The 202,014-nt window shown below is 61.9% G+C and carries 180 protein-coding genes, 2 tRNA genes, 1 pseudogene and 3 riboswitches; of the genes and pseudogenes, 105 read left to right on the top strand and 78 right to left on the bottom strand.

What is annotated here, in order from left to right; genetic code table 11:
* Positions 1–169 precede the first annotated feature (169 nt).
* Positions 170–1,981, bottom strand: coding sequence for a phosphomethylpyrimidine synthase ThiC (gene thiC / locus C5J22_RS22885; protein ID WP_105440123.1), 1,812 nt, complete (start codon positions 1,979–1,981; stop codon positions 170–172).
* A 99-nt stretch (positions 1,982–2,080) separates the two neighbouring features.
* Positions 2,081–2,213: riboswitch (TPP riboswitch) on the bottom strand.
* Between the two features lie 179 nt (positions 2,214–2,392).
* Between thiC and C5J22_RS22880 the strand changes: the two genes are divergently transcribed.
* Genes C5J22_RS22880 through C5J22_RS22860 form a run of 5 tightly spaced genes read left to right on the top strand, consistent with a single transcriptional unit; the run spans position 2,393 to position 8,235 of the window.
* A complete protein-coding gene (locus C5J22_RS22880) occupies positions 2,393–2,644 on the top strand; it encodes an acyl carrier protein (RefSeq protein ID WP_046606773.1) in 252 nt (83 codons plus the stop codon).
* 1 nt (position 2,645) lies between these two features.
* The gene (locus C5J22_RS22875; RefSeq protein WP_105440122.1) at positions 2,646–3,827 is read left to right on the top strand and encodes an acyl-CoA dehydrogenase family protein; all 1,182 of its coding nucleotides are present in this window, start codon (positions 2,646–2,648) and stop codon (positions 3,825–3,827) included.
* Positions 3,828–3,876: 49 nt separating this feature from the next.
* The gene (locus tag C5J22_RS22870) at positions 3,877–4,788 is read left to right on the top strand and encodes an amino acid--[acyl-carrier-protein] ligase (protein WP_105440121.1); all 912 of its coding nucleotides are present in this window, start codon (positions 3,877–3,879) and stop codon (positions 4,786–4,788) included.
* A gap of 4 nt (positions 4,789–4,792) precedes the next feature.
* A complete protein-coding gene (locus C5J22_RS22865) occupies positions 4,793–5,776 on the top strand; it encodes a DUF1839 family protein (RefSeq protein WP_105440120.1) in 984 nt (327 codons plus the stop codon).
* Positions 5,773–8,235, top strand: a complete 2,463-nt coding sequence (locus tag C5J22_RS22860; protein ID WP_105440119.1) for a glycoside hydrolase family 2 protein — start codon at positions 5,773–5,775, stop codon at positions 8,233–8,235. The genes C5J22_RS22865 and C5J22_RS22860 overlap by 4 nt, the downstream gene beginning before the upstream one ends.
* Here the strand turns inward: C5J22_RS22860 and C5J22_RS22855 are convergent.
* A complete protein-coding gene (locus C5J22_RS22855; protein WP_245440501.1) occupies positions 8,203–9,960 on the bottom strand; it encodes an alpha/beta hydrolase in 1,758 nt (585 codons plus the stop codon). The genes C5J22_RS22860 and C5J22_RS22855 overlap by 33 nt on opposite strands.
* A 586-nt stretch (positions 9,961–10,546) precedes the next feature.
* Here C5J22_RS22855 and purU point away from each other — a divergent pair.
* The 3 genes from purU to C5J22_RS22840 all read left to right on the top strand — a co-directional run bounded on the left by purU (position 10,547) and on the right by C5J22_RS22840 (position 14,792).
* On the top strand, positions 10,547–11,431 hold the full coding sequence (gene purU, locus C5J22_RS22850; RefSeq protein WP_105440117.1) for a formyltetrahydrofolate deformylase: 885 nt from the start codon (positions 10,547–10,549) through the stop codon (positions 11,429–11,431).
* Positions 11,432–11,516: 85 nt separating this feature from the next.
* Entirely contained in the window at positions 11,517–14,162 is a 2,646-nt protein-coding gene (locus tag C5J22_RS22845) for an aminotransferase class III-fold pyridoxal phosphate-dependent enzyme (protein ID WP_105440116.1), read from the top strand.
* 432 nt (positions 14,163–14,594) lie between these two features.
* A complete protein-coding gene (locus tag C5J22_RS22840) occupies positions 14,595–14,792 on the top strand; it encodes a hypothetical protein (RefSeq protein ID WP_007765631.1) in 198 nt (65 codons plus the stop codon).
* A 54-nt stretch (positions 14,793–14,846) separates the two neighbouring features.
* Here C5J22_RS22840 and C5J22_RS22835 read toward each other — a convergent pair whose 3' ends face one another.
* Together C5J22_RS22835 and C5J22_RS22830 are read right to left on the bottom strand one after the other, a co-directional pair.
* On the bottom strand, positions 14,847–15,083 hold the full coding sequence (locus tag C5J22_RS22835; protein WP_007765628.1) for an Lrp/AsnC ligand binding domain-containing protein: 237 nt from the start codon (positions 15,081–15,083) through the stop codon (positions 14,847–14,849).
* 53 nt (positions 15,084–15,136) lie between these two features.
* Entirely contained in the window at positions 15,137–16,075 is a 939-nt protein-coding gene (locus C5J22_RS22830) for a LysR family transcriptional regulator (RefSeq protein WP_105440115.1), read from the bottom strand.
* A gap of 98 nt (positions 16,076–16,173) precedes the next feature.
* Here C5J22_RS22830 and C5J22_RS22825 point away from each other — a divergent pair, with 98 nt between their 5' ends.
* From C5J22_RS22825 to C5J22_RS22815, 3 genes are read left to right on the top strand one after another with little or no spacing between them, the layout of a single operon-like run.
* Positions 16,174–17,457, top strand: a complete 1,284-nt coding sequence (locus tag C5J22_RS22825) for an FAD-binding oxidoreductase (RefSeq protein WP_105440114.1) — start codon at positions 16,174–16,176, stop codon at positions 17,455–17,457.
* Between the two features lie 56 nt (positions 17,458–17,513).
* Complete coding sequence (locus tag C5J22_RS22820) at positions 17,514–19,055, top strand: aldehyde dehydrogenase family protein (protein ID WP_105440113.1); 1,542 nt, start codon at positions 17,514–17,516, stop codon at positions 19,053–19,055.
* Positions 19,056–19,058: 3 nt separating this feature from the next.
* Positions 19,059–20,057: a P1 family peptidase gene (locus C5J22_RS22815; protein WP_105440112.1), complete on the top strand. Its 999-nt coding sequence runs from the start codon at positions 19,059–19,061 to the stop codon at positions 20,055–20,057.
* Here the strand turns inward: C5J22_RS22815 and cobD are convergent.
* Positions 20,038–21,078, bottom strand: coding sequence for a threonine-phosphate decarboxylase CobD (gene cobD, locus C5J22_RS22810; protein WP_105440111.1), 1,041 nt, complete (start codon positions 21,076–21,078; stop codon positions 20,038–20,040). The two genes, C5J22_RS22815 and cobD, sit on opposite strands and share 20 nt — an antisense overlap.
* On the opposite strand from cobD, the gene cbiB reads away from it, so the two are divergent.
* Positions 21,077–22,042, top strand: a complete 966-nt coding sequence (gene cbiB / locus C5J22_RS22805) for an adenosylcobinamide-phosphate synthase CbiB (protein ID WP_105440110.1) — start codon at positions 21,077–21,079, stop codon at positions 22,040–22,042. The genes cobD and cbiB overlap by 2 nt on opposite strands.
* Here the strand turns inward: cbiB and C5J22_RS22800 are convergent.
* Genes C5J22_RS22800 through C5J22_RS22785 form a run of 4 tightly spaced genes read right to left on the bottom strand, consistent with a single transcriptional unit; the run spans position 22,026 to position 25,060 of the window.
* On the bottom strand, positions 22,026–23,495 hold the full coding sequence (locus C5J22_RS22800; protein ID WP_105440109.1) for a cobyric acid synthase: 1,470 nt from the start codon (positions 23,493–23,495) through the stop codon (positions 22,026–22,028). The two genes, cbiB and C5J22_RS22800, sit on opposite strands and share 17 nt — an antisense overlap.
* A gap of 2 nt (positions 23,496–23,497) precedes the next feature.
* On the bottom strand, positions 23,498–24,112 hold the full coding sequence (cobO, locus tag C5J22_RS22795; RefSeq protein WP_037087557.1) for a cob(I)yrinic acid a,c-diamide adenosyltransferase: 615 nt from the start codon (positions 24,110–24,112) through the stop codon (positions 23,498–23,500).
* Positions 24,109–24,870 carry a CbtA family protein gene (locus C5J22_RS22790; RefSeq protein WP_105440108.1) on the bottom strand — a complete coding sequence of 254 codons (762 nt, stop codon included), beginning with the start codon at positions 24,868–24,870 and terminating at the stop codon, positions 24,109–24,111. The genes cobO and C5J22_RS22790 overlap by 4 nt, the downstream gene beginning before the upstream one ends.
* Before the next feature lie 13 nt (positions 24,871–24,883).
* On the bottom strand, positions 24,884–25,060 hold the full coding sequence (locus C5J22_RS22785) for a CbtB-domain containing protein (protein ID WP_037087553.1): 177 nt from the start codon (positions 25,058–25,060) through the stop codon (positions 24,884–24,886).
* Between the two features lie 36 nt (positions 25,061–25,096).
* Positions 25,097–25,326: riboswitch (cobalamin riboswitch) on the bottom strand.
* A 59-nt stretch (positions 25,327–25,385) separates the two neighbouring features.
* Positions 25,386–25,626: riboswitch (cobalamin riboswitch) on the top strand.
* Positions 25,627–25,732: 106 nt separating this feature from the next.
* Between C5J22_RS22785 and C5J22_RS22780 the strand changes: the two genes are divergently transcribed.
* The 7 genes from C5J22_RS22780 to C5J22_RS22750 are packed head-to-tail and all read left to right on the top strand — an operon-like array spanning position 25,733 to position 33,925.
* Complete coding sequence (locus tag C5J22_RS22780; protein ID WP_105440107.1) at positions 25,733–26,143, top strand: DUF1636 domain-containing protein; 411 nt, start codon at positions 25,733–25,735, stop codon at positions 26,141–26,143.
* On the top strand, positions 26,140–27,177 hold the full coding sequence (gene cobW / locus C5J22_RS22775; protein WP_105440106.1) for a cobalamin biosynthesis protein CobW: 1,038 nt from the start codon (positions 26,140–26,142) through the stop codon (positions 27,175–27,177). The genes C5J22_RS22780 and cobW overlap by 4 nt, the downstream gene beginning before the upstream one ends.
* 17 nt (positions 27,178–27,194) lie before the next feature.
* Complete coding sequence (gene cobN / locus C5J22_RS22770) at positions 27,195–30,488, top strand: cobaltochelatase subunit CobN (protein ID WP_105440105.1); 3,294 nt, start codon at positions 27,195–27,197, stop codon at positions 30,486–30,488.
* Positions 30,485–31,798 carry a precorrin-3B synthase gene (gene cobG, locus C5J22_RS22765; protein WP_105440104.1) on the top strand — a complete coding sequence of 438 codons (1,314 nt, stop codon included), beginning with the start codon at positions 30,485–30,487 and terminating at the stop codon, positions 31,796–31,798. The genes cobN and cobG overlap by 4 nt, the downstream gene beginning before the upstream one ends.
* Complete coding sequence (locus C5J22_RS22760) at positions 31,795–32,424, top strand: precorrin-8X methylmutase (protein WP_105426459.1); 630 nt, start codon at positions 31,795–31,797, stop codon at positions 32,422–32,424. Before cobG ends, C5J22_RS22760 begins: the two co-directional genes overlap by 4 nt.
* Positions 32,421–33,161 (top strand): precorrin-2 C(20)-methyltransferase, encoded by a 741-nt coding sequence (locus C5J22_RS22755; protein ID WP_105440103.1) that lies wholly within the window; start codon positions 32,421–32,423, stop codon positions 33,159–33,161. Before C5J22_RS22760 ends, C5J22_RS22755 begins: the two co-directional genes overlap by 4 nt.
* On the top strand, positions 33,158–33,925 hold the full coding sequence (locus C5J22_RS22750; protein ID WP_105440102.1) for a precorrin-3B C(17)-methyltransferase: 768 nt from the start codon (positions 33,158–33,160) through the stop codon (positions 33,923–33,925). Before C5J22_RS22755 ends, C5J22_RS22750 begins: the two co-directional genes overlap by 4 nt.
* Here the strand turns inward: C5J22_RS22750 and C5J22_RS22745 are convergent.
* A complete protein-coding gene (locus tag C5J22_RS22745; RefSeq protein ID WP_105440101.1) occupies positions 33,901–34,656 on the bottom strand; it encodes a cobalt-precorrin-6A reductase in 756 nt (251 codons plus the stop codon). The genes C5J22_RS22750 and C5J22_RS22745 overlap by 25 nt on opposite strands.
* A 1-nt stretch (position 34,657) precedes the next feature.
* Here C5J22_RS22745 and cbiE point away from each other — a divergent pair, with 1 nt between their 5' ends.
* Genes cbiE through cobM form a run of 3 tightly spaced genes read left to right on the top strand, consistent with a single transcriptional unit; the run spans position 34,658 to position 37,076 of the window.
* Positions 34,658–35,911, top strand: a complete 1,254-nt coding sequence (gene cbiE / locus C5J22_RS22740; RefSeq protein WP_105440100.1) for a precorrin-6y C5,15-methyltransferase (decarboxylating) subunit CbiE — start codon at positions 34,658–34,660, stop codon at positions 35,909–35,911.
* Positions 35,908–36,294, top strand: a complete 387-nt coding sequence (locus C5J22_RS22735; RefSeq protein ID WP_172746750.1) for a cobalamin biosynthesis protein — start codon at positions 35,908–35,910, stop codon at positions 36,292–36,294. The genes cbiE and C5J22_RS22735 overlap by 4 nt, the downstream gene beginning before the upstream one ends.
* Positions 36,291–37,076 carry a precorrin-4 C(11)-methyltransferase gene (gene cobM / locus C5J22_RS22730; protein WP_105440098.1) on the top strand — a complete coding sequence of 262 codons (786 nt, stop codon included), beginning with the start codon at positions 36,291–36,293 and terminating at the stop codon, positions 37,074–37,076. Before C5J22_RS22735 ends, cobM begins: the two co-directional genes overlap by 4 nt.
* Here the strand turns inward: cobM and C5J22_RS22725 are convergent.
* The gene (locus tag C5J22_RS22725) at positions 37,049–38,161 is read right to left on the bottom strand and encodes a cobalt-precorrin-5B (C(1))-methyltransferase (protein WP_105440097.1); all 1,113 of its coding nucleotides are present in this window, start codon (positions 38,159–38,161) and stop codon (positions 37,049–37,051) included. The genes cobM and C5J22_RS22725 overlap by 28 nt on opposite strands.
* Positions 38,162–38,214: 53 nt before the next feature.
* On the opposite strand from C5J22_RS22725, the gene cobA reads away from it, so the two are divergent.
* On the top strand, positions 38,215–38,994 hold the full coding sequence (cobA, locus tag C5J22_RS22720; protein ID WP_105440096.1) for a uroporphyrinogen-III C-methyltransferase: 780 nt from the start codon (positions 38,215–38,217) through the stop codon (positions 38,992–38,994).
* Complete coding sequence (locus C5J22_RS22715) at positions 38,991–40,304, top strand: cobyrinate a,c-diamide synthase (RefSeq protein WP_105440095.1); 1,314 nt, start codon at positions 38,991–38,993, stop codon at positions 40,302–40,304. The genes cobA and C5J22_RS22715 overlap by 4 nt, the downstream gene beginning before the upstream one ends.
* Here the strand turns inward: C5J22_RS22715 and C5J22_RS22710 are convergent.
* Complete coding sequence (locus tag C5J22_RS22710) at positions 40,301–40,708, bottom strand: ACT domain-containing protein (RefSeq protein WP_105440094.1); 408 nt, start codon at positions 40,706–40,708, stop codon at positions 40,301–40,303. The two genes, C5J22_RS22715 and C5J22_RS22710, sit on opposite strands and share 4 nt — an antisense overlap.
* 188 nt (positions 40,709–40,896) lie before the next feature.
* Between C5J22_RS22710 and kynU the strand changes: the two genes are divergently transcribed.
* The 6 genes from kynU to C5J22_RS22680 all read left to right on the top strand — a co-directional run bounded on the left by kynU (position 40,897) and on the right by C5J22_RS22680 (position 47,495).
* The gene (kynU, locus tag C5J22_RS22705; RefSeq protein WP_105440093.1) at positions 40,897–42,090 is read left to right on the top strand and encodes a kynureninase; all 1,194 of its coding nucleotides are present in this window, start codon (positions 40,897–40,899) and stop codon (positions 42,088–42,090) included.
* Between the two features lie 4 nt (positions 42,091–42,094).
* A complete protein-coding gene (locus C5J22_RS22700; RefSeq protein WP_105440092.1) occupies positions 42,095–42,610 on the top strand; it encodes a MarR family winged helix-turn-helix transcriptional regulator in 516 nt (171 codons plus the stop codon).
* 143 nt (positions 42,611–42,753) lie between these two features.
* Positions 42,754–43,902, top strand: coding sequence for an ABC transporter substrate-binding protein (locus C5J22_RS22695; RefSeq protein ID WP_105440091.1), 1,149 nt, complete (start codon positions 42,754–42,756; stop codon positions 43,900–43,902).
* A gap of 75 nt (positions 43,903–43,977) precedes the next feature.
* On the top strand, positions 43,978–45,012 hold the full coding sequence (locus C5J22_RS22690; protein ID WP_105440090.1) for a branched-chain amino acid ABC transporter permease: 1,035 nt from the start codon (positions 43,978–43,980) through the stop codon (positions 45,010–45,012).
* A 3-nt stretch (positions 45,013–45,015) separates the two neighbouring features.
* Positions 45,016–46,785 (top strand): ATP-binding cassette domain-containing protein, encoded by a 1,770-nt coding sequence (locus C5J22_RS22685; RefSeq protein ID WP_105440089.1) that lies wholly within the window; start codon positions 45,016–45,018, stop codon positions 46,783–46,785.
* Positions 46,782–47,495 carry an ABC transporter ATP-binding protein gene (locus C5J22_RS22680; RefSeq protein ID WP_105440088.1) on the top strand — a complete coding sequence of 238 codons (714 nt, stop codon included), beginning with the start codon at positions 46,782–46,784 and terminating at the stop codon, positions 47,493–47,495. The genes C5J22_RS22685 and C5J22_RS22680 overlap by 4 nt, the downstream gene beginning before the upstream one ends.
* Positions 47,496–47,523: 28 nt before the next feature.
* Here C5J22_RS22680 and C5J22_RS22675 read toward each other — a convergent pair whose 3' ends face one another.
* Positions 47,524–49,176 (bottom strand): sulfatase-like hydrolase/transferase, encoded by a 1,653-nt coding sequence (locus C5J22_RS22675; protein ID WP_105440087.1) that lies wholly within the window; start codon positions 49,174–49,176, stop codon positions 47,524–47,526.
* A gap of 27 nt (positions 49,177–49,203) precedes the next feature.
* Here C5J22_RS22675 and C5J22_RS22670 point away from each other — a divergent pair, with 27 nt between their 5' ends.
* The gene (locus C5J22_RS22670; RefSeq protein ID WP_105440086.1) at positions 49,204–50,130 is read left to right on the top strand and encodes a lysylphosphatidylglycerol synthase transmembrane domain-containing protein; all 927 of its coding nucleotides are present in this window, start codon (positions 49,204–49,206) and stop codon (positions 50,128–50,130) included.
* Positions 50,131–50,134: 4 nt separating this feature from the next.
* On the opposite strand, the gene C5J22_RS22665 is transcribed toward C5J22_RS22670, so the two are convergent.
* A complete protein-coding gene (locus tag C5J22_RS22665; protein ID WP_105440085.1) occupies positions 50,135–50,884 on the bottom strand; it encodes an FkbM family methyltransferase in 750 nt (249 codons plus the stop codon).
* On the bottom strand, positions 50,871–51,665 hold the full coding sequence (locus C5J22_RS22660; RefSeq protein ID WP_105440084.1) for a CDP-alcohol phosphatidyltransferase family protein: 795 nt from the start codon (positions 51,663–51,665) through the stop codon (positions 50,871–50,873). Before C5J22_RS22660 ends, C5J22_RS22665 begins: the two co-directional genes overlap by 14 nt.
* A gap of 219 nt (positions 51,666–51,884) precedes the next feature.
* Between C5J22_RS22660 and C5J22_RS22655 the strand changes: the two genes are divergently transcribed.
* The 4 genes from C5J22_RS22655 to C5J22_RS22640 are packed head-to-tail and all read left to right on the top strand — an operon-like array spanning position 51,885 to position 55,118.
* Entirely contained in the window at positions 51,885–52,886 is a 1,002-nt protein-coding gene (locus C5J22_RS22655) for a zinc-binding alcohol dehydrogenase (RefSeq protein WP_245440500.1), read from the top strand.
* A gap of 11 nt (positions 52,887–52,897) precedes the next feature.
* A complete protein-coding gene (locus tag C5J22_RS22650) occupies positions 52,898–53,296 on the top strand; it encodes a 6-carboxytetrahydropterin synthase (protein WP_105440082.1) in 399 nt (132 codons plus the stop codon).
* Positions 53,293–54,336 carry a glycosyltransferase family 4 protein gene (locus C5J22_RS22645; protein WP_105440081.1) on the top strand — a complete coding sequence of 348 codons (1,044 nt, stop codon included), beginning with the start codon at positions 53,293–53,295 and terminating at the stop codon, positions 54,334–54,336. Before C5J22_RS22650 ends, C5J22_RS22645 begins: the two co-directional genes overlap by 4 nt.
* On the top strand, positions 54,333–55,118 hold the full coding sequence (locus C5J22_RS22640) for a class I SAM-dependent methyltransferase (RefSeq protein WP_105440080.1): 786 nt from the start codon (positions 54,333–54,335) through the stop codon (positions 55,116–55,118). The genes C5J22_RS22645 and C5J22_RS22640 overlap by 4 nt, the downstream gene beginning before the upstream one ends.
* Here C5J22_RS22640 and C5J22_RS22635 read toward each other — a convergent pair.
* Positions 55,077–55,904 carry a RibD family protein gene (locus tag C5J22_RS22635; RefSeq protein WP_105440135.1) on the bottom strand — a complete coding sequence of 276 codons (828 nt, stop codon included), beginning with the start codon at positions 55,902–55,904 and terminating at the stop codon, positions 55,077–55,079. The two genes, C5J22_RS22640 and C5J22_RS22635, sit on opposite strands and share 42 nt — an antisense overlap.
* Before the next feature lie 439 nt (positions 55,905–56,343).
* Here C5J22_RS22635 and C5J22_RS22630 point away from each other — a divergent pair, with 439 nt between their 5' ends.
* A complete protein-coding gene (locus C5J22_RS22630; protein ID WP_105440079.1) occupies positions 56,344–57,171 on the top strand; it encodes an SHOCT domain-containing protein in 828 nt (275 codons plus the stop codon).
* A 23-nt stretch (positions 57,172–57,194) separates the two neighbouring features.
* On the opposite strand, the gene C5J22_RS22625 is transcribed toward C5J22_RS22630, so the two are convergent.
* The 3 genes from C5J22_RS22625 to C5J22_RS22610 form a co-directional block, all read right to left on the bottom strand.
* Positions 57,195–57,284: transfer RNA gene (locus tag C5J22_RS22625), tRNA-Ser, on the bottom strand.
* A 107-nt stretch (positions 57,285–57,391) separates the two neighbouring features.
* Complete coding sequence (locus tag C5J22_RS22620) at positions 57,392–58,339, bottom strand: hypothetical protein (protein ID WP_172746749.1); 948 nt, start codon at positions 58,337–58,339, stop codon at positions 57,392–57,394.
* Between the two features lie 2 nt (positions 58,340–58,341).
* The gene (locus tag C5J22_RS22610; protein ID WP_105440076.1) at positions 58,342–59,301 is read right to left on the bottom strand and encodes a DUF5655 domain-containing protein; all 960 of its coding nucleotides are present in this window, start codon (positions 59,299–59,301) and stop codon (positions 58,342–58,344) included.
* Between the two features lie 131 nt (positions 59,302–59,432).
* On the opposite strand from C5J22_RS22610, the gene C5J22_RS22605 reads away from it, so the two are divergent.
* From C5J22_RS22605 to C5J22_RS22590, 4 genes are read left to right on the top strand one after another with little or no spacing between them, the layout of a single operon-like run.
* Positions 59,433–60,923, top strand: a complete 1,491-nt coding sequence (locus C5J22_RS22605) for a class I SAM-dependent DNA methyltransferase (protein WP_105440075.1) — start codon at positions 59,433–59,435, stop codon at positions 60,921–60,923.
* Positions 60,913–62,169: a restriction endonuclease subunit S gene (locus C5J22_RS22600; protein WP_105440074.1), complete on the top strand. Its 1,257-nt coding sequence runs from the start codon at positions 60,913–60,915 to the stop codon at positions 62,167–62,169. Before C5J22_RS22605 ends, C5J22_RS22600 begins: the two co-directional genes overlap by 11 nt.
* A gap of 6 nt (positions 62,170–62,175) precedes the next feature.
* Positions 62,176–65,190 (top strand): type I restriction endonuclease subunit R, encoded by a 3,015-nt coding sequence (locus C5J22_RS22595; RefSeq protein WP_105440073.1) that lies wholly within the window; start codon positions 62,176–62,178, stop codon positions 65,188–65,190.
* A gap of 1 nt (position 65,191) precedes the next feature.
* On the top strand, positions 65,192–65,935 hold the full coding sequence (locus C5J22_RS22590; protein WP_105440072.1) for a M48 family metallopeptidase: 744 nt from the start codon (positions 65,192–65,194) through the stop codon (positions 65,933–65,935).
* Positions 65,936–66,083: 148 nt separating this feature from the next.
* On the opposite strand, the gene C5J22_RS22585 is transcribed toward C5J22_RS22590, so the two are convergent.
* Together C5J22_RS22585 and C5J22_RS22580 are read right to left on the bottom strand one after the other, a co-directional pair.
* Positions 66,084–67,196 (bottom strand): DUF4268 domain-containing protein, encoded by a 1,113-nt coding sequence (locus tag C5J22_RS22585; protein WP_105440071.1) that lies wholly within the window; start codon positions 67,194–67,196, stop codon positions 66,084–66,086.
* A gap of 254 nt (positions 67,197–67,450) precedes the next feature.
* The gene (locus C5J22_RS22580; protein ID WP_105440134.1) at positions 67,451–68,017 is read right to left on the bottom strand and encodes a recombinase family protein; all 567 of its coding nucleotides are present in this window, start codon (positions 68,015–68,017) and stop codon (positions 67,451–67,453) included.
* A gap of 194 nt (positions 68,018–68,211) precedes the next feature.
* Between C5J22_RS22580 and C5J22_RS22575 the strand changes: the two genes are divergently transcribed.
* Positions 68,212–68,454 carry a hypothetical protein gene (locus tag C5J22_RS22575; protein WP_105440070.1) on the top strand — a complete coding sequence of 81 codons (243 nt, stop codon included), beginning with the start codon at positions 68,212–68,214 and terminating at the stop codon, positions 68,452–68,454.
* Between the two features lie 22 nt (positions 68,455–68,476).
* Here the strand turns inward: C5J22_RS22575 and C5J22_RS31340 are convergent, their stop codons facing one another.
* From C5J22_RS31340 to C5J22_RS22555, 3 genes are all read right to left on the bottom strand, one after another.
* Positions 68,477–68,824 (bottom strand): hypothetical protein, encoded by a 348-nt coding sequence (locus C5J22_RS31340; protein WP_172746748.1) that lies wholly within the window; start codon positions 68,822–68,824, stop codon positions 68,477–68,479.
* A gap of 173 nt (positions 68,825–68,997) precedes the next feature.
* Positions 68,998–70,002, bottom strand: coding sequence for a hypothetical protein (locus C5J22_RS22565; RefSeq protein WP_245440499.1), 1,005 nt, complete (start codon positions 70,000–70,002; stop codon positions 68,998–69,000).
* Positions 70,003–70,938: 936 nt separating this feature from the next.
* Positions 70,939–71,931, bottom strand: coding sequence for a site-specific integrase (locus C5J22_RS22555; RefSeq protein ID WP_105440066.1), 993 nt, complete (start codon positions 71,929–71,931; stop codon positions 70,939–70,941).
* A 206-nt stretch (positions 71,932–72,137) separates the two neighbouring features.
* Here C5J22_RS22555 and C5J22_RS22550 point away from each other — a divergent pair, with 206 nt between their 5' ends.
* Both C5J22_RS22550 and C5J22_RS31335 read left to right on the top strand, forming a co-directional pair.
* The gene (locus tag C5J22_RS22550) at positions 72,138–72,890 is read left to right on the top strand and encodes a hypothetical protein (protein WP_105440065.1); all 753 of its coding nucleotides are present in this window, start codon (positions 72,138–72,140) and stop codon (positions 72,888–72,890) included.
* Positions 72,891–72,899: 9 nt separating this feature from the next.
* On the top strand, positions 72,900–73,814 hold the full coding sequence (locus C5J22_RS31335; RefSeq protein WP_172746747.1) for a hypothetical protein: 915 nt from the start codon (positions 72,900–72,902) through the stop codon (positions 73,812–73,814).
* A 383-nt stretch (positions 73,815–74,197) separates the two neighbouring features.
* Here the strand turns inward: C5J22_RS31335 and C5J22_RS22540 are convergent.
* Positions 74,198–74,287 (bottom strand) — tRNA-Ser (locus C5J22_RS22540).
* Between the two features lie 322 nt (positions 74,288–74,609).
* Here C5J22_RS22540 and rplU point away from each other — a divergent pair.
* The 4 genes from rplU (at position 74,610) to C5J22_RS22520 (ending at position 76,572) form a co-directional block, all read left to right on the top strand.
* Positions 74,610–74,921: a 50S ribosomal protein L21 gene (rplU, locus tag C5J22_RS22535; protein WP_007757413.1), complete on the top strand. Its 312-nt coding sequence runs from the start codon at positions 74,610–74,612 to the stop codon at positions 74,919–74,921.
* 32 nt (positions 74,922–74,953) lie between these two features.
* A complete protein-coding gene (gene rpmA, locus C5J22_RS22530) occupies positions 74,954–75,223 on the top strand; it encodes a 50S ribosomal protein L27 (protein WP_105430487.1) in 270 nt (89 codons plus the stop codon).
* 129 nt (positions 75,224–75,352) lie between these two features.
* Complete coding sequence (locus tag C5J22_RS22525) at positions 75,353–75,988, top strand: GNAT family N-acetyltransferase (protein WP_046606681.1); 636 nt, start codon at positions 75,353–75,355, stop codon at positions 75,986–75,988.
* Positions 75,985–76,572 carry a GNAT family N-acetyltransferase gene (locus C5J22_RS22520; protein ID WP_105440063.1) on the top strand — a complete coding sequence of 196 codons (588 nt, stop codon included), beginning with the start codon at positions 75,985–75,987 and terminating at the stop codon, positions 76,570–76,572. Before C5J22_RS22525 ends, C5J22_RS22520 begins: the two co-directional genes overlap by 4 nt.
* Before the next feature lie 45 nt (positions 76,573–76,617).
* Here the strand turns inward: C5J22_RS22520 and C5J22_RS22515 are convergent, their stop codons facing one another.
* Complete coding sequence (locus C5J22_RS22515) at positions 76,618–77,481, bottom strand: endonuclease/exonuclease/phosphatase family protein (protein WP_105440062.1); 864 nt, start codon at positions 77,479–77,481, stop codon at positions 76,618–76,620.
* 114 nt (positions 77,482–77,595) lie between these two features.
* Here C5J22_RS22515 and obgE point away from each other — a divergent pair, with 114 nt between their 5' ends.
* The 10 genes from obgE (at position 77,596) to C5J22_RS22465 (ending at position 87,592) form a co-directional block, all read left to right on the top strand.
* On the top strand, positions 77,596–78,657 hold the full coding sequence (obgE, locus tag C5J22_RS22510; protein ID WP_105440061.1) for a GTPase ObgE: 1,062 nt from the start codon (positions 77,596–77,598) through the stop codon (positions 78,655–78,657).
* Positions 78,654–79,832, top strand: a complete 1,179-nt coding sequence (proB, locus tag C5J22_RS22505) for a glutamate 5-kinase (protein ID WP_105440060.1) — start codon at positions 78,654–78,656, stop codon at positions 79,830–79,832. Before obgE ends, proB begins: the two co-directional genes overlap by 4 nt.
* Positions 79,825–81,108, top strand: coding sequence for a glutamate-5-semialdehyde dehydrogenase (locus tag C5J22_RS22500; RefSeq protein ID WP_105440059.1), 1,284 nt, complete (start codon positions 79,825–79,827; stop codon positions 81,106–81,108). The genes proB and C5J22_RS22500 overlap by 8 nt, the downstream gene beginning before the upstream one ends.
* A gap of 42 nt (positions 81,109–81,150) precedes the next feature.
* Positions 81,151–81,747, top strand: coding sequence for a nicotinate-nucleotide adenylyltransferase (locus C5J22_RS22495; RefSeq protein WP_245440504.1), 597 nt, complete (start codon positions 81,151–81,153; stop codon positions 81,745–81,747).
* A gap of 150 nt (positions 81,748–81,897) precedes the next feature.
* Complete coding sequence (gene rsfS, locus C5J22_RS22490; RefSeq protein WP_046636738.1) at positions 81,898–82,329, top strand: ribosome silencing factor; 432 nt, start codon at positions 81,898–81,900, stop codon at positions 82,327–82,329.
* A gap of 108 nt (positions 82,330–82,437) precedes the next feature.
* On the top strand, positions 82,438–82,920 hold the full coding sequence (rlmH, locus tag C5J22_RS22485; RefSeq protein WP_105440057.1) for a 23S rRNA (pseudouridine(1915)-N(3))-methyltransferase RlmH: 483 nt from the start codon (positions 82,438–82,440) through the stop codon (positions 82,918–82,920).
* 91 nt (positions 82,921–83,011) lie between these two features.
* Entirely contained in the window at positions 83,012–84,418 is a 1,407-nt protein-coding gene (locus tag C5J22_RS22480; protein WP_105440056.1) for a murein hydrolase activator EnvC, read from the top strand.
* Positions 84,408–85,742 (top strand): S41 family peptidase, encoded by a 1,335-nt coding sequence (locus tag C5J22_RS22475; protein WP_105440055.1) that lies wholly within the window; start codon positions 84,408–84,410, stop codon positions 85,740–85,742. The genes C5J22_RS22480 and C5J22_RS22475 overlap by 11 nt, the downstream gene beginning before the upstream one ends.
* An 88-nt stretch (positions 85,743–85,830) precedes the next feature.
* Positions 85,831–87,030 carry a divergent polysaccharide deacetylase family protein gene (locus C5J22_RS22470; RefSeq protein ID WP_105440054.1) on the top strand — a complete coding sequence of 400 codons (1,200 nt, stop codon included), beginning with the start codon at positions 85,831–85,833 and terminating at the stop codon, positions 87,028–87,030.
* A gap of 16 nt (positions 87,031–87,046) precedes the next feature.
* Positions 87,047–87,592, top strand: coding sequence for an RNA pyrophosphohydrolase (locus C5J22_RS22465; RefSeq protein WP_105440053.1), 546 nt, complete (start codon positions 87,047–87,049; stop codon positions 87,590–87,592).
* A 115-nt stretch (positions 87,593–87,707) separates the two neighbouring features.
* Here C5J22_RS22465 and bfr read toward each other — a convergent pair whose 3' ends face one another.
* The 5 genes and pseudogenes from bfr to C5J22_RS22440 all read right to left on the bottom strand — a co-directional run bounded on the left by bfr (position 87,708) and on the right by C5J22_RS22440 (position 94,460).
* Positions 87,708–88,193: a bacterioferritin gene (bfr, locus tag C5J22_RS22460; protein WP_007764418.1), complete on the bottom strand. Its 486-nt coding sequence runs from the start codon at positions 88,191–88,193 to the stop codon at positions 87,708–87,710.
* Positions 88,159–88,562, bottom strand: a pseudogene (locus C5J22_RS32090) ((2Fe-2S)-binding protein). Before C5J22_RS32090 ends, bfr begins: the two are co-directional and overlap by 35 nt.
* Positions 88,563–88,619: 57 nt before the next feature.
* On the bottom strand, positions 88,620–92,060 hold the full coding sequence (locus tag C5J22_RS22450; RefSeq protein ID WP_105440052.1) for an error-prone DNA polymerase: 3,441 nt from the start codon (positions 92,058–92,060) through the stop codon (positions 88,620–88,622).
* Positions 92,057–93,508 carry a DNA polymerase Y family protein gene (locus C5J22_RS22445; protein WP_371412660.1) on the bottom strand — a complete coding sequence of 484 codons (1,452 nt, stop codon included), beginning with the start codon at positions 93,506–93,508 and terminating at the stop codon, positions 92,057–92,059. The genes C5J22_RS22450 and C5J22_RS22445 overlap by 4 nt, the downstream gene beginning before the upstream one ends.
* Before the next feature lie 13 nt (positions 93,509–93,521).
* The gene (locus tag C5J22_RS22440) at positions 93,522–94,460 is read right to left on the bottom strand and encodes an ImuA family protein (RefSeq protein WP_105440050.1); all 939 of its coding nucleotides are present in this window, start codon (positions 94,458–94,460) and stop codon (positions 93,522–93,524) included.
* A gap of 172 nt (positions 94,461–94,632) precedes the next feature.
* Here C5J22_RS22440 and C5J22_RS22435 point away from each other — a divergent pair, with 172 nt between their 5' ends.
* On the top strand, positions 94,633–95,070 hold the full coding sequence (locus C5J22_RS22435) for a metallopeptidase family protein (protein WP_038547261.1): 438 nt from the start codon (positions 94,633–94,635) through the stop codon (positions 95,068–95,070).
* 15 nt (positions 95,071–95,085) lie between these two features.
* Here the strand turns inward: C5J22_RS22435 and C5J22_RS22430 are convergent, their stop codons facing one another.
* Both C5J22_RS22430 and C5J22_RS22425 read right to left on the bottom strand, forming a co-directional pair.
* Positions 95,086–95,292: a DUF1737 domain-containing protein gene (locus tag C5J22_RS22430; RefSeq protein WP_007764402.1), complete on the bottom strand. Its 207-nt coding sequence runs from the start codon at positions 95,290–95,292 to the stop codon at positions 95,086–95,088.
* Entirely contained in the window at positions 95,289–96,191 is a 903-nt protein-coding gene (locus C5J22_RS22425) for a CoA ester lyase (RefSeq protein WP_105440049.1), read from the bottom strand. The genes C5J22_RS22430 and C5J22_RS22425 overlap by 4 nt, the downstream gene beginning before the upstream one ends.
* Before the next feature lie 107 nt (positions 96,192–96,298).
* Here C5J22_RS22425 and C5J22_RS22420 point away from each other — a divergent pair, with 107 nt between their 5' ends.
* The 5 genes from C5J22_RS22420 to lpxE all read left to right on the top strand — a co-directional run bounded on the left by C5J22_RS22420 (position 96,299) and on the right by lpxE (position 99,850).
* A complete protein-coding gene (locus C5J22_RS22420) occupies positions 96,299–96,526 on the top strand; it encodes a hypothetical protein (RefSeq protein ID WP_105426426.1) in 228 nt (75 codons plus the stop codon).
* Between the two features lie 137 nt (positions 96,527–96,663).
* Positions 96,664–97,269: a 3-isopropylmalate dehydratase small subunit gene (gene leuD / locus C5J22_RS22415; protein ID WP_046634664.1), complete on the top strand. Its 606-nt coding sequence runs from the start codon at positions 96,664–96,666 to the stop codon at positions 97,267–97,269.
* A gap of 16 nt (positions 97,270–97,285) precedes the next feature.
* Positions 97,286–97,675 (top strand): RidA family protein, encoded by a 390-nt coding sequence (locus C5J22_RS22410; protein ID WP_046636724.1) that lies wholly within the window; start codon positions 97,286–97,288, stop codon positions 97,673–97,675.
* Positions 97,676–97,783: 108 nt separating this feature from the next.
* Positions 97,784–98,893, top strand: a complete 1,110-nt coding sequence (leuB, locus tag C5J22_RS22405; protein ID WP_105440048.1) for a 3-isopropylmalate dehydrogenase — start codon at positions 97,784–97,786, stop codon at positions 98,891–98,893.
* A gap of 132 nt (positions 98,894–99,025) precedes the next feature.
* Positions 99,026–99,850 carry a lipid A 1-phosphatase LpxE gene (lpxE, locus tag C5J22_RS22400; protein ID WP_105440047.1) on the top strand — a complete coding sequence of 275 codons (825 nt, stop codon included), beginning with the start codon at positions 99,026–99,028 and terminating at the stop codon, positions 99,848–99,850.
* 78 nt (positions 99,851–99,928) lie between these two features.
* On the opposite strand, the gene C5J22_RS22395 is transcribed toward lpxE, so the two are convergent.
* The gene (locus C5J22_RS22395; protein ID WP_105440046.1) at positions 99,929–101,812 is read right to left on the bottom strand and encodes an MFS transporter; all 1,884 of its coding nucleotides are present in this window, start codon (positions 101,810–101,812) and stop codon (positions 99,929–99,931) included.
* A gap of 76 nt (positions 101,813–101,888) precedes the next feature.
* Here C5J22_RS22395 and C5J22_RS31330 point away from each other — a divergent pair, with 76 nt between their 5' ends.
* The 3 genes from C5J22_RS31330 to C5J22_RS22385 all read left to right on the top strand — a co-directional run bounded on the left by C5J22_RS31330 (position 101,889) and on the right by C5J22_RS22385 (position 104,365).
* Positions 101,889–102,206 (top strand): hypothetical protein, encoded by a 318-nt coding sequence (locus C5J22_RS31330; protein ID WP_172746746.1) that lies wholly within the window; start codon positions 101,889–101,891, stop codon positions 102,204–102,206.
* 108 nt (positions 102,207–102,314) lie between these two features.
* Positions 102,315–103,349: an aspartate-semialdehyde dehydrogenase gene (locus C5J22_RS22390; RefSeq protein WP_105440045.1), complete on the top strand. Its 1,035-nt coding sequence runs from the start codon at positions 102,315–102,317 to the stop codon at positions 103,347–103,349.
* Positions 103,350–103,552: 203 nt separating this feature from the next.
* Entirely contained in the window at positions 103,553–104,365 is an 813-nt protein-coding gene (locus tag C5J22_RS22385; protein WP_105440044.1) for a lytic transglycosylase domain-containing protein, read from the top strand.
* Between the two features lie 38 nt (positions 104,366–104,403).
* Here the strand turns inward: C5J22_RS22385 and C5J22_RS22380 are convergent, their stop codons facing one another.
* The gene (locus C5J22_RS22380; RefSeq protein ID WP_105440043.1) at positions 104,404–105,078 is read right to left on the bottom strand and encodes a carbonic anhydrase; all 675 of its coding nucleotides are present in this window, start codon (positions 105,076–105,078) and stop codon (positions 104,404–104,406) included.
* Positions 105,079–105,148: 70 nt separating this feature from the next.
* The gene (gene pdxY, locus C5J22_RS22375; RefSeq protein ID WP_037086250.1) at positions 105,149–106,021 is read right to left on the bottom strand and encodes a pyridoxal kinase PdxY; all 873 of its coding nucleotides are present in this window, start codon (positions 106,019–106,021) and stop codon (positions 105,149–105,151) included.
* 175 nt (positions 106,022–106,196) lie between these two features.
* On the opposite strand from pdxY, the gene C5J22_RS22370 reads away from it, so the two are divergent.
* Both C5J22_RS22370 and C5J22_RS22365 read left to right on the top strand, forming a co-directional pair.
* On the top strand, positions 106,197–110,963 hold the full coding sequence (locus C5J22_RS22370; RefSeq protein ID WP_105440042.1) for an NAD-glutamate dehydrogenase: 4,767 nt from the start codon (positions 106,197–106,199) through the stop codon (positions 110,961–110,963).
* Positions 110,964–110,997: 34 nt separating this feature from the next.
* Entirely contained in the window at positions 110,998–112,380 is a 1,383-nt protein-coding gene (locus C5J22_RS22365) for an MFS transporter (protein ID WP_105440041.1), read from the top strand.
* A 202-nt stretch (positions 112,381–112,582) separates the two neighbouring features.
* Here the strand turns inward: C5J22_RS22365 and purH are convergent, their stop codons facing one another.
* The 4 genes from purH to htpX all read right to left on the bottom strand — a co-directional run bounded on the left by purH (position 112,583) and on the right by htpX (position 118,452).
* Positions 112,583–114,199 carry a bifunctional phosphoribosylaminoimidazolecarboxamide formyltransferase/IMP cyclohydrolase gene (gene purH / locus C5J22_RS22360; RefSeq protein WP_105440040.1) on the bottom strand — a complete coding sequence of 539 codons (1,617 nt, stop codon included), beginning with the start codon at positions 114,197–114,199 and terminating at the stop codon, positions 112,583–112,585.
* A gap of 86 nt (positions 114,200–114,285) precedes the next feature.
* On the bottom strand, positions 114,286–115,968 hold the full coding sequence (locus tag C5J22_RS22355; protein ID WP_105440133.1) for a heparinase II/III family protein: 1,683 nt from the start codon (positions 115,966–115,968) through the stop codon (positions 114,286–114,288).
* Between the two features lie 100 nt (positions 115,969–116,068).
* On the bottom strand, positions 116,069–117,487 hold the full coding sequence (locus C5J22_RS22350) for an RsmB/NOP family class I SAM-dependent RNA methyltransferase (RefSeq protein WP_105440039.1): 1,419 nt from the start codon (positions 117,485–117,487) through the stop codon (positions 116,069–116,071).
* Positions 117,478–118,452, bottom strand: coding sequence for a zinc metalloprotease HtpX (gene htpX / locus C5J22_RS22345; RefSeq protein ID WP_105440132.1), 975 nt, complete (start codon positions 118,450–118,452; stop codon positions 117,478–117,480). The genes C5J22_RS22350 and htpX overlap by 10 nt, the downstream gene beginning before the upstream one ends.
* A 123-nt stretch (positions 118,453–118,575) precedes the next feature.
* On the opposite strand from htpX, the gene C5J22_RS22340 reads away from it, so the two are divergent.
* Positions 118,576–118,794, top strand: coding sequence for a DUF1674 domain-containing protein (locus C5J22_RS22340; RefSeq protein WP_046668133.1), 219 nt, complete (start codon positions 118,576–118,578; stop codon positions 118,792–118,794).
* Between the two features lie 49 nt (positions 118,795–118,843).
* A complete protein-coding gene (locus tag C5J22_RS22335; protein ID WP_105440131.1) occupies positions 118,844–119,290 on the top strand; it encodes a thermonuclease family protein in 447 nt (148 codons plus the stop codon).
* 37 nt (positions 119,291–119,327) lie between these two features.
* Here C5J22_RS22335 and acs read toward each other — a convergent pair whose 3' ends face one another.
* Complete coding sequence (gene acs, locus C5J22_RS22330) at positions 119,328–121,280, bottom strand: acetate--CoA ligase (RefSeq protein WP_105440038.1); 1,953 nt, start codon at positions 121,278–121,280, stop codon at positions 119,328–119,330.
* A 239-nt stretch (positions 121,281–121,519) separates the two neighbouring features.
* On the opposite strand from acs, the gene C5J22_RS22325 reads away from it, so the two are divergent.
* Entirely contained in the window at positions 121,520–122,236 is a 717-nt protein-coding gene (locus C5J22_RS22325; protein WP_105404833.1) for a DUF1013 domain-containing protein, read from the top strand.
* A 56-nt stretch (positions 122,237–122,292) separates the two neighbouring features.
* Here C5J22_RS22325 and C5J22_RS22320 read toward each other — a convergent pair whose 3' ends face one another.
* Together C5J22_RS22320 and C5J22_RS22315 are read right to left on the bottom strand one after the other, a co-directional pair.
* Complete coding sequence (locus C5J22_RS22320) at positions 122,293–124,224, bottom strand: propionyl-CoA synthetase (RefSeq protein ID WP_105440037.1); 1,932 nt, start codon at positions 124,222–124,224, stop codon at positions 122,293–122,295.
* Positions 124,225–124,330: 106 nt separating this feature from the next.
* Positions 124,331–124,990, bottom strand: a complete 660-nt coding sequence (locus tag C5J22_RS22315) for a YggS family pyridoxal phosphate-dependent enzyme (RefSeq protein ID WP_046636709.1) — start codon at positions 124,988–124,990, stop codon at positions 124,331–124,333.
* A 177-nt stretch (positions 124,991–125,167) separates the two neighbouring features.
* Between C5J22_RS22315 and leuS the strand changes: the two genes are divergently transcribed.
* From leuS to holA, 3 genes are read left to right on the top strand one after another with little or no spacing between them, the layout of a single operon-like run.
* Positions 125,168–127,798 carry a leucine--tRNA ligase gene (gene leuS, locus C5J22_RS22310; RefSeq protein WP_105440130.1) on the top strand — a complete coding sequence of 877 codons (2,631 nt, stop codon included), beginning with the start codon at positions 125,168–125,170 and terminating at the stop codon, positions 127,796–127,798.
* Entirely contained in the window at positions 127,788–128,351 is a 564-nt protein-coding gene (locus C5J22_RS22305) for a hypothetical protein (RefSeq protein ID WP_105440036.1), read from the top strand. Before leuS ends, C5J22_RS22305 begins: the two co-directional genes overlap by 11 nt.
* Positions 128,339–129,370 (top strand): DNA polymerase III subunit delta, encoded by a 1,032-nt coding sequence (gene holA / locus C5J22_RS22300; protein WP_105440035.1) that lies wholly within the window; start codon positions 128,339–128,341, stop codon positions 129,368–129,370. Before C5J22_RS22305 ends, holA begins: the two co-directional genes overlap by 13 nt.
* 10 nt (positions 129,371–129,380) lie before the next feature.
* On the opposite strand, the gene C5J22_RS22295 is transcribed toward holA, so the two are convergent.
* The 8 genes from C5J22_RS22295 to hemE form a co-directional block, all read right to left on the bottom strand.
* A complete protein-coding gene (locus C5J22_RS22295; RefSeq protein WP_105440034.1) occupies positions 129,381–130,262 on the bottom strand; it encodes a ParB/RepB/Spo0J family partition protein in 882 nt (293 codons plus the stop codon).
* A 27-nt stretch (positions 130,263–130,289) separates the two neighbouring features.
* Entirely contained in the window at positions 130,290–131,081 is a 792-nt protein-coding gene (locus tag C5J22_RS22290) for a ParA family protein (RefSeq protein ID WP_105440033.1), read from the bottom strand.
* 15 nt (positions 131,082–131,096) lie between these two features.
* Positions 131,097–131,714 carry a 16S rRNA (guanine(527)-N(7))-methyltransferase RsmG gene (gene rsmG, locus C5J22_RS22285; protein ID WP_105440032.1) on the bottom strand — a complete coding sequence of 206 codons (618 nt, stop codon included), beginning with the start codon at positions 131,712–131,714 and terminating at the stop codon, positions 131,097–131,099.
* Positions 131,715–133,595 carry a tRNA uridine-5-carboxymethylaminomethyl(34) synthesis enzyme MnmG gene (mnmG, locus tag C5J22_RS22280; RefSeq protein WP_105440031.1) on the bottom strand — a complete coding sequence of 627 codons (1,881 nt, stop codon included), beginning with the start codon at positions 133,593–133,595 and terminating at the stop codon, positions 131,715–131,717.
* A 45-nt stretch (positions 133,596–133,640) separates the two neighbouring features.
* On the bottom strand, positions 133,641–134,945 hold the full coding sequence (mnmE, locus tag C5J22_RS22275; RefSeq protein WP_105440030.1) for a tRNA uridine-5-carboxymethylaminomethyl(34) synthesis GTPase MnmE: 1,305 nt from the start codon (positions 134,943–134,945) through the stop codon (positions 133,641–133,643).
* 86 nt (positions 134,946–135,031) lie between these two features.
* On the bottom strand, positions 135,032–136,297 hold the full coding sequence (gene rho, locus C5J22_RS22270) for a transcription termination factor Rho (RefSeq protein ID WP_105404823.1): 1,266 nt from the start codon (positions 136,295–136,297) through the stop codon (positions 135,032–135,034).
* Between the two features lie 192 nt (positions 136,298–136,489).
* Complete coding sequence (gene hemJ / locus C5J22_RS22265; protein WP_105440029.1) at positions 136,490–137,035, bottom strand: protoporphyrinogen oxidase HemJ; 546 nt, start codon at positions 137,033–137,035, stop codon at positions 136,490–136,492.
* On the bottom strand, positions 137,032–138,066 hold the full coding sequence (hemE, locus tag C5J22_RS22260; RefSeq protein ID WP_105440028.1) for a uroporphyrinogen decarboxylase: 1,035 nt from the start codon (positions 138,064–138,066) through the stop codon (positions 137,032–137,034). The genes hemJ and hemE overlap by 4 nt, the downstream gene beginning before the upstream one ends.
* A gap of 404 nt (positions 138,067–138,470) precedes the next feature.
* On the opposite strand from hemE, the gene C5J22_RS22255 reads away from it, so the two are divergent.
* From C5J22_RS22255 to dnaQ, 5 genes are read left to right on the top strand one after another with little or no spacing between them, the layout of a single operon-like run.
* Entirely contained in the window at positions 138,471–139,292 is an 822-nt protein-coding gene (locus C5J22_RS22255; RefSeq protein WP_105440027.1) for a pyruvate, water dikinase regulatory protein, read from the top strand.
* Positions 139,293–139,323: 31 nt separating this feature from the next.
* Complete coding sequence (locus tag C5J22_RS22250; RefSeq protein ID WP_105440026.1) at positions 139,324–139,917, top strand: Maf-like protein; 594 nt, start codon at positions 139,324–139,326, stop codon at positions 139,915–139,917.
* Positions 139,910–140,770, top strand: a complete 861-nt coding sequence (locus C5J22_RS22245) for a shikimate dehydrogenase (RefSeq protein ID WP_105440025.1) — start codon at positions 139,910–139,912, stop codon at positions 140,768–140,770. The genes C5J22_RS22250 and C5J22_RS22245 overlap by 8 nt, the downstream gene beginning before the upstream one ends.
* Positions 140,767–141,378 (top strand): dephospho-CoA kinase, encoded by a 612-nt coding sequence (gene coaE / locus C5J22_RS22240; RefSeq protein ID WP_105440024.1) that lies wholly within the window; start codon positions 140,767–140,769, stop codon positions 141,376–141,378. Before C5J22_RS22245 ends, coaE begins: the two co-directional genes overlap by 4 nt.
* Positions 141,371–142,075, top strand: coding sequence for a DNA polymerase III subunit epsilon (gene dnaQ, locus C5J22_RS22235; RefSeq protein ID WP_105440023.1), 705 nt, complete (start codon positions 141,371–141,373; stop codon positions 142,073–142,075). Before coaE ends, dnaQ begins: the two co-directional genes overlap by 8 nt.
* 52 nt (positions 142,076–142,127) lie before the next feature.
* Here dnaQ and secB read toward each other — a convergent pair whose 3' ends face one another.
* Together secB and C5J22_RS22225 are read right to left on the bottom strand one after the other, a co-directional pair.
* On the bottom strand, positions 142,128–142,604 hold the full coding sequence (gene secB / locus C5J22_RS22230; protein WP_046611880.1) for a protein-export chaperone SecB: 477 nt from the start codon (positions 142,602–142,604) through the stop codon (positions 142,128–142,130).
* A gap of 85 nt (positions 142,605–142,689) precedes the next feature.
* Positions 142,690–143,205 (bottom strand): FxsA family protein, encoded by a 516-nt coding sequence (locus tag C5J22_RS22225; protein WP_105440022.1) that lies wholly within the window; start codon positions 143,203–143,205, stop codon positions 142,690–142,692.
* A 126-nt stretch (positions 143,206–143,331) separates the two neighbouring features.
* Here C5J22_RS22225 and C5J22_RS22220 point away from each other — a divergent pair, with 126 nt between their 5' ends.
* The 5 genes from C5J22_RS22220 to gyrB all read left to right on the top strand — a co-directional run bounded on the left by C5J22_RS22220 (position 143,332) and on the right by gyrB (position 148,672).
* Entirely contained in the window at positions 143,332–144,030 is a 699-nt protein-coding gene (locus C5J22_RS22220) for a Tim44/TimA family putative adaptor protein (RefSeq protein WP_105404816.1), read from the top strand.
* A complete protein-coding gene (locus C5J22_RS22215; protein ID WP_105440021.1) occupies positions 144,027–145,145 on the top strand; it encodes a murein transglycosylase A in 1,119 nt (372 codons plus the stop codon). Before C5J22_RS22220 ends, C5J22_RS22215 begins: the two co-directional genes overlap by 4 nt.
* Entirely contained in the window at positions 145,142–145,735 is a 594-nt protein-coding gene (locus C5J22_RS22210) for a Smr/MutS family protein (protein WP_105440020.1), read from the top strand. Before C5J22_RS22215 ends, C5J22_RS22210 begins: the two co-directional genes overlap by 4 nt.
* Positions 145,732–146,097: a helix-turn-helix domain-containing protein gene (locus C5J22_RS22205; protein ID WP_038547381.1), complete on the top strand. Its 366-nt coding sequence runs from the start codon at positions 145,732–145,734 to the stop codon at positions 146,095–146,097. Before C5J22_RS22210 ends, C5J22_RS22205 begins: the two co-directional genes overlap by 4 nt.
* Positions 146,098–146,236: 139 nt before the next feature.
* Complete coding sequence (gene gyrB, locus C5J22_RS22200; protein ID WP_105440019.1) at positions 146,237–148,672, top strand: DNA topoisomerase (ATP-hydrolyzing) subunit B; 2,436 nt, start codon at positions 146,237–146,239, stop codon at positions 148,670–148,672.
* Between the two features lie 132 nt (positions 148,673–148,804).
* Here gyrB and C5J22_RS22195 read toward each other — a convergent pair whose 3' ends face one another.
* Positions 148,805–149,404 carry a nitroreductase family protein gene (locus C5J22_RS22195; RefSeq protein ID WP_172746745.1) on the bottom strand — a complete coding sequence of 200 codons (600 nt, stop codon included), beginning with the start codon at positions 149,402–149,404 and terminating at the stop codon, positions 148,805–148,807.
* A 155-nt stretch (positions 149,405–149,559) separates the two neighbouring features.
* On the opposite strand from C5J22_RS22195, the gene C5J22_RS22190 reads away from it, so the two are divergent.
* From C5J22_RS22190 to C5J22_RS22150, 9 genes are all read left to right on the top strand, one after another.
* Positions 149,560–150,402 (top strand): fumarylacetoacetate hydrolase family protein, encoded by an 843-nt coding sequence (locus C5J22_RS22190; RefSeq protein ID WP_105440017.1) that lies wholly within the window; start codon positions 149,560–149,562, stop codon positions 150,400–150,402.
* A gap of 260 nt (positions 150,403–150,662) precedes the next feature.
* Positions 150,663–151,946 (top strand): polyhydroxyalkanoate depolymerase, encoded by a 1,284-nt coding sequence (locus C5J22_RS22185; RefSeq protein ID WP_105440129.1) that lies wholly within the window; start codon positions 150,663–150,665, stop codon positions 151,944–151,946.
* A 149-nt stretch (positions 151,947–152,095) separates the two neighbouring features.
* Positions 152,096–152,518: a DUF2852 domain-containing protein gene (locus tag C5J22_RS22180; RefSeq protein ID WP_046668110.1), complete on the top strand. Its 423-nt coding sequence runs from the start codon at positions 152,096–152,098 to the stop codon at positions 152,516–152,518.
* Between the two features lie 92 nt (positions 152,519–152,610).
* The gene (locus C5J22_RS22175) at positions 152,611–153,372 is read left to right on the top strand and encodes a M48 family metallopeptidase (protein WP_105440016.1); all 762 of its coding nucleotides are present in this window, start codon (positions 152,611–152,613) and stop codon (positions 153,370–153,372) included.
* 211 nt (positions 153,373–153,583) lie between these two features.
* The gene (locus C5J22_RS22170; RefSeq protein ID WP_105440015.1) at positions 153,584–154,240 is read left to right on the top strand and encodes a phosphoribosylanthranilate isomerase; all 657 of its coding nucleotides are present in this window, start codon (positions 153,584–153,586) and stop codon (positions 154,238–154,240) included.
* Positions 154,241–154,251: 11 nt separating this feature from the next.
* Positions 154,252–155,472 carry a tryptophan synthase subunit beta gene (trpB, locus tag C5J22_RS22165; protein ID WP_105404809.1) on the top strand — a complete coding sequence of 407 codons (1,221 nt, stop codon included), beginning with the start codon at positions 154,252–154,254 and terminating at the stop codon, positions 155,470–155,472.
* A gap of 1 nt (position 155,473) precedes the next feature.
* The gene (gene trpA / locus C5J22_RS22160) at positions 155,474–156,313 is read left to right on the top strand and encodes a tryptophan synthase subunit alpha (RefSeq protein ID WP_105440014.1); all 840 of its coding nucleotides are present in this window, start codon (positions 155,474–155,476) and stop codon (positions 156,311–156,313) included.
* A 39-nt stretch (positions 156,314–156,352) separates the two neighbouring features.
* Complete coding sequence (gene accD / locus C5J22_RS22155; RefSeq protein ID WP_105440013.1) at positions 156,353–157,249, top strand: acetyl-CoA carboxylase, carboxyltransferase subunit beta; 897 nt, start codon at positions 156,353–156,355, stop codon at positions 157,247–157,249.
* A 33-nt stretch (positions 157,250–157,282) separates the two neighbouring features.
* Positions 157,283–158,635 carry a folylpolyglutamate synthase/dihydrofolate synthase family protein gene (locus C5J22_RS22150; protein ID WP_245440498.1) on the top strand — a complete coding sequence of 451 codons (1,353 nt, stop codon included), beginning with the start codon at positions 157,283–157,285 and terminating at the stop codon, positions 158,633–158,635.
* Between the two features lie 82 nt (positions 158,636–158,717).
* Here the strand turns inward: C5J22_RS22150 and trxA are convergent, their stop codons facing one another.
* The 12 genes from trxA to chvI form a co-directional block, all read right to left on the bottom strand.
* Entirely contained in the window at positions 158,718–159,038 is a 321-nt protein-coding gene (gene trxA / locus C5J22_RS22145) for a thioredoxin (protein WP_038547409.1), read from the bottom strand.
* Between the two features lie 72 nt (positions 159,039–159,110).
* The gene (gene addA, locus C5J22_RS22140; RefSeq protein ID WP_105440012.1) at positions 159,111–162,656 is read right to left on the bottom strand and encodes a double-strand break repair helicase AddA; all 3,546 of its coding nucleotides are present in this window, start codon (positions 162,654–162,656) and stop codon (positions 159,111–159,113) included.
* Entirely contained in the window at positions 162,649–165,852 is a 3,204-nt protein-coding gene (addB, locus tag C5J22_RS22135) for a double-strand break repair protein AddB (protein WP_105440011.1), read from the bottom strand. Before addB ends, addA begins: the two co-directional genes overlap by 8 nt.
* Complete coding sequence (locus C5J22_RS22130; protein WP_105440010.1) at positions 165,849–166,595, bottom strand: nucleotidyltransferase family protein; 747 nt, start codon at positions 166,593–166,595, stop codon at positions 165,849–165,851. Before C5J22_RS22130 ends, addB begins: the two co-directional genes overlap by 4 nt.
* A 12-nt stretch (positions 166,596–166,607) precedes the next feature.
* Positions 166,608–168,119 carry a tRNA (adenosine(37)-N6)-threonylcarbamoyltransferase complex ATPase subunit type 1 TsaE gene (gene tsaE / locus C5J22_RS22125; RefSeq protein ID WP_105440127.1) on the bottom strand — a complete coding sequence of 504 codons (1,512 nt, stop codon included), beginning with the start codon at positions 168,117–168,119 and terminating at the stop codon, positions 166,608–166,610.
* Positions 168,116–170,695 carry a PAS domain-containing sensor histidine kinase gene (locus tag C5J22_RS22120; protein WP_245449342.1) on the bottom strand — a complete coding sequence of 860 codons (2,580 nt, stop codon included), beginning with the start codon at positions 170,693–170,695 and terminating at the stop codon, positions 168,116–168,118. The genes tsaE and C5J22_RS22120 overlap by 4 nt, the downstream gene beginning before the upstream one ends.
* A 273-nt stretch (positions 170,696–170,968) precedes the next feature.
* Positions 170,969–172,369: an adenosylhomocysteinase gene (ahcY, locus tag C5J22_RS22115; RefSeq protein ID WP_105440009.1), complete on the bottom strand. Its 1,401-nt coding sequence runs from the start codon at positions 172,367–172,369 to the stop codon at positions 170,969–170,971.
* 174 nt (positions 172,370–172,543) lie between these two features.
* Positions 172,544–172,822, bottom strand: coding sequence for an HPr family phosphocarrier protein (locus C5J22_RS22110; protein WP_105404802.1), 279 nt, complete (start codon positions 172,820–172,822; stop codon positions 172,544–172,546).
* 13 nt (positions 172,823–172,835) lie between these two features.
* Entirely contained in the window at positions 172,836–173,237 is a 402-nt protein-coding gene (locus C5J22_RS22105; RefSeq protein ID WP_037086324.1) for a PTS sugar transporter subunit IIA, read from the bottom strand.
* Between the two features lie 126 nt (positions 173,238–173,363).
* Positions 173,364–173,828 carry an HPr kinase/phosphorylase gene (locus C5J22_RS22100; protein ID WP_105440008.1) on the bottom strand — a complete coding sequence of 155 codons (465 nt, stop codon included), beginning with the start codon at positions 173,826–173,828 and terminating at the stop codon, positions 173,364–173,366.
* Positions 173,825–175,579: a sensor histidine kinase gene (locus C5J22_RS22095; protein WP_245440502.1), complete on the bottom strand. Its 1,755-nt coding sequence runs from the start codon at positions 175,577–175,579 to the stop codon at positions 173,825–173,827. Before C5J22_RS22095 ends, C5J22_RS22100 begins: the two co-directional genes overlap by 4 nt.
* Before the next feature lie 104 nt (positions 175,580–175,683).
* Positions 175,684–176,412: a two-component system response regulator ChvI gene (gene chvI, locus C5J22_RS22090; protein WP_105440006.1), complete on the bottom strand. Its 729-nt coding sequence runs from the start codon at positions 176,410–176,412 to the stop codon at positions 175,684–175,686.
* A gap of 328 nt (positions 176,413–176,740) precedes the next feature.
* Here chvI and C5J22_RS22085 point away from each other — a divergent pair, with 328 nt between their 5' ends.
* The 3 genes from C5J22_RS22085 (at position 176,741) to C5J22_RS22075 (ending at position 179,582) form a co-directional block, all read left to right on the top strand.
* Entirely contained in the window at positions 176,741–178,354 is a 1,614-nt protein-coding gene (locus C5J22_RS22085) for a phosphoenolpyruvate carboxykinase (RefSeq protein WP_105404798.1), read from the top strand.
* A gap of 165 nt (positions 178,355–178,519) precedes the next feature.
* Complete coding sequence (gene arfB, locus C5J22_RS22080; protein WP_105440005.1) at positions 178,520–178,954, top strand: alternative ribosome rescue aminoacyl-tRNA hydrolase ArfB; 435 nt, start codon at positions 178,520–178,522, stop codon at positions 178,952–178,954.
* Between the two features lie 16 nt (positions 178,955–178,970).
* Entirely contained in the window at positions 178,971–179,582 is a 612-nt protein-coding gene (locus C5J22_RS22075; protein ID WP_105440004.1) for an alpha-ketoglutarate-dependent dioxygenase AlkB, read from the top strand.
* 31 nt (positions 179,583–179,613) lie between these two features.
* Here C5J22_RS22075 and coaA read toward each other — a convergent pair whose 3' ends face one another.
* Genes coaA through hisB form a run of 7 tightly spaced genes read right to left on the bottom strand, consistent with a single transcriptional unit; the run spans position 179,614 to position 184,275 of the window.
* Positions 179,614–180,609 (bottom strand): type I pantothenate kinase, encoded by a 996-nt coding sequence (coaA, locus tag C5J22_RS22070; RefSeq protein ID WP_105422091.1) that lies wholly within the window; start codon positions 180,607–180,609, stop codon positions 179,614–179,616.
* On the bottom strand, positions 180,606–180,929 hold the full coding sequence (locus C5J22_RS22065) for a phosphoribosyl-ATP diphosphatase (protein ID WP_105440003.1): 324 nt from the start codon (positions 180,927–180,929) through the stop codon (positions 180,606–180,608). Before C5J22_RS22065 ends, coaA begins: the two co-directional genes overlap by 4 nt.
* Before the next feature lie 18 nt (positions 180,930–180,947).
* A complete protein-coding gene (hisF, locus tag C5J22_RS22060) occupies positions 180,948–181,736 on the bottom strand; it encodes an imidazole glycerol phosphate synthase subunit HisF (RefSeq protein WP_105440002.1) in 789 nt (262 codons plus the stop codon).
* On the bottom strand, positions 181,733–182,476 hold the full coding sequence (hisA, locus tag C5J22_RS22055) for a 1-(5-phosphoribosyl)-5-[(5-phosphoribosylamino)methylideneamino]imidazole-4-carboxamide isomerase (protein WP_105440001.1): 744 nt from the start codon (positions 182,474–182,476) through the stop codon (positions 181,733–181,735). Before hisA ends, hisF begins: the two co-directional genes overlap by 4 nt.
* Positions 182,477–182,505: 29 nt before the next feature.
* Positions 182,506–183,156: an imidazole glycerol phosphate synthase subunit HisH gene (gene hisH / locus C5J22_RS22050; RefSeq protein ID WP_105440000.1), complete on the bottom strand. Its 651-nt coding sequence runs from the start codon at positions 183,154–183,156 to the stop codon at positions 182,506–182,508.
* Positions 183,156–183,647, bottom strand: a complete 492-nt coding sequence (locus C5J22_RS22045) for a DUF2628 domain-containing protein (protein ID WP_172746744.1) — start codon at positions 183,645–183,647, stop codon at positions 183,156–183,158. The genes hisH and C5J22_RS22045 overlap by 1 nt, the downstream gene beginning before the upstream one ends.
* A 19-nt stretch (positions 183,648–183,666) precedes the next feature.
* Positions 183,667–184,275 carry an imidazoleglycerol-phosphate dehydratase HisB gene (gene hisB, locus C5J22_RS22040; protein ID WP_046668209.1) on the bottom strand — a complete coding sequence of 203 codons (609 nt, stop codon included), beginning with the start codon at positions 184,273–184,275 and terminating at the stop codon, positions 183,667–183,669.
* Between the two features lie 189 nt (positions 184,276–184,464).
* Here hisB and hslV point away from each other — a divergent pair, with 189 nt between their 5' ends.
* The 8 genes from hslV (at position 184,465) to C5J22_RS22000 (ending at position 194,825) form a co-directional block, all read left to right on the top strand.
* Positions 184,465–184,992, top strand: coding sequence for an ATP-dependent protease subunit HslV (gene hslV, locus C5J22_RS22035; protein ID WP_038547464.1), 528 nt, complete (start codon positions 184,465–184,467; stop codon positions 184,990–184,992).
* Positions 184,979–185,503, top strand: coding sequence for a GNAT family N-acetyltransferase (locus tag C5J22_RS22030; protein WP_105439998.1), 525 nt, complete (start codon positions 184,979–184,981; stop codon positions 185,501–185,503). Before hslV ends, C5J22_RS22030 begins: the two co-directional genes overlap by 14 nt.
* Positions 185,500–186,807 (top strand): ATP-dependent protease ATPase subunit HslU, encoded by a 1,308-nt coding sequence (gene hslU / locus C5J22_RS22025; RefSeq protein WP_105439997.1) that lies wholly within the window; start codon positions 185,500–185,502, stop codon positions 186,805–186,807. The genes C5J22_RS22030 and hslU overlap by 4 nt, the downstream gene beginning before the upstream one ends.
* A gap of 215 nt (positions 186,808–187,022) precedes the next feature.
* The gene (locus C5J22_RS22020) at positions 187,023–187,958 is read left to right on the top strand and encodes a DUF1402 family protein (protein WP_105439996.1); all 936 of its coding nucleotides are present in this window, start codon (positions 187,023–187,025) and stop codon (positions 187,956–187,958) included.
* 44 nt (positions 187,959–188,002) lie between these two features.
* On the top strand, positions 188,003–189,421 hold the full coding sequence (locus tag C5J22_RS22015) for a cytochrome P450 (RefSeq protein ID WP_105439995.1): 1,419 nt from the start codon (positions 188,003–188,005) through the stop codon (positions 189,419–189,421).
* A 53-nt stretch (positions 189,422–189,474) separates the two neighbouring features.
* Positions 189,475–191,502, top strand: a complete 2,028-nt coding sequence (locus C5J22_RS22010) for a hydantoinase/oxoprolinase N-terminal domain-containing protein (RefSeq protein WP_105440126.1) — start codon at positions 189,475–189,477, stop codon at positions 191,500–191,502.
* A 101-nt stretch (positions 191,503–191,603) separates the two neighbouring features.
* Positions 191,604–192,524, top strand: a complete 921-nt coding sequence (locus C5J22_RS22005; protein ID WP_105440125.1) for a LysR family transcriptional regulator — start codon at positions 191,604–191,606, stop codon at positions 192,522–192,524.
* A 111-nt stretch (positions 192,525–192,635) separates the two neighbouring features.
* Positions 192,636–194,825, top strand: coding sequence for a malate synthase G (locus C5J22_RS22000; protein ID WP_105439994.1), 2,190 nt, complete (start codon positions 192,636–192,638; stop codon positions 194,823–194,825).
* A gap of 65 nt (positions 194,826–194,890) precedes the next feature.
* Here C5J22_RS22000 and C5J22_RS21995 read toward each other — a convergent pair whose 3' ends face one another.
* Positions 194,891–195,562 carry a L,D-transpeptidase gene (locus C5J22_RS21995; protein WP_105422070.1) on the bottom strand — a complete coding sequence of 224 codons (672 nt, stop codon included), beginning with the start codon at positions 195,560–195,562 and terminating at the stop codon, positions 194,891–194,893.
* 179 nt (positions 195,563–195,741) lie between these two features.
* Between C5J22_RS21995 and C5J22_RS21990 the strand changes: the two genes are divergently transcribed.
* On the top strand, positions 195,742–196,233 hold the full coding sequence (locus C5J22_RS21990; RefSeq protein ID WP_105440124.1) for an MmcB family DNA repair protein: 492 nt from the start codon (positions 195,742–195,744) through the stop codon (positions 196,231–196,233).
* On the opposite strand, the gene C5J22_RS21985 is transcribed toward C5J22_RS21990, so the two are convergent.
* From C5J22_RS21985 to C5J22_RS21970, 4 genes are all read right to left on the bottom strand, one after another.
* Positions 196,234–196,809 (bottom strand): ActR/PrrA/RegA family redox response regulator transcription factor, encoded by a 576-nt coding sequence (locus C5J22_RS21985; RefSeq protein WP_046607960.1) that lies wholly within the window; start codon positions 196,807–196,809, stop codon positions 196,234–196,236.
* 65 nt (positions 196,810–196,874) lie between these two features.
* On the bottom strand, positions 196,875–198,191 hold the full coding sequence (locus C5J22_RS21980) for an ActS/PrrB/RegB family redox-sensitive histidine kinase (RefSeq protein WP_105439993.1): 1,317 nt from the start codon (positions 198,189–198,191) through the stop codon (positions 196,875–196,877).
* An 85-nt stretch (positions 198,192–198,276) separates the two neighbouring features.
* Positions 198,277–200,763, bottom strand: coding sequence for an ATP-dependent helicase HrpB (gene hrpB, locus C5J22_RS21975; protein WP_105439992.1), 2,487 nt, complete (start codon positions 200,761–200,763; stop codon positions 198,277–198,279).
* Positions 200,763–201,716 carry an ornithine cyclodeaminase family protein gene (locus tag C5J22_RS21970; RefSeq protein WP_105439991.1) on the bottom strand — a complete coding sequence of 318 codons (954 nt, stop codon included), beginning with the start codon at positions 201,714–201,716 and terminating at the stop codon, positions 200,763–200,765. The genes hrpB and C5J22_RS21970 overlap by 1 nt, the downstream gene beginning before the upstream one ends.
* Positions 201,717–202,014 lie beyond the last annotated feature (298 nt).

The raw sequence follows: 202,014 nt of genomic DNA, 5'->3' as shown, positions 1-202,014 counted from the left end.
TCAAAACCCCTCCCGCCTGCCGGCACCCTCCCCACAAGGGGGAGGGTTAAGAATGCCGCGCCGCCCCATGCCTTCATATGTGATCACCTCGCTCTTGAGGGGAGATTGGCTGGGCAGTAGGGCAGCGGCGAATTGAACTGACCTCCACATAGAAGGGTGTAGGATCAGCTCACCCCTTCTCGACCGGCATGTAAAGATCGCCGCCGTCGCGATATTTGGCAGCCATGGCTTCCAGTCCCTCCTTCTGCGCCTCGGCGCGGATGTCATGCGATATCCGCATCGAGCAGAATTTCGGGCCGCACATGGAGCAGAAATGCGCCACCTTGTGCGCCTCCTTCGGCAAGGTCTCGTCATGCATCGAGCGGGCCGTTTCCGGATCGAGGGAGAGGTTGAACTGGTCCTCCCAGCGGAACTCGAAGCGGGCGCGCGACAGCGCGTCGTCGCGCACCTGCGCCGCGGGATGGCCCTTGGCGAGATCGGCCGCATGTGCTGCGATCTTGTAGGTGATGACGCCCACCTTGACGTCGTTGCGATCCGGCAAGCCGAGATGTTCCTTCGGCGTCACGTAGCAGAGCATGGCGGTGCCGAACCAGCCGATCATCGCCGCCCCGATGCCCGACGTGATGTGGTCGTAGCCCGGCGCGATATCGGTGGTCAGCGGCCCGAGCGTATAGAACGGCGCTTCGCCGCAGACCGCAAGCTGCTTGTCCATGTTGGCCTTGATTTTGTGCATCGGCACATGGCCGGGGCCTTCGATCATCACCTGGCAATCCTTCGCCCAGGCGATCTTCGTCAGCTCCCCGAGGGTCTCCAGTTCCGCGAACTGGGCCGCATCGTTGGCATCGGCGATCGAACCCGGGCGAAGACCATCGCCGAGCGAGAACGAGACGTCATAGGCCCGGGCGATGTCGCAGATTTCCTCGAAATGTTCGTAGAGGAAACTCTCCTTGTGGTGGTGCAGACACCACTTGGCCATGATCGAGCCGCCGCGGGAAACGATGCCGGTGACGCGGTTGACGGTGAGCGGGATATAGGCGAGCCGCACGCCGGCATGGATGGTGAAATAGTCGACGCCCTGTTCGGCCTGTTCGATCAGCGTGTCGCGATAGACCTCCCAGGTCAGGTCCTCGGCAATGCCGTTCACCTTTTCGAGCGCCTGGTAGAGCGGCACGGTGCCGATCGGCACCGGCGAATTGCGGATGATCCAGTCGCGGATATTGTGGATGTTGCGGCCGGTCGACAGGTCCATGACCGTATCGGCGCCCCAGCGGATCGCCCAGACCATCTTCTCGACTTCCTCGGCCATCGACGAGGTGACGGCCGAATTGCCGATATTGGCATTGATCTTCACCAGGAAGTTGCGGCCGATGATCATCGGTTCGGATTCGGGATGGTTGATATTGGCGGGAATGATCGCCCGGCCTTCGGCGACTTCGCGCCGAACGAATTCGGGGGTCACGAAGTCCGGCACATGGGCGCCGAAACTTTCGCCGTCGCGGATGAGCGGCTCGCTGGCCGCCTGCCGGCCGAGGTTCTCGCGGATGGCGACGAATTCCATCTCCGGCGTGACGATGCCGGCCCGCGCATAGGCGAGCTGGGTGACGGCCCTGCCCGCCGTCGCCTTGAAGGGCTGGTTGCGGACCGGGAATTCCGGCGTCAGGTGGCTGCCGGACACGAAGCCGTTGTCCTCCGGCCTGACGATGCGGCCTTCATAGGTTTCGACATCGCCGCGGGCGACAATCCAGCTTTCGCGCAGGCGAGGCAGGCCGGCATCGATGCTGATCGCGGCGCCTTCGGCGGTATAGGGACCGGAGGAATCGTAGACGGTGACCGGCGGCTCGCCGGAGGTCGGATGCAACGCGATCTGGCGCATCGGCACGCGGATGTCCGGGTGGATCGTTCCTGCTTTCAGGACCTTCGTGGAAGCGGGAAGCGGGCCGGTGGTGACGACCGGGGTGAGCTTGGTGGTTGCAATATTCATGGCTCAAGGCTCCAAGGTTTGACGTTTGGAGACCCAGTTCCAGTGTTGGAATGATGGAAAAACACCCCGGAATCCGAAGGACGGTTTCCCGCCCTCGCTGCCGCAGCGCCCGCACCGTCCCTACGCCAGTATGAACTGGATCAGGTTCAACGGGTCACTGCGCCTCGGCCGGCCAAAGCCGGTCCGACCAGCAGTATCTCAGCCCCTTGGCGGGACCCCCCTGGTGAATGGCGCCATCAGAAACCCGCGGGCCGTTGATGTCAAGCCGGGGCATGCGGATGGCGATCGATCGGATTTTACGGAATCCCGCAGCCCTAACTTCACGACGTTTATTACCGGAATCTTATGCTTTCCTGCGTAATAACGTCCCCAGCGATGAACGCAGAATTTGAACGATCCGGAGATGTCGAGATGAACGAGACCATTCGCGAATTGCTCACACGTGTAGGCGGCCTTCCGGTCGCGGTGACCGAGTTGGAAGACGGCGCCGATCTTTATGCGGCCGGCCTCTCCTCATTTGCATCCGTACAACTGATGCTCGGCCTGGAAGAGGCCTTCGACATCGAGTTTCCCGACAGCCTTTTGAACCGCAAGTCCTTCGCCAGCATAGCCGCGATCGAGCAGACGGTTTCGCATATCCTGAAAGCGCGCGAGGCCGCTTGAGATGAGCCTCCCCGCCTTTGCCGCCGACATGAGCCTGAGCGCCCGCGCTCACCGCGTGGCAGCCGTAGCGGCCGAATTTGCCGACCGCGTCGATCATGACGGCCGCTTCCCCCGCGAGGCGGTCGATGCCATGAAAGCCGAGCGCCTGATCGGCATCCAGATCCCGGCCGCGTTCGGCGGCGAGGGTGCTTCGATCGCCGAGATCGCCGAGGTCTGCTCCATCCTGGGACAGGCCTGCGCCGCGAGCGCCATGGTTTTCGCCATGCACCAGATCAAGGTTTCGAGCCTCGTGGAGCACGGTGGCGACAGCGAATGGCATCGGGATTTCATGCGCGAGCTTGCCGGCCGCCAGCTTCTCGTCGCCTCCGCGACGACCGAGGGCGGCATCGGCGGCAATATGCGCAACTCCATCTGCGCGATCGAGGTCGACGGCGACGTCTGCCGCTTGACCAAGGATGCGACGGTGATTTCCTACGGCGCCCACGCCGATGCGATCATGGTCACCTCGCGCTCCAACGAGAAGGCCGCACCGACCGACCAGGTCATGACCGTCTTCAAGCAAGGCCAGTATACCCTGCAGAAGACCGTCGACTGGGATACGCTCGGCATGCGCGGCACCTGCTCCGACGGTTTCCTCTTCAGGGGCGAGGCGCCGTCCGTCCAGATCTTTCCAAAGCCGTTCGCCGAGATCGCGGCGCAATCGATGCTCGCCACCTCGCATCTCCTCTGGAGCGCGGTCTGGTACGGGATCGCCGCCGACGCGGTACTGCGCGCGCAGGCCTTCGTGCGTGCCGCCGCCCGCAAGGCCGGCGGCACCCAGCCGCCCGGCGCGCTGAGGCTCGCCGAAGCCTCGAACCTGCTGCAGCTCCTCAAGGCCGGCATCCTCTCCGGCCTCAGGATCTACGCGGATGCCAAGGCGGATCACGACCAGCTGTCGTCGATGGCGTTTTCGATCGCCATGAATAACGTCAAGCTGGCTTCCTCCGAGACCATCCTGACCATCATCAACCAGGCGATGATCATCTGCGGCATCATGGGCTACAAGAACGGCACGCCCTACAGTCTCGGCCGGCATCTGCGCGACGCGCATTCCGCCCAGCTGATGATTTCCAACGACCGCATCCTCGGCAACACGTCGACCATGCTGCTCGTTCAGAAACCGGACACCAGCCTGCTCGGCTGACGCCCCGATCATTTCATATGTAAACCATTGAAAAGAATGAGGTAAAGCCATGGATATGCAAGTTTCATTTCTCGACCGACTGTTCGATGCAGGCCTGCTGATCGAGACGGGCGTCGACGGATTGTATGGCCGCAGCGGCCAGTTCGAAGACGTCATCGCCGCCTTCGAGCGGCTGATCGACAAGGTCGGCGGCAGCGACGGTGCCGAGGCGATGCGCTTCCCGCCGGGCATGAACCGCGCCTTCTTCGAGACCAGCGGCTATATGAAGAGCTTCCCGCAGCTCGCCGGCACGGTGCATTCGTTCTGCGGCAACGAACTCGACCATATGAGCCTGCTGAAATGCATGGAAGTCGGCGAGGAGGACTGGACCAAGGGCCAGGAAGCGACCGACATCGTGCTAACGCCGGCGGCCTGCTATCCGCTCTATCCGACCGTTGCGCGCCGCGGCAGCCTGCCCGCCGGCGGCGCCCTCTTCGACCTGCAGAGCTACTGCTTCCGCCACGAGCCCTCCAAGGATCCGGCCCGCCAGCAGCTGTTCCGCATGCGCGAATATGTCTGCATGGGGACCGAAAGCCACGTCACCGATTTCCGCCAGCTGTGGATGGATCGCGGCGTCGAGATGATGAAGTCGCTCGGCCTCGAGGTGGAGATCGACATCGCCAACGACCCGTTCTTCGGCCGCGCCGGCAAGATGCTGGTCAACAACCAGCGCGACCAGAACCTGAAGTTCGAGCTCCTGATCCCGATCACCTCCGTCGCCAAGCCGACCGCCTGCATGAGCTTCAACTATCATCAGGACAGTTTCGGCCTGAAATGGGGCCTCAACCTGGAGGATGGCAGCGTCGCTCACACGGCCTGCGTCGGTTTCGGCCTCGAGCGCATCGCGCTTGCGCTCTTCCACACCCACGGTCTGGACTTAAAAGAGTGGCCGGGCTCCGTCCGCGCCGCGCTCTGGGGCTGATCCAATGACGGCGGTATTTCCGGCGCTTGATCCGGCGAACTACAGGACCCATGCGCTGCATTCGGCCGAGCGCATATGGCCGGAGACGAATTGTTACGTCGATCTGTGGATAGAGGTGCTTTCGGCGCAGGGCCTGCCGCCGGAAGCCATGCTCGGTTTCACCCTGACCCAGGATTTCGAGGGCGACCAGTTCACCTTCTTCAAGGTGCCGCTCGAAGACCTGGAGACCCTGTTCGGCATCCGCGTGACCGAACTGGCGATCTTCGACCGGCCGGAATGGCATGTTGCGGAACAGATCCGCCGCGGCCGGTTGACGCTGCTCGAACTCGACAGTTTTTACCTGCCCGATACGCGCGGCGTCGCCTATCGCCAGGAACACGGCAAGACGACGGTCGCGATCAACCGGCTGGACCTCGAACGCCGCGAGCTCGACTATTTCCACAATGGCGGCTTCTTCACCCTTTCCGGCGAAGATTTCGATGGCCTGTTCCAGTTGAACGCCAGCCCGGAGGCGCTGCCCTTCCTGCCCTATACCGAATTTGCCAAGTTCCCCGCCGCCTATCCGGATGCGAGGGAAATTCGCGAAACCGCGTGGAAGCTGCTCAGGCATCATTTTCCCCGGCGGCCGGAGGAGAATCCGATCCGCGCGTTCGGCAAAGTCTTCCCGGCGCAGGTGGAGCGGATCGCCGAGAGGGATTTCGGCTTCTTTCACAAATACGCGTTCAACACGCTCCGGCAGATCGGCGCCAATTTCGAACTGCTGGCAAGCCATCTCGCCTGGCTGAACCACAAGGCGTTCGCCCAGCCTGAACGGCAGGCGCTGAGGATTTCGGAAGTGGCTAAATCCACCCAGTTCCAGCTTGCCCGCGCCCTGACCCGCAAGAAGTTCGAACCGCTGGCAACAGCGCTCGATCCGGCCGCCGACGCCTGGGACCTGCTGATGGGGGACCTGGCATCGACGCTGAGCCACGCCCGCGAGGCCGCGTGAGCCTTCTTATCCCGATCGGATCAAGGACCAGCCTTCTTGCCGAGGGCTGGTCCTTGGCGTTGACGGAGCCTGGCGCCTACACCCTGCCGTCCGATCTTCCTCCGGACCTGGAATTCCTCCCGGCCATGGTGCCCGGCACGGCCGCCGCCGCCCTGGAGGCTGCCGGCCGCTTCGACCGCAGCAATCCCGAGCCGCTGATCGACAATGATGCCTGGTATCGCTGTCCGCTTGCCGGTGAAACGCCTGGGCCGGCGATCCTGCGGTTTGCCGGGCTTGCAACCGTCGCCGAAGTGTTTCTCGGCGAGACGCTGATCCTATCCTCGGCAAGCATGTTCGAAAGCCATGAAGTCGCGGTGGAACTGACCGGCAGCGAAACCCTGTCGATCTGCTTTCGAGCCCTTAAACCGCATCTGGGAAAGACCGGGCCTCGTGCCCGCTGGCGTCCGCGGCTGATGAACAGCCAAGGTCTCCGCCTGATCCGCACGACCGCACTTGGCTTCATGCCGGGATGGTGTCCGGAGGTTCATCCAGTGGGACCCTGGCGGCCGGTTTCGGTGATCAGGTCCCCCGCCTCGTCAAGCCCTGCGGGCCACCTTCTCCCCGCTGGGGAGAAGAGGAAGCTCGCCATCTCCGCCGAGCTTGATGAACGCGGAGCGGGCCTTCTCAAGGTCAGCTTTCCCTTTGACGGGCCGCCCCACGATCTCCGGCTCGTCTGCAATGGCAGCGAGACACATTTTACAAATGACGGCGGCCGATATTCCGCCGCGCTTCGCCTGCCGGGTATAGAACCCTGGTGGCCGCATACCCATGGCGAGCCGGCACTGTACGACGTGACGCTCAAGATCGAGGACAAGGAGTTCCTGATCGTCCGCACCGGCTTTCGAAGCCTGACGGTCGATCGCGGCACCGATGGCGATGACTTCGCCGTCGTCGTCAACGGTGACAAGATATTCTGCCGCGGTGCCGTCTGGACTTCCGCCGACATCGCAAAGCTGCCTGGCGACCGCGAGAGCTATGAACCCTGGCTGAGGCTCGCGAAAGAAGCGGGCATGAACATGATCCGCATTCCGGGCATCGCAACCTATGAAAGCCCGGATTTCTTCGCGCTGTGCGACGAGCTCGGCCTGCTGGTCTGGCAGGATCTGATGCTTGCCAATTTCGACTATCCGGCCGGCGATCCGGATTTCGTGATTCACGTGAAAACGGAAGTTGGGCAGCTCCTGGCGGCGACGCAGGCCTCGCCGTCGCTTGCGGTGCTTTGCGGCGGCAGCGAAATCTATCAGCAAGGTGCCATGCTGGGCCTGCCGGAACGCATCTGGAAAGGCCCGCTCTGCGAGGAAATCCTTCCTGCCTTGGCTGCCGATTGCCGGCCGGACCTGCCCTATGTAACGAATTCGCCCTCCGGCGGCGCCTTGCCTTTCTATCCGAATGCCGGTGTCGCCCATTATTACGGTGTCGGCGCCTACAAGCGGCCGCTCGAGGATGCGCGGCGGGCAAATATCCGTTTCGCAGCCGAGTGCCTGGCGTTCTCAAACCTCTCCGATTCGGAAACGCTGGCCGGCGGCAAATCCGGAATTCCGCGTGATGCCGGGGTGGACTGGGATTTCGAGGACGTTCGCGATCATTACCTCGGCACGCTTTATGATGCCGATCCGCAGACGCTGCGTGCGCAGCAGCCGGAACGATATCTCGCCCTCTCCCGCGCCGTGACCGGGGAGGTGATGGAAGCCGCCTTCGCCGAATGGCGCCGGCCCGACTCGACCTGCAACGGCGCGCTCGCCTTCACCTTCCAGGATGTCATGCCCGGTCCCAGCTGGGGCGCGGTTGGCGTCGACCGCACGCCGAAACCTGCCTGGTTTGCACTGAAGCGGGCCTTCCGGCCGGTCCAGGCCATATTTGCCGACGAGGGCACCAACGGGCTGGATATCCACCTTCTCAATGAAACGCCCACCGACCTGCCGGTGGTTCTCGAACTCGCCTGCCTGCGGGACGGCAGGATGGCGGTGGTTTCAGGCCGCCGGGACCTGACACTTGTTTCTCGCAGCAGCGAGAGCATCGCCTCGACCGATCTGTTCGGCGCCTTCTTCGACACCAACTACGCCTACCGTTTCGGCCCACCCTCTCACGACGTGACGGTTGCGCGGCTGAAACATGCGCAAACGGGGGAGATTGTCGCGGAGGCTTTCCATTTCCCGCTTGGACGCGCCCGCGCTTTCCACGATGCCGAAATTGCGGTTTCGGTCGCAGAGGATGGGGGAGAGTTCTGGCTGGAGCTTTCGACGGATAGCTTTGCGCAGTCGGTCAGCATCGAATGTGCCGGTTATCGCCCCTCCGACAATGGCTTTCACCTGGCGCCGGGCGCAATCAGGCGCATCCGCCTTGCCGCACTCTCGGGCGCCGCCGGCAGACCCGGCGGCACGATCCGTTCACTCGGCGGCGATCGAATCCTGCGTTTTTGAATAGGCAAGCTCTTCCAGCGGAAAGCGGAAGGCCATTTGCCTGAGAGCCTTGAGATAGGCAGCGCGGGCATGCTCCGGCGTCAGATTGTGGTCGGCATCCGGAATGATTTCCGCCGAGACATTGGGGAAACGGCTCAAGCCGGACCCGTCATGTCCGAAATAGAAGTCGTATTGTTCGAGGCCGAGATCGTTTTCGCTATAGATCAGCGAGATGGAGGTGCCGCGCTGGTTGAGGGTGCGGAAAGCGCCGTAGATCGCCCGGCCCTCCGGCAGGAAACCACGAAAGGCATGCAGGATCTTGTGCCTGGCCCGGTTGCCGAGACCCTTGGCGATATTGCGGGCCGCGGCAATGGTATCGACCTCGCCTCGGATGATGCGCTTGAATGTTTCGGCGCGCAGGGCCCGCCTGCGATAGTCCTGCAGGCTGCGCGTGCCGTTGACGATCGCATCCTCGACCGAGCGGCCGGGCGACCAGTGAAACACGGCGGGATTGACGGATACATTGCCGGCGATGCGCGGTTCGGCGACCGAGGCCTGGAAGCCGAGATAGGCACCGCTGCAGCGGCCTGCGGTGACGACCGGCGTAAGGCGGCGGCTTTGGAGAAAGTCGATCGCTTCCGATACGTCGGCATTTTGGGTGGAATGATAGAGGACCTGTTCCGGCCGGCCCGGCACCGGCGGACTATCTCCCGCATTGGCCGTATCGAAACGCAGCGAAGGAATGCCGGAGCGCGCCAGCGACCGGGCCAGCGCCACCGTCGAGCGGCCCCAGCCGGCATGCCTGTCGTACGCCGATGTCAGGAAAAGCACCGTGGCGCCCGCGCGGCCGTGGTTCGGCTCGCAGAGGACCCCGAACAGCCGATCATCGAGGCCAAAACGAACCGGAGTTTCCGTGAAACCATCACCGACGAGCGGCTCCGCCTGCACCGGCGGGCGTTGTGTCGCGTAGATTGCCTCCGCGGGTAAGGCAGCGATCCAGTCAGCCAGCTTGTCCGCCACCGGGAGCGGCAGTCTTGCAATCGCCGGGTTGGAGACCAGCTGGTCGTAACCTTCGAAAGCCTGCTCGGTCACATCCGCCCCGAGCGCCCGGAGCCGCGTGGCGAATTGCGTATCGGCCGGCCGGTCGGCCCGTCCGACCACCAGAACGCGCGGCGCGGCCTGCCGATCGATCATCAGCAGATTGACCTTGCGGACCTCGTCGGCGATCTGGCCGGGCATGGTGAGGGAAGCGATGGACACGCCGGTCTTGTCGCGCTGCTCGTCGGCAAGGCCCAGATTTTCGTCCACTACTTTGGACCAGACCGCAAGCTCACGAATATGCAGGCGGCCGGAAACGACCGGCGCCATATAGGCGATGCCGGCCAGATCTTCGAGCCTCTCGGCGGCCTTGGTCGCGACGACAGCCCCCAGGCCTTGGGAAACGAGGGCGATCCGCTCGCAGCCGGAAAGCGCCTTGAGATGGGTGGCAGCAGAGACGAGGCTGTCGGACCAGACGGAAAGCCCGCCCTCGAAGTCGAGGTCGTCAAGCGCATCGCCGGTTCCGGGATAATCGAACCGCAGGCTGGCAACGCCGCGATCGGCAAGCTTTTCCGAAATGATGCGCCAGAACTTGCGCGTGCACATTTCCTCCAGTCCCCAGGGGCTGGCAAACAGCACGGCCACGCCGGACGGCGCGGTTCCCGCGGACGGTGGCGTGAAAAGCCCGACGGTGCCGTCGAACGTCAACGGTTGCGACGCCGCGCGTTGAGGCAGGGGCGAGGTTTCCCCGGCGGCCGGGGATTGAGGTCGTGCGTCCATCATGGTCGTGCCGGCAGGTTTTTGATCACTGCGCCAGCAATACGTCCGACCTTGCTTCCAGGCGCTTAAACTATCTGGCGCAATTTTACCGATCGCAGCTGGATTGTTCCGAAAAGACGCGGGAGAGAACCTGCATCTGCGGCCGGTCGCCGCTTTTGGTCGGCTGGATGTTTGAGCGGTTCGTTTTCCAGCCACCATTCGCCGGCGGCCCAACAGGACCAGCCGCAACCTGCCACCATAACCTTTGGCAAATGCGAATCGTTGCCGAACCGCTCCCGCGGCGGTGATGCGCGCGCCGACGGCGCAAAAGGAACGGAATTTTGGGTGGCTGGCTTTAAGGTCGGCAGGTAAGAAGCTCATCTGGACAGACAAACAAGACGGGCTGTACACATTCCAGGACCAAGACCGGGCCTCGCCGGGCATTTTCCCGTCCTACGTGGGACCGGATATTGTCCGGCACCAATTTTATGTATACACGGAGTGGCCGACCGATGGCAGAGGAGGGAGAATTTGCATGAACAACTATGTCCTGACCGTATCCTGCAAGACGACACGCGGCATTGTCGCGGCGATTTCCGGCTTTCTGGCGGAAAAGGGTTGCAACATCATCGACAGTTCGCAGTTCGATGACCTCGACACGGGCAAGTTCTTCATGCGCGTCAGCTTCCTCTCCGAAGAAGGCGCTGAACGTCCGGTACTGCTCGAAGGCTTCAAGCCGATCGCCGACCGGTTCGAGATGGAATGGGAGATCTTCGACACCGAAGAGCGCATGAAAGTGCTGCTGATGGTGTCGCGTTTCGGCCATTGCCTCAACGACCTGCTCTACCGCTGGAAGATCGGTGCCCTGCCGATCAACATCGTCGGCGTCGTGTCCAACCATTTCGACTACCAGAAGCTCGTGGTCAACAACGACATTCCTTTCCACCACATCAAGGTGACGAAGGAAAACAAGCCGCAGGCCGAAGCCCAGCTTCTCGATCTGGTCGAGCAGAGCGGTACCGAACTCATCGTGCTGGCCCGCTACATGCAGGTCCTGTCCGACAGTCTCTGCAAGAAGATGTCCGGCAAGATCATCAACATCCACCACTCCTTCCTTCCGTCGTTCAAGGGCGCCAACCCCTACAAGCAGGCCTATACCCGCGGCGTGAAGCTGATCGGCGCGACGGCCCATTACGTCACCGCCGATCTCGACGAAGGCCCGATCCTCGAGCAGGACACGGTGCGCATCACCCATGCGCAGTCGGCCGACGACTATGTTTCGCTCGGCCGCGACGTCGAAAGCCAGGTGCTGGCGCGCGCCATCCACGCCCATATCCATCACCGCACCTTCATCAACGGTAACCGCACCGTCGTCTTCCCGCCGAGCCCCGGCTCCTACGCTTCGGAGCGTATGGGCTGAGGCTCATCCAAAGTCGGTAGAAAGGCCTATGGACGCAGGCCTTTAACGCTCTATCCTCTTCGGAAGCGCCCTTCCGGAGAGGTTCATGTCCGACATACTGCCCGAACTCATCGAGCCTCCTGCAAATGACGTTCCGATCGAAGCGATCGAGGACGTTCTACGCGATCATTACGGGCTTTCCGGGCAGATCTTCCCGATCGAAGGCCGGCAAAACCCTTATTTCCTGATCGACAACGGCCACATGCGCTACCTGCTCAAGGTGGCGCCCGCCGAAGGACCTCTCGAGGAGATCGAGGCTGAACACGCCCTGATGCGCCATATCCTGCGCAGCCCGGACGGGCCGCGGGTTCCCGAGCCGGTGCTAACCAAAGATGGCGGCGACACGCTCGTCCTGCCGCTCGGCGGCGAAGACCGGCGCATCCGGCTCCTCACCTTTCTCGACGGTACGGCCCCGCCGAGTGGCGAGAAACTGCCGGACCAGGCCGTGGCGGCCTTCGGGGCGATCTCCGCAGCACTTGCAAAAAGCCTGCTGGATTTCGAACATCCGGTCCTGCAGCGCGAACCGGAAGGGGACCTGCGCAAGGCCGGCCCCCAGACGGTCACGCTCCTCTCCGCCGTGGCCGACCAGGAAATCCGCGACGTGATCGCCAAGGCGATGGTGACGGCGCTCCGGCGCATCCAGCCGCTCGGGCCCAGCCTGAGGATCGCGGCGGCGCACCAGAACATCAACGGCGAAACCGTCGTCGGCGAGGATACGGATGGCGCATGGCTGCCGACCGGCGTGACGGACTTCACCGGCATTTCCAACGGCTGGCTGGTCGCCGGTTTCGCCAATACCTGCGCCTATCTGCTCGCCGACCGCGACGGCGATCCCTTTGCGCTGCTGCCGGCGATCCGCGCCTATCACGACATCTACCCGTTCACCCTGAACGAACTCGAGGCACTGTGGCCGCTGGTCGTCGCCCGCACCGGCATTCTCGCCGCCGAAGCCGAAAGCCGTCAGACCGGATCACCCGACGACCCGCAAGCCAGGGAAGGCGCGGAGAAACGCCGCGCCGTCCTGAACGCCGCAGCCTCCGTTGCGGCGGCACAGGTACTTGCGGCCATCCTTGATACGACGGGCATGGAAAAACCGCTGCCGGAGATCGGCCGCCTCCTGCCCGATATCGACCCGGAAACTTTCCGGCTGGTGGATTTGAGCGTCACCAGCCCGCTTCTCTACGGCGGGAACTGGACGGATGCCGACAACGACTGGAAGCTGCTTGCCCACATCGCCCGGGAGACCGGCCGGGCCAGTACCCGCTACGGCGAATACCGGCTTTCGAAAAGCAGCACCGATCCGCAGCAGGAACCGGAAAGTTTCGCGCTTCACATCGATGCCTGCATACCCGCCCGGATGCCGGCGGTGGCGCCCTTTGCGGGTACGCTGAAGGCCGCCGGACCCCGCCTCGTCCTTGTCGGCCGCGACCTGACTCTGCATGTCGAAGGCCTTGAATGCACGCTGGCCGAAGAGACCGAGCTCGCCGCGGGCGACCCGCTTGGCGTCATCGCGGGGACCGAAAATACCGTCGGCGGCCTGCGCCTCAGGTTCTGCCTCGATCCGGATCTCGTGCCGCCGCTCTTCTGCAAGCCGACCGAGGTGGGCACGTGGGCGAGATTATGCCCTTCGCCGTCGGCGCTGCTCGGTATCGACGCGAATGCCCCGGCTCCGAAATATCCCGACCAGCCCGCCCGCGGCTGGAGGGAATATCTCTTCGATGCGACGGGCCGCAGCGCGCTCGATCTCACCGGTCAGGCGCCGCTGATCGGCTACGGGCATCCCCGCCTTGCTGCCGCCACCTACCGCCAGACGATCCTCCTCAACCGCGCCGCAGGCCATCCATCAGAATCGGAAGAGGCTCTGCGCGCGCAACTGACCGAGCTTGCGCCCGAAGGGCTGAGCCATGTCTTTTTTGTCTCTGGCCGCGCGGAGGCGCTGGATCTCGCCTTCAGGCTTGCCCGCAGCCATACCAACAAGCGTGGCATCATCGGCCTGCCGGGGCCGCGGACGGACCGTCGGGATCCGGACTTCTTCGCTGTTCCATCGGTTGGAACGGCAACCGACATGATCCACGATCTCGATGATGTCGCTGCAGTGCTGGCCCAAGGTTATGGCGAGGCCGCGAACCTGGACGAGCCCTTGACGGAACTTCGGCAGAAGGCCGGCCTGCTGATCGTCGACGAAACCGGAACCGGTTATGGCCGCCTCGGCCACCACACCTGGGGCTTTTCGCACCGGGGGCTCGCGCCGGACATCGTGTTTGTGGACGGCCCGGACGGCGGCGCTCCGTCGTTTCTCATGACACGGCCCGAGATCGCCGCAAACCTCCCCTCGGACCAACACCCGCCGGCGATCTGCCCCGTCAGGGCGGCCTCAGCCATCGCGGCGCTCGACGTTATCCGGGAGGAACAAATGCGCGAAAATACGCGCGAGATCGGCAGCCATCTGAAGACACGGCTCGAAAGCCTGGCCGAACGTTTTCCCGCGATCTCCGCCGTATCGGGGAGCGGGCTGCTGCTGGTCATCGATCTCGCCGACGAAGCAGCGGACCTCGGCGAACGGTTGCGACCCGGCATCGTCGCCGATATCGGCACTCCCAGACGCCTCGTTCTGCGTCCGCCGCTGTGCTTCAGCCGCCAAAGCGCGGACGGGCTGGTGGATCGGATCGAGACCCTGCTCTCGGAAATTTGAGCTGGCCGATCCGGTCGTTGCCGGAAATTTTCCACCGTCGAACCTTGCTTGGGTGGAAAAGCCACCTATCTCTGGGCTGACGGGCGGAGGCCGAGAATCGCGAATGAAATTTCACAATTCGGCCTTCTTCCTGTCATCAGTCGGAAAAAAATTCTAGGTAGACTGATTTTCGTTGATCATTTTGTGGGATTCGCCTACAGATGATTTTCGTTCGGCCTGCTGAGTCTGGCTGATTTTCGCGCTACACCGAGAAGGGAGAGTGACATGTTTAAATTCATCCGCGTCGCCGCCTTTGGTGAGGCCGCGTTCAAAATGAATGGCACGGATCGCCGCTCCCTTCCGTGCTGTCGAATGTAACGCTTCAGTTCAATCGTTCCTGAAAATTTTCATTCGCCAGAGCTGCATCGCAAGCAGCCAAAGCGGGAGTCTGCCATGCAGAAGCAAGTAATCGAGTTCGGCGGCGAGCCCGTCGGTATTGTCATTCCTGACGCGGACCGGCTCAAGTTCATCGCCGTGAAATTCCATGTCATCGATCTGGACGAGCAGCGTTTCGGCTCTGCCGACGAAGTGCGTCTTGCCATCCGCGAGCTGGTTCGCTCGCGCAACAGCGCCTCCGCGGCGCATGTCTGATATTTTTTAAGTTCAATTTCAAAAGCCGCCCTTGTGGCGGCTTTTTTTTTGCGCTCAGAACGCAGTGAAGGTCATCGTCGTCAGCGAACGTTCGATGCCCGGGATCGACGCGATCTTCTCATTCACGAAGCGCCCGATCTCGTCGTTGTCCTTGATATAGACCTTCAACAGCAGGTCCCAGTCGCCGCTGGTCGAATAAAGTTCGGACGCGAGCTCGGTCTTGTAGATGGCGTCGGCAACCTCGTAGGTCTTGCCGGGCTTGCAGCGAAGCTGGACGAAAATAGGTTTCATGGACGTCTTCCCGTCGGTCGGATCGCCTGAGCGATCATGATGGACATGTCCGACTATTGGCCGATGCCGCCGCCGTTCGCAAGCATATCCTGGCGATTCTCGTCGCGATGAATTTCGTCGGTGATCCAGTCCCGGAAGGCGGCAAGCGGCGGGTAGGTTGCCCGGTCGGGCGGATAGGCAAGATGGTATTGCCCGGTCTCCATCCTCTCGGCCTCCACGACGGGCACCAGCAGGCCCTGTTCCAGCTCCCGGCCGATCAGGAACCGCGGCAGCAGAGCCGCACCGAGGCCGGCGGTCGCCGCCTCCACCATGGTCATGAACTGGTCGAACAGCATGCCGTGCAGCGCATCGAAGCTTATCCGGTTCCTGGAAAACCACAGTTCCCAGGCATCCGGCCGCGTGTTGAGATGCAGCAGAGGCGCCCGAAGCACATCCGCCGGCGTTTGAAGATGATGCTTGGTCTTGAAGGCCGGGCTGCAGGCCGGCACGACTTCCTCATCCATGAGAAAGGTGAGCGTGGCGCCCGGCCAGCGGGCTGAGCCGAAATGGATCGCCGCATCCAGCGTATCAAACCGGAAGTCGAAAGGTTCGAGCCGCGTGATGAGATTTACCACCATGCCCGGATGCGCCTCCAGGAAGCGGCCGATGCGCGGGGTGAGCCATCGCGTGCCGAAAAACGGCAGGACCGCGAGGTTCAGCGTGCCGCCGGAAGGGTTGGCCCTGAGATTGAGCGAGGCATGCGAAATGCGCCTGAGCGCCTCCCGCACCTCGCGGGCATACCCGTCTCCGGCAAGCGTCAACCGGATCGTCTGCCGCTCGCGTAGGAACAAAGCCACGCCGAGCTGTCTTTCCAGCGCCGAAATCTGACGGCTGACGGCGCTCTGGGTCAGGCCGAGCTCGTTTGCCGCAGCCGTGACGCTGCCGGTGCGGGCCGCCGCCTCGAAGGCGGAGAGCAGCGAGAATGACGGGAGAAAGCGCCGGGGCGGCAGCATGTCATTCCTCCAGCGAATGATCTGTTGAGAACATGTCGATATTCATCGATAACTGCTCCCTGTAAAGAGTTGGCGATCAACGCTCCCGGACAATCATCATGCTGAACGATCCCCGCTCTCACGGCCTCTGGGAAAAGACCGCCCCCGCCCCGCCGCTCACCACCCGGCTGGAGGAGGCGATATCTGCCGATGTGGTGATTGTCGGCGGCGGATATACGGGGCTCTCGGCCGCGCTGCATCTTGCGCAAGCAGGGACCAATGTCGTGCTGCTGGAGGCGGCGGAGATCGGTTTCGGCGGCGCCGGCCGCAATGTCGGCCTGATCAATGCCGGCATGTGGGTGATGCCCGACGATTTCCCCAAGGAACTCGGCCCGATCTACGGTGAACGCCTGCTCGACCTGCTCGGCAACGGCCCTGCCCTTGTCCGCGAGCTGATCGACAAACACGGCATCGCCTGCGAGCTCGAAAAGAACGGCACGCTGCATTGCGCCGTTGGCCCGGAAGGGCTGAAAGAGCTGGAGGAACGCGCTCGGCAATGGCAGGCGCGCCGCGCCCCCGTGACTTTGCTCGACGCCGCCGAGACGGAAAGGCGTGTCGGTTCCACCGCCTATTCCGGATCGCTGCTCGACCTGCGCGCCGGCACGCTGCAGCCGCTCGCCTATGCGCGTGGTCTTGCCCATGCGGCGGTGAAGGCCGGCGCCAAGCTTTATACCGGCAGCGCGGTCACCGGCACCGGTGAGATCGACGGCCGAAAGTTCGTCAAGACCGCTTTCGGCCAGGTCACCACCGACTGGGTGATCGTCGCAACCGACGCCTACAGCACAGGCCCCTGGGAACAGGTACGCCGCGAGCAGGTGCACCTGCCCTATTTCAATCTCGCCACCACGCCGCTCAGCGACAACCTGCGCCGCTCCATCCTTGCCGGGCGAGAGGGTTGCTGGGACACGAAGGAAATCCTCTCTTCCTTCCGCATGGATCAGGCAGGCCGGCTGGTCTTCGGCTCGGTCGGCGCCCTGCGCGGAACAGGTACGGCGATCCACAAGAGCTGGGCTCGGCGCTCGCTGAAGCGCATCTTCCCGCAGCTCGGCGAGGTGGAATTCGAGGCCGAGTGGTATGGCAAGATCGGCATGACCGACAACGCTTTGCCGCGCCTCCACAAATTCGGCCGCAACACGATCGGTTTTTCGGGCTATAACGGCCGGGGCATCGCGCCCGGTACGACGTTCGGCAAGCTGCTTGCAAGACATATCCTCGGGGAGACCTCCGAGGCCGACCTGCCGCTGCCGCTTTCCAGCCCGCAGGAACCGGCCTTCCGCGCCATCAAGGAAGCCTATTACGAGGCGGGCGCACAGGTCGCCCATTTCGTCGGCGAGCGGTTCTGATTGCGAAACCGCCACCGATTTGTAGATTGACGAAAATTACACATCCGGAGACTGACATGACGCTCGCCACACTCGATCTCGCCGCTGAGGTGAAAAACATTCTGGGCGGTCTCGGCGTAAAGGCCGAAAGTTATACCGGCGGCACGCTCGCCGTCCGTTCGCCCATCACAGGCAAAGAGATCGGCAAGCTGCCGGAAGAAACCGCCGCCGGCGCCGCAAAGGCGATCGACGCAGCCCACGCGGCCTTCCTCGAATGGCGGCTGGTACCGGCTCCCAAGCGCGGTGAGCTGATCCGCCTGCTCGGCGAGGAATTGCGCGCAGCCAAGACCGCACTCGGCCGGCTGGTGTCGATCGAAGTCGGCAAGATAACCTCCGAAGGCCTCGGTGAAGTGCAGGAAATGATCGACATCTGCGATTTCGCGGTCGGCCTGTCCCGCCAGCTCTACGGCCTGACCATCGCCACCGAGCGCTCCGAACACCGGATGATGGAAACCTGGCATCCGCTTGGCGCCATCGGCATCATTTCCGCCTTCAACTTCCCGGTCGCTGTCTGGTCCTGGAACGCGGCACTCGCCATCGTCTGCGGCAATTCCACCGTCTGGAAGCCGTCGGAAAAGACGCCGCTAACCGCGCTCGCCACCCAGGCGATCTTCGAAAAGGCGCTCGCCCGCTTCATCGCCGACGGCGGAAAGGCCCCCAAGAACCTCTCGACCGTCCTGATCGGCGGCCGCGACATCGGCGAAGTCCTGGTCGACCACGACAAGATCCCGCTGGTTTCCGCGACCGGTTCCACGGCCATGGGCCGCGCCGTCGGCCCGCGGCTGGCGTCGCGCTTCGCCCGCTCGCTGCTGGAACTCGGCGGCAACAATGCCGCGATCGTCGCCCCGACCGCCGATCTCGACCTGACGCTTCGCGGTGTTGCCTTCGCCGCCATGGGCACCGCCGGCCAGCGCTGCACCTCGCTGCGCCGCCTCTTCGTGCATGACAGCGTCTATGAAACGCTGGTGCCGCGCCTCGCCAAGGCCTACCAGTCGGTGACAATCGGCAGCCCGCTCGAAAACGGCAACCTCGTCGGCCCGCTGATCGACAAGGCAGCCTATGACAAGATGCAGAAGGCGCTGGAAGCCGCCAAGTCGGAAGGCGGCAAGGTGACCGGCGGCGAACGCGTCCACCAGGACGAGGCGGCCGACGCCTATTACGTCCGCCCGGCGATCGTCGAAATGCCGGCCCAGTCCGGGCCGGTCAAGGACGAGACCTTCGCTCCGATCCTCTACGTGATGAAATATTCGAGCTTCGACGAAGCGCTCGACCTGCACAATGACGTGCCGCAGGGCCTTTCCTCCTCGATCTTCACCAACGACATGCGCGAGGCGGAAACCTTCGTCTCCGCCCGCGGCTCGGATTGCGGCATCGCCAACGTCAATATCGGCCCCTCGGGCGCCGAAATCGGCGGCGCGTTCGGCGGCGAGAAGGAAACCGGCGGCGGCCGCGAATCCGGTTCCGACGCATGGCGCGTCTATATGCGCCGCGCCACCAACACCCTGAACTACGGCCGCACCCTGCCGCTCGCGCAGGGCGTCAAGTTCGACATCGAATAACCGATGACGGGATTGCTGAACCTGCTGACCGACATCGAGGGCGTGGCCGTTGGCCATGCCACCGATCTTGCCTTGGGGTCGGGCGTCACGGCGATCATCTTCGACGAACCGGCAATCGCCTCCGGCTCCGTCCTCGGCGGCGCGCCGGGCGGGCGGGATACGGCTCTGCTCGATCCGTCAATGACCGTCCAGACGGTCGATGCCTTCGTGCTGTCGGGCGGCTCGGCCTTCGGTCTCGATGCGGCCGGCGGCGTACAGTCGGGCCTGCGCGAAATCGGTCGCGGTTTGCAGGTCGGCAGCGTCCGCGTGCCGATCGTGCCGCAGGCGATCCTGATGGATCTCCTGAACGGCGGCAACAAGGACTGGGGCCTGCATTCGCCCTATCGCGACCTGGGTTACCAGGCTTTCAGGGCCGCCGCCAAGGGTGAATTCGGGCTCGGAACCATTGGAGCCGGAACGGGCGCCACGACGGCGACGTTCAAGGGCGGCATCGGCTCGGCAAGTGCCCGGACTTCGACAGGCCATACGGTCGCGGCACTGGTTGCCGCCAACGCACTGGGTTCGGCGACGATAGGCGAAGGCCCGCATTTCTGGGCCGCTCCCTTTGAAGAAGACAAGGAGTTCGGCGGGCTTGGACTGCCTCCGACCTTCGACAATCGCATGCGCCTCAAGGGCCGCAACGTGACCTCGACCACGATCGGCGTCATCGTCACCGATGCCGTGCTGACCAAGGCACAGGCGCACCGGCTTTCCATCCTCGCCCATGACGGCCTTGCGCGGGCGGTCCTACCGGCCCACCTGCCCTTCGACGGAGACACGATCTTTTCGGCGGCGACCGGTGCGAGACCCTTAAGCGAGCCCTCGGATTTCATGGAAATCTGCCATCTCGCAACGCTGGTGACCGCGCGTGCCGTGGCCCGCGGCGTCTACGAGGCGACGGCTTTGCCCAATGCAAGCGCCCAGATCGCGTGGCGCGACAAATTCACTTCGCCGGCTCAATAGTTTTCAAGGCTTCTTCGAGCCGCGGCCACTCGTTCTCGCACGGAAGGCCGATTCTTAGATCCTCGGGCCGTTCCTCGAACCGGCGCACCAGAATGCCCCGCTCTCCAAGGTGCCGGAAAACCGCTTGCGCGCGAGGATCCCGGATGAAGCGGAACAGCGACGTCCCACCCATAACAGGTATTCCCGCAGCACCGAACAGGGCATCCATCCGCGCCGCATCCTCCTTCAACCTGAGCCGCATTGCGCCACGCCATCCGACATCGGCGAGTGCCTCATTCGCCACGTGCAATGCCGGGCCGGACACCGCCCAGGGACCCAGCCGGTTCTCGATTCTCGCCACGGTTTCCGGATGCGAAATCACGAAGCCGAGCCGCAATCCGGCCATGCCGTAGAACTTGCCGAAGGAGCGCAGCACCACCAGCCCGCCGGCATCCACTGCGTCGGTGACGCTCAATGCTTCCGAGACGTCCATGAACGCTTCGTCCACGACCAGCAGCCCACCCTTCGCGCGCATAACCGCTACGAGCGCCAAAAGATCGGCACGCGGGACGATCCGTCCTGTCGGGTTGTTGGGATTGACGATGACGGCGAGGTCCGCTTCCGCCAACCGATCCAGATCGTCGGTTTCGGTTACCCCAAAACCGGAAAGCCGCGCCGCGCGGGCATGCTCCGCATAGGTCGGCGAAAGAACCGCGGCACTGCCTTTCCGGGCGATCAGATCGGCGACCATCGGCAGCAGGATCTGCGTTCCCGGCCCCGCCGCGACATGCGCCGCCGAGGGCGCACCGTAGGCAGCAGCGGCGAGGGTTTTCAGTCTTTCCGCCGATGCGACGTCAGGCAGTCGCGTGAAAGCATTGTCGGGCAGGGGCGAATACGGATAGGAATGCGGGCTGATACCGGTGGAAAGATCGACCCAGGGTTCCGGCGCATGTGGAAACAGCGCCCGGGCACGGGAAAGATTGCCGCCGTGCTGTATCGGATCGCCAACTTCGTCGCCAATCTCAGGGCCTGCCAACTTCATGTTCCTTCTCGCATTTTTCGCCCTGATCACGGAGCGCATCGTGGGTTATCCGGACTGGCTGTTCCGGCGCATCGGCCATCCGGTGACCTGGATCGGCGCACTGATATCCCGGCTCGACCGCGATCTGAACCGCGAAAGCGACGACTTCTCCACGCGCAAGCGAAAGGGCGTGTTCGCGCTTCTGGCACTTCTCGGGATCACCATCCTGCTCAGCCTGGTGATCGAATACGACCTGAGAATGATCCCCCTCGGGCCGATCCTGCTGGTGGTGATCGCCGCGAGCCTGCCGGCGCAGAAGAGCCTTGAAACCCATGTCGAGGCCGTGGCGACGGCGCTGCGATACGGAGGCCTGGATGCCGGGCGGAAAGCGGTCTCGAAGATCGTCGGGCGTGATCCGGAAAAGCTCGATGAAGCCGGCGTCTGCCGCGCGGCGATCGAGAGCCTCGCCGAGAATTTTTCGGACGGCGTCGTGGCGCCGGCCTTCTGGATGGGGATCGGCGGTCTCGCGGGCGGCGTCGGCTACAAGGCGGCCAATACCGCCGACAGCATGATCGGCCACAAGCTGCCGCGATACGAAGCCTTCGGCTGGGCGGCCGCGCGTTTCGACGATCTCATCAACCTGCCCGCCTCGCGCCTGAGTGCCCTTCTTTTCGTGGTCGCTGCGGGTTGCATCGATCGCGCCTCGCCGGGCGACGCCATCCGCGCCATCAGGCGGGATGCCCGCCATCACCGTTCGCCGAATGCCGGCTGGCCGGAAGCGGCGATGGCCGGCGCGCTCGGCATTGCGCTCGCCGGGCCGCGCAGTTATGGCGGACAGATGATCGAGGCGCGGTTCATGGGCGAGGGCGGGCGTTCCGAGCTCACCTACGACGACATTCGCCGCGCGCTGAAACTCGCCCGCGTCGCCGACGCTCTGCTGATCGGCCTTTTCGGCCTCCTGGCGTGGATCATCTGGCAAGTTTGAGCAGCCCATCGAGATCGAGATGCTTTTCCATATGGACGGCCAACCGGTCGAGTACCGCATCCACCCCGGCCTCATAGTCCAGGCCCGATGCCGAGCCACCAAGCCGCGTCAGCCAGGCCGACCGCTGCCGGTCGTCCGAAAACAGCCCATGGAGATAGGTGCCCCAGACCCGGCCATCCGCCGATATCGCGCCTTCCGGGTTTCCGCCGATTGTCGCAAAACACCGCGTGCAATCGGCACCGGACGTCTTGCCTATATGCATTTCATAACCGGACAGAGAAATTCCGTCGAAACTCTCGCCCGAGACGGCCTCCAGTCGTTTGTCGCCCGCGAGAACCGTGTCGACATCCAGCAAACCCAACCCTTCGATTAAGCCTGGCGGTCCTTCCGTACCTTCCGGGTCGGCGATCGTTTTGCCGAGCATCTGATACCCGCCGCAGAGACCGAGCACCCGCCCGCCACGGCGGACATGCGCTGCGATATCGACGTCGAAACCGGCCGCCTTCAGCGCCCGCAGATCGGATATCGTCGCCTTCGAACCGGTGAGCAGCACGAGATCGCAATCGCCGGGAATGGCCTGCCCCGGCCGGACCCGGATGAGATCGATATCCGGCTCCGCTTCCAGCGGATCGAGATCGTCGAAATTGGAGATATGCGGCAGGATCGGCACCGCGATCCTGATCTTCGCACCGGCCTTTCGCACTGACGGTGCATTGAGGCCAAGCGCATCTTCTGCCGGCAGCCGGGCCGCATCGGCAAAATACGGCAACAGCCCGACCGAATGCCAGCCTGTAAGTTCCCCGATCATCCGCATACCGTCGGCGAACAGGGCCGGGTCGCCGCGAAAGCGATTGACGATAAAACCCCGGATCATCGCCGCATCTTCGGGATCGAGCACCAGCCTGGTGCCGGCAAGGCTGGCAATCACCCCGCCACGGTCGATATCGCCGATCAGCACGACCGGCACGTCCGCCGCCCGCGCAAATCCCATATTGGCAATGTCGTTCTGGCGAAGATTGATTTCCGAGGCACTGCCCGCGCCTTCGACCAGGACGAGATCGGCCTGGTTGCGGAGGATATCGAAACTTTCCAGGACCCGCGGCATCAGTGTCCGTTTGAGCATCTGATACTCGGCGGCCTTGGCATTGCCTTCGACCCTGCCTTGCACCACCACCTGCGCCCCGACCTCGCTCTGCGGCTTCAGGAGCACCGGGTTCATGTGGACGCTGAGCGGCGCGCCGGCGGCGCGCGCCTGCAACGCCTGCGCCCGGCCGATTTCGCCGCCATCTGCGGTGACCGCAGCATTGTTCGACATGTTCTGCGGCTTGAACGGCATGATCTTCAGGCCGCGCAGCGTAAAGGCGCGGGCAAGGCCGGCCACGACCAGCGACTTGCCCACATCCGAGCCCGTTCCCTGAAACATCAGCGCCCGAGCTGGCTTGGACCCAACCATGGCTAAAACTCGATGCCGGCCTGGGCCTTCACGCCCGCCTTGAAGTGGTGTTTGACCAGCGACATCTCGGTCACCATGTCGGCGGCCTCGATCAGCGCCGGCTTGGCGTTGCGGCCGGTGACGACCACATGCAGATCCGGCCGCCGTGCCTGTAGCGCGGCGACGATCTTGTCCAGATCGAGATAGTCATAACGAAGCGCGATGTTGAGTTCGTCGAGGATGACGAGCCCGATCGTCTCGTCCGCCATCAGCTCGAGTGCCTTTTCCCAGGCCTTTTCCGCCGCGGCGACGTCGCGCTTCAGGTCCTGGGTCTCCCAGGTAAAACCCTCGCCCATCGTGTGCCAGACGACGCGGTCACCGAAGACGGCGAGCGCGGGCTGCTCCCCGGTCGACCAGGCGCCCTTGATGAACTGTACGACGCCGACCCGGCGGTTGTTGCCGAGCATGCGCAGCGCCAGGCCGAAGGCAGCTGTGGATTTGCCCTTGCCGGGCCCGGTATGGACGATGAGAAGACCCTTTTCCTGGGTCTTCTCGGCCACTTCCGCATCCTGAACCGCCTTGCGGTTCGCCATCTTGGCGCGGTGGCGCTCGACGGACGCCTCGTCGATCTCCTTCACCGGGAGACAAGCTTCGCCGGAGACCCGGCAGAAGCTTCCTCGCCAGCGCGGAACTTTTCGCGGGCGACCCCGGCCAGCGCGCCGAGCACCGCCCAGAACACCAGGTTGGTGGCATAGACGGCGTTGACGAAGCGGACATGGAGATCCATCGGGACCGCCGTTTCATGGCTTGGCGGCAGCGGCGCGCCGACCAGATGCGGGGCGATCAGGAGCACGATCGCAAGCGCTGCGAACACGGCCGAGCGGGTATAGGCGAGCAGGCCGAGACCGATTGCCGTGCAGGCCGCCGTCGAGATCCACCAGATCTGGCGCGGACCGAGTTCCGCAGCCGGCATGCCGGGCAGTTCCGGCGGCAGGCCGAGGCCGGGCGCGAGGATGACGGCGAGGAAGCCGGCAATGCCGAACATCAGGCCACCGCGCCAGCCCTTGAAGCCGCCGAACGCTTCCGAGGCGGCAACGAGGACAAGGGCAAAACCGATAGCCGACAGCATGTCTGCGGCAGCAGTATAGATGAAACGCTCGAAGCCATCGGCGGGAGCCCAGGCTTCCTCGCCGTGGTGATGCTCGGCGGCGGATGCCGTGGCACCTGCGGCAGGTGCAGCATCATGGCTGTGGCCGGCCTCGGGCGCGGCATTCTCGAACACTTCCGCCTGCAGGATCAGCGGCACAGTGGAGAAGCTCTGCATCACGGTCAGCAGCAATCCGGACAAAAGCCCGGCGATCACCGCCGTGAAGACGATGTTGCGAAACAACGACATTGGGGAGAACTCCTCAGTGGCAGGGGAAGGCGAGCGAGTGGCGCGTGTCATGCGCGGCGTTATGGACGACTTCCAGATGAGAGAAGCCGACAAAGCCGACGATGAACAGGCCAAGCAGGGCCGTCATGCTGAGGGGAATGATCTTCGAAGCGGAGAGGCTGACTGCAGCTGCAGCAGAATTCGTAACCATGGTCTCGTCCTTTCGCCCTCCACCCGAGGGCCGTTCACGTTCTTTGCCGCCTCTGGCAGGTCTCCTGGCTCGCGGATCGGACGCCTTCTCCCGCCTTCCCAGGATACCGTTGGCCGGATTTCCCAGTGGCTTGACGGCCGGACGGCCGTTTTGGTCGAAGACTTTCCGCTTACAGTTGCGGGGGCAGCCGCGGGTTGGACGGCAGAATTCCGTCGCACCGCATTCCCTCTAAAACCCTTTCGGGCACCATAGGCTCGGTCACTATAGACGAATTCGGCGTCACGGCAATCGCCTTTGCGACGCATTGACATGGGCCTGCGACCGGGCTTACTTGGAAAGAGATGGTCCCTTTCCGGCAACGGGGAGGGCTAAGAGAGAATGCGGTGCGATCCCTTTTTCAGGATCAATGCCGCGGCTGCCCCCGCAACTGTAGGCGGCGAGCCATTGCCTAAAACGGCCATTTGGCCGTCAAGCCACTGGGAAATCCGGCCAACGGTATCCTGGGAAGGCAGGCAAATGGCGACGACCCGCGAGCCAGGAGACCTGCCGTCCGATTAGTTTTGCTTCACCGGGCGGGGTGCTCCGGAGGAAGTTTCTCGATCACCGCAGAGGGATTTCGACCTTCTGCTCCGCGCCCCGATTTTTCGACCCCGGCGGGAACGCGGCTGACCGATGAGTGACCACCGACCAGATGATCCGGCAACCGCCGGCCCGGCAGATGTGACGATTTTCGTCTGCACCAATTGCCGTAATGCGTCCGACGGCGAAATCCGGCCGGGCATCGCACTGATCGCGGCGCTGCGCGAGGCAGCAAGCGGCAAGCCGCTCGCGGTAAAGCCGGTCACCTGCCTTGCCAATTGCGAAAAAAGTCCGAGTGCTGCGTTTAATCACAAGAGCGGCTGGTCCTATGTCTTCGGCCACCTGTCGCTCGACAATGTCGAGGATATCGTCACCGGCGCGATGATGCTGGCCGAGGACGAACGCGGCTTCCTTCCCCTTCGCGGCCGCCCGACCTGCCTGCGCGGCAAGGGCATGACGGCCCGTATTCCACCCTTTCATCACCACGAGGACATGCCATCATGAGCGTTTCGTTCGACCGCGTTCCCTGCACCGTCGTTACCGGGTTCTTAGGCGCCGGCAAGACCACGCTGATCCGCAACCTGATCGAAAACTTGAAGGGCAAGCGGCTGGCGATCATCGTCAACGAATTCGGCGATGTGGGCATCGACGGAGACGTCCTGAAGGGCTGCGGCATCGAAAGCTGCCCGGAAGACAACATCATCGAGCTTGCCAACGGCTGCATCTGCTGCACCGTGGCGGACGATTTCGTGCCGGCGATCGACCGGATCCTGGCCATCGAACCCCGCGTCGATCACATCCTCATCGAAACCTCCGGCCTCGCGCTGCCAAAACCCCTCGTCCAGGCCTTCCAGTGGCCTGACGTCAAGGCGCGAGTGACGGTGGACGCGGTGATTGCCGTGGTCGACGGACTGGCGCTCGCCGAAGGCCGCGTTGCCGACGACCACGAGGCGCTGGAAGCGCAGCGCGACGCGGACGGCTCGATCGACCATGACGATCCGGTCGAGGAAGTGTTCGAGGATCAGGTGGCCTGCGCCGACATGATCGTGCTCACCAAGAGCGACCTTCTGGATGCCGCCGGCCTTGCGATCGCCAGGGATCGCGTGTCCGCGCATCTGCCACGTGCCGTGAAGATCGTCTCGGCCGCCAACGGCGCCATCGATCCGGCCGTGCTGATCGGCCTCGGCCTTGCCGTCGAGGACGATATCGAGAACCGCAAGACCCATCACGATGACGAACTCGACCACGATCACGACGATTTCGACAGCTTCGTCGTCGATCTGGCCGCAGTCACCGATGCCGAACAGCTCGCCGCCCGCATTTCTGCGACGGCCGAGGCGGAAAACGTGCTGCGCATAAAAGGCTTCGTGGAAGTCGCGAACAAGCCGATGCGCCTGCAGGTTCAGGCGGTAGGATCGCGCGTGAACCATTATTTCGACCGCGCCTGGGCACCCGGCGAAGCGCGGACAAGCCGCCTTGTCGTGATCGGCGAAAAAGGCATCGACCGCGCCGCGATCGAAAGGATGCTGGCCGCATAAGAAGGCCCGAGGGAAGGATGCACATACTCGCCACCACATCGTCGTCGCTTGACGACCTCATCGAACCGGTCGACCTCAATCAGTCGCCGGCCGATGTGGTGGTGCTGTCCTTTTCCGGCAGCGACCTGAACGGCCTTTCCGCCGCTTGGGGTTCGAATTTGCCGAGCCTGCGGCTGGCCAGCCTCTCCGATCTCCGCCATCCCATGTCCGTCGATCTGTGGGTCGAGAAGACGGCAGCCCATGCCAAGATCATCCTCGTGCGCATTCTCGGCGGTTACGATCGCTGGGCTTATGGCGTCGAGGAACTTTCGCGCATGGCGAAGCGGAAAAAGATCGCGCTGGCGCTGCTGCCCGGCGAATGCAGCATCCGCGACGAGCGACTGATCGCGGCCTCTACCGTGTCGGAAGACCGGATCGCCGGCATCCTGAGCTGTTTCCGCGAAGGCGGGCCGGCCAATATGCGGCTTCTGGCGACGCTTCTGGCGACGCTGGCCGAGGGCAAAACGGAACCGCTGCCGCAGGCAGCCCCGGTGCCGAAGGCCGGCTATTACGCGCCCGGAAAAGGCATTGTCGAGGCCAGCGACCTGCTGGCCCGTTTTGCGCCGGATGCGCCGCGCTTGCCGATCCTGTTCTACCGCTCCATGCTGCTTGCGAATGACGCGGCGCCGATCGATGCGCTGTTCGAAGCGCTGAAGAAGCGCGGTTTTGCACCCGTGCCGATCTTCGTCGGCGGGCTGAAGGAACCGGATGCACTGGCCTTCGTCGAACAGGCGGTCTCGGACCTGAAATCTGCGGCCATTCTTTCCACCACCGCCTTTGCCAGCGGCACCGACGGCAACGGCGAAACGATTTTCGACCGCACCGGCGTGCCGGTCTTCCAGATCGTCGTCGCCACGACCCGCCGCGATGGCTGGGCTGAGAACCGGCGCGGCCTCAACCCCGCCGACCTCGCCATGCACGTCGTCCTGCCGGAGCTCGATGGACGCATTCTTGCCGGCGCGATCTCCTTCAAGGCAGGCGAAAGCTCCGCCAACCTCGTCAACCAGCCGGAACCGGACCGGGTCGAACAGGTCGTCGACCGTATCGCTGCCTTCCTCCGGCTCAAAACCACGCCACGGCCCGAGCGCAAGATCGTCATCCTCATGCCGGACTATCCGAGCGCACCGGGCCGTACCGGTTATGCCGTGGGTCTGGACGTGCCACAGAGCGTGCTCGGGATGCTGCACGAGCTATCGGTAGCCGGCTACGGTGTTTCGGATATCCCCGAGACTCCGCGTGATCTCCTGAACCGCCTGAGTGCCCAATCCGCCGGCCACGCACGCTCCGCCTACGATGCCCTGCCCGTTGCGGAGGCGGCGTGGGGCAGGTCCGAAGCCGATGAAGACTTCAGGGATGACGCTTTCCGTTTCCGTGCCGCGAGCTTCGGCAATATCACCGTCGCGCTCGCGCCCGACCGCGGCCGCAATGCCGATCGCCGCGCCGACTATCACAGCCCGGACCTCCCCCCGCGCCACGCGCTGATCGCCTTCGGTCAATGGATGCGCGAGACGCTTGGCGCGCATGCGATCGTCCATGTCGGCGCCCACGGGACGCTCGAATGGCTGCCGGGCAAGACCGTGGCGCTGTCGAAGGATTGTTTTCCGGAGATCGTCACCGGCGGCCTGCCGGTCGTCTATCCCTTCATCGTCTCCAATCCCGGCGAGGCGGCGGTCGCCAAACGGCGGATCGCCGCCGTCACCATCGGCCATCTGCCGCCGGTCCTGGCCGGCGCCGGCCTTTCAGACGAACAGAAGAAGCTGGAACTGCTGGTCGACGAATACGCGCAGGCCGACGGCCTCGATCGCCGCCGCCGCGACCGGCTGGCCAGGCTGATCGTCGAGACCGCCCGCGACACCGGACTGGCCGGCGAGGCTGGCGTCTCGAACAGCGACGATCCGGATGCGGCGCTCACCCGCATCGACGCGTTTCTCTGCGATCTCAAGGACTTTTCGATCAAGGACGGCCAGCACGTCTTCGGGCAGGTAGCGCCCGGCGATGACGACCCGTTGCGCGTCCAAAGCGCCGAAACCGAACGACAGGCCTTGCTCGACGCACTCGACGGCAAGCACATCCGCCCAGGCCCATCCGGTGCCCCGGCCCGTGGCCGCCGCGACGTCATGCCGACCGGCCGCAACCTCTTCGCCAGCGATCCGCGCACCCTTCCGACACCGACCGCTTTCGAACTCGGCAAGCGTGCCGCCGACGAAATCCTGCGGCGTTATCTCCAGGATCACGGCGACTGGCCGAAAAGCCTCGTCTTCGATCTCTGGGGCAGCGCGTCCCTGCGCAGTGGCGGCGAGGAAGTGGCCCAGGTCCTGGCGCTGATGGGGGCGAGACCCGTGCAGGATACGGCGACTGGCCGCGTCACCGGCATCGAAGTCCTGCCGCCGGCAGCGCTCGGCCGCCCGCGCGTCGACGTGACGCTGAGGATTTCCGGCCTGTTCCGCGACATGTTTCCGGCTCTCATCGCCTTGCTCGACGCCGCGATGCGCGCCATTGCCAGCCGCGAGGAAGCTCCGGGCGACAATCCCCTGGCCGAAGAGACACAAGCGCTCGGGCACGTCCCCTCACGCATCTTCGGTTCGGCACCGGGCACCTACGGCTCCGGCATCGAGGAAAAGCTCGCAGGCGGAACCTGGGCGGAACGCGAGGAACTGGGCCGCCTCTATCTCGATGCGACAAGCCATTCCTTCGGCGGCGCAGAGGGCGATGCCAGCCACGTGCCCGGCAAGTTCGCGAACCGCATCGGCACGGCCGATCTGCTGGTCCATACGGGCGACGATCCGGGCCGCGACCTGCTGGACGGCTCGGCCGATGTCGCCTTCATCGGCGGCTTTGCGGCGGCTGTCGCGGCACTCGGCGGCAAGGCGGATGTGATCGCACTCGACACGACCGATCCGCAAAAACCCCGCGCCCGTTCGATTTCCGAAGCGGTAACCCGCGTGGTGCGCGCCCGCGCCGTCAATCCGCGCTTCATCGCCGGCCAGATGCGCCACGGCCCGCGCGGCGCCGCCGAGCTCGTGGAAACGGTCGACCGGCTGATCGGTTTTGCCGAAACCACCCATGCCATTCCGCAATCGCTGATCGAGGCGACCTACGACGCCTATCTCGGCGATGAAACGGTCCGCGACTTCCTGCTGAGCCAGAACCCCGAAGGCGCACGCTTCATGGCCGAGCGTTTCCGCTCGGCCCTTCGCCGTGGCCTCTGGCATCCCCGCCGCAACGCAGTGGATGCCGAGCTCGAAATGCTCACCCGGGAGAAGGTCGCATGACGGCGCGCTCCCTCGATCGAAACACGCTGGATATGCGCCGCGGCGCCTGCCCCGCCCTCTCCGCCCCGATGCAGACCGGCGACGGGCTCCTCGCCCGCGTCGCGCTGATCGATGTCATCACGCCGGGACAACTGGCGGAGCTCTGCCGGTTGGCGCCGCGCCATGGCAACGGCGTTCTTGATATTTCCGCCCGCGGCAACCTGCAGGTCCGGGGACTGAGCGAGGCCTCGGCTCCCGTTCTCGATGCCGATGTCCGCGCGCTGGACTTGCCGCTTCGCGAGGGACTTGCTGTCGAAACTCCGCCCCTGGCGGGGATGGACGACACCGAGTTCGCCGATCCGCGCCCGATAGCGGAGGCGATTCGGCAAGGTGCGCGCGACATCCCCGGTCTTGCTCCAAAGATGTCGGTGGTAGTCGACGGTGGCGGACAGCTCAGGCTTTCCGACCTCCTGGCCGATATCCGGCTCACCGCTGTTTCCAGCGATGAAGGCATCCGCTGGACCCTGCTTTTGGGCGGGACAGAAACAACCGGCCGCGTTTTCAATGTTTTACGTGAAACAGAGGCCGTCTCCGCCGCTCTGGCGCTGCTTCGAAAGCTCGGCGAAAAGGGACCCAAGGCGAGGGGACGCGATCTCGCTGCCGGGTTGTCCACCAACCATGCGCCTGGCCGGCCAGCCTCGCCTTTCGGCACCTTCCGCCTCTCCGGCGACCTTTTCGCGGCAGGCATCGGCCCGGCCTTCGGTCAGGCAAACGCCGAGGACCTGATCGCTCTTTGCGGCGAAGCCGAGCGGCTGGGGATACAGTCCCTGAAACCGGCCTTCGACCATTCGCTCCTGTTTTTTGGCCATCAAACCGCCTGCGAAGCTCTGACCGCTTTTGCCAGCAGCAACGGCTTCGTCACCTCGCCGAGCGATCCGCGTTCGGCGATTGCCGCCTGTCCCGGAAGTCCCGCCTGCAATTCCGCGACGGTCGCCACCCATGAACTCGGCGCCAAAGCGGCGGAAGAGTGCGGCGATCTGCTGGACGGCTCGTTCAAGCTGCACGTGACCGGCTGCCCGAAGGGCTGCGCCCATCCGCAGCCGTCAGCGCTTGCACTCTGCGGAACGGCCGCCGGCCTTTCGCTCATCGCCGGAGGAAAAGCGGCTGACGAGCCCTTTGCCTCGGTCGCTTTTGCCGATACCAACAACTCCCTTCGCCGCATCGCCGATCTTGTCCGAGACGAAAGGCGCGCCGGCGAAAATTCCGCCGCCTGCCTCGCCCGTCTGGGACCGCGCCGGCTTGCTGCGGCCGTTACGTCAGGAAGATCATGAACAGTTACGATTACATTCGCGAAGGCGACGCGATCTACGAAAAATCCTTCGCGATCATCCGCGAGGAAGCGGATCTCTCGCCTTTTTCGTCGGAACAGGCCGAGATCGCGGTGCGCATGATCCATGCTTGCGGGCTGGTCGAGGCGGCTCAGCATTTCCGGTTTTCGAAGGATTTCGTTGCCCAGGCACGCGGCGCGCTGCATGCCGGCAAGCCGATCTATTGCGATGCCGAAATGGTGGCGCACGGCATTACCCGCGCCCGCCTGCCGGCCCATAACCAGGTGATCTGCACGCTCCGCGACGGCCGCACGATCGAGCTGGCAAAGACCATCGGCAACACCCGCTCGGCTGCCGCGCTCGATCTCTGGGACGATCTCGAAGGCGCAGTCGTTGCGATCGGCAATGCGCCGACCGCGCTTTTCCGCCTGCTCGAAATGCTGGACGCCGGAGCGCCGCGCCCGGCTGCCATCATCGGCATGCCGGTCGGTTTCGTCGGTGCGGCGGAGTCCAAGGAAGCGCTGATGGAAGCGACGCTCGGCATTCCTTATGCGATCGTGCGCGGCCGCATGGGCGGCTCGGCGATGACGGCTGCCTGCGTCAACGCACTGGCGAGGGCCGGACTGTGAACGCCGCGCTCATCAAGGGCAGGCTCATCGGTGTCGGCACCGGACCCGGCGACCCCGAACTGCTGACGCTGAAGGCGGTGCGCGCCATCCAGGAAGCGGATGTGATCGCCTTCTTCTGCAAGAAAGGCTCGAGCGGCAACGGCCGCGCCATCGTCGAGGCACATATCCGGCCGGGTACGCTCGAATTGCCGCTGGTCTATCCGGTCACGGTCGAGACCCACAAGGACGAAGCCGATTATCGCGGCCCGATCGCCGATTTCTTCGATCGCTCCGCGGACGACATCGCCGCGCATCTCGATGCGGGCAGACACGTGGCCGTGCTGAGCGAGGGCGATCCGCTGTTCTACGGATCTTACATGCACCTGCATGTGCGGCTGGCCAACCGCTACCAGGCGGAAGTCGTGGCCGGCGTTACCGCCATGTCCGGCTGCTGGTCCATGACCGGCATGCCGCTCGTCCAGGGCGACGATATTCTAAGCGTGCTGCCGGGAACGCTGTCCGAAGAGAAGCTCGCGGAGCGGCTTGAAAACACCGACGGCGCAGTGATCATGAAGGTTGGCCGCAACCTGCCGAAAATCCGCCGGGCACTGGCCTCCGTCGGCAAACTGTCCGGAGCGCTCTATGTCGAGCGCGGCACGATGGCGAACGGCGCAGCACAACGTCTGGAAGAGCGCGACGAGAGCCCTGCCCCGTATTTCTCGATCGTCCTCGTGCCCGGCTGGAAGACACGGCCATGACGACGGGTTCTTTGACCGTCGTCGGCCTTGGCCCCGGCAATCCCGACCAGATGACGCCGGAGGCGGCCGCCGCAGTGACGGAAGCGGAGGATTTTTTCGGCTATTTTCCGTATATCGACCGTTTGAACCTCCGCCCCGACCAGCGCCGTCACGCATCCGATAACCGGGAGGAACTGGCGCGCGCCCGCGCCGCGCTCGAAATGGCGGCGGGCGGAGGCAAGGTCTGTGTCGTCTCGGGCGGCGACCCCGGCGTGTTCGCCATGGCCGCCGCAGTCTGCGAGGCGATCGACGAAGGTCCGGCCCTGTGGCGCGAGATCGATTTTTCGGTCGTTCCCGGCATTACCGCCATGCTGGCCGTCGCGGCCAAAGCCGGTGCGCCGCTCGGCCATGATTTCTGCGCCATCTCGCTTTCGAATAATCTGAAGCCGTGGGATGTGATCGAGAAACGCCTGGTCGCAGCGGCGACGGCCGGGTTCGTGATGGCCTTCTACAACCCGATCAGCAAGGCGCGCCCGCATCAACTCGGCGAAGCCTTCGCTATTCTGCGCGCCCATCTGCCCGGCACCGTGCCGGTGATCTTCGGCAAAGCGGCCGGTCGGCCGGATGAAGCTATCCGCATCGTGCCGCTTGCCGAAGCGGCAGGCGACATGGCCGACATGGCGACATGCGTGATCGTCGGCACCGCGGAAACGCGGGTTATCGAGCGGGAGAACCGGCGCCCGATCGTCTATTCCCCGCGTTACTTCAGGGGCGCCGGCGCATGATCCAGCCAGGCGAGCATCTCCTCCACGGTCTCGACGGACGGCACTTCCGGCAGGTCCGGACGGCGGATCAGGACGACATCGATACCAAGTTCGCGCGCAGCGGCGATCTTGCCGTAGCTCGCCGGCCCGCCGCTGTTCTTGGCGACGATCACCTCGATGCCATGGTCTTGGAGAAGCTGGGCCTCGTCCGCCTGCCCAAAGGGGCCGCGCGCGGTCAGATAGACCGCGTTCGGGACGGAAAGCGGCGGCTCGACCGGATCGACGCTACGGACCAGGTAATGGTGCCGGGACGCGGCCTCGAAGGGCAGAAGTTCCTGCCGGCCGAGCGTCAGGAATGCTTTTCGCGGGACCTCTCCCAGGGCATTGACCGCATCCGCGACACCGTCGACTTCGATCCAGCGGTCACCGGGCTGTCTCTGCCAGGCCGACCGTCGCAGGGCGACAAGCGGGACGCCGGAAATCTCGGCGGCTTTGGCCGCATTGCGGGAAATCTGAGCAGCATAGGGATGCGTCGCATCGATCAGGATCGAGATGCCTTTTTGCCTGAGATAGGCAGCAAGCCCTTCGGCACCGCCAAAACCGCCGACACGCACCGGCACGGGTTGCTCGGCCGGCGCGCGTGTGCGCCCGGCAAGCGACAGCTCCACGGCGAACCGCGGATCGCCGGCGAGTTTTCCGGCCAGCGCGCGGGCTTCCGCCGTGCCGCCAAGAATGAGGATGGAGCGTTGCAAGATGCCTCCTGAATCAGTTCGCAAACCTTTAAACCAAAGCCGCTGGCTGTCCATCGTCGGCATCGGCGAGGACGGCGTACCGGGCCTCGGCGACAATGCCCGCTCGGCAATTGCATCCGCCGCCGTCGTTTTCGGCGGCAGGCGGCATTTGGAACTGGCAGCCTCCGCGATTACCGGCGAAGCCCGCCCCTGGCCGACACCGTTTGATGCAACAATGCGCGACGTCGTGGCGCTGCGTGGCCAAAAGGTCTGCGTGCTGGCCTCCGGAGACCCTTTCTTCTTCGGCGTCGGCGCAACGCTGTCCCGCCATGTCGCGCCTGAAGAATATACCGCCTATCCTGCCCCCTCGGCCTTTTCGCTGGCCGCCTCAAGGCTTGGCTGGCCGCTGCAAGACATCGAAACGGTGTCATTGCATGGCCGTCCGCTCGATCACATCCGACCGCTGCTGCATCCTGGCCGGCGGATCATCGCGCTGACATCCGATGAGAACGGTCCGGCGGCGCTGGCGGAGCTTTTGTCTCGCACCGGTTTCGGGCCTTCTCGGATAACTGTTCTGGAATCTTTGGGCGGCGCGGCGGAACGTATCCGTTCACAACAGGCGGATGAGTTTGCGCTACCGGATATCGATGTGCTGAATGTCGTCGCCATCGACGTGAAGGCCGAAGCTGGAGCCTTTATCCTTCCGCGCGCTGTCGGGTTGGACGATACGCTGTTCGAACATGACGGGCAGATCACCAAGCGTGAAATCCGGGCGCTGACGCTCTCAGCACTGGCTCCGCACCGCGGCGAACTGTTGTGGGATATCGGCGCCGGCTCGGGCTCGATCGGCATCGAATGGATGCTCGCCGATCCATCCCTGAAGGCAATCGCGATCGAAGCCAATGCCAATCGGGCAGCACGGATCGGGCGGAATGCTTTGGCATTCGGCGTGCCAGGCCTGCGCATCGTCGAAGGTGAGGCGCCGGTGGCTCTAGCCGGCCTGCCGCAGCCGGATGCGATCTTCATCGGCGGCGGCGGCAGCGAGCCTGGCGTTTTCGATCAGGCCCTGGAGGCGCTGAAGCCCGGCGGGCGGCTGGTCGCCAATGCCGTGACGCTGGAAATGGAAGCGGTCCTTCTGGCAGCGTATGCGAAATTCGGCGGCGAGCTGATCCGCATGGAGGTTTCGCGGGCAGCGCCGATCGGCGGCATGTCGGGCTGGAAGCCGGCCATGCCGGTCACCCAATGGAGCTGGACGAAACCCGGAGTAAAACCATGATTGCCGCAGGCCTCGGCTGTCGCAAGGGGACGTCGGCGGAGGCGCTGCTTTCTGCGCTGGCCGCCGCCTGCGCCGCGGCGAATATTTCACGTGAATCCGTCTCCATACTGGCGACCGGTGAGATCAAGCGGCATGAGCCGGGGATGATCGAGCTTTCGGCACGGCTGCGCCTGCCCTTGCAGATTGTCGATGAGGCGGCGCTGAAGCAGGTGGAAGGCCGCACCAGAACAGTTTCGAAACACAGTCTTGCGCAAACAGCGACGCCAAGCCTTTCCGAAGCCGCGGCACTGGCCGCCGCCGGCGAGGCTTCCGAGCTGATTGTCGCGCGGCTGATCGCCGATGGCGCCACCTGCGCCCTGGCACGCTCGAAGGACCATTCATGACCGTGCATTTCATCGGCGCCGGACCAGGCGCCGCCGACCTCATCACCGTGCGGGGCCGCGATATTCTCGCCCGCTCGCCGGTCTGCCTTTATGCCGGCTCGATCATGCCGAAGGAACTGCTCGACTATTGCCCGAAGGATGCGCGGATTGTCGATACCGGGTCGCTGTCGCTGGACGATATCGAGGCGGAATACGTGGCGGCCCACAAAGCCGGCCAGGATGTCGCGCGACTGCATTCCGGCGATCTTTCCGTCTGGAGCGCGGTTGCCGAACAGATCCGCCGGCTGGAGAAGCACGGTATCGACTACACGCTGACCCCCGGCGTACCCTCCTTCGCCGCCGCCGCCGCGGCCCTGAGGCGTGAGCTGACCATCCCGGAAGTGGCACAGAGCCTTGTCCTCACCCGCGTGTCCGGCCGCGCTTCGAAAATGCCGGATGGCGAGACGCTCGCTGCCTTCGGCGCCACCGGCGCGACGCTGGCAATCCACCTCGCCATCCACGCGCTCGACCGCATCGTCGCGGAACTGACACCGCTTTATGGCGCCGATTGCCCGGTCGCAATCGTCGTTCGCGCCTCCTGGCCGGAAGAACGGATCATCCGCGGCACGCTTGCCGATATCGAGGCGAAGCTGGCGGCGGAGCCAGCCGAGCGGACGGCGCTGATCTTCGTGGGCAAAGGCTTGGGCGCTGCCGATTTCGTCGAAAGCCAGCTTTACAATGCCGATTACGTGCGCCGCTTCAGGCCCGGTTGGCCTCAAGCCGGCGACAAGGATTCCGAATGATCGGACGCCGTAAACGCAGTCCGGCCGACCAACCGGCCCTCGCGATCGAAGACCAGGATTTCCAGCGCGACCTCAGGCTGTTTGAGCGCCTTGGCGGCCGTCTTCCAGGCGAGCGCGGCAATCCGGTCGCCCAGCGCCAGTCCGTTGTCGCCGGCGAGCGCGAACGCCTGGGATACGGTGTTAGCGGCAGCTATCTGCGCCGCAAGCTCGTCGCTCGCCCCGGCTTCACCGGCGAGTTTCGCCAGAGCCTCGAGATCGGCCAGTCCGCGCTTGGAGTGGACGTCGAGCATGCCCTGCGCGAGCTTGGTCATCTTGGCGACGCCGCCGGCGATCGTCACCTTCGGCACCGGATGGTCGCGCAGATATTTCAGCATGCCGCCGACGAAATCGCCCATGTCGATCAGGGCGATCTCGTGCAATCCATGATGCGCCTGCACCGCCTTTTCGGACGTGTTGCCGGTGGCGCCTGCCACATGGTCGAGCCCGGCGGCACGCGCCACGTCGATGCCGCGCCAGATCGAATGGATCCAGGCCGAGCAGGAAAAGGGAATGACGATTCCGGTCGTGCCGAGGATGGAAATACCACCCAGGATTCCGAGCCGGCCGTTGAGCGTCTTCTCGGCAATTTTTTCGCCATCGGCGACCGAAATTTCCACCTCGAAGTCGGCCTCACCGCCGGCGACCTCAGCGATCGCCTGGGCGATCATCTTGCGCGGCACCGGATTGATGGCGGGTTCACCGACGGGCAGGGGCAGGCCGGCGCGGGTGACGGTGCCAACGCCTTCGCCGGCCTTGAAGGTGATGCCGCTGCCGGCCGCGCCGCGCCGCACGGTGCTCTTGATCAGCGCCCCATGCGTGACGTCCGGGTCATCGCCGGCATCCTTGATGATCCCGGCTCTCGCAAATCCCTCGCCGGCTTCTTCGACGGCGAGCGCGAAGGACGGCGCCTGCCCGCCGGGCAAAGTCACCTCGACCGGATCGGGGAATTTTCCGGAAAGGAGAGCAAGACAAGCCGCCTTGCTCGCCGCCGCCGCACAGGTTCCCGTGGTCCAGCCACGACGAAGGTTCTTGCCATCCACTTCCATGGCCGTTTCTATAGCCCGACCGGGGCCGAGCGTCACCGGTCAAAGGTCCGCATATGAATGAAAGCATCGAAACTATCGTCGCAGCACCCGTCTTCGAGACCGGCCATGTCTGGCTCGCCGGCGCTGGCCCCGGCCATCCGCGTTACCTGACGCTGGAAGTCGCCGATGCGATCGGCAAGGCGGACGTGATCGTCCACGACGCGCTGGTCTCCGACGGCGTGCTGTCGCTCGCGACGACCGCCGAGCTTGTCTTCGTCGGAAAGCGCGGCGGCAAACCCTCCGTCGCCCAGGACGACATCACCGGCCTGCTGATCGAACTCGCCCGCAAGGGCAGGCGCGTGCTGCGGCTGAAGGGCGGCGATCCCTTCGTGTTCGGACGCGGCGGCGAAGAAGCGGAGGCGCTTGCCCGGGAAAACATCCCGTTCCGCGTCCTGCCGGGCATGACCTCGGCGCTGGCGGCTCTCGCTTCCGCCAACATTCCCGCGACGATGCGAGGGATGAGCCGCGCGATCACGCTTGCGACCGGCCATGCGGCCGGCAGTCCCGGCGACCTGGATTGGAAGGCGCTGGCGAAAACCGGCGAGCCGATCGTCGTCTATATGGGCGTCAGCACGATCGGCACGATCGCAAGGCTGCTGATCGAAGGCGGGCTGTCGCCGGAAACGCCGGTCGCGGTGCTGATGGCGGCGACGACGCCGGATGAACGCTCGCTGATTGCGACGCTTGCAACGGTCGAGGCCGAGGTCGCGCGGCAGAAATTCGCCGCGCCCGCCCTGATCGTCATCGGCCGGATCGTCTCCATGCAGGCCGTCCTGTCGGGAGGCAGGCCATGACCGCCCGCGCGCTCATCATCGGTGCGCCGCGCTCCGGCTCCGGCAAGACCAGCGTCACCATCGGCCTGCTGCGTGCCTTTGCCCGCCGCGGCGTCAAGGTCCGCGGCATCAAGACAGGCCCGGATTACATCGATCCGGGTTTCCACGAGGCCGCAACGCATCGACCGGGCCTCAACCTCGACAGCTGGGCGATGGCGCCGGACCTGCTGCGGCACCTGGCGCGCGGACAGGCGGAGGATGCCGAGCTGCTGCTGATCGAAAGCGCCATGGGCCTTTTCGACGGCATCGTCAGCGAAGAGAACCGTTCCGGCGCGGCCTCCGATCTCGCCCGGCTGTTCCGCCTGCCCGTGCTGCTGGTGCTGGATGTCTCCGGCCAATCCCAGACCGCCGGCGTGATCGCCTACGGCTTTGCCCATTACGATCCGACCGTGAAGATCGCAGCCTGCGTGCTCAACCGGGCCGGCAGCGAACGACACAAGAAATTGTGCGGCGATGCGATCCAGGCGGCCGGAATTCCCGTCGTCGGTACCGTCCTGCGTGATCCCTCGCTGGTTCTGCCCGAGCGGCATCTCGGCCTCGTCCAGGCAAGCGAACATCCGGAAATGGACGCGCATATCGAGCGGCTGGCCGACGCCATGGAAGCCTCACTCGACCTCGATGCGATCTATGCCGCCGCAAAGCCCTTCAATATTCCCCGCGGTTCGGCGGAAAAATCACTGCGGCCGCCCGGCCAGCGGATCGCGCTGGCGCAGGATGCCGCCTTTACCTTCCTCTACCCGCATCTGATGCGCGAATGGCGCTCGGCCGGCGCCGAGGTCGTACCCTTCTCGCCACTGGCCGATGAAGCGCCGGCTGTCGGCTGCGACGTCTGCTGGCTGCCGGGTGGATACCCCGAACTGCATGCCGGACGGCTTGCGGCAGCCGAGAATTTCAAGACCGGCCTGACGCGATTTGCGGAAACAAAGCCCGTTCACGGCGAATGCGGCGGCTACATGGTGCTCGGCGAAACGCTGGAGGATGCCGATGGCGTGACGCACGCCATGACCGGTCTCCTATCCCACCGTACCAGTTTCGCCAAACGCCGGATGAACCTCGGTTACCGCCAGGCGGAGATCGCCGAGAACAGCCCGCTCGGCGGCAAGGGCGATACGATCCGCGGCCATGAATTTCACTATGCCAGCGTTGTTTCGCCGGGGACCGACCAGCCGTTTGCAACGATCGCCGATGGTGGCGGCAAGCTGATCGGTCCGACAGGCGGCCGCCGAGGCCTGGTCAGCGGCGCCTTTTTCCACGCGATTGCACGCGGCTAACCGGCAGCGGCTGAAAGCGCCCAAAGCGCCGCAACCGCACGTTCGGCGTCCGCCGCCGGCACGAAGATATGGTCGTGGTAATAGGCCGCGACGACATTCGCGCTGACGCCCTCCTTGGTGAGTGCAGCCGCCATCGCCGCAGTCATGCCGACCGCTTCCAATGAAGAATGCACCATCATGGTGATGCAGCGAAGCGGCGCGCTTGAGGCGAGCTCCGCCTTTTCGGCTGCCCCTCTCGGCAGGATCAGCGTCAGGCCTTCCTTCTCGAAAAACAGTCCGATCGGCTTCAGCGCCAGATAATCGTGCATTTTCTCGGGCGGCACGGTCGCATAGACGAATTCACCGTCGACAAGAACCGGCTCAAGGCTCGCAAGCAAGGTGGAAAGGTCGGTGATTCCGATCATGAGGCCTCCAAAGATCGCTCCATAGCCGAGGTTAAGACGGCGATCTACGACCCGCAAGACCCGATATCGCCTCCAAAATAATCGCCCGCAGCGCAAATCCGTCTTGCGCGTCCCTCGCCAGCTTCTAGTCTGCGCTGCTACGAGGCTAAGCCCCTCGAACGACTGGTTTCGAACAGCAAGGTGTTCCAGTGACGGATTTCGAAAAGACCCGCTCGCTCTTCTATCTGCCGGAAGGCATGATCTATCTCGACGGCAATTCGCTCGGACCGCTGCCGCTTGCCGCCAGGGAACGCGTTGCCCGGCTGATGACCGACGAATGGGGCGAGCTGCTGATCAAGGGCTGGAACAAGGCCGGCTGGATGGCGATGCCGCGGCGGATCGGCGACCGGGTGGCCAAGCTGGTCGGGGCGGCGGAAGGCACGGTCGTCATGGGTGACACCCTGTCGATCAAGGTCTACCAGGCACTCGCCTCAGCATTGGAACTGGTACCGGAACGCAAGGTCGTGCTGTCCGACAGCGGCAATTTTCCGTCGGATCTCTATATGGCGCAGGGCCTGATCGGCTCGCTCGGCAAGGGTCTTGAGCTGAAGATCGTCGAGCCGGAAGGGGTCGAAGCGGCGATCGACGAAACCGTCGCCGTGGTCATGCTGACGGAAGTGGACTACCGCACCGGGCGGCTGCACGACATGAAGGCGCTGACCGAAAAGGCGCATGCAGCCGGCGCGATCACCGTCTGGGATCTTGCCCATACGGCCGGTGCCCTGCCTGTCGATCTTGCCGGTGCGGACGCCGATTTCGCGGTCGGCTGCACCTACAAATACCTGAACGGCGGGCCTGGTGCGCCGGCCTTCATCTATGTCGCCCCCCGCCATGCGGATAAGGTCCGGCCGGCGCTGTCCGGCTGGCTGGGGCACGAACAGCCCTTCGCCTTCGATCTCGGTTATCGTCCGGGCGGCGGCATCGACCGCATGCGGGTCGGCACGCCGCCGATCATCGGGCTTGCGGCGCTCGACGCAGCGCTCGATGCCTGGGACGGCGTCGACATGGCGGACCTGCGGCGGCAGTCGATAAAACTCTGCGATCTGTTCGTCGCGGAAGTCGAAAGGCGCTGCCCGATGCTGAAGCTCGGTTCCCCCCGCGATGGGACGAAGCGCGGCAGCCAGATTTCCTTCCTGCACGAGGAAGGCTATGCGATCATGCAGGCCCTGATCGCGCGCGGCGTGATCGGCGATTTCCGCGCTCCGAACGCCATTCGCTTCGGCTTCACACCGCTCTATATCGGCGAGGCCGAGGTGTTGGGAGCGGTGGATATCCTCGAAGACATCATGACCAATCGCCTCTGGGACACCACCGAATATAGACAGCGGGCCCTGGTGACCTAAGCGGATGACGGAAGAACGGCCAACGTCCCCCCGAAAGCTCTCCAAGGTCGTGCCTTACCGGCTCGCGCGCAGCAACGCGGAAATGATGAAGCTCGTCAGCCTGCTTTGCGAGGCCAACGGTTTCAAGCTGAACATCTGGCGGGTCATGTCGGCGATCGGCACCTATCAATCGATCTCGCCGATGGAAATCGGCAAGCTCACGACGATCGACAAGGCGATGGTGTCGCGCGCGATCCGCGAACTGGTGGACCGCGACCTGATCGACCGCCGCGCCGACGCACGTGATGCGCGATGGGCCCAGATCCAGCTGACGACCGCAGGAACGGCCGTCTACGAAAAGATGGTGGCCGGCATCGATGCCCTCGAGAAACACATGTTCGGCGATCTGCCGCCGGAAAAGACCGCAGCATTCATGGAGATGCTGGAACTGATCGAACGTCGCGCCAGGTCGGCCCGTGATATGGTGGAATTGAACGGTAAAGCCGGTTTGGCGCGGCTGTTGGGGCGTGATGCCGAGTAAGGCTTGCGGACCCCGGCCGCATCCGTACCGGCCTTCGTAAGCTTTACATAACCATTATCAGAATTGTTTACAAAGAAACAATCTCCCTGTAAACAAATGGCAGGGCGGGAGGAGATCGCCCGCTTTTGTCCTGGGAGGATCCTATGAAGAACCGGTTTTTTGCTGGAATGGCGCCTGTTGCCGCCCTGTCCTTGTCCTTGTTTGCAAGCTCTGCACTGGCCGACATCACGATCGGCGTGACCATATCGTCGACCGGCCCGGGTGCGGCGCTCGGCATTCCGCTGAAGAACTCCGTCGAATTGTGGCCGGCCGAAGTGGGCGGCGAAAAGCTGAAGGTCATCGTTCTCGATGATGCCGGCGACCCCTCGGTTGCCACCACCAACGCCCGCCGCTTCGTCAACGACGATAAGGTCGATGTCATCGTCGGTTCCGCGCTGACGCCCGCCTCGATCGCTGTTGCCGGTGTTGCCGGTGAAACCAGCACGCCGCATCTCTCCTGCTCGCCGGTTCCGCCGACCATTTCCAAAGGCAAGTGGACCTTTGTGATGCCGCAGGATGCCGGCCTGATCGCCAGGAACCTGTTTGCCAAGATGAAGGCAGATGGCGTCAAGACGGTCGGTTATATCGGCTTCTCGGACAGCTACGGCGACCTGTGGATGGGCCAGTTCAAGGCGATCGGCGAACAATACGGCCTGAAGGTCGTCGCCGACGAGCGTTATGCCCGTCCCGACACCTCCGTTTCCGGCCAGGTGCTGAAACTCGTGGCCGCGCGTCCGGACGCCGTCTTCGTCGGCGCCTCCGGCACCGGTGCCGCGCTGCCGCAGATCGGCCTGCGCGAACGTGGCTTCGCCGGCAAGATCTACCAGACCCATGGCGCCGTGACCTTCGACTTCCTGCGCATCGCCGGCAAGGCTGCCGACAACACCATCTTCGCCTCCGGCCCGGCCATGGCGCCGGAAGCCCTGCCGGACACCGCCGAGACCAAGGCCGAAGGCATGGCCTATGTCACGGCCTATGAAAAGAAGTTCGGTCCCGGCACCCGCACCCAGTTCGGCCCGCATATCAACGATGCCATGGCCATCCTGAAGAAGGCCATCCCGGTCGCGCTGAAGAAGGCAAAGCCCGGCACGCCGGAATTCCGCGCGGCTCTGCGTGACGCCATCGAAACCGGCGGTCCGTTCCCGGCAAGCCAGGGCGTGTTCAACTTCAAGGCCGACGATCACCTCGGCCTCGACGACCGCGCCGTCGTGCTGTTCACAGCCAAGAACGGCAAGTTCGAGATCACCAAGTAAGCCGGCGAATAAACGAGGCCCGGCGTCCGCGCCGGGCCTTTTCGCAGCGTCTTTTCTGTTATCGGGGGAAATTCTTTGGACGCGATGATTGCGACCTTCCTGATCCAGGATGGTGTCACCAATGGCGCGATCTATGCGCTCCTCGGTCTGGCGCTGGTCCTGCTCTTTTCAGTCACGCGGGTGATCTTCATTCCCCAGGGCGAGTTCGTCGCCTATGGCGCGCTGACGCTGGCTCTTCTCGACGGCGGGAAGGTGCCCGCCACCACCTCGCTTCTCGTCTGTTTCGGGGCGCTTGCTTTCCTGTTCGACCTCTGGAGCATGCGCCGCGGCACCGATGTCCGCACCTTTCTGCGCAGCTTCGCACTCAACCTGGTGCTCCCCGGCGTGATCTACGGCATCACCATCGTGCTTGCGCCGCTCGATCTTCCGTCTGTCGCGAAGGCCCTGCTCACCATTCTGATCATCACGCCCATGGGCGTCTACGTCTATCGGATCGCCTACCGGCCGCTTGCGGATGCCTCCGTGCTCGTCCTGCTGATTGCCTCGGTTGGCGTGCATCTGGCCATGATGGGGCTTGGCCTCGTCTTCTTCGGCGCCGAGGGCCTGCGCGCCGAGCCGCTGGCCGACGACAACTACGCGATCGGAGCCTTGATAGTGAGCGCCCAGAGCCTCTGCATCTACGGAGCGACGATCGCGATCATCATTGGCCTCTACATGTTCTTCGAGCGAACGCTGCTCGGCAAGGCGCTGCGTGCGACCGCCGTCAACCGGCTCGGCGCACGGCTGGTCGGCGTCCGCACCCATCTGACCGGCGTTACCGCCTTCACGCTGGCGGCCGCTATCGGGGCCGTTTCCGGGGTACTGATCGGCCCGATCACCACGATCTATTACGACACCGGCTTCCTGATCGGCCTCAAGGGCTTCGTGGCGGCGATCATCGGCGGGTTGGCGAGCTTCCCGATCACCGCGATCGCCGCAATCGGCGTTGGCCTGGTCGAAGCTTTCTCTTCCTTCTTCGCCAGCAGCTACAAGGAGGTCATCGTCTTCGGTCTCATCATTCCCGTTCTGATCTGGCTGTCGCTGAGCGGCGGCTTCCACGAGGAGGAGTGAGCGATGAAGATCGAACGTTTGCTTCCCGGCCTCGCCGGCATCGTTTTCCTGGCGATCATACCACTCCTGCCGGTGCCGCCCTTCTGGCTGACGATCCTCAACAATATCGGCCTCGCCTCGCTGGTGACGATCGGCCTCGTGCTGCTGACCGGCGTCGGCGGTCTCACCTCGTTCGGCCAGGCCGCCTTCTGCGGTTTCGGCGCCTATACGACGGCCGTGCTGAGCACCAACTACGGCTTGTCGCCGTGGCTGACCCTGCCGTTGTCGCTGATCGTCGGCGCGGCGACCGCCCTGCCGCTCGGCCTCATCACGGTGCGCCTTTCCGGCCATTTCCTGCCGCTCGGCACGATCGCCTGGGGCCTGGCGCTTTATTATCTGTTCGGCAAGATCGACCTTCTCGGCCGTTACGACGGTATTTCCGGCATCCCGCCGATTGAATTCGCCGGCTATCGCTTCATGAGCGACGGATCGATCTACTACCTCATCTGGTTTTTCGTGATTGCGGTTGCGATCGGCGCGAAAAACCTGCTCGACTCGCGGATCGGCCGTGGCATCCGGGCACTGCGTGGCGGCGGCCAGGCGGCGGAAGCGTTCGGCGTCAACATCGTCCGCGCCAAGCTCACCGTTTTCGTGTTCGCCGGCGTGGTCGCGGCCCTTTCCGGCTGGCTCTACGCCCATATGCAGCGCTCGGTGAACCCGACGCCGTTCGGGCTCAGCATGGGCATAGAATATCTGCTGATGGCCGTGGTCGGCGGCTCCGGCCATGTCTGGGGGGCAATCTTCGGTGCCAGCATCGTTCTGATCATGAAGGACGTGCTGCAGCGTTTCCTGCCGGATCTGATCGGCACGACCGCCAATCTCGAAATGGTCGTTTTCGGCATCCTGCTGGTGGTGATCCTGCAGCTCGCCCGGGACGGCCTCTGGCCATTCGTCTTGAAACTCCTGCCGAAGCGGCCCGCGCGGTCTCTTCCGACGTCCGACGACAGGCTTGCCAGGCGAACGCTCGCGCCCGCCGGCTCGTCGCTGATCAAGGTGGAAAAGGCGCGAAAAGCCTTTGGCGGCCTGGTGGCGGTCAACGATGTCAGTTTCGAAGTGCGCGCCGGCCAGGTCGTCGGCCTGATCGGGCCGAACGGCGCCGGCAAGAGCACGACCTTTAACCTCATCACCGGCCTCGCTTCATTGACCAGCGGATCGGTTTTCTACGAAGGCCAGCCGATGACCGGCGACAGCCCGCGCGAAGTCGCCAAACACGGCATCGCCCGCACCTTCCAGCACGCAAAGATCCTGCCCGACATGTCCGTATTGGAAAATGTCGCGCTGGGCGCGCATCTGCGCGGCTCGGCCGGTGTCTTCAGGAGCTTTCTGCGGCTGGAGCGCAGGCAGGAGGCGACGCTGCTCGCCGAAGCCGCCTTCCAGCTCGAACGCGTCGGACTCGGCGCCTATCGCGACCGGCCGGCCGGCGATCTGGCGCTCGGCCAGATCCGCATCCTGGAGATCGCCCGGGCCCTCTCCGCCGACCCGGCCGTGCTGCTGCTCGACGAACCCGCGGCGGGCCTGCGTCACGGTGAAAAACAGGAGCTCGCCAACCTCTTGAAGAAGCTGCGCGAGGAGGGCGTCAGCGTGCTGCTCGTCGAACACGACATGGGCTTCGTCATGGGCCTCGTCGACCATCTCGTGGTGCTCGATTTCGGCACCCTGATCGCCGAAGGCAAGCCGGCGGACGTGCGCAAACATCCGGCGGTCGTCGCCGCCTATCTGGGAGGTGTCGCATGAGCGGAAACCTGCTCGAACTCTCCGACCTTCACGTCTCCTACGGCCGCGCCGAGGTGCTGCACGGCATATCGATGAGCATGAAGCCCGGCAGCATCGTCACGGTGATCGGTGCAAACGGCGCCGGCAAATCGACTCTGCTCAACGCCATCATGGGCATCGTCCCCTCGTCCGGAACGATCATCTACGATGGCGCGCCCGTGCCGCGCTCGGTCGAAGGCCGCGTTGCCGGCGGCCTCTGCCTCGTGCCGGAAAAACGCGAACTGTTCTCCACCATGTCGGTCGAGGACAATGTCGAGCTCGGCGGCTTCCTGCGCAGCGCCGCTGAACGCGCCGAGACGCGCGAGGACGTTTACGCGCGTTTCCCGCGCCTGGCCGAACGCCGCAAGCAGCTGGCCGGCACGCTTTCCGGCGGCGAGCGGCAGATGCTGGCGCTCGCCCGCGCCCTGATGAGCCGGCCGCGCCTGCTGCTGCTCGACGAACCGAGCCTGGGCCTGGCGCCGAAGATCGTCATCGACATCCTCAACATCGTATCGGAACTGCGAAAGACCGGCGTCTCCATCCTGCTCGTCGAGCAGAATGCCCGCGCCGCGCTCGAAATCGCCGACGAAGGTTACCTGGTCGAACTGGGCGAAGTCCGCCTTTCCGGCCCGGCAAGCGAAATGGCGGTCAATCCGGCGCTGATGGAAAGCTATCTCGGCACCCATTCCTGATGAGACAATTCGGTCGGGCCAAGGTCGGTCAATCGAAGCTCTCGACCAGCTTCCGGCGAAACTCGTCCATGCGATAGACCGGCGTGGATGGCAGCGGGATCATGCCCTTCTGCCAGTTCCAGCCCTCGAGGCGTTTCAGGAGATCCGGGTTGCCGCTGACGATATGCATCGGCACGTCGCGCGAGGCCCCTTCGCCGGTAACGATCGACGCCGGCTGGTGATCGCCGAGCAGGATGAACAGCGTGTTCTTGCCGTAACGCGCCATGTAGGAGCCGAGCGTCTCGAGCGTGTAGTCGATCGAGGTGAGGTATTGCGCCCGGACGCGGTCGGGATCGGCCCAGACGACTGAGGGCGGGTCGCCGCTTTCCGCCTGCGCATTGAAGACGGCACCGTCGCCGACCTTATCCCAGGGGATCAGCGACGGGAGCGGCGTCCAGGGGGCGTGGCTGGAGATCAGCGCCATTTCCGCCATGACCGGTTTATGGCTGGGCTCGTCCCGGACCTGCCGTTCCAGCCTCTCGAACGCCTCGAGCGTGAACTGATCCGGCATCGTCACCCAATTGAAGGGTTTTCCGCGATACCCGAGCCCCGCGGCGGCATGGATGCTGTCATAGCCGAAATAACCGGCTTCCGGCCAGTCGAGCGTGATCGCCGGCATGACGGCCGTGGTGCGCCAGCCGGAGGAGCGGAAGAGGTTGTTGAGGCTCGTCCGCTCGCTGGTGATCATCCGGTCGTAACGACCTTGATTGTCGACCCAGAGGCCGGAGAGCAGCGTGCCATGCGCCAGCCAGCTGATGCCACCGACCGTCGGCGATGTGAGCCAGCCGCTGCGTGCCTGCAGGCCCGCGGCTTCGATCTCCCTCTCCACCGAGGTCAGCCGGCTGCCGATGCGCGCAGCATAACGCGGATTCTCGATCGCGCTGCGGCCATAGGATTCGATGAAGACCAGCACGACGTCCGTGCCGGCAAGCGCCGAGAAATGCGGTCCGGCGGATACCGGATCCTGCTTCAGTTCCTCCTCGAACCGGGCGAGATCGGCAATCGACCGCTTCACCATGGTGACGCGGTTGACGAAATAAGAGGCGGCATGCGCCTCGACGCCAAGGTTGCGGCGGTCGGGGTCCTGAACCACCAGCGCCGCCAATCCGATCAACAGGACTGCGCCGCTGACGCGAACGGACATGCGCAGGGCTCCGCCCGAAAGGCGCCGGAAGCCGCCAAGCGACCAATAGAGAACGGCCGCGACAACCAGCCAGGCCAGAAGGCCCGCGCAGATGATCCCTACCGCCTCTGTGACGCCGACCGCCCCGCTCAGGAGGTTCCAGCCGTCGGTGAGAATCTTCAGGTCGAGATAGGGATTGAACGGCCGCTGGAAAGCGGTGCCGGTGCCGATATCCGCGAGCTTCAGGAACAGCATCGCGGCCAGCAGCAAGGTGACGGCCCACCGCAGAAGGGAAAAACCTGGACCGGCCAGCACCGAAGCCAGCAACGCAACCCCCGCCACCTCCAGCGGAAATCTGAGTTCGGAAACATCGGTGAAATAGGAAGGAACGGCGAGGATTGCCGCAACGATCGCCAGCGCAATCGTGATCCTCAGAAATGCCGATCCATTTGCCTTGCGCTGCGCGATATGCCCTATTCTGGCGGCGTCACTCTGGCGAAAAGGCCGAAATTCGTTCATGCGCTGTTCCTGCAAAACCTTCGGCCCATGCGTTTTCTGAAGCTTATAGGCTTATCTGCGGCCTTCGCACTTCTCATTGCCGTGATCCTGCGCTTCGATCCGCAACGGATTGCCGCAAGCCTGGCGTCGGCCGATCCGGCCTATATAAGCGCCGGCCTCATCCTCGTGCAGGTGCAGATCGTACTCTCGGCGCTCCGCTGGCGGTTCACGGCGGCCCGGCTTGGCCAGCACCTGGGTATCGGGAAGGCGATAGGCGACTATTATCTCGGAACGCTGCTCAACCAGTTTCTGCCGGGCGGAGTGGCGGGCGATGCCGTTCGTGCCGTCCGCAACCAGGCCCATGGTGATGGTGGGTGGAAGGTGCCGGTGCGGGCTGTGCTGTTCGAGCGGGTCGCTGGCCAAGGGGTATTTTTCGTCATTGCGACCTTCGGCGTCATGCTCTGGCCGCTTCTGGGCGGGGCGGCGATCCCGGAAAACCTGCGCCATATTCTCTCCGGTTTCGCGCTTTTCGCCGCCGGCCTCGCCATCGTGTTCCTGCTGCTGCTCCGCTTGCCCCCGCGCCGCCTTCAGCCCCTGCTTGCAGCACTGAAGGCGGCGCTGGCGCAGGTCTTCCTGCGGGACCGGGCCTGGATCGTGCAGACGCTGTTCAGCCTCGTCATCGTCGCAAGCTATATCGCGATGTTCATGCTCGCCTCGGCAGCTGTCGGCGCACCCTTACCGGCACTCGCGGCTGTCACCGCTATTCCGCTCTGTCTGCTGATGATGCTGATCCCCGTAACGATTGCCGGCTGGGGCGCCAGGGAAGCGGCAGCAGCAGCCCTCTGGCCGCTCTTCGGTTATGCCGCTTCCGACGGCGTCGCCGCCAGCATCCTCTACGGCATTCTGGCGCTCGTCGGCGCAGCACCCGGCATGGTGTTCATCCTGGCGGCGCTGTTCAGCAGACGGAGCCGCTGAACCGTCAAACCTCCAGGCGACCGTAGATGTCGCCGGAGGACACCCGATCGGCAAGGCCCGCAATCTCGGCCAGCATCGCATCGGCGGTTATCCATTCGTCATGGACGAACCGATGCCGCTCGCCCTCGACCCGGTTGAAGCGATAGGGGCCGAGTTGCCGCAGATGACCGATCGCCTCCTCGGCGATTTCCATCGTCGCCGGGATATATTCGAAGGCGATCAGCGGGATGGGATGATGCAGGCCGGCGATGATATCCGCCTCGGCGCCCTCCACGTCGATCTTGCAGAAGGCCGGCAATCCGCATTCTTCGATCAGTGCATCGAGCGTCGTCATCTCCACCCGCTCGACCCTATCCCAGGTGACGTTGCGAAAACCGGAGGTCTTTTCGACTTTCGAGATCCAGGACGAGGAGATGCTGGTCACGGTCGGGTGGCGGCTGGAAATATGCAGATCGACGCTGCCGGGCTCCTTGCCGACCGCCTTGCGCAGCAGCGTCAATTCTTCGCCGGCGAAGGAACGGGCAATGAAATCGGCAAACAACGGCTGTGGCTCCAGCGCGACGATCCTGGCGCCGAGCGACAGAAGCGTCCGGCTGCGGCTGCCGGCATGCGCACCGATATCGAATACGAGATTTCCTTTGCGGACGAGGCCCGCATAAAACCGCTTCAGCGAAGAACGCCGCCAGGGCTGGGCGTAATAAATCAGCAGCGAGCGTGTCAGGCCCAGGGAAGCGGAAAAATCAGGCCGCGGCATGATGGCTCCTGCTCGCACTCACCAGGAAGATCACATCGACGGCGAAGGAATAGGTGAGCGAAGCGAGGGCCGCAGCCGCAAGCAGGGTGGAGACCGGCGAGGTAACGACCGGAAACAACATCAGACAGAGCGCCACGCCCTGAACGACGCAGATCGCCTTGCGGCGCATCGAATGACGCAGTTCGCCCCTCAGTGCCGGAAAGACCGCCTGCGCGCCAACATAGGCATAGCGCATCAGACCGATCAGCAGGACCCAAAGTCCCGCCTTACCGAGCCACACGGCCGCGAGCGACAGGAAGAGGATCAGCAGCGCGTCGATCTCCATGTCGAATCGCGCGCCGAACCGGGAGGACGTCCCCGCCTGCCGTGCGACGAAGCCGTCGACACCATCCAGGACAAGCGCGAAAGCGACTACGAAGCCGAGCATCCACAAGGCGCCCTGGTCGAAGCCCACGCCGAATTGCGGCGACGCCAAAACCATCCCGCCTAAAACCGACGTAAGCGCGGCACGGATTGTCGTGACGATATTGGCCGCGCCGAAACGCCCATGCCCATGCGCGCGCAGATTGCCGAGAGCGACGGCGGAAATCGCCGCATAGATGATGAAGGCGCAGCAGGCCGCGGCCGTATCGATGCCGAGCCAGTCGCCGAGGAAATGCATGGCCGCAACCAGTGCGACCGCGACGGTCATGGTGACCGCATAGGCATCGAGTGAGAGCAACCGGTGAGCCCTGCGTGCCGCCTGGCGATCCAGCGGCCCGGCATTCATCCAGTCAGCCATCGGACGTGCCTTCCTCGTCCAAGGGATGATATGAAATATTCATGACACTCTCCTCACAGGCACTACATGGAGAACAATACGATGGGCAGCAAAGGCCGGATCCGCGAAACCGCCGTCAAATAAACGTGATGGCCATATCGCCCTCTCGCCGGACGGCTCCCTTGCCGTCATCCTCGAAGCCTCTAGGTCTGGATTGTTATGGCGTGAAAGGTGCGAGGCGTGACAAGGCGTGAGACAGCCCCGCGTGCGGCGGTGCAGAAGGAGGGACGAGCCCTCTGGATCGAGGAGACGGGCCGTTGCGCGCTTCGGCAGGAGGAGCTGCCGGCGGCCTGCGAGGACGAGGTTGTCGTCCGCACGCTCTATAGCGGCATCAGCCGGGGTACCGAATCGCTCGTTTTTGCCGGACAGGTGCCGGAAAGCGAATACGAGCGCATGCGTGCCCCGCACCAGGCAGGCCAATTCCCCTTCCCGGTGAAATACGGTTATGCCGCCGTCGGCGTGGTCGAAGAAGGGCCTGAACATCTCGTCGGCAAAACGGTCTTCTGCCTGCATCCCCATCAGGACCGTTTTCGCATGCCCGTTTCCGCCGCCCACCCGCTGGTCGACGGCTTGTCCCCACAGCGTGCCGTGCTGGCCGCCAATATGGAGACCGCGCTCAACATCACCTGGGACGCAGGCATTCAGCCAGGCGACCGGGTAACGGTGTTCGGAGCCGGCGTGATCGGGCTCCTGGTCGCCTACCTCGCCTCGCGGATCATCGGCACCGAAGTGGTGATTTCCGATATCGAACCGGAGCGCGCCGGACCTGCCGAGGCTCTTGGCCTCCGTTTTTCATCTGCCGGTCATGTGCCCCATGATTGCGACGTGCTGATCAATGCCTCCGCCTCGGCGGACGCCCTGGCGACGGCGCTCGATCATGCCGGTATCGAGGCGCGCATCGTCGAGGCCAGTTGGTATGGCGAAAAGCACGTGGAAATCCCCCTCGGCGGCGCTTTCCATGCCAAGCGGCTTTCCATCGTCAGCTCGCAGGTGGCCTCGCTGCCGCCGGGACGGCGCGCCCGCTGGGACAACAGGCGACGCATGGGCAAGGCGCTCCAGCTTCTCGCCGACGACCGGCTCGACCATCTGATTTCGGGCGAAACGCCGTTCGAGACCATCGCCGCCGATTATGCCGAGATTATCGGTTCGGCCGCCACGCTCTGTCACCGCATCAAGTATTGAAGGAATCCCGCATGTTCGCCGTCGAAGTCCGCGATCACATCATGATCGCGCATAGTCTTGCCCGCCCGGTCTTCGGCCCCGCCCAAGGCATGCACGGAGCAACCTTCGTCGTCGACGCCGCCTTCTTCACCAGCGATCTGGACGAGAACGGCCTTGCGGTGGATATCGGGCTGGCGTCCGAGGTGCTGAAGGACGTGCTGGCGCCGCTCAACTACCAGAACCTCGACACGCTGGAGATTTTCGCCGGCAAGGTGACGACGACGGAATTCCTCGCCAAGCACATCTTCGACCGCATCGCCGATGCCATCCGGAACGGCCGGCTCGGCGAGGGTGGTAGCCGCATCCGCAAACTGCGGGTCATGCTGCACGAATCGCACACCGCCCGCGGCTGGTTCGAGGCCGAGCTGTGAGCCGCGATCTCGTCTTCGCCTATCCGGGCGAGCTGGAAACCCGCACGGGCGGTTACGGCTACGATCGCCGTGCCGTTGCGGCCCTACGCGATCTCGGCTGGAATGTCGAACTGATCTCCCTCGGCGACGGCTTTCCGAACCCGGATGCAAGACAGCTCGACGCTGCCGGAGGCAAGCTCTCCGGACTCGGTGACGACAGTCTCGTGCTGATCGACGGGCTAGCCTTCGGCGTGATGGACGAATGGGCCGGGCGCGAAGCGAAACGCCTGAAGATCATGGCGCTCGTGCATCACCCGCTGGCACTGGAGACGGGGCTCGACAGCAAGCAACAGGAAATCGCGGCCGCCCGGGAGAAGGCGGCTCTGGCGCACACCCGCGGTGTTATCGTCACATCGCATGCCACCGCTGCCGAACTGGCCGCCAATTACGCCATCCCCGCGGAAAAGATCACGGTCGCCATCCCGGGCATGGATCCGGCGCCGCTGGCTGTGGGTGGCGGCGATCCGCCTCTGATCCTCAGCATCGGCACGCTGACCCACCGCAAAGGCCACGACATACTGATTTCTTCGCTCGAAAAGCTGCGCGATCTGCCATGGACCTGCCGCATCGTCGGCAGCAAGGTGCTCGATCCCGGCATCGCAGCAGAGCTCGAACGCCAGGTCTCCCAATCCGGGCTCGGCAACCGCATCGAACTCGCCGGCCAGATCGACGACACCCGCTCCGAATTCGCCAAGGCCGACATCTTTGCGCTGGCGAGCCGTTATGAAGGTTACGGCATGGTGTTTGCCGAGGCGCTTGCGCAAGGGCTGCCGATCGTCGGCTGCGTAGCGGGGGCCGTGCCGGACGTCGTGCCCGAAAGCGCCGGCTTTCTCGTGCCGCCGGACGACCCGGACGCTTTCGCTGCCGCTCTGCGACGGCTGCTGGAGGAGCCCGAAACCCGCATTTCCATGGCCGACGCCGCAGCGATCGCCGGTGCCGGGCTTCCCTCCTGGCGGGACACTGCCGTCACCATCTCCGGTTTTCTGGAAACGGTTCCATGAGCGGCTTCGACAGGGACTGGCTGGCGCTGCGCGAGCCCGTGGACGTTCTCGCACGGGACGCGGACCTGCTGGCAGCGGCTGTACAATCCCTCGAAAACGTCTCGGCCCCAACCGTCCTCGATATCGGCTGCGGCACCGGCTCGACCTTCCGCGTGCTCTCCTCCAGGCTTCGAAAGCCGGCTCACTTTCGGCTTTTCGACCACGACCGCCGGCTGCTGGACGAAGCCCGCCGCTTGCATGGCGATGCTGTCGACCTCATCCACGGGGATCTCAACGACTTCGGCGCGCTGGCGCTCGCCGAAGTCAACCTCGTAACCGCATCTGCGCTTTTCGATCTCTGTTCGGAGCAGTTCATTCGCCGGTTCGTCGCCCATGTCGCGCAGCGGGGCGCCAGTTTCTACGCGGCGCTCAACTATGACGGCCGGATGCGCTGGTCGAAACCGCATCCGCTGGACGAGGCCGTGCTTGCGAGCTTCAACGCCCACCAGTTGAGCGACAAGGGTTTTGGATTGTCGTTGGGGCCGCGGGCGTGGGAGACGCTGGCCGATTGTCTCAGAGAGAGCGGCTATACGGTGAGGGCCGCCGAAAGCCCATGGACGATGGCTCCAGACCATCGCGCGCTGCAGCGTCTGTTCCTCGACGGAGTGGTGCGCGCGATCTATGAATACGGCCAGCTCGACGAGAGCGAAATCCGCGACTGGGCCGATTTCCGGCGGAAAATGGTCGATCGCGAAGGCAGCCTATGCCAGGTCGGCCATCAGGACATCCTCGCAATCCGCTGAGACGGTCGCCTGCTGCGCTTCAATGCGGAAATTGCAGTCGAATACGATGTCCGTGCCGATATTGTAGACTTGGACCTCCGGGCGGCGGGCTTCCGTCAAGCGGTCGATCGGCGAAAGGCGGATGCCGGCAGGACCCGAACCGATGATGATCGGCGCGACCGAGATATGCAGCCGGTCGATCATCTGGGCATCGACAAAGCGGGAAATGGTGGTGGCGCCTCCTTCGACGAGCACCGTGGTGAGGCCGCGTTCGGCGAGCGCCTCGAGAATATCCCGCGGCGCGAGCCCCCCATCCGCCTGGCGCGGCAGCCGGATGATCGTGTGCCGGACGTTGCGGCGTGGAACGTCGTCGGCCTGCAGAACGAGCACCGGCGTGCCCCCGTCATGCAGCATCTTGGCCCGCTCCGGCATGCGGCCATTGCAATCCACCACGACGCGCATGGGGCTTCTGCCGCTGACGGCACGAACCGAAAGACTGGGGTTGTCGGCGACGACCGTCCCGACTCCGACGATCACCGCGTCCACCAGCGCCCGGCACCGGTGCAGATGGGCAATCCCGTCGTAGCCCGACACATCCTGGGCATCGCCGGTCGGCGTTGCGACGCGGCCATCCAGAGACTGGCCGACCTGCGCCAGAACCAGAGGCTCGCCGCGGATCGCGATCGGCCTGTAGAGCGAGAGACCGGAACCATCGACATCGGCGGAAAGCGCCGTTGGGCGCAAGGATCCTTCGCGAAGCGAAAGCAGGTGCTGCCACAGCTCTTCGGTCATCCTCACTGATCGCATATCCCGCCTCGTCTTCCGGCCGAAAAAGATGAATGCCGGCACCCGCAAAAGGTTCCTCGCCGGTGTATTCTCCCATAGCTGTAATACGCGCGGAAAATTTCACCAGATCAACATTCCGTCAACCACCAGACGGAGAAAGCTCCGGCTGCCGTGGTAAGGAAAAGGCAAGCTCGGTTGCCGACTCCACCGCCGCGAGAAGCTCATGAAGCGCGACAATGTCCAGCGCTTGCTCACGAAAGCCGAGTTCGGGAAATGACCAGGACGCAAGCTCTAAGCATGGCTTCGGAACCTAGTATCGTGACGGGTCGACCCAACGCCACCGCACCTGTGGTTGCCATGCCCCCGACGGCTTCGGATAGTCGCGATGCGATCTCCATGGGTATCCTCAAGGCCAAGCAAATGTAATAGTTGAAGCCCGGCCAATCGAGTGCAGCTTGTTATGAGAGATCCCCAGGAACAGAATATTATCGAAGGCCTCTCCCAGCGGCACGGGTTCACCCCTGGCGTCGTCGAGCACCTTGCGATGGCCTTGATCGCCGGGCATGCCAGTCAGGCACAGTTCAACCACGTCGAGCTTGGCGGCATGGGGCAATGGTCGAGTGGTGGCATGATCATGATCGGTGACATGTTCAACAATGGGTTGAAGCACCGGGTGGATATGCTTTGCTCGGAGATCGCCGCTTATATCCGGTCTGGGGAACTCTCCGGCCCGAAGTTAGATCGGCCCTATCAATCTCAGAGCCAGGGAGACGGAAACAGCTTCTTTTACCAGTCGAGTTCGCATGGCAGTTCGTGGCCTCAACATCTCGGCCAGCCTTCATCGACGGGCGCACAGAATAACCTTCGCTATGCCTTCTTCCCCGCAAGCCGCCGCCTGGCCATCGATGTAAACGGGCAGATCACGGTCTACGATACAAGAGACCACAACATCGGCGGTTTTTCGCAGCAGCAGAGCGGCGGCCAGTCGTTGACCTTCACCTCACAGCACGGGCTCGTGCGCGTATCGGAACTGGAAATCGTACCGTCCGCTGACAACACGCCAGCGCCGAACGAAGAACAGGAAACGCCGTCAGGCCAGAGCCCGAGCCCGAGCGTCGATATTCCATCGATAGCGGTTCCGAGCCCAGATATTCGCTCCTCGCCGGCTGGCGTCGATCCAGACGATATCATCAGCAAGATTGAACGACTTGCTGGTCTGCATTCGAAAGGAATACTTTCAGACGACGAATTCACGGCGAAAAAGACGGAGCTGCTTAAGCGACTGTAACGCTGGCAGCCCCAGGATCGTGATGGCGGAGAGGGTGGGATTCGAACCCACGGTGCCCTCGCAGGCACGCCGCATTTCGAGTGCGGTGCTTTCGACCACTCAGCCACCTCTCCGCTTAAGACGTGATGACGCGTTGGTCAGCGCGGGCGTTCTCATAGCGGGCAAACATGGGGCTGGCGATCGTTACATACAGATACGCCGTGCCGCTATCGTGCCCTCTTTAGGCAAACGAACGTTTGTAGAATCCCTCCATACCGGGTGGGATAGGCAGACCCATGACCAATGGCGATAAGAGAAGCTGGTGCTCGTCAAAGTCTATGCTTTTTAGAATGAACAAGCCTGCGAATCGCTGTCGCCCGCCTCTAAAGGCAGAAAATGCAGTAGATGTCGTCACCCACCTCGGATCGTAAGGTGAGATGACCTTAAATCCATCCAACTTCAAATAAATATGCGGCGACTTCTTGAGGTCGAAACTCTCGACAATATCACTGTGATCTTCCCGCCCCGGAACAACGCCGTTCTTTGTGTAGAACATTTCATTCACGGATACGATAGATCCGATGAAATCTTCAGACAACGGAAACAAATCTGATAGCTCTATAGCTCCTATATGAAGACTGGAGACAATGTCGCCAAGCTGAGATAAGTGCCAGATCATGCTTCCTTTGGGAAAACCATTCCTGGTCTCAGCGAACACGGGCGAATGCTTCTCCGAATCCTTCACAAAAAACTGCAATCGCGGTGTGTTGATGTAGTTTATGTAGATGTAATTTCGCAAAAACGCCGGAATCTGCAGCTCAGCCTGCCCCGTCTGGAGTTCTTTCGATGCGCGAGCCTCAGCCTCAACTCTCCATTGTTTCAGTTTTTTTGCTGGAAACGAAGCCCCTCCATTTACATCGATCATCGTCGCGCAATTGCTGCAGAGCCAGAGTGCATTCGCAAGTGAAGCTCTTTCCGCTGGAGTCTGCGCGGCATCGAAACGAGGACCTCCTGGAGAGGCGGCATGAATGTGAGCTGCTTTGCCAATTGAAACGGCTGCACCAACCAACGCTGAGTCAGGTCCAACTGTAACACGATCGCAAGCTGGGCTTGAACAGCGATAAGCAACTCTCTGGGCTGCAACTCGTCTAACGGCGGCAGAAAAGTCATCTCGATTCGTGGTTCGCATATTCATCCCCCCTCATAAGCGCGGCGCAGTAGCGGCTGCGTTTTCTCAAAATCCACTAACGACCTTAGTATTACCTGCAGGTCCCCGGTGCCGAAATGACCAACCCTGCGCACGTCACGCGTGAAGCCTTCTTCGAGATCGATCTGGTCGGGGTCTAGCTTGAGGAAGAGGGTTACCGTCTTTGACTGCGGATAGTTTTCCATGCAGACGAAATTCTTGAGCCGCTTGAATGCAGTGTAGAGCTTGAGTTCCTTCACCTGCACATCGTCACCAAGAGCGATAAGGAACTGATAAACGGCGTCATATATATCGCGCAAATCCGAAGACGACTGGGAAAGCCTGTAACTCATCCTCTGGCTGATATAGGGATCGTTTTCCTGGGCGAGCTCGAGAGCCTGCTCGGATTGGCCGCTGGTCTTGGTTTCGGTCACCGTCTTCGTTGACGCCGACCTAGCCGTCTTCGGAGCGTGCACGAGCTCCAGCATCAGAAGATCATCGCCGAACCGGCGATAGCGGATCAGCTCGATGTTGCGGGCGATCTGCTTCACCGCATGTTCGTCGTAACGAGTGAAGTCACCGGCAATGCAGATCAGTCGCGGCGCTGTCCACTCGACGGCATTGGCCGCATCGGCCCCCAGCCGCTCCATTACCATCCACTGGAACTCTTTCCGGTGGTCGAGCAGCCAGTCGAGATAGAAGAGGCCCTGGTTGATGACATTCTCGTTCACCGATCGCTTATATTCGATGATGACAGGCGAGTTGTCCTCGTCCAGGCCAAGTGTGTCGATACGACCGCCATGCACGGGACCGGTCGAGTGCTCCGTTGCCAGGAAGCGGATGCCGAGCAGCGCCTCGAGATTGGCCTCGAACAGCACCTGCAGGGACTTCTCCACCTGCATGGCGGTGCCTGGCAGCTCGGTGACCTCAGCGCCGCCAAAGTGAAACAGTTTGATATCGCTCAAGATTCACCTCGGGTGTGACCGCAGATTGTGTCCCAAATTTCTATTCGCTTTGTCGCACATGTCCAGATAATTTGCCGGTGCCCGGCGATTTGGTAGGATCGGCCTGCGCCTGATGTGAGGGATGAGCATAGATGACGACGTTGAGCCTGGCGCAGCTGGAAACCCATCTCTGGCGGGCGGCGGATATCCTTCGGGGATCGATCGATTCCGGCGATTACAAGCACTACATTTTCGGTCTCCTGTTCTTCAAGCGCCTCTCTGATGTCTGGGAGGAGGAGTATGAGGAGCGGCTGGCGCGCTATCACGATGCCGATCTTGCCGCCGATCCGGATGAGCACCGGTTCGATATCCCCAAGGGCCATTTCTGGAAGGATGTGCGCAAGCACACGACCGACATCGGCACCCATCTGAACGCCGCCTTCCGCGCCATTGAAGACGCGAACATGAAGCTGCGTGGCGTGTTTCAGGATGTCGATTTCAACAACAAGGAGCGCTTTCCGGATGCCATGCTGGAAAAGCTGCTGCAGCATTTCGAGACCTATCGCCTGCGGAACTCCGATGTCGAGCCGGATGTGCTGGGCCAGGCCTATGAATATCTGATCGCGCAGTTTGCTGATGATGCCGGCAAGAAGGGTGGCGAGTTCTATACGCCGAAGATGGTCGTGCGGCTGATCGTTGAGTGCCTGAAGCCGGAAGAAGGCATGTCGATCTATGACCCTACCTGCGGCTCAGGCGGCATGCTGCTTGAGGCCGTGCATCATCTGGAGCGGCAGGGCAACAACCCGAAAAGCCTGTCGCTGTTCGGCCAGGAGCGCAACCTCAACACCTGGGCCATCTGCCAGATGAACCTGTTCCTGCATGATATCGACGATGCGCAGGTGGCGCGCGGCGACACACTGCTGGAGCCGAAACATCTCACCGGCGACAACGTGAAGGCCATCCGCACATTTGACCGGGTGCTGGCTAACCCGCCGTTTTCGCTGAAAAGCTGGGGCCATGATGTCTGGTCGAAGGGTGATGCCTATGGCCGCGACCGCTACGGCTGCCCGCCGAAATCCTACGGCGACCTCGCCTTCGTGCAGCATATGGTGGCGAGCCTGAAGGAAGACGGTGTCTGCGGCGTCGTGCTGCCGCATGGCGTGTTGTTTCGCGGCGGGGCCGAGGGCAAGATCCGAGAGGGGCTGATCAAAGACGATCTGATCGAGGCCGTCATCGGTCTGGCTCCCAACCTATTTTATGGCGCAGGCATCCCGGCCTGTATCCTGATCCTGCGCAAACAGAAGCCCTCGTCCCGCAAGGGACAGATCCTGATCGTCAACGGTGCTGCACATTTTGTGGAAGGCAAGGCGCAGAACCATTTGTCAGAGGCCAATGTCGCGACGTTGGCGAAAGCCTATGACAACTTTGCCGATGCCGAACGACTGGCGCGGGTGGTCCCGGTCAGCGAGATCGAAGCGAATGATTTCAACCTCAATATCAGCCGCTATGTGCATCTGGGCGAAGAGGCGGTCGAGGTCGATGTCGCGGCGGAAGTGGAAAAGCTGGTCGAGCTTCAGGCCGAGCGGGATGCAGCGGAAGCGCGGATGATGGGCTTTCTGCGGGAGCTTGGTTATGTCGCCTGATGGATGGAACCGCTGCAGAATAGGCGACATCTTCACCGTCGCGAGAGGCGGATCACCACGTCCGATTGACGCATATCTTACCGATGATCCAGAAGGGATAAACTGGGTAAAAATCGGGGATGCGACTGCTAGCGGAAAATTCATTCGCACGACAAAGGAGAGGATTAAGCCAGAGGGCTTGTCCAAGACCAGAAGGGTAATACCTGGAGACTTCATTCTTTCGAATTCTATGAGTTTTGGTCGTCCTTACATCATGGCGATAGACGGCTGCATACATGACGGTTGGCTTCTCCTTCGCCCTAACGATGAAAATAGTATCGATCGCGAGTTCTATTTTTACCTGCTGGGCTCAGATATTTTGCAGCAGCTTTTTTCTACCCAGGCTGCGGGCTCAGCGGTTCGCAATCTGAACATCGACTTGGTCGCAGCAGTCGAAGTGCAGGTTCCCCCGCTCGACGAACAACGCCGGATCGCCGAAATTCTGTCCAGCGTCGATGAGGCCATTGCGGCAACACGGGCGGTGATCGAGCAGACCATAAAGGTTAAGCAGGGCGTGCTGGAACGCCTGCTCACCAAAGGCATCGACCACACGCGCTTCAAGCAGACGGAGATCGGAGAGATTCCGGAGGAGTGGCCACTGACCAACGCCGACGACGTCTGCACCCAGATCAGTGTCGGGATCGTTATTAAGCCGTCTCAATACTATGTCGAGAGCGGGGTTCGCTGCTTCCGTTCTGCCAATGTCCGTGAAGGCTTCGTGGAGGATGCTGACTGGGTTTACATCAGTGAAGAGGGCAATCGCGTAAACCAGAAATCAGTCCTTCGGGCCGGAGACGTTCTTGTTGTTCGAACCGGTTACCCAGGAACCTCTTGTGTGGTGCCACCGAGATATGACGGAGCCAACTGTATTGACATCATCTTCGCACGACCAAAGATCGAACTGGTAGATCCCTACTTCCTCTCAACGTTCATCAACAGTGCAAGTGGAAAGACCCAGGTTTTGAAGGCAGAGGGAGGCTTGGCGCAGAAGCACTTTAATGTGGGGGCAATGAAGCAGATGAAATTGCCGCTGCCGCCGCTGCATGAGCAACACGAGATCGTGGCGCATATCCAAGAATTTGCGAGCACGGAGGCTGCCCTCGAGCGGATCTTGGAACAGCGGTTGCGGTTAAAATCAGCCCTGATGTCCGACCTCCTCACCGGCCGCAAGCGCGTCACCGACGCCCTGCCCATGGCAGCGGAGTAAGCGCCCATGAGCCAAGGCCCCGAATGGCAGTTTGCCGAGCGCCCGACCATCGAGCATCTGAAGGCCATGGACTATGGCTTCGTGGCGGCGGCGGAGCATGCCAGTTTGCGCGAGGGCGAGAACCAGGTTCTGTTTCGCCCGCAGTTGATCGAGGCGCTGATGCGCATCAACGGGATCGACCGCCCGTCTGCCGAAGCCGCCTATGGCGAGCTTGCCGCGATCAGCGACAACGAGGCTTGGCTGAAGGTGCTGCGCGGCGATTATGCCCGCAAGGTGACCGGCCAGGAAACGCGCCAGACGCTGCGCGTGATCGATTTTCTTAATCCCGGCAACAACCTATATGTCGTAACACATCAGCTCAGGGTGAAAGCTGAGAACACGCGCAAGCCCGATGTTGTGGTCTATGTGAACGGTATTCCGCTCGTCGTCATCGAGGCGAAAAGCCCGTTGAATGTGAAGGACAAGACCGGCGAGGCCTTTGAGCAGATCCGGCAATATGAGCGGGACATTCCGCGCCTGTTCTTCTCCAATGTCTTCAACATCGTCACCGACGGCGCGCTGGTGCTCTATGGCGCGACAGGCTCCGGCTCGAAATACTTTGCCGAGTGGCGCGACCCTTGGCCGAAACGGGATGTCGATTTTCCCGACACGCTTGCCAAGGGCCTCTGGTGCCTGCTGGAGCCGAGCCGGCTGTTGGATCTGATCGCGCATTATGTGGTGTTCGAAAAGACCGAGACCGGCACGATCAAGAAAATTTGCCGCTACCAGCAGTTCCGCGCCGTCAATCGCATCGTCGAGCGCGTCATCGAGGGCAAGCACCGGCAGGGGCTGATCTGGCACACACAGGGCAGCGGCAAATCGCTGACCATGGTGTTTGCCGCACTGAAGCTAAAGACGCACCGGACGATCCAGTCCGAGGCACTGACCAACCCGAACATTCTGGTGCTGACGGACCGGGTGGATCTGCATTCCCAGATCAGCGGCACCTTCGTCGCCTGCGGGCTGCCGAACCCGACGGCGATCGAGAGCATCAAGGATCTGCATGCGCTGATCCGCAGCGGCAAGGACGGGAACACGGCGCTTTCCACCATCTTCAAGTTCCAGGGCTCGAAGGAGGCGATTGCCAATTCGGAAAACTGGATCGTGATGGTGGACGAGGCCCACCGGACCCAGGAGAAGGATCTCGGCGCCTATCTCCGCGCCACGCTGCCTAACGCCCGCTTCTTCGGTTTCACCGGCACGCCGGTGAAGAAGGACGACAAGAACACCTACGAGAATTTCGGTGTGCCCGGAGAAGGCTATCTCGACAAATACGGCATCGACGACGCCGTGGCCGATGGTGCGACCGTGCCAATCTACTATACCGGCCGCAAGACCGACTGGCATATCGACGAGGCGAAGATCGACATCCTGTTCGACACCTGGTTCGCCGAACTGGACGACGACAAGCTCAACGAGATCAAGAAGCGCTGGGTGCAGATCGAGGATCTGGTCAAGCATCCGCGCCGCATCGAGCTGATCGCCTATGATATCTGGACGCATTTCAAGCAGTATGCCCGGCCTGATGGATTCAAGGCCCAGATCGTCGCCATCGATCGCGAGGCGGTGATCGTCTACAAGCAGGCACTGACCAAAGTGATTGCCGAGGAACTTATGGCCGAGGGCATGGAGCCCGTCGAGGCGCTCGCCCGCGCCGATGCCATGTCGGCCTGCGTCTATTCGATCAACCAGGAAGACAGCAAGCCGAGCGAGGACGCCCACAAGCAGGCGATCCGCATCGAACTGAAGGCACACTACCTGGATGCCGAAGCCGAGAAGCTGGCGAAGAAGGCCTTTGGCCGCAAAGGTGATGATCCGCAGTTCCTGATCGTCTGCGACAAGCTGCTGACCGGCTTCGACTGCCCCATCGAAAGTGTCATGTATCTCGACAAGCCGCTCAAGGAACATGGCCTGCTGCAAGCGATCGCCCGCACCAACCGCGTCTCTGACTCTAGGAAGCGCAACGGATTGATTGTCGATTACATCGGTGTTTCCGGTCACCTGGAAGAGGCGCTCTCTTCCTACCGCGCCGATGACGTGAAGAACGCCATGCGCGACCTGGACGACCTGCGCAACCAACTAAGGGCAGCTCACTCTGCCATCGCCGCGTTGATGAAGCCGCTGAAACGCAAGGCGAGCGACAAGGACGCGCTGAAGGCGGAATATGATGCCTTCGTGAAGCTGCTGGGCACCGAGGACAAGTGGTTCGATTTCAAGGCGAAGGCACGCAGCTTCATCGCGCTCTATGAAACGTTGAGCCCGGACCCAAGCGTTCTTGAGTTTACCGCTGATCTAAAGTGGGTCGCTAACTTCCTGCTTTATGGCACCCAGCACTTCGAGAAGCGCCAGGCCTTCGACCAGATGAACTACAGCGAGAAGATCCGCGAGATGCTGGAGAAGCATCTGGAGGCAACGGGTCTGAGTGTCACCGTCAAGCTGCGCCACATCACCGACCCGGAGTTCTGGGAGGATTTCGATCCCGAGGGCAAGACCGAGGAAGACCTGATGACGGCCGCGATCCGCAAGACGACGGAGCTGCGCAAGACCGTCACCGAGCGCATCGACGACAGTCCACATCAATACGGCAAGTTCTCCGAGCGCCTTCGCCAGCTCTTAGAAAAGCTGGAAAGCGCGCAGCTCTCTTGGGGCGAGAAGCTGAAGGCCGCCGAAGAGCTGGCGAAGGATATCACCGCCGAGGACGCCGCCCATGTCGAGGCGGGCCTCTCTCCCGGCGCCTATGGCATCCTGCAGATCCTCAACGGCTTTGCCTCGGGGCCGGAGGGCGAGGATCTGGCAACCCGGCTGGAAGGCCTCTACACCGACCCAGTGACCGCGCCCGTCGGCTGGTGGCAGAAGGATGGCCTCCGCAAGAGCCTGCGCCAGCAGGTGCGTTCCATGGCGCATCTGGCCGGCCTTACCCAGCTTAGGGAGATCCCGGAAGAGGTCGAGGCCTACGCGCTCAAGCATTTCGCGGGGCAGTGAGATGGCCGTCTATCGCATCGGCGAGCGGCAGATCGAATACACCTTGCGGCGCTCGCCCAGGGCCCGAAAGGCGAGCCTCAGCGTCACGCCGCAGTCATTCGAGCTGTTGGTGCCGGAGGGAGCTACCGACAATCAGATCAACGCCGTGTTGGACCGTCGGCGCGCCTGGATCATCGAGACCGTGCAGCACATGCAGGAACGCGCAAAGGCCCAAACGCGCGTCTACCAGTTCGTGACCGGCGCCAAGATCCCCTATCGTGGCCGGATGACCAAGCTTTCCATTGAGCCCTTCGACGGATCTCTGGTTGAGATCAACTTTCGCAACGGCTTCCAGATCCGCAGGCCGCGCGATCTTTCGCCTGAGTCGTCTGATGCGATCATCGAGAGCACGCTAAGACTGTGGCTAAAACGTCGAGTGCGCGATGACGCTCGTGACTTCGTCCGTCGGCTCGGCGCGCGACATGGGCTCAAACCCCGCGGCGTGCAGATCAAGGATCAGAAGCACATGTGGGGTAGCTGCGGCTTGGACCGGCAGATCAACCTCAACTGGCACCTCATCTTCGCGCCGAAGCCGGTTCTGGAATACGCGGTCGTTCACGAGATGTGCCATCTGAAGCACCGCAACCACGAGCCGGAATTCTGGGACCTGGTGGCGCGCGTTCAGCCCGATTGGAAGGAGCGCAAGGACTGGCTCGACAAAAACGAGCATTTGCTGGGGTGGGAGAGGGTGGAAGCGTCGGTTTAACGAGCGATGCATTTTTTGACTCAAGGAAGCTCACTGGCTGGTTCGGCGATACTAAACGTCGCTTCGCAGCTCTCGCCGTGCCAAACGCGTCAGCGAGTCTCCTGGTCGATTTGCAGCTCCTGTCATCCCGCCTGGCTTTCCAGAACCTTCAGTTGCGGGAAATCTCAGCCAAAGGCGCGCGCAGCGCCGCCTCTAGCTTCTGGACATGCACGGACAACCACATCGCCATCTGGGGCCACATTTCGCGATCAAGTCCATCGAACGTTTGGTCATAGGCGATGAGGCTGCTCTTGAGGTGATCCGAGCGACGCCAGTCCAGCGCAGCCCCAAAGTCCTTTTCGATTTTTTCTTTTTGCGCGTAGAGCCGATCGAACATCCGCTTGTTTACCTCTCCGCTGCTCTTACCCATCGCCAGCTGAACCCTCACACCATCCTGCAAGTAGAGGATCTGAAACGGGCAGCCTCCGACCCCAGACCCTCCGCTAAGCCAGTTATCGTTGCCAGGACTGACGTTGGCGAACATCGACACTCCGTCCGTGCGCATCTGGTCCAGAGCCAGATCCCAGAACTCACGGCGTAAAATGTGGCGCCGTTTTTGCCCCGCGATCGACGTCGTCTCTTCTACTTCTTTCGAAGCGATGCCGATCATATAGTCCTCGGCCTCCGGAGGAGGGATAATCTGCTGCAGGTCGAGGAACAGTTCGTCGCCGAAACCGAATGGCGTCACGCGGAAGCATTGCACCGCAATTCCGCGGCCTATTAGCCATAGCGCCGTCGCGGTCACCTCACGTCTGAAGTTTGCGGCTACAAACATAATCCGCTGGCCGTTGCCGGGATTCAGCACGGCTTCGTTCTGATCCTCGACCTCCATGAAGTCGCAGATTGCCTGCAGGGCATTTCCGCCGCCGCAATAGCGGTCAAGGTATTGTTGGTGAATGTCGACGATCTGAGTCTTCTTTAGACCGGACGTATAGGCGGCATATTTTAGCGCCTGCCAGGTTACGTCGCGGCCTGAATCGTCCAGCTTGTTTTCGATTACCACTAGGTTGCCAGTCTTATCGAGTGCCAACAAATCAAGACGTTCGCGCGTCTCGTCGAAGCCATCGAATTCCTTCTGCAAGATCAGCAGATCCTCGCCCAGAGCATCGGGCTGGTGAACCAGCCACTCCTGCAGATGGTCACGTTCCCGGAGAGCCAAATCGCCGAAGCGCTTCTGGGCTAGACGGAAGATGCGGTTTTGCGTGCGATCGACACGAAACATCAGTCGGCCTTCTCGAAGGTGGATACATAACGGTCATTGAACATCTTATGCGGAAGTAAACATTTCTTCTCTAGGCCCATCGTGCCGCGAGGCACGGCGGGAATAGCATCAGACACACAATATCGATGAGGCAACCAGCATCTACGCTGGTGAGGAAATGCACACTAGCATACTGGATGCGCATAGGTTCGCGAACGGGCCATTCTGCAGGGCTCGTTGGCCATCCAGTCTGTGATTCGAATGTGAAATGTCCACTATCTGACCGGCGCTTCACGTAGAAGGCGAGCCAGAGTTTTTGGGTGAACCTTATATCTTGCCGCGACATCGACGACGGCCTCCATGTCGGTCTCGATTGCGCGCCTGGCAGCTTCAGTCTGAATATCGGTCATTGAGGGGCGACGTCCAATGCGAGATCCTCGCGCTCTTGCAGCCTCCATGCCCGCCTTGGTTCGCTCGCTGATGATGGCTCTCTCAAATTCTGCCATCGCGGCCATCATATGAAAAACCAACCTTCCGCCCGAGGACGACGTATCGATGCTCTCGGTCAGCGATCGGAAATCACAGCCCCGCTTCGATAGCCCGTTCACCGTTTGAATTAGGTCGACAAGAGATCGTCCAAGCCGGTCGAGTCGCCAAACGACGAGCATGTCACCCCGCTTGATTCTCCTGAGAGCCTTGAGAAGGCCAGGACGCTGGAAGTCGGCACCGGACAATCCGTGATCGGTGAATATCTCCGTGCAGCCAGCCGCCTTCAACGCGGCGATCTGCATATCGAGGTTCTGCTCGACTGTTGATACACGGGCATAACCGACTAGCTTCATCCCCAACATCCTTACGCTCCGATGGCTGCTAAGCAATTGACATAAAGGAAGGATTTCGCTCTGTCGGTCATTAAATGGCGCTTCTCCGGAAGCCCTTGAAACCATAGGATGCGTCCGGATCAGCAGTTACAGCTGACCTCTATCGGACAAAGGTTCCCTTTCGCTCTCGGTCGATCTTGACGGACCTGAAAACCATGGACCTTACGTTGATCATCTTTTCGACGGGACTCATCTTTGGTGGCGCGTGTGCGATCTTAGCTGCCAACAAGAACCGCGATCCTTTCGGCTGGTTCGCCCTCGGATTTTTCTTCAGCCTGGTATCTCTGATTGTCATTGCAGCGTTGTCGCCGGGAGAACAAGAGCGACGTCAAGGGTCACAAGGAGGGAACGATCTCGCTGCCAACCCAGAGGATCCGGAGCGACCCTGGCTTGGTTAGGCCGCTCCAGCTTCTTTTACTCTCACCGAGCAGGCTTATCGCAAGACTCCCTCAGCAAGGCATGCACCCATCGCGCTCCTACAGGCGGCAGGCGACCATCTTCTCCCGCCAACTTTCTATTCACCAAGCGGGCAACGTCACCGTAGCTACGCTCATGACGGAACCAAGTGAGGTATTCATGGCCGCAGAGCCTCCGCATTTCAGCATCGTAACGGCACGGGAAGGGTTCCGGATCACATTCAAGAACTTCGCAGAGCCGCTGGAGTGAGATTTCGGCTTCATCGCGCACGCCGGCGCCAGAGCCGTCCTTCGTGGCTACATAGTATTCGAAGCGGTTGCGGAAGAACCGGCGCGTATCAATAATTTCCATTTTAGTTCTCTTGGTTGCGTATGATTAGAAACGAGGAACCGGAACAAATCCAGTTCCCTAATATGTCCTCCAGAAAATCTCTGATCTGGGAGAGATTCGTCGTAACCGCTCTCTATGTTAATTCTATTCTCTAAATAGAAGTTCATATAGAGAGCGGTTACACTTCCGGTTATTCAGTCACTTTCAGAGTCTGATGACCCGGCCGGGAGAGGCTTCGTCTTACTGCGGCACTTCTGAGTATTTAACCGCTTGCGCGCGCGGTCAGCACTCAATACGGGTGAGCCCGACCCGGTCGTGCGAATAGTAATCTCGATCGCTTCGGCAGCCGCCGTCTTGCAATGATCTACCAGTGCGCAGGTGTCGCAGGGAGCGCGGGTCTCATTGATGGTTTCAGCAACAGCAAAGCAGCTGGGGAGCAAATCCGCCTTGTCGAGCTTGGTGACCGGCCGAACTTCCCAAGCACGGTCTTCTGCTTCAGCCCGCGCCCGACGCTCAATTTCAGAGCGGTCTGCGTCCACCGGCGCCAAAGAAAGCACCTGCTCCAACGTCAGATGGCGCTTGACGAAAACCCAATCTGCAATCTGCTCATTCAGCATACGATATTGATGCCGCATCTCCGACAAGATCAGATCACGGAAATGCCTCTGAGCCGGGAGACCGAGATCATTCTCAATCCGGTAATGCGGCATGTCGGCCACAGTGCGCATGCGACGCGGAAGCAGATCCTCGACGGCGTCGTCAAAGACCGCCCACCATGCTTCGCCATTCTTAGGCGACGCATGTAACTGATGCGGAAGCATCGTCCAGTAGCGCTTCCGACGAGAAGAAAAATCAAAGCTGAAGTCGATCAGCAGATCGTAAGGGACGAAAATTGCGTCAGTGCGCGCCCGTGCCCGCCACAAGGCGGTGAACCACGCAACGCGCGCAGTGGGCACGCCGCTCCTGATGCCGGACACCGTTTCAGAAAGCTCCCGGTCGACATGCCGCCGCACGTAGCCACGAAGTCCTGCAATATAATAGCGGGCGAAGGCCATAGTTGCCTCGATAGGCGACATGAAGCGGTAGTCGAACCACCGCGTCATCATAAGCTGGCTCTCGTCCTGCCAGTCCTTGGGATGCAGGATCGTCCTCATCCGCACGACATCTTCAATGCGCTCAGCAAGCTTTGCCTGGTCCATAAGCATAGGTTCTCCTTCGGGCGACGGTTGTCGTCCGGCAATTGGTTGTTGGATGTTGGCGAGCGCTTGCCTATTTGCGGTTATAGCGAGATCGGCGTCGGGCCGCACAAATCGCAGAAGAAATTTCTCAAGCCATATCCCATGCGTTGACTCGGGGATTCGCCGTGGCGCAATCCGTCGCTCGAAACGACGGATTACGAGGCATTGTCTTCGGCGCTTGCCAACGAGCTCCTATGTCGATCTTGGCTGAGGAGGATAGGTCGGTCGGTTCGTCGCCACCACGGAAAGCATCCCCATCAAGCAGCTTGCTTATTTCTAGGACTTCGACGTGCGGCTGCATGCGGGAGTAGCCCGGCAACAGTCACCACTTCGTCTAGGCACGGGAGGCTAGTCGGCACCGAATTGATGTGGAGAGAAAGACATCGCGCTTCCGCTCATCGTCCGTTTGTTGCACGGGCGCGAGGCGATCTGAATACAGTGAGGTCGAGCAGGCTAAGATCGTTGGCGCAAACGGACCAGGCGCTGTGCCCTCGATCAATCTACCAGCACGAGGCCCAGGCATGCCCGGAAATGTTTTCGGCGCTGGCAATCAAGGTGTCCCAAGCTGAATGAATAAATCCGGAAGGAATCGACCGCGACATCCCACAAATCCGGTGCGTGCCGGTGCTTGTGGTAAGACCACGCTACGATCCATGCAACCGTGACGCGTCGGGTGACCTTGACATCGGCGTCAAAATCCATCGATTTCCGGCGTTTTGTCAAGAAACGGGAAAGATTCTGACAAGGTCGGAGCAGGTTTTGCAGGATTTTTGAGGTTTTACGACAAGGTCGCCAACAACCATAGATTGGTTGTTGTCAACGTCTGGAGTCACTGACCTTGTCATAAAGGCGTTCTCGAAGAGGAAAATGTAAAGGTGCGCGGTAACTCGCGACAAGTTAACCTAGACGGGCAACGAGATCATCAGCGCTCAAATGCGTATAGCGCTTCAGCATCCGCAGCTCCTTGTGACCGGAGATGCTACTGACCTCGATCACGTTCAGCCCTCGCTCGAACAAGCGGCTCACGCCTTCGTGTCGTAGATCGTGGAAGCGCAGTCCCTTGATATCGACACGTATCAGAAGGCGGCGCCAGACTTGCTCGAGGGATCCTGCGTTCATCGGGAAAACGAGAAGCTGATCAACATCCGCTTGAGCCCGCCATTCTGTCAGCGCGTCAAATGCTCGTTGAGACATGGGCACATCACGGCTAGTGCCATTCTTAGTCTGCGAGAGCGAGATCACCCGGCGATTGTGCGAGATGTCACTCCAGCGCAGCCCCAGGATTTCACCGCGACGCATCCCGGTCTCGATGGCCACGACAAGCAACGTCCTGAAAAATGAGATTTTCCCGCCAGCACAACCATCGAGAAGCCGTTGCTCCTCGTCACCTGTCAGGCGTCGGCTGCGTTCATTCCGTATGACCGGACGACGAACCAGCTTAACGACGTTCTTCGCCAGCGGCATTCCCCAATCGCGGGTAGCGACCTCGAGAACATGGCTCAATATCGCCATCTCTCGAACAGTCGTAGAGGGAGCTACCGATCGAAGCCGCTCGTCGCGAAACGATGCGATGTCTTGCTGGCTGAGGCCTATCAACGTTCGGTGTGAGAGATCATGGCGACGAAGCACGTCGATCCGCTGATCTTCCTGGACCGCGCCGCGCTTTGTCGGCGTGATTTCGCGTTGGTAGCGCTCAAGGAGAGCGCCTAGCGTCGTGCTCTCGAGGATCTTTGTATCCGGTGCCGCGCCAAACCGATCGACCTGACTCTCAAGATCCCGTGCCCACTTCTCTGCGTCGGCTTTGTTGTCAAAGCTCTTCGCCCGCGGCTTCATACCGCGACGACGGACCTGTGCTTGCCAGCGTCCTCTGAGTTTTCTGATCGTTGCCATGGTGACCTCCAGACGGTGTTGAAGGCCACGCGTAGGATGCCCCAGGAGGGGTGCCAAGGATTATCCCCCGCACCAACCATTATGACGTCGCTGTCTCGGCAGCGGGTTACTCGAGCTAACATTTCACCTTTATTTTTCACGCCGCACGTGGTTGATTCACGGCTAGAACAAATCGCTACGTCATTTCACCGTCGAGTATCAATCTGATGAGTCTACAGCATTCCGAAACGGACTCCGTCGTAGAGGCATACGATAAAAAGGTAGCTGAGTGGGTTTACAAGTTTCTTGTAGAATCTGACGAGCCGGAAAAGCCAGTGCTTTTATCGAAGCTTGGCGGACGTATCGCGAAGGAATTCGGCAAACCTATAAGATTACTCCTTGGTAGGAGCACTACATTATCGCAGGTCTTGTCTGAACATCTTGAGGGAAAGGTAGGATTTATCGGCACTCAGGGCACTCTTGCCGTGTTTGTTGACGAGTCAGCTACTGCACGTCGCGACGAGCCGTTGCCCCGCCTAGACAAAGTTCTATGGGCAGCGTTTTTCAGACCTATCAAGGAAGGCGACAGGCGGTTCATACGACTTACGCCTGAAGTCTATTTTTGGGACGGCCCCGAGGACTCAGCGGCGCCGTCGCCCGGATGGGAAGAAATCGAGCCTCATCGCATTCCCGCCGCAGAGCTGGCGCTTCCACAGCGTAATCGTGCCGCCTATAGCGCGATAGAAGAGTGGTTCAAGCTTAGGGGGTATATTCTCGAAGACCACATTCAGAGAGAAGATCGCTCTCGGACACGTGGGCCTTCTGATCCCGCGCCGGCGAGCAAGATAGCTCCGTCTACCCCGAATGTAATGGAACCCAGAGGGATTGATGCGTTACGACATCTGGTATCTTCTATACCGGAGAAAGAACGGAAGAATTATAGCATTTCCCTAGATCTCCTGGCCGCCTTGGTGCTGTAGTAGTCATCAATGGCAAATACAGCGGTTATTTTAGCGGGAGTTCCAAGCGCAATTCACAGTGCTGTGCTTGCGGGTTTGCGTGCCCATTACTCCACCGGCTACGTCTTCCGTGTGGCATCATCACGACTTCATAAGGATGATAAAGCCCACTATGGCGATGAGGAAGTCGAGTCGATTCTGGACGCTTGCCGCGATGCTGTGTTTGGAGAGAAGAAGCGACCTAGCAGCTTCTGCAGAAATCCCACTCAGCACTGCCAGCTAAATCATTCAGGAGGTAAACGCTGCTCTCTGGCCGACGGACAGACCTGCAGCTTGTTGAAACCGGATCATATTATTCTCCTTTATCAGCCAGGGGAGAATATCAAAAAATTACAGGAGGCTTTGCACTACTCGCCGTTAGCCGTCTCTCTCGGCGAGCAGTGCTATGGTAGAGCCGGTCGAACCGTGGCATCAGCAATTGATGCTATCAGTAAGGGGCGCGCAGCAATAGCTCACTTGAGGGATCATATGACCTCATTGAATTCCCCATATCTTCTTCCTCCCATTAATTATGGGATGGGAATCGAAAAGCTCTTCAAAATCGATTTTGACATCGAAAAGCAGCAGAAAAAGGTAAAATCATTTAGAGTAGATCGGTTTGCAGACCGCGCCTACAAAGCAAAGGGAGACTTGCGATTTACCCCGTCTTCCGCAGAAATCCAGCATGGGGCAGCGGGTCCGCAAGATCGAGCTGATATCGCCTTGACCCGCCATTTTCGACTGGGCTGCACCTACGAAGACAAATTCCACTTCGATGTCACTCGAGCTGACGGACACGTCCACAAAGGTCGAACGACGCTATTTTGCCGGCTTAACGGAATCTGGAAGCCGGAAAAGATAAACGCGAATCTACTTATTGATGATTGCATGAGAGGAAACGGTTAAAGCCCCGTAGCTGTTAAGCTCGAGGCTTTCCGAATTTCGTGAGAGTTGATGACGATTTTTCAGACTTACGTCTGGTGCCTAGTCTACTTAATCCCCAGGCCTGTAGGATGAAGCATCTATGAATGACATTTCGCTTACCGTCCCTCTCAGAACAAGCCAAAGCTCAGCTATGGCTCAGTTCAAGACGGTAAACGTGAGGTCCACTTCGTCGAGTCGACTCATTAAATGGACAAGGCCGCCAGCATTGTCAAGTGATATTCGCAGAATATGGCGACCTACTCGGACGTGGCTCAAACGTGCCTAATACTTGTTGAAGAAGGGCGCAGCCTATCCGGTTCGAAGGGCCATCTAACCGGCAAACCACTATAAGCTAAGGTTCATAATGGCGGAGAGGGTGGGATTCGAACCCACGGTGCCCTCGCAGGCACGCCGCATTTCGAGTGCGGTGCTTTCGACCACTCAGCCACCTCTCCGCTTAAGACGTGATGACGCGTTGGTCAGCGCGGGCGTTCTCATAGCGGGCAAACATGGGGCTGGCAAGGGGCGAATATCAAGTCTTTACATCCTTTCGTCTTGACAGTTTTTTGCCGCTCGCGTATGTCCGCTCGCGATCAGGCGTGGAAAAGTATCCATGCCTCTTTGTTTGTGTGGAGGTTGTTGGAACAGCCACGCGAATTCCACCGGCAGCAAGTTCCAGAAGATCGTCTCTTTCGAAACCCTGCTAGAGCCCGACTGATAAAAAGACGGCCGCCTTGTAAGTAAGGCAGAGCCGGAACGAACATGAAAGGATAAAAAATGTTCGCAGTCATCAAGACCGGCGGTAAACAGTACCGCGTGGCAGCCAACGACGTGCTCACCATCGAAAAGCTGGAAGCCGAAGCTGGTTCTGTCGTAGAATTCAATGAAATCCTGGTTGTCGGCGTTGGTGCCGATGCCAAGTTCGGCGCTCCCTTTGTTGCGGGTGCGACGGTCAAGGCCGAAGTGGTCGAGCATAATCGCGGCAAGAAGGTTCTTTCCTTCAAGAAGCGTCGCCGTCAGAATTCCAAGCGGATTCGCGGCCATCGCCAGCATCACACGGTCGTCCGCATCACGGACATCTTGGCTTAACAACGGGTTTCGAAGGGTAAAGGAGAACTCCAATGGCACATAAAAAAGCTGGCGGTTCGTCGCGCAACGGTCGCGATTCGAATTCCAAGCGCCTTGGCGTGAAGAAGTTCGGCGGCGAAGCCGTCATTCCGGGCAACATTATCGTACGCCAGCGCGGCACGCAGTGGCATCCGGGCGCCAATGTCGGCCTCGGCAAGGACCACACGATTTTTGCGCTTACTGAAGGCAATGTGAATTACCGAACCAAGGCCAATGGTCGTGTGTTCGTGTCCGTAATGCCGAAAGCCGAAGCAGCAGAATAAAGCCGGCAAGCGTTTTAAGCAGCCGGTGTCACATCGACCCGGCTGAACGCCCAAAGGTTCAGTCAGAAAAAAGGGAAGATGGGACACCACCATCTTCCCTTTTTCTTTGCCCCAACAGGAGGACTGAACATGCAAGGCGAATTACTAAGGGCGAGCCAATCCCGGCCGCCAGAGGATCGGTTAAGACCCGACCGGTCGAGAAGCGATTGCCCCGTCTTACTGTCGCAGAGGTTAGTTCTGCGCACGCCCCACGAAGAAGACATCGACGCACTTGCCCATCTCGCCAACAATGCGAATATCGCGACCATGGTGTCGCGTATGCCGCATCCCTATACGGCTAAAGACGCAGCCGATTTCGTGCGACGCACGAAGGCCGGCGAGATTGGCAAATGCGTCTACGCCATCACGCGAGGAGACAACGGCGCCTTTCTCGGTTGCTGCGCGCTTGAACCGCAACAGGACGAGAGAACGCTCGAGCTCGGCTATTGGCTTGGCGAACCCCATTGGAACAGAGGTTACGCCACGGAAGCCGCCCATGCCCTGATCGACATGGCCTTCCGCACCCGCAACAACATCGACCATATCGATGCCCGCTGCCGGGTAACCAACATCGCCTCCCGGCGGGTGATCCAGAAATGCGGTTTCCAGTTCCAGGGCACCGGCATGATCGATTGCCTGGCGCTTGGCGGCATGGTCGCCGTCGAGTGGTTCCGGCTCGACCGCAAGACCTGGATGTCCTTGAGAAGCTGGGGAGAACTGCGATGAACGCCGCCGTCCTCCAGAAGACCGGCTCGACTGTCACGATGCCCGGCCCCTGCCCGGTCATCACCACGGAAAGGCTGGTTCTTCGCCCGCACAAGATCACCGATGCGACGGCGATTGCCGAATCGCTTGGCGATTTCAAGGTCGCCCGCATGCTGGCAAGGGTGCCGCAGCCCTATGACCGCCAGGACGCGCTGGATTGGCTCGTCCCGCATGCATCCGGCATCCTGCCGGACTGGACGTTGGCGATCACCACCGGTGACGACACCCATATCGGCGCCGTCTGCCTGGAGCTGAGACGCGGTCAATGGCGTCTAGGCTACTGGCTGAACCGGCTCTACTGGGATCGGGGTTACATGACGGAAGCTGTGGCCGGGACGCTGGAACGTTTCTTCCGGCGGATGCCGGAAGCGCAGGTCTTTTCCGGCGCCTTCGCGGATAATCTGGCCTCGCTGAACGTCCAGAAGAAGCTCGGCTTCACAATCGTCGATGCGAACCAGCTCTTCAGCCTGTCCCGCAACCGCCTGGTCCCGCATATCGAGACCATGCTTTTGCCCGAGGATTTCCGGCGGCCGGCCCGACCGTGACGCTCAGGTAACAAAGGTCCGGCGAAGGAAACTCCGCCGGATCATTCACTCGACCTCGACCCAGACCGGGAAATGGTCGGAACCAGGCGCCTCATTGTCGATCCAGGCGTTTTTCAGCCGCGGCACCAGCCCGGCATTCACGAAGCAATGATCGAGATGCATCTTTATCGGCCCGTCGCCCGGCGGCTTCGCCCAGGTATAGGTCTCCGGCGTCACCGATCCAAGGCGGTCCAGCACGTCGACGGGTTCGTTGGCGCGCAGGATGCGGCCGTAATAACGGTCCCGCTGGCCGGCCAGGGCGATATATTCCGTCGATTCCGGCTCCATGTTGAAATCGCCCATCAGCAGGAAATCCTCCGGCAGCGGCAGATCGGGGAAACCCTCTTCGGCGCCGCCGGTGAGCGAACCGCCCTCGGAGACGAAGTTCAGCACCCGCTCCTTGAGATAACGGATCTGGCCGAGCCGTTCATCGGCAGAGACATGATCGAGATGGACGGAATAGACCCGAAGCGGCCCGCCGGGTGCAACGATGACCGCTTCCAGCGCGCCGCGCTGCAGGTTGAGCATCTCGACGGTGCGGCTGCGGGGCAGCAGAAGATGGCGGGTGGCAAGGATCGGCCAGCGCGACAGGATCATGTTGCCGAACTGGGAGCGGCGCTCGATGCGGCGGCCGTTCTCGACCGAGATGTCGAGCAGCAGGTCGCAAGGTGCGCCATAGACATGAAAATGGTCCGGAAACAGATCCGAGAAGCGGGCGACAAGATCCACATGGCCATTCCTGGGGAAACCGCGGGTCACTTCCTGAAGCGCGATCACATCCGCTCCCTCGATACTCGCGGCGATGCGTTCGGGATCGAACACGCCATCCATGCCGACCCCGTATTGAATGTTATAGCTGACGAACTTCATGATATTCTTTGACCTCCGCCCCAACCGACGATATCGAAACCCCTATCGACATGCACTGAGCGCCCTACCTGAAGCGACAGGCATCCCGACTAACACAAGACTGACGGCGACAAGATGAAATTTCTCGACGAGGCAAAAGTCTATATCCGCTCCGGCGACGGCGGCGCGGGCGCGGTCTCGTTCCGGCGGGAAAAGTTCGTCGAGTTCGGCGGACCCGATGGCGGTGACGGCGGGCGTGGCGGCGACGTCTGGGTGGAGGCCGTCAACGGCCTCAACACCCTGATCGATTTCCGCTTCCAGCAGCATTTCAAGGGCCAGACCGGCACCCACGGCATGGGCCGCAACCGCACCGGCGCCAATGGCGGCGAAGTGACGTTGAAAGTGCCCGTCGGCACCCAGATCTTCGAGGAAGACAACGAGACTCTGATTATTGACCTCACCCGCGAAGGCCAGAGGTTCCGGCTCGCCAAGGGCGGCAATGGCGGCTTCGGCAACACCCATTTCAAGAGCGCGACCAACCAGGCGCCGAACTGGGCCAATCCTGGCCTTGAGGGTGAGGAAAAAACTATCTGGCTGCGGCTGAAGCTGATCGCCGATGCCGGCCTCGTCGGAATGCCGAATGCCGGCAAGTCGACATTCCTTGCCAGCGTCACCCGCGCCCGTCCGAAGATCGCCAACTACCCGTTCACGACGCTGCATCCCAATCTCGGCGTCGCCACCATCGACGGCCGCGAATTTGTGCTCGCGGATATTCCGGGCCTGATCGAAGGCGCCCATGAGGGTGTCGGCATCGGCGACCGGTTCCTGGGCCATGTCGAGCGCACCCGGGTGCTCCTGCATCTGGTCTCCTCCGTCGAGGAAAAAGTCGGCAAGGCCTACAAGACTGTCAAACACGAACTCGAGGCCTATGGCGGTGGCCTGATCGACAAGCCGGTCATCGTGGCGCTGTCGCAGATCGACGTGCTCGATGACAAGGAGCTGAAGAAGAAGGCGAAGGAACTGGAAAAGGCCTGCGGCCAGACGCCGTTCCTGATCTCCGCCGTCACCGGCAAGGGCATGACCGAGGTGCTGCGCGCGCTGCGCGACGTGATCGTCGAGGCGAGCGGCGTCAACGAAACCGCGCTGCCCGATCGCTCGACCCCCATCCAGGATTTCGATGAGGACGAGGACGAATGACGGCAGTCCGCAAGCCTCTCGCCGGCCATCGTCGTATCGTCATCAAGATCGGCTCGGCGCTGCTCGTCGACCGCAAGGCGGGCCTGAAAACGCAATGGCTTGATGCCATCTGCGCCGATATCGCCGCGTTGAAGGCGAGAGGCATCGATGTCCTGGTCGTCTCTTCGGGCGCCATCGCCATGGGCCGCACCGTGCTCGACCTGCCCTCGGGCGCGCTGAAGCTCGAAGAGAGCCAGGCAGCGGCGGCGGTCGGCCAGATCGCGCTTGCCCGCGCCTGGTCGGAAAGCCTGTCGCGCGACGGCATCGTGGCCGGCCAGATCCTGCTGACGCTGGGCGACACAGAGGAGCGCCGCCGTTACCTCAACGCCCGTGCCACCATCAACCAGCTTCTGAAGATCGGCGCCGTGCCGATCATCAACGAGAACGATACGGTCGCCACGACCGAAATCCGCTACGGCGACAACGATCGCCTCGCCGCCCGCGTCGCCACCATGACCAGCGCCGACCTGCTCGTGCTCCTGTCCGATATCGACGGCCTTTACACTGCTCCGCCGCATCTCGACCCCGACGCGAAGTTCCTGGAACTCGTGCCCGCGATCACGCCGGAGATCGAAGCCATGGCCGGCGGCGCTGCGTCCGAACTGTCGCGCGGCGGCATGCGCACCAAGATCGACGCCGGCAAGATCGCCACCGGCGCCGGCTGCGCCATGATCATCGCATCCGGCAAGACGGAGCATCCGCTGCGCGCCATTGAAGAGGGCGCCCGCTCCTCCTGGTTCGCGCCCTCCGGGACCCCCGTGACTGCACGGAAAACCTGGATCGCGGGCCAGCTTCAGCCGGCCGGCGAACTTTTCGTCGACGAAGGCGCTGAAACCGCGCTCGGTACCGGCAAGAGCCTACTGCCCGCCGGCGTGCGCCGCATCAACGGCCATTTCCATCGCGGCGACACGGTCGCGATCATCGGCATCGACGGTCGCGAGATCGCCCGAGGACTTGTGAGCTACGACGCCGAAGAGGCACGCCAGATCACCGGGCGCAAGTCCGGCGAGATCGAAGCGATCCTCGGTTATGCCGGCCGCGCCGCCATGGTCCATCGTGACGACCTGGTGATGACCGGACCGGCGAAACGTAAAGCCAAAAAAGAAGATCGCAAGGAGGATGCCGCCCATGCTTGATATGGTTGCAAAGGCAGGCGACGTCGCCGCTGTGATGGGCGAGATCGGTCGCAATGCGAAGGCTGCGGCCCGCGAGCTCGCAACGGCTTCGACCGAAGCGAAGAACAAGGCGCTCCAGGCGATGGCGGACGCGATCCTTGCCGCCAGGGACAAGATCCTCGCCGCCAATGCCGCGGACCTGAAACAGGTCGAGGGCAAGGACCTTCTGCCGTCGTTCATCGACCGGCTGACGCTCACCGAAAAGTCGATCGCCGGCATGGCGCAGGCGCTTCACGAGATTGCCGAGTTCAAGGATCCGGTCGGCGAAGTCATCGCCGCCTGGGACCGTCCGAACGGGCTCCATATCGAACGCGTCCGCACGCCGCTTGGCGTCATCGGCGTGATCTACGAAAGCCGGCCGAACGTCACCGCCGATGCCGGCGCGCTCTGCCTCAAGGCCGGCAATGCCGTGATCCTGCGTGGCGGTTCCGATTCTGCCCGGTCCTCGGAGGCGATCCACGATTGCCTCGTCGCCGGCCTGAAGGCGGCGGGCCTTCCCGAACACGCGATCCAGATCGTGCCGACCACCGACCGCGCCGCCGTTGGCGCCATGCTGTCGGGCCTCGATGGCGCGATCGACGTGATCGTGCCGCGCGGCGGCAAAAGCCTCGTCGCCCGCGTCCAGAACGAGGCGCGTGTGCCGGTCTTCGCCCATCTCGAAGGCCTCTGCCATATCTACTTGGACGCCTCCGCGGACCTGGAAATGGCCAAGAAGATCATCGTCAACGCCAAGATGCGCCGCACCGGCGTTTGCGGAGCAGCCGAGACCCTGCTGGTCGACAGTGCCGGGATCGGCACGCATCTGATGCCTGTCCTCGAAGCACTGACGGAAGCCGGCTGCGAAATCCGCGCCTCGGCGGCCGTCCTCAAGGTGTTTCCGGGTTTCAAGCCTGCGACGGAAGAGGACTGGCGCACCGAATATCTCGACGCGGTCATCTCGGTTGCGATCGTCGACGGCATTTCCGGCGCCATCCGCCACATCAACACCTATTCCTCGAACCATACGGAGGCGGTGATCGCCGAGGATCCTGAGGTCGTCTCCCGTTTCTTCAACGAGCTCGACTCAGCGATCCTGCTGCACAATGCCTCCACCCAGTTCGCCGATGGCGGAGAATTCGGCATGGGCGGCGAGATCGGCATTTCGACCGGCAAGATGCATGCGCGCGGCCCCGTCGGCGTCGAGCAGCTGACCTCGTTCAAATACCGGGTGCACGGCACCGGCCAGATCCGGCCCTGACCGCGCGTGTCTGAAGAGACGATCGACCGCCGATATCTGGTCATGCCACATGCCGAACGGGGCATGGCCGTCGGCCTGTTCGGCGGTTCGTTCAATCCGCCGCATGAGGGTCACCTCCTGGTCGCCGAGATCGCGCTTCGCCGGCTCGGCCTCGACCAGCTCTGGTGGATGGTGACCCCGGGCAACCCGCTGAAAAGCCGCTCCGAACTTGCTTCGCTGGACGATCGGCTGACGATGAGTGAAAAGCTGATCGACGACCCGCGCATCAAGATTACCGCCTTTGAGAAGACGCTCGGCGGGTCCTATACCGCCGATACGCTCTCCTTCGTGAAGGCCAGGAACCCGCTCGTGCATTTTGTCTGGGTGATGGGCGCCGACAGCCTGAAAACCTTCCATCTCTGGCAGAAATGGCAGTCGATCGCCTCGACCTTCCCGATCGCCGTCATCGACCGACCGGGGGCGACGCTGTCTTTCCTGTCGTCGAAAATGGCCCGCACCTTCGATTACGCCCGGGTGGACGAGGATGACGCGGGCACGCTCTGGAAGCGGCGCGCGCCGGCCTGGACCTTCATCCACGGCCCGCGTTCGGCCCTGAGTTCCACGGCGATCCGCGCCGCAAACGACCAGAAATCGGACTAGCATCGTCCGAGCTGCTGCGACGAAAGGGGTCTACATCTTTCTATCACCTTTTCGGACGCTCTCTTGAAAGATTAAGAATTCGATGCCACCTTTAATACAGCGGCCGAGCGTGAATCGGATTCGCTTCAAGTGCCTGTTGCTGTTACCCGGATGAAAGGACAAACCCTGACAACAGTACACGCCAAGGGCAGGACGGCCTCCGTTCTCCCGCAGAGCCTGGAACGTGGCGCCGATGCTGCCGCCCGCGCTCTCGAACTGGTCCTCGCAAGTCTTGAGGACTCCAAAGCTGAAGAGATTGTCACCATCAACATTGCTGGAAAATCAGCGCTCGGGGACTACATGGTCGTTGTCTCCGGACGATCGAACCGGCATGTCATGGCCATCAGCGATCACCTGATTTCCGACCTGAAGGACGAGGGGCTGGGAACCGCCCGCGTCGAAGGACAGGAGACGGGTGACTGGGTGCTCATTGACACCGGCGACATCATCGTCCACGTGTTCCGGCCTGAAATCCGCGCGTTCTACAACATCGAAAAGATGTGGGCGACGCCGGATATCCAGGAAGGCACGCTGCTGCACTGACGGGTTCGGGCATGTCCTGAACCGGTCGGACTGAGGTCGAAATCACGCGGCTGGGTGCGAACTCGCCGCAAGGTGGAATTTTCGGCCCCAAAATCAACGGATCAGGACATGCGAATAAGCCTTTTCGCCGTGGGACGGCTAAAGACCGGACCGGAGAAGGAGCTTGCGTCCCGATATCTCGACCGCTTCGCCAAGGCTGGCCCGGCGGTGGGTCTGGAATTGTCGAAACAGATCGAGATCCAGGAAAGCCGGGCGGCGAATGCCGATACCCGCAAGCGCGAGGAAGCCGGCGTGCTTGAGAAGGTGCTTCCCGAAGGCGCAGTTCTCATTCTCTTCGACGAACGGGGCAAGGCGCTCGACAGCGAGGCTTTTGCGGGCACGATCGGCCGATATCGCGACAGCGGCAAACGCGACCTGATGCTGGCGATCGGCGGCGCCGACGGGCTCGACCCGGACTTGCGCGAACGGGCCGACATGGTGCTCAACCTCGGCTCGATGACATGGCCTCATCAACTGGTCCGCATTCTGATCGCTGAGCAGCTCTATCGCGCCGTCACCATTCTTTCGGGCCATCCCTATCACAGGGCTTAAACGATCGTTTACCTTCAAACACGATGTTGTTTGTGGCCCCGCCGGGCAAATCAGCTTAGGCTTTCTCGATCCGGCGAATAGCGGAGCGGGAATGCGGACAACCAGGATCATATCGTACCGGCGCGCGCTGCTTCTGGCGGCGGGTCTCGGTTTCGCGCTGGTCCCGCCCCTTCATGTATCCGATATCGCACGCGCCCAGAACGGGCCGGCTTCCCCCCAAGCAGCCCCCGCCCCAGTCGATCCGACTGCCGACTTGCAGCGCCGACGCAACGAAACCCGCGGCGAACTGGAAGTTCTGACCAAGAGCATGAAGATTTCGGGCGACAGGGCTGCCGCCATCGAAAAGACCATCGCCGATATCAGGAAGAACACCGCCGATGTCCGCCAGGCGCTGATTGATTCTGCAGCACGCCGCAAGAGCCTGGAAACCAAGATCCTCGACAGCGGAAAGAAGATCACCGAACTGAAGCTCAAGGAGGACAGTATCCGCACCTCCCTGCGCGGCCGACGCGCGGTGCTGGCCGAAGTGCTCGCAGCCCTGCAGCGCATGGGCCGCAATCCTCCTCCGGCACTTCTGGTGACGCCGGATGATGCGCTCGCCTCCGTTCGCAGCGCAATCCTCCTCGGCGCCGTCGTTCCCGGCATGCGCCACGAGGCGGACAAGCTCGTTGCCGACCTTCAGTCCCTGGCTTCTCTCCAGGCCTTGGCGATGACCGAGAAGACCACCGTTTCCACCACCATTGCCGCGAGCCTCGAAGAGGACCGGCGCATGGCCCTGCTGCTTGCAGAAAACGAAAAGTTGAACAAGCGCAACACGGCCGATCTCGACGCCGAGCGCCGCCGCTCCGAGGAACTCACTGGCCGCGCCACCACGCTCGAGAACCTCATCCAGTCGTTCGAAGGCGAAATCGCCTCGGTGCGCGAGGCAATCGACCAGGCACGCGCCGAGGAAGAACGCCAGCGCATGATGTCGGACGCCGAGCGCGAAAGGGCAAAGCAGCTTGCCCAAAGCGGCGTGCCTGACAAAAACCGCATTGCGCCCGCATACGCGTTTTCAAGCCTCAAGCAGAAGCTGGAGCTTCCGGTCGCCGGAGATGTATTGCGGTGGTTCGGCGACGCCGACGGGACAGGGCACACGGCGAGAGGCATGACTGTTGCTTCGAACGCGGGTGCGGTGGTGACGGCGCCGGCTGACGGCCTGGTGGTTTTCGCCGGAGCCTTCCGGAGTTACGGACAGATGATCATCCTCAATGCCGGAGATGGATACCATCTGGTTCTGACCGGCATGGACGTTGTGAATGCACGGCAGGGCAAGTTCGTTTTCGCAGGTGAACCCATTGCCGTGATGGGTGAGAAAAGAGTGGCAAGCGCAACCGCATTGGCGCTGGAAACAGATCGTCCAACGCTTTACATTGAATTCCGAAAAGATGGCACACCGGTCGATTCCAAGCCGTGGTGGGCCTCGAAAGAAACTGGAAGGGCACGAAATGATTCGTAGGGCTTCTCTTGTCATCGTCGGTGCACTCTTGGGTGCGACCGCGATGAGCGTGATTTATTCGGCCGGTGTGCCGGCGCAGGCCGCCGGCCCTTCGACCTACCGGGAATTGTCGATCTTCGGCGACGTGTTCGAACGGGTCCGCGCCCAGTATGTGACGCCGCCGGATGAGGAAAAGCTGGTCGAGAACGCCATCAATGGCATGCTGACCTCGCTCGACCCCCATTCGAGCTTCATGAATGCCAAGGATGCCGAAGACATGCGCACGCAGACGCGTGGCGAGTTCGGCGGCCTCGGCATCGAGGTGACGATGGAGAACGAACTCGTCAAGGTCATCGCGCCGATCGACGATACACCCGCTTCCAAGGCCGGCATTCTGGCAGGCGACTTCATCTCCGAGATCGATGGCGCGCCGGTGCGCGGCCTGAAGCTCGAAGAAGCCGTCGAAAAGATGCGCGGCGGCATCAACACCCCCATCAAGCTGACGATCATCCGTCAGGGCGCCGACAAGCCGCTCGACATCACCGTGGTACGCGACATCATCGCGGTTCGCGCCGTGAAGTCCCGTGTCGAAGGCGGCGATGTCGGTTATGTCCGCGTCATCTCGTTCACCGAGAAGACCTATGACGACCTCGAAAAGGCGATCAAGAAGATCAAGGCGGATGTCCCGGCCGACAAGCTGAAGGGCTACGTCCTCGATCTGCGCCTCAACCCGGGCGGTCTGCTCGATCAGGCGATCAACGTTTCCGACGCATTCCTTGAACGTGGCGAAGTGGTTTCGACCCGCGGCCGCAATGCCGACGAGACCCGCCGCTTCAACGCCGGCCCCGGCGACCTGACCGACGGCAAGCCGGTCATCGTGCTTGTCAACGGCGGCTCGGCTTCTGCTTCGGAAATCGTCGCCGGTGCGCTCCAGGATTTGCGCCGTGCCACGGTTCTCGGCACGCGTTCCTTCGGCAAGGGTTCGGTTCAGACGATCATCCCGCTCGGCGATGCCGGCGCGCTGCGTCTGACCACCGCGCTCTATTACACGCCGTCGGGCAAATCGATCCAGGGCACCGGCATCCAGCCGGATATCAAGGTCGATCAGCCGCTGCCACCGGAGCTGCAGGGCAAGGTCAGGGCTGAAGGCGAATCCAGCCTGCGCGGCCACATTCAGGGTTCTGCCGAGACCGACGAAGGTTCCGGTTCCGCCGCCTACGTGCCGCCGGAAGCAAAGGACGACATCCAGCTCAACTATGCACTCGACCTCTTCCGCGGCGCCAAGAAGGATCCGTCCTTCCCGCCAAGCCCGGATAAGGCGGCGGCAGCCACGATCAAGAAGTAAAGACATCATCGGGGCCGGCCAGCGTGACGCGTCGAAAACGTCTCGCTGGCCGGTTCTTCGTATCTGCAGAAGAAACGCGGAACAGACCTTGGGCACCGATCTCCATGCACCGCTCGGACAGAACCGGCCGGCCGCTCGGCGACGGAACCGAAGGTTTTCTCTCGCAATCGTTTTCGCGATGCTGGCGGTTGCCGGTGTCCTGGGGCTTTCGCTCTACGCCATGCGCGGCGACGATGCCCTGAAGCAAACCGCTTCCAACGTTCCGCCCGCTTCCAAGCCGGAAACGACCCAGCCTTCCGCCAAACCCGACCCGAACGCGGCGCCGCAGCCATCCGCCGGTATGCCTCGTTCCGATCCCGGTTCCGGCGCCAATATCGAGCGGACGCTCACCGATGACGGGTCGGTGGTGACCAAGTATACCCCCCGCTCGCGCGACGGCAGCGGAGCGGTGATGATCGGCACCCAGCGGATCGGCCAGGATCCCCGCGTGGCTGCCCAGCCCAACGACGCGCTTTTGGAGGATTCGCCCCATGGCCGGCTGCCCGTTGTCGGACCTGGCGGACAGCGCCCGATGGATCAATATGCGCGCCCCTGGTCGGGCGCGCGCGGAACCCGCATCGCGATCGTCGTCGGCGGTCTTGGCCTCAGCCAGACGGGCACACAGCGAGCGATCCGCAACCTGCCGCCGACAGTGACGCTCGCCTTTGCCGTCAGCGGCAACAGCCTACAGCGCTGGATGCAGGAAGCCCGCCGCGCCGGCCACGAAATCCTGATCCAGGTGCCGTTTGAACCGTTCGATTATCCGGCGAACGATCCCGGCCCCGGGACCCTGCTCACCAAGATGTCGGCCAAGGATAATCTCGGCCGCCTTCACCGGGCCATGGGCGAGATTACCAACTATACCGGCGTCATGAACTATCTCGGCGGCCGCTATCTCTCCGATGCCGGCGCGCTGGAGCCGGTCCTGCGCGATATTTCCAAGCGAGGACTGCTTTTCCTCGATGACGGGACATCCGCGCAGTCGAAGACGGCGATCGTTGCCAAGGCGATCGAACTGCCCCATGCCTTTGGCGATCTGACGCTTGACGGGCAGTTGCAGAAGGACGCCATCCTCAAGAAACTCGACGAACTGGAGCGCATTGCCAGCCGCAAGGGCACGGCGATCGGCATCGCCTCGGCTTTCGACGAGAGCATCGATGCGATAAGGCAATGGAGCGAGGAAGCCTCGCAGCGCGGTATCGAGATTGTCGGCGTCTCGTCGCTTGCGAGCGAAAGCGTCGGACCGTAGTCGATCGGAGTTATCCATGAGCAAGAAAGACAAACGTTCGGTCGTCGCCGAGGAGCTTCCCTATCGCCCCTGCGTCGGTATCATGGTTCTGAACCGCGCAGGCCTCGTCTGGGCCGGCCGGCGCATTAGCCAGGGCAACAGCGAATTTGACGGCTCGCCGCAGCTCTGGCAGATGCCGCAGGGCGGCATCGACAAGGGAGAGGACCCGCTTCCCGCCGCCTATCGCGAGCTTTACGAGGAAACGGGGATGCGCTCCGTAACCTTGCTTGCCGAGGCGCAGGATTGGATCAATTACGATCTGCCCGCACATCTGATCGGCATCGGGCTGAAGGGAAAATATCGGGGCCAGACCCAGCGCTGGTTCGCCTTCCGCTTCGACGGCGACGAAAGCGAGATTGCCATCAACCCGCCGCCTGGCGGACATGCGGCGGAGTTCGATGCCTGGGAGTGGAAGCCGATGGCGGACCTTCCCGGCCTGATCGTGCCCTTCAAGCGCGCCGTCTACGATCGGGTCGTCGCGGAGTTCACCCATCTGGCCAAGGTGGCCACCGAACGGCTCTGACCCGCGGAGCGGGCCTCCGTTTCGGTCGGCTTCCATGTGAACCGGCTTCGTGGCCGCAATGAAAAACCCGGCGAAGTGGATGCTTCGCCGGGTTTCTATGTTCAGGTACAGTCGATTACTCGGCAGAATCCGCGGATTCCGCGTTGAGGAGGCCGTAACGCTCCTCGCCGATCTTTGCCAGCAGATCGAGTTGGGTTTCGAGGAAGTCGATATGGCCTTCCTCGTCCATCAGAAGCTCTTCGAAGAGCTTCATCGAGACGTAGTCGCCAGCCGCGTGACAGATATCGCGGGAAGCCTTGTAGGCCGTGCGGGCATCATATTCCCCGGCAAGATCGGCCTCCAGGACTTCCTTGACGTTCTGGCCGATGCGCAGCGGGGCAAGCGTCTGCAGGTTGGGGTGGCCTTCGAGAAAGATGATGCGATCGATGAGACGATCGGCATGATGCATTTCTTCGATCGATTCCGCCCGCTCCTTTTTCGCGAGCTTCTTAAAGCCCCAATCGTCCAGCAGGCGATAATGCAGCCAATACTGGTTGACTGCGCCTAGCTCGAGAAAAAGTGCCTCGTTAAGCCGCTCGATGACCTTTGAGTCGCCTTTCAATGTCCGCTCTCCTGTTTTCCTCATGGAATTGTCTCAAGCGGGACATATATACGACCACCTCGTCTTCCGTCGAGTGGTGCGCGGCGTGATATTCCTCGGTTGTGCGGATGATCAGGTCGACAACGCCCGGGAAGCAGCCGCAGCAGCGGCCGCGTTTCGCCATGGCGTGATAGACCTTTGACGGTACGATGAGCTGCCAACAGTCGTCGTCAAGGAGCTGCGTGATGACGTCCTTGATTTCCCTGTCGGTGATGTAATTGCAACTGCAAACCAGCATTCTCGGTCGACCTGCCAAACATGACCTGTATCATCTTCTTTTTGCGAAAGCGGACAGGAGATGTCAAGAAAGAATCGACATATATGAGTCACTTCTTAAGGGAGGCTGCCATGCCCACGGCTTCTTCCTTTGCATCATTGCATCGGTAATTAGTGGAAATTGCGGCCTTTCGGCATGACGCTCCCTGGTCCGGCTTCGTAGGAATCGCGAGGCACCGCCTCCTTTGCACTTCCCCTGCGTGCCTCCTCCATTCCATTCGAGCGCCTCTTCTGCCGGTGGTCGCCGCTCGATTGCAGCGTCTCGTCCGAGCGGGCCGATACGCCGAGCCGCTTCGCCTCCCTCTGCAGCAGACCCAGCATCGGGGTAATATCCTCGATATGCTCGACCACGGTATGAATGACACCACTCTGGCTTTGCAGCCTCCCCCGGATCTTCACCAGCCGCGCGCCCATCACGACCGGCCGGTAACGTTCGAAAATCTTCGACCAGACGATCGCATTGGCAACACCGGTCTCGTCTTCCAGCGTCATGAAGATAACACCCTTGGCCGAACCCGGCCGCTGCCGGACGAGAACGATCCCGCCGATCGTCACCCTCTGCCCGTTCGGGACCGTCAAGAGATCGACGCTCCGGGTAATCCCCATCGCCTTGAATTCCTCCCGCAGGAAAGAGACCGGATGCGCCTTCAGCGAAAGCGAGAGATAGCGGTAATCCTCGACCACCTGTTCCCCGGGCGGCATTTCCGGAAGCGCCACTCTCGCCTCGGGCCGCAGATCCGTGCGATCGGCCACCTCGAACAGAGGCAGTTTCTCGGCAGCCTTCCTGGCATCGAGCCCCCTGACCGCCCAGAGCGCCTCGCGACGATTGAGTTTCACGGAGTTGAAGGCATCGGCATCGGCTAGCCGCTCGATATCCGACTTGTCGAGGCCGGACCGCTGCCAGAGATCATGGATCGAAGTATAACCTTCTCCTCGGTTGGCGATGAGCTTTTCGGCCATGTCTTTCTCGGCAAGGCCCTTGACCTGGCGAAACCCAAGCCGCACGGCCCGCTCGGTCTTGATGACGTCCCGCATGGATCCGTGGCGCTTATCGATCGCATTCCTGTCGAAGGCAGCCGCTTCCAAAGTGCAATCCCAATCCGAGCGATTGATATCGACGGGAAGAATTTTGACGCCATGTTCCCGCGCATCGCGAACGAGCTGCGCTGGCGCATAAAAGCCCATTGGCTGGGAATTCAACATCGCCGTGCAGAAGACGTCCGGGTAATAGGCCTTGATCCAGGAAGAGGCGTAGACAAGCAAAGCGAATGAAGCCGCATGGCTTTCCGGAAACCCGTATTCGGCAAAACCCTCAATCTGACTGAAGCAGCTTTCCGCGAATTCTCTGGGGTACTTGTTCTTCTCCATGCCCGCAATGAAATCACGCCTGAATTCATCCACTCTTCCGGAACGCTTGAACGTCGCCATGGACCGGCGCAATTTGTCCGCTTTCGCCGCCGAAAAACCAGCTCCAGTGATTGCGATCTGCATTGCCTGCTCCTGGAAAAGCGGGACCCCCAGTGTCCGTTCAAGAACCTTTTCCAATTCAGGGCCAGGGTATTCGATAGGCTGATTGTTCCGTAAAGCTTCCCGCCGCTTCAGATATGGATGGACCATGTTCCCCTGGATCGGTCCCGGTCGAACGATTGCTACCTCGACGACAAGATCGTAGAATTTTTCTGGCCTCAGCCGCGGCAGCATGCTCATCTGCGCCCGGCTTTCGATCTGGAACACACCAATCGTATCGGCCCGGCAAATCATGCCGTAGACGTTTGGATCTTCATCTTTCAAAAGAAGACCAGCCAGCGTCTCCTCTCGATTGTAATGCTGCGTCATCAGCTCGAATGCCTTCTTGAGGCAGGTCAGCATGCCGAGCGCCAGCACGTCGATCTTCAAAAGCTTCAGCGTATCGAGGTCGTCCTTGTCCCATTCGACCATGTAACGGCCGGGCATCGCCGTTTTCATGATCGGCACGACTTCATCCAGCCGGTCGCGGGTTATCAGGAACCCGCCGACATGCTGGGTAAGATGGCGTGGAAAGCCCATGAGTTCCTTCGCATGGGCTATCACCTTGAGTGTCGTTTTATCCGTCACATCGAGCCCCGCGACCTTTGCCTCGCGCTCCGAAAGCCCCTCTTCCGACCAGCCCCAGACCGTGCTCGAAAGGGCGGATTGCACATCTTCGGAAAGGCCGAAAGCCTTGGCCACTTCCCGCCCGGCCATACGGGTCCGGTAGCTGGTGACCGCCGCTGTCAAGCCGGCATGGCGATAGCCGTAATGCTGGTAGATATACTGGATAATGTCCTCGCGTCGCGCATGCTCGAAATCCACGTCGATATCCGGCGGCTCGTTCCGCTCCGTCGAAATGAACCGTTCGAAGAGAAGCGTCGTGAATGTGGGATCGACCTCGGTGATGCCGAGGCAGAAACAGACGGTGGAATTGGCGGCGGATCCACGCCCTTGGCAGAGGATTTTGAGAACATATCTGGCATGCCAGACGATGTGGCGCACCGTCAGGAAATAGGGCTCGTATTCCATCTCCTTGATCAGATCGAGTTCGTACCTGATCTGGTTGGAGACCTTTTCCTCGATGCCGTTGGGATATCGGCGCTTTGCGCCTTCCCAGGTTAACCGTTCCAAGGTTGCGGACACAGTTTCGCCCGGGACGCTCTCGTCGGGATAGTTATGGCTGAGTTCATCGAGCGAAAATTTCAGCCTGCTGAAGAACTTTTCCGTATTGGCGATCGCGTCCGGATAGCCGCGGAAGAGCCGCGCCATTTCAGCCGCCTGCTTGATGTACCTCTCTCCATTCGGCGCGAGCCGAAATCCAGCTTCCTGGACCGTCACATGTTCGCGGATCGCCGTCACCACATCCGACAGCGAACGCCGATAAGGGAGATGGAAAAGGGGAAGATTGGATGCAACTAAAGGCACCCGGCTGCCCGCCGCAATCTGGGCAAGCGAGCTGAAGACAAAGGCATCTCGTCCATCATAGGTCGGCGACAGAACCAGATAGATGTTCTTTCTGAACCGCTCCCGGTATCTACCGAGACAACCTTCCAGGTGATGCCGATAGGACATCTCTTCCACGCGGGAAAAATCCGGCACGACTGCCAGCATCATCTCGTCGCACCATTCCAGAAGATCCCATTCTTCCAGAATGCAGGCCCCCTTGTCTGCCCGGAGTTTCCCCCGGCTCAGCAGGCGGCAGAGATTGGCCCAACCCTTCCGGTTCTGCGGATAGGCGAGAACATCCGGCGTCTTGTCGGAAAAAACGAGCCGCGCACCCGGATAAAACGCGCAAGGGAGGATGGCCGCTTCCTCGTCTTTCTTTCTGCCCTGTTTCTGCTGAAGTTCATAGGTTTCCTTCATGTTTCTGACTTGGCTATGCGCCCTCACCACGCCCGCAACGGAATTCCTGTCGGCGATACCGAGACCGGACAAGCCGGATACGCTGGCCGCGATGATCATCTCCTCCGGTTTGGCCGCGCCCTCCAGGAAGGAGAAGTTCGTCTTGGCACCGATCTCGAAAAAAGCCGGGACGCTCGTCATGCGAAAATCCCGTGCACCCGCCAGGTCGGCGCAGCCTTGCCGGCCACGTAATGACCTGCGCGAAAAATCCAGAAGCGGCGGCCGGCTTCACTTTCAAGCCTGAAATAATCGCGTTCCTCTACATCCTCCTCGTCATGCCACCATTCCGGCGAAATCCGCTCCGGCCCTTCGGCGCGGATGACTTCATGGACGATGCGGCGCCAGCGGAAACGCCGGGGAGGCCCATCCGGCACCGTTGCCGCAAAGGCTTCCACGAGCTCCGGATGCCGGAAAAGCCGCAAGGGCCGATCACTTCTCGGCCCGAAGGCGGAAAGCTCCCGGGTTTCTTCCCGGACAATCCGTGCCGCGATCGCCGGCACAAATATTTCCGCGCGCTCCGGCATATGGCTTTGTTTGGGATCGGCGATCTGCAGACAGTCGGCCCCGAGCCGGGCTGAGACCCGGTCGATAAAGTCGGCGAGCGAGATTTCGCTGTCGCCATTGCCGGTGAAATCACCCTGCGAGATCCTGAAGACGTCGTGCTGCAGCACGTTGAGACGCAGGAGTTCGAAACCGAAGCCGGCGTCGAGATCGTCATGCACCGCGTTCAGGCGCTCGGAAAACAACGAGGAGATCCGTTTCGGATCCTGCAACGGCTGCGAGGCGCCGGCCGCGATGCGAAACACCCGGCCATCGACACGGAAAAGCACCAGTTCGAAAACTCGCCCCCCGACACCGCGAGCCTCCAGTTCCGATTTCAACGAAATGGCAATCTGGCCGGTGAGCTGGAGAATATGCTCTTCCGCCTGGATCGGCTCGGGAAGCCTCCGCTCGGCGGAAAGGGCAGCCACCGGACGGCGAGGCGAGATGGCTTCCTCATTGTGCCCGAGCGCCTGATCCAGTCGAAGCAACAGGTGCATGCCGAAACGGCGAGCCAACGGCGCACGCGGCATGGGCAGAAGGTCGCCAATCCTTTTCAGTCCGAGCTTGTAAAGCGATGCGACGGTGGCCTCATCGATGCGCAGAGCGTTGACCGGCAGAGGCGCCAGCACCTCCTCCGTCACCTGATCGGTGATCACGCCGCCGCGGCCGAAGCGGCAGGCCGCCCATGAGAGGCCCGGCGACGAGGAGATCGCTCCTTTGACATCGAAGCCCATCTGCAGAAGCCGGCCAAGAATATCCTTCAGCAGGGCTTCCTCGCCGCCGAAGAGGTGGGCACAGCCGGTAATGTCGAGAAACAGGCCTTCGCGGCCGTCCAGCGCCACCAGCGGGGTATAACGATCGCACCAATCGGCGATCGCCTCGAGAAGGCCCTGGTCCGCAGCGTCATCTTCGTCCACCACGTCGATCTTCGGAAACATGGCGCGCGCTTCCGCCAGCCCCTGCCCGCGCTTCAGCCCAAGACGTTCGGAAACCTCATCTAGCGCTGTGAGCCGCATGGCGTTTTCGCGCCGGCCGGCGCAGAGGATCGGCGGATGATGCTCAGGACGCCCTTTCGAACGCCACGACAGTCCCCAGAGCCGGCGCGCGATCCTGTCGGTCGGCAGATGCGGGAAGACGAGCGCCAGGATGCGCTGGCGGGTTGCGGAAAGAAAAAGCCTCTCCTGTGTCTTGGCCAAGGGAAAATTGACGGTCATGGGGGTTCCACTCCAGAAGTAGGGACAGAGGAGCCGGGTTACGGCTCTTCTCCAGGGTCAGCCTGAAAACGGGATGACCGATGCTGCCGCCAAGCACGGATCCATCCGGAAGATGCCGGTGAGCCGCCGGCGCCGGTTCGACAAGAAAGCGGAACGAGGCGCTGCTCGCCTCCTCCTCTCCCGCATGCCGCAACAAAAAGAGTGGCCGCGCCGCCGCCTTTGCCCTCAGACCCAGCCTGCGACTTTCGGTGAGCCCAAAATGCTTGGGATTTCCCCGGATTTCGAGAATGACGGCGACAAGAGCCCCGCTCGCCAATGCGGTCTCGGCAAGCCACAGGGCATCGTCCAACTTGCGTGGCGAGGCGTAAAGAATATCCCGGCGGCTCAATCCGAACTGTTTGAGACCGATGGAATAAGGAATTCCGGCCTCCTGCATGGAGACGACATCACAGATCCAGAGAAGCGGCGCCTCGCTCGGCTGTCTCGCCTTGAGGTGAGACGCCAGCGAGAGAGCAAGGCCGCTTGCTGCCCCGGCATCCCCCATCAAATGGGAACGGATTTCCGTGATGCCATCGAGCGGCAGGCCACCTTCCAAGGCGGTATCCATCGGCGGTACGCCGAATGGCAGACGGGGTGGGTTGTTCTTGGATTTCCTGCCCTCCGGATCGGCAGCCGAGTCCGCCTGTTCCGCCGCGGCAAGCGCCGGCAGAGATTTTCCCTCCAATCTGGCGATCTGTTCGCGCAGGGCAAAAAGCGTCTCCTGCGCCGTGGCGTGCTCGGCCATGGCGTCAGCTCCATCTGTACATGTTCTCTTTATGTTCTTATGGATTCCAGAGCTGCCCGAAAGAGTCAACAGCCAAATCCTGGGAATCTTTTCCTTGGATCCTAGGGCGATGATTCTTCACTCGAAAAATATCGCGGGAGGTACTATATGGGCCTGATCAGAAGGAGAGCCTATGGCCCGCATCGACCAGACCGACGATTGGCAGGATCGCCACGCGCCGACGATCAGCACATTCGAGTCGTTGGCGATCGAAGCCTATGGTCATTTACCGGAGGAATTCCGGGCTCTCACCGTCAACCTGACGATCGAGATCGAGGATTTTCCGGACGACGACGTTTTCGAGGATATGGCACTCGAGACGCCTTTCGACCTGCTCGGCCTTTTCGAAGGCCGCGGCATTTCCGAGCGGTTCAACATGGAAACGGGCGAATTGCCGAACCGCATCCGGCTTTATCGCCGGCCGATCCTGGATTACTGGGCGGAAAACGAAGAAACGCTGGGCGATATCATCACCCATGTGCTGATCCACGAGATCGGCCACCATTTCGGCCTCAGCGACGATGACATGGAGCGCATCGAGGCCAGCGCCGACGAAGCTGCACAGCGTTGATCCCCTGACGGGAGCCTATTGCTCGCCGAGCTTCATTTCGGGGTCATATTCCTTGCCGTGAACGGTTTTCGTCACCGCCTGGCCGCACTGCATCTCGCCGGTCGTGGCGTTGAAGGCATAGGTCGGCGAGCCGGAAAGTTCCCAGCCCTTGTTCAGCGCCGCCGTTACCTTGTGGCAGAAGGAAGAATCGTCGGGGCCGCTGAGGAAGCGATACAGTTTCATGGCGTTCTCTTTCTTGCAGCGATGATCCGGGCCGTGGCGGCAAGTCTTTCGGCCTCCGCCAGATGCAGCCTTTCGACCATCTTGCCATTCAGGTTGATGATGTTGAGATGTTGCGCTCCCGGTTCCGCAAAGGCGGCGATCACCGCTTCCGCCTCTTCCACGGCCCGTGGATCCGGCCCGAAATGCCGGTTGGCGGGTTCGATCTGGGCCGGATGGATCAGCATCTTGCCGGAAAAGCCCATGGCACGGCCCTGGGCACATTCCGCTTCGAAGGCTTCCGCATCGCTGAAGTCGTTAAAGACGCTGTCGATCACGTCGATGCCATGGGCGCGGCCGGCGAGCACGATCTGCATCAGCCAGGGCACCAGATAGGCCCGGCCCAGCTGCGGCAGCACGCCTGTTTCCTTGCGCAGGTCGTTGAGGCCGACCACGAAACACTGGAGCCGCTCGTCGACAGGGGCAATCGCCGGCGCATTCAGGACGCCCTTCGGCGTTTCGATCATCGCCCAGATGGCGAGATCGTCCGGAGCACCGGCTTCGGACAGGATATCCGCCACCGCCTGGACCTGCGACATATGCTCGACCTTCGGGATCAGCACGATGTCCGGAGAGACTTCGGTCACGAGATCCATGTCCGCCTTGCCGAACTCGGTTTCGAGCGGGTTGATGCGGATGATCGCTTCCCTGCCCTTGAGCGGGTTTTCCTTAAAGAGCCGGCGCAGGTTCTCGCGGGCCTCGCCCTTCTTTTCCGGCGCGACGGAATCTTCGAGGTCGAAGATCGCCGCGTCGCAATCGAGGCCATGCACCTTTTCCAATGCCCTCGTGTTTCCGGCCGGCACGCTCAGAATCGACCGGCGAGTATGAAAGGAGGCGGATTTGATATCGGTCAAGGCGATCATCGGCGCTTTGTGCCAATCTTTTTGGTCTGCGGCAATACTGCATGCCCAAAGCCCCTTGCAAGAAAGGGCGCAAGGCTCCACATTCCTTGGTGAGAAAGGTATATACCATGCAAAATATTCGCATCTTCTTCGTCATCATATCGGCCATCGCCGTGCTCGCCATGGCAGCACTTCTGACGGCTTCGCTGACCGTCGCCTTTGCCGGCATTCTCGCAGTTCTGTCCATCGGGCGTGCGCTTTCGGCGCGGCTGAAGCCGGTTCCGGTGCGGGCCAAGACAAGCAAGCGCGAGATGCGTGTCTGGAACGACGGCCGCGGCACGATCATCGACCTTTGATCGTTTTAAGCGCTGACTGAGACGAATACGCCGGTTTCCGGCGTGTTGGCGTACCGGTTCACGCCAAACAGGCCTTCAAATCTGCGTCGATTTGCTTTATGGCAGCTTCCGCAGATAAGTCCACCTGGAGGCAGATCATGGAAAAGTTCACCAAGCTCACCGGCGTTGCGGCGCCGCTTCCGGTCATCAATATCGACACGGACATGATCATTCCGAAGGATTACCTCAAGACCATCAAGCGTACCGGTCTTGGCAAGGGTCTCTTCTCGGAAGCCCGCTACAAGGACGACGGTTCTGAAAATCCCGATTTCGTGCTGAACAAGCCGGCCTATCGCAACGCCAAGATCCTGGTCGCCGGTGACAATTTCGGCTGCGGCTCCTCGCGCGAACACGCGCCGTGGGCGCTTCTCGATTTCGGCATCCGCTGCGTCATCTCGACGAGCTTCGCCGACATTTTCTACAATAACTGTTTCAAGAACGGCATCCTGCCGATCGTCGTTTCCCCGGAAGATCTTGAAAAGCTGATGGACGATGCCGAGCGCGGCTCGAACGCCATCCTCTCGATCGACCTGGAAGCCCAGGAAATCACCGGTCCGGATGGCGGCTCCATCCATTTCGACATCGATCCCGGCCGCCGCCACATCATGCTCGAAGGCCTCGACGACATTGCCTCGACGCTGAAGAGCGATGCGGCGATCAGCACTTTCGAAAACAACAACCGAGCCGCTCGCCCCTGGCTCTGATTTCCGGAGCATCCTGATGGTCAAGCGGATTTCCTCCGGATCGCCCTTCGAAGCACGGATCGGCTATTCGCGCGCCGTGGTGGACCGCGACATGGTCTATGTCTCCGGTACCACCGGCTATGACTATGCCAGGATGGAAATGCCCGAAGACGCTGCCGCCCAGACGCGCAACACGCTCGGCACGATCGAAAAAGCGCTGAAAGAGGCCGGCAGCGGCCTCCAGGATATCGTCCGGGTGCGCTACTACCTCACCGACATGGCCGATTACGATGCCATCGTGCAGGTTCTCGGCGAGACCTTCTCCGAGATCCGGCCTGCGGCCACCATGGTCGTGTGCGGCCTCACCACGCCCGAAATGAAGATCGAGATCGAGGTGACCGCCCGCATCGGCGCCGGCAGTCCCTAAAACCTTTCCAGCCTCGTCCTTTGGCAGGCTCGGACGAGGTTATGCCAGGCGCGGAGAACCCGCGCGGGAGGACGCGAGCCTGCGAAACCCGCAAGGACACCAAACGATATGGCAAAGAACCTCTTCCTCCTTCCCGGCGACGGCATCGGCCCCGAAGCCATGGGCGAAGTCCGCAAGATTATCGCCTATATGAACAGCGCCATGAAGGCCGATTTCGTCCTCGACGAAGGACTGGTCGGCGGCTGCGCTTATGATGCCCATGGCGCTGCCATTTCCGAAGAGGACATGAGCAAGGCCATGAATGCAGATGCCGTGCTTTTCGGCGCCGTCGGCGGCCCGAAATGGGACCAGGTTCCCTATGAGGTGCGCCCGGAGGCCGGCCTCCTGCGGCTGCGCAAGGACATGGAGCTGTTTGCCAACCTGCGTCCGGCCATCTGCTATCCGGCGCTTAGCGCCGCTTCCTCCCTGAAGCCGGAACTGGTCGAAGGCCTCGACATCCTGATCGTCCGCGAATTGACCGGCGGCGTCTATTTCGGCGAGCCGAAGGAAATCGTCGACCTCGGCAACGGCCAGAAGCGCGGCATCGATACCCAGGTCTACGATACCTATGAGATCGAGCGTATCGCCGGCGTCGCCTTCGAGCTTGCCCGTACCCGTAAGAACGCCGTCTGCTCCATGGAAAAGCGCAACGTCATGAAGTCGGGCGTGCTCTGGAACCAGGTGGTCACCGAGACGCACAAGGCGAAATATTCCGACGTCAAGCTCGACCACATGCTGGCCGATGCCGGCGGCATGCAGCTGGTCCGCGCTCCGAAACAGTTCGACGTCATCGTCACCGACAACCTGTTCGGCGACATGCTCTCCGATGTCGCGGCCATGCTGACCGGCTCGCTCGGCATGCTGCCTTCCGCATCGCTCGGCGCACCCGACGCCAAGACCGGCAAGCGCAAGGCGCTTTACGAGCCGGTGCACGGTTCGGCGCCAGACATCGCCGGCACCGGTGTTGCCAACCCGATCGCCATGATCGCCTCGTTCGCGATGTGCCTGCGTTACTCGTTCAATATGGTCACGGAAGCCGACAATCTCGAAAAGGCGATTGCCAACGTGCTCGATCAGGGCATCCGCACCGGCGACATCATGGCCGAAGGCGCCCGCAAGGTCGGCACCGCTGAGATGGGCGATGCGATTCTCAAGGAATTCGCAAGCCTCTCCGCCTGATACACCGATCGAGGTGCCTTTCCGTCGCGGCGGAAAGGCACCTCGACATTGCGCTCGGCATCCCGCTACCCATATTGCGGAATCTATGGGAAGAAGCGGCGCGGGATCGGTCCCGCGCCACGGAAGAGGCCGATGAAACGGACAATCGAAAAACTGAAACATCGGCGGTATCGCTATCCATCCGGACCGCCTTCGCCGCGATGGCTGCCTTATGCGCTGGTCACGATCAACCTGATCCTGATCGCCTTTTTCCTGCTCGATGCCCCGGTTGGCTCCTATGCCGCCCATACGCCCAACGTGCTGCTGCCGATCGGCAAGGCGATTACCGATTTCGGCACGTCCGGCTGGATCCTCTTTGCGGCAGCGCTCCTTTTCTTCGAAGCGCTCGCCGTTATCCGGCTCGCGCCCGGCCTGAAAGCCCGCTTCCAGGCGATGCTGGTCAGCCATATCGCGGCTTATATCTTTGTCGCCGTTGCCGGCTCCGGCCTTCTCGTCAACCTGGTGAAGCGCATCATCGGACGCGCCCGGCCAGGACTTTACGAGCAATGGGGCTTTTACGGTCTCAATCCCTTTTCCGGCTCCCGGTTCGAAAGCTTTCCTTCCGGTCACGCAACCACCGTCGGTGCATTCCTGATGGCGTTGGCGCTGCTCGCTCCGCGCTACCGCCTGTTCTTTCTGATCATGAGCTTCTGGCTCGGTTTTTCGCGCGTCATCGTCGGAGCCCATTATCCGAGCGACGTGATTGCCGGCCTCTCCTTCGGCGCCTGGTTCTCGGTCATCATGGCGATCGTGTTTTCCCGCTACGGGCTGCTCTTCCGGCAGGAGCCTGACGGCTGGCCGGTTCCGCGCCGGCCCATTCCTCTCCTCCTGCGCCCCAATCGGGCGACAGTGCCATTTCCGCTCCGCGGCATTCCGCCGAAGCGGGAGGCAGGCGAAAACACCAATGACCTGACATGAAAAAGCCCGGCGCAGAGAACTGCGCCGGGCTTTTCATTTTGGCGGGTTGCCGGGGGAAGAACCCCGGGAACGAAACCCTTATTCGGCGTGGATGTCCCGGTCCTTGGTTTCCGGCAGGAACAGCAAGCCGATCACCAGCGTGATGCCGGCAAATACGATCGGATACCAGAGACCATAGTAGATATCGCCCTTGGCGGCACTCATCGCGAAGGCCGTTGCCGGCAGAAGACCGCCGAACCAGCCATTGCCGATATGGTAAGGCAGCGACATGCCGGTGTAGCGGATGCGGGTCGGGAAGAGTTCGACCAGCAGTGCCGCGATCGGGCCGTAGACCATGGTCACGTAGATCACCAGAACCGTCAGGATGGCGATGATCGTCACCCAGTTGACCGCCTGCGGATTTGCCACCATCGAGAAGGCGCCGGAGTTCGGGATGGTATAGACTGCCATCTCGGTCACGCCAGTGGCTTCCTGTGCGGTCAGCAGCTTCTGCGTAACCAGGTCAGGACCCGTGACCGAAGCCTTGGCGCCGGCGCGAATGGCGGCGGCATCGAGCTTCAATTCCGGATTGGCTGTGATGAAGCCATCCAGCTTTGCTTCCGGCACCTTGGAGGCCGCACGAGCCAAGGGATATCCGCTCGCCTGCAGTGCAACATTCACCTGCTTCTGGAAGGAAGCATCCTTGGCCTTGGCGTCAGCGCCGGATGCGATGGCATCATAGCTGGCGATCGTCGAATTGCCGATCTTCACCGTGGCCGGCGTACCGGCTGGACCTGCAACAACCTCGTAAGGGACCGAATTGCGGGTCAGGAACGAAGTTGCGATGTCGCAGGACGTGGTGAACTTTGCCGTACCAGTCGGGTTGAACTGGAATTTGCAGTCGCCAGGAGCTGCCGCAACCGTCGCACGCACGGTTTCCTGAGCTTGAGCCAGAGCAGGGTTACCTGCCCAGGTCATGGCCTTGAACAGCGGGAAGTAGGTCACCATCGCCAGGAGCAGCCCGGCCATGATGATCGGCTTGCGGCCGATCTTGTCGGAAAGCCAGCCGAAGAAGACGAAGAAGCCGGTGCCGAGAAGGAGCGAAGCAGCAACCATCAGGTTCGCGGACTGCGCATCGACCTTGAGAATGTTCTGCAGGAAGAACAGTGCGTAGAACTGGCCGGAATACCAGACGACGGCCTGGCCGACCACTGCACCGAACAGAGCGAGAAGCGCGATCTTCGCGTTCCGCCATGTGCCGAACGCCTCAGTGAGCGGAGCCTTGGATCCCTTGCCTTCTTCCTTCATTTTCTTGAAGGCGGGCGACTCGTTCATCTTCAGACGAATCCAGACCGAAACGCCGAGCAGGATGACCGAGAGAAGGAACGGAACGCGCCATCCCCAGGCAGCGAATGCTTCACGACCCATGGCCATCTGAACGCCGAGAATGACGACCAGCGACAGGAAGAGGCCGAGTGTGGCCGTGGTCTGAATCCACGAGGTGAAGAAGCCGCGCCGGCCATGCGGCGCATGTTCCGCCACGTAGGTCGCGGCACCGCCGTATTCGCCGCCGAGCGCCAGGCCCTGAAGCATGCGCAGTGCGACCAGCAGGATCGGAGCGGCAATGCCGATGGACGCTGCGCCGGGCAGGATGCCGACCAGGAAGGTTGAAAAACCCATGATCAGAATGGTGACGAGGAAGGTGTATTTGCGGCCGACGAGGTCGCCAAGACGGCCGAACACAAGCGCGCCGAAAGGACGGACAAGGAAGCCCGCCGCAAAGGCCAAGAGGGCAAAGATGTTCCGGGTCGTTTCCGGATACTGGCTGAAGAAGGCTGCCCCGATAAAGGTGGCCAGTGAACCATAGAGATAGAAATCGTACCATTCGAATACGGTGCCGAGCGAAGAAGCGAAGATAACCTTCTTCTCTTCCCGCGTCATCGGTCCGGCCTTTGCGCCGGCCGTAATTGCGACATCTGCCATTGTCGTCCTCCCTCAAGATGAAAATCGCGTGCCGGCTCCAAGCCCGTTTCCTCCTGGCCTAGGATATGGCGACGCATTGTCGCAGATTGCCAGAATTCAAGGGCTAAGGAGAGCGATGCTTTGGGATTATGACTTTCGTCTAATATCGCGCCTGCCGTGCACAGCGGATGCTGCGGCGCGGCATAATGGCAATGCGGTGCATCACCTGCGTCAGCCATCGCTTGACTCGTTGCGAAAATCTTTTAAACAGCTTCGCGAACGGGAAGACACCCACATGCGCGCCTGCGAATTCCATATCGCTGCTTCCGCACTGCCGGCCATCCAGGCTGCGCAGCGGGCGTGTTTTGCCGCTTTCTCCAAAACCAAGGCCAAAACGACGACGAAAACCGTCTGACGTCTCTGGCCGCCGCTCTCTCCCCGGATGGCCGGGGACAAGGAATTCCGCGAGTTGATCGCGGCTTCCCCCTCACCAGATCGAGGAGAGACAGAAAGAGAGCACAAAATGGGTTTCAAGATCGCAGTCGCCGGTGCAACCGGCAATGTCGGCAGGGAAATGCTGACGATCCTTTCCGAGCGCGGCTTCCCGGTCGACGAAGTCGTGGCGCTGGCATCCGCCCGTAGCCAGGGAACCGAAGTTTCGTTCGGCGACCGGACGCTGAAGGTTTCCAACCTGGAAAACTACGATTTTTCCGACACCGATATCTGCCTGATGTCGGCAGGAGGCGAGGTTTCCAAGAAGTGGTCGCCGAAGATCGGCGCCCAGGGCTGCGTCGTCATCGACAACTCGTCCGCCTGGCGTTACGATCAGGACGTTCCGCTGATCGTTCCGGAAGTGAACCCCGATGCGATCTCCGGCTTTACCAAGCGCAACATCATCGCCAATCCGAATTGCTCGACCGCTCAGCTCGTAGTCGCCCTGAAGCCGCTGCACGACTTCGCCAAGATCAAGCGCGTCGTCGTCTCGACCTACCAGTCGGTCTCCGGCGCCGGCAAGGAAGGCATGGACGAGCTCTTCACCCAGACCCGCGCCGTCTTCGTCGCCGATCCGGTCGAATCCAAGAAGTTCACCAAGCGGATCGCCTTCAACGTCATCCCGCATATCGATAGCTTCATGGAAGACGGCTATACGAAGGAAGAGTGGAAGGTTCTCGCCGAAACCAAGAAGATGCTCGACCCGAAGATCAAGGTGACCTGCACCGCCGTGCGCGTTCCGGTCTTCATCGGCCATTCGGAATCGGTCAATATCGAGTTCGAAAACGAGATCAGCGCGGATCAGGCCCGGGATATCCTCCGCGAAGCTCCGGGGTGCCTCGTCATCGACAAGCATGAAAACGGCGGCTACATGACGCCTTACGAATGCGCCGGCGAGGATGCCACCTACATTTCCCGTATCCGTGAGGATGCGACGGTGGAAAACGGCCTCAATATCTGGGTCGTTTCCGACAACCTGCGCAAGGGTGCCGCGCTCAACGCCATCCAGATCGCCGAATTGCTCGTCAATCGCGGCCTGATCAAGCCGCGCAAGGCTGCTGCCTGATAAATAATAAATTTATTAAGCATGTTCCGATAGAAACCCCGTCAGAAATGGCGGGGTTTTTCTTTCGAATCACCTACATCACAAACTATTCATGAACGGGTGAGTTGCGATTGTCCGCAACCGCCGCCATAAGGCCGAAACAAAACACATTATCCGGACGCTTTTGACTTAAGCGATCCGGCTCTCGGGACGGGTTTGACCGCATGAAGAAGATTTTGCTGGCAGGATTGATCGCAACCGGTTTCATGACCGCTAGTCCGGCTGTTGCCGCGCTCCAATGCGGCAACGATTCATCCGGCTTCGCCCGCTGGGTCGAAGAATTCAAGCGGGTTGCACCTTCGAGCGGCGTCAACCCTTCCGTCGTCGAAAAGGCTTTTTCGAGCGTCTCCTACAACCGCGCGACCATCAGCGCCGATCGCGGCCAGAAAAGCTTCAAGCTCTCCTTCGAAGACTTCATGAAGAAACGCGGCGGGGCCGCCATCATCTCCCGCGGCAAGGGCATGAAATCCGGCAACGCTTCGCTGTTTGCGCAGATCGAACGCCGCTACGGCGTGCCGGCCGGCCCGATCATCGCCATCTGGGGCATGGAAACCGGTTTCGGCAGCTTCATGGGTGATCAGCACACGCTTTCCGCCGTCGCGACGCTCGCTTACGATTGCCGCCGCTCCGCCTATTTCACCGAGCAGCTTTATGCGGCCCTTCAGCTCGTCGGCCGAGGCGATCTGAGCGTCACCGCCCGCGGTGCTGCCCATGGAGAGATCGGCCAGACCCAGTTCCTGCCGCTGAACGTCGTCCGCTACGGCGCCGATGGCGACGGCGACGGCCATATCGACATGGTCCGTTCGCGTGCCGACGCGCTCGCCTCGACCGCCAACTTCCTGAAGGGCCACGGCTGGAGGCCAGGTGCCGGTTACCAGCCGGGCGAGCCGAACTTCGGCGCTATCCAGGGCTGGAACGCCGCGAGCGTCTACCAGAAGGCGATCGCCTATATGGGCGCGCAGATCGACGGCCAATAAGCCCGCCGGCCATCAAGCTTCGCTTCACCTGAAAAAATTCAGGCCGACGCCTGTTCGGCCTGCTCCGGCGGTTCGGTGAGGTCCGGGCGGACGAAATCGCCCTTGCTGTCCATGATCCAGAGCTCCCCGGTCGAAATGTCGAACCAGGCACCGTGAATGCCGAGTTTCCCTTCTTCGTCGAGTTTGCGAACAAAGGGGAACGTCTGCAGATTGGCGATCGAATTGCGGATCGAGACCCGCTCCAGCGCCGTCTGGCGTTCGGCCTGCGTCATGAACTCGTTGTTCTGGATCTGCTCGGCGGCGGGCCTCACCAGTCCCATCCACTTGCCGATGAAGTCGCCCGGCGACAACGGCTCGATGGCAGGGTCGAGAGCTGCCCGGATGCCGCCGCAACGGCCATGGCCCATCACCACGATATTGTCGATCTCCAGCACCTGAACGGCATATTCGAGCGCTGCCGAGGTGGCGTGAAACTGGCTGTCGGGCTCGTAGGGCGGCACCATGTTGGCAACGTTGCGCACGACAAAAAGTTCGCCCGGCCCGCAATCGAAAATGGTCTCCGGCGCAGACCGGGAGTCACAACAGGCAATCAGCAGCGTGTGGGGCTTCTGCCCGCTATCCGCCAGCACCCGGTAACGCTCGCGTTCGTCACTATAGCGACCGCTCATGAAATTGCGGTAGCCCGCCAGAAGTCTGTCAGGAAAATCCGTCATGGAGCAACGATTATAGCGCCGTCGAGCGAAGATCAACGGCCATTGTGCATCTGCGAACTCCCGAGGCCTATTACCGCTTGATCCGCTGCAAGGGATGCACGAGCCGGCGCATCTGAACCATCGCCATGGGAGTGGAAAGGCTCGACGCGTCCGTCTCCAGCGTCAGTTCGTCGCCACCGCGTTTGGCCGTGCGCGCAAGGACTTCGAAAACACTCGCGGTTGCCAGCTGCAGCGCCTTTTCCTCCTCCATTCCGGCCAGGATTCGCCCGAGGAACAGCGCTCCCAGGAGGTCGCCGAGCCCGTTCGGCGGATTGTCGATCAGCCGGTGTTCGGCAAGCAGCGCATGTTTGCCCGTCAGGTAGAGATTGCCGGTACCACCCGCCATCATCGGCACGGCCGAGGTCACCAGGATGCGCGGCGGCCCGAGTGCGATTGCGGCATCCATGATATCGTTGTTGGTCTCGAGCGGTGCCCCGGAAAGCCAGGCGAGTTCGTAGCGGTTCGGGGTGGCGATCGTCGCAAGCGGAATGAGTTCGTCGCGGATCGCTTCCGCCGTCGGCTGCGGAATATAGAGCCCGCCGAGATCGCCCATAACAGGATCGCAGACATAGAGAAGGCCCGGGTTTTTCTCCTTCAGCGCCCTTATCAGCCGCGCCACCGAACGCGGCTGGGCGGCATTACCGAAATAACCGGTCAGCACCGCCTTCACTTCTCCGAGCCATGGCGCGCGAATAAGATCGTCTATAGCCTTGTCGAAATCTGATTCGGGAAAGGTCAGCCGTGTAGAAGGCCCATGACCGGGATGCCAGGGGAGGACGACGGTCGGCATTGCCCAGACGGGAAATCCCAGCGTCTCGAGCGCGAAGACGGCGGCGCGATTGCCGACCGAGCCGCGCACGACATGGCTGGAGATGACGAGGACGGCACTGCTGGTATCCTGCATGAGATTGCTTTCCGGCTACGATGGCCCTGTTGATCGTTTCTTCGTCGCCGCATGTCAACAAGCCTTCACGGAACAATGAAACGTGTAGTGCCGACGGACATGGATCAGCCACGTTGCTGCACGATGACACACATCTAATTTATTCCGTCCGGGGACGGAAAAAGGGGAGAGGGACATGGCCGTCAGGCAGAATCCGAAACGGGAAAAACAGATCGAAAGCGCGCGCAAGATCGTCGCTGCGAGCAAGGGGCCGCATCTCGACCCGCTCATCCTGTTCGCGCGGGCCAGCACTGACGACATCGAAAGCTATACGCCGGAAATGCTGGCGCTTTCCGCCAATCATGCAGCCGAGCGGCTGATGGCCTGGACGCGGATCCGGGCCGACATCACGGTGGAACCAATCGCCGGTGTAGAGCCGGACGGAATTCCGGTCTCGGTGCTGACCGTCGTCGACCGCAACATGCCCTTTTTGTTCGACTCGGTCATGGGCGAGGTGACCGCCACCCACCGCGACCTCACCATGGCAGTTCATCCGATCCTGGTCGTTGAGCCGGGCAAGGAACCAGCGCTCCGTTCCAACGAACAGCCCAGCAACCCGGCTCATCATGTGAGCCTCATCCAAATCCATCTTTCGCCGCTCAACGAAGAACAGGCCGCTTCGCTCACCGAGCGCATTCGTTACATCCTCGACCAGGTTCATCTGTCGATCACCGACTGGGGCTCCATGCTGGAAGTCCTCGACGGGGCCGCCAAGCAGCTCAGCAATTCGACAAGCCGCCGCAAGGCCGATCGCGACGAGGCGCTCGCCTTCCTGGACTGGCTGCGCGACGACAACTTCACCTTCCTCGGCATGCGCGAATACGTCTATTCCGGCAAGGGCGCCAACGCCAAGGTCGAACGCGGCAAGGGCCGCGGTCTCGGCATCCTCTCCGATCCGGATGTGCTGGTGCTGCGCCAGGGCAAGGACGCGGTGACGACCACGCCGGAAATCCTCGAGTTCCTCGACGGCCCCGATTTCCTGATCGTCACCAAGGCCAATGTGAAATCCGTAGTGCACCGCCGCGCCTATATGGATTATGTCGGCGTCAAGCGCTTCGACGAAAAGGGCGAAGTGGTCGGCGAGCTGCGCGTCGTCGGCCTTTTCACGGCAACCGCCTATACCCACTCCGTGCGCGACATCCCTCTCCTGCGCGCCAAGACCGGCCGGGTGGAGGAGCAGTTCGGCTTCGATCCCGACAGCCATTCCGGCCGCATGCTGGAAAACACGCTCGAATCCTATCCGCGTGACGACCTCTTCCAGATCGATGTCGATCTGCTGGCCCGCTTCTGCGAGCAGATCATGGAACTGAGCGAGCGTCCGCGCGTCCGGGTCCTGCCGCGCATCGACCATTTCGACCGTTTCGTCTCGGTGATCGTCTATGTGCCTCGCGAGGACTACAATTCCCTGGTCCGCGAGAAGGTCGGCGACTACCTGACCAAGGTCTATGACGGCCACGTCTCCGCCTATTATCCGGCTTTCCCGGAGGGCGGCGTCGCCCGCGTCCACATGATCATCGGCCGACGCGGTGGCAAGACGCCGCGGATCGCGCAGGGCAAGCTCGAGGAAGCGATCCGGCTCATCGCCACCCCCTGGGAGGACCGCTTCGCAGCGCTTGCGGAGAAGGGGCCGCGGCTCTCCGTTACCCAGGCCTTCCAGGAAGCCTTCTCGCCCGAGGAAACCTTCGCCGACCTGCCGGACATCGCCGCCTGCGCCGCCGGCGAAACGATCCGCATCGCCTTCTATCGCCGCCCCGGCGACGCCGCCAACACCGTGTCCCTGAAGATCTTCCACAAGGACCGGCACCTGTCGCTCTCCCGCCGCGTGCCGCTTCTCGAAAACCTCGGCTTCCACGCCGTCAGCGAGCAGACGTTCGAGATCGAGGTCGGTCCGGAAAACGACCGCAAGCTGATCGTCCTCCACGACATGGAACTGCAGCTCGGCGACGGGCGCGAGGTCGACTTGTCCCGCGAAGGCCTGGCTCTGGAAGAGGCCTTTCTCTCCGCCTTCGAAGGCCTGATCGACAATGACACCTTCAACCGGCTGGTTCTGCTGGCCGGCCTGTCCGCCCGCGAAGTCACGGTGCTGCGCGCATATTCCCGTTATCTGCGCCAGACCGGCATCGTTTACTCGCAGGCCTATATCGCCGACACCCTGGTGAAATACCCGGCCATATCCGCCGCCATCTTCCGCCTCTTCCGCGACGGCTTCGACCCGAAGATCACTGAGAAGGCCCGCGTCAAGAAACTCACCGACCATCACGCCGAAATCGAGGAAGCGCTCGGCAACGTGCCCAATCTCGATGAGGACCGCACCCTTCGACGTTTCGTCAATGCGGTCGATGCCACGCTCCGGACCAACTACTTCCAGCGCGATGCCAATGGCGCCCCGCACCGGATGTTCGCCTTCAAGCTCGATCCGAAGCTGCTCGACGGCCTGCCGGAGCCCCGTCCCTTCCGGGAAATCTTCGTCTACGGCACCGAGGTCGAAGGCGTGCATCTGCGCTTCGGCAAGGTTGCGCGCGGCGGCCTGCGCTGGTCGGACCGCGGCGAGGACTATCGGACGGAAATCCTCGGCCTCGTGAAGGCGCAGCAGGTCAAGAACGCCGTGATCGTGCCGGTTGGCGCCAAGGGCGGCTTCTTCCCGAAAATGCTGCCGCCGGCAGGCGCGCGCGACGCATTCTTCAATGCCGGCAAGGAGGCCTACAAGACCTTCATCCGCACCCTCCTGTCGATCACCGACAATATCGTCGGCGCCGACATCGTCGGGCCGCCCGATACGATCCGCCTCGATGGCGACGACCCCTATTTCGTGGTTGCCGCCGACAAGGGCACGGCGACCTTCTCCGATACCGCCAACGGCCTGGCGCAGGAAGCCGGCTTCTGGCTGGACGATGCCTTCGCCTCCGGCGGTTCGGTCGGTTACGACCACAAGAAGATGGGCATCACCGCGCGCGGCGCCTGGGAAGCCGTGAAACGGCATTTCCGCGAGAAAGATATCGACATCCAGACGACGCCGTTCACGGTCGCTGGGGTCGGCGACATGTCCGGCGACGTCTTCGGCAACGGCATGCTGCTGTCGCGCAAGATCCGCCTCATCGCCGCCTTCGACCATCGCGATATCGTCATCGATCCGGATCCGGATCTCGAAAAGTCCTTCGCCGAGCGCGAACGCATGTTCGCCCTGCCCCGTTCGAGCTGGCAGGATTACGACAAATCGACCCTTTCCGAAGGGGCGATGGTCATTTCCCGCTCGGAGAAGTCTGTAAAGCTCACCAGGCAGGCCGCTGCCGCAATCGGTATCGACAAGACGACGGCGACGCCCTTCGAGATCATGACCGCGATCCTGAAGAGCCCGGTCGACCTCCTCTGGTTCGGCGGCATCGGCACCTATATCAAAGCAACCTCCGAAACCGATACGGAAGTCGGCGACCGCGCCAATGATCCGATCCGCATCACCGCGGCGGAAGTGCGCGCCAGCGTCATCGGCGAAGGCGCCAATCTCGGCATGACCCAGAAGGGCCGCATCGCCTACTCGCTGAACGGCGGGCGCTGCAATTCCGACGCGATCGACAATTCCGCCGGCGTCAACTGCTCCGACGTCGAGGTCAATATCAAGATCGCCCTCAATTCGGCCATGCAGGATGGGCGGCTTGCCCGCGACAAGCGGAACCAGCTTCTCGCCTCGATGACCGAAGAAGTCGGCCATCTCGTGCTGCGCAACAACTATCTGCAGCCGCTGTCGATCTCGCTGACCGAACGCAAGGGTACCGGCAACCGCGAAGAGCTTTCACGGCTGATGTCCGTGTTGGAGGCGCAAGGCCAGCTCAATCGCAAGGTCGAAACTCTGCCCGATGATGCGGAGCTTGCGGAGCGTTATTCCTCCGGCAGGCCGCTGACCCGGCCAGAAATCGGCGTGTTGCTCTCCTATTCGAAGATCGTTCTCTTCGATGCCCTGCTCGACAGCAGCCTGCCGGACGACCCCTATTTCTCGGCTGTCCTGAAGGCCTATTTCCCGGCCAGGATGCAGAAGGCTTACGCGGGAGATATCCAGTCCCACCGCCTGCATCGCGAAATCGTCGCGACCACGCTCGCCAACGAGGCGATCAACCGCGGCGGCCCGGGTTTTGTGCAGCAGATGAGCGATATGACCGGCGCTACGGCGGCAAATGTCGTCAAGGCCGCCTTCCTCGCCCGCGACGGCTTCGAACTTCCCAAGCTTTGGGCCGAGATCGATGCGCTGGATGGAAAAATCCCCGGCCAGCTGCAGAACGATCTCTACGCCCGCACCACCGAGACCTTCGCGGAAGCAACCCGCCTCATCCTGCAGACGCAGGTCGGCACCGGCGACGTGGACGGCGCGATGAGCCGCCTCAAGGCCGCGATCAAGGGGCTGCGCTCGTCGCTCGCCGGCGGAGATTTCGTGGAAACCGCGGCCCGCGCCTCGGAACTCGAAGCGCAGGGCATACCGGCATCGCTTGCCCGTGAAATCCTGTTGCTGTCGACGCTGGTCCTGGTGCCGGAGATCATGCTGATCGCCGACCGCACCGGTGAAACCATGGCGCGCGCCACCGAGAGCTATTTCACTGTTACCGAAACCTTCCGCATCAACCGGCTGATCGGCGCAGGCGAACGTATCAGCACTTCGGAACACTACGAGAGCCTGGCGCTCTCCCGTAGCCTGCAGCAGCTCGCCTCGGCGCGCCGCGACATCGTCATCGCCGCGATGACTGCCCATCCGAAGGAGAAGAAGCCTTTGGAAGCCTGGGTCGGCGGCGACCGGGTGCGGGTGAACCGCATCGGTGCCGAACTGGTGACCTTGAGCGAAAGCGGCGAGTTGACGCTTCCGAAGATCACCGTCGCGGCCGGCCTCCTGAACGATCTTGCGCATGGTCGGGCGATGTAGGACAACGAACCGAACTGGCTGATCCGGGGGAAAAATGGCCGTTACTGATGGGGACGAAGCGCCGGCAAAAACGAGCCGGCGCGGCATCTGGGGCTGGATGTTCTTCGATTGGGCGGCCCAGCCGTTCTTCACCGTCGTCACCACCTTCATCTTCGGCCCCTATTTCGTCTCCAGGCTGACCGAGGATCCGGTCTCGGCGCAGGCGGCCTGGAGCAACATGGCGACGGTCTCGTCGCTGGTCATCGCCGTATTCTCCCCCATCCTCGGCTCGATCGCCGACCAGGCCGGCCCCCGAAAACCGTGGATCGCCTTTTTTGCGATGATCAAGATCGCCTGTGTCTCGGCCCTTTGGTTCGCAGTGCCCGGTTCGCCGATCATCTGGCCGATGATCTTCATGATCTTCGCGTCGATCGCCGCGGAGTTCTCGACCGTCTTCAATGATTCGATGATGCCGCGGCTGGTCTCCAAGGACGATGTCGGGCGGATCTCCAACGTCGCCTGGGGGCTCGGTTATCTCGGCGGCATGATCGTGCTGATTGCCGTCGTGGCGTTGCTCGCAGCCAATCCCGAGAGCGGGAAAACCCTGATAGGCATCCCCCCGCTTTTCGGCCTCGATCCGCATCTCGGCGAGGACGCGCGGATCACCGGTCCGATCTCCGCCCTCTGGTATTTCCTGTTCATCCTGCCGATGTTCTTCTTCACGCCGGACGCCGTGAAAGGCCTGCCGCTCGCCGCGGCGGTCCGCTCCGGCATAAGGGAACTTGGCGGCACGCTGCGGGACCTGAGGCAGCGCACCGGCATCGCGAAATTCCTGGTCGCCCGCATGCTCTACCAGGACGGCGTCAACGGCCTGCTGATCCTCGGCGGCACGTTTGCGGCCGGGATGTTCGGCTGGGCGACGATCGAGATCGGCATCTACGGCATCATCCTGAACGTCGTGGCGATTTTCGGCTGCATCGTCGCCGGTTGGCTCGACCGCCTGCTCGGCTCGAAGATCGTCGTGATCATCAGCCTCGTCCTGTTGCTGGTGGCCACTCTCGGCATCATCTCCACCGGCCCTGGCTTCGTCTTCTTCGGCCTTCTGCCTCTTTCGGCAGAGGATAGCGGCGGCCTGTTCGGCACCGCGGCGGAAAAAGCCTACATCCTGTTCGGATTGCTGATCGGCATCGCCTTCGGCCCCGTCCAGGCCTCGTCCAGATCCTATCTCGCCCGCAGCGTCAGCCTTTCGGAGACCGGCCGCTATTTCGGCATCTACGCGCTGTCCGGCCGGGCGACGAGCTTCCTCGCCACGCTGCTCTTCTCGCTCATGACCTATGCCAGCGGCTCCGCCCGGCTCGGCATGGCGACGCTGCTGATCTTCCTCGTGGCGGGGTTGCTGCTGCTGTTTGCCACACCGTATCCGGCAAACAGGAAGTAGAGACGGATAGCTATTTGGTCGGGACATGGATCCTCGGGTCGAGCCCGAGGATGACGGAGTGCGCGGGTCAAACAGAGAAAAGCGGAGCGCCGCAGCTTGCTCAAATCTCTCTTTGGGCAGCCTGAAACACCCTTTCCGTCGTCATCCTCGGGCTTGACCCGAGGACCCACGCCGCACGCTCAGAGCATACCATCCAGCAACATCAATGCCGGAAATGCCGCATTCCCGTGAATACCATCGCCACACCATGCTCGTCGGCGGCGGCGATCACTTCGTCGTCGCGCATCGAACCGCCCGGCTGGATGACCGCCGTGGCCCCGGCGGCAATCGCCGAAAGCAGGCCGTCCGCGAACGGGAAGAACGCTTCCGAGGCAACGGCGGAACCCTTGGTCATCGGCTCGGCCCAGCCCATGGCCCTGGCCGCCTCTTCCGCCTTGATGCCGGCAATGCGGGCGGAATCGATGCGGCTCATCTGACCGGCGCCGATGCCCGCCGTCTGGCCGTTCTTGGCGTAGACGACCGCATTCGACTTCACGTGCTTGGCGACCTTGAAGGCAAACTTCATGTCTTCGAGTTCGGTCGGCGTCGGAGCGCGCTTGGTGACGACGCGCAGGTCGATATCCTCGACCATGCCGTTGTCGCGGGTCTGGACCAGCAGGCCCCCCGAAACGGTCTTCGCCGTCAGGCCGCGCGAACGCGGGTCCGGCAGGCCGCCGGTCACCAGCAGGCGCAGGTTCTTCTTGGCCGCGATGATCGCCTGGGCCTCGTCGGAAACCGCAGGCGCAATGATCACTTCCGTAAACAGCTTGACGATCTCTTCGGCCGTCTCCGCGTCCAAAAGCTGGTTGACTGCAATGATGCCGCCGAAGGCCGAGGTGGAATCGCAGGCGAGTGCCCGCAGATAAGCTTCCTTGAGGCTCGGGCCGGTTGCGACGCCGCAGGGGTTCGCATGCTTGATGATCGCGCAGGCCGGCGCCTTTTCCGGCGAGAATTCGGCGATCAGCTCGAAGGCGCCGTCGGTGTCGTTGATATTGTTGTAGGAAAGCTGCTTGCCCTGAAGCAGTTTTGCGGTCGCCACGCCCGGACGATTTTCGCCAGTCACGTAGAAGCCGGCGCTCTGGTGCGGGTTCTCGCCATAGCGCATCTCTTCCTTCAGCACGCCGCCGATCGTCCGGTAGCGCGGGATCTCGATGTCCAGCGCTTCCGCAAACCAGTTCGAGATCGCCGTGTCATAGGCGGCCGTGCGGGCATAGGCCTTGGCGGCGAGCTTCTGGCGGAAGGCATAGACGGTCTGCCCGTCATTCGAGCGCAGCGCCTCGATCAGCGCCGGGTAGTCAGAAGGATCGGTGACGGTGGTCACATAGGCATGGTTCTTGGCGGATGCGCGGATCATCGCCGGTCCGCCGATATCGATATTTTCGACCGTCGTCGGATAGTCGCCGCCGGCGGCGCGCACTTCCTCGAACGGGTAGAGGTTGATGACGGCAAGATCGATGCCCTCGATATCGTGTTCCTTCATCGCCGCGACATGTTCCGCATCGTCGCGGATCGCCAGCAGGCCGCCATGCACGGTCGGGTGCAGCGTCTTCACCCGCCCGTCCATGATTTCCGGAAAACCGGTCACTTCCGATACGTCGGTCACGGCAAGGCCCGCGGCGGCGATCGCGTTGTGCGTACCGCCCGTCGACAGCAGCTTCACGCCCCGCTCGGTGAGGGCCTTGGCAAGCTCGATGATGCCGGTCTTGTCGGAGACCGAGAGCAGCGCGGTGCGGATCCTGATGCGGTCGGGAGCGGGGATTTTCTTGGAAACGACGGCCATCGGTCTCTCCTGGAAAGGCGCCGCGGGACCCGGCGCGAAGGTAAGATGGCCGCCCGTTAGCACAGCTTGGCGGAAGAAGAAACGGCCTATTCGCCGCGTCTCAGCATCCAGCGTATTTCCGAAGTCTCCGGCGGAGAAAACTCGATGACGAGCTGCTGGCTCGGCCGCACGCCGGAAACGTCGGCAAAGAAGATGTCCTCGTCGATCATCACCTGCAGCCCCGGTGCCGCAAAGATCCAGGTCTCTCCATCAGGCGCCCGCATCGTGACACTTTCCTCATCGCGCCGCGAAAGGTTGATAACGGGATGGATGTGGAAGCGCGCCACCGCCAGGAACGGCCCGCTTTCGGCCGCCTCGCCCTCCGGCAGGAAGAGCCTATCGTGGCCCTTGATCTTGTTGCCCTTCACATTGAGGCCGATCTCGCGTTCGTGGAAATAACCGAACTGGTGGACGTAGCCGTCGTGGCTCGCCCGCAGCCAGTCATTGCCATGCAAGTCGTCCCAGCGCTCGACCTCCACCTCCGACACGCCGCCGAGCAGCATTGAGCCTGCGAAGCGGGACCGGATGATGCGACTGGACGACGTCTCGTTGAGCGTCACGGTCGAATGGGCCGGCGTCGAGCGCGCCATGTGCCGGTAGTTCCGGCCTGCATATTTCGGCGAGCCGCAATTGACGATGAAGCGGTGCCGGCCGGCCGACATCTCGAAGGACAGGCAGCCCGCATGCGCCCCGCGGGAAAGCCCTGGAGAGAGCGGGCGGCCGGTATCGACGATCAGCGTCGTGCCGTCCGCCGAGAGGCGATGATAGTTCATGTGCGGCAGCGCCTTGAACGGCTTGCCGGCCGTCTCGTCATAACGCAGCACCGACATCAACTCGCTCGCGGGCGTCGAGCTCGCACCGTTGAACAGCGCGAGATCGCCGTCCTGGTGGCGAAAGAAGCGGAGCGCCGGATACATGCGATCGATCGTCGGAATGAGTTTTTGCGGCAGGTCGTGGCCGAGATTGATATAGGTCTGGCGGAGCGGCAGGAGATCGATCAGCAGGTCGAGTACCGCACGTGGATTGCGCGACACATGCCCGCCATCGGCAAGGATCTGGCGTTCCAGCTCCCGATCCAGCCGCCTGCCCTCGCGCCGGATATAGGCGGCCCGCGTCGGCATCGAGATCGAGGCCATGGCAAGCGCGATCCTGAGCCTCAGCCGCGTATCGCCCTCGGGCGTGCAGCCGGCTACCTTCCTGAGATACCGGACCTGATAGGCGAGGCTTTTCATGAAACGGCGGTAGAAGCCGGCTTCTGCGCCCTGCATCACGACGGTGGAATGTGAAAGCCAGGCGATCACCCGCTCCGCTGCGACATGCGCTTCCCACGCAATGCCCTGCGGCCGTCGGCCATAAAGCGCAATCCAGTCCGCGACCACCTGACGGGCGCTGGCACAGGCGGCTTCCGTCTTGTTGGTGCGGATATGGCGGAGCCAGGCGAAAGAATGCAGCCGCTCTGCTGCCGCCCGCGACGGCAGCTCGACGGAGAACGGCGATTGACCGTAGGTTTCGAGAATCCGCCCCGCGAGCGGGAACCGGCCTTCCAGGATTTCCTCCGCCACGAACGGATCGAGCGCCCTCAGATCAGTTGGCGCGACGATCAGCCGATCCGGCACCTGCATGGAAAACGAAGTCGCGGCCAAGCGGAATCCGGCGGAACGCCGGCAAAGGCGCCGCCAGATTTCCCGCAAGCCGAAGGACATCAGCCTTCGGCGATCCGCGAGCCGCATCTTCAATCTGGAATACTCCGCAGGAATCAGCCTCCGCCCCGCCGGCGGGAATCAACTATTAGATTGTTCGAAAGTATCAGCCCGTATGGTGAAGAAAACCTTACCGCACCTGAAGGACGCTCGCGAAGAAGCCATCCATGCCGCCAACAAAATTTTCGCTGGCGGGCAGCATGGCCGGCGTGGTGCGGAATTCGCCGAGCGGCGAGATCGCCCCTTCCAGCCCCGGCCAGTTCTCAGGGTTGACGGCCATGCGTCTCAATTCGGGATGGTCCTTGAGCACGCGCACGACCAGTTCCTCCCCCTCCAGCGAATCGAGAGAGCAATTGGAGAAAACGATAATGCCGCCCGGTTTCACCAGCGTGACGGCGTGCCGCAGCATCTTTTCCTGCAGAGCCGCGAGCTTCGTTACATCCTCCGGTCCCTTGGTCCAGAACACATCCGGATGCCGGCGCGTCGTGCCGGTCGAGGAACAGGGCGCATCGAGCAGCACGCCGTCCAGCGGCTCCGCCGGCTTGAAATCGAAAAGGTCGCCGCCGACCAGTTCCGCCTCGTAACCGAGCCGACCGAGGTTTTCTTTCAGCCGCGCCAGCCGGTTGCCGGATTGCTCGACGGCGATCACCTCGGCACCAGCCGCGATCAGCTGCGCCGTCTTGCCGCCGGGGGCGGCGCAGAGGTCGGCGACCTTCTTGCCCTTCAGATCGCCAAACAGCTTTGCGGGAATGCTGGCGGCGACATCCTGCACCCACCAGGCGCCTTCGTCGAACCCTTCGAGCGCGGAAACCGCGCCATCGAAGGCCGCGAGGCGGATGCTGCCGGTCGGCAGAACCGTGCCGCCGAGCTTTTCGGCCCAGGCAGCGGGATCGGTTTTCACCGTCAGGTCGATGGCAGCCGGAACAAGCTGAGCTTCGGCGATACGATCCGCCTCCGCCTCGCCATAGAGGGCGACCAGGCGCTTGCGGAACCAGGCCGGCACCGGGGAAATGGTGGCGGTCGCGGCAAGGATATCGTCCTTTTCCCGGTCCAGCCGGCGCAGGACCGCATTTACGAGCTTGGCGAAACGGCGGTTGCGCGGGTCGCGATTGGCCTGTTCGACCGCGAGATCGACGGCCGCATGCGGCGGCACGTCGAGATGCAGGATCTGCGCGGCAGCAATCACCAGCACGTGGTGAAGCGCCCGAGCGCCTTCCGGCAACGGCGTGTCGATCAGCGAAGCGATCGCCGCCTCGATGCGCGGCAGATGACGGAGTGCGGTATTGAGGATGGCGCGCGTCAGCGCCCTATCGGCATCGCTGAGCGCCCTATAGGCCGGATTGCCATGGACGAGGTCGAGCATGCCGTCGAGCGAGATCTTACGGTCGACAACAGCCGCCAGAAGCTTTGCGGCCGTGACCCGAACCTCGAGACCTGCCTTGAAGGGACCGCTTTCCTTCTCCGAGTGAGCCGGTTTCCTGCGCTGTTCCGCAGGTTTGCCTGCTGGCTTGTAAGGCTTCTTGTTCTTCTTGGCTTCGTTCAAGACCAGGGACCTTTGCGCGGTTCATCCGAGCCGCGACCCCAACCGGTATTCGGAACGGAGCGCGCGGTGCGCTGCGGTCTATCAGCCTGGAACCCGGCCGTCGAGGCACTGGCCCGAGAACCACCGGGGAACTGGCCGGCCATCTGCTGCAGCGCGGCGATCCGGTTGCCGGTATCCGGGTGGGTAGAGAACAGGTTGTCCATGCGCTCGCCCGACAGCGGGTTGATGATGAACATATGCGCCGTCGCCGGGTTGCGCTCGGCCTCGTAGTTCGGGATCTGATGCGCCGCACCGGCGATCTTGCCGAGTGCGGAGGCGAGCCACAAAGGATTGCCGCAGATCTCGGCACCGCGCCGGTCGGCCGAATATTCGCGTGTCCGGCTGATCGCCATCTGCACCAGCATCGCCGCGAACGGCGCGACGATCATCGCCACCAGCACGCCGACAAAACCAAGCGGGTTGTTGTTCTCGCGATTGCCGCCGAAGAAGAAGGCGAAATTGCCGAGCATCGAAATCGCGCCCGCAAGCGTCGCGGTGATCGTCATCGTCAGCGTGTCGCGGTTCTGGATATGCGCGAGTTCATGCGCCATCACGCCCGCCACTTCCTCGTGCGTCAGGCGCTGCATCAGCCCGGTGGAAGCCGCGACAGCGGCATTCTGCGGATTGCGGCCGGTCGCAAAGGCGTTCGGCTGCGGATTGTCATAGACATAGACCTTCGGCATCGGCAGACCGGCATTGGCCGAAAGATCGCGGATCATGTTGTAGAATTCCGGCGCGCTGCGGGCATCGACCTCCTGCGCATGATAGGCCGACAGCACCATCTTGTCGGAATTCCAGTAGGAAAACAGGTTCATGCCGGCAGCGATCACCAGAGCGATCATCATGCCGCCCGTGCCGCCGATCAGGAAGCCGATCCCCATGAACAGGGCCGTCATGAAGGCCAGAAGCATGGCGGTGCGCATTACATTCATCGTCATCTCTCCCGTTGCCGATATCGTCCCAGGGCGGTTAAAGGGTTTTCCACTGGGCACGAACGCCTTATGATGTGGTCAATTCGACCAGAATTTTCAATAATCCACCCGGCGAAGGCCACGATGCAAAGCGCAGACAACGACAATTCAGAAATCATACCGGAAGAAGGTGCGCCCAAGAAGCCACTTTCCCCAGCCGCAGAGCGCGCGCTCAAGGAAGCCGAAGAACGTCGCCAGGCGGCCGCCAAGGCCGAAACACCGCAAGAATTCGGCGGCCGCGGCGGTGCCGACCCCGCCCGCTTCGGGGACTGGGAGATCAACGGCCGGGCGATCGATTTCTAAGCAAATATTCCTATTGACTTCGTTAATGGATCGGAATTTATTCCTTTCCATGATCAAGTCGCTTCTGATTCTTACTGGCATCGTCGCGGTGTTCGCCACCGAGGCGGAAGCGCGTGACGAGATTTCCGGCCCCGTGGCGGCGGAAATCCTGCGGGTCATCGACGGCGATACGCTGCTGGTCGAAGCGCAGCCCTGGCCGCAGCAGAAGATGGAAGTTTATGTGCGCATCCGAGGCATCGATGCGCCGGAACTAAAATCGAAATGCGAGCGGCTTCGTGAGGCGGGCATCGACGCCCAACGGGCGCTCGAAGCGCTGACCGCCCAATCACGCAAGATTCAGCTCACCCATATTTCCGGCGACAAATATTTCGGCCGCATTGTCGCAGACGTGGTGCTCTCCGATGGCCGCAGCGTCGGGCACGACCTGCTGCTGGCTGGCTTGGTGCAGACCTATGACGGCGGACGCAAGCCACGAGAGACCTGCGAGGTCAACTGAAAAGGCCGCCCGGTTTCCGAGCGGCCTTTGGGTTCGATCAGCCCGCCTTGTTCTGGCGGTTGGCGATCAGGTCGTCCACCACGCCGGGATCGGCAAGCGTCGAGATATCCCCGAGCGCGCCGAAATCATCCTCTGCGATCTTGCGCAGGATGCGGCGCATGATCTTGCCGGAGCGGGTTTTCGGCAGACCGGGTGCGAACTGGATCTTGTCGGGCTGCGCGATCGGGCCGATCTCCTGGCGCACATGCTTCACCAGTTCCTGGCGCAGCGCGTCATTGCCTTCGTGACCGGACATCAGGGTCACGTAGCAATAGATGCCCTGGCCCTTGATGTTGTGCGGATAACCGACGACGGCGGCCTCGGACACGAGATTGTGTGAGACGAGCGCCGATTCCACTTCCGCCGTGCCGAGCCGGTGGCCGGAGACGTTCAGCACGTCGTCGACGCGACCGGTGATCCAGTAATAACCGTCCTCGTCGCGCCGGCAGCCGTCACCGGTGAAATATTTGCCCTTGTAGGTCGAGAAATAGGTCTGGATGAAGCGCTCGTGGTCGCCATAGACCGTGCGCATCATGCCCGGCCAGCTGTCTGCGATGCAGAGGTTGCCGTCGGCCGCACCTTCCAGCACCTTGCCCTCGTTGTCGACCAATTCCGGTTTCACGCCGAAGAACGGTACGGTCGCCGAACCCGGCTTCAGGTCGGTGGCCCCCGGCAGCGGCGTGATCATGTGGCCGCCGGTTTCCGTCTGCCACCAGGTATCGACCACCGGGCAGCGCTTGTCGCCGACCACGTTGTAATACCACTCCCAGGCTTCCGGATTGATCGGCTCGCCGACGGTGCCGAGCAAACGCAGGCTTGTCCGCGAGGAGCGTTTCACGAACTCGTCGCCGGCGCCCATCAGCGAGCGGATCGCCGTCGGTGCCGTGTAGAAAATGTTGACCTTGTGCTTGTCGATGATTTCCCAGAAACGGCCCTGGTCCGGGAAGTTCGGCACGCCTTCGAACATCAGCGAGGTGGCGCAGTTCGCCAGCGGCCCGTAGACGATGTAGGAATGGCCGGTCACCCAACCCACGTCCGCCGTGCACCAGTAGATGTCGCCGTCATGGTAGTCGAACGTATATTCGTGGGTCATCGCCGCAAAGACGAGGTAACCGCCGGTCGTGTGCAGCACGCCTTTCGGCTTGCCGGTCGAACCTGATGTGTAGAGGATGAACAGCGGATCTTCCGCCTTCATCTTCGCCGGCTCGCAATGCTCCTTCACGGTGGCGATTTCCTGGTGGTACCAGAGGTCGCGGCCGGGCGCCCAGCCAGTCTTGCCGCCGGTGCGGCGCACCACCACGACCTTGTTGACGATCACGTGCTGGCGGGCGGCGATATGGATCGCCGTATCGGTATTGTCCTTGAGTGGCACCGGCTTGCCGCCGCGCACGCCCTCGTCGCAGGTGATCACGAAGGTGGACTGGCAGTCGATGATGCGGCCGGCCAGCGCTTCCGGTGAAAACCCGCCGAACACGACCGAATGCACCGCGCCGATGCGGGCGCAGGCGAGCATCGCATAGGCCGCTTCCGGGATCATCGGCATGTAGATGGTGACGCGGTCGCCCTTCTTGACGCCATGCTTCTTCAGGACGTTGGCCAGCCGGCAGACCTGATCGTAAAGCTGGTTATAGGTGATCTTCTTGTCGATATAGGGGTTGTCGCCTTCCCAGATCAGCGCCGTGCGCTCTCCATGGGTTTTCAGGTGGCGGTCGATGCAATTGTAGGAAACGTTGGTCAGGCCATCCTCGAACCACTTGATCGAGACCTTGCCCTTGAAGGAGGTGTTCTTGACCTTGGTATAGGGCTTGAACCAGTCGATGCGCCTTCCATGTTTGCCCCAGAACTTGTCCGGGTCCTCAACGCTCTCCTCGTACCACTTCTCGTATTTATCCTTGTCGATGAGCGCCTTCGCTTTGGCAGACTTGAGGACCGGGTAGACTTTTTCCGACATGAACACCTCCCTGAATTGGCACGCATGACGACGCATCGAGCCGTCAGCGATATGTGCCGCATTCATAACAGGTGAGGCAAGGGCGGCAATTAGACAAACGGTTCATCTCGGTGCGACGATCTCGCTTCAAAGATTTGCAATTCTGTCCCAATTCGATTATAGGGCGGTAAATTCCCGGAAATTGTGGTTGATACCCACGGCCCGCGACACCGGCGCGGACGGACAGAGGACCTATACCCATGGCTCAACAATTGCTCATGCCGAAGGCGACCGCTGTATGGCTGGTCGACAATACCGCGCTTTCCTTCGAACAGATCGCCAATTTCTGCAAGCTCCACCCGCTCGAGGTGAAGGCAATTGCGGATGGCGAAGCGGCGCAGGGCATCAAGGGCCTGGACCCGATCGCCACCGGCCAGCTTTCGCGCGATGAAATCGAACGCGGCGAAAAAGACGTCAATCACAAGCTGAAGCTTTCGGAGCCGAAGGTTCGCGTGCCGGAATCGAAACGCCGCGGCCCACGCTACACGCCGGTCTCCAAGCGCCAGGATCGCCCGAACGCCATTCTCTGGCTGGTTCGCAACCATCCGGAACTGAAGGACGCACAGATTTCCCGCCTCGTCGGCACCACCAAGTCGACGATCGAGCAGATCCGCGAGCGCACCCACTGGAACTCGACCAACCTGACGCCGATGGATCCGGTGACGCTCGGCCTCTGCAGCCAGATCGATCTCGACCTCGAAGTCGAACGCGCTTCCAAGGGCCGTCCGCTGCCGACCGCTGCCGAACTCGGCGCTTCCCTGCAGCCGGCGGCTGAAACCGAAAACCTCGGCTTCAGCTATCGCAACGAGCGCGAGGAAGAGAAGGAAAAGGAGATCGACGCGGACGCCGTTTTCGCCAAGCTCTCGTCGCTCAAGTCCACCCGTCGCGACGACGACGAGGAAGACGAGCGCTTCTGATCGAACCAGTTCGATTGCATGAAAAAGCCCCGGAGACGATCCGGGGCTTTTTTCGTTCAGGCGCTCTGTTTCAGGCCGCTGCTCTCGCGGGCATAACCGTTCGCCTTCAGGATCGCGGTGATTTCGTCCAGCACCGCTGCGTCCTCGATCGTCGCCGGCATTTTCCACGGCATGTCGTCGGCAATCTTCTGCATCGTGCCGCGCAATATCTTGCCCGATCGGGTCTTCGGCAGCTTGTGAACCACCATGACCGTCTTGAACGCCGCGACGGGTCCGATCTCGTTGCGCACGAGTTCGGCAACTTCTTTGGCGATATCAGCGGTTTCCCGTGAAACATGGTTCTTCAGCACCATGAACCCGCAAGGGATTTGCCCCTTCGTCGCATCGTGCACGCCGATCACCGCGCATTCGGCGACGTCCGGATGTTTGGCGCAGGCCTCCTCCATCGCCCCTGTCGAAAGCCGATGGCCGGCGCAGTTGATGATGTCGTCGGTGCGCGCCATCACGAAGATATAACCCTCTTCGTCCATCACCCCGGCATCGGCCGTCTTGTAATACCCCGGGAACTCGTCGAGGCAGGTCTCGCTGAACCGCTGGTCGGCATTCCAGAAGCTGACGAGGCAGCCGGGCGGCAGCGGCAATTTTATAACGATATTGCCGAGCGTGCCGCGCGGCACCGGATGGCCGGCATCGTCCAGCACATCGAGCGCATAACCGGGCATCGGCCGCGTCGGCGAACCGTGCTTGACCGGCATCAGACCGAGCCCGACCGTGTTGGCGGCGACAGGCCAGCCCGTCTCCGTCTGCCACCAGTGATCGATCACCGGGATCTTCAGCTTCTGCTCGGCCCATTTCAGCGTTTCCGAATCGGCCCGCTCGCCGGCAAGGAACAGAGCGCGCATGCCGGTCAGATCGTATTTCTCAACCAGTTCGCCCTCCGGATCGTCGCGGCGGATCGCCCGGAAGGCCGTCGGTGCCGTGAACAGCACTTTCACGTCGTGATCGCTGACGACCCGCCAGAACGTGCCGGCATCCGGCGTGCCGACCGGCTTGCCCTCGAAGATCACGCTTGTATTGCCGGTCAGGAGCGGCCCGTAGACGATATAGGAATGGCCGACGACCCAGCCTATATCGGATGCGGTCCAGAACACCTCCCCCGGCTTGACGCCAAAAATGTTCTCCATGCTCCAATGCAGCGCCACCATGTGCCCGCCATTGTCGCGCACGACGCCCTTCGGCTGGCCGGTCGTCCCGGACGTATAGAGGATGTAGAGCGGATCGGTGGCCTTGACCGGGACGCACGGCACATCCCTGCCCCGCGCCCTTTCGACGGTCTCGGCGAAATCCAGCTCTCGACGCTCCGGCCGCAGTTCCGCCCGGAACTGCTCGCGCTGCAGGATGAGGCAATGCTCGGGTTTCACGCGGGCGAGCTCGATCGCCTGGTCGAGCAGCGGCTTGTAGGCGACGGTGCGACCGGGTTCGAGGCCGCAGCTCGCGCTGATCACCAGTTTGGCTTCCGAATCGTTCAGCCGCGCCGCCAGTTCCTGCGCCGCAAAACCGCCGAACACCACCGAATGCACCGCTCCCAGCCGGGCACAGGCCAGCATCGAGAAGATCGCTTCCGGCACCATCGGCATGTAGATGACGACACGGTCGCCCTTTCCTATGCCGAGATCACCCATAACCGCTGCGATCGCCTTCACCTCGTCGAGCACCTCGGCATAGGTGAAGCTCTTCTGTTTTCCCGTCATGGCGCTATCGTGGATGAAGGCCCGCTGCCCGCCCCGTCCGGCCGCCACATGCCGGTCGAGGCAGTTATGGCAGGTATTGGTCTCGCCGCCGGTAAACCAGCGCCCGTAGACCCCTTCGTCCTTGTCGAAGATCCTGTCCGGTTCCTTGAACCAGTCGATGGCAGCGGACGCGCCTCTCCAGAATCCCTCCGGATCCTTTTGCCAGCCTTCATAGATGTCGAAATAGCGGCTTTGCATCTGCACCTCCCGTCACATGAGCACAGCCCGGAATGGCCAATCTAGGGTGCGGGCGAGGTGCGGGAAAGCCCGACGAAAGCGCTAGGTCCTTGGCGAAAGCCTGTTTTCAGCGTGAGCCGAAGATGGCCGAGCCGACCCGAACGCTGGTCGCCCCGAATTCGACCGCGGTCTCGAAATCGCCGGACATGCCCATGGAGAGCTTTTCGACGCCACATTCCCTGGCGAGCTTGGCAAGCAGCGCAAAATGCGGCCCCGGATTTTCCTCGGCCGGCGGAATGCACATCAGCCCCTCGATCGAAAGCCCGAGCTCCTTGCGGCAAAGCTCCACGAAGGCGACGGTCTGCTTCGGCTCGATCCCCGCCTTCTGCGGCTCGAGCCCGGTATTGACCTGCACATAGAGTTTTGGCGCCTTGCCCTGCTTCCTGATCTCGTCGGCAAGCGCACGGGCGATCTTTTCCCGGTCCACCGTCTCGATAACATCGAACAGCGCCACGGCATCGGCGGCCTTGTTGGATTGCAGCGGTCCGATCAGATGCAGTTCGATCTCAGGCGTCTCGGCCTTCAGTTCCGGCCACTTGCCCTGGCTTTCCTGCACGCGGTTTTCGCCAAATATCCGTTGTCCGGCTGATATCACCGGTCGAATGTCCTGCACGTCGAACGTCTTCGAAACCGCCACGAGCGTCACCGACCCAGCAGGTCGCTTCGACAGGCGCTCTACCTTCCCGATCCGTGCCTTCACATCCTGCAGCCGTTCTTCGACGCTCATGACCCATGCCTTCCGCTTTTCTTGCAAGCTCAGCGCTTAGCCCTCATATAAGGCTCTGCCAAGGGTGTTTCGCCCTGAACTTGGCCTTTCCCGCCCCTGTAAAACTTGACGCTTGCAGGGTTTCATGGTGAAGGTCTCGCCCGACTCTTGATCCTGTTTTCCCGGAATATCATTGAAATGGCGACTGAACGTTATAATCCGCGCGATGCCGAGCCCCGTTGGCAGCAGACCTGGAACGATGCCAAGGTTTTCGAGACCGACAACAGCGATCCGCGCGAAAAATACTACGTTCTCGAGATGTTTCCCTATCCGTCGGGCCGCATCCACATGGGCCATGTGCGCAACTATGCCATGGGCGACGTGGTAGCCCGCTACAAGCGCGCCCGCGGCTTCAATGTCCTGCACCCCATGGGCTGGGACGCTTTCGGCATGCCGGCTGAAAACGCCGCCCGCGACAACAAGGTGCATCCGAAGACCTGGACCTACCAGAACATCGAATCCATGAAGGCGCAGCTGAAGGCCATGGGCCTGTCGCTCGACTGGTCACGCGAATTCGCCACCTGTGATGTCGAATATTACCAACAGCAGCAGCACCTCTTCCTCGACATGATGGAAAAGGGTCTGGTCTACCGCAAGCAGTCCAAGGTCAATTGGGACCCGGTCGACCAGACGGTTCTGGCCAACGAGCAGGTCATAGACGGCCGCGGCTGGCGCTCGGGTGCGCTGGTGGAGCAGCGCGATCTGGTGCAGTGGTTCTTCAAGATCACCGATTTCAGCCAGGATCTTCTGGACTCGCTCGATACGCTCGATCAGTGGCCTGAAAAGGTCCGGCTGATGCAGAAGAACTGGATCGGCCGTTCCGAGGGTCTGACGGTTCGCTGGGAAATCGTGGGTTCGACGGCACCCGCCGGCGAAAGCGAAATCGTGGTCTACACGACCCGTCCCGACACGCTGTTCGGTGCTTCGTTCCTGGCCATCGCCGCCGACCATCCACTGGCCAAGGCCGCAGCCGCGCAGAATTCGGCTATCGAAGCTTTCGCCGAGGAATGCCGCCATCACGGAACCTCGCTCGCAGCGCTGGAAACGGCTGAGAAGAAGGGCATCGACACCGGCGTCCGGGTCAGGCACCCACTTGACCCATCCTGGGAGCTGCCGGTCTATGTCGCGAATTTCGTGCTGATGGACTATGGCACAGGCGCCATCTTCGGCTGCCCGTCCGGCGATCAGCGCGACCTGGATTTCGCTCGCAAATACGGTCTGCCCGTCGTACCGGTCGTCATGCCGAAGGACGGCGACGCCGCGACCTTCGAGGTCGGCGACACCGCTTACGTCGATGACGGCGTGATGATCAATTCGCGTTTCCTCGACGGCAAGACGACCGAGGAAGCCTTCGAGATCGTGGCCAGCCGCCTGTCGGAAACGATCGTCGGCAACATGCCGCAGGGCGAACGCAAGGTGAATTTCCGCCTGCGCGACTGGGGTATCTCGCGCCAGCGCTACTGGGGCTGCCCGATCCCGGTCATCCACTGCGACGATTGCGGCGTCGTGCCGGTGCCTAAAGCGGACCTGCCGGTCAAGCTGCCCGACGACGTGACTTTCGACCTGCCGGGCAACCCGCTCGACCGCCACCCGACCTGGCGCCATGTCGCCTGCCCGCAATGCGGCAAGCAAGCCCGCCGCGAGACGGACACGATGGATACGTTCGTCGATTCGAGCTGGTATTTCACCCGCTTTACCGCGCCGTGGGAGAAGGATCCGACCGATCCGGCCGTCGCCAATCGGTGGCTGCCGGTCGACCAGTATATCGGCGGCATCGAGCACGCGATCCTGCACCTTCTCTATTCCCGTTTCTTCACCCGCGCCATGCGCGAGACCGGCCATGTCGAGGTCAAGGAGCCTTTCAAGGGCCTCTTCACGCAAGGCATGGTCGTGCACGAAACCTATCGTCGTGGCACCGGCCCGAACGGTGATTGGGTGGCCCCGGCCGACATTCGCATCGAGGAAGTGGACGGCAAACGCCGCGCCACCATGCTCAAGGGTGGCGAAGAAGTCACCATCGGCTCGATCGAGAAGATGTCGAAGTCGAAGAAGAACGTTGTCGATCCGGACGATATCATTGCCTCCTACGGTGCCGATACCGCCCGCTTCTTCGTCCTTTCGGACTCTCCGCCCGACCGCGACGTCATCTGGTCGGAAGCCGGCGTCGAAGGCGCTCACCGCTTCACCCAGCGCCTGTGGCGCCTGATTTCGGAAGCCTCCGAAAACTTGGCTGGCGTCGATCCGGTGCCGGCTAAGGATGGAGAAGCACTGGCGATCTCGCAGCTCGCCCACAAGACGCTGAAGGCGGTTCAGGGCGATTACGACAAGCTCTCCTTCAACAAGGCCGTCGCGCGCATCTATGAGCTCGTGAACGCACTTGCAGCGCCGCTCGCCCGAGTCGCAGGCGGCGAGGGCGATGCGGCCTATCGTGGAGCGGTCCGCAACGCGTCGGAGATTCTGATCCAGCTTGTAGCCCCCATGACGCCGCATCTGGCCGAAGAGTGCTGGGCGGTCCTCGGCAACAAGGAACTGCTCTCCCTGGCTGCCTGGCCTCAATATGACGAAACCCTCGTCGTCGAGAACGAGGTCACACTGCCTGTCCAAATCAACGGCAAGAAGCGCGGCGAATTGACAATCGCGCGCGACGCGGATCAAAGTGCGGTCGAAGCTGCGGTTCTGGCACTGGATACGGTCAAAGCGGCTCTTGAAGGCCGGGCGCCGAAGAAAGTCATCGTCGTCCCACAGAGGATCGTAAACATTGTCGTCTGACCGCTCTCTTCGTCGTTTCGGGTTCATATCCGGCCTGGTAATGTTGACTGTGCTTGCCGGCTGCCAGGTCCGCCCGCTTTATTCCGAGGCTTCCGGCACCGGCGAGCGCCTTGCGTCGGTCGGCTTCGAGCAACCCCACACCCGCCTTGACCAGGTTGTCCGCAACCATCTGGTCTTCCTCACCTCCGGCGGTGCCGGCGAGTCGACCCGTCCTGCTTACGACGTGAAGCTGGTAACCAAGAGCACGGCCTCGACCATTATTGACGACGAAGACGACGACGACAACGTCTCTCCGACCGGCGTACCGGTCCCCGGCCGCGTCCAGGTGGAAGGTACCTACACGATTAGCCGCGTCAGTGACGGGCAGGTGCTGAAGTCCGGCAAACGTCAGGTCGTTTCGCTGATCGACATTTCCGGACAGGGCTATGCACGCCTCCGCGCTGTTCGCGACGCCGAAAACCGCGCCGCGAGAGAACTTGCCGAGTTTATCCGCGCCGAGATCGCGATTGCGCTTTCGCGCGAACCTCAGCCGCAGACGGTATGGCAGAAGTAAAATCCCACGAATTCGATCGGTTTGCCGAGAAGAGTGCGGAACTCTACAGGATTTTCGTGATCTACGGCCCGGATCGTGGCCTCGTTTCCGAACGGGCGGCACTGATCGCGGGCAAGACTGGCATTTCCCAGGATGATCCGTTTGCGATGCTCAAGCTCGACGTTTCGGACCTGCAGGGCGACCCGGGGCGGCTTCTCGATGAAGTGAATTCAATGGGCCTTTTCGGCGGCTCGAAGCTCGTCTGGCTGCGTGGCGCTGCCAACGAAAAGCCGCTCCTGGACGCAATGCAGGTTTTGGCTGACGGTCCGGCTCCAGTCAACATACTGATCGTCGAGGCCGGCGACCTCAAGAAAGGGAGCGGGCTGCGCAAGATCGCCGAACCCTCCCGATCCATCGCTGTCATCCCCTGCTACGCGGACGATATCAAGGCTTTGAACAGCCTCATCGATTCGGAACTGGGAAGCGAAGGCCTCAGGATCAGCCCCGGCGCCCGCCAGAGGCTCCTGGAGCTGCTTGGGGGAGATCGCGTGGCCTCCCGGAACGAGATCCGCAAACTCGCGCTTTACTGCCGTGGCACAGGTATGGTCGAAGAGGCGCAGATCGATGAAATCATCGGCGACGCGAGCGCAGTTTCGGCCGATGAGGCCGTCGACGCAATCCTCAGCGGCGATTTGCCCGCTCTGCACCGCGCCATCCAGAAGATCGTCTCGTCGAAGACACCGGTTTTTCTCGTCCTGCAATCCTGCCTGAAACAGTTCCAGTTGCTGGATCTGATGAAGGCGGAGATGGAGGAGAAGAAACTCCAGACCGCCCAGGTCATGATGACGCTCGGCAGGCATATTCACTTCAAGCGGAAGCCGATCATCGAAAAAGCGCTGAGAACCTGGAGCTCCCCGGCGCTTGCCCGTGAAACGGAAAGATTGCAGGCCGCAATTCTGATGTCGCGACAGAGGCAGAGCCTCGAACCCAATATTGCGTTCCACACGCTGATGGCCACAGCTATTCAGTCAAGTCGTTGAATAGACTAGGTTATCGCCGCTCAAGAAGGCGGCATATCTCCTCGAGCTGCTCAAGCGTGCGGTAACCGATCCTGATCTGCCCACCACCGTTCTTGTGGTTGATCTTCACGTCCAGGCCCAGTGAATCAGAAAGGGTGCGTTCCAGCGCAAGAGTATCAGAGTCCTTTTGTTCCGCTTTCGAAACGTTTGCGGGCTCCGATTGGGCCTTGATGTCGTTTTGAGCCAGCTTCTCAGCATCTCGAACCGACATGCCTTTAGCGATAATCGTACGTGCCAGCGAAACCGGATCCGATGTCGTGATAAGCGCACGGGCGTGACCCGCGGAAAGGCTACCTCCGGCAAGCATCTCCCGAACCGGCTCCGGCAGTTTCAGCAGACGGAGGCTATTGGCCACATGGCTTCGGCTTTTGCCGATGATTTCGCCAAGATCGTTCTGGGTGTAACCGTGCTCGGCAATCAGCTGATCATAACCCAGCGCTTCTTCCAAGGGGTTGAGATCTGAGCGCTGGACGTTTTCGACGATAGCGATCTCAAGCGCCGTCCGATCATCCACATCGCGAACGATGACGGGAATTTCGACCAGGCCAGCCAGCTGAGCCGCACGCCAGCGGCGTTCGCCGGCGATGATCTCAAATTGATCGGCGCCGCGCGGCCGAACGACGACCGGCTGAACGATACCATGCTGGCGAATGGAGCTTGCGAGATCCTGCAGCTCACCCTCATCAAAGCTCCGGCGCGGGTTCTTCGGATTGCGCGACACGTGCTCGATCGGCACCATGCGATCCGGGTTGACGCTGCGGGCAGCACTGTTGACAGGTGCCGGCTGGTCCATCTCACCGATGAGTGCTGCAAGGCCGCGCCCGAGGCGCCGTTTCGAGAGGTCGTCGTTCATTCTCACTACTCACTTGTCTGCAAAGCGTCAGGCAGCCTTGCGCCTGCGTTCCCGCTGGATGACTTCAGAAGCCAGCTGCAAATAGGCCTGGCTGCCGGCGCATTTCAAGTCGTAAAGGATTGCCGGCTTCCCGTAGGAGGGCGCTTCCGAAACGCGAACATTGCGCGGAATCAATGTATGGTAGACCTTCTCCCCCAGATGCGTCCGAACATCGTTGACGACCTGCTGAGCGAGGTTGTTTCGCGCGTCGAACATGGTCAGGACAATTCCCTGGATGTCGAGCGAGGGATTGACGCTGCGACGCACCTGGTCGACGGTGTCCAGTAGCTGACTCAGACCCTCCAGAGCGAAAAATTCGCACTGTAGAGGCACAAGAATGGAATGAGCCGCCGCCATGGCATTCATCGTCAACAGGTTGAACGATGGGGGGCAATCCAGCAGAATGTAGGAATAGGCCAGAGCGTCATCGCCATTCAAGGCGCTTCGAAGCTTGAACGCCCGATCGGGAGCCTGGGAGATTTCCATCTCGAACCCGAGTAGATCCATTGTCGAAGGGACGATGTGAAGGTTTGGAACGGCCGTTGCCAGCGCAGTCTCGGCGATGGAATTATAACCCATCAATAGGTCATAGGAGGAGATCTTGCGATCACGCCGCTCAATGCCTAGTCCGGTGCTGGCGTTGCCCTGCGGATCAAGGTCCACGATCAGCACACTCTCGCCGATAGCAGCGAGCGCCGTGGCTAAGTTGATCGCCGTCGTCGTCTTGCCGACGCCACCTTTTTGGTTGGCAATCGTGATAACCCGATTTCTTTCAAACATGCGGCACCTGAAAATCTAGGGTTCTTTGTGCCTCAAATTGCTTATTTCGAGGATGACTGAATCCGGCTCGACGGCACTCGGGTGTTTTATCAGATCGAATACCCAACGACCACGGGCTTTCTCGACTTCCGCCGCGTAATCCCTGCCTTTATGAAAAAAAGCTCTTGTTTCTTTGCCGATCATCCACGCCGATGTGTAGGAAAGAAGCGGATCGAGCTCTGCAAGAGCCCTGGCTGAGATGCGCTCGCAATCTGGAAGAGCCTTGGAGGCCGATTCGATTCGCAGCGGATGGACAGAACCTCTGGCACCCGTCTCGCTAAGCGCCACTCGAAGAAACGCTGCCTTTTTCTGATTGCTCTCCACCAGGTGAACCCATCCCTCCTGCGCCTCGGCCAGAAAGATCGCGGTGATTATCCCGGGGAAACCACCTCCGGAGCCGAGGTCAAGCCACTTGCATGGCTGCGGGGAGAGCTGGAAGATTTGAGCGCTGTCAGCTATATGGCGCCGCCACAGCTCGTCCAGGGTCGACGGCGCCACAAGGTTGATGGCCTTGGCCCACTTCTGGAAAAGCGCGGAAAAATGCTCGAGCTTCTCTTGCGTTTCACGTGAAACACTCTTGCCGTTCAGAAGCATTTACAGGACTCGCTTGAGGCGATCTGGTGCAGCTTCTTCTTTACGAAGTAGCGCCAGGATGAGAGCAAGGGCGGCTGGCGTCATCCCATCAACCTTGCCAGCCTGTGCAAGATTCCCCGGGTTTGCCGTCGTCAGCTTCAATTTAAGTTCATTGGAAAGACCAGGAAGACTTGTAAAATCAAAGCCTTGCGGGATAATTCGGGCCTCGTCACGATGGGTAGCGTGAATATCGGCTGCCTGCCGGTTCATGTAAACCGCATAGGACGCCTCAATTTCCAGGGCTTCCGCAACCTTGGGGGACAAGTGCGCCAATTCAGGCCATATAGCCGTGAGGCCATCCAGGGATTGATCAGGATAAGCCAGCAGCTCATAAGCAGTTCGGCGCTGCCCATCCTTGTTCAGCTTCAAGCCATGACCGTTAGCCTCATTGGGAGTCAGATTGCGGGACCGGAGCAAATCCCGGCCTGCATCCAGCGCCTGCGTATAGGCGCGCAGCTTTGCTGCCCTCGCAGGCCCGACACAGCCGAGCTCGTTCGCTTTCTCCGTCAGCCGAACATCCGCGTTGTCCGCCCTGAGAGACAGCCGGTATTCCGCCCGGGACGTAAACATCCGATAGGGTTCAGTCACTCCGCGGGACGTAAGATCGTCAATCATGACGCCGATATAGGATTCGGCGCGGCTGAAATGATAGGGCTCACTGCCGGATGCCTTTTGCGCCGCATTCAACCCGGCAACCAGACCCTGCGCCGCCGCTTCTTCATAACCCGTTGTTCCGTTGATCTGTCCGGCGAGGAACAGGCCCCGAATCTTCTTCACTTCCAGGCTCGCGGTCAGCTCGCGGGGATCCACGTGATCATATTCGATCGCATAGCCCGGCTGCATGATCTTCACTGCCTCCAGACCCGGAATGGTTCGAATGAACGCTTCCTGGACCTCGGCGGGGAGGGATGTCGAAATACCATTCGGATAGACCGTCGGATCGTCCAGGCCTTCCGGCTCCAGAAAGATCTGATGCCCATCGCGCTCGCCGAAACGGACGATCTTGTCCTCGATCGACGGGCAGTACCGCGGACCTACCCCTTCGATCTGGCCTGAATACATCGCGGAGCGATGGATATTGTCCGAGATGATCTTGTGGGTCGCATCTGTTGTGCGCGTGACACCGCAGGCAATCTGCCTTGTGGTGATCTTGTCGGTCATGAAGGAAAAAGGAACCGGATGTTCGTCGGCCTCCTGCAAGCCGACGCGGCTCCAGTCGATCGTATTTCCATCCAGTCGCGCCGGAGTACCAGTCTTCAGCCGACCCAGCCGTAAGCCAAATCGCGCTAGGGTTTCAGACAATCCCAGGGAAGGGGCTTCACCGACGCGGCCCGCAGGAATCTTCTGGTCACCGATATGAATCAGGCCGCGAAGAAAAGTTCCGGTCGTTAGAACAATTGTTCCGCATCCGAATCGACGTCCATCTTTCAATTCAACCGAGCTGACTAGCCCGTCCTCGATTCCGATATCGAAGGCGTCTCCCTCGATTACAGTGAGGTTGGGGTGGTCGAAAATTTCCCGCTGCATCGCCAGTCGGTAGAGCTTGCGATCGGCCTGCGTCCGCGGTCCACGGACCGCAGGCCCCTTCTTGCGGTTGAGAAGCCGGAACTGGATACCGGAGGCATCCGCGACGCGGCCCATCAAACCGTCGAAGGCATCGACCTCCCGCACGAGATGGCCCTTGCCGAGACCGCCGATCGCAGGGTTGCAGGACATCACGCCGATGGTCTGCCGGTTATGGGTTATCAGCGCGGTGCTGGCGCCCATGCGCGCGGCCGCACTCGCTGCCTCGCAGCCAGCATGCCCCCCGCCGATGACGATAACGTCGAATGTCGTTTCCATTTGCCTACCTTATGAAACAGCGCGGCTCGCCCTGTTTCACGTGAATCACTTGCCGATGCAGAACTGCGAAAAAATCACGTCAAGGAGTTGCTCCACATCGACCCGGCCGGTGATGCGGCCGAGCGACGCTGCTGCGGCCCGGAGGCTCTCGGCCCGAAGATCGAGCTCACGGCCGTTTAACGCTTCTTCGATAAAAATGGAAGCCTCTTTCAGATACTGAAGGTGTCGCTGCCGGTTGGGAACCAGCGATCCGGACCAGGTCTCGCGGAGTTTTTCCAGGATCAGGGAACGAAGCTCATCCAGCCCATCCCCCGTTTCGCTGGAAATATTCAGATCGTAGGCGGCCGAAGGGCGGCGTATATCTGCCTTCGTTCCCACGCGCAGGACTTCCGCGGTCACCCGGTCGAGAATTTGTTTCGAGTCCGAATCTATTTCCTCGAGTTGGAGGACGAGATCGGCTTGTTCGATCGCTATGTGTGCCCTCCGCACGCCTTCCTGCTCAACGCGATCCTCGCTCTCGCGAAGCCCCGCGGTATCGAAGAAGCGCACGAGATAACCATCCATGTCCACGTCGACATGCAGAATATCCCTCGTGGTGCCGGCAATCTCCGTGACGATCGCAACATCCCGTTTCGCCAGCGCGTTGAGAAGGCTGGACTTGCCGGCATTGGGAGGGCCTGCGATCACCACCTTGTATCCGTCGCGAATGATCTCTCCGGCTTTCGCGGAGGCGATATGATTCTGGATCTCGAGATAAAGATCCGCCACCTCGGTCCAGACCCTGTCCGAAACCGATCCGGGAACGTCGTCCTCATCCGCGAAGTCGAGCTCCGCTTCGATCAAGGCCCGCGCACGGGTCAATCTCTCGGCCCATTCCATATAGAGCGCCGACTGCCCGCCAAAACCCTGTTCGACCGCCAGCCGCCGCTGCATCTCGGTCTCGGCGGCGATCAGATCCGCGAGGCCCTCGACCTCCACCAGATCCAGCTTTCCGTTTTCGAACGCGCGGCGGGAAAACTCGCCCGCTTCGGCCAGACGAAGCCCTATCGCTTCCAGTTCTCTATAAACGGCGGAAACGACGGCGCGGCTGCCATGCAGGTGTATTTCAATACAGTCCTCGCCGGTAAAGGAATTCGGGCCCGGAAAGGCCAGGACCAGAGCTTGATCGATTGTCGAACCGTTGCGGCTCCGAATCGTCCTGAGCGCAGCCCTCCTGGCGGCCGGCAGCTCGCCAGCCAAGACCTGGGCAGCGCCGAGTGCCAGCGTCCCGCTTATCCGGATGACCGCGACGCCGGCGGGCAGGGTACCGCTGGAATGGGCATAGATCGTATCGTTGACTGCCTGGATCATGGAATCAATCTATCAGAGACGGCTCCAAACTGAAAAGCGCCCGGTTAAAACCGAGCGCTCGTCGTATTCGTGAATCCGGCTAAGGATCAGGTGTTCATCGAGTCGAAGAAATCGCCGTTGGTCTTCGTCTGCTTCAGCTTGTCGATCAGGAACTCGATCGCATCCGTGGTGCCCATCGGGGCGAGGATACGGCGAAGCACGAAGATCTTCTGGAGATCCTGACGCGGCACGAGCAGGTCTTCCTTACGCGTACCGGACTTGAGGATGTCCATCGACGGGAAGATGCGCTTGTCGGCGACCTTGCGGTCGAGCACGATTTCCGAGTTGCCGGTGCCCTTGAACTCTTCGAAGATGACTTCGTCCATGCGGCTGCCGGTGTCGATCAGCGCGGTCGCAATGATCGTCAGCGAGCCGCCTTCCTCGATGTTACGGGCGGCACCGAAGAAACGCTTCGGGCGTTGCAGGGCGTTGGCGTCCACGCCGCCCGTCAGCACCTTGCCGGAGGAGGGCACGACGGTGTTGTAGGCGCGGCCGAGGCGGGTGATGGAATCGAGTAGGATGACGACGTCACGGCCGTGTTCGACCAGGCGCTTTGCCTTCTCGATCACCATTTCGGCAACCTGCACGTGGCGCACGGCCGGTTCGTCGAAGGTCGAGGAGACAACCTCGCCCTTGACCGAACGCTGCATGTCCGTGACTTCTTCCGGCCGTTCGTCGATCAGCAGGACGATCAGATAACATTCCGGATGGTTGGCAGTGATCGAGTGGGCGATGTTCTGCAGGAGAACGGTCTTACCGGTCCGCGGCGGCGCGACGATCAGGCCACGCTGGCCCTTGCCGAGCGGCGCCACCAGGTCGATCACTCGGGCCGAGAGATCCTTAGAGGTCGGAACTTCCAGCTCCATCTTGAACCGCTCGTTCGGGTAAAGCGGCGTCAGGTTGTCGAAGTGAACCTTGTGACGGATCTTTTCCGGATCGTCGAAATTGATCGTATTGACCTTGAGAAGGGCAAAATAACGCTCGCCTTCCTTGGGACCACGGATCGGACCCTCGACCGTGTCGCCGGTCTTCAGCGAGAAGCGGCGGATTTGGGAGGGAGAGATATAGATATCATCGGGACCAGGCAGGTAGTTTGCGTTCGCGGAACGCAGGAAACCAAACCCGTCCTGCAAGACCTCGACCACGCCTTCGCCGATGATTTCGACGTCCTGGCTCGCCAGAACCTTGAGAATCGCGAACATCAGCTCCTGCTTGCGCATCGTGCTGGCGTTCTCGACCTCGAGTGATTCGGCGAAGGTCAGCAAATCGGTAGGGGATTTGCTTTTGAGTTCTTGAAGCTTCATTTCAGCCATGAAGAGGGGACCATATTGAGAATTTCGGGGGAATTAGGCGTGTCGGTGAAATTCGCTACCGCGGAAGATGATCCGGGGACGACGGGAAATTACACGCATGCCACGAGATGAGATGGCGACGAAAATAGCGATTCACGTGGAACGCCGCAAGGGGTAAGACCGAAATCTTGCCAAAGAAAGATCAAGCCGGCATCAGAACGGTTTCACGATCACCAGAATGACGATCCCGATCATCAGAACGGTCGGGAGTTCATTCATCAAGCGCCAGTAACGCGGCGTTCTTCGCGGACCATCGACCGCGAAGTTACGCACCGCGCGGCTGAACAGCACATGCACCATTGTGAGCACCACGACAAGCCCGATCTTCGCATGCAGCCATCCGCCGCGAAATTCGTATACGTCCCAGGCGAGAAAAAGACCGAGAACCCAGGTGATCATCATCGCCGGGTTCATGATGATCTTCAGGAGCCGCTGCTCCATCATCTTGAAGGTTTCGGACTGCGCCGAACCCGGTTCCGCGTCGCTGTGATAGATGAACAGCCGCGGCATGTACAGCAATCCGGCCATCCAGGACATCACGGCGATGACATGGAAAGCCTTGACGTAGAGAAGAAAATCATCCGGCTGAGCCAGGTAGACCGCAACCAGGATGGCGACGAAGACGGCAAGCGCGACCAGGGCCCGAAATGCCGACCGCCGCCCGGCTGCCTTGCCTGTCTGCAGCTCCTCCCCGCTCACACCTTCGCTCCGCGCACACGCTCGATCAGCGTTGTCACATGGTCGGGATTGGCCTCGGGCGTAATGCCATGGCCAAGGTTGAAGATCAGCGGCCCTTGCCCAAGCTTCTCGAGAATGGCGTCGATGCCGTCTTCGAGCGACTTGCCGCCGGCGACGACCCGCATCGGATCGAGGTTGCCCTGGACCGGGCCATCCTTCTGCAGCTCGACAGCAAACGAAAGCGGCACCGACCAGTCGAGGCCGATCGCATCCGCCCCGGTCTTCTGGCGATAGGATTTCAGGTTCAGGCCGGCGCCCTTGGCAAATGCGATGATCTTCGCCTGCGGCCGCTGGCGGCGAACGATCTCGATCATCCGCGCGACGGGTTTCACCGCATAGGCTTCGAATTCCTTTTCGCCAAGCACGCCCGCCCAGGAATCGAAGATCTGCACGGCATCCGCCCCGGCATCGATCTGGGCGACCAGATATTCCGCGGAAATCTCCGCAAGAGCTGAGAGGAGCTTTTCGAAAGCCTCGGGATGCCGATAGGCAAACAACCGGGCAGGGGCCTGATCAGGCGTCCCATGGCCGGCGATCATATAGGTGGCAACCGTCCAGGGGGCGCCACAGAAACCGAGCAGCGCAGTTTCGTCAGGGAGTTCCCGTCTCAGCCGGCGAACCGTTTCCATGACGGGAGCAAGATGGGCAAGAACGCCTTCTCTCCTCAGAGCCTGAATGCCGGCAACATCGATCGGATCCATCTGGGGACCCTCGCCCTGCACGAACCGCACGTTTCGATGAAGAGCATCCGGAATGACCAGGATATCGGAAAACAGGATTGCCGCATCGAAGCCGTAACGCCGGATCGGCTGCAACGTCACCTCGACAGCCAAGTCCGGCGTATAACAGAGATCGAGAAAACTTCCCGCTGTCGCCCGCGTCTCCCGGTATTCGGGCAGGTAACGTCCTGCCTGCCTCATCAGCCAGACAGGCGGTGGAGTGACGGTCTTGCCTTCCAGCACCTCGACGATCTTCCGGTATGAGCCGGTCAATGGGTTCTCCCTAAAAACAAAGAAATGAATCTTAAAAGGTTTTCTATTTCTTAGAGTCGGTGGGTAGCAAGGATTAAAGTCAAATCACAGTCGACGCGACGATCCGCCGCTTTGTGCTCACGTCAGGGATAAAAAATCGCATCTCGGGCAAGTTCGCTGGGACAGCATGAATTTCGCCAGTCAATTCAGAGGCATGGCGCTCTGACCGATTAGGCGCTATCTGTGGATAAGCTGGGGAGAGAAAAGAGGCGCGAGGAGCTTGTCCCCGCAACACACAAGACCACCTGATCCGCCTCCGCAAGATCTGCGAATGTGGAAAACTAGGTAGTTTTCCCGAGGCCGGGTCCGGGTCCGGCAGAACCTGATGGTCTCTCCCGAGTTATCAACAAAGGGTTAAGTTTAGCGTGGAGAACAGAAAAAACTTCTTCCATCTGCACCTCATATCTGACTCCACGGGCGAAACCCTCATTTCCGCGGGCCGCGCCGCCTCGGCTCAGTTCCAGTCGTCGCTGGCGGTGGAGCATGTCTATCCGCTGATCCGCAACCGCAAACAGCTGCTGGCGGTGCTCGAGGCGCTCGACCATGAACCGGGCATCGTCCTTTATACGATTGTGGATCAGGAACTGGCCGAGCTCATCGATCAGCGATGCCGGGAAATGGGCTTGCCCTGCGTCAACGTCCTAGAACCGGTCATGGCGACCTTCCAGGCCTATCTCGGTGCGCCGTCCCGTCGCCGTGTCGGCGCCCAGCACGCGCTCAACGCGGATTATTTCAAGCGCATCGAAGCGCTCAATTTCACCATGGATCATGACGACGGCCAGATGCCGGAGGACTACGATGAGGCGGATGTCGTGCTGATCGGCATCAGCCGCACCTCGAAAACCCCGACCAGCATCTATCTCGCCAATCGCGGCATCAAGACCGCCAACATCCCCATTGTGCCGGGCGTCGATCTGCCGGACAGTCTCTATCGCGCAACCCACCCGCTGATCGTCGGCCTCGTCGCCACGACCGACCGGATCAGCCAGGTGCGTGAACACCGCGAGCTTGGCGTCACTCAAGGGTTCGACCGGCGCGATTATACGGACCGCGCGACGATCAACGAGGAGCTGAAATATGCCCGCGCGCTCTGCGCACGCCAGAATTGGCCTGTCATTGACGTGACCCGCCGGTCGATAGAGGAGACGGCAGCCGCAATCGTTGCGCTACGCCCGAAGCTGCGTTAAGCGAATCCGCTCGCAGCTTTGGGAGATTTCCGTGACAGTGCCGCTCGTACTCGCCTCCTCCAGCCCCTTCCGCCGAATGCTGCTGGAAAATGCCGGCCTGACGTTTGAGAGCCGTGCGGCCGAGATCGACGAGCGAAAGATTGAAGCCGGACTGGAAGGCGCAAGCCCCGACCAGGTGGCGCTGACGCTTGCCAAGGCAAAGGCGGTGGATGTGAGCCGCCATTTTCCGGGCGTGCTGGTGATCGGCTCGGACCAGACCATGTCGCTCGGAAGCCGCGTCTATCACAAGCCGAAGACCCTTGCCGAAGCGAAAGAGAATCTGCTTTCCCTGTCGGACAGAACCCATCGTCTCAATAGCGCGATCGCTTTTGTGCGTGACAACGAGATCGTCTGGGAACATGTCGCCCATGCGGACCTGACCGTCCGGAAACTGAACGAAACCTTCGTTGATCGCTACCTGTCGCGGGTCAGGGAAAAGGTCTACGGCAGTGTCGGGGCCTATCAGTTGGAAGGGGAGGGTATCCAGTTGTTTTCAAGGATCGAAGGCGACTATTTCACCATTCTCGGCTTGCCCATGCTGCCGCTTCTCGAAAAGCTCCGCGAACTGGGAGCGATCGATGGCTGATTCACGTGAAACATTTTTGGTTAATGCTTTCGTAACCGGCTGGCCGGTGAAGCATTCCCGTTCCCCGTTGATCCACGGGTATTGGCTGAAGAAGTTCGAAATTGCCGGGACCTACAGGCCCGAGGCCGTGACCGAAGCGGACTTCCCCGCCTTCATCCAGTCGTTGAAAGACGGAAGCTCCGGTTTTCGCGGCGGCAATGTCACCATTCCTCATAAGGAGCTTGCCTTCAAGTTGGCTGACCGGCCGGATGATCTGGCGGAAGAGCTCGGCGCGTCGAACACGCTCTGGATGGAAGACGGCCTGTTGCACGCCACCAATACCGACGGCCACGGGTTCACTGCCAATCTCGATGACCGCCATTCGGGCTGGGACAAGATCGGCCGCGCCGTGATTTTGGGTGCCGGCGGCGCAAGCCGCGCTGTCATCCAGGCGATACGGGATCGCGGCATCGGCGAGATCCATGTGGTCAATCGGACGGTTTCACGCGCCGAGGAACTCGCCGATCGGTTCGGCCCGAAAGTTCATGCTCATCCTGTCGAGGCGCTGCACGAGGTCATGTCCGGCGTAGGCCTTTTTGTGAACACGACATCGCTCGGCATGGACGGCAGCGAAGCGCTGAAGATCGATTTTTCGCCGTTGGCGTCCGGCGCGGTCGTCACCGATATCGTCTACGTTCCGTTGAAAACGCCGCTGCTTGCCCAGGCCGAAGAACAGGGTTTCGCGACCGTCGATGGGCTCGGCATGCTGTTGCACCAGGCTGTGCCCGGCTTCGAAAAATGGTTCGGCCGTCGCCCGGTTGTCGATAAAATTCTTCGGGACCTCGTCATCGCCAATATGGAAAGCCACGGATGATTGTCATCGGCCTCACCGGTTCCATCGGAATGGGAAAATCCACAACCGCGAAAATGTTCGCGGAAGAAGGCGTCGCGGTGAATGACGCCGATGCCGTCGTCCATGATCTCTACCGTACCGATGCGGTGGCACCCGTGGGTGAGGCATTTCCCGGCACGGTCAAGGATGGTGCCATCAACCGTCAGGAACTGTCCCACCAGCTTTCGGCGTCGCCTGAAAAATTCCCGGTCCTCGAAGCGATCGTCCATCCGCTGGTCCGCAAGCGTGAAGTCGATTTCCTGTCGCGCCACAGAGAGGCCGGCACCGACCTCGTGCTCCTCGATATCCCGCTTCTCTTCGAAGTGAAGGGCGAGAATCGCGTCGATGTTATTGTCGTTGTCACCTGCGATCCACAGATACAGCGCGACAGGGTGCTTGCGCGTCCAGGCATGACGGAGGAAAAATTGGCGATGATTCTCTCGCGCCAGATGCCCGATGCGGAAAAACGCAAAAGAGCCGATTTCCTTGTCGATACGGGCCTTGGACTGGACGCGGCGAGAGAACGGGTTCGCGAGATCATCGCATCTCTGAAGGCCGGGAAGACGAGCGAGAAAAAGCCACATGCGTGAGATCATCTTCGATACGGAAACAACGGGCCTCGAATCGAAGGTCGATCGGGTGATCGAAATCGGCGGCATCGAACTGATCAACAATTTCCCGACCGGCAGGACGCTTCATCTCTACATCAATCCGGGCGACCGCAAGGTTCATCCGGACGCACTTGCGGTTCACGGCATTACCGACGAGTTCCTGAAGGACAAGCCGAGCTTCGGCGATGTCGTCCAGCAGATCATCGAATTTTTCGACGGTGCCAAGTGGATCGCCCATAACGCCACCTTCGACATGGGCTTCATGAATGCGGAATTCGGCCGTCTCGGCCTGCCGCCTGTGATGTCCGACCAGGTCATCGACACCCTGGCCATGGCCCGCCGCAAACATCCGATGGGTCCGAATTCGCTCGATGCGCTCTGCCGTCGTTACGGCATCGACAATGCCCACCGGACCAAGCACGGCGCGCTGCTCGACTCCGAACTGCTCGCCGAGGTCTATATCGAGATGACCGGCGGCCGTCAGACAGCGCTCGGCCTGATGGGCAACGAGCGGTCTGCGACGGTGATCGAGGTCGATGAAGTCGTGGTGGCGGTGGCCGGCCGTCCGCGGCCTCTTGGCCGCCGGCTGACGGAAGCCGAGATCGAAGCGCATGCGGCCATGGTCGCGTCCCTGAAGGACAAGGCGGTCTGGCTGAACTACAAGCCGACCGAATAAAAAAGCCCGGGTCGAAGCCCGGGCTCTTATCATCGAATCGAAAAACTCTATCTCAGCTGTCGAGTGCCTGGACCTTGGAACGGGCCTGTTCCTCGGCCATGCGCTGCGTGAACATCTGCGCGAAATCGATCGGGTCGATCATCAGCGGCGGGAAGCCGCCGTTGCGCGTCACGTCCGCAATGATCTGGCGGGCGAAGGGGAACAGGAGACGCGGGCACTCGATGAAGAGCAGCGGCAGCATGTGTTCCTGCGGGAAACCGGTGATGCGGAAGACGCCGCCATACACCAGTTCGGCCGCGAAGACGATCTTGTCGCCTTCCTTGGCTTCGGCGTTCAGCGTCAGGATAACGTCGAAATCGGCGTCCGAAAGCGGATTGGCGTTGACGTTGACATTGATGTTGATCGCCGGCGCCTTGTCGCGCGCCTGCAGCGAACGCGGAGCGCCCGGGTTCTCGAAGGAGAGATCCTTGGTGTACTGCGCCAGGATGTTGAGGGACGGCGTTGCGGCCTGGTTGTTATCGTCTGCCATTGGGATTTCCTCGAGGCTTTGGAGCGTTGAGGCCCTCTAACATTTCGTCTGGGGGCTTACAACCCTGGCCAACCCGCAGGACCTCTCAAGGTTCCTTGCTTTTGGAGCCGGCCCAGGGCGAAGAGGGGTCTGGATCGCGATGGTAATCCTGCTCGTCGAGATCGACCACCGGCCCGGTTTTCTTGGCCTCCGGCGAAGGTTTCGGGCTTTCATAGCGATAGCTTTCGCTGCGCGGCGAACGGACGACGACGATGCGGCGGCCGACCACAGACCAGATCAGGCTGCGCACGAAGGGAATGAACAGCGCCAGCCCGATGATGTCGGTGAGGAAGCCAGGCAGCAGCAGGAGGATTCCGGCGACCACGATCATCGCGCCGTCGATCAGGGCGCGGCCGGGTGCGCGGCCGTCCCGGCTCTCGGTCGAAATCTTCCTCAGGATCTGGGTCCCCTGGCTGCGCAGCAGAATGGCTCCGAGCACTGCGGTACCGATGACCAGACCGAGTGTCGCCCAGAGGCCGAGTGCTTTGCCGACCAGCACGAAGCCGGCGATTTCGGCGAGCGGCCAGCCGATCAGAAGAAGCGGCACGAGAAAGAAGCGCATGATATTCCCTGTGTCGTGATATCCGGTTGCGCGCAAAGCGCTAACGTCTTCATCATTTGAATGATAGGCGTATGCAGACTATATGAGAGACTGCACCGAATATTTAAACGCCAAATGCGGGTTAAGATGGGCTCCAACGACTTTATAACACTCTTTTTCCTTGTCGCAGCGGTTCTGATCTTCCTGCAACTGCGCAGTGTGCTCGGACGCCGGACGGGAAGCGAGAAGCCGCCGTTCGATCCTTACAGCCCCCGCGACGTCGCGAAAAACCCGGGTGGCGATGACAGCAAGGTCGTGACCCTGCCGCGTCGCGACGCCACGGATGACGAGCAGCGTTATGCGGATGTCGACGCTGTCGCCAAGCCCGACACGCCGCTCAACACCGCGCTGCGCGAACTGGTGAAGTCAGATCCTTCCTTCCGCCCCCGCGAGTTCCTGAACGGTGCCCGCATGGCCTACGAGATGATCGTCATGGCTTTTGCCGACGGCGACCGGAAGACGCTGAAGGGCCTCCTCTCGAAAGAGGTTTTTGACGGTTTCGACACGGCGATCACCGACCGGGAATCCCGCGGCGAGGTGGTGAAGTCGACATTCGTCGGTATCGACAAGGCGGATATCACCCATGCAGCCGTCAAGGATGCCGAAGAGCAGATCACCGTCCGCATCGTCAGCCAGCTGATTTCCGCCACCTATGACAAGGCCGGCGCGCTGATCGACGGCGATCAGGAGACCGTGGCCGAAGTCACCGACATCTGGACCTTTGCCCGTGACATCCACTCCCGCGATCCGAACTGGAGATTGGTCGCCACCGAATCCGAACAATGACCTTGAGCTCTGCGGATTATACCCTTCGGCCGGTATCCTTCCCCGATCTTGCGGGGTGGGGCGATGACGATCCGACCACGCTTTTTGCCGGCATGCGGGCGTCGCTGGAGCATATCCGCAAGGTCAAGCCATACCGCACCGGTTCCCTTGGCCTGACGGCCGAGGAACTCGCCACCTTCATCGAAGCCGCCCGGGACATCCCGGGCGATCCCATTTCTGCCCGGGCCTTTTTCGAGGCCCATTGCACGCCCTTCCTGATTACCCGCAAAGACGGTCGGCGCGGTTTCGTCACTGCTTTCTACGAGCCTGAGATAGAGGTCTCGGAAACGCGGGACGACGTCTGGATCCACCCCTTCTATTCTCGCCCGGACGATCTCGTCGATCTCGACGACGGTAACCGCCCGACAGGATTGGACTCCGGCTACATGTTCGGGAGGCAGATGCCCGGTGGCATCGCGCCCTATCCGGACCGCGGCGAGATCGACCGAGGTTTTCTCGAAGGCCGCGGCCTGGAGATCGCCTATGCGAAGTCCAAGGTCGATGTCTTCTTCATTCATGTCCAGGGCGCGGCGAGGTTGAGATATCCCGATGGAAACATCCGGCGGATCACCTATGCCGCCAAGGCGGGTCATCCGTTCTCGCCGATTGGCAAGCTGCTGATCGACCGCGGCGAGATCGACCCGGCGAAGATTTCCATGCAGAGCATCCGAACCTGGCTGGCTGAGAATCCGGGTAAGGTTGACGAGGTTCTTTGGCACAATCGTTCCTACATCTTCTTCCGGGAAGCGGATGTCTCCGATCCGTCGCTCGGGCCGGTGGCGGCCGCCAAGGTGCCTCTGATCCCGGGACGCTCGCTGGCGGTCGATCGCCAGATTCATACATTCGGTTTCCCCTTTTTCATCCGGTCCGAGACGCTGACCCATATGGATGGTGGCAAACCCTTCGCGCGGCTGATGCTGGCGCTCGACACCGGATCTGCGATCGTCGGCCCGGCGCGCGGCGACATTTTTACCGGCTCCGGCTTAGAGGCAGGCGAGCTTGCTGGAACCGTGCGCAACGATGCGGACTTCTACATCCTCATCCCCAAGGCAGCGTCCGTCAGGTACGGCGGATGAAGGGCGGTCGCAAACTCGATCCGGAAGAGCGGATATTGTGGGGAAGGGTCGCGAAGTCGGCCCGCGCCTTGCCCGGCCGCATGAAGGAGATCCTGCAGTTCGAGGAAGCGGAGGCCGCAAAGATCGCCGCGGAGGAAGCGGCCGTCGAAGCGAAAAAGCCAAAACCCGCGCCGCGGCAGCAGAGTTATACAGTCGAACTTCCGGCGCCCGTCCCGGCCAAGCGTCCCGTAGGTTCTCATCAGCCGCTCGAAAAGCCCGTCAAGAAAAAGCTCGCCAAGGGTCGGCTACCGATCGATGCCCGTCTCGATCTGCACGGACTATTCCAGGGGGAGGCTCACGACCTGCTTCTCGATTTTCTGCTGCGGGCCCATGAGCGCGGTCTTCGCCATGTGCTGGTGATCACCGGCAAGGGCAGCTCGATGGGCAGCGAAGGCGCACTTCGCCGCGCCGTGCCTCTGTGGTTTTCGAAAGCGGAGTTCCGTTTCCTGATCTCGTCCTACGAATGGGCGGCGCGTCATCATGGCGGGGAGGGCGCCATGTATGTGCGGCTTTCGCGCGGCAGAGGGGACAATCGCGGAGATCGGGAATGACCCCCTTCGGCCATGCACTGAGAGAGCTGCGCCGCCGCAAGGGCATTACTCAGCGTGAGCTTGCCGAGGCGATCGGCGTCACCCCCGCCTATCTTTCGGCCCTGGAGCATGGAAAGCGCGGCAGGCCCACTTTCGAGCTGCTGCAGCGGATCGCCGGTTATTTCAACGTCATCTGGGACGAGGCGGAAGAACTTTTCCGCCTTGCCGAAGCGTCGCATCCGAAAGTCGTGCTTGATACCGCGGGTCTGCCGCCATCATACACCGGCTTTGCCAACCGGCTGGCGCAGCGGATTCGCTCTTTACCGCCCGACGTGATAGAGGAAATGGACACGCTCCTCAAAAAAGCCGAGATGCGAGGCTGAATTCGCTACGCATCCACGGCTTTCATGCCGTATTGGCGAGGCTCAACCTTTAGAAACCGCCCCGATTTCCCTATATTCTGAGGGTGGAATGGCCGGTGATTCGCTTAACCGGCATCTCAAACGAATTGGAAGATACTTGATGACCGATACACCCGTCAGCGACAATGGCGCGAGTGCCGAATATGGTGCCGACTCGATCAAGGTTCTGAAGGGCCTCGATGCAGTGCGCAAGCGGCCCGGCATGTATATCGGCGATACGGACGACGGCTCCGGCCTGCATCACATGGTCTACGAAGTCGTGGACAACGCGATCGACGAGGCGCTGGCTGGCCATGCCGACCTTGTGACCGTGACCCTTAATGCCGACGGTTCGATCACCGTTACGGACAATGGACGCGGCATCCCGACCGACATTCACACCGGCGAAGGCGTATCGGCTGCCGAAGTGATCATGACCCAGCTCCATGCTGGCGGCAAGTTCGACCAGAACTCCTACAAGGTCTCGGGCGGTTTGCATGGCGTCGGCGTCTCGGTCGTCAACGCGCTGTCCGTCTGGCTGAAGCTGCGCATCCGCCGCAACGGCAAGCTTCACGAGATCTCCTTTACCCACGGCGTTGCCGACGGCCCGCTCAAGGTCATCGGCGAATACGAAGGCCGTTCCGGAACCGAGGTCACCTTCCTCGCCAGCTCCGACACCTTCACGATGACCGAATATGACTACGGCACGCTCGAGCATCGTCTGCGCGAACTGGCGTTCCTGAATTCCGGCGTCAGAATCCGGCTAACGGACAAGCGCAAGCCGGATGTTAAGGAAGAGGAGATGCTGTATGGCGGCGGCCTCGAAGCCTTCGTCCGTTATCTCGATCGCTCCAAGAAGCCGCTGGTCGAAAAGCCCGTCGCCATCAAGGGCGAAAAGGACGGCATGACCGTGGAAGTGGCCATGTGGTGGAACGACAGCTACCACGAAAACATGCTCTGCTTCACCAACAACATTCCCCAGCGCGATGGCGGCACTCATATGGCCGGCTTCCGCGGCGCCCTGACGCGCCAGGTGACGTCCTACGCGGATAGTTCCGGCATTACCAAGAAAGAAAAGGTCACGCTGCAGGGAGAAGACTGCCGCGAAGGCCTGACCGCGGTGCTTTCCGTCAAGGTGCCCGACCCCAAGTTTTCATCGCAGACCAAGGATAAGCTCGTTTCGTCGGAAGTTCGGCCTGTGGTCGAAAGCCTGATGAACGAAGCCCTGAGCACTTGGTTTGAAGAGCATCCGACCGAAGCGAAGATTCTCGTCGGCAAGGTGGTTGAGGCGGCAGTTGCCCGCGAAGCTGCCCGCAAGGCCCGCGAGCTGACCCGCCGCAAGGGTGTACTCGACATCGCCTCGCTGCCCGGCAAGCTTGCCGATTGCTCCGAGCGCGACCCGGCCAAGTCCGAACTGTTCCTCGTCGAGGGCGATTCCGCCGGCGGTTCCGCCAAGCAGGGCCGTTCGCGCGAGAACCAGGCGATCCTCCCGCTCCGCGGCAAGATTCTCAACGTCGAACGTGCCCGTTTCGACAAGATGCTCGGAAGCCAGGAAATCGGCACGCTGATCACCGCGCTCGGCACATCGATCGGTAAGGACGAGTTCAACGCCGACAAGCTGCGTTACCACAAGATCATCATCATGACGGACGCTGACGTCGACGGCGCCCATATCCGCACCCTGCTTCTGACCTTCTTCTTCCGCCAGATGCCGGAGCTGATCGAGCGCGGACATATCTACATCGCCCAGCCGCCGCTCTATAAGGTCAGCCGCGGCAAGTCGATCCAGTACCTGAAGAACGAAGTCGCCCTGGAAGAATACCTGATCACCATGGGCCTCGAAGAGGCGACGCTGACGCTCGGTTCCGGCGAAGTACGTGCCGGACAGGATATGCGCGAAGTCATCCAGGACGCGCTGCGCCTGCGCAGCCTGGTCGAAGGCCTGCATTCTCGTTACAGCCGCTCGATCATCGAACAGGCCGCGATCGCCGGTGCGCTCCATCCGGACCTGACGGACAATCGCGAACGGGCCCAGCAGACTGCCGACGAAGTCGCGCGCCGCCTGGACATGATCGCCGAAGAGACCGAACGCGGCTGGTCCGGCCATGTGACGGACGAGGGCGGCCTGCGTTTCGAGCGCATGGTGCGCGGCGTCAAGGAAGTCGCCTCCGTGGACGTGGCGCTGATCGGCTCGGCCGATGCCCGCCATATCGACCAGATGACTGCGCGCCTGCAGGAAATCTATCGCACCCCGCCGGTCCTCACCCGCAAGGATGGTCAGCAGGAAATGTCCGGCCCCCGCGCGCTGCTGGAATCGATCTTCGCGACAGGCCGCAAGGGTCTTTCCATGCAGCGTTACAAGGGTCTCGGCGAGATGAATGCCGAGCAGCTCTGGGAAACGACGCTCGATCCGAACGTCCGCTCGCTGCTGCAGGTCAGGGTCAACGACGCGACCGATGCCGACGGTCTCTTCTCGCGCCTGATGGGCGACGAAGTTGAACCGCGCCGCGAGTTCATTCAGGAAAACGCGCTGAGCGTTGCCAACCTCGACATCTGACGTTGAAGCTTTACAAAAAAGCGGCGGTCCTCGGGCCGCCGTTTTTTGTTTGTCCAGTTCGAAAGTGTTTCACGTGAATCTTTCCTGTGGATAGGGATTCACGTGAAACAATTTTCGAGGCATCGCCGGCGCTCAGGGCTCTCCGGTGAATTTTCCCTCGAAGGCGATCTCCGAAACCGGCTTGCGCTTGCTTGGAACCTCCCGCTCGGCAAGGTCGTCGGGAAGCGTACTCCGGTCCGCGATGCGGCCGATCGCAGCCGCTGCCTCGGCCCGGTAACCTTCCGGAATGCCCAGCGCTTCGACGGCCTTTTCCTTGTCGAAACCCTCCATGCCATGGGCGTGATAACCGAGTTTCATCGCCTGGCAGATCACCGAGAACCAGGCAGCACCCGTATCGTAGGAATGGGTGTAGGCGAGCCGGCGCTCGCCATTGCTCGCGACCCGATAGGTCTTCGACACGACGATCATCAGCGCTGCCGCGTTCTGCGCCCAGCGCTGGTTACCCGGCGAAAGAATGTCGACGAGCACCGGAAAATAAGGCGTTCCGCGTAGCGCATAGATGAAACGCCATGGCTGGTTGTTGCCGGAGGAGGGCGCCCAATGGGCAGCATCGAGGATCGTGAGCATGGTCGCCTGATCGATCGTTTCCTCGGTAAACGCCCGCGGCGACCAGCGGTCGAGGAAGAAGGTGTCGATCGGAAACTCCGAGTCGCGGGTGTTGCTGCTGGTCATGGGCATTCTCCGAAATTGCAGGCCGGGAGTAGATTTAACATTAACAATAGGCCCGCCGACCTGCTTGGCAACAGACTTCTGGCTGGCTGAAAACGGGCGTGACAAGCCGGGACGCATGTTCCATAAACCTCCTCGCTTAAATGGAGGATCATGTTTTGAAACTGATGCGCATTGGTGAGCCGGGCCATGAAACGCCGGCACTTTTTGACAACAAGGGCAAGATTCGCGATCTGTCCGGCCATGTCGCCGATATTGCCGGGCCTGCCATTTCCCCGGAAGGGCTTGCCAGGATCGCTGCTCTCGATCCGGAAAGCCTGCCCGAATTGCAGCCGACCCGCATTGGCGCCTGCGTCGCCGGCACCGGAAAGTTCATCTGCATCGGCCTCAATTATTCCGACCACGCGGCCGAAACCGGCGCGACCGTTCCGCCGGAGCCGATCATCTTCATGAAGGCGACTTCCGCCATCGTCGGCCCGAATGACGACGTGGTCATTCCGCGCGGTTCTGAGAAGACCGACTGGGAAGTCGAGCTCGGGGTGGTCATCGGCAAGACCGCGAAATATGTCTCCGAAGCTGATGCGATGGATTATGTCGCCGGCTACTGCCTGACCAACGACGTCTCCGAACGCGCCTTCCAGGCCGAACGCTCCGGCCAGTGGACCAAGGGCAAGTCCTGCGACACCTTCGGCCCGATCGGCCCCTGGCTCGTCACCAAGGACGAAATCGCCGATCCGCAGAACCTCGGCATGTGGCTCACGGTCAACGGCGAGAAGATGCAGAACGGTTCCACCAAGACCATGGTCTACGGCGTCCGTTATCTCGTCTCTTACCTCAGCCAATTCATGTCGCTGCATCCGGGCGACATCATCTCCACCGGCACGCCGCCGGGCGTCGGCCTCGGCATGAAGCCGCAGCGTTTCCTGAAGCCCGGCGAAGTCGTCGAGCTCGGCATCGATGGCCTCGGCACCCAGCGTCAGACCTTCGTCGCCGACGTCTAAATGATCGGAGGACTCATGCCCGCCGGCGGGGATGAGTCCTTAACCAGGCTTGGAAGGTGGAACTTTAAGGCTTACATGTCATTCTCAAGACAGCAGAATGATCTGCGGTTCCGCCTTCCTCTTGGCCAATTCAGCCGGTATCCCCCATAATGTTGCACCGCAATAGAAAAGCGCTAGCCTACCCCCACGCTGCTCCTGAACCGATCGGTTCGATGCCCCTGTCGAATGCGCTGTCGGAAATCAAGAAAGGTAGCACCTCGATGTTCTATCAGTTCTACGAGATGAACCACGCCGCGATGGCTCCCGTCCGCGCTGCCGCGGATGCCATGCACTTCTTTTATTCCAACCCGCTCAATCCGTTTTCCCATACGACGATGGGCCGGACGCTGTCCGCCGGCCTTGAAGTCTTCGAGCGCGTGACGCGCCGATACGGCAAGCCGGCCTTCGATCTCCCGTTCACGATCGTCGACGGCGAGACCGTCGCGGTGACGGAAGAGATCGTCTGGAACAAACCGTTCTGCAATCTCCTGCATTTCCGCCGTGACTTGCCGGCCGGCCGTGCACCGGACCAGAAGATCCTGATCGTCGCGCCGATGTCCGGCCATTATGCGACCCTGTTGCGCGGCACCGTGGAAGCGCTGCTGCCAAGCGCCGATGTCTACATCACGGACTGGATCGACGCCCGCATGGTGCCGATCACCGATGGCCGCTTCGATCTTGACGACTATATCGACTACATCATCGAGATGCTGCATGCGATCGGCCCTGGCGCCCATGTGATCGGCGTCTGCCAGCCTTCGGTCCCGGTGCTTGCTGCCGTGGCGGTGATGGAATCGCAGCGGGATTCGATGGTTCCGGCCTCGATGATCCTGATGGGCGGCCCGATCGACACCCGCATCAACCCGACCGCCGTCAACAAGCTCGCGGAAAAACATCCGATCGAATGGTTCCGCGACAACGTCATCATGAACGTGCCGTGGCCGCATACAGGCTTCATGCGCCGCGTTTATCCGGGCTTCTTGCAATTGTCCGGCTTCATGTCGATGAACCTTGACCGCCATGTCAGCGCCCACAAGGAGTTTTTCCAGCACCTCGTCAAGAACGACGGCGAGTCCGCCGAGAAGCACCGCGAGTTCTACGACGAATATCTGGCCGTCATGGACCTCACCGAGGAGTTTTACCTCCAGACGGTCGACACGGTCTTCATCAAGCATTCGTTGCCGAAGGGCGAGATGATGCACCGGAATGTACCGGTCGATACCAAGCTCATCCATCAGGTGGCGCTTCTGACCGTCGAGGGCGAGAACGACGATATTTCCGGTCTCGGCCAGACCAATGCGGCGCAGACCATCTGCCCCAATATCCCCGATGACATGCGCCTGCATTACATGCAGCCGGATGTCGGCCACTACGGCGTGTTCAACGGCTCGCGTTTCCGCCGCGAGATCGCGCCTCGCATCGTTGCCTTCACCCAGAAACATGCCAGGTCCGCACCGAAGAAGACTCCGGTCAAGCGCGTGATAAAGGGCGGCAAGGTCGGTTAAGCTCGGCGGGGTTCTTCGAATTCCGGTTTATATTTCAGCATCTTCTTGAATTTAATGATCCGTCTTCTTGAAGGCGGATCATGGGCTCACCAAATCGGGATGAGACGGGCTGGCATGTGGCCACCCGCTGAAACATCAGGGTGTGACCAATGAACCAGTCAGCATTGATTCGTCCGGATTGGACGCCGGCCACCATCGCGCTCATGGTGCTCGGCTTCGTCGTTTTCTGGCCTCTCGGCCTTGCCATGCTCGCCTATATTCTCTTCGGGGACAGGCTCCGCGGCTTCAAGCGCGATGCCAACGACCGCGCCGATCGTATGTTCGCCGGCTGCCGTCGGGCGAAATCCCGTTACAACACGCATTTCACCACCGGCAACATCGCCTTCGACGATTGGCGCAAGACCGAGATCGACCGGATCGAGGAAGAACGCCGCAAGCTGGATGAGATGCGCGAAGAATTCGACAATTATGTCCGCGAGCTTCGCCGCGCCAAGGACCAGGAAGAGTTCGATCGCTTCATGCGCGAGCGGCAGAACCGTTCTTCCGGCCAGAACCCGGTTGTCGATCTCTGATCCCTCCCAAGGATTCACGTGAAACGTGATGGAAAGCCGGCGTCTGCGAGGCGCCGGCTTTTTTATGTAAGGGAATCGGCTAGAAAGGGTCCATGTTCGCGCTTCTGAAAAAGTCAGTCCGCTCCAAACCGAAACCGCTCGAAACGGTGAAGCGGACCCTTGATGTCGGCGATCGGGCGATGCCGCTGACGATCAGGGAAAACCGCCGTGCCACCCGCATCACGCTCAGGATCGAACCCGGCGGCCGCGCGCTCAATCTCACCGTGCCGGCGGGCCTGCTGAAGCGCGAGATTGACGATTTTCTCGACCGCCATCAGGGCTGGCTGCTGACCAAGCTGGCGAAATTCTCCGCGGACAATGCGATTCGTCCGGGCGGCCGCATCGCCTTTCGCGGCGTGCCTCACCGGATCGAACATACCGGCACGCTCCGCGGCCTTACCGAGGCGGTGCTGATCGACGGCGAACCGGTGCTAAGGGTCAGCGGCCTTGAGGATCATATGGGCCGCCGGCTCTCCGCCTTTTTCAAGAAGGAAGCGCGCAAGGATTTGGAAGTGCTGGTCGCCCGCCACGCAGCCGCTATCCGCAAGCCGATCAAGTCGGTCTCCATGAAGGATACCCGCAGCCGCTGGGGGTCCTGCTCGTGGGATGGAAATCTCAGCTTTTCCTGGCGCATCGTCATGGCTCCGCCTCTGATCATCGACTATCTCGCCGCCCATGAAGTGGCGCACCTGAAGGAGATGAACCACGGTCCGAAATTCTGGGCCCTGTGCAGGGAGCTGTGCCCGCGCATGGAAGAAGCGCGCAAATGGCTTAAACAGCACGGCTCGCAGCTGCACGCGATCGATTTCGAGTAGGAGGCCGCCTGTGGATCCTCGGGTCAAGCCCGAGGATGACGAGCTTGGATGTTCTCGCCCGTTGGCGATCACCAGCCGTCCGCTCTTTAGCCATCCGCCGCCTTCTCCGTCGTCATCCTCGGGCTTGACCCGAGGACCCATGCCCCAAACGCGGCACTCTCGGCTATGATTTGCCTCGACTCCGGCGGAATTTCATGCCACTCCGCACCTCATGAAACCTGATATCAAGATCTGCGGGTTGAAGACCCCCGAGGCTGTCGATCGCGCCGTGGCGCGGGGCGCCTCGCATATCGGCTTCATCTTTTTTGCCAAGAGCCCGCGTTATGTCGAGCCGGATCTGGCCGGAGACCTTGCCGATCGAGTCCGCGGACGGGTGAAGCTCGTCGCGGTGACGGTCGATGCCGATGACGAGGAACTGGACGACATCGTATCCATGGTGCGGCCGGATATCCTGCAGCTGCATGGCAACGAGAGCCCCGAACGGGTTCTGCAGGTCAAGGCGCTCTTCGGCCTGCCGGTCATGAAGGCATTTTCCGTGAAGGAAGCCGGCGATCTTGACCGGGTCGATGCGTATATCGGCGTCGCTGACCGTTTTCTCTTCGATGCCAAAGCTCCCGCCGGATCTGAATTGCCGGGCGGTAACGGCATTTCCTTTGACTGGAGCCTGATGGCTTCCCTTGACGAGGGCGTGGATTACATGCTTTCGGGAGGATTGAACAAGGATAATGCCGCCATCGCCCTCAAATCGACGCGGGCGACCGGTATCGATCTATCGTCCGGCGTCGAAAGTGCGCCGGGTATCAAGGACCTTGGAATGATCGATGCGTTTTTCGATGCCGTTGCAGATGCGGGTCGGAAAAGCGCGTGAGGGAGTAGACAGTGAACGAGACGCCAAAACCCAATTCGTTCCGTTCCGGCCCCGATGAGGATGGCCGTTTCGGTATTTTCGGCGGGCGCTTCGTCGCCGAAACGCTGATGCCGCTGATCCTGGATCTCCAGGGGGAATGGGAAAAGGCGAAGAACGATCCGGCCTTCCAGAAGGAACTGGCTGATCTCGGCGCCCATTATATCGGCCGCCCGAGCCCGCTCTATTTCGCCGAGCGCCTGACCGAACATCTCGGCGGCGCCAAGATCTATTTCAAGCGCGAAGAGCTGAACCATACCGGTTCGCACAAGATCAACAACTGCATCGGCCAGATCCTGCTCGCCAAGCGCATGGGCAAGACCCGTATCATCGCCGAAACCGGTGCCGGCCAGCATGGCGTTGCCTCCGCGACCGTTGCCGCCCGTTTCGGCTTCCCCTGCGTCGTCTACATGGGCGCCACCGACGTTCAGCGCCAGGCGCCGAATGTCTTCCGCATGAAGCTCCTCGGTGCTGAAGTCCGTCCGGTCACCGCCGGTCACGGCACGCTGAAGGACGCCATGAACGAGGCGCTGCGCGACTGGGTCACCAATGTCGACGACACCTATTACCTGATCGGCACCGCCGCCGGGCCGCATCCCTATCCGGAAATGGTCCGCGACTTCCAGTCGGTCATCGGCACCGAAGCTCGCGCTCAGCTGCTGGAAGCCGAAGGCAGGCTGCCTGACGTGGTCATTGCCGCCGTTGGCGGAGGGTCGAACGCGATCGGCATCTTCCATCCTTTCCTCGATGACGACAGCGTCCGGATCGTCGGCGTCGAAGCCGGTGGCCGTGGTCTCCAGGGCGTCGAGCACTGCGCCTCGATCACCGCCGGATCGCCTGGTGTTCTGCATGGCAACCGTACCTATCTGCTGCAGGACGGCGACGGCCAGATCCTCGAAGGCCATTCGATCTCGGCCGGCCTCGACTATCCGGGCATCGGTCCGGAGCACAGCTGGCTGCATTCCATCGGCCGTGCCGAATACGTGCCGATCATGGACGACGAAGCGCTCGACGCTTTCCAGATGCTGACCCGCCTCGAAGGCATCATCCCGGCGCTGGAGCCGAGCCATGCGCTCGCCGAAGTGATCAAGCGCGCCCCGAAGATGGGCAAGGACGAAATCATCCTGATGAATCTGTCGGGCCGTGGAGACAAGGACATCTTCACCGTCGGCAAGATTCTCGGCATGGAGCTTTGATATGACCGCTCGTATGGACAAACGTTTCGCGGCCCTGAAGGCCGAGGGTCGCCCCGCGCTGATCACCTACATCATGGGCGGCGATCCGGATTTCGAGACCTCGCTCGGCATCATGAAGGCACTGCCCGATGCCGGGGCCGATCTGATCGAGCTCGGCATGCCGTTTTCCGATCCGATGGCCGATGGCCCGGCGGTCCAGATGGCCGGTCAGCGCGCCCTGAAGGACGGCCAGACGCTCGCAAAGACGCTCGAGCTCGCACGCAGGTTCCGCGAAGGCGATGCTGAAACGCCGATCGTCATGATGGGTTACTACAACCCGATCTATGTTTATGGTGTCGAAAAATTCCTCGACGACGTGATCGCCTCCGGCATCGACGGCCTGATCGTCGTCGACCTTCCGCCGGAAATGGATGACGAGCTCTGCATCCCGGCACTGGCCAAGGGTGTCAACTTCATCCGCCTCGCCACCCCGACCACCGACGACAAGCGCCTGCCTGCCGTCCTCAAGAACACGTCGGGTTTCGTCTATTACGTCTCGATGAACGGCATTACCGGCTCGGCCCTTCCGGATCCGTCGCTGATCGGCGGAGCCGTCAAGCGCATCAAGGGCCACACGGCTCTGCCGGTCTGCGTCGGTTTCGGCGTCAAGACCGCGGATCACGCCAAGGCAATCGGTGCTGCAGCGGACGGCGTCGTCGTCGGTTCGGCAATCGTCAGCCAGATCGCCGGCAGCCTCACCAAGGACGGCAAGGCCGGTCCGGATACCGTTGCTGCGGTCGCAACCCTGGTTCGGGGCCTTGCAACCGGCGTGCGCGCTGCCCGCCTTGTTGCCGCCGAATAGTTTCCCACATTAGGCTTGAGTTAATCGGGAGTACGCCAAGTGAACTGGATCACCAATTACGTCCGGCCGCGCATCAACTCCATGCTCGGTCGTCCCAACCGGGACGTTCCGGAAAATCTCTGGATCAAATGCCCGGAAACCGGGGAAATGGTCTTTCATAAGGACCTGGAAGAAAACAAGTGGGTCATCCCCGCTTCCGGCTTCCACATGAAGATGCCCGCCAAGGCTCGCCTTGTCGATCTTTTCGACGGCGGTGTCTTCGAAGCGTTCCCGCAGCCGAAGGTCGCCCAGGATCCGCTGAAATTCCGCGATTCGAAGCGGTATGCCGACCGCCTGAAGGACAGCCGCATCAAGACCGAGCAGGAAGACACGATTCTTGCCGGTCTCGGCGAGGTCCAGGGCTTGAAGCTCGTTGCTATCGTGCATGAATTCAACTTCATCGGCGGTTCGCTCGGCATGGCGGCCGGCGAGGCGATCGTCCGCGCCTGCGAACGGGCTCTCACCGAAAAATGCCCGCTGGTGATCTTCCCGGCCTCCGGCGGCGCACGCATGCAGGAAGGCATCCTGTCGCTGATGCAGCTGCCGCGCACCACGGTTGCGGTCGACATGCTGAAGGAAGCGGGACTGCCCTATATCGTCGTGCTCACCAACCCGACGACCGGCGGCGTCACAGCCTCCTACGCCATGCTGGGCGACGTCCATATCGCCGAACCGGGCGCCGAAATCGGCTTTGCCGGCAAGCGGGTGATCGAGCAGACGCTGCGCGAAAAGCTGCCCGAAGGTTTCCAGACCTCGGAATATCTGCTGGAGCACGGCATGGTCGACATGGTGGTGAAGCGCCACGACATTCCGTCGACGCTGGCCAAGATCCTGAAGATGCTGACAAAGCAGCCTGTCCAGGAAGCGCTTCCGGCCCCCATCGCGCTCAGCGCCTGACCGAAAGAGAGCATCGAGAGCCGGAGCGGCGGGATGACCACCATGAACGAGCCCGTTGTGAGCGAGGCGGAACGGGAAATCGATAGGCTGATGACCCTTCATCCGAAGGGTTTCGATCTTTCGCTCGACAGGATCACCCGCCTGCTCGAACTCCTCGGCAATCCGCACAGGAAACTGCCGCGCGTCATCCATGTGGCCGGCACCAACGGCAAGGGCTCCGTGACCGCCTTCTGCCGCGCCCTGCTCGAGGCAGGCGGTTACGCCACGCATGTCCACACGTCTCCGCATCTCGTCAACTGGCACGAACGCTACCGAATCGGCGTCAAAGGCGGCCGCAGCCAGATCGTCGGCGACGAGATGCTGGCGGATGCCCTGCGGCGCATCGCGGCGGCCAATAATGGCCAGATGATCACCGTCTTCGAAATCCTGACCGCCGCCACCTTCCTGCTGTTCTCGGAACAGCCCGGCGATGCGGCGCTCCTCGAAGTCGGCCTCGGCGGCCGTTTCGATGCCACCAACGTCATTTCAGATCCGGCGGTCTCGGTCATCATGCCGATCTCGCTCGACCATCAGGCCTATCTCGGCGATCGGGTCGAACTGATTGCGGCCGAAAAGGCGGGGATCATGAAGCGCGGCCGCCCGGTCGTCATTGGACAGCAGGAATTTGAGGCGGCCCGCGACGTGCTGGTTTCGACTGCCGAACGGCTCGGCTGTCCGACCGCCGTCTATGGCCAGGAATTTTCGGCCCACGAGGAATTCGGCCGGCTGATCTATCAAGACGAGTTCGGCCTTGCCGACCTACCTTTGCCGCGGCTGCCGGGGCGTCACCAATACGCGAATGCCGCTGCCGCCATCCGCGCCGTCAAGGCAGCCGGCTTCTCCGTCACCGAAGCGATGATGGAAAAGGCGATGGCGACGGTCGAATGGCCGGCCCGCCTCCAGAAGCTGACCGAAGGCAAACTGCTGCAATATGCGCCCGAAGGCTCTGAAATCTGGCTGGATGGCGGGCACAATCCCGGCGCGGGCGAGGTGATTGCCGAGGCAATGGCCTCCTTCGAGGAACGACAGGCCCGGCCGCTCTACATCATCGCCGGGATGATCAACACCAAGGATCCGATCGGTTATTTCCGCGCCTTTGCCGACATCGCCGAACACGTCTTCACCGTGCGCATCCGCGGCAGCGAATCGGGGCTCGACCCCGTGGTTCTCGCCCATGCAGCATTCGATGCGGGCCTGGTGGCCGAACCCGCCGGCTCCGCGGCTGAGGCGCTGCAGGAAATCGCCCGCCGCCAGGTGCCGGGGGGGCCGCCGCCGCGCATCTTGATCGGCGGCTCGCTTTATTTCGCCGGCAATGTACTCGCCGACAACGGCACCCCGCCGACCTGACCGGAAGGGTCGAGACCGACATAGAAAAAGCCCGGCTGCAGGGATCAGCCGGGCTTTTTTTACGCGGGCATGCGACTGGAAGTTAGGCGGCGCTGGAAATCCAGGCCGAAAGGGCGGTCTTCGGAGCGGCGCCAACCTTGATGTCGGCGACTTCGCCACCCTTGAACATGGCAAGCGTCGGGATCGAACGCACGCCGAACTGGGCAGCAAGCTCGGGATTTTCGTCGATATTCAGCTTGACGACCTTCACCTTGCCGGCGAGCTCGTTCGAAATTTCTTCGAGGCTCGGGCCAATCATTTTGCAAGGGCCGCACCATTCAGCCCAGAAATCCACGATCACCGGCTCGGCGGCGTCGAGGACTTCGGCCTGGAAGTTGCTGTTATCGACTTTTACGGTAGCCATAGGGCTCTCCTTCACGATTCTCTGTTGGTGTAAATGTGAGCTTCCCGCTCAAAGTTTTCAATGGCCGCTATCTCACTTTGTTTTGAGTTCTGCAAGCGAGCGTGACAGCAGTTCCGCCGGCAGCGTAACCACTTGCGCCGACTCGGTATAGACCAGCACGCAGTCGAAATTTTTTGCCGGGTAAAGCGGCCGCAGGATTTCGCGATAGATGGCGAGCTGGGCGCGATGCGAGAGCGGTATTGTGTCAAGGTTCTTCGGCGGCACGCGATTGGTCTTGTAGTCGAGGATGATCACCCGATCCTCGGTCACCACCAGCCGGTCGATGCGGCCGGAAATTGCATAGTCGCGGCCTTCCAGCGCCAGCGTGCCCATGATCGAGACTTCCGATTGGCCCCGCTGCGAAAACACCGGCCCGAGTTCGGCGTGTGAAAGCACCGACATGACGCTGGCGACGAGCTTTTCGCGCTCCGCCGCCGGCCAGAAACGGGCCGCACGGTCCGCATAACGGCGGGCGGCGGAGGCACGTTCGGGCTCCGGAAAATCCGTCAGCATCTGCAGCATGCGGTGAACCAGCTTGCCCTTCTGCAGCGCCAGTCCCGCGCTGTCCTTCTGATCGGCAAACAGCGGCGAAGCGACGATCAGGTCGTCCGCGTCGTCATCGATCATCGTGCCGGCGCCGGAAGGGCTGAGCGGCCGCGGCAGGATTTTTTGCGCGGGCAGGGGACGGGAAAGCGCTGGCGGAAGCGGCCTTCTGTCCGCTGCCGCCGCCTCCTTGTGCGCCGCCTTCGGCGTCTGTCCGGGAGCGGCCGGAAGCCGCCACTTGAAGCCGCCCCATTGGGCCTCGGACCCATGGAATTCCGCAGCACTGCAATGGTGCTCGTCGGCAGCAAGCGCCTTGGAAATCATCGACTGCCAGGTATCGGGATTGTCGATCTTGCCGCGATAACCGCAGACGATCAGCCGGTCCGCAGCTCGTGTCATCCCCACATAGAGCAGCCGGCGATATTCTTCCTCGGTGGAAGTCCTGATCCGATCGTCGTCGGCTGATGTCATCGCATTGGTCAGCATCTTGCCGGGCACCCAGGCGGGCACATTCTCGCCGGCGATCCGAAGCAGCCGGAATTTCGGCACATGCGAGGAAATGAACGCCTTCGAGCCGCTGTCGACGAGGAACACCACCGGCGCTTCCAGGCCTTTGGAAGCGTGCACGGTCATGATCCGCACCTCGTTGCGGCCGCCGTCCTGTTCGCGCTTCACCTCCGGCGATTCGATTTCCAGCGTAGAGATAAAGGCCTGCAGGCCCGGCAATCCGTTTGTCTCGTGGTCGAGCGCGAAGGTCAGGAATTCGTCGAGAATATCGCCGGCCTCGGTACCGAGCCGGCCAAGGAATTTCCGCCGTCCGCCTTGCGCGCCGAGAATCCGGGCAAACAGGTCATGCGGGCTGAGCTGCCGCGAGAGGTCGAGAAGATGCTGAAGCCGGTCGGCCGCATCGCGGAACCGGAGCGGCTGTTCGTGGCCCAGGCGGTTGAGCTGTGTCCAGGCGCTCGTGTTCTCCGGCCGTAACGCCGCGACTTCGAAGACGTCCTCTTCCGAGAGATTGAAGAGCGGGCTTTTGAGTAACGCCGCCAGTGAAAGATCATCCTGCGGCAAAAGCAGAAAGCGGCCAAGTGCCAGGAGATCCTGCACGGCGATATGGCTCGTCAGCCGCAGCCGGTCGGCACCGGCGACCGGAATATTGTCGCGGCGTTTCAGTGCCCGGGTCAGTGCATTGACGAAGGCATCGCGCTTTCGGACCAGAACGAGGATGTCACCGGCCTCGATCAGCCGCTCTATGCCCTTTTCGATGATCGTTTCCTTGCCGATCATCTCCTCGATCCGGTTGGCGATCCGGCCCGCGAGAATGGCGGAAGGCGCCTTGTCGGGCGTCGAATCGAATGGCGCCGTCCAGTCTTCCTCCTGCTCGGCGACTTCCGGCACCACGACGTCCCAGAGATCGACGGCGCCCGGGTGGCCGATCCGGTTGGAGCGGTGCTGCACCGGTTCGCCCAGCGCGCTGAGGCCTCGAAAGTTCTCCTCCAGAGAAAACACCTGGTCGACGGCTGCGAGCACATCGGCCGTGGAACGGAAGGAGAGCGGCAGCCGCACCGAGTGGAAGGCCTGGTCGCTGGCCCGCACCCGTTTTTCCGTCTCGCTGCGTTCTTCCGCAAACCGTTCCGGCCGGGCGCCCTGGAAGGAATAGATCGACTGTTTTTCGTCGCCGACCGCGAAGATGGTGCGGCGGGTCTCGCGGGCACTGGCGCCGGAATAGAAGTCCTCCGCCAGCGACTTGATCACCGTCCACTGGATCGGGCTGGTGTCCTGCGCCTCGTCGACGAGAATGTGGTCTATCCCCTGGTCGAGCTTGTAATGCACCCAGGCGCCGACGCCGTCTCGGGTGAGGAGATCGGCGGTGCGGGCGATCAGGTCCTCGAAATCGAGCAGGCTGCGCTGTTTCTTCAGGTCCTCGTAATCATCGTTGAGGCGTTGCGCGAGCGTCAGCGCCGCCTTGCTAGCGAGGAACATCCGGATCAGCCGCAGTCGGTCGCGACAAGCGACGACATGGGCACGAGCGGCCGCCACGGCGTCGGTCAGTTCCGGTGCCGTCGTTGTCATCGCCTTGGCGACCAGCGAACTGTCGGCTTTCGGCTTGCCTTCGCGGGTAAGGAAAATCTGGTCGAGATGCTGGGCCCGCTTCAGGACATCCGGCTCCTTGGCGACCAGTCGAAGGCCGTAAGCGACTTCCGTGACCTTCTGCCCGCCCTTCTGGTCGGCAAGCGCCAGATAGAGATCGAGCGTCAGGCCGGAGAGGCCGGGCAGGGGCCAGTAGGCTGCTGCTATGCTGTCTTCCGTGTCGGCTGGCCCCAACCCCAGCGCGCGCTTCAGTTCGACGCCGATGCCGCCGTGACGTTCGGCATGGGCAATGAAACGGCGGATCGCGGTGCGGTTGGCGATGATATCGCCGAGCAGCGTTTCGAGTCCGAATTCGTCGCCGAGATCCAGCACATGCGCAAAGGCTTCGGCGAGCACCGGGTCTTCTTCCGCCGAGGTCGCCGTCAGTAGCGAGCGCCGTGCGTCGGCGAGCAGGGCGGAGGCGGCGCGGTCGTCGAGCACCGAAAAATGCCCGGCGACATTGGCTTCGAGCGGAAACTGGTGCAGCAGCGCTTCGCAGAACGCGTGGATCGTCTGGATCTTCAGCCCGCCCGGCGTTTCCAGAGCCTTGGCGAACAGCCGCCGCGCCTCGGCGAGCTTGAAAATATCCGGCTCAGCACCTTCGATGCCGGCGATCCGCTTGCGCAGCTCGTCGTCCGAAAGCACCGTCCATTCCGAAAGCCGCTGGAAGACGCGGTTCGACATTTCCGATGCGGCCGCCTTGGTATAGGTGAGGCAGAGGATCGACGAAGGCCGACAACCGGCGAGCAGCAGGCGGATGACCCGTTGGGTCAGCACATGCGTCTTGCCGGAGCCGGCATTGGCCGAAACCCAGGCGGAACTTATGGGATCGGAGGCGAGCGATTGCTGCACCGTCGTCCAGTCGATCCACTTGATCGGGTCGTCGCCCTCCGGAGCCAGATCACTCATCGACTTCCGCCTCCTCGTCGTCGGCCGTCGACCATTCGGCCACGCGGGCGAGGTGGTCGTATTCGCCGCCGAAATCATTCTGCGCCATCGGAACGAGGCGCGATGCGAAGCCGGCTTCACCATTGCGCAGCGTGATCACGAACCGGGTCAGCTGTTCGAGCGATTCGTCCGCCAGATCGATCGCGGATTTCGGCTGCCGCTTGGCCGTCGCACTCGAACCCTCGTTGTTGACCTTGTCTTCGCGGAACCGGTCGCCGGGACGCAGCCGGATATAGAGCAGCTGGTCGGGCGTCAACGGACCCGCATCCTTGAACGCTCCCGCCCGAAGCGCCGCCGCCTCAAGCCCGAGTTGTGGATCGAGCAGCGCCCGCGCCTGGGAAACGGATGGGCTGAGGCCCGTCTTGTAGTCGACGATGTCCGCAAGGCCCGAACCTTTGATGTCGATCCGGTCTGCGATCCCGGTGACGCGGATGCCGGCGGGCTCCAGATCCCAGCCGGCACCGACTTCCGTCATCGTCCTGCGGATATCCGGCGCCCGCTCGACTTCCCAGTCCAGGAAGGCGCGGGCGACTTCGACAAAACGGGGCCGCCAGACGCGGTCGATATGGGTTGGCAGCTGTTCGGCGTCGAACAGTTCCTGGGTGATCCGGCGCATCGCCTCTTTGGCCGCAGGCGTGTCGGGCTTGTGGCCCTCGCGCGTGTAGCGGTCCATGATCGCGTGGTAGAGCGTGCCGCGTTCGGAGGCGCCGGGATCGCGGTTGAACGGGGCGAGCGGATCGAGCTTCAGGATCCGGCGGGCATAGATCGAATAAGGGTCGCGGCGCAGGCGCCCGACCTCGCTGAAGGAATACTTTACCGGCTGCAGGTCCGCCGGCGGTTTCGGGGTCGGGCGCTTGGCAACCGGCTGGTTTTCGCCGGCGTCGATCATGGAAGCCCAATCGCGGTATTGGTGTCCGCGCGCCTTGAGATCTTCGGCGAATTGTCTTCCACCCAAGGCCAGCAGCCTCTGCAGCCAGCGTGAGGCCACGGTCGGCGTCGATCCCTGCCGCGTCGAGCGCGACAGGATCAGATGCCGGGTGCCGCAGGCCATTTCGAAATCGTGGGCGAGCTGGCCGATCCGCCGTTCCGGCGGCTCCAGGCCCATGTCGGTCTTCATGGTGCGGGACAGGAAGGGGTTGTTGACGGTCTGGCCCGGCCAGGATCCTTCGTTGAGCCCGCCGAGTATCATCGTATCGACGCTCTGCAGCCGGGCTTCCAGCGTGCCGAAGATGAAGATGCGCGGATGGCTGAGCGAACGGGGCTTTACCGCCTCGCCTGTTGTCAGTGCCATGACGATGTCGATCCATTGGGGACCGTCCGCCTCCATCTGCCCGTCGGTGTCGATGACTTCGGAGAGCAACCCCGCCAGCCGCTCGCCAGCTTCGCCGGACCAGAGCGCCGCGAGGTTTTTCCCTTCATCCACGCAGATGGCTTCCAGCGCGCGGCCCGTACGTTCGGCCCAGTCGGAGAGCGTCAGCTTGGCGGTGAGGCCGCGCCCGTCCGGCCGGCGGCGGATGAGGGCCGAGGCGAGCGGCTCGACGGCTTTTGCCAGCCGCCGGGCGAGGTCGCGGGCCTTGTCGACGGCGTCGGCAGGCAGCGACAGCCGCCAGTGAGGCGTATGCCGGTCTTTGAGCTGGGCAGCAAGCTGGGTTTCGAGCAGCGGCTCCAGCGCGGAAATGTCCATGTCGCCGAGGCCGCCGCGCAGTGCCAGGATTTCGAGCGCTTCGACGGAAGACCGCAGATCGGCGGTGGACAGGCCGAGCCGCATCAGCGGGTGTTTGATCAGCGCCACGATCGCCACCGGGTCGCCCGGCCGAAGCGTCGCCTCGAGCAGCAGCTGGGTCAGCGTGCCCTGCGGCGTGCCGGAAAGCGGTGAACCGGCGGAATCGTCGGCGAGCAGGCCGAAACGGGAAAGTTCGGCGGTGACCCGGCGGGCCAGCGCACGATCGGGGGTGATCAGTGCCGCCTGGCTCTCGCCGCCGTCTTTTCCCGGCTGCTCAAGCGCCAGCCGGAGCGCGATGGCGATCGCCACAGCCTCCTCGCGTTCGTTCGAGGCTTCGATCAGCGAGACATCGGCAAAGGCTTGGGCCAGGAGGGAGGGGTCGGCGCTGTCCCGCCAGGTGCTCCAGCGGTCGGTCGCCTTGGCGGGCACCAGCGCCTGGGAGAGCGCTTCGGCGCGGAAGGCGAGATCGCCCGGAACTTCGCCAAGCACCGCCACGTCTTCCCGCGTCACGCCGAGCTTCCTGAGCAGCCGTGACAGGCCGAATTGCGAATGGCTGCGGCTGGCGGGTTCGGGTTTGCCGTCAAAGGCCTCTTCGCCGATCATCGCCCATTGATCCGCCGGCATCGAGAGGTCGAGCCCCGGCAGAACGACGGTACCGTTCGGAAGGTTGGAGATCGCGGCGATCAGGTCGGCAGCGGCCGGCACGGAGCCGGTCGAACCCGCGACGATCACCGGTCCCTTGTGATCCCTGGACGAAATCCGCCGCGCCTCGCCTCGCAGGATCGCCGCCTGATGTTTCGCCGGTGAAGAACGGCGCAGTTCTTCGAGACGAAGCGGCCAGAAGGCGCTGGCGATCGACAGGAACTCGGCGGTCAGCTGCCACCAGAGTGCATGTTCGCCGGTGTCGAGTTTTTTAAGATCGGCCCAATCGCGTTCCTCGGTCTCGACCGCGTCGATAAGCTCGGCCAAGGCGCGAGCGAGCCATATGGCATCGGCGGGGCTGGCCGGTGCGACGAGCGGTGATTCCGAATGCACGTCGAGCACGATTTTCGGAAGCTGGTTGCGCCAGGCAAGGATCAGCCGGCCGAGTTCGAGCAGGCGCGCGGTGCCGCCGATCGGCAGCGCCAGGTCCATCTCCTCGGGCGCTACGAGGTCGAAATAACCGCTGTCGTCATCGGTTTCGCCGAGCGGCCGGATGACCGGCAGGATCGCCGATCGGCCGCCGAGCAGATCGACGAATTCCGAGCGCAGCACGCGGGCCGAACGGCGCGTCGGCACATAGATGGTCACGTCGGCGAGCGAAAGCGGATCGGCCGGATCGTAGCGGAAGGTCTCGTTGAGCCGGCCGTCACAGAGTGCCGCTGCCACGGTCTTGAGGAACGGCGCTCCGGCGGGGATCGAAAAGGCCCGCTTCTTGCCGGATAGCGTGGTCATGCCTCCACCGGATAGCGCGCGATCACCGCTTCGGCTTCCGGCAGCGCTTCCGGCGTGCCGACGGTGATCCAGTGGCCGTCGAGCATGGTTCCGTAGAGCCGGCCGCGAGCGATGGCCTTGTCGAAATAGATATTGATGTTGAAGGCATCGGACGGCGCGTCATCCAGAAAAGACGGGCTCATCGCGAAGGCGCCGGCATAGACGACCGGATTGGCCGGATCATCCCGGTAACGCCTCAATCGGCCATCCGCATCCATGCCGAAATCGTTGATACCGTTGTGCCCGGTCGTGTTGTCGATATCGACGCAGAGCATCGCCATGTCCATGCGCTCTGGATCGAAGAACTCCGCCAGGTGCTGCAGGTTGGTCGGCTTGCCGGGTGTCTCGCCAATCCAGAAGAGGTCGGCATTCATGATGAAAACCGTGCCGCGATCGAGGAGCTTCAGCCCCTTCACGATCCCGCCGCCATTGTTCATCAGCGCGTCGCGCTCGTCGGAGATCAGGATTTCGAGGCCCTCGTAGGCTTTGAGATGCGCCGCCATCTGATCGGCGAAGTGGTGCACGTTGACCACCGCGCGCTCGACGCCGGCTTCCTTTAGCGAATCCATAACGTAGTCGATCATCGGCTTGCCGGCGACCGGCACCAGCGGCTTCGGCATGGTGTTGGTGATCGGCCGCATACGGGTGCCAAGCCCTGCGGCAAGCACCATGGCCTGCTTGATGGCGACTTTTTTGATGGTCATCGGAAACCGTATTTATGATTCGGGCAGTTCTATTCCAGCCCGGCGACACCAATCGCGCAAGGGGGTGAGCACATCGTGGCTCAGCGCCGTCGCGAGATGACGGAGCGTCCGCGGCATGTGCTTCAGATAGCCCGGCTTGCCATCCCGCTGCAAGAGCCGCACCCAAAGGCCGGCGAGTTTGCAGTTGCGCTGCGCGGCCATGATCGCCCAGGCCTTCAGGAACGTCGGCTCGTCGAAGGCTCCGAGTGCGCGGCGGAGCGTCACGTAATCCAGCATCAGCTGGTCGGCAAGCGCCTTCGGAATGTCCACCCGTGCGTCTTGAACGATAGAGGCGAGGTCATAGGCGGTCGGGCCTATCATCGCATCCTGGAAGTCGATCAGGCCGACGCGTCGCACGCCCGATTCATGCGGCCGCCAGATGATATTGGGTGAATGGAAATCGCGCAGCAGCAGGTTCTTTTCGACGCCGTCGAGTTCGCGGATGAGATTGTCCCAGATCGCCAGATATTCCTGGCGTTCCTCGTCGGTGGCTGCCGTGCCGCGCTTCCAGGGTAGGTGCCAGTCGATCAGAAGCCGGGCTTCCATTTTCATCGCGGTCGGGTCGAACTCGGGAATGTGGTGGATATGGCCGTCCCCGACCGGCAGGTCCTGGCGCATCTCGTGGCTGTGCAGGAAGGCGAGGCACACGACGCTTTCGCGGTAGCGTTCCTCGATGGGATTGCCGTCTTCGTCAACGGCCCCCTCTACGCCGAGATTTTCGATCAGCAGGATGCCCTGGTCGTAATCGACATGCAGCACTTCCGGCGCCGCCAGACCCAGCTCGCGCAGGTATTCGTCGATCGCCACGAAGGGATAGGGGTCTTCGGCCAGATGGGCGACCTTGGGATAGGGCTTGCCGTCGAGAACCGGCGGCCCTTCGGCCGGGCGCGGCCAATCCATCAGGATCAGCGTTTCGCCGTTTGCGATCGTCACGCTCTCATAGGCGCGCGTCGAAGCGTCGCCGGTAAGGAACCGCCGCCGCGCGCCGAGGTAGCCGTGTTTGTCGAGAAATTCCCGGATCGCCAGCACACGGCGGATACGCTGCATCTGCGTGTCCGGGGCGGTGATCGTCGCCGTCCGGCCGCTGCCGCTCTGTTCGAGCCTGAGCTGGATGCGGGCCTGCGGCAGCAGGTCGTCGGCGACCTCGGGCCATTCCACCAGGCAGATGCCGTTGGAAAGCGCCTCGTCGAAACCAAGTTCGTCCAGCTCGGAAGAATCCCCAAGCCGATAGAGATCGAAATGCGCCACCGGAATGCGCAGCTCGTAGCTCTGCACCAAGGTGAAGGTGGGGCTCGGCACTTCGAGCTCGTCTTCATCGCCAAGCGCGCGCAAAAAAGCCCGGGCGAAGGTCGATTTGCCGGCACCAAGATCGCCGGAAAGGGCAATCCAGTCGCCCTTCTTCAGCGCCAGCGCCATATCCTCGCCGAGGCGGATCGTTTCGGCCTCGTCGGCAAGCGTCAGGGTAAGGGCCGTCTCACCACTCATTCCGCGGCGACGGACCGCGCCGTCGTGCCGCTCGGAATGCGGCACGTAACCGTGGTTCCCTGGCCGGGCTTGCTGTCGATCGCGACATCGCCGTGATGCAGCGTCACGAAGCTTTCGACGATCGAAAGGCCGAGGCCCGCGCCCGAGCGCTTGCCGCCCTTGGCATTGGCCGAGAAGCGGTCGAACACTGTTTTCAGGATATCTTCCGGAATCCCCGGACCCTTGTCGGTCACCGAGAAGAACACGTCGCTATGGGTGCGCCAGCAGTTGAGCGTGATGGCCGAGCCGTCCGGGGCAAAGTTGGTGGCATTGGTGAGCAGCTTGATGAGGATCTGCTTCAGCCGCTGCTGGTCGGCGACGATGGTGCCGAGACCGGCCGGCGCGGTGATCGCCAGCGTCACGCCGTTTTCGTGCAGCCGGTCGGCGATCTGCATGGCCACGTCGTCGAGCAGGTCGTCGATCGCCATTTCGGAATAGTTGAGCTGCATGATCCCGGCATCGACGGTCGCCAGATCGAGGATGTCGTTGACGATCGTCAGGAGAACCGACGACGACGTCGAGATATGATCGATATATTCCGACTGCCGCTCGTTCAACGGGCCGATGCCCGGCGTCTTCAGCAGATCGGTAAAGCCGATGATATTGGTCAGCGGCGAGCGCAGTTCGTAGGAAACGTGCTGGACGAAATCGTTCTTGAGCTCGTCCGCCTTCTGCAGCGCCTCGTTCTTTTCCTTGAGCGCCCGTTCCGCCCTGGCACTCGCCGTCATGTCGACGAATGTGAGCATCGTCTGGGCGTTCGGCAACGGCGTCACGGCATAGTCGAGGATCAGGCCGGAATAGAGTTCGAACGTGCCCTGCAGCGAGGGGCGCTCGTCGTCGAAATTGGTCAGCATCTGGCCGAAGCGGCGCCAGCCATCCTGCTTGTCGTAAGATGGTGCGCAGGCGGTCTCGATCGCCTTGATATGCGTGCCCGGCTTGGATTCCTCGGCGGTGATGCCCCAGAGCGCCCGGAAGGCGGGGTTGGACAGGCGGATGCGCCCGTCCGGCCCGAAGACGGCGACGCCTTCGGACAGATGGTCGATGGTTTCGCCCTGGACCTGGACCAGCGTATTGTAACGGGTCTCGAGATCCACCTGCTCGGTAAGGTTCTCAAACACCCAGGTGGCACCGCCCTGCGGGTGGGCGGTGGCGATCACGCGCAGTGTCTGGCCGTTCGGCAGGTGCCAGAGGTCGGTCTGGGTGTTGGGAGATTGATAGACGGACAAGGCCGCGTCCTTCCAGCTCCGCCAGCTGAGCTGCTCCGGCAGCTTGCCTTCGCTGCGCAATTTATCGAGCAGCTCGCTATTGTCCGGCCTGGAATCGAGGAAGGGCAGGGTGAACCCCCAGAGCTGTACGAAAGCCTGGTTGTAGAACTGCAGCCGGCGCTCGCCGTCGAAGATGGCGACAGGCGTTGCCAGATGGTCGAGCGTTTCGGCGTGGCTCTTCAGCGTCCGCTTCAGTTCCTCGCGCACGGCTTCCACCTCGGAAACGTCGACCGCCAAGCCTGCCGAACCGCCGGGTATGACGACGTCGACGACGTCGAACATGGTCCGGTTTCCGTGCACGACCGTGGATATCCGGTCATGGAAAGGCGAGGTGGAGGTTGCCGCCGACCTGATCTTTTCGCGTGCGATCGAGCCCAGAAATTCGCGGCCGTCCTCGAGCGCCTGCGCAGGCGTCGGAGCCTCCACGGCATCGCCATAGGCGTGGTTCACCCAGGTGAGCCTGCCCTGCGAATCGCGGCGCCAGACCGGGTGCTCGATGGCGTCGAGCAGCGAATGGAACATCATGATCGAGTTCGTCAGCCGCTCGCGCTCGATCTTGAGCTCGGCGAGTTCTGCGCGCAGGTTGTTGAGTGCGATGAAGCGGACGAAGGCCTTGCCGCCTGAAACGCGGCCCTGCACTTCCAAAATCTCGTCGCGGTTGGTCTCGACGACCATGTCGAAGGAGCGGGCTTCGACCCGCAGCAGTTCAACGGACTTTTCCAGTTCGCTGGCCGAACTGCCGCGCATCCAGCGGCCGAAGGCGAGAAATTCGCGGTCCTGCTGCGGCGCGCCGGTTTCCACCGGCAGCTGGCCGAGGAATTCCGGTTTGGAGGATCCGCTTTCCCATACGACGATCCGGCGGTTCTTGTCGGCGATCAGGGCTTCGAACTTGGAAATCCGCTGCTGCGCATCCGAAAGGGCGCTGCGCATTTCCTGGGTTTCGGCTTCCATGTTGCCGCGCTGACGCACCAGCCAGATGGCGGAAAACAGGGCGGCACCAAGCGCGCCCATCACCAGCGATGAAACGATGACTTCCGTCGAGGAAAACAGGCGGACGGCTGAATCGCCCGACTGCTGCGCAAGCGCTGCGGTCGCGAGCCCTGAAAGGGCGGTGCCCGAAAGGAAAGCGCTGCCGAACAGCGCCAGGCGGCGAAGTCTTCCAACGGTCGCATTATCGTCCGGTGTCCCCGAAACGAAACGCAAAGCCGGAGCGTCCGCTCCGCCGCAAAGGGGATCGGCCCGTTCTGACGAGCTCATTTTTTTTACCGACATATCCGGTCTGTCTCCGTCCAATTGCCGCTCATCGACAAGACATACCACTCCGTGCCTTGCCCGTAGCCGGACGGCTCCCAATCACATGGTGGGAGCGCGACGATGGTCGAAAACCGCTTTCGGCTTCCGGCATCACGCTCCAGGGAAGGCGCGAATCAAGTTCTAAAACAATACTTGCTTAGGGAATCGCCGGGAAGGGATGCGCCCAAAAAAGAAACCGCGACCTTTGTCAAGGCCGCGGCTACCATATCTTGTGGATTGACCGGCTATTGATTAGTACCGGTAGTGTTCAGCCTTGAACGGGCCCGTCTGCGAGACGCCGATATAGGCTGCCTGCTCGTCGGAGAGTTCCGTCAGCTTCACGCCGAGCTTGGCGAGATGCAGGCGAGCGACCTTCTCGTCGAGGTGCTTCGGCAGGATGTAGACGTCGTTCTTGTACTCGCCCTGCTTGGTGAAGAGTTCGATCTGGGCGAGCGTCTGGTTGGTGAACGACGCCGACATCACGAAGGAGGGATGGCCGGTGGCGTTGCCGAGGTTGAGCAGGCGGCCTTCCGACAGAAGGATGATGCGGTTGCCCTTCGGGAACTCGATCATGTCGACCTGCGGCTTGACGTTGGTCCACTTGAGGTTCTTGAGCGCGGCGACCTGGATTTCGTTGTCGAAGTGGCCGATATTGCCGACGATCGCCATGTCCTTCATCGCACGCATGTGGTCGATGCGGATGACGTCCTTGTTGCCGGTCGTGGTGATGAAGATGTCGGCGCTGTCGACGACGTCTTCGAGGACGACGACTTCAAAGCCGTCCATGGCAGCTTGCAGGGCGCAGATCGGATCGACTTCGGTGACCTTGACGCGGGCGCCGGCGCCGGCAAGCGAAGCGGCCGAACCCTTGCCCACGTCGCCGTAACCGCAGACGACGGCAACCTTGCCGGCCATCATCACGTCGGTGCCGCGGCGGATGCCGTCGACCAGCGATTCCTTGCAGCCGTATTTGTTGTCGAACTTCGACTTGGTGACCGAATCGTTGACGTTGATCGCCGGGAAGGGCAGCAGGCCCTTCTTGGACAGTTCGTAAAGGCGGTGCACGCCCGTGGTGGTTTCTTCGGTAACGCCCTTGATCGCGTCGCGCTGCTTGGTGAACCAGCCCGGCGATGCCTTGAGGCGCTTCTTGATCTGCGCGATGAGAATTTCTTCTTCTTCCGACGTCGGGTTCGAAAGAACGTCTTCTCCGGCTTCGGCGCGGGCGCCGAGCAGGATGTACATGGTGGCGTCGCCGCCGTCATCGAGGATCATGTTGGAGAGGCCGCCATCGGCCCACTGGAAGATCTTGTCGGTATAGTCCCAGTACTCGGTGAGCGATTCGCCCTTGACGGCGAAGACCGGGATGCCGGCGGCAGCGATCGCCGCAGCAGCATGGTCCTGGGTAGAGAAGATGTTGCAGGACGCCCAGCGGATTTCTGCACCGAGGTGCTGAAGTGTCTCGATCAGAACGGCCGTCTGGATGGTCATGTGGAGGGAGCCGGAGATACGGGCGCCCTTCAGCGGCTTGGTGGTGCCGAATTCTTCGCGGCACGACATCAGGCCCGGCATTTCGGTCTCTGCGATGTCGAGCTCCTTGCGGCCGTAGGCGGCAAGATTGATATCCGCGACGACGTAATCCTTCTCAATGCTCATAAAGCTCTCCATGTTCGGTGGGCCCTTTCCGGCGGGGTACCGCCGGACGTGGCAAGACCCGCTTTGGCCAAGCGGAAACTGGCCAGCGGTTTAGCAGGCTTCCGGCAAGCTGGCAACGGGATATAAAGAAGTCTTTATATGTTTATGTCAGTGAAAGGTTAAGCTGCGGGCGCGTCAGGCTTCTTCGCCGAACTTGTTGGCGACGAGCTGTTCCAGCGCGTTCAACGCTTCCTCGGCCTGATGGCCTTCCGCTGAGACCTCGATCGAGCATCCCGTGCTGGCGGCGAGCATCATCAGGCCCATGATCGAGGTACCGCCGACGGTCGTTCCGTCTTTGGAAACGGTAATCCGCGCATCGAAGGTTTCCACCATCTGCACGAATTTGGCGGAGGCGCGCGCATGCAGTCCACGCTTGTTGACGATCAGGAATTCACGGGAAGAGGGGGATGACATCCGGTCTGGGTTCTCATTTGCCGCTGAGGACGCGGCTTGCGACATTGATGTATTTGCGGCCGGCTTCGGAGGCTTCGGCGAGCGCCTTGTCCATGTTGTTGTCGCTGCGCACGCCGGCAAGCTTGATCAGCATCGGTAGATTCATGCCGGCAATCACTTCGATCCTGCCGCTTTCCATGACGGAAATGGAAAGATTGGAGGGCGTGCCGCCGAACATGTCCGTCAGGATGATGACGCCGTGGCCTTCATCGGCATTGGTGACGGCATCGACGATATCCTGCCGCCGCTGATCCATGTCGTCCTCGGGACCGATCGATACGGTTTCGATGAATTTCTGAGGCCCGACGACATGCTCCACCGCATGACGAAATTCCTCAGCCAGCTTGCCATGGGTGACAAGCACTAGTCCGATCATGAAAACTGCCCCCTGCTATGGAAACTCGGCGCCAATATCGCATTGCAACAAGGCGGTCCAGCGGTGGGATGCCATCTTCTCCAAGTAGACTCGAAGTTCAAGTTAAAAAATCAGGCTTCAGGGTGATCAAAACGGCATCTCGGCGTGAAAATCAGACGCGAACGCCGCCAGAACCGCCAAAGGGTCGGGTGCACCGCGCCATATCCGGACCAGCGGAAGGTCGCCGAGACCGGGGATCCGGAAGCGTTCGTTTTCCGGCGGAAGCCTTTCGTCCTCGGGCAGGGAGATGATCTCGACCGTAAGGTCCAGCGCCGCGGCGGAGACGCTTTCAACACGGGCGATGCCGCTGCCGCGCAGTTCGATGAGGCCGGCGATCGGTTCCGGCCGGGTGGCGAGCAGATGATCGCCGTGGCGCGAGACGAGCACCTGATCGTCGGCCACCAGGGCCGCGAAAGCGCCCTGGCGCCGGGCCGCGGCGATACAGGTGAAGGCGAGCATGGATTTGCCGCTGCCGGACGGGCCGGTGAAGAGGAGGCCCTTGGTGCCGATGACGATCGCGGTCGCATGGATATTGACCGGCGTCGTGCTCATTGGTCTTCGCCGCCCGGCAGCGACAGTGTGAAGCGCGCCCCGGTCACGGCATCCGTCTTGGCGTCGTGCACGTTTTCCGCCTTCAGCGAGCCGCCATGGGCCTCGGCGATCTGCCGGCTGATAGACAGGCCGAGACCGGAATTCTGGCCGAAACTCTCGCCGTCGGGCCGGTCCGTGTAGAAGCGTTCGAAGATGCGGTCGATATCCTCCGCCTGGATGCCGGGACCATTGTCCTCCACCGTCACGATCACCCGGTCCCTGGTGTGGAAGAGCCGGATGGTGATGCGGCCGCCCTTCTCAGGCACGAAGGATCGTGCGTTCTCGATGAGGTTGGTGATGATCTGCCCGAGGCGAAGATCGTGGCCGTTCACCAGGAAGGCCGACCGGTTGCCGGCCTTATTGTCCACCGTGAGGCTGATGTCCACCGGCTTGCGGCCGCTGCGGATCTGCCGCGAAATATCGACGAGATTGCCGAGCAGGTTTTCCATGTCGACGGGGGTTGAATCCGAGCGGGCAAGCTCGGCATCCAGACGCGAAGCATCGGAAATGTCGCTGATCAGCCGGTCGAGGCGGCGCACGTCATGGAAGATGATTTCCGTCAGGCGCTGCTTCGACTCCTCGGACTTCGCCAGCGGCAGCGTCTCGACGGCGCTGCGAAGCGAAGTCAGCGGGTTCTTGAGCTCGTGGCTGACGTCGGCCGCGAAACTCTCGATCGCATCGATGCGGTCGTAGAGCGCGTTGGTCATCTCGCGAAGCGCGATCGAAAGATTGCCGATTTCGTCCTGGCGATAGGAGAAATCCGGGATTTCCTCGCGCTGTTTGGCGCCGCGCCGCACGCGGATTGCGGCGGCCGCCAGCCGCCGCAGCGGATTGGCGATGGTCGACGACAGCAGCAGCGACAAGAGGATGTTGACCAGCGTCGCGACGCCGAAGACACGCATGATCGCCAGCCGTTCCGCATGCACAATCTTGTCGATGTCGCCGGCCTGGGTCGACAGAAGAAGCACGCCAAGCACGGCGCGGAAACGCTGGACCGGCACGGCGACGGAAACGATCAGCTCGCCGCGGTCGGTGACGCGCACGAGCGCACCCCGAACCCCGGTCAGCGCGTTCATCACCTCCGGATAGATCGAACCGTCGCCGCCCGGCGCTTCCTTGTAGACCGGCAGGTTGCCCGGCTGCAGCAGGCGGTTGATGAGGCCTGCAAACCATTCGCTCCAGGTCTGCGCTTCGTTTTCCACCGGCGGCAGGTCGAAACGCAGCACCTGTCCGCGCGAATAGAGATGGCGGGAATCGAGCAGCAGGTTCGCGTCGGCATCGAAAATCCGGGCGCGGGTGCGGGTCGGCGAAATCAGCCGCCTCAGAACCGGTGCGACGCGCTCGGGATCGATCGGAAAGTCGAGATCCTCGTCGTTCGGCACCGGCGTAATGCTCTGGCCGGCCTGCAGTTCGAGGAGTTTCTGGGGGTCGATGGTGATCGAGTTGGTATCGACCGAGGCTGAGGCGGAAATCGCGCCGGCGATGATCTCGCCCTGCGTCAGCAGGCTCTCGACGCGGGCGTCGATCAGCCCCTCGCGGAACTGGTTGAGGTAGAGAATGCCGGCGACCAGCACCACCGTCGCGGCGATATTGAAGAACAGGATGCGGCGGGTGAGGCTCGAAAAGACCGCGTGGCCGAACACCCGCCGAATGAGCGTGAAGGGACGCGACCAGAACTTCCGCGGCGCGCGGCGTGTCCCAGCCTTCTCCATTCGGGCGATATTGCTGTCGAACGTTTGATCTGCCACTGCAGTCCTTCCACCGGGCCAGCTTAGCGCTGGTCCGGCCGTGGCCTCAAGTTAACCTTTCGCAAGGGTCAAGCCGACTCGCGGAACCGATAACCCACGCCATAGAGCGTTTCGATCATATCGAAGTCGTTGTCGACCATCTTGAACTTCTTGCGCAGCCGCTTGATGTGGCTGTCGATGGTGCGGTCGTCCACATAGACCTGCTCGTCATAGGCGGCGTCCATCAGCGCATCGCGGCTTTTGACGACGCCGGGCCGCTGGGCCAGGGAATGCAGGATCAGGAACTCGGTCACCGTCAGTGTCACCGGCTCGCCCTTCCAGGTGCAGGTATGGCGCTCCTGGTCCATGGCAAGCTGGCCGCGTTCGAGGGTGCGGGCTGCCTGCTGATCGGCTGCCGTCTTGGCCCCGGCACCGCCGGCGGCTTGTGCCTCGCGGCTGCCGGCGCGTCGCAGGATCGCCTTGACGCGCTCCACCAGAAGACGCTGCGAGAACGGCTTGGTGATGAAGTCGTCGGCGCCCATCTTCAGCCCGAACAGTTCGTCGATCTCTTCATCCTTGGAGGTGAGGAAGATCACCGGCAGGTCGGACTTCTGCCGCAGGCGGCGCAGAAGCTCCATGCCGTCCATGCGCGGCATCTTGATATCGAAGATCGCCAACTGCGGAGGGCGGGCGATCAGCCCGTCGAGCGCGGAAGCGCCATCCGTATAGGTCTCGACCTTGTATCCTTCTGCCTCGAGTGCAATCGACACCGACGTCAGGATATTGCGGTCGTCGTCTACGAGCGCGATTGTCTGCATGCTCTCCATCTCCGTCATCATCTATGCGCATCTCCTGGAAATCACCCCAGCCAGGCGGCATCAGCCGACGCGCTTCTTGAGTATAAAGGTGGAACAAATTGTGGCAAAGATAAAGGGGCCGCTGACGATCGTGCGTTTTGGCAATGAGGTTTAAGATAGTGCGGATGCGGATTGAAACAGTTATTAAACCGATTTAAAGAGGAATAAAATTTTTTAAATCGATTAAATAATTGATATTATTAAAGAATTTGCAAATGGCCTCTTGCCCTTTTAGAAATCTGTCATTAATTTCGCGTCAGTCCCCACGGCAAGCTGAAGGAGTGCGCGCATGGAGGAGTTTGGACTTCACAACCCGTCCAAGGGTTTAGCGGCGATCGGTCTCGGCGGTGTATCGCGTGTTTATTACAATTCGTCCGAGGTTGAACTCTACGAAGAAGCAATCCGCCGCGGTGAAGCCGATCTGACGATCGACGGTGCCCTCCGCGCCGTCACCGGGCAGCACACCGGCCGCTCCCCCAAGGACAAGTTCATTGTCCGCGATGCCGGCACCGAGAAGCGTGTCTGGTGGGGCAGCGACAACAAGCCCATGAAGCCTGAACACTTCGAAGTCCTGAAGCAGGACATGCTCGCCCATGCGGCCGGCAAGACGCTGTTCGTCCAGGATTTGGTCGGCGGCGCCGATGCCGAATATGCGCTTCCGACCCGCGTCGTCAGTGAATTCGCCTGGCACGCCCTCTTCATCCGCAATCTTCTGATCCGTCCGGATCGCGCCACGCTCGAAAGCTTCGAAGAAAAGCTGACGATCATCAACCTGCCGAGCTTCAAGGCGGATCCCGCCCGCCACGGCTGCCGCACCGAGACCGTGATCGCCTGCGATTTCACCAATGGCCTCATCCTGGTCGGCGGCACCTCCTATGCCGGCGAAAACAAGAAGTCGGTCTTCTCCGTGCTCAACTACTTCCTGCCGGAACAAGGCGTCATGCCGATGCACTGCTCGGCCAATGTCGGCCCGGACGGCGATACCGCGGTGTTCTTCGGCCTGTCCGGCACCGGCAAGACCACGCTGTCGGCCGATCCGAACCGTACGCTCATCGGCGACGACGAGCATGGCTGGGGTGAAAACGGCGTCTTCAATTTCGAAGGCGGCTGCTATGCCAAGGCCATCAATCTTTCGGCCGAAGCCGAGCCGGAAATCTATGCGGCGACCCGCCGTTTCGGCACGGTGATCGAAAACGTCGTGCTCGACGGGAACCGGGTTCCGGATTTCAACGACGATTCGCTGACCGAGAACACCCGCAGCGCCTATCCGCTGCATTTCATCCCGAATGCATCGAAGACCGGCATGGCACCGCAGCCGAAGTCGATCATCATGCTGACCGCCGATGCCTTCGGCGTCATGCCGCCGATCGCCAAGCTGACGCCGGAACAGGCGATGTACCACTTCCTCTCCGGTTACACCGCCAAGGTCGCCGGCACGGAAAAGGGTGTCACCGAGCCGGAAGCGACGTTCTCGACCTGCTTCGGCGGGCCGTTCATGCCGCGTCATCCGGCCGAATACGGCAACCTGCTCAAGGAACTGATCGCCCGCCACGGCGTCGATTGCTGGCTCGTCAACACCGGCTGGACCGGCGGCGCTTACGGCGTTGGTCGTCGTATGCCGATCAAGGCGACCCGCGCCCTCCTCAGCGCTGCGCTCGATGGCAGCCTGAAGAACGCCGAGTTCCGGACCGATCCGAATTTCGGTTTCGCGGTGCCGGTCGCCGTTGAAGGCGTCGACAATGCGATCCTCGATCCGCGCTCGACCTGGGCGGATGGCGCGGCGTTCGACGCCTATGCCAAGAAGCTCGTCTCGATGTTCATCCAGAACTTCGGGCAGTACGAAGACCACGTCGACAGCAAGGTGAGAAGCGCCGCTCCGGTCATGCTTGCCGCCGCCGAGTAATCTTTGAAGGATTCACGTGAAACCGCCGGCCCGGGATAACACCCTGGGCCGGCGGTTTTCTTTTTGCCGGCTTTGTGGGAAAGATGCGGGCCTGCCGCATGCCGCCCGAACGTGGGTGCCGGTTCCGGACAACGGCATGCGCCCAAGAACAAAGACCAGAGACCCATGGCCAGCAATCCCCTCGTCATCAACAACCGCATCACCATCGCCGGATGGGAACTGACGGAACAATTCGTGCTGGCGGGCGGGCCGGGCGGCCAGAACGTCAACAAGGTCTCGACGGCGGTCCAGCTTTTCTACGACATCATGAATACGCCGTCCTTGCCGGAGCGGGTGAAGGAAAATGCCATCAAGCTCGCCGGAAAACGGGTGTCGAAGGACGGCGTGCTGATGATAGAAGCGAACCGGTTCCGCAGCCAGGATCGCAACCGGGAAGACGCACGCGAGCGGCTGAAGGAACTGATCCTCAAGGCGGCCGAACCGCCACCGCCGCCGCGCAAGAAGACCAAGCCGACCAAGGGTTCGGTGGAGCGACGGCTGAAAGAAAAATCCGGCCGTTCGGACGTCAAGAAGATGCGCGGCCGGCCAAGCGGCGACTAACGGCGGAGATTGATCTTTGGCGACGCTTGCGAATGGCATCAGGCACCTTCCCGACTATCTGGATCGGCCGGCGCAGGAGCATCTGGTCGAACTGATACGAGACGTCGTGGCCGAGGCGCCGCTCTATACGCCCGAAATGCCCGGCACCGGCAAACCCATGTCGGTGCGCATGACCAATTGCGGCCCGCTCGGCTGGGTAACGGACAAGGACCAGGGGTATCGCTATCAGTCTTTTCACCCGGTCACGAAAAAGCCGTGGCCCCCGATGCCACGGGAGCTGCTCGATCTCTGGGAAAAACTCGGCGATTATCCGAAACCGCCGGAAGCCTGCCTCATCAATTTCTATTCCGACGATGCCAAGATGGGCCTGCATCAGGACCGGGACGAGAACGATCTGGCTGCCCCCGTTCTCTCCGTCTCGCTGGGCAACAGCTGCCTGTTCCGGGTCGGTGGCCGGAACCGGAAGGACCCAACCGGCTCTTTCCGGCTGGCGAGTGGGGATGTCGTCGTGCTGGGCGGAGAGGGACGCCTCGCCTTTCACGGCGTCGATCGCATCTATCCGGATACGTCGACGCTGCTGAAGAACGGCGGACGCATCAACCTGACGCTCCGCCGCGTGAATAGTTGACGATTTAATTCAATAGCCGGCGTTCGATCGCCTACAGTTTCCGCAGTTCGACCGTTTCGACCAGGTGATTGCGGCCCTTGCGCAGGATGAGGTCCGCCCGGGGCCTGGTCGGCAGAATGTTCTGGCGCAGGTTCTTCAGGTTGATGTTTTCCCACAATCCCTCGGCAACGGCGCGGGCCGCATCCGCATCGATTGCCGCGTATTTCTTGAAGAACGAGGTCGGATCGCGGAAGGCGGTCTGGCGCAGCTTCATGAAGCGCTGGACGTACCAGTTGTGGATTTGTTCTTCGTCGGCATCGATATAGATCGAGAAATCGAAGAAGTCCGAGACGATCGGAACGATCTTTCCGTCGGCCGGCAGCGCCCGTGACTGGAGGACGTTGATGCCCTCGAAGATCAGGATGTCCGGCCGGTCGACCAGCGTGTATTCGTCCGGCAAAACGTCGTAGGTGAGATGCGAGTAACGAGGCGCCTTGACGTTCGGCTCGCCGGCCTTGATCGCCGACAGGAACCGCAGGATGGTGCCGATATCGTAGCTTTCCGGAAAGCCCTTGCGCTCCATCAGGTTTTCACGACTCAGCACGGCGTTCGGATAGAGGAAACCGTCGGTGGTGATGAGATCCACTTTCGGGCTCGACGGCCAGCGGGCGAGCAGTTCCTTCAGGATACGTGCGGTGGTCGACTTGCCGACCGCGACCGACCCGGCAATGCCGATGATGAAGGGCGTCTTGGTGATGTCGGAAAGGCTCAGGAAGCGGTTTCGCTGCTGGAAGAGGCGTTGCGTCGCCTCCACATGTGTCGACAGCAGGCGCGACAGCGAGAGATAGATGCGCCTGACTTCATCGAGATCGATCGGGTCGTCCAGCGAACGCAGCCTCTGCACCTCGTCTGCGGTGAGCGTCAGGGGCGTGTCTGCGCGGAACTTCGCCCATTCTTCCGCACTGAAGTGGTGATAGGGCGAATAATATTCCGCATTCGAGCCGGTCTCGAGCTCCGGCGCCTCGGCGGGCTGGGAAACGATATTCATGATGTCGGCCGGCTTGCCTTTTCTTGAAGGCCGGACTGGCCGGTCCTTCGCTGGAGTTCGTCGAGCACATCCTGCAACGGTACCGCCGCAATATTCAAGACGACTAAAAGATGATAAAGGAGATCGGCGCTTTCCGCCGTCAGATTTTTGGCGTCGTGCTTGATCGCGGCGATCACCGTTTCGACGGCTTCTTCGCCGAGCTTCTTTGCGGCCCTATCCTGGCCGGCGGCGACCAGTTTTGCCGTCCAGGATTCCTCCGGCGATGCCTTGGCCCGCTCGGCGACGATCCGCTCGAGGTCGATCAGGGAAAATTCACTCATAACATTCTCTCCGACCGCTCAATCGAGCCGCATGGCGATGCCGTGCTCTGCCATATAGTGTTTTGCCTGACCGACCGTATAGGTCCCGAAGTGGAAAATCGATGCGGCCAGCACCGCCGTCGCGTGGCCCTGTTTGATGCCGGCGACCATGTCGTCCAGGTTTCCGACCCCGCCCGACGCGATGACCGGTGCCCGGACGCTGTCGGCGATCATCCGCGTCAGCTCCAGGTCGTAGCCGCTCTTGGTGCCGTCCCGGTCCATGGAGGTGACGAGCAGCTCGCCGGCGCCGCGCTCGACCATCTTGACGGCGAACTCGACGGCATCGATGCCGGTCGCGTTGCGGCCACCATGCGTGTAGATCTCCCAGGCGCTGAGATTGTCGCCACCGATCGCCTGACTGCGCCGCCGCTTGGCGTCGATCGACACGACGATGCACTGGTTGCCGAACTTGTCGGCGGCCTCAGCCACGAAATCCGGATTGTTGACCGCCGCCGAGTTGATCGCGACCTTGTCGGCGCCGGCCAGCAGCAGCTTGCGGATATCGCCGACGGCACGCACGCCGCCGCCGACGGTGAGCGGCATGAAGCAATGGTCGGCGGTGCGGGCGACGACGTCGAAGATCGTCTCGCGATTGTCGGAGGAGGCGGTGATGTCGAGGAAGCAGAGTTCGTCGGCACCGGCGGCGTCATAAGCTTTTGCAGCCTCTACGGGATCGCCGGCATCGATGAGGTCGACGAAGTTGACGCCTTTCACGACGCGGCCGTCCTTGACGTCCAGGCAGGGGATGACGCGGGCTTTGAGGGTCATGCGGCACGTCCTTGTCTGGAGCGGATCAGGGCCAGCGCTTCCTTGGGATCGATGCTGCCGTCATACAGCGCACGGCCGGAAATTGCGCCTTCGAGCCGGGCCGCATCCGGCTCCAGCATGCGGCTGATGTCGTCGAGCGAGGCAAGCCCGCCCGATGCGATGACCGGAATGGAGATGGCATCGGCGAGTTCCAGCGTCGAGGCCCAGTTGATACCGGCCAGAATGCCGTCGCGGTCGATGTCGGTATAGATGATCGCCGAAACGCCGGCGCCTTCGAATTTCTTCGCCAGTTCGATGACGCCGAGCTCTGATGCTTCCGCCCAGCCCTCGACCGCGACCTTTCCGCCCTTGGCGTCGATGCCGACGGCGACCTTGCCCGGAAACTGCCTGCAGGCCTCGATGACCAGCGCCGGATCGCGCACCGCGACGGTGCCGAGGATGACGCGGGCAAGCCCGCGTGCCAGCCAGTTTTCGATATGGTCGAGCGTGCGGATGCCGCCGCCGAGCTGCACAGGGTTCTTCGTGGCTTTCACGATCGCGTCGACGGCGGCGCCGTTGACGCTTGTCCCCGCGAAGGCGCCGTTCAGGTCTACCACATGCAGCCACTCGAACCCCTGGTCCTCGAAAGCCTTGGCCTGGGCTGCGGGATCGGGATTGTAGACGGTGGCCTGGTCCATGTCGCCGAGCTTGAGGCGCACGCACTGGCCGTCCTTCAGGTCGATTGCAGGAAAGAGGATCATGTCTTCGGTCCTTGAGAGTTCGCGCGAGCTCAGGGCTTCCAGCGCAGGAAATTGGAGATGAGGGCAAGCCCTAGTGTCTGGCTTTTCTCAGGGTGAAACTGGGAGCCCGCCACATTGTCACGGCCGACGAACGCGGTCATCGAACCGCCGTACTCGGTAGTCGCGATCACGTCGCTGCGGTGCTTGGCCGCCAGATGGTAGGAATGCACGAAATAGGCGTGCAGGCCGTCCGGTCCGGTCGGGATGCTATCGAACAACGGGTGGGGGTGATGGATATCGAGCGTGTTCCAGCCGATCTGCGGGATCTTGAGGCTGGGATCGGAAGGCGTCATCTCGACGACGTCGCCTTCGATCCAGCCGAACCCGTCGGTGGTCGTCTTTTCAAGCCCGCGCGACGACATTAGCTGCATGCCGACGCAGATGCCGAGGAAAGGGCGGCCCTTGTGCTCGACGACGTCGAGGATGGCTTCCCGCATGCCCGGCACGGCGGCGAGGCCGGCGCTGCAGTCCGCATAGGCGCCGACGCCCGGCAGCACGATACGGTCGGCGCTGGCGACGGCCTCGGCCTTGTCGGTCAGGTCGATGATCGCGTCGATGCCGGCTTCCCGGGCAGCCCGTTCAAAGGCCTTGGTCGCGGAACGCAAATTGCCGGACCCGTAGTCGATGATTGCGACGCGCATCAGCGCCCTCCATGTTCGAAAAGGCCCATGTGCGGGGCCTGCCATCCGGCGGCGGGCGGTTTTGCCTGTTTTGCCCACTCGGCCGAGACCGGCATTGGTTGTTGTTCCGGCTGCGGCAGGCCAGAGAAATAGATCTCCTCGGCCGTGCGCAGATCGTGGGCGGAGATCACCGTTTCCAGTGTCCAGCCGCGACGGATCAGCGCTTCGGAGCGATAATGTCGGCCCTCGAGTGCCGTGAGCAGGCTGGTGGCGAAACCAAGCAGCAGGCCGGCGGTCCAGAAACCAGGAACCTGCATCAGGATGCCGCTGCCGATCTGGATCAGCAGCACCATGATCCCGGCAATCCACAGCCCATGCCAGAACAGCCAGATCCACGGAAACAACAGCGCCAGCCAGGAAATCCCGTCCCGCAGAACGAGGGTCGACTGGAAATCCCTTTCGGGTCCGCTTCGCGGTTCATTGGGCGGTGTCAGAACGAGATAGCTTCTCAAGGATTGTCTCCTCAAGCAGTCAGACCAGCATTCCCTTGGTCGAAGGAACGCGATTGGCCTGCCGCGGGTCGATTTCAATGGCGGCGCGAAGTGTCCGTGCCACGGCTTTGAAGCAGGTCTCGGCGATATGATGGTTGTTGGCGCCGTAATGGTTCAGGACATGCAGCGTGATGCCGGCATTCTGGGCAAGCGCCTGAAAAAATTCCCGCACCAGTTCCGTATCGAACGTGCCGATCTTCGGGGCGCTGAACGCGACGTTCCAGACCAGGAACGGCCGGCCGGACACGTCGATGGCCGCCTTGGTCATCGTCTCGTCCATGGCAAGGTCGAGCGAGGCGTAACGGGTGATGCCGCGACGGTCGCCGAGCGCCTTGGAGATCGCCTGGCCGATCGCGATACCGGTGTCTTCCACCGTATGGTGGTCGTCGATATGCAGGTCGCCGGTGACCTCGATGTCCATGTCGATCAGCGAATGTCGCGAGAGCTGGTCCAGCATGTGGTCGAAAAAGCCGACGCCCGTGGAAATCCTGGCCGCGCCGGCGCCGTCGAGATTGACGGAAACGGAAACGGAGGTTTCGTTGGTCTTGCGGACGATGTTGCCCACGCGTGCGGTAGTCGTCTCACCCATCTGGGTCTGCTCCATGCGATCGATCTGCGCTCCTTATCAGGCACTACGTCAAATATCCAGCAAAAGCAGGGCAGTGGCGGCGGCATTGCGTCATGAGATTGCATTCGTCCTGGACCGTCTTACATAAATGTCCAACGGGGCCGGAATGCTCTGAAACGAATGCCCGCAGGACGGGCCAACAGGTGGCTTATGACAACCATTATTACTGTTCGGAAAGGCGGCAAGGTCATCATGGCCGGCGATGGCCAGGTGAGCCTCGGCCAGACCGTGATGAAGGGCAACGCCCGCAAGGTGCGCCGCATCGGCAAGGGCGAAGTGATCGCCGGTTTCGCCGGTGCGACCGCCGATGCTTTCACGCTGCTCGACCGGCTTGAAAAGAAGCTCGAACAATATCCGGGCCAGCTGATGCGCGCCGCCGTCGAGCTTGCCAAGGACTGGCGCACGGACAAGTACCTGCGCAATCTCGAAGCGATGATGCTGGTCGCCGACAAATCGACCACACTGGCGGTTACCGGCAATGGTGACGTGCTGGAACCGGAGCACGGAACGATCGCGATCGGGTCGGGCGGTAACTATGCCTATGCGGCCGCACGCGCGATGATGGATTCGGACAAGTCGGCCGAGGAGATCGCTAGGAAAGCTCTCGATATCGCCGCCGATATCTGCGTCTACACCAACCATAACCTGGTCATCGAAACGCTGGATGCCGATGGCTGACGGCGCGCCCCGCTATTCGTTTCGTGATGTCGCGGCAGAGGATTTTCCTCTGCTCGCGCAGTGGCTCGCCGAGCCGCATATCGCGAAATGGTGGGGTGGGGTCGACGAGGAACTGGCAGGCATCGAATATTCGATGACCAGCGTCGAGACCCGGCCGATGATCGCGGAACTGGACGGCAGGCCGATCGCCTATCTCCAGTATTACGATCCGCATCTTGAAGAAGGTCATCCCTATCAGGATCAGCCGAAGGGCACACTTGGCGTCGATATCTCGATCGGCAATGCTGAGCTTGTCGGCATCGGCCACGGCAGCGCGATCATCCGCCAGCTGGTAGCTGAGCTTTTCGAAAGCGGCGCGAGAAGGATCGTCATCGATCCGGATCCGGAGAACGCCCGGGCGATCCGCGCCTATGAAAAGGCCGGCTTCCGCTATGTCGACACCAGGACATCCATTTACGGTCCGGCCCATTTCATGGCGCTGGACGCACCAGAAGAAACGGATTTGACATGAGTAACTTTTCACCCCGGGAAATCGTCTCCGAGCTGGATCGGCACATTATCGGCCAGCACGACGCCAAGCGCGCGGTGGCGATCGCGCTGCGCAACCGCTGGCGCCGTCACCAGCTCGACGAGAGCCTGCGCGACGAAGTGATGCCCAAGAACATCCTGATGATCGGCCCGACCGGCGTCGGCAAGACGGAGATCTCGCGTCGCCTGGCGAAGCTCGCCGGCGCCCCCTTCATCAAGGTCGAAGCGACCAAATTCACCGAAGTCGGTTATGTTGGCCGCGATGTCGAGCAGATCATCCGCGATCTCGTCGAGATCGGCATCGGCCTCGTGCGCGACAAGATGCGCGCCGACGTGCAGGCGAAGGCCCATATGAGCGCCGAGGAACGGGTGCTCGATGCCCTGGTCGGCGCGACATCCTCGCCCGCCACCCGCGAAAGCTTCCGCAAGAAGCTGCGCGCCGGCGAGCTTGACGACAAGGAAATCGACATCGAGGTCACTGACACCGGCGCCGGCATGCCCGGCTTCGAGATCCCCGGCATGCCAGGCGCCAATATCGGCGTCTTGAACCTGTCGGAAATGTTCGGCAAGGCGATGGGCGGCCGCACCAAGAAGGTCCGTACCACCGTCAAGAAATCCTATGGCGAGCTGATCCGCGACGAATCCGACAAGCTGATCGACAACGAGGTCATCCAGCGCGAAGCCGTTCGCTCGGTCGAAAATGACGGCATCGTCTTCCTCGACGAGATCGACAAGATCGCCGCCCGTGACGGCGGCATGGGCGCCGGTGTGTCCCGCGAAGGCGTACAGCGCGACCTGCTGCCGCTGGTCGAAGGCACCACGGTCTCGACCAAATACGGACCGGTGAAGACCGATCACATCCTGTTCATCGCCTCGGGCGCCTTCCACGTCTCCAAGCCTTCCGACCTCCTGCCGGAACTCCAGGGCCGCCTGCCGATCCGGGTCGAGCTGAGGCCGCTCACCAAGGAAGACTTCCGCCGCATCCTGACCGAAACCGAGGCAAGCCTCATCCGCCAGTACAAGGCGCTGATGGAAACGGAAGAGCTGACGCTCGACTTCACCGAGGATGCGATCGACGCTCTGGCGGATGTCGCCGTGCATCTCAACTCTTCGGTCGAGAATATCGGTGCCCGCCGGCTGCAGACCGTGATGGAACGGGTGCTCGACGAAATCTCGTTCAACGCACCCGATCAGGGTGGCACGGCGGTGACGATCGATGCGGAATACGTCAAGAAGCATGTTGGCGATCTTGCCGCCGACACCGATCTGTCGCGTTATATTCTCTGAGCGGGCAATCGTGGCAGCCGGGCAACGTCCGGCTGCTCATTTGCCGGCGCTGACGGGATTTTGAACGCCCGCGTCTCGACACAGTCCTTACGCCTCGCGTAAGGGAAGCGCGTTTTCATGGAAATATCCGGCGCTTGAGTGAGTCGGTTTGGAATGGCTTTCAGCATCCCGTGCCGGAGAACGGCATAGTCGAAGTCCTGGGACACGCAAAAATCTTGAAACGCATCCTTCTGGCACTGATCCTTGTCGTCGCGACGTCTGCGGCTTCTTCCGCGCTCGCAGGCGGACTTACGATGGTTCCCGAAGGAAACCGTCACGCGGAACAGCCGAAGGTTCCTGGCGCTTCCGTACGCCGGACCCGGGCCGGCCGCACCACCTTCGATGACAAATACGAGAAGATCCGCGATCTTTTGGCCTCCGACAAGAAGCTGATCGCCAAGGTGAGGTCGACGGCCGCCGATTACGGTATCGATCCGATCCACATGATCGGCGCGATCGTCGGCGAGCACACCTACAATGTCGATGCCTACGACCGGCTGCAGACCTATTACGTCAAGGCCGCCGCCTATGCCGGCAACAGTTTCCGTTTCGGCTACGGCGACGAGAGCATCCAGCAGTTCCTCGACCGGCCGGAATTCAGCAAATGCGGCGATTTCGCCGATTCCTACAAGCTCTGGACCTGCCGTGAAGGCGTCTGGGAAAAGAGTTTTCGCGGCCGTTCGGTTGGCGGCACCTCGTTTCCGGACAACCGCTTCAGTGCGGTCTTCTTTCAGCCATTCTATGCCGGCCAGACTTTTGGCCTCGGCCAGGTCAATCCGCTGACGGCGCTGATGCTCTCGGACATGGTGGCCAGAACCTCCGGTTATCCGAAGCTCGACGAGAATAAAGCGGCAGCGGTCTATGATGCGATCATGGATCCGGACAAGTCGCTCGCCTATATGGCAGCCAGCATCCGCCGCTCCATCGACGACTACAAGACGATCGCCGGCATGGATATCTCCCGCAATCCCGGCATCACCGCGACGCTCTACAATACCGGCGGTTCGGCGCAGCGCGCCGCAGCGCTTGCCGCCCGTGGCGGCCTGCCGGAGGAAAATTATTACGGCTGGCTGGTCAACGACAAGCTCGCCGAGTTGAAATCCCTGCTCTGACGACTGATACTCCCTCCATAGGAAACCCCTGAGGAGGGCTGTCCATGGACATCCGCCCCGAACCCTTCGTTCCGCCGGCGCCCCCGCTTCGAGATCGGCTGCTGAACCCGATCGAGGTCATCTGGACTGCGCTGCGCAATCCGCTGGAGCTCTGGGGCAAGGTTTCCTACACGCTGCCCTGGTTCGAGACGAAGTTCTTCAAGGAACGGACGCTGATCGTCAACCATCCCGGGCTTATCCGACATATCCTGGTGGACAATGTCAGCAACTACGAGATGTCGGAAATCCGCCAGCTCGTCCTTCGCCCGATCCTCCGGGACGGCCTGCTGACGGCGGAAGGCGAGGTCTGGAAACGCTGCCGCAAGGCAATGGCACCGGTTTTCACGCCCAAGCATTCCCGCGGTTTTGCCGGCCAGATGCTGAGCCAGACTGAGGAGTTCTCAAGGAAATATGCCGAGGCCGGCGCCGAGGGCTCGGTCCGGGATATTTCCGTCGACATGACGGAACTGACCTATGCCATCCTCGCCGAAACCCTGTTTTCCGGCGAGATCGCCGGGAACAAGGAGACTGTTGCCGACGATGTCGACCAGCTTCTGCATCGCATGGGCCGGATCGACCCGATGGACATGCTGCGCGCGCCGCCCTGGGTGCCACGCGTCACGCGCATCGGCGGCAGGCGGATCCTCGACAAGTTCCGGCGGGTGGTCGCCGAAACCATGCTTATGCGGCAGGAGCGGATGCGCAAACATCCGGGTGACGTGCCGCAGGATTTCCTGACGCTGCTGCTTCAATTGGCCGGTCCCGACGGACTGACGATGGGCGAGATCGAGGACAACATCCTTACCTTCATCGGCGCAGGGCACGAGACGACGGCCCGGGCGCTGGCCTGGACGCTCTATTGCGTCGCGGAATCGCCATCGGTACGGCAGAACATGGAGGAAGAGATCGACCGCGTTCTGGCGACCGGCGCCGATCCGGTCGAATGGTTGGAACTGATGCCCTGGGTGCGGGCGGCGTTCGAGGAGGCATTGCGGCTCTATCCGCCAGCGCCTTCGATCAACCGGGAGGCGATCAGCGACGACAGCTGGACGAGCCCGGAAGGCAAGACGGTCAGGATCGACGCCGGCGTGACCGTGCTGGTCATGCCCTGGACGCTGCACCGCCACGAGCTTTATTGGGAGAAGCCGCGGGCCTTCATGCCCGAGCGTTTTGTGCCCGAGAACCGCGGCAAGCTGAACCGGTTCCAGTATCTGCCTTTCGGCGCGGGGCCTCGCACCTGCATCGGCGCCACCTTCGCCCTGCAGGAGGCGGTGATCGCGCTTGCGGTGCTGATGGGTCGCTATCGTTTCGATGTGACGCCGGAAACCAAGGTCTGGCCGGTCCAGAAGCTGACCACCCAGCCGCGAGATGGTCTGCTGATGCGGGTCAGTCCGCGACATCAGAGGTCTCCTGTGGTGAATTGATCTTGGCGGCCTATGCGCTATTGATCCATCGACCCGATCTTCAGGATTTTCGCGTGGCCTCTTCCTTTCCTCCCGGCCCTCTCCTTCTCGGAATTGATACCGGCGGCACCTATACCGATGCGGTGCTGTTCCGCGAGGGCGAAGGCGTTATCGCCAAGGCCAAATCGCTGACGACCCGGCATGATCTGGCGGTGGGCATTGCCGGCGCCGTCGATTCGGTGCTGGAAAAGAGCGCGGTTTCCGCTTCGGCTATCGGCCTCGTTTCGCTGTCGACGACGCTTGCCACCAATGCGCTGGTCGAAGGGCAGGGCGGTCGTGCCGCCCTGATCATGATCGGCTTTGCCGCGGAGGATCTGACCCGCGGCGGACTTGCGGAGGCGCTCGGAAATGACCCGGTGATCTTCCTGCCCGGAGGCCATGACGTGCAAGGCAACGAAACGCCGCTCGACATGGGGGCTCTGGAGGCGGCCATGCCCACGCTTGGCGGAACGGTGTCTTCCTTTGCGGTCGCTGGTTATTTCGCTGTCCGAAATCCGGCTCATGAAATCCGGGTGAGGGACCGCATTCGCGCGCTTTCGCATCTGCCCGTCACCTGCAGCCACGAGCTTTCGTCGAAACTCGGCGGTCCCCGCCGTGCGTTGACCACGCTTCTGAACGCCCGGCTGGTGTCGATCATCGACCGGCTGGTGGGTTCCTGCGAGGGCTTTCTGACCGCGCGCGGCATCACGGCGCCGATGATGGTGGTGCGCGGCGATGGTGCCCTGATCTCCGCCGCCGAAGCCCGGCTGCGGCCGATCGAGACCATCCTTTCCGGTCCTGCTGCAAGCCTCGTCGGTGCGCATTTCCTCACCGGGCTCGATCAGGCGGTCGTCTCCGATATCGGCGGCACGACCACGGACGTTGCGGTTCTCGATGGCGGGCGGCCGAAGCTGGCGGAAGAAGGCGCCGTCGTCGGCGGTCATCGCACCATGGTGGAGGCCGTGGCGCTGCGCACCTACGGGCTCGGCGGCGATTCCGAAGTCCATATCGACGACCGCGGCCTCGAAGCCCGGCTCACGCTCGGTCCGCGCCGGCTTCTGCCGCTGAGCCTTGCCGCGATGGTGCATGGCGAGATCATCCTGTCGACGTTGGAAAGGCAGCTGCGGGCCAGCCATGCGGGACGGCACGACGGCCGCTTCGCGGTGCGGACCGGCGTGCCGGATGTGATGGCCCAAGGCCTGCAGCCGCCGGAACAGGCGCTTTTTGCCCGCATCGGCAACGTGCCGGTTTCGCTCAACGATCTTCTGACCATGAATTCGCAAAGGGCGGTCCTCGACCGGCTGGTTGCGAGAGGGCTGGTGCATCTCTGCGGCATCACCCCGTCCGATGCCCTGCACGTGCTCGGCCGCCAGAACCAATGGCACGGAGAGGCTGCAAGGCTTGGGCTGGAACTCGCCGCCCGGCGCAAGGACGGCGCAGGGCGCGGGATCGCCGCTTCCCCGGAAGACTTGGCCGAGAAGATCGTAAGCCGGCTGACGCGCCAGTCGTCCGAAGCGGTGCTCGCAGCCTGTCTCGCCGAAGACGGCGCCGAAGCCATCGATCCCGCGGTTTCGCTTGCCGTCGACCGAGCGCTGAAACGGGTCCCCGGCATCGCCCGGTTCTCCGTCTCGCTGGATCGTCCGCTGATCGGGCTCGGGGCTTCCGCACCCGTCTATTATCCGGCGGTCGCGAATATGCTGGGCGCGCAGTCGGTCATTCCGGTCGATGCCGATGTCGCAAACGCCGTCGGGGCGGTGGTTGGCCAGGTCCGTGCCAGCGTTACAGTTGTTGTCACCTCGCCGGAGGAGGGCCGATTTATAGTGTCCGGAGCGGGCGAGCGTATTGCGGTCATCGGCGAAACCGAAGCACTGGCAACGGCCCGTGACCGCGCAATCACAGCCGCGCTGGCGCAGGCGAATGCAGATGGCGCCGGGGACGCCGCCGTGACCGTCTCGGAAGAACTGGATGCGCCGGAAATCGAGGGCTCGCGAAAATTCGTTGAGGCGCGGATCACCGCCGTTGCTGTCGGCAGGCCGAGGATAGCCGTTTTCCAAGCGGTTTAGCCCGGTTATGCGCTCGACGCCCAGAATGTATCGCCCTTTAAGCTCTCTTCAAAAGGGCGTAAGTTGGCCGGTATTTATTCCAGCTGGGAAAAATTGCAGTGATCACCAATCTCGCCGATCTGGAAATCTTCGTCAAAGTGGCAACCACCGGAAACATGTCGGCGGCGGCAAAGAGCCTCGGCATTTCGCCGGCCGTGGTTTCGAAGCGTATCAAGCGGCTGGAGGAGCAACTGGGGACGCGCCTCCTGCAGCGCACCACCCGCCAGATCGGGATGACCGACGCCGGCAAGGGTTTTTACGACAGGATCGCCAACGTCCTGACCGGGATCGAGGATGCCGAGCAGTTCGTCTCAGGCCGGTCGACCGAGATCGCCGGCAATCTGCGCATCTCCGCGCCGACCTCGTTCGGGCGAATGCATATCGCGCCTCATCTGCCGGCATTCATGCAGGCAAACCCGCATCTGTCGATCGACCTGATGCTGTCGGATGAGTTCACGGATATCATCGCCCAGGGTTTCGACGTGGCGATCCGCATATCCGAGCTGAGAGATTCGAGCCTCGTCGCCCGAAAGCTCGTGCAGGTCCGGCGCATTCTCTGCGCCTCTCCCTCCTACATCGAGCGGCACGGCGCCCCGACAAGCATTGAGGAACTGGCAGACCATCAATGCCTCACGGCCCATAACGGCGAACCCTGGAGGCTGGAAGGTCCCAAAGGCCCGCTGATTTACCGACCGGCTGGAAGGCTGAACACAAATTCGAGCGAAGTCATCCGCGAAGCAGTGATCGCCGGCCTTGGCATCGCGCTAAGATCCACCTGGGACATCGGCAACGAACTCCAGGACGGGCGTTTGGTGAGTGTAATGCCCGGATATGAAGGCTCCAAGAATGTCTCGGTCTCGGCTGTCTATCCCAGCCGGCAGCATCTTCCCTCCAAGGTCCGGGCGTTCATCGAGTATCTGGCGGACCTCTATGGGCCAACGCCTTATTGGGAGCGGCATTCCCCGGAGGCAGGCCGGAAATAGCTGCTATCGGCAAAATTATTTCCGATATGGCATAAGTCATTCAATATTTGTGCAATTGCAATTTCGCTCGCCAACAACGACAGTCGCGGCATGAAAAATTCGGAGGAACCGATGGCCCGTATCGAAAAAAATGGTCTCGCAATCGACGAGAAGCTCCACGACTTCCTGGTGAAGGAAGCGCTGCCGGGCACCGGTGTCGATGCCGACCGCTTCTTCTCCGAGTTTTCGAAGATCGTCCACGATCTGGCGCCGAAGAACCGCGAACTTCTCGCCAAGCGCGACGCCTTCCAGGCAAAGCTCGACGGCTGGTACCGCAAGAACGGCGCCCCCAGCGATCTGGCAGTTTACGAAGCCTTCCTGCGCGACATCGGCTACCTGCTGCCGGAAGGGCCGGACTTTACAGTTTCGACCAACAAGGTCGATCCGGAAATCGCCGAGATCGCCGGTCCGCAACTGGTCGTACCGGTCATGAATGCCCGTTATGCGCTGAATGCCGCCAATGCCCGCTGGGGTTCGCTCTACGATGCGCTCTACGGTACGGACGCCATTCCCGAGACGGACGGTGCCCAAAAGGGCAAGGGCTACAACCCGATCCGCGGCGCCAAGGTCATCGCCTGGGCGCGGGATTTTCTCGATCAGTCGGTGCCGCTTTCAGGTGCAAGCTGGACGAACGTCACCTCGTTCGTCGTGACGGGTGGAACGCTTGCGGCGGCAGCCCAGGATGGCAAGACGGTCAATCTTGCCGATCCGGCGCAGTTTGCCGGCTATCTCGGCGAACCCGCCAAGCCGACGCACCTGCTGTTGACGAAGAACGGCCTGCATATCGAAATCCTGATCGACGCCACGACGGCGATCGGCAGGGACGATCCGGCCCGGATTTCCGATGTCTGGCTGGAATCGGCGCTGACCGCCATCATGGACTGCGAGGATTCGATCGCCGCCGTCGATGCCGAGGACAAGGTCGTCGTCTACCGCAACTGGCTCGGCCTGATGAACGGCGACCTTCAGGAGGAGGTGGCCAAGGGCGGCAAGTCCTTCATCCGCAAGCTCAACCCGGATACCGCTTTCAAGTCGCCCGTGGGCGGCGAAGTCACCGTGAAGCGCCGCTCGCTGATGCTGATCCGCAATGTCGGTCACCTGATGACCAATCCGGCAGTGTTGGATAGCGAGGGCAGGGAGGTGCCGGAAGGCATCATGGACGCCATGGTCACGGCGCTGATTGCGATCCGCGATATCGGCCCCAACGGTCGCCGCCAGAACTCGCGGGCCGGCTCCATGTATGTGGTGAAGCCGAAGATGCACGGGCCGGAAGAGGTCGCCTTCGCCTGCGAGATTTTTGCCCGCGTCGAACAGGCGCTCGGTCTTCCCACCAATTCCATGAAAATGGGCATCATGGATGAGGAACGCCGCACCACCATCAACCTCAAGGCCTGCATCCGCGAGGCGCGCGAGCGCGTCGTGTTCATCAACACCGGCTTCCTCGACCGTACCGGCGACGAGATCCACACCTCGATGGAAGCAGGCCCGATGATCCGCAAGGGCGACATGAAACAGGCCGCCTGGATTGCGGCCTACGAGAACTGGAACGTCGATATCGGCCTCGAATGCGGCCTGTCCGGCCATGCGCAGATCGGCAAGGGCATGTGGGCCATGCCGGACTTGATGGCGGCGATGCTGGAGCAGAAGATCGCCCACCCGAAAGCCGGCGCCAACACCGCCTGGGTTCCGTCGCCGACCGCAGCCACGCTGCATGCCACCCACTATCACAAGGTCGACGTTACCGCCGTTCAGGCCGGCCTGAAGAGCCGCCCCCGCGCCAAACTGTCGGATATCCTCTCCGTGCCGGTCGCCGTTCGGCCGAACTGGACCGCGGAGGAAATCCAGCGCGAGCTCGACAATAATGCGCAAGGGATTCTCGGTTATGTCGTCCGCTGGATCGATCAGGGTGTCGGCTGCTCCAAGGTGCCGGACATCAACAATGTCGGCCTGATGGAAGACCGCGCGACGCTGCGCATTTCCGCCCAGCACATGGCGAACTGGCTCCGTCACAAGCTCGTCAGCGAAGAGCAGATCGTCGAGACGATGAAGCGCATGGCCGGCGTCGTCGATGGCCAGAATGCCGGCGACCCGCTCTACATCCCGATGGCCAGGGATTTCGAGGGCTCAGTCGCCTTCCAGGCGGCGCTCGATCTGGTGCTCAAGGGCCGAGAGCAGCCGAATGGTTATACCGAGCCGGTCCTGCATCGCCGCCGGATCGAGCTGAAAGCCAAGCTCCCGGCTGACCGGAGAGCAGAGAACTGAACAAAGAAAAAGGCCGCCGGAGACATCTCTCGGCGGCCTTTTCGTATTCTCGTCGAATTTCGCGATTACTGGACCACCACGACCTTGGTTTCGCGGCCCGGACGGACGCGGCTGTAAAGGTCGATGACGTCCTGGTTGATCAGGCGGATGCAGCCCGACGAAGCCGCGGTGCCGATCGAGTTCCATTCCGGCGTACCGTGCAGACGGAAGAGCGTATCCTGGCCCTTTTCGTTGAACAGGTACATGGCGCGGGCGCCTAGCGGGTTGCTGAGGCCGGGCCCCATGCCGTCTTCGACGTATTTTGCGACGTCCGGACGACGGCCGGCCATTTCCTTCGGCGGGTGCCAGGTCGGCCATTCCTGCTTCCAGGCGACATAGGCCGTGCCCGACCAGGCAAAACCCTGCTTGCCGACGCCGATGCCGTAGCGCATCGCCTTGCCGTTCGGCATGATGTAATAGAGATGGCGTTCACGCGTGTTGACGACGATCGTGCCCGGCTTTTCGCTGGTCTGATAGCTGACGATCTGGCGGACATACTGCTTGGCCACCTTGTTGATCGGGATCGCCGGCAGAGTATAGCCGGCGTCTCTCACCGAACCGTAGGAGTCGGTAAAGATCTGTTCGGTGTAGGAGGCCGTGGCCACCTGGGTGCCGCCGCCGGGGATCGTGGAGGCGCAACCGGCCAAGGCAGCAGTTGCCAACAAGCCGAGTGCGAGCATGCTAGTGCGAAAGCGCATGGAAATCTCTTGGATAAACGAATCGATTTAGAAGGACGTCTGGCCCATCTTTGATGACGGGTTATTTTCGATTAAACTACGCTTGGCAAGCGCTGCAGCGCATCAAAACAGAGCCGGCGCATGATTGAAAAAAGCCATGGCGTTTTTGCAACATCATGGAAGCGGTTTTTCGGGATTCTATGACTATACTCAACCTTGCCAGTAATAATCCGTTAATAGATGGGCGGCAGTCGGCCCGCGCCATGCTGGTGCGCAAGGGCGTCCAGATTCTGCTCCACGACATGCGACATGCGATATTGCCGGAACTCGTGCTGTCGAGCGGAAGGCGAGCCGACCTGGTGACCATTTCGGAAAAGGGCGAGATCTGGATCGTCGAGATCAAGACGTCGATCGAAGATTTCCGCGTTGACCGCAAGTGGCCGGAATACCGGTACTTCTGCGACCGCCTGTTTTTCGCGACGCACAAGGACGTGCCTCTCGACATCTTCCCGGAGGATTGCGGCCTTTTCCTCTCGGACGGTTATGGCGGGCATCTGCTGCGTGACGCACCGGAACACAGACTGCCGCCCGCCACCCGCAAGGCGATGACGCTGAACTTCTCGCGCGCCGCCGCCCAGCGCCTGATGTTGGCGGAATGGGCGACCGGCAAGACGTTCGACGATGGCGGCTGATTATTTCGGCGCGCGCTTGGCGAGGATGCGCTGCAGCGTGCGGCGATGCATGTTGAGCCGGCGCGCCGTCTCGGACACGTTACGCTCGCACATCTCGTAGACCCGCTGGATGTGTTCCCAGCGCACGCGATCCGCCGACATCGGGTTTTCCGGTACGTCCGCCCGCTCGCCCGGCCGCTGCGTCAGCGCGCCAAAAATGTCGTCCGCATCGGCGGGCTTGGCGAGATAATCGAGCGCCCCGAGCTTTACCGCGGTCACGGCCGTTGCGATATTGCCGTAGCCGGTCAGCACGATCACCTTGGTATCCTCGCGGCTCTGACGGATCGCTTCGATCACATCCAGCCCGTTGCCGTCGCCGAGGCGCAAATCCACCACCGCATATTTCGGCGGCCGCGCCTTCGTCTTGGCGATGCCTTCCGCGACGGACTCCGCCGTGTCGACCAGAAAGCCGCGGGTCTCCATCGCCCGGGCCAGCCGGCGCAGGAACGGCCCGTCGTCATCGACGATCAGCAGCGAAGGATCAGGTCCGAGTTCTGGGTCGGCATGAGCCTTGGTCGGTTCCGGGTGTGTTTCCATCTCTTTTTCTCCGCGGGTTTCGAAGGCCCGCTTGCCTTTTCATGATGATCGGCCGACTGGCCGGCCTATTTCAAGTCCTGCGCGTCCATCACCGAGCGCGGCCATTCGATATGAATGCGGGCACCCGGTTCGCCGCTGTCGCGGTTGCCGAAACGGATCGAGGCTCCGGACCGTTCGAGCAGCGTCTTGGCGATGAAGAGGCCGAGGCCTAGCCCACCGGCCCGTTCGTCTTCCTTGGGCCTCTTCGTCATATAGGGTTCACCGATCCGCGAAAGAATATCCGGCGCATAACCCAGGCCGTCGTCCTCGATGGTGATCGCAACCCGCTCGGCGTCGTGCTCCACCGTGACGATCACCTTGCTCTTGGCATAATCGACGGCATTTTCGATCAGGTTGCCGAGCCCATATATAATGCCGGCATTGCGGTTGCCGACCGGTTCGTCGGTTCGGTCGCTCTTCTCCACGAGCTCGATCTCAATGCCGAATTGCCGATGCGGCGCCACCACCTCCTCGACCAGGGAGGAAAGCGGCAACCGGCGCATATGTTCCTCGCTCTCGGCGGAAAGCGAGGTGAGCCGGCGAAGGATGTCGCGACAGCGTTCGCTCTGGCTTCGCAGCAGCAGCACATCCTCGCGGAACTTGTCGTCCGGCGCCAGTTCGCGCTCCATCTCCTTGGCGACGACGCTGATGGTTGCGAGCGGCGTGCCGAGTTCATGGGCAGCAGCGGCGGCCAGCCCGTCGAGCTGCGAGAGATGCTTTTCCCGCTCCAGGACCAGTTCGGTCGCCGCCAGCGCATCGGCAAGCAGCGTCGCCTCATGGCTGACGCGATAGGCATAGAAGGCCGCGAACATCATCATAGAGGCGATCGAACACCAGACCCCGAGCTGCATGACCGGCTGGATCCGGAGCGGCTCGCCTTCGTACCAGGGCACCGCGTAGGGCGAAAAGGCGAGCACCGTGGTGCAGACTAGCGCAAAAACGATCAGCACAAGCGAATGACGCAGCGGCTGGGAAGCGAAGGCGATGATGACCGGAACGCAGATCAGCGGCGCAAACGGATTGGCAAGCCCGCCGGTGATGAACAGCAGCGCTGCCATCTGCAACAGGTCGAAACCGAGCAGCGCCAGCGCCGATTTCGGGCCGAGCCGATGGGTCGGCGGAAACCAGGCCGACAGGGTGAGGTTTGCGACCGCAAGCGCCCCGACCAGGATACCTGCTTCCTGAAGAGGCAGCGGAAACTGCAGCAGCAGCCCGACGATGACCACGGTGATCGTCTGGCCGGCGACCGCAAGCCAGCGCAGCCGCACCAGCGTCTGAAGCCGAATCCGCCGGCTCGAAGGGCCGAATTGCGCAAAACGCACTGAAGGACTGTCTACGCTCACCGTCTGCTCTTTACCTTGCCTTATACAAGTGACTTGCGGCCGCCTTCATAAACCGGCTCGACTTCAGGTCGCAGGCGGCATTCTGTCACGTCCCGCGCGGTTTGGCACGTGTCGTCGGTGCGGCCTCGGCCGGGTCCTCCGGCCACGGGTGTTTCGGATAACGGCCGCGCATTTCGGCCCGCACATCCTTCCAGGAGCCGGCCCAGAAGCCGGGCAGGTCCCGCGTCGTCTGGATCGGCCGATGTGCCGGCGAGTTGAGTTCGAGCAGCAGCGGCAGCTTTCCGCCGGCAATCGCCGGATGTTTCTTCAGCCCGAACAGTTCCTGCACCCGGATCGCCAGGACCGGCTCCTCGCCATCGTAACGGATCGGATGCCGCTCGCCCGTAGGCGCCTCGAAATGCGTCGGCGCCAGCTTGTTGAGATCCTGGGAGACCTCATGCGGAATGAGCGAGCGCAACCCTTCCGAAAGGCTGCCGGGATTGATGGAATCGATGCCCGACGTACTGCCCTGGAACGGGACGAACCATTCGTCGAGCCGGGCGAGCAGCGCCTCGTCGCTCATATCAGGCCAAGGCGCGCCGATCGACCTGTTGAGGAAACCGATCCGGTCGCGCAATTGCGCGCCTTCCTTGGAGAATGGCAGGACCTGAAGCCCCAGTTCCCGCACGCCGTCCGCAAGCGCCTGTGCGGCCCGCTCGCCACTCGGCCGTGGCAGCGGCCTTTCCTCAAAGATGATGGCGCCGAGCCGCGTCACCTTGCGGGCTCGCACCTGCCGGCTCGCCCGGTCGAAGAAACACTCCTCGCTCTCGCGGATCGCGCCGGAAAGCTCAGCCTCGACGTCCGCCCGGCTGATCTCCGCTGCCGCGAGAATACGCGCCTGCGCCGCCCGCCCGGTCAGGTCGGCGATGACAAGCATCTGCGACGCCGCCAGCCGCTCGGTTTCCTGCAGTTCCGCGCCGCGCCCGTTCGCCATCACGAAACGCCCGCGCCCGCCGCGCTGCAGCGCGATCCGGTCCGGATAGGCATGCAGGAGAAGCCTGCCGGCGAGTACCGTTTCCGTCGATTGCGATCGTCTCGGCAGGTTCGAAGCGATCCTGTCCGCAAGCTTCCTTGCGGCGTCGGCCCTGTCGCCGCGTTCGTTGCGGAACCGCCGCAGCCGTTCGTCGAGATCGATGTCGCTGCCGCCGAGCCCCTGTTCGGTCAGGAGCACCGCAAGCAGGCTTGCCTGCCTGCCGAAACCCTCCTCCGCCGCCGAGATAGCCATGGCCGATAACCTGGGCGGAAGCGCCAGCTCCCGCATCAGCCGGCCCTTTTCCGTCAGCCCGCCCTGGGGGTCGAGCGCGCCAAGCTGGGCCAGCAGCACCTTTGCCTCGTTGAAGGCCGGTCCGGGAGGCGGATCGAGAAAGGCAAGCCCCTTCGGATCCTGGGCGCCCCAATGGGCAAGATCGAGAACCAGGCCGGAAAGATCGCTTGCCAGTATTTGCGGCGGCGTGAACGCCTGCAGCGCTGCCGTCTGTCCCGGATGCCAGAGGCGCATCGCGATGCCCGGTTCGGTGCGGCCGGCACGGCCCGCTCGCTGATCGGCCGAGGCGCGGGAAACGCGCACCGTCTCCAGCCGGGTGATCCCGGTCGAGGGCTCGAACACCGGCAGGCGCTGCAACCCGCTATCGATGACAATCCTCACTCCATCTATAGTAATGGAGGTTTCGGCGATCGACGTTGCCAGCACGATCTTGCGCTGCCCGGCGGGCGCCGGCCGGATCGCCAGATCCTGCTCCCTCTGTGAAAGATTGCCGTAAAGCGGCACGACCACGGTCTCCGGCCCGAACCGGTTCGCGAGCCGCTCGGCCGTGCGCAGGATTTCCGCCTGGCCCGGCAGGAAAGCGAGGATGGAACCCGTGTCATTCGCGTGCGCCTCGACGATCGTCCGCGTCATCGCGTCTTCGATCCGTTCGTTCGGCGCGCGGTCGCGATGCTGGATGTCGATCGGAAAAGTCCTGCCTTCGCTCTTTATAACGGGGGGCTCGCCGAGCAGCCCCGCCACCCGCTCCACATCCAATGTCGCCGACATGACGAGGATCTTCACATCGTCGCGCAGTGCCGATTGCACATCCAGCGCCAGCGCCAGACCGAAATCCGCGTCGAGCGACCGCTCGTGGAATTCGTCGAAGATGACGGCGGAAACCCCGTTGAGCTCCGGGTCGTCAAGAATCATCCGGGCGAAAACGCCCTCTGTCACCACTTCGACACGGGTCTTCGCCGAGACCCTGTTGTCGAGACGCATCCGGTACCCGACCCTCTCGCCGACCTGTTCGCCGAGCAGCGACGCCATACGGGACGCGGCTGCGCGCGCCGCCAGCCGCCGCGGTTCGAGCAGGATGATCTTTCCGGTGCACCAGGCCTGGTCCAGCAGCGCGAGCGGCACCAGCGTCGTCTTGCCGGCGCCCGGTGGGGCGGAAAGCACGGCGCGCGTACCTTCGGCCAGCGCCACCATTATATTGCCCAGTACGTCGGTAACGGGAAGCCTTGGCAGGGTCTTCGTGATCGGACCTGCCTCATGCGCTGAGGCCATCAGTGCGAAACCTGTCCGCTGACATGACGATAGGCGAGGATCGCTCCGGCAAGATCCTCGAGCGCTGCGCCCACCGACTTGAAGAGCGTGATCTCGTCCGCGCTTATGCGGCCGGGATGTTTTCCATGCGCGAGTTCGGCCAGTTCCGCCTTGATCCCCTCCTTCGACAGCGCGCCGCTTGCAAGCGACAGAACGATGTCGCCACCTTCCTTCATGGCGCCGGCACGCGTATCGACGAAAACCGACGCGCGCCGCACCGCTTCGTCGTCGCTCTCGCGCATGCTCGGCTTGAAGGCGCCGACGAGATCCAGATGCGCACCCGGCTTCAGCCATTCGCCGCGGATCAGCGGCTCGCTCGATAGCGTCGCGCAGGAAATGATGTCCGCCTGTCCGGCCGCGTGGGCCAGATCCTTGACGGCCACCGCGTCGAGCCCGAGCATCCGTGCTTCGTGCGCCGTCTCTTCGGCCTTCTCTATATTGCGCCCCCAGACGCGGAAATGTTTGAGTGGCCGTGTGATCGCGTGGGCCTGCATGAGGTTGAGCGAAAGCCGACCGGTTCCGACCATCAGCATGATCTCGGCATCTTCCCGCGCAAGATAGCGGGCGGCGAGCGCCGAGGTCGCGGCAGTGCGCCGGGCGGTCAGCTCGCCGCCCTCGACGATCGCCAGCATCTCGCCGGTCTTGCCCGACGAAAGAAGGTAGCTGCCGAAGATGGTCGACAGGGACCGGAGATGATTGTCTGGAAACAGATTGAGGATCTTGACGCCGATATGGTCGCCCGGCACCCAGGCGGGCATCAGCAGCATGACCGCATTTGCCTCACCCGGCACCTCCATCTCATGATGGTGGCGCACTGGCATGACGCAGTCGCTTTTGAACATCGCCTCGATCGCCGCGATGAGTTCCGCAAAGGGGAGTGCATCCCGGGTCTGCACTTCATTCAATACCAGCATGTCATACTCCAGCCGCCAGAAATCGGTTTTACCCTAACAACGCGAAATCGCCGCGTAAAATGGGTTTTTCGGCGCTCCGGAGCTGCCCTTTCGTTAAGCGCTGCTCATTTTATGGCCGGAAATCGCGTGTTTTGGGCAGGTCCCGAGAAAAATGACAGTTTTTTGAAAATGGCTGTTGACTTCAAATGGTGGTGGGATCTATAACCCGCTCACTGAACGAGGGCGGCGGCGCTGCTGGCGACGACGACTTTCGTTCTTCAGAAATCACTGATTGATTGGCGCATGCTGGTTGGGACCG

This window comes from Neorhizobium sp. T25_13 (assembly GCF_002968675.1).
Lineage (GTDB): Bacteria > Pseudomonadota > Alphaproteobacteria > Rhizobiales > Rhizobiaceae > Neorhizobium > Neorhizobium tomejilense.
Note: the sequence above shows the minus strand (reverse complement) of the source record. Positions and strands in the feature narration are given on the sequence as shown.

Excerpts from the sequence above, each read along its gene's own strand:
- C5J22_RS22555 (WP_105440066.1), bottom strand. The coding sequence starts at position 71,931 with ATGGCAACGATCAGAAAACTCAGAGGACGCTGGCAAGCACAGGTCCGT.
- cobN (WP_105440105.1), top strand. The coding sequence starts at position 27,195 with ATGCACATACTCGCCACCACATCGTCGTCGCTTGACGACCTCATCGAA.
- leuB (WP_105440048.1), top strand. The coding sequence starts at position 97,784 with ATGGCAAAGAACCTCTTCCTCCTTCCCGGCGACGGCATCGGCCCCGAA.
- C5J22_RS22420 (WP_105426426.1), top strand. The coding sequence starts at position 96,299 with ATGCAAAATATTCGCATCTTCTTCGTCATCATATCGGCCATCGCCGTG.
- C5J22_RS22295 (WP_105440034.1), bottom strand. The coding sequence starts at position 130,262 with ATGAACGACGACCTCTCGAAACGGCGCCTCGGGCGCGGCCTTGCAGCA.
- C5J22_RS22620 (WP_172746749.1), bottom strand. The coding sequence starts at position 58,339 with ATGCGAACCACGAATCGAGATGACTTTTCTGCCGCCGTTAGACGAGTT.
- C5J22_RS22675 (WP_105440087.1), bottom strand. The coding sequence starts at position 49,176 with ATGAACGAATTTCGGCCTTTTCGCCAGAGTGACGCCGCCAGAATAGGG.
- C5J22_RS22390 (WP_105440045.1), top strand. The coding sequence starts at position 102,315 with ATGGGTTTCAAGATCGCAGTCGCCGGTGCAACCGGCAATGTCGGCAGG.
- rpmA (WP_105430487.1), top strand. The coding sequence starts at position 74,954 with ATGGCACATAAAAAAGCTGGCGGTTCGTCGCGCAACGGTCGCGATTCG.
- C5J22_RS22580 (WP_105440134.1), bottom strand. The coding sequence starts at position 68,017 with ATGAAGCTAGTCGGTTATGCCCGTGTATCAACAGTCGAGCAGAACCTC.
- gyrB (WP_105440019.1), top strand. The coding sequence starts at position 146,237 with ATGACCGATACACCCGTCAGCGACAATGGCGCGAGTGCCGAATATGGT.
- C5J22_RS22700 (WP_105440092.1), top strand. The coding sequence starts at position 42,095 with ATGACGGAAGAACGGCCAACGTCCCCCCGAAAGCTCTCCAAGGTCGTG.
- cobA (WP_105440096.1), top strand. The coding sequence starts at position 38,215 with ATGAATGAAAGCATCGAAACTATCGTCGCAGCACCCGTCTTCGAGACC.
- C5J22_RS22450 (WP_105440052.1), bottom strand. The coding sequence starts at position 92,060 with ATGACGAGCGTCCCGGCTTTTTTCGAGATCGGTGCCAAGACGAACTTC.
- C5J22_RS22335 (WP_105440131.1), top strand. The coding sequence starts at position 118,844 with ATGATCAAGTCGCTTCTGATTCTTACTGGCATCGTCGCGGTGTTCGCC.
- hslV (WP_038547464.1), top strand. The coding sequence starts at position 184,465 with ATGACAACCATTATTACTGTTCGGAAAGGCGGCAAGGTCATCATGGCC.
- coaA (WP_105422091.1), bottom strand. The coding sequence starts at position 180,609 with ATGAATATCGTTTCCCAGCCCGCCGAGGCGCCGGAGCTCGAGACCGGC.
- C5J22_RS22385 (WP_105440044.1), top strand. The coding sequence starts at position 103,553 with ATGAAGAAGATTTTGCTGGCAGGATTGATCGCAACCGGTTTCATGACC.
- C5J22_RS22380 (WP_105440043.1), bottom strand. The coding sequence starts at position 105,078 with ATGACGGATTTTCCTGACAGACTTCTGGCGGGCTACCGCAATTTCATG.
- C5J22_RS22150 (WP_245440498.1), top strand. The coding sequence starts at position 157,283 with ATGACCACCATGAACGAGCCCGTTGTGAGCGAGGCGGAACGGGAAATC.
- C5J22_RS22085 (WP_105404798.1), top strand. The coding sequence starts at position 176,741 with ATGGAGGAGTTTGGACTTCACAACCCGTCCAAGGGTTTAGCGGCGATC.
- C5J22_RS22480 (WP_105440056.1), top strand. The coding sequence starts at position 83,012 with ATGCGGACAACCAGGATCATATCGTACCGGCGCGCGCTGCTTCTGGCG.
- C5J22_RS22225 (WP_105440022.1), bottom strand. The coding sequence starts at position 143,205 with ATGCGCTTCTTTCTCGTGCCGCTTCTTCTGATCGGCTGGCCGCTCGCC.
- tsaE (WP_105440127.1), bottom strand. The coding sequence starts at position 168,119 with ATGAGTGGTGAGACGGCCCTTACCCTGACGCTTGCCGACGAGGCCGAA.
- C5J22_RS22395 (WP_105440046.1), bottom strand. The coding sequence starts at position 101,812 with ATGGCAGATGTCGCAATTACGGCCGGCGCAAAGGCCGGACCGATGACG.
- C5J22_RS22825 (WP_105440114.1), top strand. The coding sequence starts at position 16,174 with ATGCTGAACGATCCCCGCTCTCACGGCCTCTGGGAAAAGACCGCCCCC.
- C5J22_RS22715 (WP_105440095.1), top strand. The coding sequence starts at position 38,991 with ATGACCGCCCGCGCGCTCATCATCGGTGCGCCGCGCTCCGGCTCCGGC.
- C5J22_RS22525 (WP_046606681.1), top strand. The coding sequence starts at position 75,353 with ATGCAAGGCGAATTACTAAGGGCGAGCCAATCCCGGCCGCCAGAGGAT.
- C5J22_RS22605 (WP_105440075.1), top strand. The coding sequence starts at position 59,433 with ATGACGACGTTGAGCCTGGCGCAGCTGGAAACCCATCTCTGGCGGGCG.
- pdxY (WP_037086250.1), bottom strand. The coding sequence starts at position 106,021 with ATGCAGGATACCAGCAGTGCCGTCCTCGTCATCTCCAGCCATGTCGTG.
- C5J22_RS22370 (WP_105440042.1), top strand. The coding sequence starts at position 106,197 with ATGGCCGTCAGGCAGAATCCGAAACGGGAAAAACAGATCGAAAGCGCG.
- C5J22_RS22650 (WP_105440082.1), top strand. The coding sequence starts at position 52,898 with ATGTTCGCCGTCGAAGTCCGCGATCACATCATGATCGCGCATAGTCTT.
- C5J22_RS22875 (WP_105440122.1), top strand. The coding sequence starts at position 2,646 with ATGAGCCTCCCCGCCTTTGCCGCCGACATGAGCCTGAGCGCCCGCGCT.
- dnaQ (WP_105440023.1), top strand. The coding sequence starts at position 141,371 with ATGCGTGAGATCATCTTCGATACGGAAACAACGGGCCTCGAATCGAAG.
- C5J22_RS22220 (WP_105404816.1), top strand. The coding sequence starts at position 143,332 with ATGGGCTCCAACGACTTTATAACACTCTTTTTCCTTGTCGCAGCGGTT.
- obgE (WP_105440061.1), top strand. The coding sequence starts at position 77,596 with ATGAAATTTCTCGACGAGGCAAAAGTCTATATCCGCTCCGGCGACGGC.
- C5J22_RS22820 (WP_105440113.1), top strand. The coding sequence starts at position 17,514 with ATGACGCTCGCCACACTCGATCTCGCCGCTGAGGTGAAAAACATTCTG.
- hisB (WP_046668209.1), bottom strand. The coding sequence starts at position 184,275 with ATGGGTGAGACGACTACCGCACGCGTGGGCAACATCGTCCGCAAGACC.
- C5J22_RS22590 (WP_105440072.1), top strand. The coding sequence starts at position 65,192 with ATGGCCGTCTATCGCATCGGCGAGCGGCAGATCGAATACACCTTGCGG.
- thiC (WP_105440123.1), bottom strand. The coding sequence starts at position 1,981 with ATGAATATTGCAACCACCAAGCTCACCCCGGTCGTCACCACCGGCCCG.
- C5J22_RS22630 (WP_105440079.1), top strand. The coding sequence starts at position 56,344 with ATGAGAGATCCCCAGGAACAGAATATTATCGAAGGCCTCTCCCAGCGG.
- C5J22_RS22840 (WP_007765631.1), top strand. The coding sequence starts at position 14,595 with ATGCAGAAGCAAGTAATCGAGTTCGGCGGCGAGCCCGTCGGTATTGTC.
- C5J22_RS22565 (WP_245440499.1), bottom strand. The coding sequence starts at position 70,002 with ATGGACCAGGCAAAGCTTGCTGAGCGCATTGAAGATGTCGTGCGGATG.
- C5J22_RS22635 (WP_105440135.1), bottom strand. The coding sequence starts at position 55,904 with ATGCGATCAGTGAGGATGACCGAAGAGCTGTGGCAGCACCTGCTTTCG.
- addB (WP_105440011.1), bottom strand. The coding sequence starts at position 165,852 with ATGACCACGCTATCCGGCAAGAAGCGGGCCTTTTCGATCCCCGCCGGA.
- C5J22_RS31340 (WP_172746748.1), bottom strand. The coding sequence starts at position 68,824 with ATGGAAATTATTGATACGCGCCGGTTCTTCCGCAACCGCTTCGAATAC.
- C5J22_RS22665 (WP_105440085.1), bottom strand. The coding sequence starts at position 50,884 with ATGCCGCGGCCTGATTTTTCCGCTTCCCTGGGCCTGACACGCTCGCTG.
- C5J22_RS22000 (WP_105439994.1), top strand. The coding sequence starts at position 192,636 with ATGGCCCGTATCGAAAAAAATGGTCTCGCAATCGACGAGAAGCTCCAC.
- C5J22_RS22790 (WP_105440108.1), bottom strand. The coding sequence starts at position 24,870 with ATGTCGTTGTTTCGCAACATCGTCTTCACGGCGGTGATCGCCGGGCTT.
- C5J22_RS22205 (WP_038547381.1), top strand. The coding sequence starts at position 145,732 with ATGACCCCCTTCGGCCATGCACTGAGAGAGCTGCGCCGCCGCAAGGGC.
- C5J22_RS22475 (WP_105440055.1), top strand. The coding sequence starts at position 84,408 with ATGATTCGTAGGGCTTCTCTTGTCATCGTCGGTGCACTCTTGGGTGCG.
- purU (WP_105440117.1), top strand. The coding sequence starts at position 10,547 with ATGAACAACTATGTCCTGACCGTATCCTGCAAGACGACACGCGGCATT.
- C5J22_RS22865 (WP_105440120.1), top strand. The coding sequence starts at position 4,793 with ATGACGGCGGTATTTCCGGCGCTTGATCCGGCGAACTACAGGACCCAT.
- C5J22_RS31335 (WP_172746747.1), top strand. The coding sequence starts at position 72,900 with ATGGCAAATACAGCGGTTATTTTAGCGGGAGTTCCAAGCGCAATTCAC.
- C5J22_RS22290 (WP_105440033.1), bottom strand. The coding sequence starts at position 131,081 with ATGTTTGAAAGAAATCGGGTTATCACGATTGCCAACCAAAAAGGTGGC.
- cbiB (WP_105440110.1), top strand. The coding sequence starts at position 21,077 with ATGTTCCTTCTCGCATTTTTCGCCCTGATCACGGAGCGCATCGTGGGT.
- C5J22_RS22065 (WP_105440003.1), bottom strand. The coding sequence starts at position 180,929 with ATGAGTGAATTTTCCCTGATCGACCTCGAGCGGATCGTCGCCGAGCGG.
- C5J22_RS22845 (WP_105440116.1), top strand. The coding sequence starts at position 11,517 with ATGTCCGACATACTGCCCGAACTCATCGAGCCTCCTGCAAATGACGTT.
- C5J22_RS22660 (WP_105440084.1), bottom strand. The coding sequence starts at position 51,665 with ATGGCTGACTGGATGAATGCCGGGCCGCTGGATCGCCAGGCGGCACGC.
- C5J22_RS22575 (WP_105440070.1), top strand. The coding sequence starts at position 68,212 with ATGGACCTTACGTTGATCATCTTTTCGACGGGACTCATCTTTGGTGGC.
- hisH (WP_105440000.1), bottom strand. The coding sequence starts at position 183,156 with ATGCGCGTCGCAATCATCGACTACGGGTCCGGCAATTTGCGTTCCGCG.
- hisA (WP_105440001.1), bottom strand. The coding sequence starts at position 182,476 with ATGATCCTCTTTCCTGCAATCGACCTGAAGGACGGCCAGTGCGTGCGC.
- C5J22_RS22320 (WP_105440037.1), bottom strand. The coding sequence starts at position 124,224 with ATGCAAAGCCGCTATTTCGACATCTATGAAGGCTGGCAAAAGGATCCG.
- C5J22_RS22785 (WP_037087553.1), bottom strand. The coding sequence starts at position 25,060 with ATGGTTACGAATTCTGCTGCAGCTGCAGTCAGCCTCTCCGCTTCGAAG.
- C5J22_RS22130 (WP_105440010.1), bottom strand. The coding sequence starts at position 166,595 with ATGACCATCAAAAAAGTCGCCATCAAGCAGGCCATGGTGCTTGCCGCA.
- mnmG (WP_105440031.1), bottom strand. The coding sequence starts at position 133,595 with ATGGAAACGACATTCGACGTTATCGTCATCGGCGGGGGGCATGCTGGC.
- leuS (WP_105440130.1), top strand. The coding sequence starts at position 125,168 with ATGGCGACTGAACGTTATAATCCGCGCGATGCCGAGCCCCGTTGGCAG.
- C5J22_RS21985 (WP_046607960.1), bottom strand. The coding sequence starts at position 196,809 with ATGGAAACACACCCGGAACCGACCAAGGCTCATGCCGACCCAGAACTC.
- C5J22_RS22735 (WP_172746750.1), top strand. The coding sequence starts at position 35,908 with ATGATTGCCGCAGGCCTCGGCTGTCGCAAGGGGACGTCGGCGGAGGCG.
- C5J22_RS22780 (WP_105440107.1), top strand. The coding sequence starts at position 25,733 with ATGAGTGACCACCGACCAGATGATCCGGCAACCGCCGGCCCGGCAGAT.
- C5J22_RS22325 (WP_105404833.1), top strand. The coding sequence starts at position 121,520 with ATGGCTCAACAATTGCTCATGCCGAAGGCGACCGCTGTATGGCTGGTC.
- proB (WP_105440060.1), top strand. The coding sequence starts at position 78,654 with ATGACGGCAGTCCGCAAGCCTCTCGCCGGCCATCGTCGTATCGTCATC.
- C5J22_RS22210 (WP_105440020.1), top strand. The coding sequence starts at position 145,142 with ATGAAGGGCGGTCGCAAACTCGATCCGGAAGAGCGGATATTGTGGGGA.
- C5J22_RS22800 (WP_105440109.1), bottom strand. The coding sequence starts at position 23,495 with ATGGTTGGGTCCAAGCCAGCTCGGGCGCTGATGTTTCAGGGAACGGGC.
- C5J22_RS22750 (WP_105440102.1), top strand. The coding sequence starts at position 33,158 with ATGACGACGGGTTCTTTGACCGTCGTCGGCCTTGGCCCCGGCAATCCC.
- trpA (WP_105440014.1), top strand. The coding sequence starts at position 155,474 with ATGACCGCTCGTATGGACAAACGTTTCGCGGCCCTGAAGGCCGAGGGT.
- C5J22_RS22355 (WP_105440133.1), bottom strand. The coding sequence starts at position 115,968 with ATGCGGCTCGCGGATCGCCGAAGGCTGATGTCCTTCGGCTTGCGGGAA.
- C5J22_RS22315 (WP_046636709.1), bottom strand. The coding sequence starts at position 124,990 with ATGAGCGTCGAAGAACGGCTGCAGGATGTGAAGGCACGGATCGGGAAG.
- C5J22_RS22030 (WP_105439998.1), top strand. The coding sequence starts at position 184,979 with ATGCCGATGGCTGACGGCGCGCCCCGCTATTCGTTTCGTGATGTCGCG.
- C5J22_RS22600 (WP_105440074.1), top strand. The coding sequence starts at position 60,913 with ATGTCGCCTGATGGATGGAACCGCTGCAGAATAGGCGACATCTTCACC.
- C5J22_RS22520 (WP_105440063.1), top strand. The coding sequence starts at position 75,985 with ATGAACGCCGCCGTCCTCCAGAAGACCGGCTCGACTGTCACGATGCCC.
- C5J22_RS22670 (WP_105440086.1), top strand. The coding sequence starts at position 49,204 with ATGCGTTTTCTGAAGCTTATAGGCTTATCTGCGGCCTTCGCACTTCTC.
- purH (WP_105440040.1), bottom strand. The coding sequence starts at position 114,199 with ATGGCCGTCGTTTCCAAGAAAATCCCCGCTCCCGACCGCATCAGGATC.
- secB (WP_046611880.1), bottom strand. The coding sequence starts at position 142,604 with ATGGCAGACGATAACAACCAGGCCGCAACGCCGTCCCTCAACATCCTG.
- C5J22_RS22175 (WP_105440016.1), top strand. The coding sequence starts at position 152,611 with ATGTTCGCGCTTCTGAAAAAGTCAGTCCGCTCCAAACCGAAACCGCTC.
- C5J22_RS22185 (WP_105440129.1), top strand. The coding sequence starts at position 150,663 with ATGTTCTATCAGTTCTACGAGATGAACCACGCCGCGATGGCTCCCGTC.
- C5J22_RS22195 (WP_172746745.1), bottom strand. The coding sequence starts at position 149,404 with ATGACCAGCAGCAACACCCGCGACTCGGAGTTTCCGATCGACACCTTC.
- C5J22_RS22725 (WP_105440097.1), bottom strand. The coding sequence starts at position 38,161 with ATGGAAGTGGATGGCAAGAACCTTCGTCGTGGCTGGACCACGGGAACC.
- C5J22_RS22695 (WP_105440091.1), top strand. The coding sequence starts at position 42,754 with ATGAAGAACCGGTTTTTTGCTGGAATGGCGCCTGTTGCCGCCCTGTCC.
- C5J22_RS22500 (WP_105440059.1), top strand. The coding sequence starts at position 79,825 with ATGCTTGATATGGTTGCAAAGGCAGGCGACGTCGCCGCTGTGATGGGC.
- cobM (WP_105440098.1), top strand. The coding sequence starts at position 36,291 with ATGACCGTGCATTTCATCGGCGCCGGACCAGGCGCCGCCGACCTCATC.
- C5J22_RS22015 (WP_105439995.1), top strand. The coding sequence starts at position 188,003 with ATGGACATCCGCCCCGAACCCTTCGTTCCGCCGGCGCCCCCGCTTCGA.
- cobW (WP_105440106.1), top strand. The coding sequence starts at position 26,140 with ATGAGCGTTTCGTTCGACCGCGTTCCCTGCACCGTCGTTACCGGGTTC.
- C5J22_RS22835 (WP_007765628.1), bottom strand. The coding sequence starts at position 15,083 with ATGAAACCTATTTTCGTCCAGCTTCGCTGCAAGCCCGGCAAGACCTAC.
- acs (WP_105440038.1), bottom strand. The coding sequence starts at position 121,280 with ATGTCGGAAAAAGTCTACCCGGTCCTCAAGTCTGCCAAAGCGAAGGCG.
- C5J22_RS22440 (WP_105440050.1), bottom strand. The coding sequence starts at position 94,460 with ATGGCCGAGCACGCCACGGCGCAGGAGACGCTTTTTGCCCTGCGCGAA.
- chvI (WP_105440006.1), bottom strand. The coding sequence starts at position 176,412 with ATGCAGACAATCGCGCTCGTAGACGACGACCGCAATATCCTGACGTCG.
- C5J22_RS22105 (WP_037086324.1), bottom strand. The coding sequence starts at position 173,237 with ATGATCGGACTAGTGCTTGTCACCCATGGCAAGCTGGCTGAGGAATTT.
- C5J22_RS22465 (WP_105440053.1), top strand. The coding sequence starts at position 87,047 with ATGAGCAAGAAAGACAAACGTTCGGTCGTCGCCGAGGAGCTTCCCTAT.
- C5J22_RS22340 (WP_046668133.1), top strand. The coding sequence starts at position 118,576 with ATGCAAAGCGCAGACAACGACAATTCAGAAATCATACCGGAAGAAGGT.
- C5J22_RS22425 (WP_105440049.1), bottom strand. The coding sequence starts at position 96,191 with ATGATCGCCTTGACCGATATCAAATCCGCCTCCTTTCATACTCGCCGG.
- ahcY (WP_105440009.1), bottom strand. The coding sequence starts at position 172,369 with ATGAGCATTGAGAAGGATTACGTCGTCGCGGATATCAATCTTGCCGCC.
- C5J22_RS22685 (WP_105440089.1), top strand. The coding sequence starts at position 45,016 with ATGAAGATCGAACGTTTGCTTCCCGGCCTCGCCGGCATCGTTTTCCTG.
- C5J22_RS22550 (WP_105440065.1), top strand. The coding sequence starts at position 72,138 with ATGAGTCTACAGCATTCCGAAACGGACTCCGTCGTAGAGGCATACGAT.
- C5J22_RS22710 (WP_105440094.1), bottom strand. The coding sequence starts at position 40,708 with ATGATCGGAATCACCGACCTTTCCACCTTGCTTGCGAGCCTTGAGCCG.
- coaE (WP_105440024.1), top strand. The coding sequence starts at position 140,767 with ATGATTGTCATCGGCCTCACCGGTTCCATCGGAATGGGAAAATCCACA.
- C5J22_RS22170 (WP_105440015.1), top strand. The coding sequence starts at position 153,584 with ATGAAACCTGATATCAAGATCTGCGGGTTGAAGACCCCCGAGGCTGTC.
- addA (WP_105440012.1), bottom strand. The coding sequence starts at position 162,656 with ATGAGTGATCTGGCTCCGGAGGGCGACGACCCGATCAAGTGGATCGAC.
- C5J22_RS22245 (WP_105440025.1), top strand. The coding sequence starts at position 139,910 with ATGGCTGATTCACGTGAAACATTTTTGGTTAATGCTTTCGTAACCGGC.
- C5J22_RS22180 (WP_046668110.1), top strand. The coding sequence starts at position 152,096 with ATGAACCAGTCAGCATTGATTCGTCCGGATTGGACGCCGGCCACCATC.
- C5J22_RS21970 (WP_105439991.1), bottom strand. The coding sequence starts at position 201,716 with ATGCTGGTATTGAATGAAGTGCAGACCCGGGATGCACTCCCCTTTGCG.
- C5J22_RS22830 (WP_105440115.1), bottom strand. The coding sequence starts at position 16,075 with ATGCTGCCGCCCCGGCGCTTTCTCCCGTCATTCTCGCTGCTCTCCGCC.
- hrpB (WP_105439992.1), bottom strand. The coding sequence starts at position 200,763 with ATGGCCTCAGCGCATGAGGCAGGTCCGATCACGAAGACCCTGCCAAGG.
- rsfS (WP_046636738.1), top strand. The coding sequence starts at position 81,898 with ATGAAAGGACAAACCCTGACAACAGTACACGCCAAGGGCAGGACGGCC.
- C5J22_RS22640 (WP_105440080.1), top strand. The coding sequence starts at position 54,333 with ATGAGCGGCTTCGACAGGGACTGGCTGGCGCTGCGCGAGCCCGTGGAC.
- trxA (WP_038547409.1), bottom strand. The coding sequence starts at position 159,038 with ATGGCTACCGTAAAAGTCGATAACAGCAACTTCCAGGCCGAAGTCCTC.
- C5J22_RS22435 (WP_038547261.1), top strand. The coding sequence starts at position 94,633 with ATGGCCCGCATCGACCAGACCGACGATTGGCAGGATCGCCACGCGCCG.
- cobD (WP_105440111.1), bottom strand. The coding sequence starts at position 21,078 with ATGAAGTTGGCAGGCCCTGAGATTGGCGACGAAGTTGGCGATCCGATA.
- C5J22_RS22815 (WP_105440112.1), top strand. The coding sequence starts at position 19,059 with ATGACGGGATTGCTGAACCTGCTGACCGACATCGAGGGCGTGGCCGTT.
- C5J22_RS22410 (WP_046636724.1), top strand. The coding sequence starts at position 97,286 with ATGGTCAAGCGGATTTCCTCCGGATCGCCCTTCGAAGCACGGATCGGC.
- C5J22_RS22585 (WP_105440071.1), bottom strand. The coding sequence starts at position 67,196 with ATGTTTCGTGTCGATCGCACGCAAAACCGCATCTTCCGTCTAGCCCAG.
- C5J22_RS22365 (WP_105440041.1), top strand. The coding sequence starts at position 110,998 with ATGGCCGTTACTGATGGGGACGAAGCGCCGGCAAAAACGAGCCGGCGC.
- C5J22_RS22100 (WP_105440008.1), bottom strand. The coding sequence starts at position 173,828 with ATGAGCACGACGCCGGTCAATATCCATGCGACCGCGATCGTCATCGGC.
- rplU (WP_007757413.1), top strand. The coding sequence starts at position 74,610 with ATGTTCGCAGTCATCAAGACCGGCGGTAAACAGTACCGCGTGGCAGCC.
- C5J22_RS22515 (WP_105440062.1), bottom strand. The coding sequence starts at position 77,481 with ATGAAGTTCGTCAGCTATAACATTCAATACGGGGTCGGCATGGATGGC.
- leuD (WP_046634664.1), top strand. The coding sequence starts at position 96,664 with ATGGAAAAGTTCACCAAGCTCACCGGCGTTGCGGCGCCGCTTCCGGTC.
- rsmG (WP_105440032.1), bottom strand. The coding sequence starts at position 131,714 with ATGCTTCTGAACGGCAAGAGTGTTTCACGTGAAACGCAAGAGAAGCTC.
- C5J22_RS22595 (WP_105440073.1), top strand. The coding sequence starts at position 62,176 with ATGAGCCAAGGCCCCGAATGGCAGTTTGCCGAGCGCCCGACCATCGAG.
- lpxE (WP_105440047.1), top strand. The coding sequence starts at position 99,026 with ATGAAACGGACAATCGAAAAACTGAAACATCGGCGGTATCGCTATCCA.
- hisF (WP_105440002.1), bottom strand. The coding sequence starts at position 181,736 with ATGACCCTCAAAGCCCGCGTCATCCCCTGCCTGGACGTCAAGGACGGC.
- hslU (WP_105439997.1), top strand. The coding sequence starts at position 185,500 with ATGAGTAACTTTTCACCCCGGGAAATCGTCTCCGAGCTGGATCGGCAC.
- C5J22_RS22120 (WP_245449342.1), bottom strand. The coding sequence starts at position 170,695 with ATGTCGGTAAAAAAAATGAGCTCGTCAGAACGGGCCGATCCCCTTTGC.
- C5J22_RS21995 (WP_105422070.1), bottom strand. The coding sequence starts at position 195,562 with ATGCGCTTTCGCACTAGCATGCTCGCACTCGGCTTGTTGGCAACTGCT.
- holA (WP_105440035.1), top strand. The coding sequence starts at position 128,339 with ATGGCAGAAGTAAAATCCCACGAATTCGATCGGTTTGCCGAGAAGAGT.
- arfB (WP_105440005.1), top strand. The coding sequence starts at position 178,520 with ATGGCCAGCAATCCCCTCGTCATCAACAACCGCATCACCATCGCCGGA.
- cbiE (WP_105440100.1), top strand. The coding sequence starts at position 34,658 with ATGCCTCCTGAATCAGTTCGCAAACCTTTAAACCAAAGCCGCTGGCTG.
- cobG (WP_105440104.1), top strand. The coding sequence starts at position 30,485 with ATGACGGCGCGCTCCCTCGATCGAAACACGCTGGATATGCGCCGCGGC.
- rlmH (WP_105440057.1), top strand. The coding sequence starts at position 82,438 with ATGCGAATAAGCCTTTTCGCCGTGGGACGGCTAAAGACCGGACCGGAG.
- C5J22_RS21990 (WP_105440124.1), top strand. The coding sequence starts at position 195,742 with ATGACTATACTCAACCTTGCCAGTAATAATCCGTTAATAGATGGGCGG.
- C5J22_RS22760 (WP_105426459.1), top strand. The coding sequence starts at position 31,795 with ATGAACAGTTACGATTACATTCGCGAAGGCGACGCGATCTACGAAAAA.
- C5J22_RS22215 (WP_105440021.1), top strand. The coding sequence starts at position 144,027 with ATGACCTTGAGCTCTGCGGATTATACCCTTCGGCCGGTATCCTTCCCC.
- C5J22_RS22095 (WP_245440502.1), bottom strand. The coding sequence starts at position 175,579 with ATGGAGAAGGCTGGGACACGCCGCGCGCCGCGGAAGTTCTGGTCGCGT.
- C5J22_RS22880 (WP_046606773.1), top strand. The coding sequence starts at position 2,393 with ATGAACGAGACCATTCGCGAATTGCTCACACGTGTAGGCGGCCTTCCG.
- rho (WP_105404823.1), bottom strand. The coding sequence starts at position 136,297 with ATGGCTGAAATGAAGCTTCAAGAACTCAAAAGCAAATCCCCTACCGAT.
- C5J22_RS22110 (WP_105404802.1), bottom strand. The coding sequence starts at position 172,822 with ATGTCATCCCCCTCTTCCCGTGAATTCCTGATCGTCAACAAGCGTGGA.
- C5J22_RS22680 (WP_105440088.1), top strand. The coding sequence starts at position 46,782 with ATGAGCGGAAACCTGCTCGAACTCTCCGACCTTCACGTCTCCTACGGC.
- C5J22_RS22870 (WP_105440121.1), top strand. The coding sequence starts at position 3,877 with ATGGATATGCAAGTTTCATTTCTCGACCGACTGTTCGATGCAGGCCTG.
- htpX (WP_105440132.1), bottom strand. The coding sequence starts at position 118,452 with ATGAATGTAATGCGCACCGCCATGCTTCTGGCCTTCATGACGGCCCTG.
- C5J22_RS22495 (WP_245440504.1), top strand. The coding sequence starts at position 81,151 with ATGCCACATGCCGAACGGGGCATGGCCGTCGGCCTGTTCGGCGGTTCG.
- C5J22_RS22430 (WP_007764402.1), bottom strand. The coding sequence starts at position 95,292 with ATGAAACTGTATCGCTTCCTCAGCGGCCCCGACGATTCTTCCTTCTGC.
- mnmE (WP_105440030.1), bottom strand. The coding sequence starts at position 134,945 with ATGATCCAGGCAGTCAACGATACGATCTATGCCCATTCCAGCGGTACC.